This window comes from Pelotomaculum schinkii, from assembly GCF_004369205.1.
In the GTDB taxonomy this organism is placed as follows: Bacteria; Bacillota; Desulfotomaculia; order Desulfotomaculales; family Pelotomaculaceae; genus Pelotomaculum_C; species Pelotomaculum_C schinkii.
Map to the genome: position 1 here is coordinate 1 of NZ_QFGA01000001.1, position 230,686 is coordinate 230,686.

A 230,686-nucleotide genomic window follows, 5' to 3' on the forward strand; every position below is an offset into this window, starting at 1 on the left:
GCAGTTTGAGTATACCATGTGATCCTTTAGTTATCAATGTACAGCCACTACGGAATGATTGTTCAATTTAAACGGTCTTAGTGTTCAACTTCGGCGGTCTAGGTGTTTTTTCTTAGCGGAATATACATTTTAAGATAGCTATCCTTTTACATTTGTTTAAACGCAGGCTTCGATTATAATTTCATAAGGTAGTTTAAGTCTTTTTCCAAAATAGCATTGTGTTTTGTATTTAAGTTTAAAGATTTTGCTATATTAATCCATGTTCTTTCAGCTATGACAACATCACAATATGGTATAGCAACAGAAAGAAACAGAATGTCTTTATAGTCATTAATATCAATTCGACCCTCTTTATTTTGATACAAGTTTATCTTCAAAGATATATGTACATCAAATGAACTAATTTGCTCAATGATACTTAATATTTTTTTATCACATGTAATCATCTCGTCATTAAAAACACTTAATCCCATAGCGGCATACAGATCTTTAAAGGATTGTAATTTATATTGCAAGGCACGGTTTTTTTCCGGTAAACTTAAGTACCAAATTTTTTCATGTTCCATGGCTTTGAATATAGCTTCATTATTTTGTTCAATTTCGTTTCTGTCAAAATAATCACTGATCGCAGATGATCCATATATATTTAGGTGGTTAAAAAATTCCTGAAATTCTTTTTCTACTTCTGGAAGCCTATTGCCATCATAATCTTCAAATGTCATTAATAACTCGCTTCCAGTAAAAGCAAATGGATCTCCCTGAATTAAATATGTTTTTAACATTTCTTTTCCTTGTGCTATTCGAATTATTTCGTCTTTTAAAACTTCATAGAAATGAGGCATAGTGTACTTATTAGATATTGCATCTAATGTATTGCCTAATTTATAGCTATTATTCACATTTTTCCATATCAAAGTTTCGGCAAAATGAGTGTAACTGACCGGAAATATCCACTCGTGTTTCTTTGATTTTTCTATTATTTTTTGTACTACAGCTAAATATTTACCATCTTGGTACATTGGATTATCAATTGATTTCATAATGTCAGACCATTTATTTTGATCTAAATATATAATATGTTTACCATTTACTATCATTTTTTGCTCCCATAATGTCTATATTGTCTTCATTATTCCTTTTTTATGACGCTTCGCTACTGGTGGGGAAGAAACATATGCAAAGCTTAATATTCCCCTTAACTATCCTTAGGCTTTAGCATATTATTTGCTTCTTTATTAAGCAATTTCATTTTATCGGCTTCATCCAGTATTGAAATCTGACAACGGGCTATTTCCAATAATATCCTAAACCTTTCTTCTTTACTTTTTCCTTCTTTTATTAGCTCAGCATTATGTGTTTCGAGATTGGATAAAACCGTTAGTTCGTTTATTGAGGCAAAGTCTCTAATGTTATTTTTCTTTGCCAGTTCTGAATTGGCCTGCCTCCATTGCTTTGCGGTATATCCGAAAAGAGCTACATTCAACAGGTCAGCTTCGTCTGCATAAGCAAGCCATTCTGTCTGTTTTGTATAATCACTCTGTGGCAGTACATATTTTTTAACTGCGTCCGTATGTATTAAATAATTTGTTTTTGATAAAAATCTTTTGGCGTCCCATTCTAATTTCTGTTGATCGTACTCTAAATTTTTAAGACGCTGGTATTCTTTGAGAAGATAAAGCTTGAATACCGGACTGATTGCAGACCCGAATTCAAAGGCAATATCCTTATGGGCATAAGTGCCGCCGTATCTGCCGGCTTGGACATATAAACCGATCGCATTTGTCTTCTCAATCCATTGCTTTGCACTCAATACAAAAGTCGGCAATCCAGCTTGCATTTTAAAGTGGTCGAATTCGACCACTTTAAAACTGGAATTATACATCTTCTCCCAAGTTCCTAAAAATTCCAGCGTAGAACGATTACGTATCCAGTTTTTAATAATATCAGCAGCCCTCGCATCACCGCCTTTGGCTTTTGCCATATCGGTAATACAAATATAATCATCCATATCAAATGAAGCTATGGTAACAGAAATGTCTTGTACTGATATAATGCTTGTTTTCTTATTTTTACTCATATCTTTACTTCCCTGATCCAGTTTCAACTTTCTCACCACAAACATTATACCAAACATTTGTTCTGATTGGCAAGGCAAAAAATATTTTACCCTTTATGTCAATAGGTAAAATGTAGTTTCTTAACAGGAGAAGTTAGGTAAAAAAAGAGGCTTCATTTTTCTCAAGACTGTTTTGGACTGCATCGATTAGCCCTATAATGACCGACTTAGGAAGAAAAAATAAACCTTTTTCCCAATTTCCAATGATAGTGGAATCAATAAATCTGATAGACTGGTCAATTGCGCAATCGTGAACCAAACCGCATCGAATAACATGATAGATTATATCTTCAATGCCTGCATATCCATTCTCATCCAACTTCAAATTCTTCACGTCAGCATTTACTTTTATTTTAATAAAATCTGCCGATACACCAGGGAATCCTCTGCTGCAAATTTTTCGAAAGTTGGCAGAAATAAATTTTTTGTATCTTTCACCTACTTTTAAACTCGCATATTGTATCTGAGCAGAAGCATCTAATGCAACACATACCAAACAAAATGCTTCATCATAGAAATTGTTATCATAAAGATATTGCGCCGCTTCAAGAAATGAATGTACACTCATAATGTTTCCTCGCAATTATTTAATCTCCCTATCTCCGGCGCAATGGAGACATCAATTTTTTCAGACTTAATAAATCTGAGAAAATCAACGACAATTTCCTCGATCTCTACCCTGAGTCCTTCAAACCGTTCCTTCAAAGAGAAATGAGCTTCAAAGTATTCAGAGAACGCAATGAGCATAATTTCTATCAGTTCGTACAAATGTGTACAAAGATATCGGTCAATATAATAAGCATTCAGGTTGATAATCAATGGCTTTGTGTTCAACTCCATAATACACTTTTTTTCACCAATAGACTCAAGATATACATTCCAATTTGTCTGATCAGGAGTGCAATGGCTATAATTATTTAGAGCGTGTCGAATTATTTTTCGGTACTCACTAAGATAACTTCCATCAGACAGAACTAAGTTCACAGCATCCGTCCATATTTTTGCAGCATCGCTGCTCTTCAAATTTCCTTCAGCCCAATTTCTTGCGGCATTAATATCCAAGGATACTGCAGCAAAACAATCGGTGGCATCTTCAATAGGGCGAAACATTGTAATCGCAGCAGAATGATAGCCACGACAATTAATCAGGCCAGTACTATCAAATAATCCCAATATGTGTGTCAAAATAAGAGCGGATACTGATCTGGATTGGTCTGTATTTGCATTTGGCATCGGTTTTTCATCGGCTAATATACGAAGGTGTTTTAATGCCTGCTGTACTGGGCTATTTTCACCGACTATATCTTGAAAGGGCATCTGCAAATTGTTGCTCATCGTTTCGCCTCCGTTTCACTTTTCTGTAGTCTGCTAAAGATATCATTCATACAAGGCAATCAAATATATTTATAGACCATAAATTCCCACAATATATCTTATATAATATCACAAAAAAAGTAACCGTCATCTACATCGCAAGCTAGTGTTGGCTTTCAAATATTTTTATTGTGGCGAATTCGCCATAATAAAATTGATGTTTACTGTCTTTACTCATGTTTATAAGGACTTCCGGTGCTGCACTTTTCCGAAAACTTCTTTGCTGATGATAGCTTCGTGATTACTCTCAATAAGATACATAGGCAACTTACCGTTGTTTTTTACCTGTTTGTGAGTCAGGCAATCTTCAACATAGCTTTTTTGAGATAATACAGTTCCGATGTATTTCTCATTGGAAAGAATCCGGTCAATAGTGGAAGTGCTCCATTCGGACTTTCCGGTTACCGTTTTTATGTCGTTCTTTTCAAGATAAGATTTAATGTTACGACAGCCGTGACCTTTCAGGTATAAATCATAAATGAGCCGGACTATTTCGGCTTCTTCTTCAACGATAACCAATTTGCCATTCTCATCTTTTGTGTAACCGAGGAAGTTGGTATGGTTCAGCTTTACATGCCCTTTTTCAAAGCTGCGTTGAATTCCCCATTTGATATTCGCACTCTTCGCCTCACTTTCACTTTGGGCCACAGCAGCTGCTGTGGCAATGATTTTTAGCATCCGCCAATCAGACGAATCCAATCTCTCTACTTCGAAGTAGATTATAATACCTAAACTAAGGAGTTCATTGAAGCTTCGTAAAAAGGGAAGGGTATTCCGCCCGAAGCGACTGATGGACTTGGTGATAATATAGTCAATTTTTCCGGCTCGGCAGTCTTTCATCATACGGTTGAATGCGATTCTGTTATCAAAGCAAGTACCCGACGCCTGCTCAGAATAGATACCTGCAAGTACCCAGCCCTCATGATTGTTGATATAATCTGTATAATATTGAATCTGCGAATCCAGACTGGTCTGCTGTTCTTCATAAGCTGTGCTGACCCTGCAGTAAGCGGCAACACGTAAAACTTCTTTTTTGATAGGCGGTATTTCAATGACAATATTGTTATTCATTTGAAATGCTCCTTTCTATTTTACAAAAGAAAAAGACATGACAGTTTAAAGAACCGTCATGTCGAAATCATTTTTTATCGCTAATATATAAAATAAACTACATTTTCTTGTGCGCTTTTCACAAAAAAATGTAGCTTTTAACTTGGTGGACCTAAGGGGATTCGAACCCCTGACCTCTTGAATGCGAACCAAGCGCTCTCCCAACTGAGCTATAGGCCCATGTTTTTTAATTTTCGAGACAACTAATATCTTATCATATCAGTCTCGTAGATGCAAGGTTGTAGTTAAGGGAACAAGACGGCAAGAAAAACAGCCTTAACGCCGAAGACAGGTAGGATTTTGCCCGTGAACCATGAATAGTATAAGAAAAGGTCCTGGGGAGATGTTGTTTTAGGTGGTAATATTCAACCCGTTTGACCACATCAACAAAAAGGATATTAAAAAGCGCATTCAAAAGCTGAAGAAGAAAAGGTCCAATCTCAGCTATGAGGAGCTTTGCGGGTTGCTAATAAAGAAAAAGAGCAGGTTGTGTGCTCTGGCCGGCGGGACGACAGCGCTGCCTGGAATTGTTCCAGGGGTCGGGACGCTTGTCGCCGTTGTTGGCGGAACCCTTCTCGATATGACCGCAATGGCTTTTTTTATTACCGAGTTGATCCTGGAAGTGGCGGCAGTATACGATCGTGACCTGGATGAATCCGGGACCTCGCGGGAAGCGGTGTGGGTCCTGGTTTCATCGGTCGGAGCCGGCGCAGCCGGCAGTGGTTTGACCAACTTTACAATAAGCCAGCTTACAAGCAATGCCTTTAAAAGACTGGTTGAGCAGGCGCTGGTGGCATTGGGAATCAGGGCTTCGCAGCGATCCTTTTTGCGGATTATCCCGTTAGTCGGCATGTTTATCGCCGGAGGAGTTAATTACTACACCTGCCAAAAGGTAGGTAGTTTTGTCGCCAAATATTATTCTGAAAACGGTTACGCAGATACCTGGGATGGACAAACTCTCGACGTGGAAGTGGAAGTAAAGGGAGAATAAAAAGCAGGCTTTCAATGCCTGCCAACCGTTGCCATATTATTTATCCTGCTTGTCAGGATATCTTTTGCAGGGACTCCTGCTGCTTGAGTCGCCTTCCAACAATTTCTTCAGAATAGTCGCAGGATATCAGATAAACATTTACCCACAATTCATGTTCATTGGGCTTGCCTTCCAGTTCCTTGGCCAGGTCTTTGAATTTCTTGGTCACTCTGTCTTTGAAAGCTGAAAACTCCCCGAGAAGATCAACAATATCCCGCTGGGTGTAAGATGCCCCCTCACGTAAAATTTTTGCCAAGTGTATCCCCCCCTAATACTATATAGCTAATTATAGATAAATTGGAATAATTTGTTAAGGGGGCTAAATTGTCTTATTATGGGCTATAACAGGTTTTAAACAATAAATCAAAAGGGGCCTTGCGTGTGGCCCCTTCAATGGGAGGTAATTAGAAACTGCTGCCGATGTACTGGGTTCCCAGCATATTGGCGGATTGAGTTCCAACCATTCCCGTACCAAACTGGTTTGGTGTTGACAGGCTTGTGCCAAATTGGTTTGGTGTTGACAGGCTTGTGCCAAATTGGTTTGGTGTTGACAGGCTTGTGCCAAATTGGTTTGGTGTTGACAGGCTTGTGCCAAATTGGTTTGGTGTTGACAGGCTTGTACCAAATTGGTTTGGTGCTGACAGGCTTGTACCAAATTGGTTTGGTGTTGACAGGCTTGTACCAAATTGGTTTGGTGTTGACAGGCTTACACCAAATTGGTTGGGCGTTGACAGGCTTGTGCTGTAGCTAGGGATATACTGGCTGCCGGTAATACCGGTCGTACCATACTGGTAAGGAATGTTCTGGGTGATCCCGGTTGCATAAGTTGCGGCGCCGTAGCTTTGGGGCATAAACTGCTTGTTTTGATTGCTGAGATACTGGCTGGAAATGGACATATCCTGAGGATTTAAGCCTTGCCCCCAATAGTTGGCGAGCGAGCTGAGGTCAGTAGGTGCAACCTGGGTGCTTCCGTAAGAACTAAACTGGTTCGGGTTGTAGAGACCGGCAGTTGCCATTGTGCCTATTGTGCCCATGTTGCCGAACTGTCCCGTAGCAAACTGGCTGCCGATGTTTGCGCCATACTGGCCGCTTGTAAAAGGCCTGTTGACCATCTGAGAGCTCACCTGCTGCGCAACATTGCTGATAACGTTGACTTCCTGGTTGATGCGGTTGCACATCTGCTGAATGTTTTGCAGCTGTTGGGTTGAGATAACCTCATTCTGCTGCAGGCGCTGCAGTTGTGCGGCATTGTTGGCCTCTGCTCTCTGCAGTTGGTTGGCGACCTGGTTGATGGTGCTTACTTCTTGTCTTAAATCCTGGATCTGCTTGTGAAGCTGAAATAATTGGTCCATATTGTTTCCTCCTTGATGGGATTAAGGCTTATCGCCTATTACCAAATATTATTCTTCATTGCCCATCAGGTTATTAGTGGAGGATAATGGTAATTGCTGATTTATGCTTTGTTTTCAAAAGTTGCACAGTTGGTATCCTGGCATTCATTTGCTCCACGGCCTGTAACTTTAATCCTGTCGGCTTCACATAAATTTCCGTCAGCCCAGAAATGACATGAATTAACGATGCAGGAAACCGAGGGGTTGATTTGTTGACCCGGCGTGAACAGGGAAGATACGACTCCGCCCCAGTTGACGTTGTCCATAGAGCCGAGCAGATTGGCCAGGCCTTTTTTCCTGGCAAAGCTTTTGCACTCAGTGTGGGCATCGCTCTGCGCCATGCGGCCTTCTTCTTCATGGAGGATATCAATATTGGCTGCGCTGCAGAGGTTTCCGCTCATCCAGTGGGTACAAGTGTCCACCTCGCACTCAATTAATGGCTCGCCCAATTAAAATCACCTCATTAGTTTTTTTTTAGCTTTCCCAAGAGGTCAAAGTCTATGCGAGAGGATTTGCTGGATAGAGCTAGAAGGATCATAGAAAAGATGATTATCTGTTTTTCTTTAACCGGCTGAGCTGGGTTGTACCGTTTGAGTTGAGTGTAAAACCTTCCAAACCGGGGGAAGTGGCTGCAAATTTGAGGCTATGGTTTAAAAAAAACCAGGGCGCCTCTTCAACAATAATCTTTTCAGCCTTCTTGTATAGCTGTTCCCGTAAACCAGGGTCGGGTTCCTGCTGCGCTCTGATGAAGAGCTGGTCCGCTTCGCTATTTTTGTAGCGGGACGTATTCAGTCCGCTTTCGATCTGGGAAGAAGAAAGCAGGGTATACAGGAAGTTGTCCGGGTCGCCATTGTCGCTAATCCAGCCGTAAAGATATGCGTCACCTTCTGATTTTAGCAGCGCTTCCTTATACTGCTGCCAGGGGTAGGCTTTTATTTCTGTCTCAATCCCAATTGTGGCGAGGTCGGCTTTTATGGCTGCGGCCAGTTTCTCTCCGCCGGCCGGGTTGTAGGGTCTGGTATTGGTATAGGTAATAAGAGTGAACTTCATCCCACTGGAGTAGCCGCTTTGTGCCAGCAGTTCCTTGGCGCCGGACGGGTCATAGGGGATGGCCCGGGTTCCGGGATCGTATCCCAGGACACCAGGCGGCAGCGGGCCGTTGGCCTCAACACATGCTCCCTTAAATATAACAGAGTTGATATGGCTGCGGTCGATGGCCATGCTGAAGGCCCTGCGCACTGCCAAGTTATCAAAGGGTTTTTTGTGAGTAAAGAAGCCGAGGTAGCCCAGGTCCAGGCCGGGAGTTTGATAAACCGGGCAGTTTTTTTCCTGCAGAAAGCGGGCGTCAGCCGGGGTAATTCCGTCGATGATATCGACCAGCGCCACCTTAAGAGCCAATGCCCTGAGCCTGCTGTTGTTGATGACCTTGAAAACCAGGCTGCCGTATTCAGGAGGGTTGCCCCAATAGTCCTTATTGGCTCTTAATACTATGTTTTTATTTTTTTGCCAACTGTGAAAGCAGAAAGGCCCTGTTCCCACCGGGTACTCGCCGAATTTCTCACCCAGCGTTGAGGCCGCGGAGGGACTGACGATGGGAGCGGCGTTAGGCATGGCCAGGTTGTTTAAGAACGGGGCGTATGGGTATTTTAGTAGAAATTTGACCGTATAGGGGTCGGGACACTGGACCTTGTCTACCATGCCGAAAATAAAGGAAGCGTAGGTTGCCCTTTCCGGGGATTGGGGCGACAGCTGCCTTTCTATGCTAAACCTTACCGCTTCTGAATTGAAGGGAGTGTCGTCGTGAAACTTAACATTTCTCCTGAGGTAAAAGGTCCAAACCAGCCCGTCGGAAGACACCCGCCAGGTTTCGGCAAGGCAGGGCTCGATTTCATTTGTGCCTGGTTTAAAACGGACCAGCCCCTCAAAAATGTTGGAGATTACCTTATACGATTCCTCCTCCTGAGCTAATGCCGGGTCAAGTGTTGTGGAATCCTGTTCTCTGGCGTAGACAATTGTGCCGCTTGGCCATCCCAGCAGGCGACCAGTAACCTGTACAGCGCTGGAATTAAAAACAAGATAGACCGGCAACAGTAAGAGCAAAAAAATAGATAGAATTTTTAATCTCAAGAGCATTATATCCCCACCCCCAGTTAATTAATTATAAAATACTGGATATAATGTTAAATACCTCCTTTTATGGGGTTGTATAATCATGTAAGATTGAGGCGAATGAGAGAAATGACGATATACTTTGGCCCGGCAGGGGCATCCGAGAGTTTCTATGCGCAAGGACACAAGTCTTCCCTGGACATGCCGGAGTGGCTGGCCAAACTCGGGTTAAACGCCTACGAGTACCAGAGTACCAGGGGTGTCAAAATCGGTGGGGAAATGGCAGTCAAATTGGGTCAACTGGCTTCCCAACAGGGGATCAGGTTGAGCATGCATGCGCCTTATTACATAAACCTGGCCGCCAGGGATGAGGAAATGAAGAGAAAGACGAAGGCGCACCTGCTGAATGCACTGAAGGCAGCAAGCTTGATGGGCGCCAAAGTGGTAGTGTTCCACCCCGGTTCAGGCAGCGGTGGTGACCGTAAGGAGATCCTGGCGGGAGCCAAAAACTTCCTGAAAGAAATATTGAACGAGGCGGAAGCGGAAGGTACCGGCGCTGTTCAACTGGCGCCGGAGACTATGGGCAAGAGAAACCAGCTCGGCTCTTTGGAGGAGATACTGGAACTGTGTGAACTTGGACCAAGACTGGTACCTGCAGTGGATTTTGGGCATCTTAACGCGCTAAGCGGCGGCGCTTTGGTGGATAGGCCGGCTTTTGCCGCTATCCTGGAGCTCATCCAGGAACGGCTGGGCCGGGCATATATACAGAACCTGCATATCCATTTCAGTCCTGTTGAGTTTACCGGAGCTGGAGAAAAGAAGCACGGTACAACCCTTGATACAAATTTGGGACCTGACTTTGCGCCGCTTGCTGAAATACTGGTAGAGTGGGGTTTAACTCCGACGATCATTTGTGAATCGGCAGGGCGGCAAGCAGAAGACGCTATTGTGTACAGGGATATTTACTACCGGCTGAAAGAAGAAAAGAAAAAGGCATAGAAAGAGGAGCAAAGGACTCCTATAGCAGGAAGTCCTTTGCTGTTTCCCTTTGCAGTTTAAAAACCAGGTCCCGGTGGCGGCTAATGGACCTCTACATCCTTGGCCCCATTGTCGCGAAGGAAACCGGCAGCTTTATTGACCTTGCCTTCATCGCTCCGCACGGAGGCCAGTATTTTACCCTCCTTGACTTTCCCTTCATAAAACCTGCTTCGTTCTGCCGGCACTCCCCAGTCGATCAAGCCGCCGGCAATTCCACCGGTGGCGGCCCCTGAGAGAATACCGGCAATCGGCCCGGCAGCTACAATAGGGCCTATGCCGGGGATGGCCAGCGCGCCGGCCCCCATGGCCAGACCCGCCAGACCGCCCAGCACACCTCCTGTACTAACCCCGGAAGCGACACTCCCGCCAGTTACATCCTGGGGCCCGCCTGCCCTGGTCCGGTCAGATGCGACTACCGATATTTCATCGTAAAAACCGTTGTTGCGGAGAGCTGAGACTGCTTTTTCGGCTTGATCCCTGGAATCAAAAGTACCGATTACAGTTTTAAGCAATGATATACCCCCTTGTTATAAACTTTGAACCCTTTTATCTTGCCACATGGGTTAGGGTCATATTCATCATCTTTGTAGCGTGTGGCTTTTCCAGATAGTGCAAAATTACGGTTTATTTTTTTTTTACTTCTGATATAATATTGTATGTTTGCGAAGAATTTAGCAACAAACATTACAAGGAGGCAAGAAAATGCTGCCGACACCTAAAAAGTTCTTTATCACAGCAGGTAGCGCCGAAGGGAAGAATCATTTGAATGCCTTCGATAATGCCCTTATGGAAGCAAAAATCGGCAACCTGAACCTGATGAGGGTATCCAGTATTTTACCTCCGGGAGTAGAGTATTGTCCACAAATGGAAATACCGCCTGGTTCTCTCGTGCCTACTGCCTACGGCTATATTATCAGCGATGTTCCGGGAGAAATGATTTCCGCTGCTGTAGGAGCTGGTTTTTCCAAGGATACCTTCGGGGTTATTATGGAGTTCTCGGGTAGATGTGGTAAAGACCAGGCTGAAAAGGCCATTAAGAGTATGCTTGAGGAAGCCTTTGCAACAAGGGGTATGGAACTGGCAGGCATCAAGATGGCATCAACGGAACACCAGGTAGAAACCATAGGTTGTGCCCTGGCTGCGGTACCCCTCTGGTATTAATAAATATGAATGATGGAGGAGCAGATAATGGAATCAAAGTTGGCTTTATGGGTTAAGGAGCAGCAAACGGACAATTTGGCCCTGTCCTGCCGGGTCTCTAAGGTCCTGCACCGCGAGAAGACCCCTTTTCAGGATATGGCGGTAGTTGATACGCTTCAGTATGGACGGATGCTGGTGCTGGATAATATTATCCAGACCACGGTGGGTGATGAATTTGTATACCATGAAATGATTACCCACGTTGCGCTCAATACCCACCCTTCACCGAAAAGAGTGCTGGTTATAGGAGGCGGGGACGGCGGAGCCGTACGTGAAATTGTTAAACACACGTCCATTGAAAAAGTTGTGCACTGCGAGATTGACGGAGCGGTCATTGAGGTTGCGAAAAAGTACTTGCCCGAAATCAGCTGCGCCTTGGACAACCCCAAGGTCGAAATTATTATTGACGATGGTATTAAACACGTCAGGGAAAACAAAAAAACCTACGATGTTATTGTGGTAGATTCGCCCGACCCGATTGGCCCGGCCGAGGGGCTGTTCAGCGCCGGATTTTACGAAGATCTTGCGGCAGCGCTGAAAGACGACGGGATTTTTGTCGCCCAGACGGAATCACCTTTCATAAACCGTGACCTTATCCCAAGGCTGTATCGTGACATAGCGGGGATATTTCCAATAACGCGTCTTTTCCTGGCGAACGTGCCTACATATCCCGGCGGACTGTGGAGTTTTACTATGGGCTCCAAGAAGTATGACCCGCTGGGGGTGGATCGGGAGAAGATACCCGAGTTGAAGACCAGGTACTACAGTCCGGCCATCCACCAGGCATGCTTTGTGCTGCCGCCCTTTGTGCAGGAGCTGCTGAAGTAGAAATTAGTCATAGTAGGCGCACCTGTGGATTTAACAGCCGTTTCCGGCCAGGTACCGGAAAGAGGTCTCGACAGGTGCGCCTGATTTTTCATGGCCTAAGGGAAGTTATATGTGGTGGTCGATTCTCGCTTTAGAATGTTGGAGTAGAAGCTTGAATAAACTATATCAAGACCCAGATAATAGGGAGCAGGCCGAGGAAGTCCAGTGGTTGCGCAGAAAAATACTGTTTTTAATAAAAAACCATTTGACTTCGGAAGCCGGATTAGGTATACTAGTCAATGTCAGTAATGACCCCCTAGGCCAACGGAAATGGGGCAAGCACGGAGCTGTGGTGTAGTGGCCTAACATGCCTGCCTGTCACGCAGGAGATCGCGGGTTCGACTCCCGTCAGCTCCGCCACTTTTCAAGCCACGGTAGCTCAGTTGGTAGAGCAGCGGACTGAAAATCCGCGTGTCGCTGGTTCGATTCCGGCCCGTGGCACCAACTTGACAGTAATCGCAAAATTTGATAAAATATACTCCATGCGGAAGTAGCTCAGTGGTAGAGCATCGCCTTGCCAAGGCGAGGGTCGCGAGTTCGAATCTCGTCTTCCGCTCCATTTGATCGGCGACATAGCCAAGTGGTAAGGCAGAGGACTGCAAATCCTCCATTCCCCAGTTCAAATCTGGGTGTCGCCTCCAAAAAAACCAGTAACGGCAAGGGTTCTAGAAATAGGACCCCTGCCGTTTTTGTTTTCTGAAAAGGATTTTGTCACGTTTTTATCATCGTGGACTAAAGTGACCTCGGAATGCTATGTATGTCCGGAGTTTTAATGTAAATCCATTATGTTTTCCAGCCATACAAAATATTGCCCTAGCGTTTTGGGGTCACCCAGTTTTCTAGACAGGCTGGTGACGATTTTTTCTTCCGAAGAATCATAGTTCTGTTTATTTATTATATCGCATACTTCTGAATACAATAATCGGCTCACTATTTTCTTTGATTCCGAGCAGTTCAATTGTGATAATACAATGCTTATATATTCTGTTACTTCATTTTTGCACACATTCAATCACCTTGAACTTTAGCTTGGTGTAATTGCCCAACTCAAATTCAAATTCCGGGTAATCATTTAAAGTTTTGGGCAAACTCTCAAATTCATAAAAAAGTTACTTTCTGATACAGTATATAAAAATTTCAATAATTGATTTCGCCAAAATACGAGGAAGGAAGTTTAATCTACTGGCGCTTCTGTAATTTGTGCCAAACATGCGTATCTAAGAAACTGCCTTCAACATTTGCTTCCATTTCTTGAAACATCTTGTATGGCACGGTAAAAGTCAAAGTCTCCCTATCTAAGGCACTGCGCTGAGAAATATCAAAAAAGCCGATTACTCCCCTGGGATTATCTTTTTCTCCTTCTGCATACCCATATAGTATTGATTGACATGCTGCCCCAAAAGGAGCGGTGATGCTTTGATTTGTCCCCCGGTTGTAATCCGCCAACACCACTAAAGCAGATAACTGGTCCGCGTTAACAAAAAACACCATTAACTTCGGCACGTCCTGTTCCGTGAGCTGTTCCCAGGGTTTGAACACCACATATTCTGTTGGGATGTCGGTTATCGGCAGTGAATTAACCCATTTCCTGGCCACTTCAGGATTCTTGTAGAACCTTTCTCCCTCCGCCATAACAGGGCCGGCGCTGCCCATTTGGGCAGCCATTTCTTTATTTCCCGTGGAGAGAAGACAATCAATAGGAAATCTTCCGTACCTGTCTCCGAATCCCAGGCCTGTTCCACCTCCCGGACAACCAAATGTATTCCGGTCAAAATAGGCGGTACGGCTTTTTTTACTGGCAGCTACTAACATTGCAGCAACACACCCGCCCATATTCCCTTCTCTAAAGTGAAGCCCATCAACTGGTTTGTCGTTGGTTAGAATTACCGCTACTGGTTGCATTTTTAATTTTAAAGCATCAACGAGTTGACTATTCATTTATAAGCACCTCCCATTTTTATAAGCAACTGAGCGACTAAGTAACATTTAAGGGAACAAGTCTGGTTTTTCAAAGCTGATAACTATTTATTGTTTTGAAATTATCTTCGCATAAAGAAATGATTAAGGTTCCAGATTCTTATAAATCTGGTTGAGAACATCTTTAGCTGCCTCAATTTTATTTTGATCAATACCCCTTGTCGCCTTATCCAGAACTTCAAATGCCAGGGGTATCAAGGTGTGTTTTAATTCTTGACCTTTTGGTGTAAGGAAAATTAAAAAGGATCTATTGTCCTCTGGATTAACATTCCTTAAAATAAACCCTTTATTTTCTAGTTTTAAAAGTATTCTTACTGTCGTGGGCTGATCCTTGGAAGTCAGTTCGGCCAACTCTTTAGGGGGAATACCATCTCGTACCCATAAGCGATTTAAGACTGCCCACTGCTCAGGGGTTATATCATAATCTTTAAACTTATGTAATAAATTATTCTTCATCCTTGTATTAGTACGATTTAGAATGAAACCAAGGCTGTTATCCAGGTTAATTGCCATTTCGTAATCCCCTAAATTATATTATTGTCAAGACAATTATATTAGTAAAAAAATATAAGTTCAACCCAGTCTATGTAAATAAAAATATTTTCAATTAAATATGGAAGTTAACCCACCCTTGTTGGAAGTGAAAAATGATTATGGGTTCAGCGGAAGGAAAATCCCTGGATACTCGTCGAACTCACGCCAGGTAAGCTCCCGCCGGAATTCAGCCAAAGGATTTGCTTCAACCAGCTCGTATTCACGCCAGGTTACTTTATGCTTTTCCTGCAGTTCCGGGTTGATTTCAATCAGACTGATATCATCGCCGTACAGACGGGCATTACGGGAAAGGATTTCTGTTATGATCATTTTTACATATCCTCCATTGTGAACTTTCTGAATAATTATAGCAGTTAAAAATAAGCAGGAGAAACGAATTGATTCTTACGCTGTCAACCCCGAGAAGATAAGGCAGAGCAAGCGGTTGAAATCATAAAAAATGAAGGGGGTTTTATTGTAGTTACTTGCCCTAAAGTTGGGCTAAAGTTAGTAGTGGTGATTTTGTAATAATGGTTAGTTTCCCTTGCTCTTTTTAATAAACTGTTTTGCAACTGTCGCCTGCATCTCTACCAGTTGCTTCAGCTGCTCGGGTCTAATCCCGTTGGTGACTGCGGACGTAATTACTTCCGTCCAGGAGTCATCCAGGTAACCCTTGACCCTCAGCAGGTTCTGGTAGTCGGTCAGGGAGGGGGACGACTCCTTTAACACTGCCACCAAAACGCCGATGACCCGGTGGTCTGGACCAAATTCAATGTCCTTGTACTCCGGGTTGGCGGAGCGCAATAGGGTCCTGTCGCCCTGCTTGATGTAGAATTTCAGGTTGGCCTGCCACTCGTTGTCCTCGACGCCGGCGGCTACGATCTGGCCGTGGTTGGCATAGTCGGTGTGACTGCATAGGGCGAGATCCCCCGGATTGATGCCGGCGTAGATCATCGAATCACCCACGACCCGCAAGGCAAAATCCGCCCTGATATTGGAAGGAGATTCGATTTCATACTCCCAGTTTTCCTCCGCCAGGATGGGAATGCCGGCCCGGATGGTTCCCAGCACCGGTACTCTGTTTCTCACATATTTTTTCCCCGTTAAAAAGGTAATGTGAGCTATTTTACCGATTTCAATATTTTCGATTAAGGAGGCGACAAACTCCATCTGCAGCTCCAGAGGCCATTTGTCGATGTTATTGGCGCCGTTTGACAGGTATTTTTTTAATTCCCCGGGCGGTTTCCCCATGCTGTCGGAGAGTTTTTCGAGACTTTCGTAATGCTCCGGCTTGGTGATAACAGTAATAGAATTTATTACTTCATCTTTAATCTCAGAGAAAATATCCTCCAGCTTTTCCAACCGCTCCATAATAACAGGCGGGATTTTGCTAAGGTAGCCCTCCATAACCAGCTTCTCAGGGTCGCCGCCGAGCACCTCCGCCAACACTCTGGAGATTTCTTCGGAGGGGGCGTTCCTGGCGCCGTTACGAAGCTTGCTGATATAAGTGGGGTGGATGGCCAGCCCTTTGGCCCGGCAACCTTCGGTAATCTCGTCTAAAGTCAGTCCGGACCGTTCCATGTAAGTCTGTAGAAGTTTGGCGTAGGACATAAGTTTTCAACTCCTTAAATGGATTTTATTTCTATTAGACAGACTTGTCAAGTGGTAAATTTTAAATATCTCTTCTTAGAAGATATTGACAATTATGGCTAGGACATATATTCTATATCCAGACAATATTGTCTAGAAAGGCAGGTGACCTCATTGAGCGATGCAAACTACATCGGCGATAAAATAAAAGAGCTGCGTAAGGAGCGGGGGTGGTCCCAGAGACTGCTGGGCGAGAAGTTCAGCCCGCCGAAAAGTTTCACGGTAATCTCGCGGTGGGAAAGGGGCAAGGTGGTCCCCTCAACCGGGCACATCAGGGAAATGGCCGGTATCTTCCAAATTTCCACTGAGGTTTTTATTTGCCCAGCATCTAGACAGACAATTCAGGCTAATTAAAACACCTATCAAACATAAGAAGGGGGGTGGTTAATGGCCGTAAAGTTTTAAGACAACTGAATAGCCCCGCTCCATACCGGTTGAATCCAGGGGCGGGGCAATTCACAATATAGGTGGACATGTATTTATCACTTGCGCTTTCAATGCGAGCTTGAAATATGCGGAGGTTTAAAGCATTGGCAGGCTGGATCAAGCTGTGGCGAAAACTAAAAGACAATGGGCACTTAAAGATGCCCGGCACGGCCTTCAAACTGTGGATCTATTGCCTCCTGGAGGCTGCCCCACGCCCCGACCGGGCGCGGGAACTGGAAGTCGGGGAACTGTGGCTCAATTACGAGCATATCCGGCAAGTCATCGGTGAAGCCCACCGGCAGATGAGCAAAAGCACGGTTTCAAGTGCCCTGAAATACTTGGAGCAAAGCGGCTACCTTAAGCTGCAGGCCAAGTCGTTCTATGGTGTCAAGGCCTGTGTGGCCAACTGGCAGGATTACCAGACGGGTACAATTTCTGTACCCGTGGAAAGTCCTTCGAGTACACCTGCGAGTACGGAAACTGTACCCGTGGAAGGAGCATCGAGTACACCCACAAGTACAGAAACTGTACCCGTACCTGTACTCGCACCTGTACCTGTGGGGGGAACTGAGCCCAACAACGGCGCGGCCTCCCAGTCTCCTAAGAATATTAAGAATAAAGATCTAAAGAATACTGTAGTAGTTGATTTGGCAGAGCATTTTGCCAGAGAATTTGGCAGGACGCTGACGCCGTTTGAAGTTAGCTATTTAACCAAATGGCGCAGTGAGTTTCCAGAAGAATTGATCCTGGCTGCCCTGGCCAGAGCCACCCTCCGGGACAAGCGGAGCCTGGCCTATGTCGGGGGTATCCTGACCAACTGGCAGAAAATAGGTATTCGCACCGTCGATGAGATCCCGCAGGAAAAAACCGTGAGAAGCCGGCGGAAAAGCGGACAAGCTGGTCAGCAAGATGCGGCTGACCGGAAAAAGAGAGATTTTATCAGATCGTTATACATTTGAGGGAGGTTTCCATGAACGAAGTGAAAATTACCATACCAGGCCGGCCGGTGCCCAAAAGCCGCCCTCGCATCGGCTACCGCGGGCGCAGCGTGATCTTATACACGCCGCCGGATACGGAAAACTACGAAAAAGGTGTGGCCAGCGCCGGACAGGAGGCTTGCAAAAGCCCGGCAACCGGGCCGGTAGAAATGGAGATTGCCGTATACTTCAACCCTCAGGCCAAAGCTTCCACCAGGGGCGGCCGGCGCCGCTCAGGTATACTGCCGGACCTGGACAACTGTGTTAAAGCAATCGTGGACGGGCTCAATAAGGTGGCCTATATAGACGGCCGGCAAGTGACGCGCATCCTGGCCGAGCGCAAGGTTGACCCGGTAGAGCGGGCCGAAGTGGTGGTAAGGGCAGCGGAGCAAGGATAAATGCAGGAAGCAATCACCTGCCGATGCTGGTTCTACCGGGCAGATGAAACCGGCGCGTGCTGGGCCAAATGCCCAAAAAGGGTGGCAAGCTGTGTCGTGTGTGGATTTGGAGGCAGGCAGTTTAAGCCGGCCGGGAAGCTGAAGAAATACCGGAATAAGGTAAAATGAGATAAGGAGAAGCGATGAGGAAAGCTGACTTTACAGCAAGAGTGAAGAAAATTGAAATCGTTAACCGGGTGCTGTCAGACGGCTGGGCTCAGTCCATCCGGGTGGTCCTGGAGGACATTGAACTAACTGACGAGAACCTTTTGGAGCTGAAGCAATTTAAACCCAACGAGCAGGTGCTGGTAGAGCTGAGCCCGGCCCAGGTCAACCTGCTCGACTTCGATGCCAAAAAACAGGCAGCGGTAAGCACGGAGCCAGGCAGCCAGGAATTGCTTGGGAACAGTAGCATGGACGTTGAGGAAAAAGAGTTCATGAACTTTATGGAGGGGGACGAGCCCCTGGGTGGAAACGAAAGGGTGGAAAAGGAGTGGAAGTTTGAGCGCTCCTGACCAGATGAGTTTAATCTCAGAAAGGCGTTCCGGGACATAACCGTACGAATAACTAACTTTTTGCAGGAGCTGTTCACAGCTATATGGATTTTCCATAGCCCGCTCCAACTGGTATTTGCAAGCCGCACATGATAGGTGGAGCGGGCTTTGTATTTAAATACTAAAAAATTTTGAGTACAATAATGTCGTTTTCTGAAAAAATATATGCTTACAGGCAGGAAATCCCACCTTGAAATAGAAGAAATTATATTTTTAAAGGGACTGTTACTTCTCATTCTGAATAGTTATAGCTATAAGGTGTCAATAATATATTGTATTATTTATTTTAAAAGGATGGTTATTTTTGTCTTCTGTAAAAGATTATTTGACTAAAGAAAGCGCCTCGCTTCAGGAACTGAGTGGCAGTTTTGCTCCTGAATATCAGCATGAGGTAATGAAATCATCTTTAGAATCCTCACTGTTGCCAGAGGCTTCTTTCAATCTTTTGCTACTGGCCGAAGGGGCAACAGCTAATGAATTATTGCATAACTTGGCCCAGGTCGCCTATGACCGTTTTGTTTCAGGTTATCTTGAGCAGATGGGGACTTACGCTGCTTTGACTGTTGAGGAACTTTCGGGGGTAAAAGTATCGGTATTTTCGGGGCAGGATTTTGGTACGGAGCAATTGGAGAAATTGCTCGCCCTGTTTACTGGTGCACGCTCTGATGATCCCGTCCTGGAGTGGTTTGTAAGTGATGGTGCTACTATTTTAAGTGATGTTAGAACACGTCTTTTGGTTAAAGATGTGGACGGCCTTGCCGCGCTGATCCGCCAGTTGGAATATTACTCCGTATTCTTTTCGTCTCCTGCTGATGAAGTGGAAAGTTACAGTTATCTGATTGATATAGTGGAGCGAATTGTCCCCGATTTGACGGATTTAAAATTATTAACAGAGACAAAGACAATAGAAGTAGTTTTGGGAAAGGAAATCTTTGAATTTGACCAGTGGGTTAATGACGCTTTTCATCTGATTGACTGGAAAGAATGTTTTCTGAAAATAGCTGCGGAAGCACTAAAAGATGCCGCTCAAAAAATTTCCAAAGATACCGATGATAAGAACGAGCCAAAATCACAGGGTTCATTGATAATAGGCTTCACGTCGGAGTTGGAGGCTTCTCAATGGTCATTAGGAGTGATAGATGAAATAGATATTGCGGAAACAGAAAAAGGGGGTCTATATGGACAAGCCGGTGCTCCCACATCCGGTGCAGCTGCATGAGGTTGTTTTAGAAAAAATAAACTGCCGGCGGATCGGCAATTTTTCTCCCAAAGCCAGTTACCGGATGAACTTTGCTGTGCGCACGAAATCTATAAGTAAAACTGAGGCTTATGGATATCTCTGTCTAAAAGTATTTTTTGATGGACAGCCGAATGTATTTTCAATGGAAATTATTGTGCGCGGTAAATTTATTGATGAAAATGCAACTAACCGTAGTATGCTGAAGCGTTTTGCCGAGAGACAAAGTTTACCCCTATTGCTGCCCTGGGCGCGGGAGGCAGTATCTTCATTAACCCGGCGGATGGGCTATCCTCCTCTCCTTATACCGCTCATTGATGTTTCTGCAACGTTACGTACAAAAGAGGTATAGGTGAGGGATAGTTGCAAGGAGGGAGAATAAATGCTCTTTTCATTTTTTCACGCTGATATCTATATGGATGACGTAAACAGCCAGCAAGCAATTCACGATCTTGCTGACTTTCTTTTTCAGGAGCAGGATTTTTTAACAGATGCGGCTGACGTCGTTCTAAGTAATGATACTGTAATGAAATTTGAATACTGGAAAATAGCTTACCTAAGAAAGGTTGTCAGCAAGAAAAAAGAAAAATTGCGCAACAAGTTTACCGATTTGTTAGCTACAGTATTTGAACTGGCCTGGACTCCTCCAAAAGGAGAAACCGAGGTAGATTACCTGCGCAGGCTTCGCGGGGGTATACTGGAAGTACTGGTATCGCGTTTTTTAATGGTGCGCTATCCCTGCATGGGCTGCAACTGCCATGTTTTAGTGGATGCTGAGCCGTTAAAAGGTTCTAATGGCGCACCAAAGACAGTGGACGTAGCGGGAGTGGACAAGCTTGATAATCCGCAACAAGGTGAGTTGTACGAATGCAAGGTAGGTAGTTTTCATATCAAAAAATATCATCTTGAATTCATTGGCAACACGCGCTTATATCTTGATCAAAATGGTTTAACAGCTGTTTTGGCTGCGGTGGTTTCCTTTGAAAACGAGGTTTTATTGAAGGCGTCCTTTAGAAGACTAGGTTACTCTACCCAAAAGATGATTTCTCGCAAACACTTAAAAAGTTTGGTGAGCTATGAAAAAGTAAAATCAGTGTTAACAGCGGTTTGAACAGGGAAAAATATGGATATTTAGAATAAAAACATTTAAATGTTAAAGTATCACTTGTAATTGATTAAACCATATTAGCTAACTGCAACGAGTGCAGGTAAAGGATTTAGATTATGAACAATTTACACCAACTACTTGCTCAGCATACCAAAGAATGGTGTGAAGCAGGTTATCCCTGCGAGGATTACCCCGTTATCTCCGAAATTCTTGAATATCAAATAGAGCCCGAAACAAAAATATTAAAATTCTTGCGCAAACCACAATTGTGGGCGCTTGAAATATACTGGTATTTGCGTTTGGTGGAGAAAACGCCCCATATCTTTGATCTTTACAACAGCTACTTCCCTAAGTTAAGGGAAAAACGCCAGGTACTAGGCTTAACGGCTGAAGCGATCAGGGATTTTATTGAAGACGAGGGGATAGATGCTCTCTGGGAGCGGATTAAAACAGATGACTCCTTTGTGCGGGACTTTAAACTGGAATCCTTAAGGGAGACCTTGACTCTGGATTATCCCAGCTATATTTTTGCCCTGGCGATGGGTGCGGGTAAGACCATTTTGATTGCGGCCATCATTGCTACTGAATTCGGTATGGCTTTGGAATACCCCGACGGACCGTTTGTCCAAAACGCCCTGGTTTTTGCGCCGGGTAAGACCATAATCGAATCCTTACGGGAGATATCCCAGGTCCCCTATCAGAAAATATTGCCGGCACGTCTTTATAAACCGTTTGCCGCCAGCGTAAAATTGACCTTTACCCGTGATGGAGAGAAAGATTTGCCTGTGATCCGGGGTTCCTCCTTCAACGTGGTGGTGACCAATACCGAAAAAATCCGTATCCAGAAGGAAACCATTCGCAAGAACGACCTGGGACGTATACATTTCTCCTTTGGAGATGAGGATAAAGCCTTCGAGGAAGTCGCTAATTTGCGGCTCCAGGCCATCGCCAGCTTGCCCCGGTTAGCGGTTTTCTCCGACGAAGCCCATCATACTTATGGTCAAAGCCTCCTCGGCAAGTGGGAGAAAGACCGTGTCACAGGGGAGAGGGTTTTCAAGGAGGCTGGCATTAAAAAGGTCAGAAAGACGGTGGACTATCTTGCGGCTAACACGGACCTGGTATGTGTGGTTAATACGACAGGTACGCCTTATTTTGAACGCCAACCATTGAAGGATGTGGTCATTTGGTATGGCCTGTCTGAGGGTATTGCCGACGGCATTCTGAAAGAGTTAGCAGGTAACATCCTGGATTACGGTTTTGATGCCAACAATACTGGTCAATTCATTACCGAGGTCATAACCGATTTCTTTCGCGATTACGCAGATGTACGACTCCCTAACGGTGCGCCTGCCAGACTGGCAATTTATTTTCCCCAGACCGATGATCTGGATGAAATGCGTCCCTATGTGGAGGCAGCTCTGGTTGCCTGTGGCCAGTCCCCCGCGGTCATCATAAAGAACACATCCGAATCCACAAAAGAAGAGATTGATGCCTTTAACCGTTTAAATGACCCGTATTCACCACACCGCGTTGTTTTACTGGTTAACAAAGGCACCGAAGGCTGGAACTGTCCCAGTCTTTTTGCCTGTGCGCTTGCCCGTAAGCTTAAGACATCAAACAACTTTGTCCTGCAAGCTGCCACTCGCTGCCTGCGGCAAGTGCCAGGAAATAATGTTAAAGCCCGTGTCTATTTGTCAAGGGACAACCGCTCTATTTTGGACCGCCAGCTCCAGGAAACATACGGAGAGACCATAGCAGATTTAAACCAGGCCGGACGGGAAACCCGCTCTAGTACTATAAGGTTACGTAAAATAAAAATGCCGCCCCTGGTTGTTACGCGTATTTTGCGTACCGTTACACGTAAGCATGTTTCGGAAATAATGCCCCTTTCGTTGAGCAAACCAAAGTCGTCCGGCTCTGATGTAATAACCAAGGCCGTTTTGACATTATCTGAGCAGCAGGCGACTTTTAGCGTTCTGCAGCAACTGGGTGACACGGTGGTGATTGAGGCTGCTTCCAATACATTGGACCTTTATGCCGCCGCAGTGAAACTTGCTATGGATTACCGGCTCGACTTATGGGTGGTTTATGAGCAGTTGGTTGAGCTTTATGGTTCCGATAACGAAATTCCCTTTAAACACATGACTGACCTGGCCCGGCAGATTGAGAAGCAGACCCGTCACTACCATGTTGTTGAAGAGAAGGTAGATGTGGCGTTAGCTTTGGTAAAACCGGAGGGTTTTGTCCGGGAAACCGGTGTCGATGGATCTGAGGTATATACCGCCGAAATCACCTATCCGAAGGACCGGGAGCATTTACTCACCCACATCGAAGATATCAAAGATAACGCCGGAGCTTTTGGGTTCCACTACACGCCTTATAACTTTGATTCCAACCCGGAAAAATCTTTCTTTGAGCAAATGCTGACCCACCTGAACCTGTATCCAGAAGAAGTTGAAGATATTTATTTTACCGGCGCGCTGACAGATCCGGATAAGACCGACTTTTTTGTGGAGTACAAGGATGATAAAGGTAAATGGCGGCGCTATACCCCCGATTTTATCATCCGTAAAAAAGACAGTGACGGGAAGCCCGGTAGATGTTTAATCATTGAGATTAAAGCCGAGCGGGAGCGCAACCATCCGCTGGACGGTGAAAATGGACGCAAGGCTCTAGCGTTACGCAAATGGGAAGAGCTCAATCCAGACCGCCTCCAGTACGAGATGATCTTTACAGCTACTGATACCGTCTCTATGGACCAAATAAAGATAGCCCGCCAATTCTCAAGAGGGGATAAACAATGAGCGCAACACTTTTTAAAAAGGTAGATTATTCACTGGCAAAACTCATTCATGACATTGAGCAGGGGGAGATTGGACTTCCGGACATCCAGCGGCCATTTGTATGGGAGGCCACCAAGGTCCGCGATCTGTTTGATTCTATGTATAAAGGGTTTCCAGTCGGTTACCTGTTGTTTTGGTCAAAGGACACTCTTTCTGAAGATTTTTGGAATATTGCCCTCGTCAATAACCTGGAATCCTCGGCAGGCCGGACTCCGGTACTATTTGCTTATTACGCGGCACTAAACCTGCTCGATGCGAAGGTGCTTTTTTCAAAAATGAAAGTTTCAGAATTACTGGACCCAGCGCTAAAAACGAAAAAGTCGGCCACGGAACGACACCACCTTTTCCCGAAAGGTTACCTGCATAAGCTAGGTATTACCGAGGTGCGGGACACAAACCAGATTGCCAATTACGCCCTGGTAGAATGGGACGACAACATCGGCATCTCAGACAAATCCCCGTCGGAATACTTTCCTCTCTACGCCCAGCGCTTTACGCCGGAAGAGCTGGCGCAGATGATGGAATGGCATGCGCTGCCGGAAGGTTGGGATAGGATGGGATATACGGAGTTTCTTACGGAACGGCGCAAGCTCATCTCCCGTGTGATCCGGAAGGGTTTTGAAAAGCTTTTTGGTCAGGGGGTTGGCGCATGAGTGAGAAAAAGGAAGTGAAAATTGCGGCCGCCAAAGGTCGCCCAATGCTCACGTGGGTTGGGAAAAGGCCTCTGCGGCACGTTAACGCTTTTCCAGCCCAGCGTGTTGCAACATTTGACCCCTCTGGCGAATTGGTTCAAAATAAGCTAGATGCCTCATGGGAGGGTTGGCCCGAGTATTATCCCAAAGGTGGTCTGCTTTTCCACGGTGATAACAAGGAAGTGCTGGCGCACCTGCTTGCCAACGGCTTTCGGGGCAAGGTGAACCTGATTTACATCGATCCGCCGTTTGATTCCGGAGCGGACTACGTACGCAAGGTGCAACTGAGGGGTGTAACCGGAACGGCCAAAATAGACGGGGAAACCTACACACTGGGGGAACAGATTCAGTATACGGATATCTGGGCGAATGATAATTATTTGCAGTTTATGTATGAGCGGTTGCTGTTGCTGAAAGAATTGTTGGCTGAGAATGGACTTATTTTTATTCATATGGATGAATCAAGAGGGCATTATATAAAAATATTACTTGATGAAATATTCAATCAAGAAAACTATATAAATGAAATTATTTGGAAACGTCAGACTGCACATAGTGATATTGGGCAGGGGTCAAAACATTTAGGTAGATTACATGATAGTATTTTTATATATTGCAAAGGATCAAGCTATAAATGGAACAATGTATATACTCGTTACTCTAATGAGTATATTGAAAACTTTTATAAATATTATGACCCTGAAACTGGTCGACGTTATAGGCTTAGTGATATTACTGCTCCTGGCGGCAGGTCAAAAGGGAATCCTTATTACGAATTTCTCGGGGTAACAAGATACTGGAGATTTTCAAAGGAACGAATGGATAAATTGTTTAAGGAAGGACGTATAATTCAAACGAATTCAGGAGGTGTTCCATCGCAAAAAAGATATTTAGATGAAATGCCAGGGGTGCCATTACAGGATATATGGGATGATATAAAACCGATTCAAAGTCAAGCATTGGAACGAGTGGATTATCCCACACAAAAATCTATGAAATTAATTGAAAGAATAATAGAAATTGGTTCAGAACCATGTGACCTTGTACTCGATTGCTTCATTGGTTCCGGCACCACTGCTGCTGTAGCACAAAAACTGGGACGTCGCTGGATTGGCTGCGATATCAACAAGGGGGCCATTCAGACCACAGCTAAACGCCTGCAGTCCATCATCAACGAACAGGTACAGGAGGCGCACAAGCCACAGCAAACGGAGTTTAGCGAGATGGCCGACGAGGATAAAAAACCGGAACCGGCGCAACTGGCGTTTACCAACTGGCGTGTCAATGACTACGACCTGGCTATTCAACATAACGAAGCGGTAAATCTAGCGTGCGAGCATATAGGCGTACAGCGCACCCGTTCTGATGGTTTCTTTGACGGTATCCTGGGCAAAAAGCTGGTCAAAATAATCCCCTTCAGCCACCCGCTCACCCCGTTGGATCTGGAGGAAATCAAAAAAGAGCTGGAAGCCCGGCCAGAGGAAGACCGTTCCATTGTGGTGATTTGCCTGGGGAAGGAGCTGGTTGCCGATGCCTGGCTGGAGGATTGGAATCGTCTCCGTAAAGGCAAGGACGCCGTAAACCGGGTTGATGTTATTGAACTGCGCACCGATCCCAAATATGGCAATTTTATTGTGCATCAACCTGCTACGGCGAAGGTTAATATCCAACGTGCCGGTGACAAAATTAAGGTAGAGATCAAGGACTTTATCAGTCCAACTATTGTTGAGCGGCTGGAAATGGATACCCCCTTGTTTAAAGCCAAAATTACAGACTGGCGGAGTATGGTTGACTACGTGATGATCGATACCGCTTATAATGGCCAGGTTTTCAGTGTGGACCTGGTTGACGTGCCGGAAAAAAAGAGCGACCTGGTTAGCGGAGTATATGAACTCCCCGCACCCCAGAAAGTAACTATTATAGCCGTGAATATTGTAGACATGTTGGGTGAAGAAGTCCTGATAACTAAACGTTTGTAAGTATAACTTCTTTTTATATATGGTTGAAGAGATAGATATATATGGTGGAATGATTATTATATATATTTTTTTGAATTCTTTCTATTACGTATAAAACACACTTGACAGAACATATGTACGCATATATACTATAACTGACCGGTAAATTCTGCCGGTCTTTTTCTTTTAGCGGGGGCCTTCTCACCGGTCGGGGCCCGCACCGTAAACATAAAACGCAAGGGGGGGATAATGAAATGGCAGTCACCAAAGTACCCGGTAACTCTATCCTCAGGCTGGTACTGCATGTTGGCGATAGCGGCAGCGGCAGCCCGATCCTGCGGAACAGGAGCCTGACCAATGTCAAATCAGCTGCATCAGACCAGGACATCTTTGATGTGGCCACCGCTCTTGCTGATCTACAGGATTATCCGCTGAACGGGGTTACCAGAGTGGATAACGCCGCATTGATCCAGGCTTAAGTAAAAGCGCCTTAAACGATTGAGAAAAAGATGGTTAAGACCAGAGAGGAGGGAGAGCAATGGCGATAACTACGACCCTGCGTATGAGCTTTCGGAACCAGGCCGGCAAAACCGTCAGTATCAGCCTGGACAACCCCAAGGCAGGCCTGACCAGCGCCGCGGTTGAAGCAGCGATGGACCTGATGATCGCTAAGAACATTTTCACTACCTCCGGTGGTGATTTGGTCAGCAAATATGACGCCAAGCTCATTTCTACGGACACCACGGATCTTTATAACCCGCCTGCTTAAAAGCGCTGCCAACAGCTGAAGATAAATACGCAATCACGACGAAGGGAGGAGCAATCCTCCCTTTGTCACAAAATTAACCGGAACATAAGAAAGGGCAGGGGGTGAAAACCTGTGGAAGAAATCTTAAAACTTGCTGCCAACTACGGCTTCCCGATGGTGGTGGCCGGCTACCTTTTGATAAAGATAGAGCCCGTAATGAAGGACCTGCAAAAGAGCATAAATTCACTGACTATTGTGGTTGCCAGGCAAAGCGGGCTGGAAACGGAGGAAATCAGCAAAATTATCAACGGGTGAGTGATTCTTTTTATTAAAATATTGCCATTGGGAACACATGTTTGATATAATACTATAAGAACACTTGTTTGTGGGGTGGTTTTATGACCGAACGTGAGCAACAAATTTATGCTGCCATTAGCGAGTATACCAACCAAAAGGGTTATCCGCCGTCAGTCCGTGAGCTTGGTGCGATGGTTGGGATAGCCTCAACATGTACGATGCATCATTATCTCCACCGGATTAAAGGACAAGGCTTGATCACTTTCGAGCCCAGTAAACCCCGTACATTAAGGTTGCTTAAGTAAGATGGTAGGAGCTGTTTTTAAGTATAAGCGCCTTAACAACCAGGAGCTCCTGGAAACCATAAAGCTCTACAATGACGAGCATGGTTATTCACCGACCGTACGTGAGTTGGCCAGACTCACCGATACCAGCGTGTGCACCGTGCACAGGCATCTTCATGAGCTGATTTACGGCGGTTATATCAAAGCTGAGCAGCCTCGCCGGCGCATCCTCCGGGTGGTGAAAGATTATGACTAAACTGTACCGGTCTCCTGTGCAGGTAGAGTTGGATGCCAGAGCAGAGCCCAGGCGTTTTCGCTGGCTGGGGCGTTGGCACCGGATTTTAAAATGTGCGCTGGACGAAGAAGGGCAGCATTTGTGGAGTAAACTAAGGACCCCTGAGCCGAAGCGCTACAGGTGTGAGACCTATCAGGGACTGGTCTGTGATTTGTGCTTTGCCAGGGAATCAGGGACATGGGTATTGGAGCGGGTGTGGGATTAAAGTATATAAATGTTTTTCAGATTTAGGCGCCGAGCAGAATCTACTCGGCGTCTTTAAAATTTTGTTTATTATGTTATGATTAGTTGTGTGCTAAAAAAAGACGGGAGAGAATATTTCGTTTATGGACATAAATTGGAAAAAGAACATCATACTTTTTTTGTTCAGCCAGACCGTATCGCTCTTTGGCTCGTCCCTGGTTCAGTATGCCATTATGTGGTATATCACGTTAAAAACACAGTCGGGTGTAATGATGACCATAGCCATTGTTTGCGGTTTCCTGCCTACCTTTTTTCTTTCTCCATTTGCGGGGGTATGGGCGGACCGCTATAATCGAAAAGCACTCATCATTCTGGCAGATTCTTTTATTGCCATAGCAACGCTTGTTTTAGCCATATTGTTTCTCATGGGATACGATATGCTATGGCTGCTCTTTGTAATTTCAGCCATACGCGCGCTCGGGACAGCAGTTCAAATGCCGGCGATAGGGGCCTTCCTGCCCCAACTTGTGCCGGAGGACAAGCTTACCAAGGTGAACGCGACAAACAGCAGTATACAGTCACTCGTTATGCTGGTATCCCCGATGCTTAGCGGCGCACTGCTCACTATGTCTACCATTGAAACAATATTTTTTATAGATGTTATTACGGCAGCCATAGCGGTTTTGACATTACTTTTGTTTTTGCATGTGCCGGTTCATGCAAAAGCCCTGGAAAAGCAGACAATCAGCTATTTTGGCGATATGCGTAAAGGCTTCGCCTATATCAAAAATCATGCCTATATTAAAAACTTCTTTTTGTTTTGCGCAATCTTCTTTGTATTAGCCGCGCCTGCCGCATTTTTAACGCCGCTGCAGGTCACACGTAGTTTTGGCAGCGATGTTTGGCGTCTAACGGCAATTGAAATCACCTTTTCTGTCGGTATGATGGGGGGCGGTATCATCATGGCTTCCTGGGGTGGTTTCAAGAACAAGGTTCATACAATGACGCTGGCAAGCCTTATTTTTGGCGCCTGTACCTTTGCACTCGGGGTTGTTCCCGATTTTTGGATATATTTGATTTTCATGCTCATAGTTGGCATAGCTATGCCAATCTTTAATGTGCCCTCTACAGTTTTATTACAGGAGAAAGTAGAGGTGGATTATTTGGGTAGAGTATTTGGTGTTTTAGGGATGATATCAAGCGTTATGATGCCACTGGGAATGCTTGTGTTCGGACCATTAGCTGACATCATAAAAATAGAATGGTTACTTAGGGGAACAGGCTTGCTTCTCTTTACTCAAGGCTTTTTCCTGATAGGCAATAAAGTGTTAATTGAGGCTGGTAAACCAATCTTAAATCCTGAACAGTAACTACATAGCTAGTTTATCAGATAAAGGTAACTGGCTTGCTTTTAAATTCGGCTGAATCATTGTTTCTTCTACAGTATAACTTTCATTTTTAATTTTGTGCCTCAGTATATGAGAGCATTATCAGCAGCGATACTAAAAATAATCACTTATAGTACATTGAAATGATATAATATTGAAGTATTGAAAAGCACAAAGGCAAGGAGGATGGATTTAAAGTGAAAAAATGGTTGGTCCCAGTTGGTATTATTGTCGTCCTGGTTATCATTCTAAGCTCCGGCTACAATAACCTGGTCAAGCTCTCGGAAGGAGTTAACAGCAGTTGGAGCCAGGTGCAAAACCAGCTGCAGCGCAGAGCCGATTTGATCCCGAATTTGGTACAGACAGTGAAGGGCTATGCGGCGCATGAACAAGACATTTTTACGCAGGTTGCTGAAGCAAGATCAAAATTGGCGGGAGCTGCGACTGTGGGAGAGGCGGCCCAGGAGGATCAGGCTTTAAATTCCGCTCTGGGAAGATTATTGGCGATCGCTGAAAACTATCCGCAGTTGAAAGCGGATGCCAACTTCCGAGCCTTACAAGATGATCTCGCCGGTACAGAAAACCGTATCGCTACAGCTCGCATGGATTATAATAATGCCGTGCAGGCTTATAACACCAAAATCAAGGTTTTCCCCACTTCGCTTTATGCCGGCATCTTTGGCTTTGGGCCAAAGGACTACTTTCAAGCGGCGGAAAACGCCAACACTGTGCCAAACGTTGATTTCTCCAAATAAAGCAAGTAATAAGGAAGGGAATGAAACCACATGAAGAGGGCAGCCCTCCTTGTCTTGTTAACCTTTTTGATGCTGGCGGTGGTTTCTCCCATAGCGGCAGCCATCCCTGCTGTCCCGCAGCCCAGCAGCCAATTTTATGTCTTAGACCAGGCCAATGTACTTGATGATAATACGGAACAAACCATTGTTCAAACTTCTGCTGCGCTGGCGCAAAAAACAAAGGCGCAAATCGTTGTTGTCACCATAAACAGTCTCAATGAAACAGCGCCTGAGGAATATGCGCTGGCAATTTTGCGGGATTGGGGGATTGGGGATAAGAACCTGAACAATGGGCTGCTGATACTTGTGTCTCCAGTAGAACCGGTTTGCCGGATTGAAGTCGGTTATGGATTGGAGGGCGTCTTGCCGGATGCCAAGACAGGCCAGATTCAGGATACGTATATGCTCCCGTATTTCCAAAATAACGACTACAATAAGGGGATCCTGAACGGTTATCGCGCGATCGTCCAGGAAGTGGCCAAGGAGTATCAAGTAACTCTGGAGACAGGCTCGCCACAACCGCCGGCGGATTCACCCGCAACCCGGTCTGCTTTGCCAACATGGGCTAAAATTTTGATCGGCATTATGATCGTCTTGCTGCTTTATTTAGACCAGCGCTTCCTTAACGGGTTTATTCTCGGTATGGTTTTAGGTACGCTCTTGCGGGGAAGAGGCGGCGGTGGTGGTTTTGGCGGCGGCGGTGGTTCAGGTGGCGGCGGGGGCAGCACTAGGAGATGGTAGTGGTGGATTTTTATGGGCGATGTTTATATGTCAGCAGACTAGAAAATAGCATTCTATACGAATTTAGTTATGATTTGCCGGAGAATTAGATTAGTGTGGTGGTGAATTTTAGATGATCGAAGAAATTTTGCCTAATCTTTATCGGATAGAAGTCCCTCTGCCTAAAAGTCCCCTCAAGGTTTTAAATGCCTATCTCGTCAAGGGGCAGAGGCGCAATCTGCTCATTGATACCGGCTTCAATATGGAAGAATCCAAAGCAGTATTATTTAAGGCCTTAAAAACACTAGGGGTTGATTTAGCGCAAACAGATATTTTTCTTACGCATTTGCATCCTGATCATAGCGGCCTTATTTCGGCTTTTACCACCGAAAGTTCGGTGATCTACTGCGGTGAACTCGACGCATATATCCTTAACGCCACCCATACCGTGTCCTATTGGTCGGAACTGAAGATATTATTCGGTTTGCATGGATTTCCGCAGCAAGCTATTGATGAGGTAATCAGCAAGCATCCTGGTTGCAACTACAACCCGGATCGGGATCATGTTTTCAGCTTTGTCAAGGATGGCTACATTCTGGACATTGGCGGCTATTACTTTCATTGCGTGGAAACCCCCGGACATACCCCGGGGCATGTGTGTCTTTATGAGCCTGAGCGCCAGATTTTAGTATCCGGTGACCACATTCTGGACAACATCACCTCTAATATCAGTGAGTTAGGGATTACTGATCCCCTGGGCAATTATTTGAAGAGCCTCAAGAAGATTGAATGTCTGGACATCCGCCTGGCGCTGCCGGGCCACCGGCGGGTTATGGCCGACGTGCACAGGCGCATCAGTGAATTACAAACACATCATGACCACAGGTTGGCCGAAGTCTTAAACATATTAAAAGACGGGCCAGCCGACGCCTATCAGGTCGCCGCCCGGATGACGTGGGATTTCGCCGGGACCTGGGACCTGTTTCCTCTGTCACAGAAATGGTTTGCCGCCGGCGAGGCTATTGCCCACCTGCTCTACTTATATAACAAAAATCAGCTCCGGTTCACTAAAGCTGGCGGAAACCTCGCCTTTGAGCTTATCGCTTGAGTTCCCGGTTCAACAGGGACAACCTTTTATGTGAGGTTCGCAAGATAGAAAGACTGTTAACCTGCCTACCGGCTCTGTTAAGATGCTAAACTACATAAAATTACAATTGCTGCATGTGTTTTGCAGCTTTTTTTGTCCGCAAAATTTATTCATCATCTTGACATAACTCCAGCTTGAGATTATAAGTAATAATAACTAGTAAATAAGAATATATGTATTTAGGAGGTTGTCTCTTGAAAGAACAACAACTTGTTGAGCAGCTGCGTCGCAACGGATATAAAATCACACCGCAACGTCAGGAGATCCTGAAGGCGTTCATGGAAAGCAGCAGCAGGCTGCCGCAAAGCGCCGAGGACATTCACAATAGAGTTGTTGAAAAATACCCTAATGTCAGCCTGGACACGATTTATCGAAATCTTAATGTGCTTGAGGGTTTAGAGATCATCAGCAGGCTTAGCCTCAAAGACGGCAAGAGCCGTTATGAGTTAAACCCGGGTGGCAGTCACCAGCATCATTTAATTTGTTTGGGGTGTGGAGCGGCGGAAGCAATAGACTATTGCCCGTTAAAGGCTCTGCATGAGATAGGAATAGCAGAGGAAAAAAAATTTGAAATCAGAGAACACAGCTTTGAGATATTTGGCTATTGCTCACTTTGCAGAGAGCGGTCTGATGAGATAGGCAAACTGCCTGGTAAATGCAGTTGAACAGTATGGACAAAGCCTCAAGGTTGTTTGGATGGCAATTTTATCGAAATTCTTAAGTGAGGCATTTGAATTAATGGGTATTACGGAGATTTTTGAGCATGTGCAAGAAAAAGCCTGCGGTCTTTGCTGCACAAAGCTGGAAGGCTTTGGGGTGAGTATTGGTAAAACTGAAATACTCAGGGACATCAATATTCATATTCACTGCGGAGAATTGACGGCCTTAATTGGCCCCAACGGGGGAGGGAAGACCACCCTGTTGAAAGCGATCCTTGGTGAAATCTCCCATACCGGCGCGATCAAATTTCTTGACGCCAGGGAACAAAAGAGCAGGAAGCCGGTCGTGGGCTATGTTCCCCAAAGATTGGATTTTGACCGGGGAGCGCCGGTCAGCGTAATGGATCTGTTCGCCGCCAGTTTATCTGTCCGGCCGGTCTGCTTCGGTTATTCACGGAAACTGCGTGAACGCGTTTCAGCCAGTTTGGTTCATGTTCAGGCGGACCACCTTTTGGAACGGCGGTTGGGGGATCTCTCGGGAGGGGAAATGCAGCGGGTACTTCTAGCGTTGGCTCTCGACCCGGGGCCAGACCTGCTCTTGATGGACGAACCCGTTTCAGGCGTTGACGCGAGGGGCAGAGAGTTATTCTACCAACTGGTTTTTAACTTGCGCCGTCAATATGACCTCTCGATTATTCTGGTCTCCCACGATTTGGACATGGTAGCGCGTTATGCCGACCGTGTTGTGCTTTTGAACAAGACGGTACTCTGTACAGGCGCTCCGGCAGAGGTCTTGACCAGTGAAAAGCTCCTGCAGGCTTATGGGCAGCTCTGCTTGGAAACTAAGGCGCAAAACTATTTGCAGCCCAATATCGTTGGAGGTGTCCCCGTTTAATGGAGCTTTGGTATGCTTTTGTTAGCCATATGTTACCGTTTGCCTGGGCCAGCCATGGGTTTATGAAGAATGCCCTGCTGGCAGTGTTGTTGGTCGGGCCAATGTTCGCCATCATGGGGACGATGGTTGTCAATAATAAAATGGCTTTTTTTTCTGATACCATTGGACATTCTTCGCTAACAGGCATTGCTATCGGAGTGCTCCTGGGATTCCAGGACCCTTTATGGATCATGCTTGTTTTTTCAGTCTTTTTGGCGGTTGCTATTTCCATGCTTAAACTCTGGACCACGGCCCCCACCGATACTGTGATTGGTTCGGTTGCCGCAATAATGGTAGCTCTCGGCATAGTCCTGCTCTCGCGGGGGGGAGGTTTCGCCAAGTTCTCACGGTTTCTCATCGGTGATATACTTAGCATAACTTCCGGGGAAGTGCTGCTCTTGGCCATAGCTCTGGGCGGGGTTTTACTCCTATGGGGATTGATGTTCAACAAGTTTTTGCTGGTTAGCGTTAATCAATCCGTCGCTCTTAGCAGGGGCATACCTGTGCGTCTGGTAGAAATAATTTTTTGCGTGGCAACGGCGATTATAGTAACCATATCGATTCAATGGGTCGGCATCCTGATTATAAATTCATTTTTGATTTTACCGGCTGCAGCGGCCCGTAATGTAACCGGCAACATGATGAGCTACCATATCGTTTCGGTATTGATAACAATTTTTTCTGGAGTTGCCGGCCTGTTATTGTCTTACTACTGGGCTACCGCTACCGGGGCAACGATTGTTTTAATAACTGCCCTTTTCTACTTGGCCACCCTTTTGATGAAACCCCGTTTGGCCTGAAAATAAACTAAAATTTGTTATTATTCCAAAATCTTATGTCTAAAACTCGCCATTTTGTGAAGGAATTAAGATCTTCGGCAGAGAAAATTTTAAAATGAGCTTGACAATAGGCCAGGACTTGGCCTACTCTTTTATTTACGGCATTGTCGAGCTGCGTGGGACAGCCCGTCCACCTTATGGCTGGTTTTTTGACTTTTCCCAGATATAGGCGCCGATTTGGCTAAGCGCTTTCTTTAGGCCGCCAGGGTCTTTTAGTGTATAGCCCTTTGCCCAGTAATCAGCAAGTATTTCGTTGAATTTCACAAACCCGGATATTCCGGTAACAATCCAAAGATGAACATACCCCACATCTTTTTCATCGCAGGAATGGTCCTGGTCATGTTTGTGGGTAATGCGAAACTCGCGTATGCAGTTTTCGTCATCACACCATGATAAGGTTCCTTCATTTACAGTTAATTCTTTGCCGCAAGTGTCACATAAAAAGGCCAAAACGAATCACTTCCATTTCTATATTTTAAAAATTATAAATACAATTAAGAATGCTTGACCATTATTTTTCCACAAAACGAGTCCGGGTACCTTCTTTTTATGAGAAATGAAACGCATAAAGATTTCAAAATTATCTAAATTAAGACAGGTTGTGGTGCCTTTTAGAATCGCGTGACTATTTGAAGAAGGCGGACTGACTTCATGGCATCCCTTTTGCATATTCATTATTAAGATAATACTAAATATTTAGTTATTAAGGGGAGGGATGCTATAGGCAATGGCTTGCAGGCTATCTTGAAAGGGATGGCCTAATTAGGTAATTCCCGCCATAGCTGCTGTTAAAATGTGTGCGTGTCAATTATACGCGGGTTTACCGGGAGAAAAGGTCTTGGTTTGGGTGGGCTGAACAAGCCCACAGCGCAGTGTCGTGTAGTGTACGTTAAGGGGAGGATTTAGTTCGGCTGAGCTGTTAAAAGCTCGTACAGTTAGTAAAGGACTTCAGAAAAAACCTTTTATTACTGGTGAGGTTTAGGGGTGTTTGCCTCAATCTGTTCCTTTGGGGAAAGGAGAGTAACATGGAGCTAGCGAAGAACTTACAGAAGACTCTCAATAAGTCTTATGGAAAGACAGACCTGTATGTTGACCTCGCTGAATCGATTACCGGTATTATACTGGTAGGTTTCTTGTGGATGCACATGCTCTTTGTAGGTACGATTTATATCAATAATGGTGTTTTGTTTAACTCGTTATCCGAGGGGCTGGATAAGTATTATCTGGCTCAAATCGGCATACCGGCCACGGTATTGGTTATTTTGCTTCACATTTTTATGGCCGGCCGGCGCGCGCCGATGCGCCTGCGTGATTTGAGGATAGCGTGGCGGTTGACCAAGATGCTCAATCACTATGATACCTGGGTTTGGGTTGGTCAGGTAATCACAGCCTTATTGATAGGTATTTTCGCAAGTATGCACCTTTGGACAGTCATGACAACCTGGCCTATTGAAGCGGTGAAAAGCGCTCACCGTGTCGCCGATCCGGGTGTTGCTTTTTGGGGTCATTTCAGCATCCCATACTATTTAATTTTTTATACAATTTTTCTGCTCGTGGGAGAATACCACGCCGGATTCGGACTCTACCGTATCCTTGTCAAGTGGGGCTGGTTTGAGCGGCATAAAATGGGCTGGGTGTTAAAAGGAATAACCGTTATTATTATTTGCATCGGCGTTGGAGCCCTTTACATGTTCACTCAGTTAGCTAAAATGTATCCGCATGTAGGAGGTGCCCTATGAGCGCGAAACATACTCATATATCTGATGTTCTAGTTGTTGGCGCCGGCCTTGCCGCTGAACGGTCCGCCATTGAGGCTGCCGAACAGGGGTTAAGTGTTATTATCCTAAGCCTGATTCCGCCGCGGCGCTCGCACAGTACCGCTGCCCAGGGTGGCATGCAGGCGTCTCTAGGAAACGTTGCGATGGGCTTGGGTGATAACCCCAGGATTCACCTGGAGGATACTATTAAAGGTTCTGACTGGGGCTGCGACCAGGAAGTCGCTAAAGCGTTTTGCGATACTGTTCCGATCATGATCCGGCAACTTGACGCCTGGGGTGTCCCCTGGAACCGTGTTACGGCCGGTAAGAAAAAATACGCCAGTGGTGTTGAAACAGAGGACTTAAAAGAAAAAGAAGGTTTGATTACCGCCCGTGACTTCGGCGGTGTGGCCAAGTGGCGCTGCTGCTATACTGCAGATGGCACCGGCCATACGGTGATGTTCGTTGTGGACACAGTCGTTTGCAAGATGGGGATTACCGTCCATGACCGGATGGAAGCCATCTCTCTGATTCATGACGGTGATACCTGTTTAGGCGTTGTCGCCAGGGACTTGAGGACAGGTGACCTGAACGTATACCTGGCCAAGTCGACCGTTATTGGTACCGGTGGCGCCGGACGTATATACGCTGCGTCCACCAACGCTGTAATCTGTGAAGGCACCGGCGGGGCTATCTGTCTCAACACCGGTCTTGTTCCTCTCGGTAATATGGAAGCTGTCCAGTTCCACCCCACGGGCATGCCGCCGGTGTGGATCCTGATGACAGAAGGCGCACGTGGTGATGGTGGATACCTCTTGGATAAGAATATGCACCGCTTTATGCCGGATTACGAGCCAAAGAAGAAAGAGCTTGCCTCACGTGACGTTGTTTCCCGCCGCATGATTCAGCATATTCGGGCAGGTTACGGTATCCAGAGCAAGTACGCGCCGCAGCACCTCTGGTTGGATATCCGCCATTTGGGTCGCAAGTGGGTATGGAACAACCTGCGTGAGATATCCAATATCGCCATGAACTTTAACGGTTTGGATCCGGCTAAGGATCTGGTTCCGGTTCTTCCCACCCAGCACTATACGATGGGCGGCATCCGAACCAATAAGAACGGTTTTGCATATGGCCTCAAGGGTCTCTTTGCTATCGGCGAAGCAGCCTGTTGGGACCTCCACGGCTTCAACCGCCTTGGCGGCAACTCCCTGGCGGAAACAGTCACCGCGGGATTCCTGGTTGGTAAAGAGGTTGCCAAATATACCCTGGGTGCTACACAGAAGTTTGATTACAAACTGGTTGAAGGTTTTGTCAAGCAGGAAGAAGAACGGATTAAGAACCTTATTTCCGGCAGAAACGGCAAGGAAAACGCATACGAAATCAAGGCAGCAATGGGCCAAGCCATGATGGACCACGTCCACATCTTCCGGACCGGCCCGGCATTGCAAGAAGGTGTGACAAAACTCCAAGAACTCTACAGACGCTCACTGAAGATCGGACTGCGTTCCTCCGGACAGGGAGCCAATCCGGAACTGGCTCAAGCATTGCGGATGCCGGGTATGATACGTATGGCGCTTTGTGTGGCATACGGTGCTTTGATGCGTACGGAAAGCCGTGGCAGCCACTCCCGCGAAGACTTCCCGAAGCGGGATGACGTCAATTGGCTCAAGCGGACGCTGGCTTACTGGAAGCCAGGGGCCGATCTGCCCACGCTTGACTATGAACCTGTTGCCACTCCACATATGCCTCCAGGAGACCGCGGCTATGGAGAAGCAACCGCAGGCCCGAAGGCGGCGAAATAACGTGGTAAAAGGAGGCATGAATAGATGGCACGCCAGTTAACATTCTCGATTTTTCGCTATAATCCGAACAAACCGGGCGATAAGCCCAGGATGCAGGAATATACGTTCGAAGAATTCGAAGGTTTGACCATGTTCGTGGCACTGAACAAGATCCGTGAAGAGATGGATCCGACCCTGATGTTTGACTTCGTCTGCCGCGCGGCAATCTGCGGTTCCTGTGCCATGATGATTAACGGCAGGCCGCGGCTGGCCTGCAAAACCATGACTATAAACCTGCCCAGCCGGATTACGGTGCTGCCGTTGCCGGTGTTCAAGCTGATTGGAGACCTCTCGGTTGATACCGGAACCTGGTTCAGGAATCTACAGGTCAAAACCGAATCATGGATTCATACCAACAAGAAGTTTGACCCCAATGCTCTGGAAGTAAGGATGGATAATAAAATAGCAGAACAAATATATGAGCCGGAACGTTGCGTCGAGTGTGGCTGCTGTGTAGCTACCTGCGTAACTGCCAATATCCGTGAAGACTTCATTGGGGCAACGGGAATCAACAGAGTTTCACGTTTCATGATGGATCCCCGTGATGAACGTTCAGACGCAGAGTATTATGAAGTGGTTGGCAATGAGGACGGCGCTTTTGGCTGTGTTGGTTTGATGGCCTGTGCCGACCTGTGCCCCATGGAAATACCCTTGCAGACGCAGCTGGCTTATGCCCGGCGCAAGATGGCCGCAGCCGGCTTAAAGCTCCAGTTTGCGGGAGTGAAAATATCTTAAACAGGTAACTCTTTAGTAAGGACTAAAACGCCGTGGCGGAAATGGAAACTGCCACGGTGTTTTTTTCTGTATTGAAGGACATATAATGATGAGTTTCTTTAGGCAAGTAGCCGTCTTGGTATAGAAAATATTAGGAGATACAAAATATGCGTGTGGTTGATTTTGTTCGTCAAATATTGGTATAATGTATTGTATTTTAAAAGAATTAAAGCACTCCATTGAAAGCGGTGAACCGTTGCAATGAAAATTTATGATGAACTGGTAGCTCGTGGCTTGATTGCCCAGGTTACCGACGAAGAAGAAATTAAAGAACTTATTAATAATGGTAATGCAACATTTTATATTGGATTTGATCCAACTGCGGATTCTTTGCATGTTGGTCATTTTATGGCCCTATCCCTGATGAAACGCTTGCAGATGGCAGGAAACAAACCGGTTGCTCTTCTTGGAGGCGGTACAGGGATGATTGGTGATCCATCCGGCCGGACGGATATGCGTTCGATGATGACACCTGAAACAATTCAGCACAATATTGATTGCTTGAAAAAGCAGATGGAACGCTTCATCGAGTTTGGTGAAGATAAGGCGATTATGGTTAATAATGCAGACTGGCTCTTAAAGCTGAATTATATTGAATTACTGCGTGAAGTAGGAACCTGTTTTTCTGTAAATAATATGTTGCGCGCAGAATGTTATAAGAACAGAATGGAAAAGGGACTGTCCTTTTTGGAATTCAATTATATGATCATGCAGTCCTACGATTTTTATTACCTGTTTCAGCATTACGGGTGCAATATGCAGTTCGGCGGTGACGACCAGTGGTCTAATATGCTGGGTGGTACGGAACTGATTCGCCGTAAGTTAGGCAAAGATGCCTACGCCATGACAATTACACTACTAATGAACTCCGAAGGCAATAAGATGGGCAAGACGGCCAAGGGTGCTGTTTGGCTTGACCCCAACAAAACCTCACCTTTTGAATTCTTTCAGTATTGGCGTAATGTCGATGACGCTGATGTGCTCAAGTGCATCCGTATGCTTACCTTCTTGCCCCTGGAACAGATTGACAAAATGGACAAATGGGAAGGCAGCCAGCTAAACGAAGCCAAGGAAATTCTGGCCTATGAACTGACAAAGCTGGTCCACGGTGAAGAAGAAGCCCAAAAGGCCATGAACGCTTCTCACGCTCTCTTCGCAGGCGGCACGGATGATTCTGACATGCCAACTACTGAAATTGAAACCGAGCAACTGACCAATGGTGCGATCAGTATTTCGGATTTGCTGGTGGTGTGTGGTTTAACGGCTTCTAAGAGTGAAGGAAGACGTCTGGTGCAACAGGGTGGTGTATTTGTTAATGATACTAAAGTTGAATCCATTGATCATAAAATTACTTTAGAACAATTGAAAAACAGTGTCAAAATACGTAAAGGTAAGAAAACTTACCATAAGGCTTTGATGAAGTAAAGAAAATGATAACTGGAGTATAAGCCTGGGTAACTATATCGGTATAGACGAACGATATGATGCTGCGGTATTTTAAACTGGTAACTGCCGTATCCCTGTAAGAGTTGGGTGATATTGAAAGAGGCTTAAAGTTCGGTGAAATGCATCCAAGGATGTCAAGATGCGCCTGGCCAGGGAAATTGTCTCACAGTACCATGACCATGATGCAGCAGTTGCCGTTGGAAGAGGAATTGATAAGAATATTCCAACAAAAAGATCAGCCTGATGAAATACCTGACTTTAGATTATCAGAGGACATGCTGGAGGACGGGTTGATCTTGCTGCCCAAATTGGCGCCCGGCAGCGCCTCAAGCACAAGCAACGACAGACGTCTTATCCAGCAGGGGGCGGTAAAAGTCGGAGGCGAAAAAATTTAAAGTGTAAATGGCCCAAAGGGTTGAGATATAAACTTTTGACCAGGAAGAATCTATTACAAGAACAGAATTAAGATAAGAAAGGGCGCTTAGGCGCCTTTTCTATTTTCGAACAACTAATATTGGCATGATTTAGTACAGCCCTTGGAACATTTTTTTATGCACTTATTGCAATCAGCAATCATTTTTACTGTTGAAACATAAATTAGTATACGGGAATTATTTTAAAAAATTAGTCCCATTTAACATGGTTTAAGGAGGTGACAACCTGTTGTTTAAAAGGAGAAGAAGGGTGCGGCCGGGCCTTGTGCTGGGCGCCTTCTTTCTTGCTTTAGCGGCGCTCTTGATCATGCTGGATCTTTCACTCAGAGGTACCTTCTATGGCATAGCAGAGGTCAAAGCAGTGCAAATAGCAACAAATGCTATCCAGGAGACACTCAAGGAACAGGTAGTTGATCAGAATATCCGGTATCAGGATTTTATTGTAATTCACACGGACAGCGAGGGACACATAACCCTGATGCAGGCCGATACCGTCAGGGTCAATAAATTTGCCGCTGCAACAACACTGGCAGTAGAAAAAGCTCTAGAAAATTTCAGGTGGCAATCCTTTAGTATTCCGCTCGGGCAAATGCTAAGACTTCCACTGTTGGCACACTGCGGCCCAAATATTACCTACCATATTATGCCGGTTGGCTCGGTAAGAGTAAATGTTTTAGACAAGTTTGAGTCCGCTGGGATAAACCAGACCAGACATTCAATATACCTTGCTTTTGACACCAGCGTCCGCATTGTAGTGCCTTCCAAAAGCGGTGAGGCAGTTGTAACAACTCAAGTGCCTTTGGTGGAAAGTATAATAGTAGGAAGTGTACCTGACACATTTGTAAATGTGACCGGCGGCATTTTCGGAAGTGGTTTATTAAAATAGGTTTTTATTGAATCTTCCTCCAGCATAGTGAATAATTATAAATATCACGTTACAAAATATTTTATGGTCAATGTAGTTATGTACTATAAAATTACAGATAATTTGATTTTTTATTCCAAATTTCTTGACAGATTACACTAAGTTATGGTAAATTATTAAATGTTGCTGCTGAATTTATCACGATTGGCTCAGGCCAGTCGAGTTAAGGTCAAGTAGCGGGGGACATCCTGCATTAACTGATATCAACCTGCACAAATTGCCACTTGACCGCAGATTGTAGAAGTGATAGAATAACAACTGTTCGCGCCGCAAGGCGGGAATCCGGCCAGAAAATACCAGTTGACACGGGGCCGGCAGAAATGATAAGATAACATTTGCGTCGCGCTAAAGGGCGACACGGTCTTTGAAAACTAAACAGTGGATGGATGGAAATGAGACGTGGGATGTGAGACGTGAGACGTGGGAATGAATGATAGACTCAAGGGTCCAGGACCCAAGAGGAAGTCGGGAGTTCACACGACAAACGACCACAAACCATGACTCAAACACATGACTCTCGTCAAAGTGAAAACTAAACGAGCAGTACATTCCAAAACAACGAGTGAGAAGTGCCGAGAGGTACAGGCTCACAAACTTACGAGCGAGATCAAATTTTTCAGATATAAATGGAGAGTTTGATCCTGGCTCAGGACGAACGCTGGCGGCGTGCTTAACACATGCAAGTCGTGCGGTGAGAGGTGAGAGTTGAGAGGTTAGAAGTGAGAATAAGAAGCAATTCGGCAAGCCGAATTGCAACGATAAAAATCTCACATCCAACTTCTCACATCTCACTTCTCATAGCGGCGGACGGGTGAGTAACGCGTGGATAACCTGCCTTAATGACCGGGATAACGCCGGGAAACTGGCGCTAATACCGGATACGCTCACGGAAAACACATGTTTGGGTAAGGAAAGGAGCAATCCGCATTAAGATGGGTCCGCGTCCCATTAGCTAGTTGGAGGTGTAAGAGACCCCCAAGGCGACGATGGGTAGCCGGCCTGAGAGGGTGGACGGCCACACTGGAACTGAGACACGGTCCAGACTCCTACGGGAGGCAGCAGTGGGGAATCTTCCGCAATGGGCGAAAGCCTGACGGAGCAACGCCGCGTGAATGAAGAAGGCCTTCGGGTTGTAAAATTCTGTCTTCAGGGAAGAAGAAAGTGACGGTACCTGAGGAGGAAGCCCCGGCTAACTACGTGCCAGCAGCCGCGGTAAAACGTAGGGGGCGAGCGTTGTCCGGAATTACTGGGCGTAAAGGGCGCGTAGGCGGTTTACTAAGTCTTATGGTGAAAACTATCGGCTCAACCGGTAGCGTGCCTGAGAAACTGGTAGACTTGAGGGCAGGAGAGGGGAGTGGAATTCCCAGTGTAGCGGTGAAATGCGTAGATATTGGGAGGAACACCAGTGGCGAAGGCGGCTCTCTGGCCTGTTACTGACGCTGAGGCGCGAAAGCGTGGGGAGCGAACGGGATTAGATACCCCGGTAGTCCACGCCGTAAACGATGGGTGCTAGGTGTAGGAGGTATCGACCCCTTCTGTGCCGTAGTTAACACAATAAGCACCCCGCCTGGGGAGTACGGCCGCAAGGTTGAAACTCAAAGGAATTGACGGGGGCCCGCACAAGCGGTGGAGCATGTGGTTTAATTCGACGCAACGCGAAGAACCTTACCAGGGTTTGACATCCTCTGACAGCCTATGAAAGTAGGTTTTCTATCTTCGGATGGACAGGGAGACAGGTGGTGCATGGTTGTCGTCAGCTCGTGTCGTGAGATGTTGGGTTAAGTCCCGCAACGAGCGCAACCCCTACGTTTAGTTGCTAACGCGTGAAGGCGAGCACTCTAGAGGAACTGCCGTTGACAAAACGGAGGAAGGTGGGGATGACGTCAAATCATCATGCCCCTTATGTCCTGGGCTACACACGTGCTACAATGGCCGGTACAAAGGGAAGCGAAGTCGCGAGGCGGAGCGAATCCCAAAAAGCCGGTCTCAGTTCGGATTGCAGGCTGCAATTCGCCTGCATGAAGTCGGAATCGCTAGTAATCGCAGGTCAGCATACTGCGGTGAATACGTTCCCGGGCCTTGTACACACCGCCCGTCACACCACGAAAGCTGACAACACCCGAAGCCGGTGACTTAACCTGCAAAGGAGAGAGCCGTCGAAGGTGGGGTTGGTGATTGGGGTGAAGTCGTAACAAGGTAGCCGTATCGGAAGGTGCGGCTGGATCACCTCCTTTCTAAGGAGAATATTGAGACGTGAGACGTGAGAAATGAGACGTGAGAAATGAAAGCAGGAATCAAGGGTCGAAAGACCCGAGAGGAATGCATGAAAGTCACACGTCCCACGACGCACGACCCACGACCAATACTCCAGGTCGACCATCCATCGACACACTGTTTAGTTTTGAGAGACCAGGAGTGAGAGGCAAACGCCTCTCATTTTAAAGACTCTCGATTGAGACGTGAGAAATGAGACGTGAGACGTGAGAATGAAAGCATTCCTCACGGGTCAAAGACCTGGCAGGAATACCTGGATCACACGTCCCAAGTCCCACGACACACGACTCAAACTGTTCTTTGAAAACTGCACAGCATAGGAGAACAAGAGTAACTAGAGCATAGAAGATGTTCTAAGTAGCGCGCGAAATTAGGTCAAGCTACAAAGGGCATACGGTGGATGCCTAGGCGCACAGGGCCGAAGAAGGACGTGGCAAGCTGCGAAAAGCTACGGGGAGCCGCAAACAGGCATAGATCCGTAGATATCCGAATGGGGCAACCCGGCGGGGGCAAACCCCCGTCACCGTTAACTGAATCCATAGGTTAACGGAGGGCACCCGGCGAACTGAAACATCTTAGTAGCCGGAGGAAAAGAAAGAAAGATCGAACCCCCTAGTAGCGGCGAGCGAAGCGGGGCGAGCCTAAACCAGTAGTGCATGCACGACTGGGGTTGCGGGACTCTCATCAGATAGTGTAGTAGATTTAGCCGAAGCGGCCTGGAAAGGCCCGGCATAGGAGGTAAAACCCCTGTAGGCGAAAAGTCGAGGTACTACGAGAGTATCCCAAGTACCACGGGACACGGGGAACCCTGTGGGAATCCGGGAGGACCACCTCCCAAGGCTAAATACCCGGTGCGACCGATAGAGAACAAGTACCGTGAGGGAAAGGTGAAAAGCACCCCGGGAGGGGAGTGAAACAGCACCTGAAACCGTATGCTTACAAACAGTCAGAGCACTATTCGGTAGTCGGTAGTGGGTAGTCGGTAGTCAGAATTAAGAAAGAATTCGCTAAAGCGAATTCTGGTAATTAACCGACAACGGACTACTGACTACTGACTACCGAAGTGTGATGGCGTACTTTTTGTAGAACGGACCGGCGAGTTACGTCCAGCGGGCAAGGTTAAGCGAAAGAGACGCGGAGCCGCAGCGAAAGCAAGTCTTAATAGGGCGAATGAGTCCGTTGGAGTAGACCCGAAACCGGGTGATCTACCCATGTCCAGAGTGAAGCTTTAGTAAAATAAAGTGGAGGCTCGAACCGACCGTCGTTGAAAAGGCGGCGGATGAGGTGTGGGTAGGGGTGAAATGCCAATCGAACCCGGAAATAGCTGGTTCTCCCCGAAATAGCTTTAGGGCTAGCCTTAGGGATGAATACCGGAGGTAGAGCACTGACTGGGCTAGGGGTCTTCACCGATTACCGAACCCAATCAAACTCCGAATGCCGGATATTATGACCCTAGGAGTCAGACTGCGGGTGCTAAGATTCGTAGTCAAGAGGGAAACAGCCCAGACCGCCGGCTAAGGTCCCAAAGACAGGCTAAGTGGAAAAGGATGTGGAGTTGCCCGGACAACCAGGATGTTGGCTTAGAAGCAGCCACCATTTAAAGAGTGCGTAATAGCTCACTGGTCAAGTGGCTCTGCGCCGAAAATGTAACGGGGCTAAGCCTGTCACCGAAGCCACGGATTTGAGAAGTGAGAGGTGAGAGGTTAGAAATGGGAGAAAAGATAAGCTCATTTCGTGACCTTAAAGTGTATCAAAAAAGTTATCAATTAGCTTTGGAGGTACACAAGGAAACGAAAACCTTTCCAGATATTGAACGATATGAACTTGGTGCACAATTACGAAGAGCAGCTGTATCCATACCAGCAAATATAGCTGAGGGATATGGTCGTAAGAACTCCAATGCTGAATTCAAGCATTTTTTGCGAAACGCATTGGGTTCATGCAACGAAGTACAAGTGTTGCTAAGCATATCAAAAGACCTAGGATATATTGCAGACACAGAATATGTACAGCAGTATGATGAACTAGGCAAACAAATCTATCGTCTGATAGAAGTCTGGAAATAGGTTCCCACATCTAACATCTCACATCTCACTTCTCAGATGGTAGGGGAGCGTTCTCATCTGGTTGAAGCAGTACCGAAAGGAGCTGTGGACGGGTGAGAAGTGAGAATGCCGGTATAAGTAAACGAAAAGGCAGGTGAGAATCCTGCCCGCCGAAAGCCTAAGGTTTTCTGGGGAAGGCTCGTCCGCCCAGAGTAAGCCGGGGCCTAAGCCGAGGCTAAATAGCGTAGGCGATGGAAAATCGGTTGAGAATCCGATGCCACTTAATGCCGTTTGAAGGATGGGGTGACACAGGAGGGTAAGCTGAGCGCACGATTGGAAAAGTGCGTCCAAGGAGGTAGGGTAAGAGACAGGAAAAACCGTCTCTTAAAAAAGCCCGAGAACTGATGGGGAGCGAAATTAAGTAGCGAAGCAGCCGGCGCCCAAACTGTCAAGAAAAACCTCTAACGAGGCATTTAAGTGCCCGTACCGCAAACCGACACAGGTAGGTGGGGTGAGAATCCTAAGGCGCGCGAGAAAACCCTCGTTAAGGAACTCGGCAAAATGACCCCGTAACTTCGGGAGAAGGGGTACCCCGTTAGCGTGAAGAACAAACGTTTGGAGCGTGAGGGGGTCGCAGAGAAAAGGCCCAAGCGACTGTTTACCAAAAACACAGGTCCCTGCAAAATCGCGAGATGAAGTATAGGGGCTGACGCCTGCCCGGTGCTGGAAGGTTAAGGGGAGAGGTCAGACTTAAAGTCGAAGCTTTGAACCGAAGCCCCAGTAAACGGCGGCCGTAACTATAACGGTCCTAAGGTAGCGAAATTCCTTGTCGGGTAAGTTCCGACCCGCACGAAAGGCGTAACGATTTGGGCGCTGTCTCAACGAGGGACTCGGTGAAATTGTAATGCCGGTGAAGATGCCGGCTACCTGCGACAGGACAGAAAGACCCCGTGGAGCTTTACTGCAACCTGACATTGGGTTTTGGTATTGGATGTACAGGATAGGTGGGAGGCAGGGAAGTCAGTACGCAAGTATTGGCGGAGCCAACGTTGGGATACCACCCTTTGAGTATTGAAGTTCTAACACAGTTTCGTGGATCCGGGACGTGGACAGTATCAGGCGGGCAGTTTGACTGGGGCGGTCGCCTCCCAAAGAGTAACGGAGGCGCCCAAAGGTTTCCTCAGCGCGGTTGGAAATCGCGCGCACAGAGTGTAAAGGCAGAAGGGAGCTTGACAGCGAGACGAACAGGTCGAGCTGGGACGAAAGTCGGGCTTAGTGATCCGGCGGTATCGAGTGGAAGAGCCGTCGCTCAACGGATAAAAGCTACCCCGGGGATAACAGGCTTATCTCCCCCAAGAGTCCACATCGACGGGGAGGTTTGGCACCTCGATGTCGGCTCATCGCATCCTGGGGCTGTAGTAGGTCCCAAGGGTTGGGCTGTTCGCCCATTAAAGCGGTACGTGAGCTGGGTTCAGAACGTCGTGAGACAGTTCGGTCCCTATCCGTCGCAGGCGCAGGAAACTTGAGAGGAGCTGTCCCTAGTACGAGAGGACCGGGATGGACAGACCACTGGTGTACCAGTTATCGTGCCAACGGTAGCGCTGGGTAATTATGTCTGGCCGGGATAAGCGCTGAAAGCATCTAAGCGCGAAGCCCCCCTCGAGATGAGGTTTCCCACAGAGTAATCTGGTAAGACCCCTGGGAGACTACCAGGTAGATAGGCCGGGAGTGTAAGCTCAGTAATGAGTTCAGCCGACCGGTACTAATAGGTCGAGGGCTTGACCTAAGAAAAGACATGGGAAAAGAGACGTGAGACGTGGGCATAAAGGACATTGTCAAGGGTCCAGGACCCGAGCCAAAGGCCTGAGCGCTCAACGGCACACGACTCACAAGACACACGTTGCGCGTACTCCTATGCTGTACAGTTTTGAGAGAACATCTCAATAAAACAAGGTAAAGGTTTCTGGTGACAATGTCGGAGGGGGTACACCCGTTCCCATCCCGAACACGGCAGTTAAGCCCTCCTGAGCCGATGGTACTTGGGGCGTTGGCCCCTGGGAGAGTAGGTCGTCGCCAGATTATTTTTAAGCCTCATGGTCAACTGCCATGAGGCTTTGTTTTTTTGTCTCGCTCCGCCCGTTCCCATCCCGAATCTCCCTCCCTGTTATATGTAAAAACTAAATGTTCTATGTATGTTGCATGATACCGAGATATTAATTTGATTAACTTTATTTCAACCTACCTGGCAACAAATGAATCTGTAAATGCATGATGAGTAAGTAGCTGTAAAATAACTGTGGGTGATCACCAGTAATCTCCAGGCGAAAAGACAAGGAGTTTTTCCACGGAGAAAAGAAGAAAACCTCCAATGCAAGTAAGCCAAACCGACAAAGGAGGTTTCTTCTAGTGAATACATCACCCCAAATCCAAGCAGCCCAAGACTATCTGAAAGAAAGTTCCTGGCTGCAAGAGAAAAGAGTGAGTACTTTACTTAACAGTGTACTTGCCGGAAAGACAAATTTCAATACTTTAGAAAAAGAACTATTTACCATTGCCAGAGACTACTTGATTCAGATGCTGACTGCATTTTTAGAACACCTTGATCGGCTCATACTTTACTCGGCCGAACGGGAGGGTTGGGAAGTAGTTGAAATAAGGGAGCGAAGCCTCGAAACCACCCTGGGGGTGCTCAGCTACCCAAGACGCTACTACAAAAAGCGCACTTTAAGCGGAGCTTACGCTTACACCTTTTTGCTGGACGAACTGCTGGGTATACCAGCAAGAGCGCATGTCTCTGCCCGGTTGAGCGAAATAGCCGTAATGCTTGCCGCCGAACAAACCTACAGGAAGGCAAAAGAAACCTTAAAGACCACTTTGGGGGTGAGCATCAGCCACGAGACCATCCATCGGGATGTCCAAGTAGCCGGTGAACACCTCAAGAAATGGGATGGGGAAACTGGCTTAGACGGTACCGGTATCCGTGTTGTCCCTTTATTGGTTGTCGAAGTAGACGGAGCGATGATCAAACAACAGCGCCGGCACAAAAGAAGTGAGCAGAGACGCTTTGAGTTAAAAACAGCGGTAGTTTATGAAGGGTGGGAAGAAGGTCCGAATGGCAGAGCAAAACTGATCAACCCCACTTACTTCATTTACCACGGAAAAGGAGAAGAATTTTGGGGCGCCTTAGAACGGCGTTTAAGCCGGCTCTACGATCTTGACGGCTGCCCAAGAAAAATTATTGCCGGGGACGGAGCCGACTGGATCCGGGAAGGAGCCGATCTTTTAGGGGCCGAATATCAATACTGCCGGTTCCACTTAAAAAGGGATCTTATTAGCCTGTTTAACCCCCAGCACAGAAAAAAACTCGAGAAAATCCTCTATACGAACGACACGAACAGCCGGGCCGCTTTCAATATGTTTTTAAGGACGTTGATCATTGAAGAACCAAACGAAACCAGAAAAGAAAAACTAAGAGCTTTCCAAAGCCTAATCAATAGCGTTTGGGAAGGGATTACCGACTGGCGGGAAAGAAACCGTCCCTGCCCTTCCCCGGCCCGGGGATTGGGAGTTATCGAACCCAATGTGGGGCATACCATTGCCCGTCGGTTTAAACATCAGGGGGCTTCCTGGTCGGTAAACGGATCTGACAATCTCGCCCATGTTCGTTGTGCAAAAAGAAACGGTAATCTTATAGATATTCTTCGCCTGCCAGGGCCGCCTACTCCAGAGAGTGAGCCGGTACGAGTTCAGGACGGCTATTGGGCCAGAAGACAAACAGATGGCCTGGCTGCAAAAGATCCTGGGGATTGGGTACGGGCATCCTTGCCGGCAGCTTATGGACCCAATCAGAAAAGCCGGGAACTGGCATTACTAATTAGCCGTCTCACTTTAGATTGGATTTTTTAGACATGTTTTTGGTGAATCCCTGAGGCTTTTTTTGGGCGGCGCCGTCAGGGTAGCCTTGACTGCCGGGGGCCACACGCATGGTATAATGGGAGAAACGACGGGTTCGCTATCTTTGTAGACATGTTCCCGGAGCCACCCCGTCGGCATGTTTTATCAGACCATGCGTGGGGGTGGCAGTCAAGGCCGCCGCCACCGTGTTTTAAATTTTTTGCAATCTATATCGTGTCAAATTTATAACCTGGTTGAGTTGCATTGGAAATTATCGGATACGACCCACTTTAACTTGACAGCATCGATGAGTAATAACATGTTTGCACGGAAATTGATGATATGGTAAGATAATATGAAGAATATGCTGCTGTTCTTTACTTAATAATGAACTTAAGCGCTTGGCGCTTTTTTAGTTTGAAACATACGTTTAAAGGGGAGATAATTATGTCCGGTCACTCCAAGTGGGCAACCATTAAACGCAAAAAGGCCAAAGTAGATGCGCAGCGCGGCAAATTATTTACCCGTTTGGCCAGGGAAATAATTGTAGCGGCTCGCAATGGCGGTGCGGATCCGGATGGCAACATGCGGCTCAAAACCGCTATCCAAAAAGCAAAGGAAGCTAATATACCCAATGATAATATAACCAGGGCCATACAGAAGGGCGCCGGCGAACCGGGTGGCGCGGCCTATGAAGAATTCAATTACGAAGGGTACGGCCCGGGCGGTGTAGCGGTAATGCTTGAAATTATGACTGATAACCGTAACCGTACAGCGGGCGAAATACGTTATATATTCTCAAAAAATGGCGGGAGCCTGGGAGAATCCGGATGTGTCTCCTGGATGTTTGATCAAAAGGGGTTGTTTGTAATTGAAAAAGCAGACAATACAATCAGTGAAGATGATTTAATGCTTCTGGCCCTTGAAGCAGGAGCGGAGGATTTTAAGGTTGAGGATGACTCTTATGAAATAACCTCCGAGCCAGGTGATTTTTCCGGGATAAAAGAAATACTGGAAAGTAAAGGTGTCAATATGGCTATGGCTGAGGTTACCATGGTGCCGCAGAATACTATAAAGCTTGAGGGCAAGGACGCTGAGCTGATGGTCCGCCTCATGGAAACCCTGGAAGAGCATGATGATGTGCAAAACGTCTATGCCAACTTTGAACTTGACGATTAGACGGTTGGACTTATTAGTTATATGGTCTCAAGATCAAGCCCCAGCTCAAACGAGTTTGGGGCTTTTTCTTTTTGAATGGCTTGTTATAGAATACCTAAATATGGTAATAATATAATCATCATGTTAATATTAAAAAGGATATGGTAAGCAGATGATTTTGAGCAATAATAAAATATTGGCGGCAGTATTTCTAATACCGGCTGCAATACTTATAACAGCGGCAGGTATATATTGCGGCAGCCGTTTGGCCGGCCAGCCTGGGGCGCATTATTTTGCTGTATTCCAAAACCAGGTTGATTTCTTAAAGCCCAGAGTTACTTCCGATACAATCCTGACCAGGGAAAGACTTTTTGCATGTGAGGACGTTGAAGTCAATGAACAAGAGCCGGCTCCTGAAGAATTAAGGGGACTCAGCCGGAAGGAGCTGGTCGAAAAATTTTCCCCCGAAGGGTGGGAGGTAACCTTTAATGACCCGAAATCCTTGATTTTAACGGGACGTTCTGATCAGTTGTGTTCCAAACACAAAAGTTACCGTCACCTGGGCCTTTTTCAGGGCTGGCTGGCAATATACGAAGGGCCTCTCGGCTATAACGAAAAGATTATCAGGGTCGAGTCAATTACTGCTGCAGATCTCCCCGGTGAACTTCAGGTAAAACTGCAGCAGGCTATGGATTTTCAAAAACAGGCCGGCGCCGCCGCAGATAAGTTGCGGGGTGAGTTGGAGTTTGAAACTGAAGAAGCCCTCAATGCGGCCCTTGAAAATATCGACGAACACGGTTAAGATCTGCATTAGATAGTACCCATACGTAGGACCTGTCAGCCTAAAAAATTTTGTTTACCTGTTTTATATAATAGCAGGCTAACTAGTTACTGAGCAGACAGCGATAGAACCCAGCAATGAAAATGCTGAGCATAGAGAGTATCCCCCCTCAAATATGAGTGCGAGATGTATCAAAGATTTTCACAGGAATCGTAAATAAGCTATATAAATTGTTGACACGAACATCAGTTCCGAAATAATATGGTAACATAAGATGACAAGGTCAACAAGATATTGGCTGAAAAAATTTAGATATAGGGAAACACGTTAATTATATGCTAATACTTGGAATTGATCCCGGTACTGCTATTACCGGTTTCGGTGTGGTAGATTACCGGGGCAACAGTTTTTCAATGGTGGAATGCGGTTGCATCCGTACCCAAGCAGGCCTTCCTCTTGCTGAAAGGTTGCAAACACTTTACCGGGGACTTTTGGATACTATCAAGCAGTACAACCCTGCACATGTTGCCGTGGAAGAACTTTTTTTCAACAACAATGTTCGTACTGCCCTGGCGGTAGGTCACGCCAGGGGTGTTATTTTGCTCGCGGCTGCGGAAGCAGGGGTTCCTGTGTTTGAATATACTCCCCTGCAGGTTAAACAGGCCGTGGCCGGTTTTGGGCGCGCCGCCAAAGCGCAGGTGCAGTATATGGTCAAAACAATACTGTGTTTACCATCCGTTCCGGGTCCTGATGATGTTGCGGACGCGCTGGCGGTTGCGATATGCCATGCCCACCTATATGAATGGGAGAGGAAGTTTAAATGATAGCTTTTCTTAATGGCAGGCTGGCTGATATTCAGGCAGGCGCGGTAGTAATTGACGTGGGTGGAATAGGGTATCATGTCCAGGTGCCCTTGTCTCTTATACACAGTCTGCCGGAACCCGGCGGCCAGATCATGCTGCATACTCACCTCGCGGTTCGGGAGGATGATATCAGCTTGTACGGCTTTAGGGAGCGTGGGGAACTCGAGTATTTTTTAAAGCTATTAAACGTATCCGGAGTCGGTCCCAAAGGAGCGCTGGCTGTACTTACCTTGTTTGAGCCGGGGGAACTCGGCCAGGCCATCGTCAATGAAGACCTGCCCGCCTTAACCAGAGTACCGGGAATCGGGAAGAAGACGGCCGGGCGGATTATCCTTGAGTTAAAAGACAAAATACCACTGACTGCGATTCAAGACGCGCCCGGCCGTAAACAGGCCGGATTGAAAGCTGACGCGGTAGCAGCGCTGGAGGCGCTGGGCTACTCTACTGCGGAGGCCCATAAGGGAGTGAAGGAAGCTCTGGCCGGATTTAATGAGGAACCTCCGGTAGCGGAACTGATCAAGAAAGCCTTGCGAATGCTGGTTAAATCTTAAGACGGTTGAGGAGTACCCACATGGGAGATAGAATTATTTCGGCTGCATCCAAACCGGAGGATTTTGATACGGAAAACAGTCTTCGGCCCAGCAGGCTGGAAGACTACATCGGGCAGGAGAAGGTCAAAGAAACAATTTCCATCTTTATTCAGGCCGCCATCGGCCGGGGTGAGGCGCTGGACCACGTGCTGTTGTTCGGCCCGCCGGGTTTGGGTAAAACAACCCTCGCCAATATTATCGCCAACGAGATGGGTGTGAATATTCGTACCACATCCGGTCCTGCCATAGAGCGACCCGGTGACCTGGCCGCCATACTTACCAACCTGACTGCTGGAGATGTTCTTTTTATCGATGAGGTCCACCGCCTGAGCAGGGCTGTTGAGGAAGTCCTTTACCCGGCTATGGAGGACTTCGCGCTTGACATAGTTATTGGAAAAGGACCTGGCGCGAGGTCGCTAAGACTGGAACTGCCCAGGTTCACCCTGGTCGGAGCGACAACCAGAGCCGGACTGCTGACCTCCCCTTTGAGGGATCGCTTTGGTGTAATGAGCAGGCTTGATTTTTACCAGCCGGAGGAACTGGTTTTAATTGTGAAAAGATCTGCCCAAATTCTGGGGGTTGAGATCACCCGGGAAGGGGCTTTGGAAATCGCCGGACGCTCCCGCGGCACGCCCAGGGTGGCCAACCGTTTATTGAAAAGGGTGAGGGACTACGCCCAGGTGCGGGCGGATGGCCTTATCAACCTGGAAGTCGCCATGGCTGCCCTGAGCTTCCTGGAAGTCGACCCGCTTGGCCTGGACCATTCGGACCGGACTCTGCTTAAGACGATCATTCAGAAATTCGGCGGCGGACCGGTGGGATTGGACACCTTGGCCGCAGCTACCAGTGAGGAATCAGAAACGGTGGAAGATGTCTATGAGCCCTACCTGATCCAGCTTGGCATGCTGATCCGTACCCCTCGCGGACGGATTGTCACTCCAAGGGCCTTCCAGCACCTTGGCCTGAAAGATCAAAGAGAAGGGGGTCTCTTTTAATGAAAATGCTGCTGCATACCTGCTGCGGTCCTTGCTCAATATACCCTGTGGAATATTTGAAAGAACAGGGCATGGAAATACAAGGTTATTTCTATAACCCTAATATCCATCCCTATACAGAATACGTTAAGCGCATGGACACGCTGCAAAAATTTGCAGCGAGTGTGGATATCCCCATCATTTGGGATGATGATTACAGGTTGGAGGAGTTCATCCGTAAGGTAGTCCACCGGGAAACCGACCGTTGCCGGGAGTGCTATGCCATGCGCCTCGAGGAGACGGCGAGGGCGGCCAAAGAAGGCGGTTTCGACAGTTTCACAACCACTCTCCTGGTCAGTCCCTATCAGAAGCACGAACTTATCCGTGAAATAGGGCTTGAATATGGTCAGAAATATGGCGTTCCCTTTTATTATGCTGATTACAGGCCCGGTTACCGGAAAGCGACGGCGCGTTCGCGGGAACTCGGTATGTATCGCCAGCAATACTGTGGCTGTATTTACAGTGAAAAAGATCGCTACTTCCGGCAATCTAAAAAGGAAGGGGCAAAGACCTGAAGTGCTGGATAATATAGGGAAATTATTATTACTGTTTGGAGGCATTCTGGTTGTAAGCGGGGCGCTGATAATGCTGGGCGGCCGGTTGTTTGGTTTGGGCCGGCTGCCGGGAGATATATTTATTCAACGGGGTAATTTTACTTTGTATTTTCCAATTGTCACCAGCATTATCTTGAGTATTTTGCTGACCATTATTCTAAACTTGTTTCGCCGGTAAGCAAGGACTACCGGTTTTTTTTGGAAGGATTTCAGCGGTACTTGTCGAATTGATATCCCCATATGTATAAAATTGGGGGTTAAGTTAAAAGTGAGCTCTAAGAACCTTTGTTATCTGTTGTTGTCAATTGTTGTTTCGTTTCTTATGATGGTTCCCTCAGCTGTGGCGGCGCAAACTACCACGCCGGGCTTGGTGCGGGTAGAGCTGGCTAATCAGGTTGATTCTCTCGGCTTTACCGTCATTGGCAATTACCAATTGGTTGATCAATCTACAGGTAAATTGATAATGAAACTTGAACCAGGCGAAAAATGGCTGGTTACACTGCAGAACGGACGTATCGCTCTGGCCGGACAGAGGGGCAAAAACGGTATTTATAAAGGGCCGGTAAGCGTGCAGGCGCAAACATTTCAAGCCTCCATACTGTCGGGCAATGGCGATTTAGTAGATAATAGCTACGCCGGTGAGCTATCTGTCATTAATAGTGACGGACGAGTGCTTCCCCTGGAGCAAGCTCAGGCGGGAATAACGTTTAAGGGTTCAAAAGGAATTGTTAACCTGAGTGAAGGCGGCAGCTTAAACCTTTTATCCTTGACCAGCAATGCGGGTACGACCAGGTACCGGGGCGATCTTGAGTTCCGGGTCGATGGCGGTAAGCTGACTGCAATAAATGAATTAAACATTGAAGACTACCTGTGCGGGGTGGTGCCTTCCGAGGCAATTCCCTCCTGGCCGGGGGAAGCCCTTAAGGCACAAGCTGTAGCTGCCCGCAACTACGCCCTGCAAAAGGTAGAAACATCACGGGGGGATAGGGCCAACCTTGGCTCCAATCAATACGACCAGGTCTACGGTGGTTATGACGCTGAAACTGAAGCCACAAACAAAGCAGTTAAAGATACCAGTGGTATCGTGATGATGAGCCAGGGCAGCCTGGTTACAGCCTTTTTCCATTGTTCCAGCGGAGGGTTTACTGAAAACAGTGAAGACGTCTGGCTAAACCCATTGCCCTACATCAAATCTAAGACAGATCCCTATGATAAAAACGACAAGTACTATAACTGGCAGGTCACTTATTCAAACGAACAGCTGGCAGCGTTAATGACGCAGGCTGGTTATCCTATTAAAGAAGTGACCGATATAGAGATCGAGGAAAGGACCTCATCTGACGCCAGAGTTAAAGATTTAACGGTTACCGGTGTGGGCGCCACAGGGAAGTCTGAGAAGATAGAGCTTTGCAACGCGGATAAAGTAAGGATAGCTTTAGGTTTGAAAAGCTCCCTGTTTGTCCTGGATAAAAACTATAACAAGGACAAAAGCCTGGCCAGTGTGAAGATAACAGGCAGGGGATATGGCCACGGGCTGGGTATGTCACAGTACGGGGCCTACGGTATGGCCAGTCAAGGTTATAATTACCAGGATATCTTGAAATACTATTATTCCGGAGTAACCCTCACCAGTCAATACGGCAGGTCATCTTCCCTGCGTTAGCGAAAATTAGCAAGTAGAAGACACTATGCCGCTGATGCGGCGCCAGCAGAAATTAAAATCAGCAATGTGGGTGCGAATTCAATTGCTCTTGTACTGCGGAGCAGTTTAAGGGACACCAAGAATGTTCTCGAAAAGGCTTGACTTGCGGGCTTGGGGTTATCCGGAGAGAGCGGAGCACCTGGGTGCGTTCTGTAGCGCGTGCATTGCATGCAGTAAAGCTTAAATAGCGCGTAGCTACCGGATGGCAGTCTGTAGATGCGGTAGGCATAAGGCTCTTGTAGTACAAATGGAGAATTGCGAAGCGAGCGGAGGATAACCCCAAGCCCACTACCCCAGAGGCTTTTCGAGAACAAGTTAACAATAACGTTTACTTGCGATACACTCGCATTTATATATGATATAAAAATATTTAACATTAATTAGCTCCCGCATTTGTTGGATATCGCTTTCGTATACCGAACACTTATTTTCAGGTAAGAACTGTACAAGCGTAGATTAGGAGTTGAGTATTATCAGGTGAACCTTTCGGATTTTGATTATGACCTGCCGGAGGAATTAATTGCGCAGGACCCTTGTGGGTTAAGAGACAGATCGCGGTTGATGGTAGTCCCGTTGGATAGGGACGAGTTTGAACATAGATGTTTCAGGGATCTTCTAAAATATCTCAGGCCTGGTGACAACCTCGTGGTGAACGATACCAAAGTAATCCCGGCCCGCTTGCTGGGTGAAAAAAAAGTTACCGGAGCAAAGATGGAGGTCCTTCTGCTAAAAAAACTGGAGAAAGACCGGTGGGAGGCGTTGGTCAGGCCGGGCAAAAGAGCGCCAGCCGGTACCGAGATCACCTTTAACCACGGGCTCCTGGAAGGCCGCATTCTGGAAGACACCGCTTACGGCGGCAGGATCGTGGAGTTTTATTACAACGGTTCTTTTGATGAGGTTCTCGATCGGGTGGGCTTAATGCCGGTTCCACCATATATTAAAAAGCCCTTATCGGACCGGCATCGTTACCAGACTGTTTATGCCCGGGAGGCTGGGTCGGCGGCGGCCCCTACTGCCGGGCTTCACTTTTCACCGGAACTGCTCAGCAGCATCAGGGCTATGGGAGTGACCATTACCCCGGTGCTTTTACATGTCGGCCTTGGTACTTTTCGCCCGGTGGAGGTGCAGGATATCAGTTTGCATCACATGCACGCCGAAAATTATGAGATATCCGGGGAATCAGCGGCTGCCATTAATCTAACCAAACAGCAAGGCGGCAGGGTTATTGCCGTGGGCACCACCACCACAAGGTGTCTGGAGAGTGTGGCGCAAGAGTACGGGCAAATACGTCCGTGTTCAGGGTGGACTGAGATCTTTATTTACCCCGGCTACCGTTTTCAGGTTATTGACGGCCTGGTTACCAACTTTCACCTGCCCAAGTCAACCCTGCTCATGATGGTCTCCGCCCTCGCCGGCCGGGATAGAATACTGTCAGCCTATGAGGAGGCCGTACGGCAAAAGTACAGGTTTTTCAGCTTTGGAGACGCCATGTTAATCGTCTAGACTGTACAATTCGCATGAAAAGAGTTAAAATGGGAAATAGTTGACTTAAAAGAGGTATTTAATGGTATTGAATTACTCGGTAATCCAACAAGATAAATCATGCGGGGCGCGCCTGGGTCTACTTCATACTACTCATGGAACGGTGGAGACTCCGATCTTTATGCCGGTAGGGACACAGGCGGCAGTCAAGACCATGACTCCGGAGGAAGTAAAAGAAGTGGGCGGCAGGTTAATCCTGGGCAACACTTACCACCTGTACCTGCGGCCCGGTCAAGAATTGATTCGGGAGGCCGGGGGGCTGCACCGTTTTATGAATTGGGACGGGCCTATCCTGACCGACAGTGGGGGGTTCCAGGTTTTCAGCCTGGGGCCGCTTAGAAAAATTTCAGAGGAAGGGGTCACGTTCAGGTCCCACATTGACGGTTCAGAGCACTTCTTCAGCCCTGAAAAGGCTGTTGAGGTCCAGGAGGCGCTAGGTTCTGATATAGCCATGGTCTTCGACGAGTGCGCTCCCTACCCGTGTACGCACGAATATGCGCTGGAAGCATTGAAACGCACAACCCGTTGGGCCAGGCGGTGCGCAGACGCCCACAGACGGGAGGACCAGGCCTTGTTCGGCATTGTGCAGGGAGGCGTCTTTGCGGATCTTCGCCGGCAAAGTGCGCTGGACCTGGTGGGGCTCGATCTTCCCGGCTACGCTATTGGTGGTTTAAGCGTTGGCGAGCCCAAGGCGGTAATGTATGAAATGCTTGACGTGACTGTGGGGTTCCTGCCGCCGGAAAAACCCCGCTACCTGATGGGGGTCGGCTCTCCTGATTGTCTGGTGGAAGGGGTCGTCAGGGGGATTGACATGTTTGACTGTGTGCTGCCTACCAGGATAGCCCGCAACGGAACGGTGTTAACCCATCACGGTAAGCTGGTGGTGCGCAATGCTGAATACGCGCGGGATTTCGACCCTCTTGACCCGACCTGTGATTGCTACGCCTGCCGGAATTATTCCAGAGCATATATCAGGCATTTGATTAAAGCGGGTGAAGTATTGGGTATCCGCCTGACCACAATCCACAACCTGCGTTTTATACAAAGGCTTATGCAGGAAATCAGGGATGCTATTAGACAAGGGAATATCTTGGAATACAGGGATAATTTTTTAAAAAATTACCTGCAAGCCTAAAAGCCATATAAAAACTATTAAAAAAGAGGATTTTAAGTTTTAAACACGAATACAAAAAACAAGAAAGGAGGGCTGATATTGGGTAGTAACTCCCAAATGATCTCCCTGCTGTATATAGTCGGGCTATTTGCCATCCTGTATTTTTTAATGATCCGGCCCCAACAGCAGAGGCAGAAAAAACACCAGGAGATGATTAAAAATCTCAAGCCGGATGACCGCGTTATTACTATCGGTGGGATATATGGCACAATCGTTAAAATGAAGGATAACTCCTTAATCTTAAAGGTAGCCGATAATGTCCGGATAGAGGTCCTGCAATCCGCCATCTCCAAGGTAATCAGTATGGATGAAGGAGAAGGCAAGGAATAAGTAGATGAGGGTAGACCTGTGTCTACTCTTTTTATCGAATGCGTACTTGCTCATAACAGGGGGTTATGCAGTACATGATCACCCTTGAGGACATAAAGAAAGACCCTGTGGTTGACGCGTTTATCCGTAAAGGAAACAAGTACCTCGGTGTGCTGGGTTTTACCGAGCACAGCTATCGCCATGTAAGCCTTGTCTCCAGTATTGCCAAAAACATACTGGAACGGTTGGGTTACCCGCAAAGGCAGGTTGAGTTGGCTGCCATCGCCGGGTATATGCATGATCTGGGAAATGTGGTCAGCCGCAACGAACATGGTATTTCCGGAGCGGTTATAGCTTATCCGATCTTGATGCAAACGGGAATGCATCCCGAGGAGATCGCCACGATTATTTCGGCCATTGCCAACCATGAGGAACAGTACGGGCATGCTGTCAACAGCGTGGCGGCAGCCCTGATCGTGGCGGACAAGTCCGATGTGCACCGTTCCAGAGTACGCAATACGGACTTTGCCACCTTTGATATTCACGACCGGGTCAACTATGCGGTTGAACATTCTTTTTTATGGGTTGATGACAACAAGCATACCATTACTATGGAGCTTACCATTGATACCGATATCTGTCCGGTAATGGAGTATTTTGAGATTTTCCTGAGCAGGATGATTATGTGCCGGAGGGCGGCAACCTTTCTGAAGTGCAAATTTGAGCTGGTAGTGAACGGAGCTAAACTGTTGTAGTATTTTTACGAGGTATGAGGGGGAGTACAAGCAAATGAAGTGGGACAAGATCCTGAAATTAGCAGGGGTCATCCTGGTTGTGGCGGCAGTTGCTGTCCTGTCGGTTGTACCGCTGTTCCCGGGAGTTAAATGGCTTCCTTTTGCAAATTTAATCAGACAGGGCCTCGACCTCAAGGGTGGCGTCCACGTGGTGCTTGAGGCGCAGGATACGCCGGAAGCGCCGGTAACCGACGACCGGGTTAAGCAGGCTATGGCCATCCTTGAAAACAGGGTTAACGCCTTTGGTGTTGCAGAACCGATTATTCAACAACAGGGGCCGAGGCGGATTATCATTGAACTGGCCGGTGTGCAGGACCCTGACGAAGCGGTCGGCACCCTGATTAAAACCGCTTACCTGGAGTTTAAAACGGAAGACGGAACAACCGTGCTCACGGGCCGCCAGTTGAAAAACGCCACGGATAGTAAAAATCCCCAGACTGGACAGTATGAAGTCAATTTGGAGTTTGAGCCGGACGGCGCCAAAGCATTTGCTGAAATTACCGCGGCCAATGTGGGCAAGCGTTTAGCAATCGTACTGGACGGCAATGTGCTTCAGGCGCCGTCAATCGATGAGCCGATCCCCAACGGAAAGGCCCGGATTGCGCCCTACGAATCCCTGCCGGAGGCTCATAATATTGCCATCCTGCTGCGCTCCGGTTCGCTGCCGGTCAAGCTGGAAGTGATGGAAAAAAGAACCGTCGGGCCGACCCTGGGTGCCGACTCCCTGGATAAATCAGTGAAGGCCGGTATAGCCGGGCTGATTGGGATTGTAATTTTTATGTTGTTATACTACCGGATTCCCGGCCTGGTGGCCAACCTGTCTCTCATTATCTATGCTCTTATAGTACTCATGATTTTTGCGGCCTTGCATGTGACCATGACCCTGCCGGGTATAGCAGGTTTCCTGCTGACCCTGGGCATGGCGGTGGATGCCAACGTGATTATCTTCGAGAGATTGCGGGAAGAACTCTGGTCCGGCAAGACACTGCGGTCTGCTATTGACGCCGGGTTCAAACGGGCCTTCGTGGCCATCCTGGACTCCAACGTGACCACCCTTATTGCCGGCGCAGTTCTTTACTATTTCGGGACAGGCCCAATCAAAGGGTTTGCCGTAACGCTTACAATTGGTATCCTGGCCAGCATGTTTACGGCCATCACCATGACCAGATGGCTGTTGCACCTCGTGGCGGGCAGCAATCTGGTACGGAACCTCAAATTGTACGGGGCATAGGGGGCGATTAATTTGATGTTAAGGGAAAGAATGCCTTTCCATTTTATTAAACTGAGGAAAATATGGTATGCTTTATCCATCCTGATTATCATACCCGGGCTAATCTCCTTGTTTACACAGGGCCTGAACTTGGGTATTGATTTCAGCGGCGGCAGCCTTTTGGATTTAAAATTCAACCAGGCAACTTCTGTTGAGCAGGTCAGGAATGTGCTGCAAGGATTTGATCTCGCTGATGCCTCGATCCAGAGCAGTAATGAAACTGATTTTATTATCAGGACCAGGGAACTGTCGGAGGAGGAAAATGAAAGTATTGTTACGGCTATTGACAGCCAACTGGGAGGCGTAACCCTGCAGCGGAGTGAACGTGTCGGCCCGGTCATCGGCCGCGAATTAATCGCAAAGGCTATATATGCCCTGCTGGCCGCTTCAGTCTTGATGGTCATTTATATTTCCTGGCGTTTTGAATTTAAACAGGGTGTCGCGGCGATTCTCGCGCTTTTGCATGATTCGCTGGTGGTGCTGGGTGTTTTCTCAATATTTCAGATTGAGATCGACAGTGCTTTTATAGCTGCGATATTAACCATTATTGGTTATTCTATAAACGATACGATTATCATTTTTGACCGGATCAGGGAGAACCTGCTTAACAAGAAAAAGGGCGAGGCTCTGGAGGACGTCATTAACTCCAGCCTCTGGCAGACCATAGCCCGTTCCATCAATACGGTGTTGATGGTGGAAATAATCCTTGTTTCTCTTTTCTTACTGGGTGGAACGACCATCCGCGGTATGGTCCTGGCCCTGCTGGTTGGTATAACTGTCGGAGCCTACTCCTCAGTCTGTTTCGCCAGCCCGTTATGGTTTGACCTGAAAAAACAGGAGCGCCGCGCCAAACCGGGTGCAGCACGGGCATAAAGCAAAAGGAAGCAGGGGGACGGGAAGCAGGGGGACGGTTCTTTTGCTTCCTACCCTGAAAACAAATGTACAGCTGTTCAGCCCACAGAGCGAAACCAAAAAAATGCAGGTGAGAATTCATTCGCACAGATGCTGAACGAAAATTCCGTCACGAAAGGCGTGTGGGAGACGACACGCCTTTTTGACGTTTTTTTTATGTTCTTTCAGGAAACATTAATTGAGGAGATGTTCCTTTTCCAGATAAGGGGATGTAGTTATGGTGGAAGAGAGCCGCCTTCTAAAAGTCCTTGAAGAGAGGATTGCCTGGCTGGTCACCAGTATGGAAAAGATGAAACTTGCAGAATACGTAAAGCTTCTTGATAATCCCTGGCGGCTTATGTATGTCAACTTTATAGCCGGCTTGGCCAGAGGGGTCGGTATCGCTGTGGGGTTTACCATTCTGGGCGCAGTCCTTTTATATTTCTTAAGGAAGCTGGTTGTGCTGAATCTACCGTGGATTGGCGGAATTATCGCGGAAATAGTACGGATGGTCCAGTTGAAAATATGAACGTGATAATCAAGGAGGTTTTAGTCGCCGTGGACAAGGCTATGCTGATGGGCTTCAAAAAGCGTTTATTGGAAGAAAGAAAAAACCTGCTGGGTCGGATCAATTTTATTGATGAACGAGGGCTGGGTGAAGCCTTGGAAGATTCTATCAGCGAACTTTCAACCTATGACAACCACCCTGCCGACATCGGTACGGAAGTCTTTGAAAGGAGCAAGGACTTTGCTCTACGGGAAAGCGCCATGATTAGCGTGGCTGCCGTTGACGATGCCCTTAACAGGATTAATGAAGGGACCTACGGCGTCTGTGACGTCTGCGGGAAGGAAATTGCGCTGGAGAGGTTGGAGGCGCTGCCTTCCACCACCATATGCCGGGACTGCAAAGAGGCTGAAGAGAAAATTCCTCGCCGTGACGAGCGGCCGGCAGAAGAGGACGTCCTGGCCAAACCTTTTGCCAGAAGCTTCACGGATGCTTCCGGCAACATCGAATACGACGGTGAAGACGCCTGGCAGGAAGTGGCCAGGTATAGTGAAACCACCGATGAATGGTCCAGAGGGGGTTCATATTACGGCTATTCCGAATACGATATCGTGGAGGACAGGGGAGCCGTTGAGGAGGTTGACAATATTCCCTATGAAGTGGGCGACGATGGCGTTTTCTACAAGGATTTCCGTGGCGTGGATGATGAGAGCTCTCCCGCGGAGAAAATTGATGTAGGCGTTGAACACACATAAAAACCGGCTATGGCCGGTTTTTAATGCAGTGATTTTTTTATGTCGCCGGGGTGGTTGTTTTCAAGCATTTGCTTTAAATCTTCCTGCTGTTCCTCGCTAAGCAGGTCCTTGATGGCCATGGAGTCCTGAGCGACTTTTTCGGTAAGGTAAATCGGGGCTTCGGTGCGGATAGCCATTGCAATAGCGTCGCTGGGCCGGGAATCAATGACCAGTTCCTGACCGTGATGCCATATGTGCAGCTCGGCATAATAGGTCCCGTCTCTTACATCGTTGATAACGACCATGCTGAGCCTTGATTCAAGACGATCCAGTATGTCTTTTAAAAGGTCGGTAGTCTGGGGATTGTCAAGGTTAAAACCCTGCAGGGCCAAAGCGATAGCGTGCGCTTCAACAGGACCTATCCATATGGGCAGCGCTTTGAGTTCATGTTCATCTATCAGCAGGAGCACCGGGTTCATATTAATATCATATGCTATTTCTCTCACCTTGACGGGAATCATGCTTATTCACCTTCTTATAGCGTCAAGCAGCTTTTGATTTTTCAAAGAAAAGGAATTCTATACCTGTATTCTAAAAGCAAGTGCTCTTAAATGTCAAACCTTGTTTTTGTGTGCATATGTTGTGGTAGCAGGTACAGCCCTGGTTTATTCATTATGGGCTCTATCAGTACGCTACGTTGGCAGCCGGAAAAAATTTTTTTTCAAATTTTTATTTTTAGCTTATTTTTAACTAGATAGATGACCATACTATCAATAAAAACTGGTAGGAGGTTAGTAAAAAGTGACATCAACGCTTGCAGAATACTTTAGCGGAGTCCAGCACCGTTTGCCCGGTGAGGCGGAAAGGGTGCTAAGGGCGCTGGACAACCAGGGTTCGATGAATAAGGAAGACTTATCCTTAACATCAAACGTTAAAAGAGCTGTGCTGGACCATGTGGTGATGCAGCTCTATGCTCTGGGTCTGGTAGAAGTCGCCACGGAGGGCAAAAGCAAAATATGCAGCCTCACCAGGCTGGGGTATGATTTTATAAGTATCAGTAATGCCGGTTAATAATCGGCATTTTTTTTTTGCCAAACCACCCGGCCTTAGATTATAATCTTTATATCTATGAATAATATTACCAGAAACAACCAGAAAATATGGCGGGTTAAAGCATCCGCTCCGGCACTCAGCCAGATATTATCGCGAAAACTTGGTATATCCCCGCTTATGGCACAGCTGTTGGTCAACCGCGGCATTTACACGGTGGAGCATGCCCGTGACTACTTGGGCTGTGAACTTGAAAGCTTGCACCGTCCCGGTCTTATGCGTGACATGCCAAAAGCTGTGGCACGGATTTTAAAGGCCATCCGGTTTAGAGATAAAATTATGGTATACGGAGATTATGATGTAGACGGGGTTACTGCCACAGCGTTACTCATACGAGTTTTTCAGCGTTTGGGTGTCGACGTGAAATATCATATCCCCAACCGTTTGACAGAGGGTTACGGACTGCGCCTCGATGTTTTAAAGCAAGCTGCGAGCGAGGGAATTAACCTGGTAATTACCCTGGATTGCGGCATTAGTTCTATTGAGGAAGCTCTCTGGGCGCACGATAACGGTCTTGATTTAATTATTACCGATCACCACGAGCCTGGCGCGGAGTTGCCGCGAGCTTTTGCTGTAGTTAACCCCAAAAGACCTGACTGCAAATACCCCTATAAAGACCTTGCCGGTGTCGGTGTGGCGCTGAAACTGGCCCAGGCGCTGCTGGAGGAAGCCGGTATGGGCAGCCTGGCATGGCAAGAATACCTGGATTTGGCCTGCCTTGGTACAATAGCGGATATTGTGCCGTTACAGGGAGAGAACCGCATTATCGTTAAACATGGTCTGACCAGGCTGGCCAGGACGGAAAATGCCGGTTTGCAGGCGCTGATTGCGGTGAGCGAGTTGGTGAAAGAGGAATTGGGAGCGCGTCAGGTTGGCTTCGGCCTCGCCCCGCGTCTCAACGCGGCGGGCAGGATGAAGAGCCCCGATCCGGCGTTAAAGCTATTGCTGTCAGACAACACGGCAGAGGCCTGGGAGTTGGCCGCCGAGCTAAACCGGCTTAATCAAGAAAGGCAGAAGATTGAGTCCGAGGTATTTGAAGAAATTAAAAAAATGCTTGACGAGCGTCCCGAAATGGCTGAAGACCGGGTACTGGTACTGGCCTCGCCGGGCTGGCATGTTGGCGTAATTGGAATTGTAGCCTCCCGTTTGGTAAATATTTATACTCGTCCGGTGCTTTTAATAGCGCTGCAGGATGGGGAGGGTAAAGGCTCTGCCAGGAGTGTACCCGGTTTCAATATGCACCAGGCGCTTTCCCATTGTCAGGCGCTTCTTCTTAGTTATGGAGGACACGCCTCAGCCGCGGGTTTTTCCATTGAAAAAGGCAGGATCGAGGATTTTCGCAGAGAGTTGAATCTTTATGCCGGGGAAACACTCCATGATGAAGGTACAACCGCACTTGTGGAGCTCGACGGGATTATCAGTATGGAGCAGGTTTCAGAAAAACTGGTCAATGAGCTTGACCTGCTAAGGCCCATAGGGCATCATAACCCCGGCCCGCTGCTGGGTTGCCGCCAGGCGACCGTGCTCAAATGCCGGGGTGTGGGTCGCGGAGCCGCCCATTTGAAAATGCTGCTGCAAAGTCAAAATTCAACATTTGACGGAATTGGCTTCAACCTTGGGGCTTACGCCGAGGTACTGGCCACCGCCGAAGAAGTGGACCTTGCCTTTGTGCCCGGTATTAACGAGTATAACGGCAGGTCTTCAATACAGCTGGAAGTTAAGGAATTAGGTATGCCTGCGGTTCTGGACACAGTAGAGGCGAAACAGACAGGCTTCCTGAGGAGGGTGGGCTATGTACCCACCGAGCTGTTCATTCCGGAATTTGTTCTGCTGAAACTTCGCTATGCGCTGCAGCACTCAGAAATGCACGGGCGGGTTAACAAAATAACAAGGGCGCCGCTTAAGCTTGAAGATTGGCGGGGGTTGGATGACCGTCCGGGAGCCCTGGCGGGAATAGCTTCACGTGGGGAGCCAACTGTGGTGCTCACCTCATGCGGTTACAGGACCATAGAGTTAGCACATTTTCTGCAACTCGCCGTCCCATCCCTGGCCGGGAGGGTCGCTTTTTGCCACACCTCGTCACAGGAAGCTGAAAAGGATAGGATTGTTCAGTGTTTTAGAGACGGGACTATAAGCACTATCGTGACAACACCCGTTACGGCCGGAGAATTGGCACAACATGCCGTCCAGACCATAATATATGACCTGCCCTATGAGCATGAAGCTTTTTGTTGTGGGGTAAATACGGTTCGTCCGGGCGGGAGCCTTTATCTGCTTTTTAGTCCGGATGATTTGCAAGAAAATAGAGAAGCGCTGGGAAACCTGGCTCCGGACAGGGAGTTCCTGGCATCCCTATATAGAATACTCCTCCGGGAACACAACAAGGGAAACCTGGGGAACTGTACTGCTGAATTTATTACCGGGCGCATGCGGGCCGCCGGTCATCAATGGGTCCACCACGATATGGTGCGGGTCTGCCTGGGCATTCTGGAGGAACTGGAGCTTCTGACAGTTAAAGGAGTTGGACATGAGGGACGTTTGGAGCTTTATCCACCGCCCCGCCGCAAGAGGGATCTTATGGAAGCGAAGACCTATCAATATTTGCACCAGCTAAAAGATAAGGCTCTTTCCTGGATGGAAAAGTTAGTTGATGAGCGTTTACATAGCGATATGGATGACTTTCCCCTTAAGTAACCGGGCTTTTAGTGTCATAGGCTAGCCGGCCTGATTGTATGATTCAAGGGGATTATGATACAATTTTATTAGTCCAGTATAAATATAAAGAAAAAGGGTTTAATATGGAAATTAACGCTTGTCTCGCTTCAGGACAGCCACAGCCCAGCCGGAAGGAGACGCCGAATACAACTCAAAACCTGGATACCGGCAAGTCCCTGGAGGAACTGTTGCAGATCATCAGGGGATATAACGCCAAAGCCGATCTGTCGGTTGTGAAGGACGCCTATGACTATGCCGCGAGCGCCCACCGGGGACAAAAACGTATTTCCGGTGAGCCTTATATAGTACATCCTCTGGAAGTAGCAAAGATTTTGGCGGAACTCGAGCTTGATTTGGAAACAATCGTAGCAGGGCTTTTGCATGATGTGGTGGAGGATACCGGGGAAACCCTCACCAGTATCAGTGAGCGCTTCGGCAGTGAAACAGCTCTATTGGTAGACGGTGTTACCAAGCTCAGCCGGATCGAGTTTAAATCAAAAGAAGAACAACAGGCGGAAAACTTGCGTAAGATGTTTTTAGCGATGGCCAAGGACATCAGGGTTATTTTGATTAAGCTGGCCGACAGGCTGCACAACCTGCGCACCTTAAAATACCATCCGACCCCCAAGCAGGTGGAAATCGCTAAAGAAACACTGGAAATATTTGCGCCTTTAGCGCACCGGTTGGGGATTTACAGGATCAAGTGGGAACTTGAAGACCTGGCTTTCCGCTTTAATGAACCTGAAAAATATTTTGACCTGGTTGAAAGAATTGCCCAAACTCGCAAAAAACGCGAGGAATATATCAGTTCAGCAATATCCGTCCTCAAGGACAAGCTTTCCGGGATGGGCTTAGAGGTCGATATAGAAGGACGCCCCAAACACCTTTACAGCATCAGTGTCAAAATGGCTAAACAGAAGGTGGGCCTAAACGAGATTTTCGACGTGCTGGCTGTCCGGTGCCTGGTGGAAACCGTGCGTGATTGTTACGCGACCCTGGGCATTGTGCACACGATGTGGACGCCCATCCCGGGACGCTTCAAGGATTTTATTGCCATGCCCAAATCCAATATGTACCAATCGCTGCATACAACCGTCGTCGGCCCGCAGGGTGAGCCCCTGGAAATCCAAATCAGGACCAGGGAGATGCACAGGACTGCCGAATATGGTATTGCCGCCCACTGGCGCTATAAAGAAGGCAGCCGGGGAGACCGTGAGTTCGACAAAAAACTGGCCTGGTTGCGTCAACTCCTGGAATGGCAGCACGATTTGAGGGATGCCAGGGAGTTTATGGAAAACCTTAAAATTGACCTTTTCTCAGATACGGTTTTTGTTTTTTCACCCAAGGGTGACGTGGTTGAGTTGCCGGCCGGGTCAGTCCCTCTGGACTTTGCCTACCGTATTCATACCGATGTGGGCCACCGCTGCGTGGGCGCAAAAATAAACGGACGCATCGTGCCCCTGGACTACGTGCTGAAAAACGGAGATATCGTAGAAATCCTGACTTCAAAAAACAGTTTTCCCAAGAGGGACTGGCTTAATATTGCCAAGACCTCGCAGTCCAAGACCAAAATCAGGCAGTGGTTCAAGAAGGAGCAGCGGGAAGAGAACATTCTAAAAGGAAAGGAAATTCTTGAGCGTGAGGTGAAAAAGCAGGGTATCGAGGCGGATTTGCCAAAACCGGAAAAAATTATAGAAGCCGGCAAAAAATTTTCCCTCTTTACTCTCGATGATATATACGCCGCTATCGGGGACGGTGCGATTACAGTCAACAGCGTTCTGTCCAAAATCAGGGCGGAAGAAGCAAAGCTGGAGAAAAAAGGCCTGCTGGCCGAAGAAGTCCAGAATATTAAAAATGATGTCAAGCCTGCTGCCGGGTGGGGCAAACCGATGCAGGGAATCCGGGTTAAAGGTATTGACAACATCCTAATCAGGCTTTCACACTGCTGCAACCCGGTGCCGGGCGACCCTATTACCGGGTATATTACCAGAGGGCGCGGCATATCCATCCATCGTAACGACTGTATGAATTTAATCAATTATCAGCGGCAAGAGGGCGAGCGGCTGGTAGAAGTTGCCTGGGATCAGGAGTTTACGGAACCTTTTCAGGTTAAACTTGAAATCAACGGACTGGACCGGGCGGGTTTCTTAAGTGATGTTATGGCGGTCCTGGTGGAAATGAAAATCAGCGCCAACTGGGTAACCGCACGGGGCAGGAAGGACGGCGCCGCTGTAATTGAACTCGTCCTGACGATGAAAGGGATCGAACAACTGGATTATATCATGACCAAAATAAGCCGGGTAAAAGATGTCTATGATATGAGGCGGGTAAGTTTCAGCGGCCAGACACTTGGCACGTTGAACTGACCGGGGAGGAAGGTTGTCTTGAGGGCGGTGGTGCAAAGAGTTGTCCGTGGCTCCGTAACGGTTGAAGGACAGACAATGGCGAGGGAAATAGGTCCGGGCCTGGTAGTCCTGTTGGGTGTGGGATACGGTGACGACGCATCCGATGCTTGTTATCTAGCCGAAAAAATTGCAAATCTAAGGATTTTTGAAGACGATCAGGGGAAGATGAACCTCTCCGTGCTGGATACTGCGGGCTCTGTGCTGGCAATATCCCAATTTACCCTCTACGGGGACTGCCGGAAAGGCAGACGGCCCGGCTTTTCTGATGCGGCCGCGCCTGAAGAGGCGTTAGCACTGTATCATAAATTTGTTAAGGAGTTGGAGAAAGCGGGGTTGAAGGTAGCCACCGGGTGCTTTGGGGAGCATATGGTGGTTGAGATTATTAATGACGGCCCGGTCACCCTTCTGGTTGATAGCGACAGGAAATTTTAAGTTAATGGAGGTACAAAATGGCATTGATTTTTGACGGATTTTCGGTTGGCGCTTGGGAATCAAACTGCTACATCATTGGCTGCGGGGTAACTAAAGAAGGCGCTGTGGTTGACCCCGGCGCGGATGCCAAAAAGATTTTGAACAGGGTGAAAAAATTGGGGTTGCAAATAAATAAGATCATCCTCACCCACGGTCACCCGGACCACTTGAGCGCCCTGGCTGAGGTGCAGCAGGCCACCGGAGCCAAGGTTTTAATTCATGGCGATGATGCAGAAATGCTGGTAGACGCCCGCCGCAACCTCTCGTTCTACATGGGCAAAAGCGTGGAGCTGAAAGAGGCTGACGTCCTTCTGAAAGACGGGGACACGATCCAGGTCGGTAATATCACTCTGGAGGTAATACACACACCGGGCCACACTCCAGGCGGTATTTGCCTTAAATGCGCGCGGGACATCGTAATAACAGGAGATACTCTTTTTGCCGGCTCGGTCGGGCGGTCCGACTTCCCCGGCGGCAGTCATTCCCAGCTTATCGCCTCAATTAAGAGCAAGCTTCTGAAATTCCCGCCGGATACAAAGGTTTATCCCGGTCACGGGCCGGCTTCAACCATAGGGGCGGAAATGCGCTACAACCCGTTCCTTACGGGAGCCTTTTAGGCTGTTTGAACTGCCTTGATAAAAGGACCTGTTAACAAAAATAGAAAGAGGGCTTCTAGAAACCTGATGTATGTAAGGTTGTTAGAAGCCCTCTTATTGTAATTTTATTGCCTGACAGATGTGGGCGCGAATTAGTGTATCGCAATGGTAAAGGTCATAACTGGTTCTCGAAAAGCCTTTAGGGTAGTGGGCTTGGGGTTATCCTCCGCTCTCTTCGCAATTCTCCATTTGTGCTACTAGAGCCTTATGCCGACCGCATCTACAGACAGCCATCCGGCAGCTACGCGCTATTTAAGCTTTTCTGCATGCAACGCACGCGCTAAGGAACGCACCCAGGTGCTCCGTTCGCTCCGGATAACCCCAAACCCGCAAGTCAAGCCTTTTCGAGCAATACTCTTGAGCCAGGTGAGGCAGGGACTAGCCCGCCGTATGCGATTGAAATAGCTTGTGCCACGTTAGCGGTAGGACAACTACCTTTAAACGACAATGGGTTTGGCGCCCGTCCATTAATGCAATAACCTGTACGGACCTGGCTCTTTGACTGAACCATTTTTGCCTTCACGCTGATCTTTGTCAGAGGCGCAGTGTTCACATTCACAGGCGCCGTTATGCTTTTTCCCGGGTTTAAACCCGGATGATTGCAAAGTATCAACTACCTGGGAGCGGATGCTCTTTAAGTATAAATTGCGGAGCTCTTGCTGTTCTTTTTTTTCCTCCGGAGTAAGGCCTTCGGCTCTCTGTTTGCGGGCCAGTTCATTAATCCGTTGGATAAGCTCTTTTGTTATCATTGAAATCACCCGTCAGTATTATATCATTGCTCAGGTTTTTTTATCCAGAGCTATTTAAGTTGACCTTGCTCATGACAGCTTTCAAATTGACAATAAGGCTGATTTTGCATAAAATGTTTGTCAGGTATAGTGTCAAAGCGATGACCGGGAAAAGTAAACGCATATGTCTGCGGGCAGGGAGGGGAGGCCACGACTGAAAGTCTTCCTACGAAGACAGGCGGTGAAAAACACCCGGGAGCGGCCCCCGAAAGTGACTGGCTTATGATTAGGCGGGCACGGAGACCACCGTTACCGGTATGAAAGGGATAAACTTAAAGTTTTCCGAGCAAGGGTGGCACCACGGGCTAAACAATCCGTCCCTCGCAATGCTTGCGCATGGCCAGGGACGGTTTTTATTTTTGAAGGAGGGTTAAATTTATGTTGACCACGCGGCCACGCGGCACTAACGATATTTTACCGGGTGAGGTTGAAAAGTGGCGTTACCTGGAAGACCATATGCGCCGTATTTGCCGTGAATACGGCTACTCTGAGATCAGGACACCCATTTTTGAGCACACCGAACTATTTCTACGTGGCGTAGGGGACACCACGGATATTGTTGAAAAAGAGATGTACACCTTTATCGACCGGGGGAACCGTAGTATAACGTTGCGCCCGGAAAATACGGCGTCGGTGGTCAGGGCCTACCTGGAAGACAAACTGTATGCATTGCCGCAACCGGTGAAGCTGTTTTACATAGGTCCCATGTTCCGGTATGACCGGCCTCAGGCCGGGCGATTCCGCCAGTTTCACCAGTTTGGGGTGGAGGTATTCGGTTCGCATGACCCGGCAGTTGACGCTGAGGTTATGGCTATGTCCATGGATTTTTACCGCAGGCTGGGTCTTTCTAACCTGGAATTGCATGTTAACAGTGTCGGGTGCCCCCAATGCCGGCCTGGTTTAATCAAAAAACTGCAGGAATATTTCCGGCCTCATCTGAATGACTTGTGTAAAAACTGCCGGGACCGTTTCGAGAAGAACCCCTTGCGCATCCTGGACTGCAAAGAGACCCGCTGTGGCGACATTGGGGTAGATGCCCCAACCACCGTTGATTGCTTATGCACGGGTTGCTCGAGCCATTTTGCGGAGGTTAAAAAAAACCTGGAGTTAATGGATATCGCTTACCATGAGGACAGGCGGCTGGTGCGCGGCCTCGACTATTATACTCATACTGCTTTTGAGATCGTCGCTCCAGATATAGGCGCGCAGAGTTCTGTTGGCGGGGGCGGTCGCTATAACGGTCTGGTGGAGATTTGTGGCGGTCCGTCCATACCCGGCATTGGTTTTGCCCTGGGTATGGAAAGAATTATCCTTGCTATGCAACAGCAGGGTTTAACCTTTGGAGAAGCGGGCGGAACAGAGGTTTTCATAGTAACAGCCAACCAGGCAGCCGCCGGGGAAGCTGTCAAGCTGCTCTTTAAAATCCGTTCCGCAGGGATTTCAGCCGATAAGGACTATATGGACCGCAGTCTTAAAGCCCAGATGAAATATGCCGGAAAAACCGGTGTTGGATATGCGGTTATTATCGGTGAGGACGAAATGAAGCAAGGTACCGCGCTGGTCCGGAATATGGGTTTGGGGCGGCAAGAAAGTGTGCCGCTGGGTGAAGTGATTAGCTTTCTAAAAGAACAAGGGCTGGGAAAGTAATTTCAAGGCAGTGTAAAACGGTTTAATAATATTGAAGCAAAAATAGATATTGGAGGTAGTTGCAGCATGCCTGGAGAGCAGAGTACAAATACTATTGATGCAAGCCGGATTGATTTTTTGAATGGTTTAAAAAGAAGTCATTACTGTGGCAGCCTCAGGGAAGGGCATGCCGGCGAGCAGGTTGTCCTGATGGGCTGGGTACAGCGCCGGCGAGATCATGGCGGCCTGATATTTATTGATTTGCGGGACCGGACCGGCTTAGTCCAGGTAGTATTCAGTCCTGAAATATATCGTGAAGCTTTCGAAAAGGCAGAATCGGCGCGCAGCGAGTACGTCCTGGCGCTGGAGGGGACTGTCCGCCAGCGTCCTGAAGGGACTGCAAATCCCAACCTGTCCACCGGGGAAATTGAGGTGCTGGCTCACCGGCTGAAGATATTAAACCGCGCCAAAACACCTCCCTTTTATATAGAGGACGGCATTGAGGTGGACGAAAACCTTCGTTTACGCTACCGGTACCTTGACCTGCGCCGGCCGGAGATGCAACAGGCCCTGATCTTACGCCACCGCGCCGCCAAATCGGTGCGGGACTTTTTAGAGGAAAATGGTTTTTTGGAAATAGAAACACCCGTGCTTAACAGGAGCACACCGGAGGGCGCGAGGGACTATTTGGTGCCCAGCCGGCTGAATCCCGGCAAGTTTTACGCCCTGCCGCAATCGCCTCAACAGTTTAAACAGATGTTGATGGTGGCAGGTTTTGACAGGTATTACCAGATTGTACGCTGTTTCCGGGACGAAGACCTGCGGGCCGACCGGCAGCCGGAGTTTACCCAGGTTGACATCGAAATGTCTTTTATCGACGTGCCGGAAATACTGGAACTTATGGAAAAGCTGGTCGTTAAGCTCTGCCGTGATACGATTAACCTGGATGTTGTCCAACCGTTTCCCAGGCTTTCCTATCAAGAAGCAATCGACCGCTTTGGTTCGGACAAACCAGATACCCGTTTTGGCGTGGAGCTAAAGGATATTTCCGATATTGCCGCCGGCTGTGGTTTTAAAGTATTTGCCTCCGCGGTTGCCGGCGGGGGGCAGGTCAAAGGAATCAACGCCTCTGGATGTGGTTTGTTCAGCCGCAAGGAAATCGACGACCTTACGGCATTTGCCGCCATTTACAAGGCCAAGGGACTGGCCTACATAGTAGTTACCGAAGACGGGGTCAAATCAGCTATCGCCAAATTCTTTACTGAGAGCGAAATGAAGGATATCGTTAGCCGGATGGAGGGAAAACCGGGCGACCTGTTGCTGTTTGTGGCCGATAAATCCAAGGTTGTGGCGGATGCTCTGGGAGCGTTGCGTGTGAGCCTGGCTGAAAAACTGGGCATGGTCCCGCTGGATCACTATAATTTTGTGTGGGTATACGACTTCCCGCTGCTTGATTATGACGAAGAAGAAGGCCGTTATGTGGCTATGCATCACCCCTTTACCTCTCCGCGCGAAGACGATCTGCGGCTTCTGGAAAGCAGCCCCGGTCAGGTAAGGGCCAAAGCCTACGATCTGGTACTCAATGGAGTTGAAGTCGGTGGGGGCAGCATCCGCATTCACCGTAGAGATATCCAGGAAAGAATGTTTGCCGCCATTGGTATCGGAGAACAGGAAGCGGTGGATAAATTTGGTTTTATGCTGGAAGCCTTTGAATACGGTACTCCTCCGCATGGAGGGATTGCCTTTGGCTTCGACCGGCTGGTCATGCTCCTGGCGGGCAAGAAGAGCATCCGGGAGGTCATCGCGTTTCCGAAGACGCAGAGTGCCAGTGATCTGATGACACAGGCGCCGGGTTATGTGTCGCCCGGCCAATTAAAGGAACTTAGCTTAAAGACGGATATAAAAAAGAGCCCAAAAAACAATGAATAGTATCATTGTGTACGGCACTTGAAAATGACGAAACGTTATGTTAACATAATGATGAAGATGTAAAGCCCTACTATGTACGTGAAAACCTTGAAGTTTTTTCCAACACATTTACAAAGGGAGTCCGGTTCTCTGGTTGTAGCTTGTATGCCTCCTTCGTTGAGGAAACAAAAATCATCCAGGAGGACACCCACCTGTTACAGCAGGTTCAAACTTTTGGGCGTCACGGCATCGGTGGGGTTTCTACGAGTTACAACGATGGGTTTTCAATGCGCCCCTCAAGGGGTAGCTCTGAAAACCCTTCTTGATTTAAGGGAAACTGGGCATTTATAATATCAAAGTGATATGGGCACTTTGTGATCGATCGCCTATTAAACGAGTAGTATGTGGTCATATTAGATAAGGTATAAAGCAACAATATGAACTTTGAGATGTGTAACATGACCTTTTTACCAGGGGCACAACTCGAATTTTCTAAATATTTGGCTACCATCTAACACATATTTAAGGTTAGGTTGCTCTATATTAAAAATGACGCATAACAGATTAAATGTAGGGTGATTGACAAAGGGATTTAATGGGTATTATAATTTAGCCAGGAGTTCGTCGGTATAATATATATAAATTATTCGAATTATCGTCTTTTTCGTAGTTTAAAATGGGTTGATTGGTTGTATTGAAGAAATGAAAATGGGGAAGGGAGTCGAGCAGCTTTGGCAGGCGATAAAATTGTCGTTTTACAAGAAGAGAATTTCAAAGAGTTTATCGGTGAATCAGCAGCCCCCGTTCTGGTTGATTTTTGGGCTGAATGGTGCGGTCCATGCAAAATGATTGCTCCAGTGGTGGAAGAAGTTGCAGAAGAATTTGAAGGTAAAGTACGGGTGGCCAAGCTGGATGTGGATGAGAATCAGGATGTGGCTGCGAGCCTGAAGGTGATCAGCATCCCCACCTTGATCTTATTTAAGGGCGGCAATGAATTAGAACGTTCCATCGGCTATAAGACCAAAGATGAACTGAGCCGCATCATCAACAAACACCTGTAGGAATAAAAAGCACGTTTGTACGTGCTTTTTTATTTATATACTAAAGGTAGGGTGATTACCGGTTTGAATCTATTTGTTCATGCTATGGACAAAAAAATAACACAAAATGCCCCCCTGGCCCTGCGCATGCGGCCCAGGACGTTGGATGAGTTTGAAGAACAGAGCGGGATCGTGGGTAAAGGGACTCCGCTGAGGCGCTCCATCGAAGCTGACCGCCTGGCCTCAGTAATTTTTTTTGGCCCGCCAGGCACAGGCAAGACCACCCTGGCTACTATAATCGCCGGTATGACCAGGGCTCATTTTGAAACTCTCAACGCAGTAATGGCAGGAGTAGCCGATATCAGAAGGGTGATTGAGGAGGCCAGGGAGAGACGTTCTCTTTACAATAAAAAAACAATTATGTTTATTGATGAAATTCACCGTTTTAATAAAGCCCAGCAGGATGCGCTGCTCCCATTTGTGGAAAATGGCCTGGTGATTATGATCGGTTCAACCACAGAGAACCCTATGTTTGCAGTCAACCGCCCGCTGCTTTCCCGTTCCCAGTTGTACCGTTTTGAGCTTCTGTCAACAGCGTCAGTCCGGCGTATTCTGCTAAGAGCGCTTCAGGACCAAGAGAGAGGATTGGGCTCATATCATGCCGAGGTAAGTCCTGAAGCGCTGGACCACCTGGCCGGTATAGCCAACGGTGACGCGCGGGTAGCTCTGAATGCCATAGAACTAGCGGTTATGACCACTATGCCCGGTGATGACGGGGTAAGGCGGGTAACCCTGGAGGTGGCGGAGGAGTCCATCCAAAAAAGAGTCTTGAAGTATGACCGGGAAGATGAACACTACGACGTGATATCTGCCTTTATCAAGAGTATGAGGGGCTCTGACCCCGATGCCACCCTGTACTGGTTGGCCAGGATGCTCTATGCGGGTGAAGATCCGGAATTCATTTGCCGCCGTATTATGATTCATGCCGCCGAGGACGTAGGATTGGCTGATCCGCAAGCCCTGGTAGTTGCGTCGGCGGCAGCACAAGCGGTTGAAAGGATTGGGATGCCTGAAGCCAGGATTGTGCTGGCCGAGGCTGCCCTGTATATTGCAACCGCCCCCAAAAGCAATGCTGTAGTGGCAGGTATAAACGGTGCCCTGCAGGCAGTTGAAAAAGAACGGGTTGAGCCGGTACCCGCCCATTTAAGGGGGACCGGTTACCGGGGGGCGGCAATGTTGGGCAGCGGCAGAGGCTATAAATATCCTCATGATTATCAGGGTAATTACGTCAAGCAGGAATATTTGCCCGGCAGCCTAATAGGGTCAAATTTTTACAAGCCTTCCGGTAATGGTTTGGAGCGGGAAATTAAGAGCAGAATGGAAAAACAAAACAATAAATAATTATAAATGCATTCCAAGGCCCTTGTTTGACAAGCCCTTTTCGGATGGGTCAGGCAGGGCTTTTTAGTGTTTACAAGAAATGTGCCGGGAAAATTGACAACCGGAGTGTGTTGTGCTAATATTACCATTATACCCGACGGTTTTCGTAGGAATAAAATATTCAAGAATAATCCATCAAGGAATTGACAGCGGGCCAATCATTAAAAGGGAGGAAATTTTATGCGAAGGGTATATTTTGACCACAGTGCGACTACCCCGGTGCATCCGGCTGTAGCTGAGGAAATGTACCGCTACGTAAATAAAACCTTCGGCAATCCATCCAGCGTGCACTTTTTTGGCCGTGAGGCCAGGAAGGCAGTGGAGGAAGCCAGGGAAAAGGTGGCCAGGGCGATCGGGTCCAGGCCGGAAGAGGTAATCTTTACCAGCGGCGGCACCGAGTCGGATCTTATGGCCATTAAGGGTGTGGCCTATGCCAACTGCAACAAAGGAAACCACATTATCACAAGTTCGGTGGAGCACCACGCGGTCCTTGATAACTGTAAAGCCCTCGAAAAAGAAGGTTTCGCGGTAACAGTATTGCCGGTAGACGCGGATGGTATGGTCAGCCCTGACAGCGTTGCCGCGGCAATTACCGATAAGACCATATTGATTACCATAATGCATGCCAATAATGAGGTCGGCACCATTCAACCCATACACGAAATAGGCCGGTTGGCAAGGGAAAAAGGCATTCTTTTTCACACCGACGCTGTCCAGAGCTTTGGCAAGATTCCTGTAAACGTAGATGAACTGCTGGTTGATTTTGTTTCTATAAGCGGGCATAAAATCTATGGGCCCAAGGGAATTGGCGCTCTCTACATAAGGAAGGGCGTCCGCTGGTTGCCGATCAGCCTCGGGGGCGGGCAAGAAAGGAAGCGCCGCCCTGGTACTGAGAATGTTCCGGGTATAGCCGCCCTTGGCAAGGCGGCCGAAATTGCTATGGAAACCATGGCGGATGAGGCGGCGCGGCTCACCTTGCTGCGTGACAGAATTATCAAGGAGGTCATGGAAAACTACTCCAATGTCCGTCTCAACGGACACCCAACCAAGCGCCTTCCCAACCATGTTAATTTTGCATTTGAATTTATTGAAGGGGAAGCGTTGCTCCTGAGCCTTGATTTACAGGGAGTGGCGGCCTCCAGTGGGTCCGCCTGCACATCCGGTTCTTTAGAACCTTCCCACGTCCTCCTGGCTATGGGGATACCCCCTGAAATTGCCCATGGCTCACTCCGCATTACACTGGGTAAAGACAACAACGAGGAGGATGTCAGCTATTTTTTGGAAGTGCTGCCTGCCATCATTGATCGTCTTAGAGCAATGTCGCCGCTTTACCACAAGGTATCGGATGATTGCGAAACCTGTGATAAAACATGGTGCAGATAACTTTGTCCGGCTGGCGGGTCGGCTAATTTGCTTCAGGTGATGTATCTTGAGTGTATCTTGAGCGAAGCTTATAGTTGGATGATCATATCCTGTTAATGCGCTATGAAACCCGGGATGCTCCGTTATTTTCAGGAGGTGCATGAATTGCGGCTTTCCACCAGGGGACACTATGGTTTAAAAGCTGTGTTTGACCTGGCGCAGCATTACGGCGCTAAGCCAATTTCTTTAAAGAGTGTGGCAGAGCGCCAGCATCTTTCAGAAAACTATCTGGAACAGCTCATGGCCATGCTGCGCAAAGCCGGCCTGGTTAAAAGTGTGCGGGGCGCTCAGGGAGGATATATCCTGGCCAGGGAGCCCGGTTTGATTAAGGTGGGAGATATAGTCCGGGTATTGGAGGGGCCAATAGCGCCGGTCTACTGCGTTAGCGAAGAGGACCAGGGATGCTGCGACGAGGCGGACTACTGTATCACCAGGACGGTATGGGCCAGGGTGCGGGACGGTATTGCCGCAGTGCTGGACGGAATCAGCTTGGCGGACTTATGCAGCGAGGCTGAGGAAGCCGGGATGTGCTGCAAGGAGGCTCCAAAGGGCGAATAGATACTAAAAATTGCATCCCATGATAAGTGTGGGTGCAAATTATTATGAAAATAGTCATGCATCCCAATATGTATACTAATGTATGGCGCCCGTATTTATGAGACAAAGTGAGGCCAAGAATGCTAATGTTTCACTTATCTCAAAAAGCTTATTTGCGGAGACAAAACTTAAGGGCCAAGAATTTTTTTACAAAAAATTAAGCCCATATGAATTTGTTTGTACAGTGTATCCCGCCCCAAAGTATATAATTAGGGCTTTCCAAAAACTATAATAAAGGAGTCCTGAAAATTATGTATACCGATAAAGTCATGGAGCATTTTACAAATCCCAGGAATGTCGGTGAAATAACAGATCCAAGCGGAGTGGGAGAGGTTGGCAACCCAACTTGTGGGGATATCATGAAAATATTCTTAAAGGTTGAAGACAATATTATTAAGGACATAAAATTTAAGACTTTTGGCTGTGGCGCCGCTATTGCCACCAGCAGTATGGTTACGGAAATGGCAAAAGGTAAAACCCTGGATGAGGCTGAGCAAATTAGCAACAAAGCAGTGGCCGAGATGCTGGACGGTCTTCCTCCCCAAAAAATGCACTGCTCCAACCTGGCTGCGGACGCCTTAAAGAAGGCTATTGAGGATTACAAGAAAAAGCAGGCGGTATAAGTTTGGCAGGGTATTCCCATGCCGCCAACGGCGCCACGCATGATGAAAATGTATTGTCAGAGCAGCGTAAAAGTCATTTATATAAAGGTGATCCTGTGACGGCTAAAAAAAAGGTTGTTGTAGCAATGAGCGGCGGGGTTGACAGTTCAGTTGCCGCCGCGCTTTTGTTGGAACAGGGGTATGAAATAATTGGTGTAACCATGCAGATTTGGGATTCCGGTATCACAGAAGTTGAGGGGGAGCACGTAGGATGCTGCTCCCTTACTGCTGTTGAGGATGCCAGGCGGGTGGCTTCACAACTTGGCATTCCCTACTATGTGATGAATTTTCGTAACATTTTTGAGGAGAGGGTAATTAAATACTTCACTGGCGAGTATATGCGCGGCCGTACACCCAACCCGTGCATAGCCTGTAACCGTTATGTCAAGTTCGAAGCTCTTTTGGATAAGGCGATGGCGCTGGGCGCCGATTATATCGCCACCGGCCATTACGCCAGGTTGGGGTACAGTCCAACGTACGGGCGCTATACGGTCCGGCGCGCGCACGATCAAAAAAAGGACCAGACCTACGTTTTATATAGCCTGACCCAGCGGCAGATAGCCCGCACCTTGATGCCTTTGGGTGAGTACAATAAGGACCAGGTGCGCAAAATAGCAGGTGATTTGGGTCTGTCCGTTGCCGCCAAAGCAGAAAGTCAAGAGATATGCTTTGTGGCAGATGACAACTACCGCAATTTCCTGCGTGGGAAATCAACGGATATCCAGCCGGGACCCTTCCTGAACATGAAGGGGGAGGTTATTGGTACACACCAGGGCATCCCTTTTTATACGATTGGCCAGCGGCGTGGCCTGGGTCTGGCGGGAGGGCAGCGTCTTTACGTGGTAAATATAGACCGGGAGCATAATACCATCACCGTGGGTCCGGAAGAAGCCATCCTTGATACTGACTTAATCGCCGAAGATGTTAACATGGTCTTATACGATACGATCACCAAAACGTTAGAAGTTGAGGCTCAGGTAAGGTATAACGGCAGCCCGTCACCAGCCACCCTCAAACTTCTGGAAGGTGGCCGGCTGCATGTTCACTTCCATAACCCGCAGCGCTCTATTACCCCTGGACAGGCTGTTGTGTTCTACCAGGGAGATTACCTGGTGGGCGGGGCTACCATAGAGCGCGCCGGCTCCGAATAAGCTTTATTCTTTTTTGCTGCATTTTTTATCAATAACATGGACATAATAGCCATTAAGAAATGGTTGATTTTTGTACGGGGGGCGACAAACTTTGAATTGCCCGTCTTGTGGCGGTAAAGCCACTGGTAAAGTGGGAATGGATCAGTATTACTGCTGGGATTGCTGTGTTGAATACCGGATCAATAAAGAAGGCGTGCAGATTTACGAGGTGGCTGAGGACGGGAGCCTGGTTGCTTTTGACCCGCAAAACGAATTCTTACTTTAGTGACGGAAAGAGGGGTGTCCTAATATGCGTTCAGGGTTTTGGAGGGGCATAATTGCCGGGAGCATAATCGGAGCAGCCATTAGTATGATGGCCGGAAGTAATAGGGTCAGCCAGAAAAAGGGTTTGCTGGGGTATAGGACCGGGCGGGCAGGTTCGAGAGCCCGCAGGATGTTCCGGGGTGTTTCGAAGACAGTAAACGACCTTATTAAATAGATACTTAAAAAAAGTGGGGAGATAAAAACTCCTCACTTTTTTAAGTTGGTGGTGAGGATATTTGAACTATCACATAGAAAAAGGGTTGCCGCGGCTGATTTTTTTTATTTTTGCCGCAGCGATGTTAGTATATTTTTTTTACCTGCTAAAGGGGCTGATGGTATCTTTTATCCTGGCCGCCCTTTTAACTTATCTCCTGAACCCGGTCGTAAACGCAATCGAAAGAAGGGGTACACCCCGCAGCTATGCCATACTGCTGGCTTATCTGGCCCTTTCCTTCGTGGTCGCGGGCATCTTTCTCTACATCATACCGCGGGTCTTAAAGCAACTCTACGTCATGGAGGAAACCATTCCACTTTACATAGCTCAAACCCAGCAGGTTATTCAATCCATCCAGAATCATTACAGTGTCCTGAACATTCCCGACGGGGTCAGGGAGATTATTGACCAAAGGGTAGTTATGCTGGAAGAATACGTTCTTCAATGGGTAAGAACTGCGGTGACAGTGCTAATCGGTCTGGTGGGCTATGTTTTTAAGCTCCTGCTTGCTCCCGTACTGGCATTTTATCTATTAAAAGACCTCGATTCAATATCAAAAAAAGCGGCAGCCTGGCTGCCGGTAAATCTTAAAGATGAAATTACCGGGCTCTTTAGGCAGATCAACCAGGTCCTGGCGAGTTTTATCAGAGGGTATTTTTTGGTGGCAGCGATTGTCGGTGTGCTGACAGCTGTTTCCATGGCTTTACTGGGCGTAGATTTTGCGCTTATGCTTGGATTTATTGCGGGAGTGACCGAGTTAATCCCTTATTTCGGACCTGTAATCGGCGCCGTACCTGCCATAGGCGTAGCGCTCTTAAAATCAAAATGGCTGGCGCTCAAAGTGGCGGTGGTATTTATTATCATTCACCAATTGGAAGGCAACATCATCTCACCCAAGATAATGAGTGACAAGGTTGGTTTGCACCCGCTGCTTGTGATTTTTAGTTTACTGGCCGGCGGAGAACTGTATGGGCTCATGGGAATGCTCCTGGCGATACCCTGTGCGGCTGTTTTAAAGGTAATCGTGAGTTTTGCCTATGCAAAAATAAAAAACCTCAATTAAAATGAATATTAGCGATTTGTTTTGAAATATTAGAATTCTTGACACCTTACAGGTATATTTTGTATAATTATAGCGCAAAAGTATGAGTTGTTTTCCAAAACGTTTGCTGGTTGATAAAATCCGTACTAATCGGGGTGGCGCCTTGGAGAACCTTCTGTCCCGTAGGGATATTCTTTAGGGGGAAGGTTCTTTTTATTGAGGAGCACGGTTTGATGCTTGTACCCTGTAGATTGCGGCCTGCGAACGATTGGAAATGGCATCAAAGACGGCCATCTTGTAAAATGATGCCGATATAAAAGCGGGAGGGTTTTCATCTTGATGACTGGTAATGAACTGAGGGAGAGCTTTTTGAAATTCTTTGAAAGCAAGGGACATAAGATTTTACCGAGCGCCTCCCTGATACCCGTCAATGATCCCAGTATACTATGGACTGCTGCCGGCATGGTTCCTTTTAAACCCTTTTTTACCGGCGCCGCCAAACCTGAATTCAACAGGGTAACCACCTGCCAGAAGTGTCTCCGGACTCCCGATATTGAAGCTGTCGGCAGGACTGCCAGACACCATACCTTTTTTGAAATGCTGGGCAATTTCTCTTTCGGAGACTACTTTAAGGAGTCTGCCATTCCTTGGGCTTGGGAATACGTGACCGAAAATCTGGGTCTGCCGGCTGACAAGCTCTGGGTAACTATTTACCTGGACGATGACGAAGCTTATGATATCTGGCATAAGAGCGTGGGTGTGCCAAGCGAACGTATCGTCAGGCTTGGCAAGGATACCAACTTTTGGGAGATCGGGGTCGGCCCCTGCGGTCCATGCTCAGAGATTTACGTGGACTTGGGACCTGAGAGAGGATGTGGATCTCCGGAATGTGGTGTCGGCTGTGACTGTGACCGTTACCTGGAGATATGGAACCTGGTTTTTATCCAGTATTTCAAGGATGAGGAGGGCAATTACACGCCCCTGGCCAACAAAGGTATAGACACCGGTTTTGGTTTGGAGAGGGTGGCTTCCGTCCTGCAGGGTGTCCCCTCCAATTTCGATACGGACCTTTTGCGCGAGATCATGGATTTTACCGCTGAGCTTTTCGGCATGGATTACGGCAAGGATGAAAAGGTTGATTTGGCTTTGAAGGTTATAGCCGACCACTCCAGGGCGATTACCTTTGCCATTTCAGATGGGGCGTTGCCTTCCAACGAAGGCCGCGGCTATGTAATCCGCCGCCTGCTGCGGCGGGCGGTCCGCTTCGGCCGTCTTCTCGGCATTCATGAGCCCTTCCTGCACAAGGCGGCAGAAGCAGTGATCCGGCAAATGAGCAACGCCTACCCTGAATTGTCCGATCGGGAAAAGCACGTCCTGAGAGTGATCCGGACCGAGGAAGATCGTTTTGGGGAAACTCTGGTCCAGGGCACTGAAATACTGAATCGGCTGATCGAGGAAGCAAAATCAGCCGGTGGCTCGGTTATTTCCGGTGAGGATGCTTTTAAACTTTACGATACTTATGGTTTTCCTCTGGAACTGACTCAGGAAATGACTGCGGAGCAGGGCTTAACTGTTGCTACGGACGGTTTCACCGAAGCTATGGAACAGCAGCGTCGCCGCGCCCGTAGCGCCCGGCAGGAAACTGAGTATATATCCGAGCGGGATGCCGAATTCAGGAAAGTGCGTGAAGAGCTGGGAGAAACCAACTTTACCGGCTATGAATCCCTGTCGGATCGGGCCAGTGTGCTGGCGATATTTAAGGACGGCAAAAGGGCCAAGGAAGCGAACGCCGGTGAGGAAATAGAATTTATCCTGGACGTAACGCCGTGTTATGCGGAATCCGGCGGCCAGGTCAGCGACCGGGGACGTTTGACCGGATCGGGTTTGGAAGTTGAAATCATCGAGGTAGTAAAGCCTGTTGAAAATCTCTTTGTCCACCGCGGCAGGGTTATTGACGGGATCATAAAGGAAAACCAGCAGGTTGACGTAGCTGTTGACTTAAAAAGGAGAATGGCGACCTGCCGCAACCACTCCGCCACCCACCTCCTGCACAAGGCCCTCAAGGAAGTCCTGGGCGCCCATGTCAACCAGGCCGGTTCTCTGGTGGAACCTGACCGGCTGAGGTTTGACTTTACTCACTATACCGCTGTAGCGCCTGAGGAATTGCGTAAGGTTGAGGAGATGGTCAACCAGGCTGTTCTTTCCAACCTGCCTGTCGATACCCAGGTATCAACACTGGATGAAGCCCGGGATATGGGAGCAACCGCCCTTTTTGGCGAAAAGTACGGGGACCGGGTCAGAGTTGTCAAGATGGGCGACTTCAGCATGGAGCTGTGCGGCGGGACCCACCTGCATTCGACCGCCGAGGTGGGACTTTTAAAACTGGTGGGCGAGAGCAGTGTCGGCGCAGGACTGCGGCGTATTGAGGCTGTTACCGGTGAAGGCGCCCTGCGCTATATCAACGCCAAGGAAGAGCAGTTGGAGGCTGTGGCCGGGCTGGTAAAGGCCGCTCCCAATGAACTGTTCCAGCGGGTCGAAAACCTGGTGCAGACTATCAAGCAGCTGGAAAACGAGAGCGATGCCCTGCAAGCCAAACTGGCCAAATATCAGGTCCAGGACCTGCTCGACTGCAAAAGAGAGATCAAGGGTGTCACGGTGCTGGCGGGACAGGCGGCAGCGCCCGATATGGACAGCTTAAGGGGTATGGTCGATCTTTTGAGGGACAAGCTGGGTTCCGGTGTGATTGTCCTGGGCAGCGTCATGGGGGATAAAGTCAGCCTGGTAGCAGCGGTCACAAAAGACCTGCAAAGTAGCGGCCTGCATGCCGGCAAGCTGATCAAAGAAATAGCCGCAGTCGTAGGCGGCAGCGGAGGGGGACGTCCCGATATGGCCCAGGCCGGCGGCAAGGAACCCGCCAGGCTCGCCGAAGCGCTGGAAAAAGCCTATAAGGTAGCGGAACAACAAATAAAATAATTGTTCACCTTAATATTATTAATGCACTTCTGCGTATCTCGTTGGTAGATACATTGGCGATGGAAGCCTGCAGCTTTTCGACCCGTTCAACGGCCTGAGGGATTCGCTCCTTCAGGCTGTTCTGTTCGCCGTTGTAGTCGGCGTCGAAACAGCGTCTTTGGGGAACACCGAGTTGACGGCGAACTTTTTCCCGGCCACAATCATGGCGTACTATATCCATCGAAGATGAACAGATAAGAAATGGAATGTAGCTGATAGCTTCAAGACCGTGCGAAGGCAAACAGCAGAGAGTAAGAGCGCATTCGGCCTGTAAAGGCTTTATGCGCTCGTTTGATATCCTATGGATTCTGTGGAGGCGTTGTTCCAGTGATGATCTTTTACTTTTTCATTTGAACTACCTCCCTTCAGCGACATATACTACCACAGACTGTTGGAGATAGCTATACTATTTGCGATATATCTACACGTTAATGCTGTTCTTCTTTATTATCATGTAATTATATTGAGTTTGGTGCAGAAATAAAGTATGATTTTGGCATAGATATTCCACCATTGCTAATGAGGTGAAGAACATGGCTGTTAGCTACAAAAAGCTATGGAAATTATTAATCGACAGAGATATGAAAAAGAAAGATCTCCAAGCTACGGCAGATATCAGTTCCGGCGCCATCGCTAAGCTTGGCCGAAATGAAAACATAACTACAGCAGTGCTGGTGAAAATATGCAATGCGTTAAAATGCGATATCGGAGATATCATGGAAATAATTCCAGACGAACCGAAAGGCGGTGATGGTAATGAGTAAAAAGAAAGTACCTGAGGAAAAAAGCATTCGATCCTCCGCCGCTGAATATCTGACATACATCGCTGCTACAGGCGATAATCCTCAAAGCGTTGAAATGCGTTATGAAGACGAGAATATTTGGCTCACGCAGAAAATGCTCGCTACGCTTTATGATGTGGATGTACGGACAATAAACGAACATATACAAAAAATATATTCTGACCATGAACTTGAATCTGAATCAACTATCCGGAATTTCCGGATAGTTCAAACTGAAGGTTCACGACAGGTCGCTCGTGAAGTTAAGCACTACAACCTGCAAATGATTATTGCTGTCGGTTTTAAAATCAACTCAGATCGCGCCGTGCAGTTCCGCAAATGGGTCAATAAAATTGCAAAGGACTACACGATTCAAGGCTGGGTTATGGATGATGACCGTCTGAAAAACGGTGGTTCGGTTTTGAACGAAAAGTATTATGATAAGTTGCTTGAAAAAATCCGTGAGATACGGCTTTCTGAGCGCAGGTTTTATCAAAAGGTCACAGATATTTACGCTACTGCTCTCGATTATGATAAGAACGCAAAGACAACACATGAGTTCTTCGCTAAAGTGCAGAACAAAATGCACTTTGCCGTTCATGGTCAGACGGCTGCGGAAGTGATTTATAACCGAGCCGATGCAAAAAAAGAACATATGGGGCTGACCACTTGGGATGATGCGCCGGATGGAAAAATCCAGCGTTACGATGTTTCTGTTGCGAAAAATTATCTGTCGCGTGACGAGCTATTTTCCTTGGAACGTATTGTGTCCGCCTATCTCGACTTGGCAGAGGACAGAGCCCGACGTCATATCCCAATGACTATGGAGGATTGGGCTAAGCGGCTTGATATATTCCTACAAGCGGATGACCGCGAGATTTTAACAGACGCAGGGAAAATATCTGCTCAAATTGCCAAGGAACATGCTGAAAGCGAATTCGAAAAATACAGGATCATACAGGACAAGCTGTTTGAGTCAGATTATGATAAACAGCTTAAGCTTCTTGAACAGCAAATAACAAAAAGGACAGATGATGACGAGACATAAAGTGATTCATTTATCTGGGGGATGAAAATGAACAATTTTACTGGGATAAATCGGTTTCTTGAGGAACCTCGTTGGTTGAGGTCAGTAAAGGAAATGACCGAGCGTTTTAAAGAGCCTGAATGGTTAAGAACAATCAATGAGGCAAACTCTCCGATTAGCCAGATTTCACAAATACAAAATATATGGGATCAGAATAAGTGGGTGCTGGAGTTTTCATCAAAGATTGATATGGCTACTGAAACGATGCGTATATTAGAAGCCGTGCAGCCGATACTTGACACTCAGAATAGGCTCAATGATATTTATTGGCTGGATTTCAAAAATCAGCGTGACAACTGAAGATTGATTATGGAAATAATTCCGGATGAACCGAAAGACGGTGAATAGCATGGAACCAGTGAAAGCCACTGCAATAGAAATAGCATATAGCTCAGGAGCCCTAATGGGAGCTGACGAATTTCGGGCTTGCAAGACCTTCATTTCCAGAAATGGTGTCATCAGAACAACCTTTGAAAGAAATATGAGGTATAGCGATTCCTTTGACTTCGGAGTAGAGCATATGCTGCCGGTTAAAGAGAGCTATGAATATAAGCTTCAAGAAAACATAGCAGCTTCATTATTTGAAGAATTCGACCTGCTTGAATTGAAGCCAGCAGAAAATGATATCCCCTTTCCTGACGGCGGCAGCTGGCAAATCACAATATACACAAATGGCGAAAACATCAAGATGAAGGGCTTTTCACCGCCAGCACCCTTTGGTGAGAGATTAGCTGATAAAATAACGGGGCTAATAAAATACAAAATTGACCCGATGCTTTTTTAAGGAGGTGCGCTATGGGCAGCAGTTACGCAATCAGCTGTAAGAGTTGTGATTATAAAAAGAGCTTTATAACAGGCATTGGAATGATGTACGCTCCACACAACCTTACGGACTTTGAAGCTGATAATCCTTTACTGCCCTCGCTGATCCGTTCAGAAAGGTCGGTTGACTTTATAAAAGCATTATTGGCGAATAAGGATGCGGTGATTGCTGACAGCTATAGCCACGAGATATATCGCTGCCCCAAATGCGGCGAATTTTATGGGCGTTTTTTCATTCAATTGGATTATTATGACGGCGGCAGTTTTGAGGTGGAATATAAATGCCCCAAATGCAAGGTTGCACTAAAACCGATTGAGTATGATGCTTTTGATGACGATGTTTGTGAAGATAAAAGAATAAGCCTTGAAAAATATCCGTGTCGTCCTAAATGTGGTAAGCATAGCTTATTCGAGGGTGGAGAGGCTTATGTCTTATGGAATTGAGGTGTAAAGATGAGTGAAGGTTCTGGAGTAATCCGCTACGGTATTCTGAGTGCTGTAATGGATTACTATCAAAATGTACCCTCCGGTATAGAAACAGCCCATACTCGGCATTTTCAAGGGCGGGGCGATGAGTCAATGCCAATGCAACGGTTAGGACGAGCCTTATCCAATGCTTGCGATTCGGAGGCAAAGGCTACATATTCTCGGTTTGCTATATGGGGAGCAGACATAAACACAATTGCCCATGAAGCTATTGATGCTGTTTCTGTTGACAATAAAAAAGTCGCAATGCAAAAGTTATCATTGATTTTGAAAAACATGCGGGCATTCATTGATTGCTTCAGCTTGCTTGATTCTCAACCTGGCTATATGCAATTTGAAACTGCTGCTGATATATTGACCGAAATAAAGCAACGTATGGAGGACACAAAGGAAAATAAGGCGCCTCAGTATGAGGATATATACATGCGCATTTGCGATGCGTTGAAAAACGAGGATTTTATAGAAACGGGAGAACAATTATGAAGATACCTTTCCGATATCAGGCGACCAATTATGACTGTGTTCCGACAACTTTTATAAATGCTTTGCAATACTTGTTTGAGCGTGAAGATTTGCCTCCCGAAGTAATTCATAAGGTTATGCAATACTCTCTTGACAGTATAAACAAGCGTGGAGAATTAGGACGAGGCACGACCGGCCTTGCCTGCCAGTTAATATTACAGTGGGTTGAATCGTACAAGCCAAAAGATTTCAAAAACTTCTCGGTGGATTATCGTTATTTGCAAGGCATAGACGTTCATCTTAAGCAAAACAACAACATTGTCTCCTGCTTAAACCGAGGCGGTGTGGCGCTTGTCAGGCTGTGCAACGGCAGAACAGGTTCAGAATTCCACTATGCTTTAGCATTGAGCGCCGATGCCGAATTTTTATATTTTTTTGATCCTTATTACAGAGTAAAAAACTTTTCAGGCGCTGACGCAGAGGCTATGGAATGGCTTGGGGAGGAATATACAGAAGGCTTTAGCAAAGGTCAAAGCCCCAATTTAAGAATCAGACGTGAGCGACTTGATTCAGAGAAATATGAAAAATACAGCATGAGCCCTATCGATGAACGGGAATGCTGTTTGATTGAGCGTACATAAACATAATTATTTCAATTAATTACGATTTCTGGGGGTGGACGTTATAAAACTTACATGGGATGACATAAAAGGCAACGCAGTTGCATTCTCAAAACGATGGAAGGATGCGCACAACGAGGAAGCTCAAGCGCAAGCCTTTGAAATGGATTTCTTCCGTGTGTTCGGTATTGACGATCCTGAGCAGTCCGGTGACTTTGAATACAAGGTACCGCTGGACGACGGACGCACGGGCTACATAGATTATCTATGGAAAAAACAGATTGCTGTTGAGATGAAATCGCGCGGCAAGGAGTTGTCACGCGCATATGAACAGCTCAAAGAATATGTCGTACACCTTCCTGCGGAAGATATTCCTGACCTCTTGATGGTCTGCGATTTTGAAAACATTGTTCTGCATCGCCGTAGCACTGGTGAAAAATTTGCATTCAAAACAAAGGATTTACACAAAAACATAAAGCGATTCGCCAATATTTCCGGATATGAAACAACCCGTGAATTTGATAATCAAGTAGAGGTCAACGTTAAAGCTGCCGAGAAAATGGCAAAGCTGCATGATGCTCTGAAAGAGCATGGGTATGAAGGACATGACCTTGAGGTATATCTCGTAAGGATTCTGTTTTGTCTTTTTGCTGATGATACAGGCATCTTCCCAGAGGATAGCTTTATTAATTACATTGCCAATTCTAAGGAGGACGGCAGCGACCTTTCGGATCGTATTGGCAAATTGTTTGAAGTCCTTAATATGCCGAACGAGGTAAGGGCGAAGCGCACCTTGTTGTCAGCGGATCTCAAGCAGTTCCGCTATATCAATGGCGGCCTTTTTGCCTCTCTTTTACCTACAGCTGAGTTCGACGCAAAAATGCGCGGTATACTTCTGGACTGCTGTAATTTCGACTGGAATAAAATTTCTCCCGCTATCTTTGGTGCTATGTTTCAAGGCGTCATGGACAAGGATCAGCGTCGTGAGCTTGGGGCGCACTATACCAGTGAAGAGAACATACTGAAGCTGATAGACCCTCTGTTTATGGACGATCTCTGGCAGGAATATGACCGCATAAAAACAGCTCCCAAACAACTTGATCTCTTTCATGAAAAAATCAGTCGCATGAAGTTTCTCGATCCTGCTTGCGGCTGCGGCAACTTCCTTATCATTACATACCGTGAACTTCGCATATTGGAGCTGGAACTGTTGAAGATGAAGGTCAACACCAATCAGCTTATGCTTGATATGTCTGCACTTCTGAAGGTAAACGTGGAGCAGTTTTATGGCATTGAGTATGAAGATTTCCCCTGCCAGATAGCTCAGGTAGGCATGTGGCTGATGGATCACCAGATGAACATTCGTGCCGCTGAACAGTTTGGCATGTATTATGCACGTCTGCCGTTGACTCAATCGGCTACGATTATCCATGGAAATGCCTTGACGATTGACTGGCCGAGTGTCGTGCCTAAGCACGAGCTGAGTTATATTCTCGGCAATCCACCGTTTGTCGGCGCAAGGATGATGAATGAAACACAGAAGAAAGAAATTACACAGGTAGTTGAAGCTGAGGCAACTACACCGCTTCGCTATGAAAATATGGCTGACAATTTGGATTATGTAACCGCTTGGTATTTTAAAGCGGCGCGCTATATTATCGGTACACGAATTCCTGTCGGGTTTGTTTCGACAAATAGTATTTGTCAGGGCGAACAGGTTGCTCCGCTATGGGATACGCTGATTCATGATTATGGAATGGAAATCAATTATGCCTATCGCACATTCAAGTGGAGCAATGCTGCAAAGGGTAAAGCTGCTGTACATTGTGTGATCGTTGGATTTAGTGTAGCTGGTACCAAGCGGGGGAAGAAGATTATTGTTGATGGAGAAAATATAGTGGAGGTTGCTAATATTTCTCCATACCTCGTCGATGCTCCAAGTATTATCATTCAGCCTCAGAAAAAGCCGCTTTGCGACGTACCGGAAATGAAGTTTGGCAGTCAGCCACGTGATGGCGGATATTTTGTATTATCTCCAGAAGAACGTGAGCAGATACTTGCGCTAGAGCCATTGCTTGATGCTGTTATTAAGCCGTATGTTGGCGCCGAAGAATTTATCAACAATAAAGAGCGTTATTGCATCTGGCTCCTGAATGCACCAATCGAAATCATCAAAAATAGCAAGATTCTTCGTGACCGGATTGCGGCGGTACAAGAATTCAGGCTTTCAAGCAAAGCAAAGACAACAAACGGATATGCCAAGGTGCCCTCTAGATTCGCACAAATAGCCCAGCCAGATGGGAATTACCTTATAGTCCCCAGCGTATCGTCGGAGAATCGCCGTTATGTTCCGATAGGGTTTCTTGATGCCGACAGTATTGCCTCGAACGCTGTTCAAATTGTACCAGACGCTACCCTTTATCATTTCGGTGTCCTCACATCTAATGTTCATATGGCATGGATGAGAGCAGTCTGCGGCCGCCTGAAAAGCGATTATCGTTATTCAAAGGAATTGGTATACAATACATTCCCGTGGCCAGATGCGACCGAAGAACAAATTAAGGCCATCGAAGCAGCGGCACAAAAAGTTTTAGATGAACGCGCGAAGTATCCTAATATGAGCCTTGCAGATCTCTACGACCCCATACTTATAACGACCACCGGCCTGCAAAACGCACATTATGCTCTTGACCGTGCTGTTATGGCTGCCTACGGATTCCCTATAAAAGGGACAACGGAAGCTGTTTGCGTGGCGCAATTGATGGAGAGATATAAAAAGCTGGTGGAAACAGGGGGTGAAGCTCATGAGTGAATCATTAAATGATATGTTCATGAAAAAACCAAGGTCGCACAAAACGCTCACCTTTTCTGGTAAATCGGCAGTGATTGATGTGTTTTTCAGCATGAATTGTCTGAAAGAATTGAGCGATTATTACGAACAGAGCGGCGATTATAGACTTGCCTTCTCTAAGATTGCCTTTTATATGTACCAGGAAACAGATGGTGGCGACTCGGAAATAAACTTAGAAGAAAATGATTTCACAGCTGCATCCGACGAGGAGTTGGAGACGCTATTAGTCAGCATACTCGAAACCGATGAGCGTCTCAAAGATGTCTATGAGCAAACACAGGCCGATAATGTATTTGAGCGCTTTTATAAAGCAAACGATAATCTCATAAAGAGTGCCATATCTCCTATTGCAAAAACCTTGAGCCAAAATCCAAAAGCAATCAATCTTTCGAACTCGTCAGCAATTAAAAAAATGCTTGAGGAGTATAACGCCATTACGCGGTCAATAGATTTCCCTTATATCAAAAAAATGCAAGAGCTTTCTGCGATTTATAATAAGGCAGAGAACCTTTCCCGTATAACTGAGGCTTTCCGTTACACAGAGCACTTCCGGGGATTAGATTTAAGCTATTTGAACGCTATCCCTAAATTTGATTATCCTGAAATAAAACCAATATTGGAGAGCGTTTCTAAGATAAATTTTAACATTGCAGAAATTATTAAGCCCGTTACCCTGCAATTAGCTCAGCTCCAAACAGATTTATTAAGCTGGATGCAGCCAGTATTTTCAGACATTACGGACTTTATGTCATCGATAGATTTTTCTATGCTGACATACCACTATCAGTGGAGCGAAAAGCATGATTTGTTGGTCAAATTCGGATGGTTTTATCTTAATGAGCTATCAACGGAAGTGATTGATGAGATTTATGATAAGAAAGATACGATTACCCAAGATGAAGTAGACCGATTAGTAGTTCAGGATTTCAGAAAAAACAGATGCGAAAGATTAAAAAAAGTCGTAAATAAATGGGATGACTCCCCCTATTTCAAACCAAGAAAACTCGTTTTACATCAAGCATTGGTAAGTCATTCACGGCGCTGTTATAATGCATCCACAACGCTGTTGAGCATACATACCGAGGGTGTTATAACTGATTTCATGAGAATAGGTCTACAGACGCCGAAATTCCGCGCGCAAGAAGCACTAAATGATATTACAGAATATTTAAATATACAGCCGATGGGCAGCCTATCTTTCTCAGATTGGCAGATATATTCGGAGGTTCTTGAACGTATTTTGTCCGCATTTGTAGAGCATTTTGATTGTGCTAATCCGGATGGGGCATCAAATGATTCAAGGCATAAAATAGCTCATGGCCATGTTATTGAGGCTGAGACCGAAGTAAATTCGTTGAAACGTTTTCTGTATTTGAATGAAGTGTACAGGCTTTTCTCTTATCTGGATAAACGTGTACAGGCAAAGAAAAATGCATAAAACCGATATATAACATCAAAAAGGTGGTGATTGATAATGTCTGTTCAACTCGTGTCAGCCGATCACGAGGCTCGCCTTCAAGAGATACTTGAAGGTACTGAGGCAAAGCTGTGCATCATAAGTCCGTTCATAGGACTTGATATATCAAAGAGATTGGCTGCAATCCTCGAAATAAATCCAGCAATATGTTGTGAGATTATCACTCTCTTCTCCCGTGAGGATTTTGTTAACGGCGCAAGCAGTTTATACGCACTAAAAGCCTTGAATGAGGCTGTGTTACGATTTATGCACTTCAAGGGTTGCATACCAAACTATATCTAATCGATAAAGCTGCTGGGATGCTGGGCTCAGCAAATTTCACTTCTGGAGGATTTCGGCTGAACCATGAGCTTTCGATTTTTGTTAGGGATGAAGTGGACATACTCACTGATATGCACTCGTATTACAACGATACGCTCACAAAAATTTAGGAAAAAGGCGACTATAAAATACTGCACAGTTGCCATGATATCCGGCGGATATATTTGCAGATGTAAGCCAGACCAGTGTTCCCTTAAAGCCATATTATCTTTGTGAAACTTAAAAAGAGAAGCAATACCTTTGTGGCATTGCCTCTCTTTTCGCTTTTCCGTATCGGTTTGGGGTATGGTTCAATAACTTTCCCTATTAAACCGTGCCCTTAGGCCGGGGGGGGGTTCATTATTTACAGATGTAAATAAAAGTTAGTGTCTGGCAATACTAAGTAATAATTAGCCTTGTATTTGAACATCTAAAATCATGGCAATTTCCTCACAGTTGGGGAACTTGGGACAATTGACACATTCCTTCCAGACTTTTTGGGGCAGGGATTCCTTGGGGACTACATGAAAACCGCATTTTTCAAAAAAGACCTGCTGGTAAGTGAGGGCAAAGAGACGAGGAAGCCCCAGTTCTCCGGCTTCTTCGATGAACATATCGACAAGCTTGCGTCCCACACCTTTTTTAGCGTATTCAGGCGCCACGGCCAGGGCTCTGACTTCTGCTATGTCCTCCCAAATAATGTGTAGAGAACCTGCCGCCACGACCTTTCCGCGGTCCCTGGCTACGGTGAACTCCCGCAGGCTTTCATATAACATGGTTCGGGGTCTGGCCAGCATCAGGCCCTTTTCTGCATAATAGTTGATCAAAGCATGGATTGGCTCAACATCGGTAATTTTGGCTTTAACAAATTCCATCAGCAGTATTTCACCCTTCATAATTAATACGATCACTATTATATATTACTTTAAACAGGACGTACAATCATCTTTTAAAGTAGATTTTAAGAATGAAGGAAAAGAAATAATGCTGGAGAATATTAATAATAATTGATTACTTTTGCCAAAACGGTAATTTTGGTCTATGATAAAACTAGTTATCAACCAGTGAAGTCACTGCTGTTGTAAAAGTAAATAAATGCCATTATCCGGTCGTCTTGTTTTAGTATTAATAAAGTTTTGGAAGGTGGTCTACCTATGTCCTGGGATGTATCAGAAGAAACCATGATGTTTAAGGTCCAGGCCGAAGAAGTTAACCAGGCCAGGGATATCCTTCAACAGGTCCATGAAGCGTTAAAAGAGAAGGGATATAATCCGATCAACCAGCTTGTGGGGTATCTTTTATCAGGGGATCCGGCGTATATAACCAGCCATGGCAACGCCCGCAGCTTGATCCGGCGGCTTGAGCGCGATGAAATCCTTGAGGAACTTGTCAAAAGCTACCTGGAAAAAAAGTAAGGCGTTTAGGGGAGATGTCGGGAGTTGCAATATAGATATCTGGCAAGGACCGGTATGCGAGTATCCCGGCTTTGTTTTGGGGCGCTGACTATCGGTCCGCTCCAGGCCAACCTACCCCTGGTTGAAGGAGCCCGCATTATCCGTACGGCTCTGGAAGCAGGGGTGAATTTTATTGATACGGCTGAACTTTACCGCACTTATAGTTATATTCGTGAAGCAATCCGGGGTTACCAGGGAGAAGTCATCATTGCGTCGAAATGTTACGCCTACACCTCGCAGGGGATGCAAGACAGCCTGGAACTTGCGCTAAGGGAGCTTAAAAGGGACTACATCGATATTTTCATGCTCCATGAACAGGAGTCAATTTTGACCATCCGGGGGCATTGGGAGGCTATTGAGTACCTTTCGCAGGCCAAAAAAAAGGGTTTGGTCCGGGCCATCGGTATCTCCACCCATCATGTGGAGGGGGTATTGGGAGCGGCCTCAGTTCCCGAGATAGAAATAATCCAACCCCTCGTTAACTTATCCGGTATTGGTATCAAGGGAGGAAACATCCAGGACATGCTGGCGGCCATACACAATGCGGCAGAAGCAGGTAAAGGGTTGTATGGGATGAAAGCGCTGGGCGGTGGAAACCTATTGGAAAGGCCTGAGGAAGCCTTTGCTTTTATCCTGTCCATCCCGGAATTTGCTTCGGTCGCGGTGGGCATGAGCACTGAGGAGGAAGTGGCCTATAACACTTGTCTTTTCAGCGGGAAGGCGGTGCCGGAAGAAGTCAAAGCAAAGGTCAGGCGCCAACCCAGGCGGCTGCACATTGAGGAGTATTGCTGCGGGTGTGGAGAGTGTTTGGCCAAATGCTCCTCCGGGGCTTTGCGGTTAAACGAGGGTAAGGCGGTTGTGGACCACCAGCTTTGCACTCGCTGTGGTTATTGCAGCCCGGTGTGTCCAGATTTCTGTATAAAGGTGATATAATGCGTATTTTAGGGATTGATTTGGGTGATAAGAAGATTGGACTGGCTTTGAGCGATCCTATGGGGTGGACTGCCCAGGGGCTTGAGGTTATAAACAGCAAAGGATCTATTGAGGCCGACATCGCTAAAATCAAGGAATACGTGGAGCGCTATGAGGTCGAAAAGGTAATTGTTGGTCTGCCCTTGAACATGGACGGCAGCTCCGGCCCGCGCGCCGAGAAAGCAAGGTCTTTTGCAGCCCGGATGGGCAAGAAATTGAAGGTAGCAGTTGAAATGACCGATGAGCGTTTGACCACGGTAGCTGCCGAGAAGCTTTTGATAGAGGCCGACTTGAGCAGGACCAGGCGCAGGCAGGTAATTGACAAGATGGCCGCGGTGTTAATTTTACAAAGCTATCTTGACTTAAAAGCGGCCAAATAAAACAAAATAAATACCGAACTGAGCTAAAACGGGAATTCTTGACAGGTAGACTGATTTAATATAAAATGAGCTATAAACTTTAGAAGAGGTGGATATAGTGACCGAACAAGAAGAGGTTATCACCCTGGTCGATGAAGAAGGGGCGGAACATGACTTTACAGTCGTTGATATCATAAATGTTGACGGATCTGAATATGCTATCCTGCTGCCGGTTGAGGAAGAAAATGACGAAGCAATCATTCTCAAGTTTACCCATGATGATGAAGGTAATGAACTCCTGGTAGATATTGAGGATGACGAGGAATGGGAAAAAGTAGCAGACGCCTGGGAAGAGATGCTGGCTGAGGAAGAAGTGGAGTAATTCTCAAATCCAATGTGCTGGTTGCGGGTTAACCCACAGTCCGGCTTTTTTTATGGATGAAGGGTGATTCGTTGTGTCCGCTAAAAGTGACCGGATACTATATGGCCTCATCATAGCTGCTGTGTTTATACTGCCCCTGGTTTTATTTGGCTCGGGCTTTTTTCGCTCTGCCACGGAAAGGGTTCTACCGGGGGTTGAAGTATTGGGTGTTCAACTGGGAGGACTGACGAAGGCTGAAGGAGTAACCAGGCTGGGTGAAGTAGAGAAAACTCTGCGGGCTTCCAGGGTGGTTCTGCGCTATCAGGACCGGACATGGAACTTATTGCTGAATGAGGTTGGTTTCAATCTCAACGAAGAAGCGGTGATGGATGCCGCGCTGCAGGCCGGCAGAACCGGGTCGCTATATAAGCGCTGGCAGGAAAGGAAGCAGTTTCAAAAAACGGGTCTGGCGCTTTCGCCTGTTTTTGAATATGACCGGGAAAAGCTGTCCTCCCAAGTCGGGGAACTGGCCGATGAGATCATTGTCGAACCGGTTGACGCCACTTTTAGGGTAAACAGCAATGATACGGTTTCTATAGTGCCCGCCAAAGACGGTATTGGGGTGGATCTGGACCGCCTGGAAAAAGATATTAATAATTTTCTGGGGGCAGGCTTGAAGCAAGAGGTTAACCTCACGCTGATTCCGGTAGCCCCCTCCCGTTCAACCGATTTTGTCGAGTCTATGAAGGTTGATGGGCTTCTGGCCAGTTATACCACAGCATTTGACCCCTCTAAAACAAGTCGGAGTTATAATGTCAGCGTTGCAGCTCAGGCCTTTGACGAGCTATTGATTATGCCGGGGCATGAGGTATCCTTTAATAAAGTGGTCGGGCCGCGCAGTACGGAGGCGGGCTATAAGAATGCTCCGGTGATCGTCAACAATGAATTTGTTGATGGGCCCGGCGGTGGTGTGTGCCAGGTTTCTACAACGCTTTATAACTGCATCCTCCTGGCCAACCTGGACATCATAGAACGATCCAGTCACTCTCTGCCTGTTTCATATGTACCTATCGGGCGTGACGCCACGGTGGTTTATGACGCCATTGACATGAAATTCAGGAACAATACAGACAGCTACCTGTATATAAAGTCCTATGTGTCAGGCGGTCTGCTTACCATTAAAATTTATGGCAACACCAAGTTTAAAAGAGATGTCACAGTTAACTCATGGATTATCCGGGAGATTGAACCCCAGGTAATTTATGAAACTGACGCCAGCCTGCCGAAAGGCGAGGAAGTCGTCAAGCAGGAAGGTTCCAAGGGGTTCATAGCTGCTGCTGAACGAGTTGTAAGGCTCAAGGGCGTGGTGGAAAAAAGAGAAAGACTTCCGTCCAGTGACTACAACCCGGTTAACAAGATTATTGCTGTTGGGACGGCAGTGCAGTCTGTACCTCAGATAGCCCCTTCTACTCCGTCACCGTCCGGCCCTCCAAAGGGAGGACAAGACGCTGTTCCAATCAACAATAATGGCGGGAGCAACAGAAACAGTACTGCGAATCCGGCCATTCCCACGTCCGCTACCGGGCGCGGCATCACGGCCGGCGGGCCGGCTTCCGCTGATACCGTTACTCCGGGAACAACAGGAATATAAAAACTAACCTGAGAGCATTTCGGCCGCTAATGTTGCTTAAATGCAGATGCGAATTCATTCCCACAAATGCAACATTGGCTGCCACAAGTTCGGCGCTGGCGCGCCGTGTGCGATTAAAATCGCGCCTACATCGGCTGATATTTTCATGATACGTGGCGCCGCGATAGCGGCGTGGGCAACTACACTGAGAATAAACTTGCTGACTGGCCTTAAAATTTGAGATGCGAATTAACTAAGCACAATGAGCTGTTTATTATATTATAATTGGCCATGCCGGCATGTTAAACCGGAGCGATCATGAGATTTTCTCGCAGCAAGCCTAAAAATAAATCAAAAGCAAACAAAGTGGTAGCCCTTTACCGTTATGCGGTCCTAAGCCTGGCAGGTACATTTTGTCTTGCCTTTTTTTTTGTTCTCGCCATGCTGTCCCCGGTGTCATCCAAGGATGAGTCAAAGGAAGTAGTGGTGGCCATACCCCAACAGGCAACCGCCGGAATGGTCGGAGAAATACTGAAAAAAGAGGGACTGGTGCGCAGTTCTTTAGCGTTCAGGCTATATACCAGGTGGAAGAGTATGGACAGCGGCATTAAGGCAGGTCAATACCGGTTGAGCAGTGCACTATCCACGCCCCAAATAATTATGGAACTGGTGGATGGACGTTTAGCCGTCCAGTCCATTACCATACCTGAAGGGCTTAACACTGCTCAGGTGGCAGATTTGCTTGCTGCGAAAGGGCTGGTCAACCGGGAGAAGTTTATTTCCGTAGTTGCCAACCAGGAATTTCCTTATAGCTTTCTTAGCGGGGCGCCTCAAGGAGATAAGCGTCTGGAAGGCTATCTTTTCCCCGATACCTATAACTTCAACATCGGCGACAGTGAAAGCGCAATAGTTGAAACCATGTTAAAGCGCTTTCAACGGGAGATGGAGGAACTAGGATTTGCGGCTTTGGCTGAAAGAAACGGGATATCCCTGCATCAGGCTGTCACCATTGCTTCCCTGGTGGAAAGGGAAGCAATGGCTGATGAAGAAAGGCCATTAATCGCTGGGGTTATTTATAACCGGCTTAAAATTTCGATGCCGCTTCAGATAGACGCCACCATCCAGTATGCGCTGGGTGAGAACAAGCCTGAAATATATTATAAGGATCTGGAAGTTGATTCACCGTACAACACCTACAAAAATTATGGGCTCCCACCGGGCCCCATCGCCATGCCCGGCAGGCCCTCGCTCCTGGCCGCCGTTAACCCGGCAGACACGGATTATCTTTATTATGTCGCCAAACCCGATGGCTATCACGCTTTTGCCACCACACTGGCGCAGCATAATGTCAATAAGGAGATGTACCAGCGGTGATTGAACTTTTAGCCCCGGCGGGTGATTTGGAAAAGTTGAAAATTGCCATTCTCTATGGCGCCGATGCCGTCTACCTCGGTGGGCGGCATTTTGGCTTGAGGGCTGGCGCAGGCAATTTTGAGCACGATGAGCTGGTCGAAGGAGTACGCTTTGCGCATGCGCATGGCGCAAAAGTTTACGTGACCGTAAACATATTTGCCCATAACCAGGACCTGGAGCTTATTCCCGGTTACCTGGGGTCAATCGTGGAAGCAGGGGTGGACGGGGTAATTATGTCCGACCCGGGTCTGGTGGAGCTGTCCAGGACTTTGTATCCGGACCTGCCGGTCCACCTCAGCACCCAGGCCAACACTACCAACTGGGCTGCCGCCAGGTTTTGGCAGAGGATGGGAGTATCCCGCATTGTTCTGGCCCGTGAGCTGTCCCTGGATGAAATTAAAGAAATCATTGAACGAGTGCCGGTCGACCTGGAGGTATTTGTCCATGGCGCCATGTGCATGGCTTATTCCGGCCGTTGCCTGCTCAGTAATTATCTTACCGGCAGGGACGCCAACCGTGGTGATTGTGCCCAATCCTGCCGCTGGCAGTACGCGCTGCTGGAGGAAAAAAGGCCTGGCGAATTTATCCCTGTTGAGGAGGATACCAGGGGAACCTACATCTTAAGCTCACGAGACCTCTGCCTGATTGAGCATATTCCAGAACTCATCGGGGCCGGAGTCAAGAGTTTTAAAATAGAAGGCCGGATGAAAAGCGCCAACTACGTGGCAGGTGTTGTGAAGGCCTACCGTGCGGCGCTGGACGCCTACCAAAAGGACCCGCACAGCTACCGTTTTGATCCAGCCTGGCTGGAGGATATCAGCAAGGTCAGCCACCGCAATTACACTACCGGCTTTATGTTTGGGAACCCCGGCGCTTCCGGTCAGCATTACGGGGCAGGCGTCTACCGGCGGAGCCATATATTCGCGGGACTGGTCAGGGAATACGAACCTCGCACGGGTTTGGCTCTGGTGGAACAGCGGAACCGGTTTGCCGTGGGGGACCTGTTGGAGGTAATGGTTCCAAGGGATAATGACTTTGTGCAAAAAGCAGCAGAGATAATAGACGATGAAGGCCGGCTGGTTGAGGCTGCCCCTCATCCCAGGCAGCTGGTGCGGATTCCTTTTGACCGGCCTGTGCCGCCCTATGCCATAATCAGAAGAATTGTATAAAATTAGCCATAACCGGCCATGCTAATGCCAAATGCCCTGAAGTGAGAAGGGACTGCAGATTGTGGATCTTTTAAGGCAGAAGAGGCTGGTAAATCTTTTTATCCTGTTAATAGTTTGTTTTTTAGCGTTAGCGGGGCGGCTATGGTATGTCCAGGTAAGGCAGGGCGCCCTGTATTCCGGTCTGGCCCTGGAACAGGTGAGTCGCTGGGTCCCCTTGGAGGAAACAGCCAGGGGCGAAATTTTGGACCGGAATTTAATACCCTTAACCGGAACAAAAGAAGAAAACAGAATTATTATTTTCCCCGACGCTGTGGGCGACAAAGCAGAGGTCTCCCGCGGTCTGGCCGAAATCCTGGGGATTGACACTGCTCTTGTCTCGGGTTATCTGCAGGGAGAGCCCTGTACTCTACCCTTTCTTCCTACGCCTGTGCAGGCCTCTTCCATTCAAAACAGGGGCTGGACAGGCGTGATGGTCTTTCCGGTGAAGTTTCGTTATGGGGACCGCCAGCTGGCCGCACAAGTCATCGGCCATGTGGGGAAGATTTCTTCCTGGCAGGAATTTGTGGACCTTTCGAAACAGAGCAGAAAGTTGTACCATTTCGGTGACATGGTCGGGAAAGCCGGCCTGGAAAAATATTATGAAGGAGCCTTAAAAGGCTCCTGGCCGCAGAAAGCTGTCCGGGTATTTGCAGACGCCCGGGGCAACCTTTTGGGCGGGCCGGGTTTTTTAGTTGATGAAAGGGCTGGGGACAGCGGCCGGCAGGATCTGGTGCTTACTTTGGATGCCCGGATCCAAGAGATTGTAGAGGACGTTATGGACAGGAAGGTTGGTAAAGGCGCGGTAGTGGTGATGGAAGCCGGTTCAGGTGATATCCTGGCTTTGGCCAGCCGCCCCGGATTTAATCCGGAGCATCTTGAGGACAATGGCGCTTTAGCCGGCGGCAATTATTTTGACCACTGTACTGCTCTATATCAACCCGGTTCCATATTTAAGATTGTGGTTGCCACCGCCGCCCTTGAGGAAGGAATTTTTACCCCCGCCAGCCGTTTTGAGTGTACAGGGGAAAAGGACCAGTTGGTGCCCTGCTGGAAGAAGGAAGGTCATGGGGAACTTGATTTCAGGCAGGCTTTTGCCGAGTCCTGCAACCCGGTTTTTGCCAGGGTTGGCTTGGAATTAGGGGCAGGCAAAGTAATTGAGTATGCCAGGCGCCTGGGATTAGATAACCAGTCCATAGGTGGTTACCCGGCGCCAGCCGACCCCCGTCAGGATTTAAACCTTATAGCGGCTCCCTATAACCTGGCGGGTTGCAGTGTGGGCCAGGGTCCTGTCCTGGTCACCCCGATCCAGATAGCTGCCATGACCAATGCTATTCTTACGGATGGAATGTACCAGGAGCCTCGCCTGGTAAAGGAGATTCGTAACGGCACAGGAAAAGGTGAACAGGTGGCCCCGCCGGAGAAAGTTAGAGCAATGTCCCCGTCGACAGCCGGGGTGATGCGCTCGCTTCTGGAGGAAGTTACCGCCAAGGGTTCCGGCCAGGAAGCTATGGTTCCTGTAAACGGCAGCGCCGGCAAGACGGGTTCGGCTCAGATTGCGAACAATGAAGGGCTGGTAAACGCCTGGTTTACAGGTTACGCTCCGCTTACACAATCCCGCTATATCATAACTGTTCTCGTTGAGGATGGCGAGAGCGGCAGTAAATCGGCGGCTCCCGTATTCAAGGAGATCATGGAGCAAATATTGGCGCTGCCTGATACTTTTTAATTGTAAAATACGTTGACCTTGTCATAAGTTATCTAATACTCTAACTCGAAAAAGCCCTCATGGGGCTTTTTTTATGTGATGAGCTTATCTAATTTGTTCTTATCAAATCCTACCACAGCCTGGCTTCCCACTAAGATAGTAGGAACGGCCATACGGCCAGTTTTTTTAATCATTTCATCCCTGGCCTTTTCGTCTGCGGCAACATTTAATTCCGTGTATTTTACTCCTCTTTGTGAAAGAAACTCTTTCACGTGGCTGCAATGAGGTCAGGTAGGAGTGGTATAAACAGTAACATTATTTTCCATTGTTATCCTCCAGTTGTTTTTTTTTAGTATTAGCAATGGTCAAAGAAGTATACACTGTTCCAGGATATACCCCCTGTTTCAGATCTTCAGGGCCGATACTTCCCTTGCAAAGAAGACTAACGGAACGACGGGAGTTGGTGTTTGATGTTATACCCCGTTTTTGGCTGTAACCATATATCTTGATCCCCCATATCATGAAATAAATGTATGCAGAAGGAATAGAAGGAGTTTAATAATGGTTGAAGAGAGGGCAGAAGCAGCTAGGGTAAATAAGCCGGTTTTAATCGTTGGGGCTGGTGTGGCGGGTGGAGTAGTGGCAGAAATCCTGACCAAAAGACAAAACAGCGATTATAAGCCTGTTGGCTTCGTGGACGACGACATAAGTAAGCAAAGGCAAAGCATACATGGTTTACCTGTCTTAGGATGCCGCAAAGACATCCCCACCCTTGTTAACCGATATAACATCAGCGAGATTATTATTGCTATACCCTCCGCAGCGGGGCGGGTAATCAGCCAGATTGTTGAAATCAGTCAGACGAGCAAAGCGCGGCTAAAGATATTACCTGGTTTTTATGACTTCATAACTGGAAGGATAGGAATAGGTCATATTCGGGACATCGAGATGAATGACCTTCTTTTGCGGGAGCCGGTGTCCCTGGATATAGGAAAAATTGCACAGTATTTAACAGGTCAGAATGTGCTGATTACTGGAGCGGGTGGTTCCATAGGTTCTGAATTGTGCCTTCAAGTCGCTAAATTTTCACCTGGAGAGCTTATTTTACTGGGGCGTGGAGAAAACAGCATATATGAAATCGAGTCAAAATTAAAAGAAAAGTTTCCAGGTTTATGTTTTAAAACAGAAATTGCTGATATTAAAGACAGTGTTCGCATGAAAAAAATATTTGATAAATACCGCCCAAAAGTAGCATATCACGCTGCTGCTCACAAACATGTCCGTTTTATGGAGAAATTTCCTGGCGAAGCGGTAAAGAATAATATTATTGGAACTCAAATTGTAGCTGAAGCAGCTTATCTGGCTGGAACTGATATATTTGTCATGCTTTCCACAGACAAAGCAGTAAATCCTACCAGTATCATGGGCGCAACGAAGCGTGTGGCGGAAATGGTTATTCAGGGGATGAATGCCAGGGGTGGAACTCGTTATGTCGCTGTCCGTTTTGGCAATGTTTTGGGAAGCAGGGGGAGTGTTATCCCTTTGTTTAAAAGACAAATTGCAAGGGGTGGCCCGTTAACAATAACACATCCGGATATGGTGCGTTATTTTATGACTACGCTGGAGGCAGCGCAACTTGTTATCCAGGCCGGTGTAATGGCAAAAGGCGGAGAAATCTTTGTTTTAGATATGGGCCAGCCTGTTAAGATTCTCGATTTAGCTAAAAAACTTATAAGGTTATCGGGCTACGAGCCTGAAAAAGATATCAAGTTACTTTTTACTGGAATCTCCCCGGGAGAAAAACTGGTAGAACAGCTGCTTGCAGAAAATGAAAAGCCCATACCCACCAGTCATCAACGTATTTTTGCTGTTAGTGGTTGCAAGCAGGACTCCGCCAAAGTTGATGCTTTTATGAATACCATAACAAACCCGGAGTTTTCATTTCAAGAAGAAAAAGTAATTGATTTATTGCAAGAAGTATTACCTGGCTTTAGAAAAGCAAGTAGTTTTTTGGGGATGGTGTCTGCTGAATGAAAGGTTTAGAAGACCGTGGAGAGCAATTAGCAAGAATTATCAAAGAAAAAATTATAAAGCGTGAGACTAGTGTCGCTGTAGTCGGTCTGGGTTATGTTGGTTTGCCGATGGCTGTGGAACAAGCAAAAGCAGGCTTTTTCGTAACAGGAATTGATAAAGATATCAGTAAAGTCGAAAAAATCAACAATGGAAAAAGTTATAACCCCGATGTTCCAGATGATGTTCTCAAAAACCTTGTGGAAAATGGATGCCTAAGGGCGAGCCATTCATACAATCTGCTTCATGCAGTGGATATTATCATTATTTGCGTTCCAACTCCTCTAAAAATGATGAAACAACCGGACCTGTCTTATGTCCTTACTGTTACCAGAGAAATAGCCGGCCATTTAAAACCCGGGCAATTGATATGTCTGGAAAGCACCACTTTTCCGGGAACAACCCAGGAGGTGGTCCTGCCGATCCTGGAGTCTACCGGCCTAAAAGCAGGAATAGATTTCTTTTTGGCGTTTTCCCCTGAAAGAGTGGATCCCGGCAATAAAAATTTCAAACCGGAGGATATATCAAAAGTCGTTGGTGGAGTAACTGCTCTATGTCATGAGGTGGCGTGTGTTTTTTACAACCAAATAATTAAACATGTTGTACCGGTTACATCAACTGAGGTTGCTGAAATGACAAAAATTTTTGAAAACACATATAGGGCGGTTAATATTGCCCTGGTTAACGAGTTTATGATCTTATGCGACAGGATGGGGCTTGATATGTGGGAGGTTGTAGACGCTGCGGCCACCAAGCCTTTTGGTATCCAATCATTTTATCCCGGACCCGGTGTGGGAGGGCATTGTATTCCAGTTGATCCGTTGTACCTTGCCTGGAAGGCCCTGGATTATGATTTTAGGCTTCGTTTTATCGACCTCGCCGAGGAAGTAAATAATCAAGCCACGGATTATGTAATTAACAAATTGGTCAGATTACTCAATCAGCACAAAAAGTGCCTGAATGATTCAAGAATTCTGGTTCTGGGTGTAGCTTATAAAAAGGACATTGATGATATCAGGGAATCGCCTGCTATCAAAATTATAAGTTCGCTCCAGAAAAATCATGCTGATGTGGTTTATCACGACCCTTATGTACCGAAATTCAAAATGCCTGGCAAGAATGGGATATACCTTGAGAATATGGATCTGTCGGTGGAAGAAATAAACAGAGCGGATTGTGTTCTGATTTTAACCGACCACACCTGTCTCGATTATCAATGGGTTGTCGACAACGCCAGGATTATTCTGGACGCGCGAAATGCAACAAAATTAGTACAAAGAGGCAAAGAAAAAATCACAAAAATCTAAATCAATAAGGGGGTGATTACATTAAATTATTGCTGTATATTTTAGTCCCGGCCGGCATCATAGCAGGCGCTTTAACAAACGAAAATTTGCTTATGATACCATTATTGTTGGTAATTAGCGCGGCAATTTTATTGCTTGCCGGAATCCACCATGTACCCGTATCAGACAGAAAATTTTTGTTTCTTCTGGCGCTTGGCGCCTTATTGATCAGGTTAATCCTTATCGTATCAACCCATTGCTTTGAAACTTCCTTTATTCAATATGTTAAAACCTCGGATGCGATTTATTACGAGCAAATAGGCAGGTTAATCGCCGAAGCCTGGCATAACGGCACTCATCTGGACATAAATAAAAATAATTTTGGCTATCAATACTGGAATGGAATTATTTATTACTTTGCCGGGTTTAAGCCTGACTTGATAATTATTATTAACAGTATCGCCTCTGTTTGCACCGGCTTAAATTTATATTTTATTGCCTTGAAACTTAGCGGCTCTAAAGCGGCAAAAATCAGCTATACGCTTGCTATTTATTTTCCGTCCGCAATCCTTTGGTCGTCTTTAAACTTGAAGGATAGTTTGGTTATTTTTTTAATTACGTTGATTGTAAAGCATACTCTTGAATTAATTGAGGAGTATAAACTGGGAAGGGTACTATTTATATCGTTGTTATTAATGGCGCTAGTTACAATGAGATTTTACGCCGGTATTTTAATTGCAGTCTGTATCGCGCTTTCTTATATTTTTGCAGCTTCGAAATTTCCCTGGCTGCAAAGAATAGCGTATTCGTTTGCCATCGTGATCATAGCCGGATTTGTCTTGCAGCAAATGGGATACGGTTTTATGGGCACAGAGTATATTTTAAGCCAGAGCTTTGAAACCATAGGTGAACAGCATCAAAATGCCGCTTATGGAGAAGGGGCTTTTGCCGAAGACGTTCAATTTGATTCGTTTTTTGACGCATTAAAATATTTGCCCGTTGGTGTAGTCTATTTTTTATTTGCCCCCTTTCCCTGGCAATCAATTGGCGCCATACGTATCCTGGCAGTACCTGAAATGATCTTTTTGTACTTTTTATACAGTTATTTTATCGCAGGTTTTAAACAACTTTGGAGGACGCAACGAGGAGCATGTTTGTTTCTATTGCTTTTTATTTTAACTTTTGGTTTGATTTACAGCCTGGGCTCCGCCAATATAGGCGGTATTTACCGTGTCCGGCTGCAGGTAATAATGGTGGCTTTACTTTTTATCAGTGAAGGTATGCAAAAAAGTTGGGCCTTAAATAAGATATTTGGCCGGTTTACCAAGAAAAATTATCTTATGAGCTAACATGTTTATAGCCTATCACGTAAATAATCGGGAGTGTTTCGTTTGAAGGCTCTTATTTTATGCGGTGGAAAGGGAACACGTCTGCGGCCGCTGACCCATACCATGGCAAAACAGCTTATTCCGGTAGCGAATAAACCCATCATACAAATTGTAATTGAACAGGTCCGGGACGCGGGTATTAGTGATATAGGGATTGTTATCTCCCCCGAAACCGGGGAGCAGGTGCGAAAGGCTATAGGAAACGGCGCGCGCTGGGATGCCACCATTAATTATATTCTACAAAACGAGCCTGGGGGACTCGCCCATGCGGTAAAATCGGCAAGGCTTTTCCTGGAGGACTACCCGTTTCTTATGTTCTTAGGTGACAATTTGATTCAGGGTGGAGTCAGTCAATCAGTAAAGGATTTTAATAACTCGTCAAATGAAGCCATGATCCACTTAAAGGAGGTCGCCAATCCGTGCCAGTTCGGAGTTGCCGTACTTGGCGACAATAAGCAGGTTGTAAGGCTTATAGAAAAGCCGGCAGAACCGCCCAGCAATCTGGCCATGGTGGGCATATATCTTTTTCGACCGGCTATCCACAGCGCTATAGACAGGATTAAACCATCCTGGCGCGGGGAGCTGGAAATAACGGACGCCATACAAGCGATGATTGAATCAGGCAATCCTGTTGAGGCCAAAATTTTGGAAGGATGGTGGCTGGATACGGGTAAAAAGGACGACATCCTGGAAGCAAACCGTGTGGTTCTGGACGAATATACCCGCCCCGTATGCAACGGGCAGGTGGACCAGAACAGCAGGGTTGTGGGTAGGGTTGCGATCGGCAGCGGGAGCAAGGTTGTAAATAGTGTCATTCGCGGGCCGGCAGTGATCGGTGAAAATGTGATGATAGAAGATTCCTTTATTGGACCATATACTGCTTTAGGCAATAAGAGCGTGCTTGAAAATGTAAGCATTGAGCATTCGGTTGTCCTTAACAACTGTTTTTTAAAAGATGTAGAGAGAATTGAGGACAGCCTTATCGGCAACAACACCAGGGTTAGCCGGGTTATGGACCAGCGCAAGGCCGTCCGTATATTCCTTGGTGATGATTCGGAAGTATTGATTTGAGACTGGAGGTGTACACCATCAAATTTATTGAAGGCGTAGAGGTAAGGAGCCTAAAGGTAGTACCCGACGAAAGAGGCTTTCTGATGGAGATGCTGCGCTGTGATTGGCCTGAATTTATGAAATTCTCCCAGGCTTATATAACCGCCTGCTATCCGGGGGTAGTTAAGGCCTGGCATTATCATAAATTGCAGTGGGACCACTTCGTCTGCATATCCGGCATGGCAAGAACGGTCCTCTGTGACCTGCGTGACGGAAGCCCAACCAAAGGGTTGGTGAATGTGTTCCATTTAGGTTCTCTCAATCCGGTATTATTGAAAATCCCCCCTTTTATTTACCATGGTTTTGCAGCGGAGGGGAACGAAACCTCGCTTATCGTGAATTTTCCAACAGAGTTGTATAATTACAACCAACCTGACGAGTATCGCCTGCCGTATAATGATCCTTCAATTCCGTATTCGTGGGAGGATATCAATAGGTGAGAGTAATGGTTACAGGCGCTGCGGGCATGCTGGGAAAGGCCGTTACGGCTGAATATATCAGCCGTGGTATGGAAGTAATTGCTTTGAGACGGGATGAACTGGATATTACTGAATTTGACAGGGTAAGGGATGTTATCAGAGCCCGGGAGCCTGATATTGTTGTTAACTGTGCCGCCTATACAAATGTGGACGGCGCGGAAAGTGAGCGGCGCCGGGCTTTCCTCACGAACGGCCTGGGACCGCGCAATCTGGCGGCCTCGTGCAGGGCGCTGGGAGCAGTACTGGTTCATATCAGCACTGATTATATTTTTGACGGGAGTAAGAAGGACCCTTACGGTATTTATGATGTTCCACACCCCCTGAATATATATGGAAGCAGCAAACTCTGGGGCGAAAGGGCGCTAAAGGAGATTGCATGTCCCTGTTATATCGTCCGTACCAGCTGGCTTTTTGGACCTGGCGGCAATAATTTTGTTGCAAACATGATCAAGCTGGGTAAGGCGAAGGGAAAAGCAAGTGTCGTTAACGACCAGTCGGGAAGCCCCACTTTTACTGTTGACCTGGCCCGGGCTATAGCTGATTTAAGCGGCAGCGGTTGCTACGGTACTTACCATATTACCAATCAGGGGAGTACCACCTGGTATGATTTTGCGAAGGAAATATATGACATGTGCGGCCTGGCAGTAAACTTATCTTCATGTGATAGCGCAGCGCTGGCCCGCCCGGCCAGGCGTCCTGCTTACTCTATATTGGATCCTTTCCCTTTGGAGGAAACCATTGGCTACCTGCTCCCCTCCTGGGAAAAAGCCCTTGCAAGATATCTAGAGATGATCAAGAAACAGGGAGTATTAATATAATTGGGGGTAATTGTCCGTGAAGCTTCTCGTAACCGGTGGAGCAGGCTTTATTGGCTCAAATTTTATTCACTATATTCTCGGTGAACACCGTGATTGGCAGATCATAATCCTAGATAAGCTAACCTACGCAGGCAACCTGAGGAACTTGGAAGGACTGGAGCAAAAACGCTGTCATTTTGTCAGGGGTGACATTGCCGACCCCGAGTTGGTGAAAAGGCTTGTCAGCGAAGGTGTGGATATAATTGTAAATTTCGCTGCCGAATCACATGTTGACCGGAGTATTGATAACGCAGACCCTTTTATCGAAAGTAATATTAAAGGAGTTCAGGTTCTCCTGGAAGCTGTGCGGCATAACGGGGTTAAAAAGTTTATTCAGGTTTCTACAGATGAAGTATACGGTTCACTTGGTTTAACCGGTAGTTTTGACGAAAATTCGCCTCTTGCTCCTAACAGCCCCTACTCGGCCAGCAAGGCGGCAGCCGATCTTCTCTGCCGGGCTTATTTCAAAACATACCAACTGCCGGTAATTGTGACCCGTTGCGTAAACAATTATGGCCCGGCTCAGTACCCCGAAAAACTCATTCCGGTAATTATCAATAACGCTATGAATGATAAGCCGGTTCCAATTTACGGCGACGGACTGAACGTCCGCGAATGGATTTATGTAATGGACTATTGCCGTGCCCTGAGGGAAGTAATTTTGGCTGGCAGGATTGGAGAAGTTTATAATATCGGCAGCGGCAGGGAACTCAACAATCTTGAACTGGCCAAGGAGATATTGACGTATTTAGAAAAGCCGCATAGTCTCATTCAATTTGTAAAAGACCGCCCGGGGCATGACCGGCGGTACGCGATAGACAACGGTAAAATTTGCCGCGAACTTGGCTGGAGGCCGGCATATGATTTTACCGCGGCGCTGCATGATACCATAGAGTGGTATCTCAGCCACAGCAGTTGGTTTGAGAGTTGGAACGCAGCGTCTAAAAAAAGTCTGACCAGCTAGAGTCCATAGTATGGAAAACCAGGTAATTTGTGAATCAGAGGGGTTAAAATTGAAAGCGCTTTTTTTGCCGACAGCGTCAATGAATGACCCGGCCAGCCGGTACAGGGTTTACCAGTACCTGGATTATTTGCGCCGCACCGGGATGGTTGCTGATTACAGGGCGGGTATATCTGATTTTATGTATACCATGTTCGCTCCCTATAAAGGTTTATTTCATAAGGCCATTTTTTTTGGACTAAGAGCATTAAACCGTATTTTAGCTGTCTTTATTATCTGGCGTTATGATGTGATAATTATCCAGCGCCTGGTTTTACCGCACGTGTACCCGTTTCCTGAAATACTGATCTGTATGGTTGGGAAAATGATTGGCAAACGGATTATATTTGATTTTGACGACGCTATTTTTACAACTTATGCCCACCGTGACAAAACGCCGGCAGAACGGTTTAGTGACGCCAACAGGTTAGCCAGGGTACTGGCGCGGTGTGATACTGTTATTGCCGGCAATGCATATCTGGCGTCTTACGCCGGGGCTTATAACGCTAATGTAGTTATAATACCAACAACAATTGATATGAACAGGTATCCGGCTAAGAAATATGAAGACAAAAATGCGGGCGCCCCATATATTATCGGCTGGATAGGCACGCCCAGTTCACTGCCTTACTTGAACATATTAAAGCCCGTTTTTCAAGAACTTGCCCAAAAGCATAATATCTTAATCCGTATTATCGGAGGACTAAGTTATCAATGCCCCGGTGTTCATGTAGAACAACTGCCCTGGTCGTTACAGGATGAAGTAAGCCATATTCTAACCTTTGACATCGGGGTAATGCCGCTGCCCGGAGATGAATATGATCAGGGAAAATGCGGGTTAAAGCTGCTTCAATACATGGCCGCGGGAATTCCCGCCGTGGCCTCGCCTGTCGGAGTAAATAAGGATATTATTAAAGACTGGTTAAACGGTTGTCTGGCCTGTTCTATTGAGGAATGGGTAGTAAAAATCAGCAGTCTGCTCCAATCAACCCAACTCCGGATGGAACTGGGCAGGCGGGGTAGGGAAACGGTTGAACGTAAGTATTCAATACAGGCTGTTTTACCTGATTTTTTAGAGGTTCTAAGAGGTTAGAAAGATAGGAGGATGGAAGTGCCGTTCACCGAATATGAAGAAAATCCTGTGTTATCTCCGCAAAGTGATAATAAAATCCACACTAAAAATTGTCCATGTTGTTACATTTGCGGCCATCAAGGCCATAACTTGTACCATGGGTTAATAGACCGTCTCTTTTGCGCGCCAGGAGAATGGAATCTCAAAAAGTGTTCAAACCCTGAATGCGGCCTGGTGTGGCTGGATCCGGAGCCATTGATGGAAGAAGTGGGTAAGGCTTATAAAAACTACTATACCCACCAGGACAACAGTTGTAATTCTGATACTTTGCCACGGCGCTTATATAAATCGGCAAAAGAAGGTTACTTGGCTCGGAGATACGGTTATTACAGAGAGTCGGTCAATATTTATAAGAAGCTGCTGGGGCTGTTGCTTTACTTTCATCCGGGCCGGCGGGAAAACATGGATTTCAGTGTTATGTATCAGCAGTCACAGCCCAATAGGCTATTGCTTGACATTGGATGCGGCAGTGGACATAAGCTAAAGTTTTTGCAAGACCTGGGCTGGGATACAGAAGGTCTGGATTTGGATCCCGTGGCAGTTGATAACGCAAGAGCTAAAGGACTGAAAGTGCGCCTTGGTGACCTTCAGTCCCAGAATTATCCGGACCATTGTTTTGATGTCATAACCATGAGCCACCTTATTGAGCACGTTTATGATCCCCTCGGACTTTTATGTGAATGCCGCCGTATTCTTAAACCTGGCGGGCGCCTGGTGGTGATTACACCGAATAGTGAAAGTTGGGGGCATAAGCTGTTTAAAAACAGTTGGCTTGCTCTGGACCCTCCAAGGCATTTGCATATTTTTTCTCTCGCGTCGCTGCAACTGCTCGCGAGAAAATCGGGTTTTGAAAAATATAAAATATCAACTACAATCAGAGAGGCGAACGGACTTTTCGCAGCCAGTAAAATAATTCAGCGTACCGGTAAATACTTATGGGGCAGCCGCATACCATTCACCCTTCGTCTTTGGTCACGCGGCATGCAATTTGTGGAATGGGCGTTATTAAAATTGAAACCGGGCTGCGGTGAAGAAATTGCCATGGTGGTGGAGAAATAGTGGCAGGACTAAGTATTGCAATGTGTACATTCAACGGCTCTCAATATATAAGGGAACAACTTGACAGTATTGCTTCACAGACACGCCTGCCGGATGAACTGATTGTTTGTGATGACTGCTCTACGGATTACACGGTGGAGATAGTAAAAGATTTTGCTGCCAGGGCAGGTTTTCCGGTGCGTTTAAGTATTAATGAAAAAAACCTGGGGTCGACAAAAAATTTTGAAAAAGCTATCAGTTTGTGTACAGGTGGCATGATCGCCTTATCTGATCAGGATGATGTTTGGCAGCCAGAAAAGTTAAGGTTTATTGAGGCTGTATTGTTAAATTCACCCAATACAGGCGCTGTTTTTACGGACGCTGAAGTCGTCGATGCACGCTTGTGTCCGTTGGGTTACCGGCTCTGGCAGTCCAAGGACTTCAGCTCTTCTGCGCAAAAAAAAGTCACCCATGGAAAAGCTGTTGAAGTACTGCTTAAACGTAATGTGGTAACAGGCGCGACTATGGCTTTCAGAGAAAAGTTCAGGGGGCTCATCCTGCCTATTCCGGAAGGCTGGGTGCATGACGCGTGGATTGCTTTGATTGTAGCCGCCAATGCGGATTTAGCGTTTATCTGTCAGTCACTGATAAAATACCGCCAACATGATAGACAACAATTAGGGGCAAGAAAAAACAGCTTTGTGGAGCGGCTGTCTGTGTCACGCGGGACGGACTCAAGCAGTTATGTTCACCAGCTAAATAATTTCACAGCTGCTCATGAACGGCTAATGTCCGGCAACACCGGCCATTACAACAGAGACGCAATTTCATTACTTGAAGCGAAGATAGAGCATTTAAAAGTACGCGGCAATATGCCCGGGCAAAAACTGCGGCGATTGCAAACAGTGATAAAAGAATTATGCACTTTTCGCTATCACCGTTTTTCCTATGGATGGAAAAGCGCGGCAAAGGATCTTTTGGGGGCTAAGCCTTTTTGAAAGCTTTCATTTACTAAACTATGAAGCGTTCATGATTGAAGAGGAATAATAGTATTTACGAACGTTTTTTGAAATATATCCATGGCCAGCCCCCCAATAATCGATATATCCTTAAGCACGAATAACTACCCATTGCCAGGGTTAGTGTTAAACCCAATACCAAGGGAACAATACCCGGGAAAAGTCTGGCCCATGAAATGATCGCTGCACAACTCATTAAGACAATCAGTAGGATAAGATTTGTTTTTCTCCAGTAAAAACGGTTCACTCGAAAAATGATTATCCACAGCAGAAAAAAGTAAAATGTATGGGTCAAGAAGTAAGCGATTCCTGTCGCCTTGAGATTCCAGATTGGTAAACCTCCCCAAACCAATCCCAAATACATGAGATTCCAGGAAAGTTCGGTGGTAAAAAATAAACGGCTGCGTCCCTGGGCCAGCAGAAGGAAACCCATAGTCCAGCTGGCGACCTTAAACAGGTCTCCGAGGAACTGCCAGCGCAGAATACCAACTGTTTCTCCAAATACTCCAGAGTATAGGATACTAACCACTTGTGAGGTCAGGGTAAGCATGCCCAGGATAACCGGGGCGCCCAGGAGCAAAGCCAATTCGGCCTGATCGTTAACCAGGGTGTTGGCGGTTTTACGGTCATCGGCAACTGCAGTCAGCCGGGGATAAAAGTCCTTACCCATGGATTCCAGGATAAAACCCAGGTAAAGTGCGGAAATACTCCATGCCGCCTGGAAATGACCGGTGGCAGTCACACCTAATGTTCCTGTAATAAGAACCCTTACAGCAAATTGACTGGCTGTCCTGATCAGGTTTGTGATCATAAAAGTAAAACCCAGGCTGAATAGCCCGCGTAAAGGTTTTGAGACGGCTTGCCAGGTTGCGTGAATGCGAATCTTGACGATCCTGCGCGTATAATGCCAGGAAACTACCAGAAGGACTAGGGGCGTGCTTACTACTGCGACGGCTATACCTGCTTCTCTCCATTGCCATACCGCCAGCACAGCTATGAGCATGCCACCCAGTGCGCTGAGAATATATACCCTGGCAAGATCGCCCAGATAGCGTAAGCCGTTTAGTATAGCGGTTTGAGCGCCGGAGACGGTAGTCGCCCAGACACCGGCGGCCAGCCAGGTTATCGCCCCGGCATATCCGTCGGCGCCTATGACCAGACGGGTAACCGGTTGGCGAAGGATTATTAACAGCAGGGCGCCCAATAATCCTGTTATTACTGCGGACCACCATAATGCTATATGGGTATGGGCAAGATAATCCGTATCGCCGGAGGCCTTCGCCTCAGCAATCTGACGCACGCCGCTTGCAGCCAGGCCCATCCCGGACACTGTGCCTGCAGTATTCAGAACAGACTGCAACAGCCCCAGGAGTCCGATGCCTTCCGGCCCCAGCAGTACCGCCATTACTTTGCTCTTGACAATACCGGAAACGATGGTGAATGTTGAACTTCCGCCAATGATGGCGGAGGCCTTCAGTATTTGCGCCGTTGAGCTTTTCCTGTCACTGATCGGCTGCATATTCACTCACGTCATTACATATGACTTCTTTATATAATTCTTCATACCGGTTGACGATTAGCGGCAGGCTAAAATGCTCCTTGATCCGGAGCCTGGCCGCTTGACCCAACCGGCTTCTGCCCACCGGACCAAGCTCGATAAGTTCGCTCCATGCCTGCGCCAATGTCCGGTGGTCTTTAGGAGGAACAGCTTTGCCCGTTTGGCCCACAACCAGTGCGGAATCCCCCACGTCCGTTGCAACGCAGGGTACGCCGCAGGCCATAGCTTCACCGATAACGTTGGAAAATCCCTCACTATATGAAGAAGAAGTGGCGATGTCCAGGGACGCGGTGAGACGGGCGATATCGTCCCGCCGGCCCAAAAGATGGCACCTGTCAAGGATTCCTGCCGCTTTGGTCCACGCAACCAACTCAGGGTTTTCCCAGGTTACCCCATCCCCACAAAGCAGGAAGTGAACATCCGGCCGGCAGGTGTTCAGCCGGGCCGCGGCATAAATAAAGTTGCGGTGATCCTTGTCGGGAGCGTAGCGTGCCACCATTCCTATTAACAACGCCTCTTCGGGGATGCCCAGTTCCCTGCGAACGTATATGCGTGAAGAAGGATCCGGTTTGTAAGCCGAAAGGTCAAAGCCGTTGGGGATGACCACCATTTTCCCCGTTTCGTAGCCTAATTCAGCGTGTACCTGGCGGGAGGCTTCTGAACAACAAACAATTTTTGCCGGCAGCTTTCGGGATAGCCGGGCACAGATCCCGGCAATCCAAAGGGTTGTTCGTTTGGTGCTTTGCGGATCAAGTCTGCTGTGCCGTATCCCCCAGATCACAGGGATACGGCCGGCTAGTACGGAGGCCAGACCGCCTGCGAGATCTGCGTGGTACATCCAGGTTTGGATGCAGTGAGGGGGAGATTGACGGATCTGACGGGCAAATTGCAGCAACTTTAAAGGATTCGGCGCTTTTTTGCGGATTTCCAAAGCTCGCACCGGCACCCCCAGTTCCCTGATTTTTATACCGACTGGCCCGGTATCCGTCAAAGAAACCACCTCAACCTCAAACACTTCCCGGTCAATATTTGAGAGGAGCTTGTAAAGCATCATCTCGGCGCCCCCGACGTGCAGGTCCGTGATGAGGTGGAGCAACTTTATTTTAAAACCTTTTTTCCATGTCACTAATTAATATCACTTCTCATCAACTAATCTATAAGAAAGTAGCGGAGCCATTGCTCCTTGCTTCAAACTATTTTGGAGCCGGTTGGTTTTAAGCGCTTGCTCCGCCTTTTTCAAGGGGACGTTCCCTGTAATTCCATTCTCTAAATCCGCCGTAGTAATTCTTCACGCTGGGATAACCCATCAATTCATGAAGCACATACCAGACCAGGGAAGATTCTTCGCCCTGAGTTGAATAAACGTATACGTTTTTGTTCTGGGTAACGCCACGGCTGGTGAAGATGTCGGCTAGTTCCTGCGCTGTTTTAAAGGTTTTGTCATCGTTTAAGATATCGTTGATACTGATATTAACGCTGGAGGGGATATGTCCGCTTAAGTAGTCATTGTTTGGACGGGCGTCAACAATAATGTTGTTTGGGTCGTTGCTGCCTACAACAGCCCCCATTTCTTTTAAATCTGTTTTAAAGCTCAAGTCTTCTTTAACCGGATTGAACCCAAAGTTGCTGCGGGGGAGTTTTGTCGGCTTTGCTATGTTTTCCTGAAGACCGGCCTCTTGCCACTTTTCAAAACCACCATCTAAAATCTTGACTTCGTTATCACAGCCGTACATTTTCAGCATCCAGTAAACCCGGCCCTGCAGGCAGTTGTCGTTTCCATAGATGACAATTTTACTGTAATTGTCAAGGCCTAGTTCTCGCAGGTACCTTTCAATATATTTCGCGGGGGCGATGCTGTTCCAGCGAGCCGGATCCTGATAATGAGAAGCTATGATTTGAATCGCTCCCGGCAAGTACCCCTCCGCCAGGATTGCTTTCAGTGTCCTGGAAGTACCGCCGCGCGCGTCCAGGATTACCAGGTTGGGATCATTGATCATGTCGTTGAGTTCATAAACGCTGATCACAGCGTCCGGGTTGCTGTAGCCCGATATCTTTTGGGCGGCCTGTTCAGCCGGACTTAACTGTACTGTTTTGATACCGGTTGAGGAGCGTTTGCAACCTGCCAGTATACAAAGGAAGCCGGCCATCATAAATATTAACAGGCTGAATAGGAATATCTTTTTTTTTCTGTTCATGTTCTCACCCTGCCCTTTCTTTCAAAGCTTATATACTTTCTTCATTATATTTGGGGCGAACTTGCGGACTGTTGCGCCACGGGCTTGCCGTTTTGTTGCCACTCATTAAAAGAACCGTCATAACTTTTTACATCCGGATACCCCAAAAGTTCTGAAAGGGTAAACCAAATCATGGTGCATTGCACACCGTTGTTGCAGTAAACAATAATTTTCTTATCCTGCGTAACATTTTTGCTTGCAAACAGACTTGTTAGACTGGGAGCAGGCTTAAAGGTCATGTCTTTATTGAAAACCGAAGACCAGGGAATATTCACGCTGCCGGGTATGTGCCCTTTGGCGTACTCGTCGCTGGTCCGGGCGTCTATAACGACGCAATTGTTGTTGCCGGCCGCAGCCGCTACGTCACGCATGGTTGCATACATCAGATCAGCCTTTAATTTTGTTAAGTCAAACTCGAATACGGCGCGTTTAGGCCTGGAAACAGTGGTGGATATTTCGTAGCCGGACCCCTGCCAGTTATCCAGACCGCCGTCTAAAATTCTTACATTGTCATAACCATACATTTTGATTGCCCAGTACAACCGGGTTTGCAGACCCTGGTCACCGTAAAGAATGATTTTGGTGTTGCTGCCGGCCCCGCTTTCCCCAAGTGTGTTTTGGAGCTGAAGCGGCGGCGCAATACGGCCAGGGTAGTTGGGATGGCAGTATAGGCTGTGTAAAATTGCTGTCGCCCCAGGTATGTGCCCTTTGGGGTAGGTATTTTGATAAATTCTATATGTACTGCCGCGTGTATCAATAATAAGTGTATCGGGAGCGGAAATTATTTCGTTTAATGCATAAGCGCTGATGAGAGCTTCCGGGTGCGCATAGCCTGCTATTTTTTCTGCAATGTCCTGGCGTTCCAAATTTTTCTTTACTTCCTCAATCGCTTCAGGCTGGATAATTGTTGTTTGCTTTTGACTGCAGCCGCCAACCAACCCAATTCCCAAGAATACAGTTGTTAATGAAATTATTAAACCCAACGCAAAAGTAAATCTTTTTACAGTTACATCACTCCATTTTTAGTAAATTCAATGTTATTGACTTGCCAAACTATTTTAGAAAGAGTTCCCCATCTTTCTCCATCCATCAGCCAATTGCCCGGAATCTCCGAATATCATATGAAGTTCCTGAAGGGAAAGTTACATTCCGGGAAAGCAAAAAAAGTAGCAATATTTAGGTGTCACATGCCCGATTTAACAGACATAAAATAACAAGGAATGGGTAGAGAAGATGCTAAGGCGTGTTTTAGGGGGAGAGGCAAATTTGATGTGGTCATGGATGCTCGTTGCAAGCGCCGTTTTGACTGCTATTTTTATTGTCATAACATTGGCTCAATTAGAAGCGGGGGCAAGGGTAAAGTTTAAGAAATCGCTGGCGTTGTCCTGTTGTGTTCTGGCCATACTGGCGGGTTTAATCATAATAAAACCCAAGACGGATATTAAACAAGTTGATTATATACCTAATATTCAACCTGTCCAGGAAAACACAAGTAAACCGGAGGATACGCTGAAAAAAGAAACCGTTACCAATTCTGCAAGCTCTGTGGAAAGCCCTCTTGGCGCTGAGCAACCGCAGGAAAAAATTATAGAGACCCAGCCGGTTCAGGAACAGGGCGCACAGGATAAAGTTGTAGTTGAAGGCGTGGATCCTGTGCTTGAAGAGATTATGGCCGCAAAGCGTCAGGCCGAAGAAAAACAGAAATTGATAAACGCGGGGGTGGCTGCGGAAGAACTAAAATCGGAAGAATCAGAAATTGAGGAAGAACAGCAAAAAGAAAATCCCGATCAGGATGGGCAGACCGGTCAACAGCCCGGAGAGAGCAATCAAACAGAAAACCTGCAGGCGGTGAAAGCCAGGGTTCAGGCGTCGAGCCTTAACGTCAGAGCTAAAGAGAGCCTGGAGGGTCCGATTATAGGTACTCTCAATTCCGGTGATATCGTAGAAATTATTGGTCAATCCGAGACAAGTGAATGGCTTAATATAAAATTTGATTCCGGGCAGACAGGATGGGTTATGAAAAAATATTTGCTGCCTTTACAGTAAACCAGGGAGGATAGGCAATGAGACTTAAGGAGTTCGGAAGAATTCTGGGCGAACTTAAACTGGTGCTGGTTTTAATACCGGTTATAGCTATGTTTACAAGTGCGATAGTTAACTTATTCGTATTGATGCCAGTCTATAAATCAACTACAAATCTTATTGTGTTAAGAGACGAAATGAACCCTGCTTCTGAAATAAATATTAATACCCTGTCATTAAATCAAAGGCTTGTTAAAACCTACAGTGAGTTGGCCAAAAGCCGGACAGTCGCAGAAGAAGTTATTAAGAACAACAATTTAGATATTACCCCGGAGGAATTTAGCAAAAGAATTCAGGTGGAACTGGCCGGTGATACCGAGGTGTTGAAAATTACGGCAAGCGACTCCAGTCCGACGGTTGCCGCTTTAATGGCTAACGGAGTGGCCCAGACGCTTACCAGCAAGGTTTACAAAGTCCTGAACGTGAAAAATATTCAAGTACTTGACCCGGCCTTACCGCCTGTTTCGCCGGTTAGCCCCAACGTGATTCTAAATATTATACTAGCCGGTATTTTTGGTCTGGTTCTAACAGTGGCAATTGTATTTGCCAGGGAATACCTGGATGACACCATCAGGGACGCCGACGAAATTGAGAACAATATAAAGCTCCCAGTAATTGGCTTAATACCTGTGGCTGTTTATGAAACCGGTGGAGAAGGGAGAGCAAAGATTGAATAGCTACGAACTGGTTGCTTACAGCCGGCCCCAATCTTTTATAACGGAATCTTTTCGAACTTTGCGGACGAACCTGCAGTTTTTAGGGGTTGGTGATACGTTAAAGACCATCCTTATAGCCGGCAGCGGATTTGGTGAAGGAGCGTCTTTTATAACTGCAAACCTTGGAATTGTTTTGGCGCAAGCGGGTCAGCGGGTGATTATCGTAGACTGTGACCTGCGCAAACCGCGGCAGCATTTGATATTCAACCTGGATAACCAGTTAGGTTTAACCAGTGTTTTATCTGGATTTAAAGATCTTGATCAGGTCATAAAGGATGTTCCTATAGCCGGGGTCAGGATACTAACGGCTGGTTTGCTGCCTACCAACCCCGCGGAATTATTGGGCAGCCAGGAAATGAGCCGGCTTGTGGCAGCCCTGAAAGAAAAGGCTGATGTGATCTTGCTGGACGGTTCCCCGTTAACGGTGTTTGCCGACGCAGCAGTTTTGTCCAAATCCGTGGACGGTGTTCTTATAGTGGTAAGATCCAGGGTTGCATCGCAAAATTCGGTGACAAACACCAGGGAACTCTTAACCAACGCTAAAGCAAGTATTCTGGGTGTGGCTTTAAACTGCGCCAGAATGGATGCGCTTAAAGATGATTATCATGCTTATTATGCTAATGCGGCCGCAGTTCCTCGACAGAAAAAGAAAAAAACCGAAAAACCCCGTAAGACAGAAGGGAAAAAGCAAGCTAAGTAAGATGGAGGTTGTTGCATGGGTACCATTTTGGTTACCGGCGGGGGAGGTTTTATTGGTTCCAATTTGACCGTTGCCCTGGTGAAGTTAGGCCATAAGGTTAAGGTGCTGGACAATTTTTCTACCGGGAGCATTGATAATTTACAGCCGGTATTAAAGGAAATTGAGTTATATAAAGGAGATCTGCGCTGTCTGGATGATGTCCGGCGGGCCGTTGCAGGCGCAGAGGTTGTTTTTCATCAGGGCGCCTTGCCGTCGGTGCCCAGGTCAATCGCCGACCCCCTGACTACCAATGCGGTAAATATTGAGGGAACCTTGAACGTTTTATTGGCTTCACGGGATGCCGGGGTCAGGAGAGTGGTATATGCGTCCTCTTCTTCCGTGTACGGCAGCAATGAGGTTCTTCCGAAGGTGGAAAATATGTCTTTGTGTCCGATGTCACCTTATGCGGCAACCAAGCTGGCCGGGGAGGTTTACGGAAAAATCTTTTATGAGCTGTACAGTCTGGAAACCGTCGGGCTGAGATATTTTAATGTTTTCGGGCCGCGGCAAAATCCAAAGTCAGAGTATGCCGCGGCTATTCCCCGTTTCATCAAGGCTTTACTTAATAAAGCATCGCCGGTGATATACGGCGATGGAAATCAATCCAGGGATTTTACGTTCATTGACAACGTTGTTCAGGCGAATCTTTTGTCCATGCAGACTTGCGCAGCAGCCGGGGAAGTGTTTAATATTGCCTGCGGCAAGAGAATCACTTTAAATGGATTATTAGAAATCTTAATGGACATTACCGGTACCCGGGTGGACGTTGTCTATACAGCTGCCCGTCCGGGCGACGTAAAGCACTCGCTGGCCGGCGTGGAAAAGGCGGCCGGCGTGCTCGGCTACTGTCCCAAAACTGACATTAAAGAGGGCCTAAGGCTGACGGTCGAATGGTTCACTAAGGAAAGCGGTTTATAAGTAATTGAATATCATGCAGGAGGTGGGGGAGAGGAGGTCGATAGTGAAGTCCTAAACAAAGTGTTGCGCAGAGCTGTTGCCGGACCTGAATTGCTCCTCCGGATAGGAAAGCAGGACAGCTGTGCGGGTGTACCGTCACTTTTATGAGGCAGAAGTGGCCCGGGGGAAGAAGTTTCAATTTAATTTGCAAAGGAGGTCAGGATGAAAAAATATTTATTGGTTCTGTTGTTTACCCTGGCATGTTTTTGTCCCGGGCAGAATGTCTTTGCCCAGACCTTTAATGATATTCAGGACCACTGGGCGAAAGGCTATATCAGCCAACTATCTGATGCCAATGTTATCAGAGGCTATCCAGACGGCACTTTCAAACCGGAAGGCAATATTACCAGGGCTGAATTCACCAAAGCGCTGGTGCTAAGCCGCGGCCTTCCTTTAAAACCTACGGTAAATCCCACATTCACAAATGTCGGAGCTTATCATTGGTGTTACCCCTACGTTGAATCGGCTATAGCTGCCGGAATTATTGTCCCCGATGAATATGTGCAAACAGCCTTTATTCCTGACGAACCAATAACCAGGGTGGAAGCCGCTATATTTCTGTCCCGGTCACTTGGCCTGGCAGAGGGATCCGGCTTTACCGGATTTGACGACGGTAACCAAATTCCTGTTGAGTTCAGGGGATATATCAGAGCGGTTAAAGAGCGCGGCTTGATTGCCGGTTATCCCGACGGGACTTTCAGGCCGTGGAATCCTATCTCAAGGGCAGAAGCCAGTACTATTCTAGTACGTTACATGTATGAGCAGGGCAAGGGCAAAGGGTTGGTCACCATCAGCTATGACCATCAGTTTTCATCAGTATTTGAAAACGCCTTTCCTCTCCACAAGGCTTACGGTTATCCGGGAGTAAACTACGTCTGTACTTCGTCTGTGGGCTCAGAGGGGGCCATGACGGTAAAGCAATTAAAAGAAATGGAAGACGCAGGCTGGGAAACAGCTTCACACAGCGCCAATCATCTGCACTTTAAAGATTTGGACGAAAAAGGTATACGCGATCAGCTGGAGAGATCAAAACAGTGGTTGAAGCAGTACAGCCTGACAGGGGAAAACTTTGCTTATCCTTTCAGGTTTGCTGCCGCCCCTAACCCGCTGGTGCGGGAGTATTACAACTCCGGCGCGACCTCCTATGACAAGCAGATTAATGTAAAACCTTTTAATTCATATAAGCTAAGCAGGTATTACTTGCAAAAGCCGGGTGAGGAAGAAATTAAAGAGGTTCTGGACAAAACCGTGGCAGAGGGAGGTTGGACCATTTTCTATACACACAATGTTTACAAAGGCAACCAGACTCCAGATGATAAAAGCATCAATCAAGATACATTGCAATTCCTGTTTGACGAAATAGCAAAGAGGAACATGCAGGTAGTCACAGTGAAACAAGGCCTGCAACTGATGAGCCGGTAAATCTGACAACTGGAGTATCATTTTGGCTGGAAGAGTCATGAATCATGAGATAAAATGCCATTCACCCCTATGGAAGATTATCGGCTAGTTGGTTAGACAAAGAATGGGAGGGTGATACCGATTAGCCAAAGGGGTTGGTGGATCATCGTGAGTCTGGGCTTTCTTCTCGTTATAGCTGGTATCGTTGCTTTTCCTCCCTGGTCGCTTATGGCGAGGCTGCTGGACGTTAACGACCGGCCAGAAAAAGTTGATGTTTTGATAACACTCGGAGGAGATTCGGAAAGAGAGCTTTATGCGGCAGAGCTTTACCGGCTTGGCTTTGCTCATAAGATCATAATGTCCGGCTGCGGCTCGTCGGCCCGGCAGATGGCAAAGAAAGCCATCCAAGCCGGCGTCCGGACGGAGGATATTATTTTAGAAGAAAAAGCTGAAAGCACGTACGAAAATGCAATTTTTTCAAGAAACATTATTATCCAAAAACAATATCAATCCGCTATCGTGGTCACCTCGCCCTACCATATGAGGCGTGCCAAGCTGGTATTTGACAGGGTGTTCAAAAAAACAGGCGTGAAATTGCTTTATTGCTCAACCAATGACTCGGGATTTAACGTGGACGGCAGGTGTATTAGCGAAAACGACAGGCGGTTGGTACGAAAAGAGTACGTTAAATTGCTCTATTACTGGCTGAGGTATTGGTAGTAAGGTAAGGGTTCCGGGGGGGGGCTGCTGTAGCATGGGACATTATGAAGTGCTGGGTTTGCAGGACCGGCAGCAGTGGCTGGAGGAGTTGGAAAACGTAAAAGAGGTATGTCCGGATCTGTACTACCGGCCTGAATACCACGGGCTGTTTAAAGATTGGGGAGAAGCGAGGGCCTTTGTTTACCGGGAAGGAAACGACATGGTTATCTACCCTTTTTTGTTCAGGAAGATCGATCTGATCCCCGGACTGAAGGGTAAGCTCAAGCAGCAGCTTTATGATATTACCAGTCCGTATGGTTACGGGGGGCCGCTGGCAAGTCATATGGCCGGCGAAAAAGTACTGGATAACTTTTACCGGTGTTTTGCCGCCTACTGTGAAAGAAACAACGTGATTACGGAGTTCATACGGTTTCACCCTTTACTGGGCAACCACCGCCTGCTGGAGAAACAGGTTGAGATCGAAAGAGTATCGTCTGTAATCTGTGTTGACCTCGGAAAATCAGAAGAAGAGATATGGCTGGGATATGGACGAAACAACCGTAAAAACATAAAAAAGGCTTATCAGGCAGGTCTGAAGGTAATCATGGAAGATACCCCGGCCCATTTTACTGATTTTATTTCCATTTATCACCACACCCTGGCAAGGAACGGGGCCGGTCAGTTTTACTTCTTCAACGGTGAACTTTATGACCATATTCATCAAGAGTTGAAAGGTAATTTTATATATGCTCATACCATAAAGGACAATCAGGTAGTATCAACTGAGCTGCTGCTGTACAATAACTTCTACATGCATTCCTTTCTTGGAGGGACTCTGGAACAATATTATCAGTACCGTCCCAACAATATTTTAAAACATGAAGTGATCAAGTGGGCAAAAACGAGAGGAATCAAATATTTTTTACTTGGCGGTGGTTACCGGGAGGGAGACGGTATTTACCGGTTTAAGCGTTCCTTTGCTCCGGACGGACACCTGGATTTTTATATTGGGAAAAAGGTGCATAACCACGAAGCCGTCAGAATGCTTGAAAAGATGATGGAGTCAAAAATCCCCCGAGAAGGTGAAGGTTATTTCCCCGTTTACCGGAGGTACTAAGATGTTTGAAAAAAGAATATATTGGATTGTTAAAAGAGTGTTTGATATTTTCTTGACAATATTGCTCCTTTTGATTCTAAGTCCGCTGTTATTGGCAGTGGCTTTAGCAATAAAATTATCATCACCGGGTGAAATCTTCTTCAAACAGCAGCGTCTGGGTTTACATGGGAAGGTTTTTTGGATGTATAAATTCAGGAGTATGGTTTCTAATGCTGTGAATATTGGTTCGGGGATGTTTGTGGAGAAGGATGACCCCCGCATAACCCGTATTGGTAGAATCCTCAGAAAAACTGACATTGACGAACTGCCGCAATTATTCAACGTGCTTCGTGGAGATATGAGTCTGATAGGTCCCCGGCCAGCCCCTTTGCACCATCTTAAAAAATACGATAAAAGGCAAAAAAAGAGGTTAAGCGTAAAGCCGGGCATTACCGGATGGGCACAGGTTAATGGACGTCTGGCTCTTTACTGGCCCGAAAGGATTGAGTTGGATCTCTGGTACGTTGAAAATAATTCGCTTTGGACGGACATAAGAATATTAATGAAGACAATTACCGTAGTCCTTTACCGCCGTGGGGAAACGGCCAGGGAAGATCGTAAAGATGTAGACCCCTTTATGAAATTATAGAAAAAAACAGGAGGGCCGGATGAGACTAAAAGGACGTCATGTCTTGGTTACAGGTGGGGCCGGTTTTCTTGGCTCTCATCTTTGTGAAAAGCTGCTGTTGGAAGGCGCCCGGGTAAGGGTTCTGGACAAATTAACCACCGGCAGGGAAGATAATCTACACCCGCTTAAAAAACAAGTCGAACTGGTAAACAGCGACATAGCTTGTGAAGACTCGGTTATGAGCGCAACCAGGGATATTGATACAATTGTTCATCTGGCGTTTCCCATGGTTTTGCGCCTTCGCTCAATTGAAACAGCAGTCGTAACCGAAGCTTTAGCCGGCTTTATGAATTTAATAAAGGCCGCGCTGGAACGTAACGTGCTGCTTATTTATATCTCTTCTATCGCAGTATACGGTAACCAAAAATACGTTCCCATAGATGAAAACCACCCGCTGGAACCTGTACAGGTACACGGCGCAGTTAAACTTGCTGAAGAATTCTTGTGCCGGACACTTGCCTTAAGTGACGGTCTTGCGGCTGTAATACTGAGACCTTCAGATATTTATGGGCCAAGAAATACCAGGATCAGCGTGCCGATTAAGTTTTTGCTCCAGGCTATCCGGAATGAACCAATTACTGTTTACGGAGACGGCTCAGACAGCCGGACTTATACGTATGTCTCAGATTTTTCTGAAGCGGTAGTTTTAAGTATGATCCTGCCTGAAGCTATCGGCGGGATTTTTAATGTCGGAGGCGATGAATGTGTTTCCATGCGCCAACTGGCCTGTGAGGTTAAGAAAGTAACTGGAAGCAGCAGTCCCGTTATTCATCAGGACAGCCCTGCAGCAGGCCGCAAACTTATCGTCGATAGCTTGAAAGCGAAAAAGATACTGGGCTTCCAACCTGCTACTAATATTACTGATGGGTTAGCCGAAACCTACCGGTGGCTTAAAGAAAACCAAAGGTATTTCCAACTTTTATCTTACTGAATGCCTGCTGGTTTTGAATCCTTATAAGCTAGTCATGTGTCAGTTTTGCAAACAAATTATTATTACAAATGTGTTATTTTACTATATTAAAATCTAAATAGACGGAATATATCTTTAACAATGATAATTATTTAGTGAGCGAATCCATTTCAAAATAGATAGGGATTTGAGGAGATTATATGATTGCAATCTATTTTGCAGTTGGGATATTGCTTGTCCTGGCCTGGTTATATATTTATTTAAAATATTTCAGCAAGACAGAGGGTAAAAAGTATTTTATAGATTTATCAAAAAAAAATTCCAAAGAATATGAAGCATATTTTGTAGCTCCTTTTGGCGACGATAATAACAGTGGTTCTTTAACAAGTCCCTGGGGGACCATAACCTACGCTGTCAGCCAATTGGGACCAGGGGAAAAGCTCTTGCTCCGGGGAGGCGTTTATAAAGAATATGTTTCAATAAATAAATCAGGCTCCGTTGATAATCCTATTGAAATAGCTGTGTTTCAGGATGAGGAGGCGATATTGGACGGCGCGGGGCTCGTCTGGAAATACGGCCTTAACTTCCAGTTTGGCGTTTCTTATGTAACTTTAACAGGGTTGAAAATAAAAAATACTAAAGAACACGGGGTTACTCTGTGGGGAGAGAACAGGTACATCCAATTAAGAAATTTGGAAATTCAAGGTTGTGGTACCGGTCTTCATATTATATCAGCCACAGATCTGTTGGTTAAAGACTGCAACTTGCATAATAACAACGGGCCTGGTCTTGTTGTGTCTCCCGGGCCGGTAAATAAAGCCCGGATTGTACATACAAGATCCTCCTTTAATGAAAGCCCGGAATTACCTGACGGCTTTAAACTGGACAGCGGTGAGGATATTTTATTTGAAAAGTGTTTTGCAGAGTATAATGCCGGAAACGGTTTTGGGTGCATTACTTCAAGTATGGTCATTTCCTCCTGCGTGGTCAGACACAATGGACGTTATGGCATCAGGTGCGTTGGAGAAGACAATAAACTGGTCAACTGTATTGTTGATAGCAATGGAATGGCAGGTATTGCCTTGCTGGGTGGAGGATCTTATGAATTATACAACAACCTGGCGATCAATTGTGGTTCTCTTGGTGATTATGGATTGATTGCGGGTACTGAGGCCGATACTTCAATTGCCAGAGTAGCGTTAATTAATAATATTTTTGCTTATAACTACGGCGGGGTCCATTTTGGTTGTTCTGCTGTTTTGGAGAGAGAAAATCATAATATTTTTTGGAGCCGTATAGATTCAGAAATATCTGTTAACAACCGGAGGTATTCCCGTGAGGACATAAATGAACGGGTTTGGTTTCAAGAGACCGGCCGGGGAGAGCGCAGCTTTAGCCGTGACCCTCTTTTTGTTGATTACATGTCCAACGATTTCAGGCTGGCCAAAAACAGCCCCGCCATCGACCGGGGCGCTAAAGATGGGTCTCCAGGCACAGACATAAACGGCGGTATTCGCCCGCAGGGATGGGGTATTGATATTGGGCCCTACGAATCCGCAGAAGGAACACTTATCCCGCCCACAGCCGATATCATTTTCTGTCCCAGTTGTTCCAGTGATGATTCGGAGTCACAAACGTTCAAAGTCAAATGGGCAGGTTCTATTTTTATTGAAAAAGGCAATGTAACAAAATTCCACATTCAGTATAAAGAGGGAGAGGGAGGAGCCTGGCAAAACTGGCTATTGGAAACTTCAGAATATGAAGGAGAATTTTCAGGGAGCGCCGGTCGTACCTATTACCTGAGGGTCAGGGCTAAAGATGACCTTGGTAATTGGGGAAACTGGTCAGATAGTAAATGTGCCGTGGTTCCAATCGATGACCAGAATCCATTAATAAAATATGAAGGCTCATGGAGTTCAGTAAGTTCAGAGCATTCATTCCTAAATACCCTGCATTATTCCGATGTTCCAGGAGCATCCGCGTCTATACTCATAACGGGCAAGGAGTTCTCCTGGATATCTACCACAGGGCCGGACCGTGGGATTGCTGTGGTTTATCTTGATGATATCGCGCAGGCCAAGATTGATCTTTATGATAAAGAGTACGAATACAGACAAAGGGTTTTCACAGTTGCTCTTGATGGCAAATCACATTTAGTGAGAATCGAGGTAGATGGTAAAAAGAATTCTCTGGCAAGTGGATGCCGGGTGGATATTGATGGTATTTATATAAAGTCATAATTCGACGCTTTTATATATTGAAAGTATAGCATTAACTACAATGTAAATAACAATTAGTAGCAGACGCCTCTGGTGCTTTTTTCGGTGCATTTGGCACACTCAAAAGGGGCGTTTTTCTTTTCACCCGATATGTGCATACGCTTTGGGGAGGAGGAAAAGTTGTGAATTATTTGTCATAACTGTGGTTAACTATTGAATCGTAGTCCAGGTGGTGAATGTCCGGGAATTTTGTTGTGTGTGCTCTGCTTTTGTTAAGGGGGGGGTATTTTTTGATCGAAATTCTAAAAAAAAGGCTGTCTCTTTTAATGATTATCCCAATAGCATCTATATTTACCGCGGCTATCATCAGTTTATTAATGGCGCCGGTTTACCTCGCGACTACTACCATCATGGTAGTAAACACGACCGGTGAAGAAAATCCTGTTTCAGATTATAATTTCTTAAATTTAAACCGTCAGCTTGTTAAAACATACGGGGAATTGGCGACAGAACAGGTTATTTTACAGGAAGTAACCACGCAGCTTAACGGCATAACAGCCATTGAACTGGCAGATAAAATCACCGTTACTCCCGTCAAGGATTTAGAGCTGTTAAGAATCTCTGTCAGAGACGAAAATCCGGAAATAGCCTCCTTTATCGCCAATAAAATAGTTGATGTTTTAAGGAAGAAAACCACGCAGCTGTATGAAAAAGATAACATAAAAGTGGTCAGCTATGCGGATATCCCGGTAAAACCTGATCAACCCGACTTTCTGGTGAATATTGCCGGAGCTTTTTTGGCGGGATTGATTGTCGCCATCATCATTTCGTTCTGCTTGGAAGAGAAATTGTTAAAAGCAGATCAGGGTTGAAGCGGGCTTCCATGACCCCGTAGGTTTGCTGTTAGTGATATGAAGCAGTCTGGATAAACAGGGAGCGCTGAAATGAAAGAAGTGAGAATTATTGGAGCAGCGAAGCTAAAAGGCCAAACCAGTGAACAATCACTACCGTCCCTGCTTTTGGCTGTTGCCTGCGGCGCAGCATTGGGATGCCTGGCCTCCCTTACCGGCAATTTGTTAATAACAGTCATAACAGCCTTAAGTATTCCGCTAATACTCTGGAAACCTTTTCTTGGACTGATCGGCATGATGTTTATGGTGCCGTTTGAAGAATTGACCACTTTGGGTTTCTCCTTTACTTTGGTGAGGGTGGTAGGGGCTGTCACATTTATATGCTGGTTTTTCCAAGTAATATTAAAAAGGGAAAAAATAAAGACAGACCGCTTCTTGGGGGTGGCGCTGCTTTTCCTGGCATGGTCTTGCTGTTCTCTTTTATGGGTGATTAACTGGGATCAAGGAATAGTTGCAGTATTAACCATATCCCAACTGGTCCTTCTGTACTTGATGAGCAGAAATTTAATCAATTCTGATGATAAACTTCGTGTTGTTTTAGTCAGTTATGTTGTTGGCGCCGTTGCTGCCGCCATAATTGCCACCTTGGGGGTATATGAGGCCGGTTTTGTCACGAGGGCTTCCGTTTCAGATCTGCAAGACCCCAACCACTTCGCGCGTGCTTTATGTGTTGCTCTGATTTTGACAGTATACCTGACCTGCAAATACCGGAGTTATCAGCGTTACCTGTATTTTATCAGCAGTTTTCTTCTGGCCGGGGGAGTGTTGTTGTCCGGTTCCAGAGGCGCTTGGCTGGCCGTACTGGCTTCAGTCGCTGCCGCTTTTGTGTATACCAAAAGCAAAATCCTGAAAATAGCGCTTATTACCTCCTTGATGATGGTTATCCTGCTCTTTAACAGTGTGGCCTTAAAAACGATGCCGCCGCTAATCACTGAAAGAGTCGTTTCTATGACAGAACTCGCCGACCGCGGCAGCGGACGGCTTGATATCTGGATGGTCGGCGTGGAGATGGTCAAGAAGAATTGGCCGGCCGGAGTCGGTATCAACAGTTTTATCACGGCTTACAACGATTACCTACTCAAAACAAGCGACGAGATCAGAGATCGGGGTGTAATGAGGGACGCTCACAATTCTTTTCTCTGTATATTGGCGGAACTGGGATTGTTGGGCTTGCTTTTATTTTGTATGTTCTGGCTGGTTGCATGGAAATCAGTTAGTGGATTATCCGGTGATCCCGAAAAAACGATGGGTGTTTGCATGCTGGTATACCTTTTTTTTGCCTCCCTTACCGGAACTGAATACATGAACAAATATTTCTGGGTAGGGCTATTGGTTGTTAACATGTTGTTTGTGGTCAAGGCTAATAAGCTGGCCGATGAACAGGTTATCACAAGAAAAAGGGGAGCCGGGTATGAATATTTATGAAAATTGTTTATATAACTGCTAAAACGCCATGGAGTCCGAAGGAGACATTTATTTTACCCGAAATACAGGAAATCAGGCGACAAGGCCATCAAATAACAGTAATTCCACTGCGGCCGGGCAAAGCCGTTATTGCCGGCCAAGAGGCAATGCGGGTAGCTGAAATTAGTATCCATCTGCCATTAATAGGGTTTAAGGTCCTGGGTATGGCCCTGGCAGTGACGATACTCCATCCACTGTGTGTAATGATTACTTTATGGCATCTATTGCGAACTTGGAGGAAGCCTCTCAAGCTGCTCAAAAACCTTGCTGTTTTCCCCAAAGGTTTAGCCGTCGCCCGCCTGGTTAAAAAGATAAAGCCAGACCATATTCACGCCCACTGGGCTTCCACTCCGTCCACAGCTGCCTATATAGCGGCTAAGGTTTGTAATATACCCTGGAGTTTAACCGCTCACCGGTGGGATATAAGTGAAAATAACATGTTGCAAGAAAAAGTTAGAAGCGCAAAGTTTGTTCGTGCCATAAACCGCCAGGGGCGAGCCGAGATACAGCAAGCTGTAGGTAAGTCTCTGGCTGACAAGTGTGAAGTGATTCATATGGGAGTTGATGTAAGGCAGAGCTTAAACGCGGAAAATCAGGCCTTGATTGAAGGTAAATTAGATAAATTTGTTTTTTCCTGTCCGGCCTATATGGTTTTAAAAAAGGGACACAGTTATCTGATTGAGGCCTGCAGTCTATTAAAAAAACGAGGAAAACCTTTTTATTGTTGGTTATTTGGGGATGGACCGCTTGAGGGCGAATTGCGCAAGCAAGTTAAGTCCTTGGGCTTGGAAGGCGTAGTTGAATTCAAAGGGCGTTTACCTCATGATGCCTTGCTCGGACTATATCAGAATGGGGCAATAGATACTGTTGTGTTACCTAGTATTGAGACTGAATCGGGCGACAAAGAAGGAATTCCCGTATCTTTGATCGAGGCCATGGCCTGGGGAGTTCCCGTGATTTCCACTCCCACAGGCGGAATTAGTGAGCTTTTGCGGGAAGAAGCCGGTGTTCTGGTACCGGAGAGAAGCGCACAGGTTTTGATGGAGTCTATGGAGACGTTAATGAGAGACGCAGAGTATTTACAGACCATTGCCGAGCGGGGTCGCCGGCGTGTTTTTGAAGAGTATAGTATTGAGACGGTGGTTAAGGACTTGCTTGGGTTAATGAAATCGAAGTAGTTGTGTTCAACTTTTGGGCGAATATACGCCAACGAATTTTTAATAATGGTTGTAAATTTGCCTTTACAAAGGAAGAGATATAGTGAAAGTTTTACAGTTGGCCAATTATAATGGTCCGTATGAAGGTAATTTCATCCCTTCCTTAATAGCTTTGGAAAGAAGGCTACAAGAGCGTGGTTGGCGGCAAATATTGGCCTTTCCAGAAGGGGCAAAAGAATTCAACTGGTTTCAGCGAGTACAAAGAGAAAATAAGTGTATTTACATTATTCCCAAGAGGAAGTCAATATTTAGTCAAATAAAAGCAGTTGACCAGATCGTTAACCACGAAGGAATCAAAATTATACACACACATTTTACAAATTACGATGTAGTTGCCTGGCTTTCTAAATTGCATGATAAGATAAATAATAATAATAACATTGAGGTTCTATGGCATATTCATTCTCCGGCCCGTGTAAAAAAGACTTTTATGCGACAGCTGCGAGATCTGGTGAAATATAAAATTATTGGTAGAAGCGTACATGCGATTGTGGTTTCAAGCGGCGGGTTTATTTCAATGAGAGAGAGGGGGTTGTTGGAACGGCAGGCTTTTGTTGTTCCAAATGGTATTGATCTGGGAAGATTGACCAAGTGTACAAAAACACGGCAAGAAATGCGTAATTCTTTTCATGTTACAGCTGAAGAGGTTTTATGTCTTCAATATGCTTGGGAACCGTATATAAAAGGTGTAGATATAACATTAAGCGCCATGGAATATTTAATGCGTTATGGATTACAGGTAAAACTCTGCCTGGTTGGGCAAGATGTATTGTTTCATTTCGTCCGTAAGAGATTTAAAGACAGGATTCCTGATTGGGTGAGGATCATCGAGCCTGAAAATGAAGTAACCAATTACCTAAAAGCCGCCGATATTTTTGTGTCCGCCAGCCGGACGGAAGGTTTTTCTTATGCTGTTGCAGAGGCAATGGCTATCGGCTTGCCTGTAATATGCAGTGACATTCGAGGCCTGGAATGGGCGAGGGAAGCGCCAGGTGTGGTTTTTTTTCCAAGCGAAGACAGCGCAGGTTTGGCGCAGGGGATCATAAAAATTATGAAATGGGCGCCGGAAAAGCTTGCTGCCCGAACTGCAGCCGGTCAATCACTAATTATTGAGCGATATGGAGTGGAAACGTGGGCTGAACAGGTAGCAGATTTATATGAGCAAATAGTAGAAAATAAGGGACGCCGGACAGACGCCCCTTATTAAAATGGTCATTAATTATTTAACCTGAATCAACGTAATGTCGTCAAAGTAATAGGTGCCGGTGCTGCCGGCGTCAACGGAGGGATAAATCCTTACGTAGGCGGTAGCGGCCGGTACGGTTATGGTCATTTCGGGCATGGCCTCCCACCCGCTGCCGGTATTATTGAACTTAAAGGCGTAAGGGACCGTATAGGTGCCGTCCTGTTTGAAGAACTGGACTACGACTCTGGCGCTCATATTTGCCGTGCCTTTTTTAGCTTTCATGTTAAGCTTGTAGGTACCCGGTTGTAAATTCAGCTTCTGGTAAAAACCCCAGCTGTAATTGTTGGAAACATACTTGTTGCCGTTTGCTTCAGTGTTGATTGCCGCTGTGTTTGTTTCATTGGCCCAGCCCTGCAGGCCCGAACTGAAATCGCCGTTTGTGATGAGATTGGCCTGGTTGTTTACAGTATTGTTTACAACACAGGAAACGGCAGCCGATGTGGATGAATTGCCGGCTGCGTCTTTAGCGGTAGCCCGCACATAATAGGTCCCGTTATTAATATTGGAAACGTCCCAGGCAAGCTGCCAGGCGCCGGATGTTTTCGTGCCGTCCTGCAGGGCGGCCGCCCCAATGCTTGTCCAAGTGCCGTTTACATCAGCAGTATAAGCAAAGGTTACGGACTCAACTCCCTGGTTGTCACCGGCTGAGGCTGTTAAAATCGCTTTATCCTTTAATGTGATACCGGCAGCCGGCGCGGTTACGGTCACCTGGGGAGATTCTGTATCAGGCGCCGGTGCTGGTGTAACGCCGGCCGGGACCAGAGAAACGTCGTCAAAGTAATAGGTGCCGTTGCTGCCGGCGTCGACGGAAGGATAAATCCTTACGTAGGCGGTTGCGTCCGGCACGGTTATGGTCATTTCAGGCATGGCTTCCCAACCGCCGCCTGTGTTATTGAACTTGAAGGCGTAAGGGACCGTATAGGTGCCGTCCTGTTTGAAGAACTGGACTACTATTCTGGTGCTCATATTTGCCGTGCCTTTTTTCGCTTTCATATTCAGCTTATAGGTGTCCGGCTGTAAAATCAGTTTCTGGTAAAAACCCCAGCTGTAACTGTTGGAAACATACTTGTTGCCGTTTGCTTCAGTGTTGATTAACGCTGTGTTTGTTTCATTGGCCCAGCCTTGCAGGCCCGAACTGAAATCGCCGTTGGTGATGAGATTAGCCTGGTTGTTTACAGTATTGCTTACAATACAGGAAACGGCAGTTGATGCGGATGAATTGCCGGCTGCGTCTTTAGCGGTAGCCCGCACATAATAGGTACCGTTATTTATATTGGAAACGTCCCAGGCAAGCTGCCAGGCGCCGGACGTTTTCGTGCCGTCCTGCAGGGCGGCCGCCCCAATGCTTGTCCAACTGCCGTTTACATCAGCGGCATAAGCAAAGGTTACTGACTCAACTCCCTGGTTGTCACCGGCTGAGGCTGTTAAAACCGCGGTATCCTTTAATGTGACACCGGCAGCCGGCGCGGTTACAGTCACCTGGGGAGATTCTGTATCAGGCGCCGGTGCGGGCGTAGAACCGGCCGGGACCAGAGAAATGTCGTCAAAGTAATAGGTGCCGGTGCTGCCGGCGTCAACGGAGGGATAAATCCTTACGTAGGCGGTTGTGGACGGTACGGTAATGGTCATTTCAGGCATGGCTTCCCACCCGCTGCCGTTGTTATTAAACTTGAAGGCGTAAGGGACCGTATATGTGCCGTCCTGTTTGAAGAACTGAACTACGACCCTGGCGCTCATATTTGCCGTGCCTTTTTTTGCTTTCATATTCAGCTTGTAGTCGCCCGGTTGCAAATTCAGTTTCTGGTAAAAACCCCAGCTGCAATTGTTGGAAACATACTTATTGCCGTTCGATTCAGTGTTGATTACCGCTGTGCTTGTTTCATTGGCCCAGCCTTGCAGGCCCGAGCTGAAATCGCCGTTGGTGATGAGATTGTCAGTCTGTCCGGGTATTGGCGTCGGATCAGAATTTTGGCCGCCTTGCGCAACTGTGTAGTTCAACAGGGCCAAACCGGCAAAAACCATATCGTGTACCGATGTTTGGTTTGCAAGGATACTCCAGGACGTGTCGATTAGAGATGGCGCCCAGGGCGCAAACCATAGCCATTGTGCGATAGTGCCCGGTAAAGGTGACGTGCCGCTGCCATCAAGGCGGTGAGCGATTGATCCATTGCTTTTTACCATTATTTTTGTGGCTGTATTGGCGAACCTTTGCATGTCGGTGTCGCTAAAAAGGCCATGTTTGTATGCATAATTGATAAATTCCAGTTCGGGAACGACATGGCCTGTGTCTTCATAAACGCTGCCGTAATCAGCGCTGTCAGGGAAGTATTTCCAGGTGTAGGCATTCAAGGCAGTGTTTAAGATGAGATATTTTTTGAAGTAATTTGTTATTTTAGTGGCTTTATCGAGGTAGGTCTTGTCCCCTGTGGCTTCATAAATAGCAAACATGACGCTGCCTTGGGCCAAATTCATGTTAATAGGCAAGTTTAAATGCATCGTAGCGCTATCTTCAATCCACTTTGAATTGGTATCCAGGTATTTGGGCTGATCCCTCATGTCATGGACCTTGACGGCATCCTTGGCAGCCTGCAAATATACATCCGCCTTGGCTTTATACTTTGACAGAGCCGGGTCATTGTACACCATGGCGGCAAATTCAGCCATGGGCTGGACGGTTACTCCCGTTTGTACCGCATAAAGCCAATAACTCTGATAATTGGTAAAAGAACCATTGCGCCAGGCGGGTAAACTCAAGCCGCGGTAATCGGTTACTTTCCGTATATTATCACGGCGATTTAACTGGCTATCTATATGTCCGGTAAACAAATTCAGGTAGCTTTCATCTTTAGTAGCTTTGTACATTATTAAATAAGCTCTTGTGACGTAACTTTCTTCCCAGGTGGGATAATTATTATCCACTTGGGTTTTATAACTTTCCCAGGTACTTTTATTATATTGGTCCACCTGATCAAACTTTGCCCGCAAAGTTGCCGCGCTGGGGGTTGCAGCTTGCGCATATCCAACAAATATAAGCGAAAACAAGAAAACTAACGAGAGCATGCTGAAAACAAACTTACTTTTCTTCACTTACGCTGTCCTCCTTGAATTTGTCGTTTGTGACAATTTTCGACATCATACAAGGAAGTCCTGTTGGCAATTCATACCAATGAAGCAAGGGGACGGTTCTTTTGCTTCCCTGAAAATAGCCGTATAGCTGTTCAGCTCGCAGAGTGAATCCCCAAAAGGTGCGAATTCAGCAACATTGGCTGCCACTAGTCTGGCGCCGGCGCGTCGTGTGTGATTAAAATCGCGCCTGTATCACTTGGGTTTTTTTTTATGATGCGATACCTAGAGGCGTGTGTAATTGCTCTTAAAATACACACTGAGCGCCATCAATGTTATACAGGTTTTTATACTCATCAACAACACGGGTAAGATCAAACCTCTCCCGAACAACGGCCGCGCCTTTTAACCCCATGGCCGTAAAGTATTCTCTATGATCTATTAAATCAATAATCGACTCTGTAAGTGTATCGATATCATATGGAGGAATGAGAATACCGGTTTTTCCGTTATCTATTACTTCCGGAATACCGCCAACGTTTGTGGCAATCACTGGTTTGCCCGCTGCCATTGCTTCGAGAACAACAAGCGGCAATCCCTCTATGTTTGAAGTTAATACAAGGCCGTCACTATATCCCAGAAGCTCTGCTATATCTTGTCTTTCTCCCATAAATTCAACGACTTTTTCGAGGCAGTATGTTTGGACCATGAGCCTAATTGATTGGAGTTGAGGGCCGGTACCAACTAAGAATGCTTTTATCCTGCCCGGTCTTGCCTCAACAACCTTTTTTAAAGCTTGAATAAAAAGAGCATGATTCTTTTCAGGACTGAATCTGGCAACGTGGATGAGAGATATTGGCTTATCAATAGGTTCGGTTACTTTGACTGCCTGGTATTTCCTGGTAGTAATCCCATTTTGTATTACTAAAACTTCTTTTATTTTATAAACGCGCTTAATGCTTGCGGCAACATTTTTTGCTACTGCTACAGGCACGAAACCACAATATTTATATGCAAAACGGCGAACAAGCCGGGTATCCCGGCCGCCTTCCCATTCAGCCATGCTGTGTATTGTTTCTAACCTGCGAGGTACTTTGCTAAATATTGCTGGTAATAGAGTATATAGAATTGCCCTTTGATGGACATGGATTATGTCAGGCCTATAGGTTTTGAAAATCTTCCACAAACGATAGATTATTGGAACATCAAGGCCTTGTTTCTTATTTAGGAAAAACAGCTCAATATTTGAGTCTCTAAGTCTTTTGCTTAAATTATTGTTTGTATCTTCATACAGAGAGCATAAACCGATCTCAAAACAAGTTGAATCTAATGAACATAGTAAGTCGGTAACTAAGCAACTTGCCCCTCCTGTGGAAAGAGACGGAATAACATGAAGGACTTTTTTCTTCATTCTAATTCTCCACCGGTAAGCTTCAATTAATATACATAAACATCATATTCAGGAAAAGTTGTTCCTGATACATGGGATATAAGTTTAGTCTTACATAGGGCGTTTTAGATTGTTGGATGCAGACCGGTTGGAAATATATGTTTTACATGATCAGTAACAATTCCATTAGGTTTAGCGTAACGTAAATTAATAACTATATTTCTACATAAGAAAACCAATGTTTATCTATAAGGGTATAGGTGGTATAGGAGGAAAGAATTGCCGATAGATAAGTCAATAGAATTAGTAAAATTTGGTATTATTGGCTGTGGCGCAATTGCACAGCGTTACATGGATGTTTTTGAAAACTTGAAATTAGCTAAGGTAATTGCTGTAGCAGATATTGATTTTAATAAAACAGCTGCGTGGTCAAAAAAAATAAAGTGTCAAGCTTTTGCGGATTATAGACACCTTTTAGAAAATAAAAATATTGATGTAATTATCATTGCAACACCGAGCGGACTACATGCTCAAATAGCTATTGAAGCCCTTCATGCAGGAAAGCACGTTGTTGTGGAAAAACCAATGGCAATGACGTTGGAGCAGGCTGATGCTATGATTGAGGCGGCAAAGCGTGCAAATCTTATTTTGAGCACAATGTTAAATAAACGCTATTTGCCCGCGTGTGTTTTGTTAAAACGAATTGTCGAGCAAGGTGTCCTGGGGCGGTTATTATCTGGAAGTGTCAGTTTATATTGGTATCGTCCTCAAGAATATTATGATGAAAGCGGATGGCGTGGAACAATATCTATGGATGGCGGTGTTTTAATGAATCAGGCCATACATCATATAGACCTTTTACTTTGGTACATGGGAAATGTTAAGAAGGTACATGCTTATCGCGCTACCTTGGGGCACAACATTGAAGCTGAAGATACGGCGGTGGCAATACTTGAATTTGAAGACAATGCGCTTGGTACAATTAATGCTTCAACCTGCTCCTATCCCAAAAATATGGAAGAAACATTGACTATTATAGGTGAAAAAGGAAGTATTATATTGGGCGGCAGCGATTTGAATAATTTTCGTTTATGGCATATGGCTGGCGCTACAATACAAAGCGCTTTAAATTCAATTAATAAACTCAATATTCCAAAGTGGTATGGACATTATAAAGCAATTGAAGCTGTCAGTTTAGCAATCATTGATGGAAAAGAAGGTACGATTAAGAACTTAGACGGTAAACCGGCCCTTGAGCTGGTTCTTAAAATATATAGTGGCAGTAATATCACGAAGCCTGAAATAGGCCGTAAAGAAAGTTTGGAATAAAAAATGAATTATACTATATTTCCCAACGTTAGGCTAGGTAAAAATGTATATATCGGTGATTATGTGATCCTGGGCCTTCCGCCCGCAGGGAAAAAAGGGGGTGAAGTTGAGACAATAATCGGCGATAATGCCGTTATCCGTTCTCATACGGTAATCTATGCCGGCAACCTGATAGGTGATAATTTTCATGCCGGACATCATGTGATGGTACGTGAGGAAAACATAATAGGTAATAACGTAAGCATAGGTACCGGAACTATAGTTGAACATCACGTGATTTTGGAGAATTATGTTCGCGTTCACTCACAAGCTTTCATTCCTGAATTCAGTATTTTAGAAGAGGGAGCCTGGATTGGTCCTAATGTAGTTATCACAAACGCTCTATATCCATTTTCACCAGGAGCCAAAGACAACCTGAAAGGAGCCTGTATTAAGAAAAATGCGAAAGTGGGAGCGAACAGCACCTTGTTACCCGGGATTGTCCTCGGTGAAAATTGTCTTATCGGAGCAGGCTCAGTGGTTACAAAAGACGTACACGCAGGAACAGTGGTTGCCGGTAATCCTGCCGGGATTATTAACGAAATAAATAACCTCCCGTACTGATAAAAAATGTAAAGGTAATTGTATGCGAAAGATACCGTTAATAAATCTAACCTCACAATATACAAAAATAAAAACGGAAATTCAGGCCGCAATAAATAATGTTTTGGAATCAGCAAATTTTATTTTAGGGTCTGAAGTTGCTTCCTTTGAACGAGAATTTGCGGATTTTTGCGATGTGAAATACTGTTGCGGTGTTAGCAGCGGAACTGACGCCCTTTTCTTAGCTTTAAAGGCAATAGGGGTAGGACAGGGAAACCTGGTAATCACTGTTCCGAATACCTTTATTGCAACCACTGAGGCTATCACTCGAGCGGGTGGAAAACCTGTTTTTGTTGATGTAAACCCGAAAACATATCTCATCGACCCGGAGCAATTAGAAGCCAAAGTAAAGGAATTAAGAGCAAAAGGTGATCTTTTAAAGGCAGTAATCGCTGTTCATCTTTACGGTCAACCGTGTGACATGAACGCCATCAATACGATTGCTGGAAAGTACGAACTAAAAGTGATCGAGGATGCCGCTCAAGCTCATGGAGCTGAATACGAGGGGCGGAAGGTAGGGGGTTTTGGAGCGGCGGCCTGTTTTAGCTTTTATCCGGGTAAAAATTTAGGCGCCTGCGGAGATGCCGGAGCGGTGACAACAAACGACCCGGAAGCGGCAAGAGTCATAGCGAGGTTGGCAAACCATGGCCGGGACGGGAAATATATACACCTTGTAGAGGGTTACAATTGTCGTCTTGATACCCTTCAGGCCGCGGTGTTGCGGGTAAAGCTCAGGTATCTTGAAGAATGGACGGAAAAGCGAATTGAAAACGCGAAATATTATTCGGAAAGGCTGGTGAAGCAGCCTTCCATCAGCATCCCATCAGTATCTGAAAAGGTTAGACATGTTTTTCATCTTTACGTAATAAGAGTCAAGAACAGAAATGAACTGCGAAATCATCTCCGGAAGGCCGGAATATCAACCGGCATACACTATTTTCCACCACTGCACCTCCAACCGGCTTATAGGTATCTTGGCTATAAATCAGGAGATTTACCTGTCACCGAAGGTTTAAGCCATGAAATTCTCAGCCTGCCCATGGATGCGGAACTTACCAGGACGCAAATGAATTATATTTGCAACGTATTAGAAGCTTACATTCATTGATTGCCACTTTGTAAAGCTGTACTTAATGCAAGATTCCAAATACAGGGGGAAGGCAGGCAGTTATGCCCAAACTTTGGATTTTAAATCATTATGCGGTTGGGCCGGGGGAGAGTGGCGGGACCAGGCATTTCGATTTGGCGAGAGAGTTGGTAAAGATGGGTTGGGATGTTTCAATCTTTGCGGCCTCTGTTAATCATATAATGCGACGGGAAACACATCTTCAGCCTGGAGAGAAAATAAAAAAGGAAGTTCATGATGGAGTAAGCTTTTTTTGGTTGCGAACTCCAGTATATTATGCTAACGGCCCACGCAGAATCTGGAATATGCTGGTTTATACAATAAGCGTTTTACGCAACGCCTGGGGACGGGAACGTCCGGAGATAATCATAGGCTCTTCCGTGCATCTTTTTGCAGCCTTTGCCGCGTATATTCTTGCAAGACGCCACCGGTGCCGTTTTATTTTTGAAGTGCGTGATCTCTGGCCCCAAGCCTTTATTGAGATATTTAAGATTTCTGAATATAATCCGGCCATATGGTTATTGCGCCGTCTTGAAGTCTTTCTGTATCGGAAGGCTGAAAAAATAATTGTATTATTGCCAAGAGCAAATGAATATATCGAACGTTTTGGCATCCCAAAAGAAAAGATTTTTTATATTCCTAACGGAGTATATCTATCCAGGTACCAAGAAAGTACCTTTCCTTTCAACCCGCAATTATCCAATACACTGGATTCACTGGCAGGAAAGTTTATTGCAATATATGCCGGTTCACTTGGTCCTGTTAACGGCTTGGATACGCTTCTCGACGCCGCCGGGCTTCTTCAACTGCGGGGGGATAAGCAGGCGCATTTTCTTTTTGTGGGCAACGGCGCCCAAAAAAAACGGTTGCAGCAGCGGGTTGTTGATGAAGATCTTGCCAACGTTACTTTTATTGACCCGGTGCCCAAAGATTATGTACCCATGCTTTTAAGAAGGGCCAATATTGGAATTCATGGTTTTCAGGATTTACCGGTATTCAAGTGGGGAGTTAGTCCAAACAAAGTATTTGATTACATGGCTGCCGGTTTGCCAGTGCTTCTTTTGTGTAGTTATACGCGTGATAATCCTGTTGATATAAGCGGTGGAGGGATGGTTTTACCACCCGGTGAAGCTGAAACGCTGGCCCAAGTCATAATCGAGCTTGCCGCCAGCCCGGAGCGTTGTGCCGTAATGGGCAAAAAGGCTCTTAAATATGTTGAACAGGTACATTCCATGGAAGCGCTTGGCCGGCGACTAGCTTTAATCCTGTCAAGAAATGCCGGTTGAAAAGCAAAAAGACGGTGATCAGCAGCAATATTATTTAAAAAATGGCAGTTAAAAGTATGTTGGCAACTCTGAACATATTAAACAAAGTATTAATATCATGAATTATGGAAGGCGAGGTTTGAGTAAAGGCTTAATGTCCAAAAACTTTTTTTATTGGGAGAAAATTATTTTGGCTAAGATTCTGTTGATCGCAAGTTATGCAAAATCACTGATACGTTTTAGGGGCAAGTTAATAGAAGAGTTAGTTGGACGTGGTCATCAGGTGATTGCCCTGGCGCCCGAAACGGATTATGAGAAAGATCTAAATGAACTGGGCGCTCAATATTTGAAACTTCCGCTGCGAAGAACTGAGCTAAACCCGTTCAAAGATATCATTTCTCTCCTATATTTGGTTAGGGTCTACAGGAAGCTCAAGCCCGATATTATATTTACATATACGATAAAACCCGTAATCTATGGCTCACTGGCAGCCCGTATGGCTAATGTTGACCGGGTTTATTCAATGATTACCGGCCTTGGTTATGTATTCACGGGAAATACAGTGAAACAACGAATATTGTTGAGTTTAATAAAACTTCTATATAAAGCCGCTTTGAAAAAAAATGAAACAGTTTTTTTTCAAAACCAGGATGATTTGAATCTGTTTAAATCTCTTGATTTACTGCATAACAAAGAGCAGGCGGTTGTAATAAATGGTTCTGGTGTCGATTTGGAATATTATGATTACGTGAAGTATGAAAAAAACAAGAGTTCTTTTTTAATAATTGCAAGACTGCTCAAGGATAAGGGCATAGCTGAATTTGTTGAAGCGGCCCGTATACTCAAGCCGGTTTACCCTGATGTGACTTTTAATATACTTGGGCCTTTTGATTGCAGCCACGCCGCAATTCCTCGGCAGGATTTAGAGCTCTGGACAGCTGACGGGACGGTAAATTACCTGGGTGAAACCGATGATGTACGTCCTTTCATTGCCGACAGCAGTGTCTATGTATTGCCGTCTTACCGTGAAGGGACGCCTCGTTCTGTTCTTGAAGCCATGTCCATGGGGAGACCTATTATAACCACCGATGCGCCCGGCTGTCGCGAAACAGTCCGGCATGGAGAAAACGGTTTTCTTGTGCCGGTTAAAGATAGTAATGCTTTGGCGGAGGCTATGGAATATTTTATCCTGCACCCTGAAAAGGTTGCGACCATGGGTTGGGCGAGCCGTAAGCTTGCTGAAGAAAAATATGATGTTCATAAGGTTAACCATGCGATACTGGAGACACTGGGTATCTAACCAGTTGATGCAGACACGTCCATTCAGGTGATCCGTATTTGTAATAAGTATTAATTTTTAAAAAGGAAGGTATCGGTTTTATGATAGTGCCCCTTTCCTGTCCGGACATTGGTAATAGAGAGCGTGATTTGATAAATGAAGTACTGAATAGTAATGTGCTGAGCATCGGGCCCAAAATAGCTTTGTTTGAGCGTCTGGTAGCGGAATATCTGCAGGTAAAAGAAGCTGTAGCGGTAAACAGCGGAACAAGCGGTCTTCATCTGGCGGTACGGGCGTTGGGAATAGGTGAGGGAGATGAGGTGATCACAACTCCCTTTAGCTTCATATCATCCAGCAACTGCCTTATCTTTGAAAAAGCGCGCCCGGTATTCGCAGACATCGACCCGGTCACTTTCAATATTGATCCGGAACAGATTGAATCCAGAATAACACCAAAAACCAGGGCCATTCTCCCCGTACATGTTTTCGGAAGACCGGCAGACATGGATACCATCTTCAAGATCGCTACAAAAAAAGGTATTTTCGTAATTGAAGATGCCTGTGAGGCCATCGGCGCCAGTTACCACGGAAAGAAGGTTGGCACTGAGTGTGACGCGGGAGTTTTCGCCTTTTATCCCAACAAGCAGATTACAACCGGTGAGGGCGGAATTATTACAACTAATAACAGTGATGTGGCCAGCCTGTGCCGCAGTATGCGCAATCAGGGAAGAAGCGAGGAAGACGGGGGCTGGCTGAATCACTGCCGTCTGGGCTACAATTACCGGCTGGATGAATTAAGCGCGGCGCTTGGTGTAGCACAGATAGAGCGTATTGATGAAATTCTGGCTAAAAGAGAGTCGGCGGCCAGGGCCTATAGCGTCAAGCTGAAGAAAATAAAGGGTGTCATGACACCAAACGAGACGCCGGGGGTAAGAATTAGCTGGTTTGTGTATGTAGTTAGTCTGGCCCACGGAATTGACCGAAACAGCGTTATGAATCATTTGCAAAAGAATGGAATCGGCTGCAGACCTTATTTCCAACCATTGCATCTGCAGCCGTTTTACAGAAAATCATTTGGTTATAGTGAAGGAGATTATCCCAACACAGAGCGGATTTCTTCCTCAACGCTGGCTCTGCCGTTTTTCAACGATATCACGGAACAACAAATGGATTACGTTGTTGATGTGCTGCAACAGGCAATTGAATTGGTATCATGTTGACATATATACAACAAGTACTAAAGTGATTAACTAATGTTCGAAAAAAGGCATCTGATAAAACCCGGATAAGGTTTTTCAGATGCCTTCCTTGTGATGTATTGTCAAACCTATTTATTAACAAATTTCATAAAATACTAAGGGGTATTGAAAAGAGGAGATTTTTCCACAACAACTTTTTCTGATATATCCATGTTGACAGATGTATCAGCAGGTACTTCGTAAATAATATGGTTTTTTTCATTAAGGATAATTTTAGGCGTAGTATCATTTCCCGTAAGAGTTATATCTATGATCTTATGCCTGGTAGTTGACTTGGTAACAATCATTTCCAAGCCACCAAGTTTAACAAACTCACCAACCTGATATTCCTGTGGAATAATAACATTATTGATTAAAGCTGTAGCCTGAGCCGCGCTTGACGGTGCTGGTGCAGAATTTGTTGCCGTCGCAGGGTTTGTTGACTGAACTGGCGGATTTGTTTTAGGAGAGGTTGCCGGTGAGGTGGTTGCTGTTGTTTTATCTTTGGCGCCGCCGGAGTTTGTTTGCGCACTGGTGGTTTTGGATGTTTGACTGGCGTTATTATCCGTTTGTACAATCTCGGATTGCCTGCGCTGGCTATCCTGATAGTTGTCCGCGGCCTTTATTGGCGAGATACTCTGTCTCCATAGACAGGCGCCTATCAACAAAAATATACCTAAGCAAATCAACGAAACAATAAAGAAAATCTCCCGCCTGGTCATTTGCTATCCCTCCTTTCTTCTATCCCCTGACGGTAGGGCATTGTTTGTTTATAATATTTTATTCAGGGTGCAAAAAAGTGTGAAAACCAATTCAGCCTTTTCCCAGGTTGAGTTTGGTTTACGTATATCTGAAAGAAGAGCCAGGTTATTGGCAGGGCCCACTTAAACAGTTCATTCGCAACAAAAATTGACTGCCCGAAGTGGGCAGCCTTTAGCATCTTGATCTATTTTGGTTTGAACTAAATACTATCCAAAACGGCCGGTGATATAGTCTTCGGTACGCTGGTCAACCGGTTTTGTGAATATCATTTCGGTTTCACCGCATTCCACCAGGGAGCCGTTCAAAAAAAAGGCTGTGGTATCGGATATCCTGGCAGCCTGCTGCATGTTGTGGGTTACAATAATAATGGTATAGCGTTCTTTCAAGTCACGGATCAGTTCTTCAATTTTCATAGTGGACTTGGGATCCAGCGCGGAAGAGGGTTCATCCATCAGCAGGACGTCCGGCTGGACTGCCAGCAGGCGGGCGATGCAGACCCTTTGCTGCTGACCGCCGGAAAGTCCAAGCGCCGATTTGTGAAGACGGTCGCGGACCTCATCCCAAAGAGCCGCGCCGCGCAGGCTGGTTTCTACGATTTCATCCAGCTTGCGCTTGTTTTTTTCACCGTGAATTCTTGGTCCGTAGGCCACATTATCATAAACTGACATGGGAAAGGGATTCGGCCGCTGGAAAACCATGCCCACTCTTTTTCTCAGGGTGACCATGTCTATATCGGGCATGTAAATATCACGGCCGTCCAAGAGGATGGTCCCTTCAACCCGGACGCCTTCTATGAGATCGTTCATCCGGTTTAGTGAACGCAGAAAGGTCGACTTGCCACAGCCTGAGGGACCGATTAGCGCGGTAATATGGTTTTGTTTTATTTCAATGCCCACATCCTTAAGAGCTTGAAAATCCTTATAAAAAAGATTGAGTTTGTTAACTGATATCTTGCTTTCCGGCATCCAACAAGACCTCCCGTTCAAGGAAAAACATAAGATGAATACTAGGTATGAATTGTAGTTTAACATTATTCCGTTAGGATATTGTTATTTGCATGTTAACAATTAATTAAGTTGCAGCCGCTCTTCTTCTGGGCACAGAACTTAATTGATTCTTAAAAGCAGCTTAAGAATGTTTTAACATGGGTTTGCTTAAATATAAATAACAGCTGAAATCGTACCCACGTAGCGGGGTATTTTCATGTTCTGATGGCGCCGGCCGTCAGCGATATCAGAATCAAAATTATATAATCAGCAGTAATACGGAGGCACAGTTATGGAGAAAAGAATATTAGAGGAAGAACTGGAGGACCTGCAAAATAATGTGTTGCGCATGGGCGCGCTGGTGGAGAAAGCCCTGTACGATGCTACCAGGGCCTTGCTGGAAGGCCATGCTGATCTGGCTGAACGGGTTATTGCCGCCGACGATAGTATCGACAGCCTGAACACGGAGGTGCAGGATCAGTGCGTCAGGCTTTTGGCGCTGCGCCAGCCTATGGCAGGCGATTTGAGGACCATTAAGACTGATTTACAGATAGCCATGGACCTTGAGAGGATGGGGGACTACTCTGAAAGCATAGCCAAGGCCGCATTACGGCTGCATGGCGAGAAAACCATTCACAAGCTTCATTATATGCCGCAGATGGTGGAGCTGGTACGGGAGATGGCGCATAATTTCATAACATCCTACGACCTTGCCGATATAGAACTGGCCAGGAGAGCAGCCACTCTTGAAGACGCCATTGATAAGCTCTATAAGGAGAGTTTCCAGTCGCTGACCGGCATCATCAGGGAAGATCCAGGCACAGCGGCAACAGCCATACAGCTGTTGCTGGCAGGAGTATACCTGGAAAGGATTGCCGACCATGCCACCAATATTGGAGAATCGGTTATATATATGGTCACAGGACTGCGGTCAAATTTGAATGTTTAGTATTTATTATCTTGAGGCATTAGCCTCTTTTTTTTAGGTCTTATATTATTCGGGCGTGTAATACGTATTTTGGCTATTATGAAAAAAGGTCGAATGGATACGCGCCGGCTTTGGCTGGTAAGGTTGCCGGTCGATATTAAGTGGCCTTAAAGCAACATATTTAGCTTGTCGCACGGAAACGGTAGCCCACTCCCCGCACCGTCTCAATATATTCAGGGACTGCAGGGTCCCGTTCAAGCTTTTGGCGCAGGTACCTGATGTGAACATCAACTGTTCGTGTCTCTCTGGCATAATCGTAGCCCCAGATTCTCTCCAGCAAAATATCCCGCGTGAAAACACGGCCGGGATTAAGCGCCAGCAGGTGCAACAACTCGAATTCCTTGGGGGTCAGGTCGATTTTATTTCCCTCCATGACAGCTTCATACTTCTCCGGACGGATTATAAGGTGGTTAATAATAATCTCACTTGGCTTAATCTCCTGCTGTGCTATACTCAATGAGACCTTCCGGCGCAGGCGTGCCTTTACCCTGGCCAGCACTTCCCGGGGTGAGAAAGGTTTGGTAATGTAATCATCCGCGCCGAGTTCCAGACCAAGGATCTTGTCGACCAGCTCTCCTTTGGCGCTCAACATAATCACGGGGATGGCGCTGGTTTCCGGTTTGGCTCTGAGGGTGCGCAAGACCTCGTAGCCGTCCATTTGCGGCAGCATGATGTCAAGTATGATGAGGTCAGGCTTGGCTTCTTCCGTAAAATTTACGGCATCCCGGCCATTGGTCAGGCCAACTACCTGGTAGCCGTCTTTGCCCAGGTTAAACTTCAAAAGCTCGATAATGTTGGTTTCATCGTCGACAACCAGGACTAACGACATATCCGTCACCACCTCAACCAATACTTTATACAAGTTGGGTTAAAAGACTATTACTCTCGATTAACTGTGCATTATAGAAACATTAATTTTGTGTTAAATTTTACTTCAGGCGACCGAAGGTGGATTCAGGATAAATGGACATAGTATTTTTGTCTGGAAAACAGATTCATGTTGTGGTGAAATAATTAAAAACAGGAGAACTTGTCCAGGGAGTGAGACAGGGAACGGTTTTCTCTCACTGAGTTTTCATTCCCTTGGTGCAACTGCCTGAATAAAAAGGCCGCCCACTATTGGCAGCGCTCAAGGATGAATTCTTTAGTAAGTTTGCTTAAGGCCCTTTTTTCTATCCGCGAGACATATGACCTGGAGATACCCAGGCTCCGGGCTATTTCGCGCTGTGTTTTCCTCGCCCCGTCCTCAAGCCCGAATCGCAGTTCAAGGACTTTCTTTTCACGCCGCGTCAGATGTTGGACTTTCTCACGGAGACGTTTTTGTTCGAATTTATTCTCCACAGTTTCAGCCACAACTTCAGAATGGGTTCCTAAAATGTCAATCAGAGTTATTTCATTGCCTTCCTTGTCTACGCCAATTGGGTCGTAAAGAGAGACCTCTGCTCTCATTTTCTTGGTGTAGCGCAGGTGCATCAGGATTTCGTTTTCGATGCACCTGGCCGCATAAGTAGCCAGGCGGGTTCCTTTGCCCGGGTTGAAGGTGTTGATTGCCTTAATCAGGCCTATGGTGCCGATGGATATCAGATCGTCCGAATCTTCTCCCGTGCTGTCGAACTTCTTGACAATGTGAGCGACCAGGCGCAGGTTCCGTTCGGTCAAGACGTTGCGCGCGCCTTCATCCCCCTGATTTAGAAGCTTGAGGTATTTTGCCTCTTCTTGCTCCGAGAGCGGCTGAGGGAAGGTATTGTTGGCTATGTAAGAGACGAGCAACATGAGACCGTTTACCAGCGATACCACCGTCAGAGTCCAGAGACCTGGCAGCATCAAAGCATCCCCCCCATAAAATTTGCGTGCTATTAATTTTATGAAATGGGAGGCGCTTTTGGTGCACGTCCTGTCAAAAAATGTTTCATAAAAGGATTTTTCAGGTTACCGGAGAAAAATAATTAAGGAAAGAAAATTTAACCTTAACACAAGTTGAATAGCATAAGCCACCACGGAACCTGGTGAGTAATAATAGAAAGCAGGGGAAATGATTGGCTGGAAACGAGGCTACCGGGGTGATCCTCGCAGGCGGCAAAAGCCGGCGCATGGGTAGTGATAAAACCTTTATGGAAGTAGGGCGGGCCGGCATGATCCAGATTGTCGCGGCTGAGCTTCAAAAAGTTTTTGAAGAAATCCTGATCGCCGGGGGAAGTGAGGAGACGGGCAGGCGTCTTGGTCTTACAGTGGTAGCCGACCTGATCCCCGGGGGCGGGCCGCTCAGCGGTATCCATGCCGCCCTGACAGCTTCTGCTCATGACAAGTGTCTGGTGGTTCCATGTGATATGCCTTTTCTCAAGGCAGAATTGGCCGCGCTTATGGTCGGTCTGGCACAGGGTTATGAGGTGGCTGTTCCCACCGATGGCGTCTATTTCCAACCGCTTTTCGCAGTTTATGATAAGAGCTGTATTAAGGTTATAGAACAGGCTTTGCGGGCAGGCAGGTATAAAGTGGTTGATTTTTATCCCCAGGTCAGGGTAAATTATGTTAATGATAAGCTTTTAGGTGAGTTGGCTGATACCGGAAGGGCTTTTTTTAACGTCAACACACCTAAAGATTTGCACCAGGCCAGGGTTATGGCGGGAATAACAGAAAAAAAGCGGGAGAAAAAAATTGCTGAAAATACTGTATCCTAAACTGTATGCGTCGTCACTGGTGGAAATTGAGCCGGAACTCCTGGAAAAACTGGGCTTGAAAGGGATCCTGTTAGACCTTGACAACACCATAGTACGCAGGGATTCAAACAGGTATTCCGAGGAAGTGGGAGAATGGCTGCGTGAACTACGCGCCCGTGGGTTCAGGCTGGGGATAGTATCCAACAACTCCCGCCAAAGGGTTGGCGCTGTGGCCCGCCTTCTCGATCTTCCGGCTGTGCACCGCGCAGTCAAGCCCCTGGTTAGCCCTTTCCGGCGGGCTATGAACATGCTCGGGACAAAGCCTGCGGAAACTGCCTTAATCGGGGACCAGATTTTTACCGATATCTTTGGGGGTAACCTGTGCGGGTTGTATACCATTTTGGTCGTCCCCCTAAAAGGCAAAGAATTTTGGGGGACGAGGCTTTTCAGCCGTCCCCTGGAAAAAATCGTACTGGCGCGATTAAAACGGTACCCGGAGGTATTACATGGCCGGTGGGATTAACGGCCTTACAAAGGTCTGCGGCATTTTCGGCGACCCGGTGCAGCATTCCTTATCACCAGCGATGCACAACGCCGCCTTCGCCGCGACAGGGCTTGACTACATATATGTTCCATTTCAAGTTGAAAAGGCTAACCTTCCAGATGCAATAAAAGCCTTACGGGCTCTGAACCTGGCCGGTGTCAACATCACCATTCCGCATAAGGAGACTGTTCTGCCGCACCTGGATGAAATAAGCATGGAGGCTGGTTTCATCGGGGCAGTGAACACAGTGGTTAACCGCCAAGGGCATCTTCGCGGCGAGAACACAGACGGGCGGGGTTTTATTAAAGCGCTGTCAGAGCAGGTTGGTTTTAATCCCAAGGGGAAAACTGCGCTGGTACTGGGGGCCGGTGGCGCGGCCAGGGCAGTGGCGGTACAATTGGCCCTTTCAGGGCCGGCAAAGCTGGTGCTGGCCAATCGCTCCAGGCCGAGAGCTGAGGGGCTGGCCAAGCTGATCGCAGAAAAAACGGGGGCTGCAGTGGCGGTTGCAGAATGGCCGGCTCAGGGGTTGCAACACAGTGACAGCCGTATGATTGCAAACGCCGACCTGGTGGTGCAGGCTACCCCTGTGGGTATGTATCCCTATACCGCAGAAACAGTTTTTTTCCCATTTGAGCGCCTAAAACAGGGTGTGGTCGTATGTGACCTGGTTTACAACCCTGCCCGGACGAACTTTCTGAATAAGGCTGCGCATTTCGGAGCTGTTACCGTCAACGGCCTGGGTATGCTTCTATACCAGGGGGCGCTGGCCTTTGAGCTGTGGACAGGAATAACTGCTCCGGTTGAGGTGATGAGAGACGCCTTAATGAAAGCTCTTTCCACACACAGTTAACGAATAATGCAAACCGCCAATTCATAATGATCAACGGCTAACCTGAAAATGCACACAGGGCGCATCCCCAAAAAATGCGGGTGCGAATTCATTTGCACAGACCCCAAAGAAATGGAGCAGCAGAGTCCCTTAAACTGCTTCGCATTGCATTGGGATTGAATTCGCACCTGCAATGCCCGGTAGCACATAAAAACGTTCCATATATAGAACGTTCCATATATAGAATGATGGGAACAAGAATTGCACAGAACGAAAATAAATGGAGGTAACAAAATGCTCAGGTATCTGACGGCCGGGGAGTCCCATGGTCCGGCGCTGACCGCGATCGTGGAAGGCTTGCCGGCCGGTTTACCCTTGACAGCGGATTATATAAATACTCAATTGGCCCGCCGCCAGGGTGGTTACGGGCGCGGTGGCAGGATGAAGATAGAGAACGACACCGTACGCCTGCTTTCAGGGGTGCGGGGCGGTGTGACCCTGGGCAGCCCGGTGAGCATGCTTATTGAAAACAAGGACTGGGCCAACTGGTCGGAAATCATGTCCCCGGCCGCCGGGGCCAAGATGGCTGAAAAGGCAGTGAGCCGTCCGCGGCCCGGGCACGCGGACCTGGCGGGCGCCCTGAAATACCGGCACGGAGATATCCGCAACGTGCTGGAACGCTCCAGCGCGCGCGAGACCGCCGCCAGGGTGGCCGCGGGCAGTCTGGCGCGGCGGTTTTTAGAGGAACTGGGTATCACAATTATGGGACAGGTGCTGCAAATCGGGGATCAGCAGGCCAGTGTCGGGGAGTTTAGCCCTGCACAACTGGAGGAAAGGTTGAGAGGCTCAAGGCTCCTCTGCGCCGACTCTGAGGCGGAACAGCTAATGGTCAAGCTGATCGACCGGGCCAGGACTAACGGGGATACGCTGGGCGGTATATTTGAGATTAGAGTTTTCGGCGCGCCGGCAGGCCTGGGCAGTTATGTCCAATGGGATCGCAGGCTTGATGGAAGACTCGCCGCCGCACTGATGAGTATTCAGGCGGTAAAGGGTGTTGAGGTGGGGCAGGGCTTTGCCGCTGCTGCCCGGTTTGGTTCGCAGGCACTGGACGAGATCTTTTATAAAAAAGGAAGAGGTTTTTATCGCAGGACCAACCATGCCGGAGGCATTGAAGGCGGGGTAACCAATGGTGAGACGCTGGTGGTCAGGGCAGCCATGAAACCTATACCGACACTTAACCAGCCGCTTAGCAGTGTCGACCTGGCCACAAAAGAGCCGGCGCCGGCTTCTATTGAGCGCTCAGACACCTGCGCAGTTCCGGCTGCTTGTGTAATTGGCGAGGCGGTGGTGGCCTGGGAATTGGCTTGCGCCTGTATGGAAAAATTTGGAGGGGACAGCCTGGACGAGCTGAAAAACAATTGGGAAAGGTACCTGTCCTACCTGCGGCAGGTGTGAAATAAGATGAAAAATATTGTATTAATCGGCTTTATGGGTACCGGCAAGACGGTGGTAGGACGACGGCTGGCCCGCCGGCTCAAGCGCGAGTTTATAGATACCGACGCTGAAATTGAAAAGCTCATGGGTAAGACGGTGGCCCAGATATTTGCCAGGGACGGGGTCGTCCGCTTCCGTTCCGAGGAAGAACTGCTGGTGAAAAAGCTTGCCAAGCGGGAAGACCTGGTCATCGCGACCGGAGGGGGCATGGTTTTAAACACAGAAAACCTCCTGTTGCTCAAAGAAAACGGGATCCTGGTAGCCCTGACCGCCTCGCCCGAGATCATCTACGACCGTGTCAGAGGTAACAAGAACCGGCCCCTGCTGATGCACGGCGATATGATGGAAAAGATCAGGGAGCTCTTGCAGGAGCGGGAGAACGCCTATAAAGCAGCAGAAATCACTGTTGATACAGGCAACAGCAGCATAGTGGAGATAGTCGAGCAAATTACCCGTTGCCTGTTGGAAAGGAACTATATCACTTATTGATTACCCAAAATATGGGTGCGAATTCAATTGACAGATTATATAGCTGTATGAATTTGTCCGCAATTGACCCCATAACTTCTTATTTTGATTAAAACGAGAGAGTTGAAACCTATGGAACTCTTCATACCGTTGTTTGCATTTCTGGCCGGGCTCTGCGCAGGCAGCTTCCTGAACGTGTGTATCTGCAGGCTGCCGGAGGGAGGCTCAATCGCTTATCCGCCTTCCAACTGCCCCTCGTGCGGGAGCCGGCTTCGAGCGGTCGATCTCATTCCTGTACTCAGCTACCTGTTTTTACAGGGCAGGTGTCGCTACTGCGGCGGTAAAATATCGGCGCAGTATCCAATTGTAGAGTTGACCATAGGTATACTGTTTCTCCTGACTTATCTCAAGCATGGTCTGACCCTGGCATCCCTGCGGGCGGCCGTGCTTTTTACGTTGGTTACGGCGGCCGCCGTGATCGATTGGCGATACCGGATTATACCGGACAGGCTGAACCTGGCAGGGTTTGTCCTGGGAGCGGTCCTGCTCTTTGAGTCCCGTGAGGTCCTTACCGCAAACGCCATCGGGTTTCTGGCCGGGGGAGGCCTCCTGTACCTGGTCGCTCTTGTTTCACGGGGCGGCATGGGCGGCGGAGATATCAAACTGGCCGCGGTGATGGGGCTGCTCCTTGGCTGGAAATACCTGCTGCTGGCCCTTTTTCTTGCTTTCGCCGCAGGGGCGTTAGTGGGGATCCTGTTAGTGCTTTTAAAGATAAAGAGGATGAAAGAAGGCTTGCCTTTCGGCCCTTACCTGGCCCTGGGCTCCGTTGTTGCGGCGCTGGCCGGGGACCGGCTGCTGTACTGGTATCTTCAGCTGTTTTAGGATTAGATACAGCTGCCCCGGCAGATAACTGAAAATAACGTTCCGGGCTTTCTCTAAAATGTGGGTGCGAATTCATTCACCCAACTCAATTGTGATTGATTGGGTTTTTATATCAATGGCGGCAGTTGATTGCCAGATTCACGGAGGAGTATTAACATATTAACATTTAAGAGGAAAAACGATATCTTTCTAGAAATACTGTCAAAAATGTCCGTATCAGCATGAGGTGACTTACTTGTGATAGACGCCCCAAAAAAAGCAAAAAAAACCCTTGGCGAGCTTCTGATTGAGAGGGGTTTTATTAACAACGCGCAATTATGGGAAGCGCTGCGGGTACAGTCCCGCACTGGTGAGTTCCTGGGTGAGATTTTAAGCAAGCTCGGCATGGTTTCAAAAGATACGATCAATGAGATTTTGGGGGTCAAGAGAATCAATCTGGATAACCTGGACCCCGAACTTTTTAAATTAGTACCCGAGCACATGATCCGTAAGTACAAGCTGCTGCCCTATAACAAAGGAGGCAATCTTCTTACCGTGGTTATGGCGGACTCCGCCAATGTCCTGGCTATCGATGACCTGCGCCTTGTGACCGGCTGCAAAATCGAGCCTGTAAGACTGGAGCAGCATGTCATTGAAGAGGCCATACGCAAACATTTCAGTGTCCCCGAAGTTGACAGGATCTTTGACGAGTTTGAACTAACCACAGAACAGCATGAGTCTGAAGCGATCGTCCTGGAGGAAGAGGTTTTTGACGAAGCGCCCGTGGTGCGCCTGATCAACTCTATTTTCATCCAGGCCATTGAACAGAAGGCCAGTGACATCCACATTGAGCCGGCGGAGAAGCATGTCCGGGTAAGGTACAGGATTGACGGGATGCTGCAGGAAATCATGACTTTGCCCAAAAAAATTCGTTCGGCTGTGATCTCCAGGGTCAAGATCATGGCCAGCATGGACATCGCTGAAAAGCGGGCGCCGCAGGACGGCAGGATCATGCTCAAGCTGGGCAGCCAGGAATTTGACCTTAGAGTATCCTCGCTTCCCACCGTCTACGGGGAAAAAATAGTCACCAGACTTTTGGGCAAAGGCAGCATGAAGAGCTATAAGCTGGAAAACGTCGGGTTTGACTCCAAAAGCCTCAGTATATTCAGAAACGCGTTGAAAAGCTCTTACGGGATGCTCCTGATTACCGGACCCACGGGCAGTGGGAAAACAACCACTCTTTACGCAGCGCTCAATGAAATAAACACCGTCGAGAAGAATATCATTACCGTGGAAGATCCCGTCGAGTATATGCTGGAAGGGATCAACCAGACCCAGGTCAATCCCAGGGCGAGGATGACCTTCGCCACCGGTTTGCGGGCCATCCTGCGGCAGGACCCGGACGTGATCCTGGTCGGGGAAATCCGCGACGGCGAAACTGCGGAAATTGCCGTCAAGGCAGCCACCACCGGACACCTGGTCCTTTCCACCCTGCATACCAACGACGCCGCGGGCGCTTTCACCCGACTGGTGGACATGGATATAGAACCGTTCCTGGTGGCCTCATCGGTGCTGGGCGCGGTTGCCCAGCGGCTGGTCAGGCTAATTTGCCCGAGGTGCCGCCAGAGCTATGTACCGGAACCGGATTCCCCGGAACGGCTGTTTATAGGCGCCGGGCCCGACCAGCCGCTGACTCTTTACCGGGGCGCAGGCTGCAATGAATGCCGGAACAGCGGTTACCGGGGGCGCATGGCCATCGTAGAGATCCTGCCTATGACCACCGGGTTGCGCACGCTCATTTTAAATAAAGCCTCTGCCGATGAAGTCAAGCAAAAAGCCCAGGCCGAGGGCATGGTTACCCTGAGGATGGACGGTATCCAAAAAGCTCTACGGGGGCTGACCACCATCGAGGAAGTGATGAGGGTCGCATATTCAGAAAACAATTAAGACAATCATATTGCTAACTCGGTGCAGTAGAAGATGAAAACCAGCAATGTGCGATTTTGATCGCATATGGCACATTAGTACTAACTTGGTTGGTACCTAATGTTGCATATGGGGAATAAATTCGTAGCTGCATTTTTTCAGATTAGGGGGTTATTCAAATGACCTGTGATGAAATCCTTTCCTGTGCCTTCAAGGTGGGCGCCTCGGACGTACTAAAGCGCCTCCGGCCCTGCGTCTGCAGGGGCGCTTTTGCCGTTGGCCGCGCCGGAATGGCAGGGGAAATTAGACTTTGGAAGTGCGCCTGCCGGCCCGCTGTCTCCAGAAGATACGGACAGGATGGCCCGCGAGATTATGACGCCGGAGCAGTACCAAAAATTCCAGCAGGTGGGGGAGTTGGACTTTTCCTACTCCATACCGGGTGTCTGCCACTTAATCAGCAGGGAGGAGGCGTTGACCCGGGCGGCCGATCCCGAGGCGCTCTTAAAGCGCTTAACTGAAAGGAATATTTTTTATTTGGTGAGAAGATATATTGCATTCTTTACTTTAAAATTGTATTATAGACATATCACAACAAAATAGTATAATATTCCAAAATATATATAAACCTTCCACCGAAAACAGCAAACCTGTCGAAAGGCGGGGACGCAAAACCATGGGTCTGAGGCCGCTAGGCTACGACTGTCAGGTTGCTGAAGTAGAGAAGGACTGTTAAAAGCGGGTGCTCCTTCGGTGAGTAAAGGCCCTTTTTGGGCCTTGTGCCAGAAGGGGGATCCTTATTTATACGGCCGGTTAACGTTTGCTCATCAGTCAATCAACTGGAAATTATAAGAAAATGGTGGAGTAAATGACACAAAACTTTGCCTACAAAGCCCGCAACCCGGCCGGCAAACTGGTCACCGGTAAGATCGAGGCCGAAAACCGCAGCAAAGCCATCACCCAGCTCAGGGACCGCAGGTTTTTTGTTGTGGAGCTTAAAGAAGCCCCTCTCGCCGGGACCAGCATTAAGCTGGACAAGCTCTTTCAGAAAAAAGTCGGCAGCAGGGACCTGGCTGTAATGTGCCGGCAGTTTGCCACCATGGTGCAGGCGGGAGTCCCTCTCCTGCAGACAATAAGCATTATCAGCCAGCAGTGCGATAACAAGACGCTGCAGGACACGATGAAAAAGGTCGGCGGCAACCTGGCAGGCGGCATGTCTCTGACCGAGTCGATGAAACCCTATCCCCGGGTGTTCCCCGGTATCTTTACCAGCATGGTCGAGGCCGGGGAAGTCGGCGGCGACCTGGAACACGTGCTGGAGAGGCTGGCTGTAAACTTTGAAAAAGAGCACGACATCAGGGAGAAGGTCAAGTCGGCCATGACCTACCCGACAGTGGTGCTGGTAGTGGCGGTGCTGTCGGTAGTGGCCCTTTTGATCTTCGTGTTGCCCAGCATGACCAAAATGCTGATAGACATGAAGGCGCCCCTGCCCGTTACTACTAAAATAATTATGGGTGTCAGCGGTTTTCTAAAAAACTACTGGTTCATTGCTCTGACTTTGGTGGTTGCTTTGGCTTTCGGCTACAAGACCGGTGTTAAGACCGGGCGGGGCAAGAAAATGAAAGACGCGGTTGTCCTGAAACTTCCGGTAATGGGCCCCATGGTCCAAAGAATCATTATCTCCCGTTTTTGCCGCTCGTTGAGCACCCTGTTGAAAAGCGGCGTGCCGGTCCTGCAGTCGCTGGAAGTGGTCAAAAACATCGTGGACAACCACTCGGTGAATATGGGCCTCAAGGAGGCTGAAAGAAGCATCAAAGAGGGCCAGAGTTTTGCCGAGCCGCTCATGAAGAGCCGGGTATTTCCTCCGATGGTCAGCACGATGATATCGATTGGGGAGGAAACAGGGTCGGTCGACACCCTGCTGGAAAAGGTAGCCGACTTTTACGAAAAAGAAGTGGACGCTATGGTCTCCCGCCTGTCCTCCATGATCGAGCCGATTTTGCTGTTGGGGATGGGTGTGGTGGTCGGGTTCATTTTGATCTCGATTATGGTGCCGATGTTTACTGTAATGGACAGTGTGAAATAGTTTTCGGCCGGCGTGGCTGGCCTGGTCATCAATGGAAATCATGAGAATTCATGATTTGGAGGTGGTTAATGAAACAAAGACGAACGTCGCTTCGCCCAATGCGGATGAAAAGAGTTTTGATTATTGCCGGCATAATGGCGACTATCGCTAGAATCCAAGTAAACGGTCTGCAAGGTTAAGAAAGCAGTTGCAACTAGGGACTACATAACAATTATATTAAAAGGAAGTGAAGTAAATGAAAATAGCAAGAAACGAACGAGGTTTTACCCTGATTGAACTGATGGTGGTGCTGATTATCATCGGTATCCTGGCAGCCATCGCTATTCCCGTAATGAGCAAGCAAAGCGATAAGGCCAAAAACAAGAGGGCAGTTGCTGAATTAAAGAGCATGAAAACAATATTAGACATTTACATTAGTGACCCAATAGTGAACGAAGATGGAACATCTCCAGCAGATGCCGCTGAAGCCAAAACAGTGCTGACTGACAATGGTTTTACAACTTTTAATGATGCTTGGGGTACTCCTTACAAATATTTAAAAGTTGGTACTAGTGGTTATCTTTTGTATTCCTGTGGTTCTGACAAGGATGATGCTTCAGGCTCCGATAGTGACAATATTACTGTTAAAAATGATGCAAATCCTGAGGAGGGTGTTGCGCCACCTACAACCGTAGGAAGTTCTATCGAATAACTATGGATTAAAGTTCTATTATTTATTTTGATTAGGATGCAAATTAAGGCAGGGTTAAGTATAATACCTTACAAATAATTTTATTGAATTCATATAGGATTATAAGTCCTGACAATTAAGAGAATCATGTTAATAACAACTTATTTAAGAGATGAGTATGTCCCCTATTGAAAAGCAAACACCTATGGTTCAAAATAATCTTGGCTTTACCATCATTGAGATGGTTGTAGCAATGCTAATCATCAGCATTGCTGTTGCTTTCACTGTGCCCAATTTCAAGAAAATTATTGGTGCTTATCAACTCGACATCTCTGCCAGGGAAATGGCTTCAGATATTCGCGACCTGCAACAGAAAATAGTAAAGACTCAGAATACTAATTATAAAGTGATATGGAACATAGAAACTGAAACTTACTTGCTTAGTGACGGTGTAATAGCCTACAAAACTATAAAACTCCCATCCGGCGTAGATTTGTTCCAATCTCCTGTAAACCAGAATAATAATAATATCCCTGAAATGCTTTTTGCTGCAAGCGGCAGACCTGCTAATGGTTTTGGCGGGACTGTAAGACTTGTGGACAATAATACCGGGAAAAATAAGTACGTTTTCATAGATACACTTGGGCGGGTGAGGGTCAGTGATACGAATTATTAATTTTGAAGGGCCCCTATCCCGGGAAAAAAAGTATAAATTTATTAACAATGAACAGGGTCTGACCCTGCTTGAAGTGTTGGTGGCCCTTCTGCTCCTGTCAATGGTGCTTGTCACCATGCTGAACAGTTTTGTCCTGGCCAGCCGCCAGAACAGCGACACTTACCGCTACAACGAAGCCCTCTCACTGGCCCAGAGCAAAATTGAGGAAATTAAAAAAAAGAATTTTAATGACGTGACCAGCGTAGCTATCACTGATTTTGCGACTGAAAGCGACTATGCCCAATTTCAGGGACTTAGCTACAAGGTAACTGTTGCGCCAAACTATATTACGGTAAACGACACCTCCATATTAAATTCGAAAACGATTACTGTTACTGTTTATTACGATGACGAGGGGGCAGCCAAACAGTTGGACCTGACGACGGAGGTCGCAAGGCGGTGAAGATACCGGTCAGCCTGCAGGACGAGCGGGGGTTTACTTTTATTGAGTTGATGCTTGCGCTGGTACTGATGAGCATCCTTTTTCTTGGCGTATGGGGGATTTTTGCGAACGGTTATACCTTTTGGCGTCAGGCGGAGTACAAGGTCGACATGTACGACAGCCTGCGTTTCTCCCTTGACATGATGGGGCGGGAACTGATGTATGCCCGAAAACCGGACGGAACAACAGGTGGGGTAGTGTCGCCAAGCGACAGCCGCAATCTTTACTTTATTAATGCGGAGGGTAAAACCATCCGTTATTATCGTGATGGTTATCAGCTTATGCGAAAAGAGTACAATATCCCTCAGCCGCTGGCCAGTGACATTCAGGACATCAGTTTTACTTACTACAATGGAGCCGGGGCACCCATAACCCCTACTTCATCAGGTTTTCCGGGAACTGTCAGGCAAGTCAAAATAACGCTGACGGCAAAAAAATATGGCAGCAATGTTAATCCTGTTGTATTGGTTCGAAAAATAAGCCTGAGGTCATTGTGATGGAAAGGTTGAAAAATGAATCGGGCCAGGCTTTGTTCCTGGTAATGATGGTGCTCATGGTGCTGATGCTGATTGGCGCGGCAGCCTTGACCCGTACCAGCAGCAGCCATATACGCTCGTTTGAACAAAAGAAAATGGTGCAGTCCTCTTACATTGCTGAAGCTGGTGTTGAGAAAGTCCTGGCCCATATAAAAAATGACTTTGAATGGTTGAAGGCCCTGGAACCTAATAAGGCCACCAACTATGTATTTGCGGAAAATGGCGAGACATTCCTCGACTACGCCGGGGGGCGGATTACCAGTGTTAAGGTTACCAGGACATCGACCGGGAACGACCCAACGACATTTTGCCTGGAGTCCAGGGGTGATTACCAGGGAGCCACTCGTACCATCAAGGTCACGGGAGAGGCGCGCGACGGGATTACTTTCGCCAAAGGGATTTGGGTTAATTCGGCCACGGAATTCGGGAATAAGGTGGAGTGTTACTGTGATATTATTGGCAAAAGCACGTTGACTTTCAAAAATAACGATATTGTCGGTGGAAACATAATCGCCGAAGGGACTGTCGACGTGAAAAAGGGTATAACCGCCTACAGCATTATCTCAGGCCAAGACGTAATAATTGAGAGCAATCTTGAAGTAATATCGCAAATAAAAGCAGGCGGGAATATTAGGATCGATAAAGGCTTTGTAGGTGGACAAGTCAGCGCTATAGGGGACATCATTCTCGAAAACACAGTGGATATTACCGGAGACGTATACCAGAACGGCGAACTTTACATGAATGATAAGAAACCTTCTACCGGGACGCTTCACAAAGGTGAGGCAGTGCCGTTTGAGGTGAATATTCCTTCTCTTCCGGTAATAGACAAAAATATGTATTCTGAAAACCCTAATCAGACTATTGAATCAGGTATTCTCTCCGGTACCTATGACATCAATGGTATTACTTACGCGCCCGGGGATCTCGATATATCCGGCAATTACTCCGGGAGAGGGGTGATCGTGGTACAAGGCAAGGTGACCATTAGCGGCGACCTGATCCGGGCGAACGAAGATTCATGCCTGGTCATTATTGCGCTGGGCCAGGTTGATGGGGTGGGCATAAGTTCAAATAATAAAACGACCTACGCGCATCTTTTTTCTCCCTACCTGATTGATCTCAATACAGAGCTTTTCTACGGAAGTATTATCTGCGATAGTGTTAAGCTTGGAAACAAGACGGTGGTGAGATACGATAACGATCTGTATCGGAACCAACCGGACGGGCTGGCAGCTGCTGTGAAAGTGAAATCCTGGAAGGAAGCCAACCCGGTGTTTTAATCTACATTCTTGAAGGGTGTTCGGTATGAACGGCATAAAAAATAAAGGGGCTAAAGACGGAGGGACCTCCGCGAAGACCACAGGCAGTAAAGGAAAAAGCAAGTCGAGCCTGAAGGGCCTTCTACGAAAATATGCCCCGAAAAAAAACCAGTTTGCCGCTGTTGATATCGGCGCCAGCGAAATCAAGTTGGTGGAAATCAGCACCGCTGACGGTAGCCCTGTAGTTACGGCTTTCGGGAAATTACCCACCCCTCCGGATACTCTGGACGACCTGGCTGACGAGGAGGTGCTCGTCAACGCCCTGAACGAGCTGGTCCTGACATCAGGCTTGCAGTTGAGAGAAGTCATAACCACCATCAGCGGAGACAAGGTTGTGACCAGGCATATCAAGTTGCCGGTAATGCCTGACAAGGAACTGGAAACCGCCGTACGCTTTGAGGTCGAGAAATTGATCCCTGTCCCTGCTGATGAGCTTACAATCAGGCATCTTAAGCTGGGCGTGACGGGGGTAAACGGGCAGAAAACCTTGCACCTCCTGGCAGCTGCCGTACCAACCTCCTACATATATGATTTTTACAGAGTTTTTGCCAGGGCCGACCTGACCGTGGCGGCCATCGACCTCCAGGTCCTCAGCTTGTGGAGAGTATTCTGCGGGCTAAAACCAGGCTCCGGTAGCAAGGGTACCTTGGGCGTCATGGACATCGGCGCGTCGTCCACCCAATTCCTGGTGGTGCGTGACGGCTTGCTTGAATTCACCAGGACACTTCCGGTAGGCGGTAATTTGCTCACGCAATCCCTGGCGGAATACTACGGTTACGAGCTCGGACAGGCCTCGCAGATGAAAGAGGAAAGGGGCAGGCTGCTCAGCTCCGAGGAAGCCGCCGCGACCTCGGAGGAAGCTATGCAGATGGACTTTTCCCTGCGGGACGGGCTGTCGGAACTGGTACGCGAAATCCGGCGCTCCATCGACTTCTACGCCTCTCAGGAGGGCGCCGCGCCAATTGAAAGGTTCGTGCTCAGCGGCGGCGCCGTTAAATTGGCCGGTTTCCGCGAATTTATGGCCGATGCGATGGAGGTTCCGGTAGAATTCGGGGATCCCGGACTATCCGGCCAGCCGGTTGACGAGACCTCGCCGGAGGCTTTCGACCAGGCTTACGCGGTAGCGCTGGGTTCTGCGCTGCGAGAGGTGGTTGAGTAATGTACAAGATCAACCTTCTACCCGCTGAACTGCAGAGAGATTTAAGTATCGATGTTAAAGGACTGGTCAGGCGGGTTACCGTTACCATCATGGTGATACTGCTTCTATTTGGCTACGGCGCCTTTCTATTCATGGGTTACCTGACCCAAAAGGAAATAAGCGATACGGAAAGATACCTCAGCCAGATCTCGGCTACTGTAAAAAAGGTCGAGGGGATCAAGAACGAGGAGAGCACGAGAGTATTTAAGGAACTGCTCAACGCCAGGCAGTCCCGGTTTCCGCTGCTGGAAGATATTAGCTACAATATGCCGGTCGACCTGTGGCTGGGGAATGTAGATATATCTTATGTGGCGCCAAAGAACGCCGGCAAGGATGGGCAACCCGGCCAGCCGTCCGGTAACGAATCAAGCGGCTACGCGCAGGGACAACCGGTCACGGCAACCCAGTCTGCCACCGAGAAAAATGGAGTTGATTCACTCCCGCTGCCCAATACACTGATCATTGTGGGCTATGCACGCTCCGTCCCATCCATCGGCTTCTTTATGAATAACCTTTACCGCATGCCTTACTTTTCAAATGTCTTTCTCAACGAGTTGCAATGGGATGAAAAAGAAGAGTGTTTCAAATTCAAGCTGACTGCGGAACTGAAGGAGGGTGGACGCTAGTGTGGCAGAAGCTTCAACCCCGTGAAAAAATTCTTCTAGCCACCCTGGGAGCCTGTATTGTCATTTTTCTTTTATTTAACTTTATATTGATTCCTCAATATGATGCCTTTTCTGAAAACAGGGACCGATTGACTGAATTAGAAACTAAGGCCAAGGTTGCCGAAAACATTTTGTCTTCCGAGAAGGCCGAGTCGGAATTGGCCGCCAAAGCAACCGAAAAGCTCAACGAGGTCAAACCATTATTCAATAACCAGATGACCGACGGTTTGGCAGTGGCGCATATCGGTCTGGAAGCCATGAGAACCAATGTCCGGATCAATTCTTTCATACCCTCTGATATCATTAACAAAGGCGCCCATCTGGAACTGCCGGTCAAGTTTGAGGTCAGCGGAGACTATCCCAATGTAGTCAGCTTTATTCAGAAAATGGAAGGCCTGCCCAACCTGTCGGACCTGAGATCGCTGAAAATACAACCGGAAAAAGAGACGACGTCGACAGCGTCTGCCGTGCAAAACTTTGTCAAGGAACAATTACCGGCCACGCCGGGCTCAGACCAGAACGGCAGGGTCACTGCGGCGTTCGACCTGGTTATATATTCCAGCACGGCGCCGGAAGAGCGGCTCCGGCTGGAACAGGAGGCCGGATGGCTCACGGGACGGCAAAATGCCTTCCAGACGCCGGGCGGCGCATCACCTTCCCCGGACATTGAAGCGCCTGCTAAGGCGTCTGAAGCCCCTATGACCAGCGGGGAGGATTTCCTCAAGACTTTTGTGCAGCAGTTGCTGAACCAGGGCATCACCAACAGCAATAACGCCCTGCCCGGCAGCAGCGGGACCGTGGAACTTGAGACCCCGCCCGAAGGCGAAGAGAACTAATGTCAGTGCTGCCGCCGGCGGCATGGACACCTACGGAAGCAGGGGGACGGTTCTTTTGCTTCCTTTCCTAGAAAATAACTGTACAGATGTTCAGCCCACAGAGCGAATCCCAAAAATGCAGGCGCGAACTCATTCGCAGAGAAGATCCATTTGCCGCACAAGCCCGGCGCCGGCGCGCCGTGTGCGATTGAAATGGCACCTGCATCGCCTGATTTTTTCATGATACGCGGCGCCGCGATAGCGGTGTGTGGAACTATATATATACGGAGCGCGTAACCCCAAAATATTGTTTTGGAATTCATACGTAGATGAAAATGCAGTATATGTAAGGAAGATTCGTATAAACCTCTTAAACTGCTCCACAGCGTGTTTAAATCGCCCGCATTGCGCTGATTTTATCCTCTTCTTGAGCGTGGCGTGCAGCCAGGAGGTAAATTGAAAATATATCATAACGAAACAGGGGGTTGTTGTTTTGTTTAAGTCGCTTTGGGTCACTGTGGCGCTGTGCTTGCTTTTGGCGGCGCCTGCTGTAGCCGTGACTTCGAATTACTCACTGGTGGTCAACGGAACGCAGGTCTATACCGACGTTTCGCCTGTTGTTGAAGGATCAAAAGTCCTGGTCCCCTTGCGGGCCGTCGCGGAAGCGACCGGGGCCTCGGTGCAGTATGTTGACAGCGAGCGGGAGTTGATTATCAGCAAGCCCGGACTGGAAGTGAAATTATGGGTCGACAATTACTCCGGCTTCAAAAACGGAACCCCGATTGTATTAACATCTCCGCCTAAAATAGTCAACGACAGGACATTAGTAACGCGGGAACTGCTTACCCAGATTATGGACGTCAAGGCCCACCTGAACGTGAAAGCCAACTCCATCGAAGTTCGATAACAACCTGTTTTCTTTCCAATTACCTGTTTAAATACTAAGTTATGACGCCGTGGAAGAATCATGTATTACGCCTTACAACCGCTTAGAAGAAAATCTTCTAACCATTCGTCCCTTTTTTATTTGAATAACATACTATAAAATTACATTGTAATTGGTAAAATATATGCAGGCAGAAGATAAAAAGAGGGTGATGGACCTGGTTGATAAACAGTTGCTGAAGGAAGTACTTGAGCAGGCGCTGCAAAAAGGTGGAGATTTTGGAGACATTTTTTTTGAACACAAAAAGACCACTGCTATCCGCTGTGAAGCCGGCAGGATTGAGAAGATTCAAACCGGTGTTGATATAGGCGCCGGGGTCAGGGTAATATCCGGGGAAGCTACTGCTTATGCCTACACCAATGACCTTTCCCGCGAGGGCTTGCTGAATGTGGCCGGGATCGTGAGCCATGCCGCTGCCGGCGGCAAGAATAACGTTAATCTTGATTTCACCGAAGTCCAGCCTTTAGTTGAATTTAACTTTAAAGAGCGCCCCGGGGACGTTAGCACGGAACGGAAGGCGGCGGTGGTGGAAGCTGCCGACCAGGCCGCCCGGGCTGTGGATCCGGCGCGCATTAAACAGGTTATTGTCGGCTACGGTGACGTGGTCCAGCAGGTTACCATCGCCAACAGCGAAGGGGATTATGTTGAAGACGAGCGCATCCGTACCCGCCTGGTGGTCCAGGCGATAGCGGCGTCAGGAGCAGCCATGCAGACGGGTTACGAAGCTGTGGGGAGCCTGTCTGGTTTTGAGCTTTTCGCAAGTGAACAACCGGCGCTGGTAGGTGAGGCCGCCGCCAGGCAGGCGGTTAACATGCTGGAGGCGCAACCGGCTCCGGCAGGACGGATGCCTGTGGTTATAGCCGGGGAAGCCGGCGGCACCATGGTCCACGAGGCCTGCGGCCATGGCCTTGAAGCCGATCTGGTGCAGAAAGGCCTTTCTGTATACGCCAATAAGAAGGGGCAGGCTGTGGCAGCCGAAGAGGTGAGTGTGGTCGAGGACCCGACCCTGGACGTACGTTACGGTTCCTACCGGTTTGACGACGAGGGGGTCCCCTCCCGTAAGGTCAACTTGATTGAAAATGGCGTGCTTAGCGACTATATGTACGACCGCCTTACAGCTGCCAAGGACGGCGTCAGGTCGAACGGGCACGGCCGCCGCGAGTCCTACCAGCATAAACCCATTCCCCGCATGGGCAATACCTTTATCGCGCCCGGCAAAACCGACCCGGCAAAGATCATCAGGGAGACGGGGACCGGCTTGCTGGTCAAGAAGATGGGGGGAGGTCAGGTCAACACCACCACCGGGGATTTTGTTTTTGATGTGGCGGAGGGTTATCTCATTAAAGACGGTGAGACGGGTCCCATGGTGCGCGGCGCGACCCTGACCGGAAACGGGCCGGAGGTACTGCGCATAGTTGAAATGGTTGGGAGCGACCTGGGCTTCACCATCGGCACCTGCGGCAAGGACGGCCAGGGCGTGCCCGTCAGTGACGCCCAGCCCACCATTGCCATTAAGCAACTGATTGTCGGCGGCACTGCCACCGGGTCGGCAAACGGTAAAATCAGGAGAATTTAAAGGGTAGTTGTCTATGCCGCCGGCGGCATCAGCAGAGAATTATAATCAGGATGTAGGTGCGATTTCAATTGCACAACGGCGCGTCAGCGCCGGACTTGGGCATCTCAAGTAACTTTTGTGCGAATAAATTCGCACCTACATTTGAGCAACATTGTAGCGGCCCAGGATGCCTAGTAAAAGGTTTTGCATATAACGGTTTGACCAGGGCAACAATATCAATGAGGTGATTCTCGTGGAAATCGAAACGTCCTGGCATGACTGGAAGAAGACCCTGGGCCAGGCGGTGAATACCGCCGAATTTGTAGGTATGTCGGACCAAACGATTAACAAGATAGCTTACCGCCTGGGGAACTTCTTCGCAAACAACTTCGACCCCGCCAACCGGGAGCAGCGGCTTTTAAAAGAGCTCTGGGAAGCGGGTGGAGAGGATGAAAAAAGATCCCTGGCTAAAATGATTGCCAAACTGGCGGAACGTGACGTCAAGCATTGAAGCTGCCTGAAAAGGGCAGCTTTTTTTAATGCCTAAAATTCCCATGTATTGGTATTCTAACCGTTGGTTTTCATACACAACTCTTTTAAAAAGGGCATATGTTATAAGGAAAAATAGTTCTCACCAGGATAGACCACTGCTTGCGCCGGTTTCACAGGGGGTATAGAGATGAAAATCGGGGACATCGTTACCAGGAAAATATACGGAGAGGACATGCAGTTTTGTATCATCGGCTTCTATACAAACCAGGCTAGCGGGGAGAGAGTGGCAATACTGGCGCTCCTTGATCCGAATCTGATAATAGAAGCTTCCGTACAGGACCTGGCGCCGATATCGGCAAGAAACCTTTTCGCCCTTACAACACCAATGTTTGTACACTAAAAGACTGCCTCAAAGGCAGTTTTTTAGTGGCTCACAACAGGAATATTTTAACTAATATTGAATTAAACTTAGGTGCAGCATGGTAAACGATTTTTACGAACACACTATATAATACTATGCATATTTCTTGAGCAGCAGTATTTTAACAAAAGGAGCTGTCAAACGTGGAAAGGGAAGCGGTCGCTTTTATCAGTACAGCACGGGCAGCAGTGGCCAAAGCCGAACAACAGGGCGCCGAGGCGGCTGAAGCTTATATTTGTAAAGCCAAAGAGCTTAATATAGAGGTCAGGGGTGGACGTGTCGAGACAATGAAGCTGGCCGAGGACAGCGGTCTGGGTGTACGGGTAATTCGTGAGGGAAAAACCGGATTTTCCTTTACCTCAGATCTCAGTCCGGCAGGGGTGGATGAAGCGGCCGGCCAGGCTCTAGTGAACTGCATGAATCTTTCCGAAGATCCATTCCAGCGCCTGCCCAAACCGGGGAAAGCCTATGAAAAAATGGATATTTACGATCCCGGCATCAAAAAAGCCTCAGTTGAGCAAAAAATAGATCTGGCCCGGTCAATGGAGGATGCGGCCCGAACTTTCGACCGGCGAGTCAAGGTTATTGAAAGCTCGACCTACCAGGATGGCGAGGCCCTGGTCACCATCGTCAACAGTCATGGTACGGAGCTCAGTTACCGTGGCGCTTTCTGCGGCGTATACCTGGCACTGGCCGCCGTTGAGGGGGACGACAGCCAGACCGGGTTTGCCCTGGATTACACGCTGAGGTTTGACCGTTTAAAACCGGAAGAAGTGGGCCGTGAGGCGGCCCGGCGGGCGGTCAGGATGCTCGGGGCCGCGCCGGTTACCACGCGCCGTGCGGCGGTTGTCCTGGATCCTTATGTCGCCACCGGTTTTCTCGGGTTAATTGCGCCGGCCCTGACCGGTGAGGCTGTCCAGAAAGGCCGTTCTCTTTTTGCCGGGAAGCTGGGCGAACGGGTGGCTTCAAGCAAAATCACGACTATAGACGATGGAGCGCTGCCCGGGGGGATCGCATCCGCTCCCTTTGACGGGGAAGGAGTGGCTACATCAAGGACGGTACTGATTGAAAAAGGTGTTCTAAAGGGGTACCTATACAATACCTATACGGCTGCCAAGGACGGTGTGCAGTCAACCGGCAACGGGGTGCGCAATTCATTCAAGGGAACTCCTGAGGTGGGGATCACCAATTTCTTTTTCGAGGCCGGAACAGAGCCGGTTGAAAAGCTGCTCTCGGAAATCAAGAGCGGCATTTACGTGACTGAAGTGATGGGCATGCATACGGCCAACCCCATATCGGGGGATTTTTCAGTGGGAGTAGCCGGGCTATTAATCGAAAACGGTGAATTGACCAGACCGGTGCGGGGTATGGCCATAGGAGGCAACATAATTGATTTTTTGGCCAATGTGGACGGTGTCGGCAGCGACCTGAAGTTTTTCGGCGGCAGGGGTTCACCAACGTTGAGGGTTGCGGAGATTACAATAAGCGGGCAATGAAGTGGTTGGAATCAACAAGCTAATTATGGTAAAATGTCAACAGTCGGTCTTGAGGTGTTTAATTTGCATATATTAATCCTGCACGGTCCCAACATGAATTTACTGGGCCGGCGCGAGCCTTCCGTCTATGGCGTACTAAGTCTGGAACAAATTAATGAAAAATTGGCGGACCTGGCAGCCGGGCTGGGGGTAACAATCACCTGCCGCCAGTCTAACCACGAAGGGGAATTGGTCGACCTGCTGCACCAGGCTGCCGTGGATTCGCAAGCGGTTGTTTTTAACCCCGGCGCCTACACCCATTACAGCATTGCCCTGCGGGATGCCGTGGCCGCCATCGGGATACCTGTTATTGAAGTTCACCTTTCCAATATCCACGCCCGTGAAGATTTTCGCAGGCACTCAGTTATTGCCCCGGTTGCCGCCGGACAAATAAGCGGGCTGGGCGTTGCCGGCTATCTCGCGGCGCTGAGGGCGGCGGTCGCGTTGGCAGGCATGGGGGGTGAAGACCTTGCAGGAACGTGTTAAGAGGCTGCAGGGGTTATTTGACGTTAACGGGGTGGATGCATTTTATGTGACCGCTCCGGAAAACCGGTACTATCTAAGCGGTTTTTCCGGGACCAGCGGCGCCCTGCTGTTGTGCCGGAACAACTCCTATTTGATTACCGACTTCCGCTATACCAGCCAGGCCTCCCAGGAATGTCCCGGTTTCGAAATCATTGAAGCGCCGGGAAACGGTATTGAGGCGCTCGCCGGGCTTTGCCGGAAAGACCATGTCTCGCAATTGGGCTGCGAGGGCGACAACCTGACCTATGCCCAGTTTCAAGCCCTGCGGCAAGTTCTGACGAGCGTTGAGTTAAAGCCCGTTAGCGGCGTGGTTGAAGGGCTCAGGCTGCATAAGGATGCCTACGAGTTGCGCTGTATTGAGGAGGCGGTCCGTATTGCCGACCGGGCTTTTGCCCGGATAACCGCCATCATCAGGCCCGGGGTTTCCGAGGTTGAGATAGCCCTGGAACTGGAGTTCTTAATCAGACGCTTGGGCGCTGACGGGATTGGGTTCGCCACAATTGTGGCTTCGGGCACCCGCTCGGCGCTGCCGCACGGTGTGGCGTCAGCTAAAATAATTGAAGCAGGAGACCTGGTTACGCTTGATTTTGGAGCGGTGTACCGGGGCTATCATTCCGATATCACCAGGACGGTGGCAGTGGGACAGGGCACGCCCCGGCAGGAGGATATTTATAACATTGTCCTGGAGGCGCAAATGAGCGCCATAGCTGCTGTTAAGGCCGGTGTCCGGACATCGGAAGTTGACCGGGCGGCACGTGATATTATTAAGAAAAACGGTTACGGTGATTATTTCGGGCACGGTACGGGGCATGGTTTGGGACTGAATATCCACGAAGGTCCCAGGCTGTCTGCCAAAGACGACACCGTATTGCAGGCGGGGATGGCAGTGACCGTTGAACCGGGCATTTACCTGCCGGGCTGGGGGGGGATAAGGATAGAGGATACCGTCCTGGTTGAAAATGGCGGGCGCCGGGTTCTCACCAGATCACCTAAAGATAGATTGTTGTCATTATAATCAAAAATATACATATTGGAGGCTAAGGGATGATTTCAACAAACGATTTTAGAACCGGGCAAACTATAGAGATGGAGGGCGACGTTTTTCAGATTATTGAATTTCAGCACGTCAAGCCCGGTAAAGGGGCTGCCTTTGTCCGCTCAAAACTGCGCAACGTCAGGACCGGCGCCGTCATAGAGAAGACCTTCAACGCCGGTGAAAAACTACCCAAAGCCAGGATTGAAAAACGCGAAGTCCAGTATTTATACAACGACGGCAAGGACTATAATTTTATGGACATGGAATCCTACGATCAGACAGCTATGACTTCCGAACAGCTGGGGGACGCCGTCAAGTATCTCAAAGAGAACATGATCATTCAGGTCCTGACCTTTCAGGGAAAATCAATCGGTGTTGAGCTTCCCAACTTCGTGGAGTTGGAGGTCGTTGACACCGCCCCGGGCATTAAAGGGGATACCGCGTCCGGCGGCTCCAAGCCGGCCACACTGGAAACGGGTACGATTGTCCAGGTGCCTTTCTTTATCAACGTCGGGGACAAGCTGCAGATAGATACGAGGACCGGCAATTATATTAAGCGCGCCTAAAGCTTCAACTATGTTTAAAACCCCCTGAAACGAGACATACTAAGAAAGCCAAAATTAGCCACAACAATTATACCAAAGGGGGTATACTCCATGGGCGAGCTTAAAGCCAAAGTGGCATACCTGCAGGGCATGTCAGCCGGCCTTGACTTGAGCCAGAATAGTAAAGAAGGCAAACTGCTGAAGGGGATCATTGAAGTCCTTGATGAGTTCGCGGAGACCGTGGGAGGTCTGGAGCAAGGCCAGGAGCAGCTGGAAGATTATATTGAAAGCATTGACGAGGACCTCTATCACCTGGAAGACGACTATTACGAGGATAACACCTGCAATGAGGGTGAATACTTGGAAGTCGATTGCCCCAAGTGCGGCGAGACAGTGTGCTTTGACTCAGATATACTTGAGGACGACGATATTGTGGAAGTGACCTGCCCCAACTGCGACGAGGTTGTTTTTGTAAATGACGACGACGGCGACACCAGCCATCCGCAGAATCAACCGGAGATGTTCATAGGGCGCGTGTCAGGGGACGGCAAGCCCTCGGTGGAAGAGGACATATAGCGGGTTAGAATAACAACAATTATAAAAAGGTTGAGGGACCACATTAACAGCGGTTCCTCAACCTTTTTATTTGGTTAAAGTTTACTTTTTGACAACCCCCAGATGACCTCTGCGATCTGTGTCTTTATTGAACGCCAATAACAGCAGGATTAAAACCAAAAACAAGATATAAGGATTCATCAGGGAACTCTTGCGCGCATTATAACGATGGGTAACCGGTTGGGGTCCCTTGCAGTTAGTCTGGATAGGCACAACAACACGTGTGTTCTCCTGCTTCATACGGCCTTCCGGCCTCCGGAGAAAACTTAACCATTTTTCATATGGGCCCTTTATATCAGCCATTTTATTATAACTGGCTGCCATAATAAACTCACCTCAATCTCTGATAATAATGCTTTCTCTCACCGCACGGGCAAACATCGCCACTTACTTTAAATTACGACCAATGTCCTACGCTCTACGACGAATTCATCCTGCGAAATTATCAACACAGGCTATTTCGTCAACTATGCGCCGGCCAGTCCTAAACGTTTGTATATCCTATATTATGGTATACCCTAGAAGTTTCTTTGGTGTGCGCCAAAGGCAAATGGCAAAAGATACATTATCATACGGACAAGGCAATCTCATGGAATATCTTACCGGCTTGTACAATATTTATAGAGTAGTTACCCACGCTGCTATCGCGTCGCCACGCAGCATGAAAATATGCAGGTGCGCACGGCGCGTTAACGCCGGACTTGTTGGGTCTAATGTAACATTTGTGCGAATGAGTTCGCACCTGCATTTTCAGGATAGGCAAGGGGGACAAACCATGAAAGCAGCCGGGCTTCCGCTTAATGTGTTGGAATGCGTTAAAGATAATCCGGTTAACGCAATACTGCCGGTCCTGCCGGCCAACATACGCGACATGGTGGCGGCCGTGCCGGCTCAGGTTAAAGAACAGGTTGAGGAAATCCGTATCAGGCAGGGAAGGCCGCTGGTATTAGGAATATCCTCCACCGACACATTTATAAAAGCAGACGGAGGCTTGACCGGCCGGGCGTCGGAGGCTTACCGGGCAACGCCGGCCGACATGGACCGGGTCATTCAGCTTTTAAGCGGCTCGTCCCTTTATGCTCTGGACGAGGAACTAAGAAACGGCTTTATCACTCTGCCTGGCGGCCATCGCGTGGGTATAACCGGTAAGGCGGTCCTGGATGGCGGGAAAATCAGGACTTTGAAGTACCTGACCGGCTGCAATATCCGTATTTCACGGGAAATTCACGGCGCCGGCGAGCATGTGCTTCCCCACATTATAGATCGAAACAGGCGCAGCATCTATCACACTCTTCTGATGTCACCGCCCGGCTGTGGTAAAACAACCATCTTGAGAGACCTGGTCAGACAGATCAGCAATGGTATTCCTGCAATGAGGTTTACGGGGCTAAATGTTGGACTGGTGGACGAGCGCTCGGAAATTGCCGGCTGTTACAAAGGTGTCCCCCAAAAGGATGTTGGGATCAGGACCGATGTTTTGGACGGCTGTCCCAAAGCGGAAGGCATGATGATGCTGCTTCGCTCGATGTCGCCGGGTGTTATCGCGGCTGATGAAATTGGCCGCAGGGAGGATGTGGATGCTTTGGAAGAGGTCTTAAACGCCGGTGTGAAAATCCTTATTACGGCTCACGGCGTCTCGCCTGCCGACCTGGCCGAGAGACCCGTTATGACCAGGCTCATTCACGCCAAAATGATCGAACGGTTTGTTATCCTGGGACGCTCGCGGGGGGTGGGTACTATAGAAGATATTATCGACGGCAGGAGCATGCGCTCGCTGGGGGTGAGAAAATGTTGAAATTTTTTGGGGCTGCCATGGTTATAGCGGCCAGCGGCTTGAGTGGTCTGGCCGTGGCCGGCAGCTATGCCAGGCGTCCCAGAGAACTGCGCGCCCTGCGCTCTGCGCTGCAAATGCTGGAGACCGAGATCATGTATGGGGCCACCCGTTTGCCGGAAGCTCTTGATACTGTGGCGTCCCGCTGTGACCAGTTGGTGGGGCCGCTCTTCAAGCAGGCCGGAGTGGAGCTTGCGGCCATGTCCGGAGTCAGCGCCGCGGAAGCCTGGGAAAAAGCCCTGGCAAAATATTATCCGGCTTCTGCTTTAAAGCCCAGTGATCATTCAATTTTGATCGGTTTGGGCAGGTCACTCGGCAGGTCCGACTGCGCAGACCAGGTTAAACACCTGCGCCTGGCTATGGAGCAGGTCGCGCAGGAAGCGGCCAATGCGGAAGAAGATGCTTCACGAAACGTTAAAATGTGGAGTTATCTCGGTTTTTTGGGCGGGCTGGTTTTTGTTTTAGTGGCTTACTGATTGTAAAGAGGGGGTAAATATGGGCAGCAGTATTGATTTGATTTTTAAAATAGCCGGAGTGGGCATTCTGGTTTCCGTTTTAAACACCATACTCAAGCATGCAGGTAAGGAAGAGCAAGGCCAGATCGTTACCCTGGCCGGGCTGGCTATTGTCTTCATTTGGGTGATACAGCTTCTTGCCAATTTATTTGACCAGGTGAAATCGGTGTTCAGGCTCTTTTAAATTAAACTTCGATGAGGTCTATATGCGATGGATGTGCTTCAGATTGTGGCTCTGGGTTTGACGGCCACCGTGCTCATTGTTGTAGTTAAAAGCCAGCGGCCGGATTTGGCGGTACTGTTGAGTGTCGCTGCGGGCGCGATCATTTTTCTCCTGGTACTGGGAAAAATCGGCTCGATCATTGAGGTCGTCAAGGAATTGTCGGAACGCGCCGGCATCAGCATGGTTTACCTGGGTACCATCCTGAAAATAGTCGGGATTGCCTACATTGCTGAATTCGGTTCGCAAATCTGCCGCGATGCAGGTGAAGGGGCGGTGGCCTCCAAGATTGAATTTGCCGCCAAGGTTCTGATTATGGTGCTGGCAGTCCCGATTGTGGTGGCCGTTCTACAATCACTGCTAAAACTCCTATGGTGAGGGCGGTGTGGCAGGTGACCAAAACATATCTTGCACTGGCAGTTTTTTTGCTTATGTTTTTCCCGGCCTCAGCCCTGGCAAGCCAGGTCAATCCAGCTGACTCAAATCAGCAGGAATCACCCCTGGACCTTTTCTCCGTGCAGCAGTATATTGACCAGTTGGACAAGGAGGTCAAGGGCTCCGTTCCCGAGTTGAATTTCGGGGAAATGGTCACCAAGCTGGCTAAGGGGGAGATCCATTGGAAGCCGGCAGAAATCCTGGCAAATTTGCTCCGACAGCTTTTTAAAGAAGTGGTCGCCAACCTCGATCTGCTTGGGAAACTGGTGATGCTGGCGGTTATCTGCGCCGTACTGCAGAATTTGATGTCTTCTTTCGAAAAAAGCAGCGCCGCGCAGTTGGCCAACTCCGTATCTTACCTGGTGCTGATAACCATCGCCATAGGGTCATTTTCACTGGCGGTCAACGCAGGCAGGGAAGTGGTTAACACGATGGTTATTTTTATGCAGGCCTTGACCCCGGTTTTACTGACCTTGCTGGTAGCAGTGGGAGGGATAGCCTCAGCAGCTGTCTTCAGTCCGGTAATCCTGGTCACGCTGGATATATTTGGAACATTGATCAAAAACGTGATCCTGCCGCTGCTCTTTTTCGTGGCCGTATTGGGCTTGGTCGGCAACCTGTCGGACCGCTTAAAAGTTTCCAGCCTGGCCGACCTGCTAAAAAGTATTGCCATGGGTTTAACCGGGGTTTTCTCAACTATTTTTCTCGGTGTGCTGGCCATTCAGGGTGTGGCCGGTGCGGTGGGGGACTCGGTTACCTTCAGGACTGCCAAATACAGCGTTGACGCCTTTGTTCCTGTGGTGGGCGGGATGCTCTCCGATGCCCTGGAGGCGGTGGTCAGTTCTTCTTTATTGATAAAAAACGCGGTGGGGATAGCCGGTGTGGCGGTGATATTGACGATGCTGGTGGTTCCTCTTTTGAAGATCGTCACGTTGGCTTTTATCTACAAGCTGGCCGGCGCGCTCATTCAGCCCATTAACGATGGTCAAATGGTGGACTGTTTGAATGGACTGGGCAACAACCTCTTTCTGGTTTTTGCCGCGGTGGCCACGGTGGGCCTCTTGTTCTTTTTCACCATAACAATAGTTGTCGGGGTCGGTAATATTACCGTGATGTTGAGGTAAGGGGTGGCGCCGTGGAAATTATACGCAGCTTGGTCCAAAACCTCATCGTAATAATCATCCTGGCAGTCTTACTGGATATGTTTCTACCTGCCGGTGAGATGAGGAAATATGTCAAGATGGTCATGGGCTTGCTGATTATCGTTGCGGTGGTACAGGCTGTGGGTAACTTGATTCACTGGGATTATGCCGGTGATTTCCCTGCTCTGACGACGCAGGGCGACCAGGGTAAGTTTACGGAAATTATGGAGAACGGGAAGAGGCTTACCGAAGACCAGCAGCAAAAAGCGCTGGAGGAGTACAAAAACGGTATAGCCCGCCAGGCAATGGCTCTGGCCCGCGCCAATAATAAGGTCTCTCTTCTGGGTGTAGAGGTTAAAGTCCAGACCGAACAGAACAAACCAGGGTACGGACAGTTAAGTGAAATGGTTTTGACCGTGGGTCCAAAAACGGAAAGCGCAGACCTCCAAGCGAAAGGATCGGTCATCAAGGAGGTTGAGCCGGTATCGGTAAAGCTAGACCCTGCAGCGCCGGATGGATGGGAGAGGGCAGGAGAACGGCCGCCGGAGGAGGCTGTCGCAGGCCTGGTTGCGACACTGGCCAATTTTTATAACCTTTCACCGGAACAGGTCAAAGTAAAGTATCAATGAGACACCCATGCTGCTGTTACGGCGCCAGCAGAGATGAAAATATGCGTCCACATTGTTATGATCAAAGCGGGTTTTCATGTGGGTGCGATTTTCAATCGCACTTGCACTGCGAAGCAGTTTAAGGGATTTATACTGTATTTCTTCAGGGTCTTGTGCGAATGAATTCGCACCTGCATCAAGATAAATTTAGCTGTTTTTTAAATTAATTTGCGCCCATGATGTGAGGAGGTGAGAGCATGAAAAGATTCTTTGATTTTTTGGGACTGGGGGGACAGGGAAACAATGGTTTCCCGGCCAAGGACCTGTTCAGGCGCAACCTGTGGCTGGCCGGACTGGCAGCTCTGGGTATTGTAATGTTGCTGTTCTCGGGAACCGGCCGGGAAAAACCGGCAGAGAAAACCGCAGATCGGTCCGAACTGCCTGTCGCGACCACATCTGAACAAGCCGGAAACGGCATGTCGGCTGAAGAAGAAAAAATCAGTAAAAAACTATGCGAAATGCTCCGTCAGGTGGAAGGAGCCGGCCGGGTGGAGGCGTCAGTGCGGCTGTCCGGTTCTACCAGGGAGGAGTATGCCGTAAATACAACAACCGGCAAGAAAACAACCCAGGAGCGGGAACAGGCCGGTGGTACACGTCTAACAACGGAAGACACCTTCAGCAGCCAGCTGGTGATGAACCGGAGCGGATCCGGTGGTGAGCAGCCTGTAGTGGAGCGTGAAACAGCGCCGCAAGTAGCTGGTGTGCTGGTGGTGGCCGAAGGGGCCGGCGAGGCGAGGGTGAAAGCCAAACTCTTTGAAGCCACCAGGGTAGCCCTGGGTATTGAACCTCAAAAAATCATGGTCCTCCCCATGGAAAGGAGATAATGATGGTAGCGGTAATTGTTAAGAAACGGCTTTTTTTGCTGGTAATCTTGGGCCTGGCCGGACTTACTCTCCTGTTTATGGGCCTGCGCGGGGGGCTGGGTATAGAAGCGCCGCCCTTGCCTGGCGTCCAGGTCAATACACCAAATACCGGTAATGTCATCATTGAAGGAAGCGTGAAGACGCCCGCGTCCGATATGCAGCTTGATGATCTGGGGTCAAAAATTGGAGCGTCTCAAAGCCAGGACTTTTTTATTGATTATCGCCTGGAGCGGGACCGCACCCGCGGGCAACAGGTAGAGTGGCTGAGAGAGGTTATTAATAACGCCGGCACAGCAGATGAAACCAGGCAAAAAGCTCAGGAACACCTTATGGCCATCAGCCGCAGCATGGAAAAAGAGTCCGAGTTGGAAAATTTAATTAGAGCAAAGGGTTTTGCCGACGCCGCAGTAATGGTGGACGAGAGTACGGCCACAGCCATAGTTGCCGCCGGCAGCCTCAGCAGCGGTGAAGTGGCGGCCATAACAGAGCTGGTATCCAGAAGCACCGGCATGGAGCAGCAAAAAATCGCGGTCATCAGCAAAAACTAAATGATATTGTATACTTGCTGTAAAGAGGTTCCCAAATGCCCCGTTTTTTACTATAATGATGGTAATGTTCATTTGTGATCATTACCTGCTGAATCAGGTTGTTAACGTTAATGGCAGCCTGGTTTTTTATATTGTTGATGATGGGGAGTGAAAGGCAGTGGAACGCCGCGTACAGGTTACTGACACGACTTTAAGAGATGCTCACCAGAGTCTTTGGGCTACCCGCATGCGCACGGCAGACATGCTGCCGATTGCAGAGAAACTGGACAATATCGGGTACCATTCCCTTGAAGTCTGGGGTGGGGCAACGTTTGACGTCTGTTTGAGGTATCTTAACGAAGACCCCTGGGAAAGGCTTCGTCAATTAAAAAAACATATTCGAAAAACCCCTCTGCAAATGTTGTTGCGTGGACAATCACTGGTAGGGTACCGGCCTTACCCGGACGATGTGGTTGAGTCTTTTATCACCAGGGCGGTTGAGAACGGCATCAATATAATAAGGATTTTTGACGCTCTGAATGATATTCGCAACCTGGAAACCCCCATGCGTTCTGCCAAAAAGGCGGGCGCGCACGTCCAGGCGGCAATTGTCTACACAGTGAGCCCGGTGCACACCAACAAGCGTCATTATATTGACCTGGCGTTGCAGTTGGTCGAAATGGGGGCGGACTCCATTTGTATCAAGGACATGGCCGGTCTTCTGGCGCCCTACCAGGCGTATGACCTGGTAAAATTGCTCAAGGAAAACTTAAGCCTGCCTCTTCAATTGCACAGCCACTACATTGGGGGATTGGCTGTGGGCGCTTACTTAAAAGCGGCTGAAGCGGGTGTGGATATAATTGACACCGCCTCAGTGCCGCTGGCCTTTGGAGCTTCCCAGCCGCCTGTCGAGACTGTCGTTCGCGCCCTGCGGGGCTCTGCTTATGATACCAAACTGGATATCCACGAACTTTTCGAGATCGCCGGATACTTTGAAAACTTGAGGAAAGCAAGAGGCTTTGAACGGGGCTTCACCCGGATCAACGACATGCGTGTTTTTGATCACCAGGTGCCGGGCGGCATGATTTCCAACCTGGTTACTCAGTTGGAGGAACAAAAAGCGCTGCACCGCCTGGGCGAGATCCTGGAGGAGATCCCCAGGGTGCGCGAGGACTTGGGGTACCCCCCCCTGGTTACCCCGACCAGCCAGATTGTCGGGACCCAGGCCGTCTTGAACGTGCTTAGCGGGGAACGCTATAAACTGGTCCCCGGCGAGGTCCGTGATTATATTCAGGGCCATTACGGCAAACCTCCGGCGCCGATTAACCAGGAGATAGCCCGCAAGGTGCTGGGGGACCGGCAGCCTATTGTATGCAGGCCTGCTGATTTACTGGAACCAAAAATGGATAAAATAAGGAAAGAAGCTAAAGATCTGGCAACCTGTGAAGAGGATGTCATCTCCTACGCCTTATTTACCCAGGTGGCCAAACGTTTTCTGGAGACAAGGAATAAAGGTGGACAATTGGCGCCGGACCCAGCTCCCGGCAGAAAAGAAAATCCGGCAAAAGACAAGGCTGCGGAAGCGCCCGCCAAGACGCCTGCTTTAAACGATGACTGCGGTGGCGAAACCGCCAGGGAGGTAAATGAATTGAACCTGCAGGATATTAAAGAGCTAATTAAGTTAATAAATGAAACTGCTGTTAATGAAGTGAAACTGGAAAGTGAAGGAATGAAGATATCTATTAAGAAAGGCGTCGACCGCGAGTTAAACCCTGTCAGCCAGACGCCTGCGGTATCGGCTCCGCCGGTCGCCTGCAAGGTTAAGGATGAGACAGAAAATCCCCCAACGGTAAAAACTGAGGAGAAAAAGACGGAGCTCATTCCGGTGGTATCTCCCATGGTTGGTATGTTTTATGCTGCGCCCGCGCCTGAAGCGCCGCCTTACGTTAATGTCGGGGACCAGGTGAAAAAAGGACAGACCCTGTGTATCATTGAAGCAATGAAACTGATGAATAAAATAGATTCAGAAATCGACGGTGAAATTGTTGAGATCGCGGTGAAGAATGGTGAGCCTGTTGAGTATGGGCAGACCATCTTCCTGATCAAAGAAAAATAAGAGGCAGATGTATTTACGCGGGGAGAGGAAAAGGTAAGATGTTTAAGAAAATCCTGATAGCTAACCGTGGTGAAATAGCCCTCCGCATTCTCCGGGCCTGTCACGAGATGAATATAAGCACGGTCGCGGTTTTTTCGGAGGCTGATCGTGAAAGCCTGCATGTTTTACGAGCTGACGAATCATACTGCATTGGACCTGCTGCTTCTGCTAAAAGCTATTTAAATATAACCAACCTTATCAGCGCGGCGCTGGTTTCCGGAGCCGACGCGATCCACCCGGGATACGGTTTTTTATCGGAAAACCCTGATTTTGCAGAGGCATGCGCCAGTTGCGGGATTAATTTTATTGGTCCCTCGTCCAGGGCTATCCAGCAGCTTGGTTCCAAGGCTCTGGCCAGGGATACCATGGTTCAGGCAGGTGTTCCGGTAATTCCGGGCTCGGAGGGAGCGGTAAAAGACAACGAGCAGGCCTGGCGACTGGCAGAAAGGATTGGCTACCCCGTAATCATCAAAGCCAGCGCCGGAGGCGGTGGCCGGGGGATGAGGGTGGTCCAGTGCGGTGAGGAGCTGGAGGAAGCCGTCAGCATGGCTAAAACGGAAGCTCTTGCCGCTTTCGGCAACGACGAGGTTTACCTGGAAAAGTATGTTGAAGAGCCACGGCACATCGAGTTTCAGGTCCTGGGAGATAAACACGGCAACCTGATCCACCTGGGCGAAAGGGACTGCTCTATCCAGAGGCGCAATCAAAAGATGATTGAGGAGTCGCCTTCCGTTGCGCTTAGCCCCGAACTGCGGGAGGAAATGGGACATATGGCTGTGCGTGCCGCCAGGGCGGTGGGTTATTACAGCGCGGGAACGGTTGAATTCCTTTTGGATAAAAATTTAAATTACTACTTTATGGAGATGAACACGCGGATCCAGGTCGAGCATCCGGTCACGGAGATGGTAAACGGGATTGATTTAATAAAAGAGCAAATCCGTATTGCCGCCGGCGAGAAGCTGGAAATATCACAGGACCAGGTTTCCATAAAAGGGCATGCAATCGAATGCAGGATTAATGCCGAGGACCCGGGTAAAAATTTTATCCCCAACTCCGGCAGGATTACAAGCTACCTGACGCCCGGGGGGCCCGGAGTGCGGGTTGACAGCGCAGTGTACACCGGTTACATGATTCCCCCCTATTATGATTCCATGATTGGCAAATTGATTGTGTGGGGCAAGGACAGGGAGGAAGCCATCGCCAGGATGCAGCGGGCGCTTCAGGAGTTTGTGATTATGGGTATCAACACCACGATCCCTTTTCATCAGAGGGTGTTCAGGAACGCTTTTTTCCGCCGTGGGGAAATCTATACCAACTTTATTCAGCGTCGTATTTTGGGGGATGAGCAACTATAAAACACTAAAATCATAGTGTTTGCGTTAATTTACCAACTTTGCTATAATATACGCATATGAGACATGGATCATCATTTTTTGGGTATAGTGTATTATAGCGGAGGTGAAAAAGATGAACGAGAGTGATTTTGTCAAGGAAGAGCAAACCGGACTGGGTTCAATCAGGATTTCGGATGAGGTTGTTAAAATAATAGCCGGCCTTGCTGCCACTGAGATTAAAGGGGTAGCCGGGATGAGCGGGGGACTGGTTGGCGGTATAGCTGAAATGCTTGGCCGCAAAAACCTTTCCAAAGGAATCAAGGTAGAGGTGGGAGAAAAAGAAGCCGCCGTCGACGTTTTTGTGATCATTGAATACGGGATTAGAATACCTGATGTAGCCGCTCAAATCCAGGAAAGCGTAAAGAGCGCCATTGAACGGATGACCGGCTTGGAAGTTGTCGAAGTCAATGTAAATGTTCAAGGTGTTGCCTTTACCTCCGAGGGCAGGGAAGAAGAACATAAGGTTAGATAGCTTAACCGACCCCCTTGACAGGGGGTTAGCTTTTAGGGAGGTGTACCTGTTTGGGTCCTTTCGACCGCTTCTTACTGGGGGTATACGCATTCTTCATTACGGTTGTCTTTGTACTGTTTTCAGCTGTAATGTTGGGTTGGACGGCTCCCTTGTTTTTGCTGAAAGAAATGTTTTATCCCGGACAACCGGAGATTTTCTGGCCTTTCATGGCTTTGGTCATACTGGCCGGCTTGAGACTGCTCTGGGTGAGTCTCTTTGGCAAGTCAAGAGGCAGGCATGTGGTCCTGACGGAAAGTTCGCTGGGACAAGTCAATGTTTCGCTGCAGGCGATAGAAAGCCTGGTAGAGAAAATAGTTTCACAGTTCAGCGGGGTTAGAGAAGTTAAACCCAACATTATACAAGTCCCGCAAGGTATAGGTATTAAAGTTCGGGTTGCGGTAACCCCGGATGTCAACCTCCCTCAGCTTTCTGAAGAAATTCAAAACAGGGTCAAGTCCAGGGTGATGGAAGTAACAGGGATTACCGTCAATACTATAAAAATCATGGTTGAGAATATTTCCGTTCACAAGCCAAGGGTTGAATAGCACATTTCAGCCCCGGAAAGGAGCGGCATATGGAAGTATTTCAGGAAATTCTAAATAAGCATCTGGGAAAAGCGGTAGGCGTTATTCTGGGCCTGATTTACGGTTTGCTGGCAATTAAGTACGGTTTTTTTAAGGCCCTTTTTGTGTTGATTTGCGCCGCACTCGGTTATTATATCGGCAAACGGCTGGATGAGAAGGTTGACTTCAGAGAATTGTTCTTAAGGCTTTTCCGGGAACGATAACTGTATTGTTCACATACAGCGGTTAAATAACGAGGGGGATACGTAACAACATGGGCAGGAGAAAGGCCAGGGAAAGGGCGCTGCAAATCCTGTTTCAGGTAGATATGGGCGGCAACGATCCAAAGGAAGCCATGAAAAATATGGATGAGAGCTTTGGACCTGTATACAATAACGTAGAATTTGTCGAAAAGATTGTAATGGGAACCCTCACTAATTTAGCGTGTATTGATAGAAACATTTCGAGCATCAGTCAGGATTGGAACATAGAAAGAATGGCCAGCGTGGACAGAAATATCATCAGGCTGGCTTTTTACGAAATATTGTTCTGCAGTGATATACCGAACAATGTGTCCGTCAACGAGGCTGTAGAACTGGGCAAAGTGTACGGTGGGGAAGAGTCTGCGCGCTTTATTAACGGCATTCTCGGCAAGGTGCTGGCGAACCCGGAAGAGTACAAACCTGAATTGTGAGACACGCCGGCGTATGATTGGCAACCTGACCAGGGCAACACACCAACGATGCCGGGACTTCTACCTTAGCTTGTCTTTTGCAAGTTAGACCATCTTGACGATGCAGGTGCGATTTCAATCGCACACGGTGCGTTAGAGCCGCACTTGGACAGCTAATGTAACTTTTGTGCGAATGAATTCGCACCTACATGTAAGGTCCGTCCGCAATGTTATTTGGAGGGTAGGGGCATCTGTACAGGCCAATTACTACACACACTAAGACAGAACAGCACCCTTCACGCCAGGGGTGCTATTGTATTTAGTCTTTTTTTGGGGAGATATAATATAAATGAGAATTTTAACGGTCCACGAGTTGACCAAACATATCAAAACACTTGTGGAAAAAGATCACCTGCTGGTAAATGTATGGGTCAAAGGGGAAATATCAAACTTTAAAGCCCATTCCTCAGGCCATTTGTATTTTACCCTGAAGGACGATCTCAGTTGTGTGAAAGTTGTAATGTTCCGTTCCAAAAGCAGGCTGGTCCCTTTTCAACCGAAAAACGGCATGGCGGTAACAGTGAGGGGTTACGTTTCAGTATTTGAACGGGACGGTACCTACCAGCTTTATGCCGAAGGACTTGAGCCGGACGGCACGGGGGCTCTTTACCTGGCGTTTGAGCAACTGAAAAAAAGGCTGGAGCAGGAGGGGCTTTTTGACCGGCGCCATAAGAAATCACTACCCCTGCTGCCGCGTCGCATCGGCATCGTTACCTCGCCCACCGGAGCGGCAATCAGGGATATGCTCCAAATTATCGGACGCCGCTGGCCGGGCCGTGAAATTATGCTGGTACCGGTTCCGGTCCAGGGCGAAGCAGCGCCTCAGGCTGTGGCCGGAGGTATTAAGCTCCTGAATCAGGTTGGCGGTGTAGACCTGATTATAACCGGCCGGGGCGGGGGAGCGCTGGAGGAGCTTTGGACCTTCAACACCGAGATCGTAGCCCGCAGCATTTTTCACTCCAAGATTCCTGTCATATCCGCGGTAGGCCACGAAACAGATACCACCATCGCCGATTTTGTAGCTGATGTCAGGGCTGCCACGCCTTCTGCAGCGGCTGAAATAGCTGTGCCGGACAGGAAGGATATGGCCCGCTACATCCGTACTCTAAAGACCCGGCTGGCACGGGCGGTTGATGAAAAGTTGGCGGCTTCCAAGCGCCGTATTGAGTCCTGCCTGCTTAACCGTGTATTTACCAGCCCTCTGAATGCCATCTGCGGCGTGGGTCAACAGTCGCTGGATCAGTTGGAGAGCCGCTTGCGCCAGGCAATGTATGGGACCCTGGAGCGAGCCGGCAGCCATTTCGCGGTGCTGGCAGGCCGGTTGAACACGTTAAGCCCGCTGGCCACCCTGTCCAGGGGTTACTGTATATGCGCAACCCTGGACAGAAACCGTGTTATCAGCGACACCGCTTCCGTAGAAATAGGAGAACAACTGTCATTGCTGCTGCATCAAGGCAGGCTCGAAGTTGTTGTGGAAAAAAAAGAGTGTGACATAAGTATAAATGGTAACAGATTTTGAAAACGCTCCATTTTAGTCGTAAGGCGTAAGGCGTAGGGCGTAGCTTATCCTGCTTTGTTATAGGGTCTTAATATTACTCTTGAGAATATCATGCATTCCCACGTCTCACGTCCCACGTCCATTTTTTACGCCCTATGCCCTGCGACCTACGCCCTACGCCTTACGACCTATCTGTTGTGTGTGGATTTCTTTCATAAAAAGCTATAATTAATGTATCCATGGGATTGGGAGGGATACTTGCTATGTCTTTAGAAGAAAAAGAGATTAATTTTGAGCAGGCGCTGGCGCGTTTGGAAGAAGTGGTGAAGGAATTGGAGGACGGGCGTCTGCCATTGGAAAAATCGCTGGAATTGTTTGAAGAAGGCATCAGGCTTACCAGAATATGTGAAGGGCGACTGGCTGCTGCCGAGCAGCGCATTACCATTCTGACCGTGGACGAAAAAGGCGGAATTATCCAAAAGCAGCTGGATTCTTTACCTTCCCCGGGAGGCGCCCGAAATGATTGATTTTAAAGAGGAATTAAAAAAGAGAGCCGCTTTGGTTGAAGAGTCACTTGAAATTTTACTGCCCGGAACCAATGCTTACCCACCCCTGATCCACCAGGCCATGCGGTATAGCGTTATGGGCGGAGGAAAGCGACTAAGGCCTGTCCTGGTTATGGCCGGAGCTGAAGCTGTAGGGGGTAAGGCTGACGATGCCCTGACTGCCGCCTGCGCTTTTGAACTGATTCATACCTACTCACTGGTGCACGATGACCTCCCCGCCATGGATAATGACGACTACCGCCGCGGTAAATTGACCAGTCACAAGGTCTATGGTGAAGCAGCCGCAGTTTTAACCGGGGACGCCCTCCTGACCATGGCCTTCCAGCTCCTGGCGGAAAGCAAAGGAGCTCCGGAGAACGTCCTGCGGGTAATCCGTGAAGCGGCGGTTGGGGCCGGTACTTTCGGGCTAATCGGGGGGCAGGTGGTTGATACATTATCTGAAGGTGTTGAGTTAGATGAAAACACCCTTGAATACATTCACCGTCATAAGACCGGGGCTCTTTACAAGATATCGGTAAGGGCGGGCGCTATTCTGGCCGGGGCACGGGATGATCAACTGGCAGCTTTAACCGGATACGCCGAAAATCTTGGCCTGGCCTTTCAGATCAAGGATGATCTCCTTGATATTGAGGGAGATGAACAGAAAATCGGCAAACCGGTGGGCAGTGATACCAAAAATAACAAAGCTACCTATCCTGCGCTCTTCGGCCTGCATAAGTCGCGCGCCAAAGCCCGCCAGGCAGCCCAACAGGCGCTGGCGGCGCTGCGGCCCTTTGGCGCCGAAGCTGATTTTTTGAGATCAATGGTTAATTTTGTGATTGAACGGGATTTTTAGACTTTAAAGAAGAGCGGGAGATTGTTGGGGAATCAGTTTCTCTTGAGCAAGCAATACCGGCCTTCAAGGGCTGATTAAAGAGCAGGCTGAATTTGTAAACTAAAAACTGATTATGTTATAATAACAAATTAGTCAAAGCTTTTTAAGATAAGTGACACAGTATCCTAGTCGGACGAACCTTTTTGAAGGCGGGCCTAAAAATCCGTCAAGGGCACATCGATGAAGTTCCTGGTGCTGGCTATCGACGCCCAGTCGGGGGCTGGTACTGGGAGTTAAGGGGGTGGGGCGGCCTGCAATGGCATGTGGGACCCGAACCCCGCCCCCGTGGAGACCCAAGTATGTGGGCAGCCATACCAAAATTGGGTGGTCAACTATGGCTTGGGATTAAACCTGCATGTGGTTCAAGCTGCGTGCAGTGTAGCCTGCCTTGAGTGGTAACGGTGGATTTCAGTTTTTAAGCCAAGCTGAATACGGGCCCGTGTTCAGTCAGGTTATTGATTGAAACCCTTACTGCAATAGAGACTAGAAAAGGTGTACTCTGTCGAGGAAAACTCCTAGGCTGTCCGGGCTTACCAGGGCAGGCCGGGGATTGCAGTGTGGACTAAGTGGTAATCCAGTCCCGGTCGTCAGCGGCCGGAGACAGCTTGAAAGGGAAACCGCCGGTATGGCGACAGCCGGCAGCTTGTCTGGGAAAACCTGCTGGACCTAAGCCACAATATTTACCCGGTCTGCTGTCACTTATCAAATATATAGCTTAACAATACTATACCCTGCAGAAGGACGCGCCAACCATCGCATGAGGTGATTTTTTTTGGGCAATAATAAATCTACTGTTACCGGTAGATATATCTTTTTTGTGGGCGTCGGCTCGTTTTTTTTAGCTGTTGTTTTTACATTTCTATCTGAAACAATCACATCAAGGTTGAACAGCATAATATTATCCACAGTATTCCTGATCGTGATAATAATTATTAACGCGCTTGCAGATCTTTTAGGAACGTCCGTTACAGCTGCTTCACACACACCTTTTAACGCCAAAAGTTCAAAAAAGGTAAAAGGCGCGCCACAGGGCTTACGGCTTATCCGTAATGCGGACAAGGTAGCAAATATTGCCAATGATGTTGTGGGGGATATCACCACTACTATTAGCGGCGCTCTGGGAATATCCATAGTTATTCAAATTATGAATCTTGGGCCCGGGTTCAGCCAGTTTTGGCTGAACGTGCTGATTACCGCTCTTATTGCATCGATAATTGTCTCAACCAAAGCTATTGGTAAAAAAATAGCGCTGAGCCACCCTGACGATGTAATCTTTGTGGCAGGAAAGCTTCTGGCAGGCATAGAAGATATTACCGGCCGCAGTTCTATGCAAAAGCGTCGCGTCCCGAGAAATAAGAAGGGTGGATAGCTCACCATGAGCAGCTTCTTAAAGCAGTTAAATTCAGTGCGGGACATTCGCACTATGACTTACAGCCAACTTCAGGAGCTTGCCGGGGAAATCAGAAGGGAAATAATATCGGTAGTTTCCCGTAACGGTGGTCACCTGGCGCCCAATCTGGGTGTGGTGGAACTGACGCTGGCCATCCACAAGGTTTTCAACTCCCCGGTTGACCGTATTGTTTGGGATGTGGGGCACCAGAGCTATGTACATAAAATGATCACCGGCAGGAGAGACGATTTCAGGACTCTAAGGCAATTTGGAGGCATCAGCGGCTTTCCCAAGCCCGCTGAAAGCGCCCATGACGCGTTTGGCGCAGGGCACAGCAGCACTTCTATCTCGGCCGCCCTTGGTTTGGCCGCGGCCAGGGATTTGAAGGGCGAAAGCAATGCGGTGGTAGCGGTTATCGGGGACGGAGCGATGACCGGAGGGATGGCCTTTGAGGCCTTAAACCATGCCGGACATCTCAAAAAGAACATGGTCGTTATTCTGAATGACAACGAAATGTCCATTGATCATAATGTCGGCGCGATGTCCGGCTACCTGGCCAGGCTCCGGACCGACCCGATGTATACCAGGGGCAAGGAAGACCTGGAACAACTTTTACGCAAAATACCTATCGGGTCGGCTCTCCTGCGCCTTGGCGAACGTTTGAAAGACAGCTTAAAATACCTTGTGGTTCCAGGTATGCTCTTTGAAGAACTGGGTTTCATTTATCTGGGGCCGGTTGATGGACATGACATCAAAGCTATGACCACCATACTCCAGCAAGCCAAATCCAAAAAGGGCCCGGTCCTGGTCCATGTGCTCACCAAAAAAGGCAAGGGCTACCGGCCTGCGGAAAAGAATCCCGATAAATTTCACGGAGTCGGGGCATTTTATGTGGCCACCGGGGAAGTGCTTGAGAAAAGCGATACCCCCACCTACACTGAAATATTTGGCGCCACCCTGATGAAGCTGGCGCACCAGGATGAAAAGATACTGGCTATTACCGCGGCTATGCCTAGCGGTACCGGGCTTACCAAGTTTTCCCGGGCTTTTCCAGGACGTTTTTTTGATGTCGGCATAGCGGAGCAACATGCTGTAACTCTGGCCGCCGGCTTAGCCGCAGGGGGTTATCACCCGGTAGTGGCGATATATTCAACTTTCCTGCAGCGGGCCTATGATCAGGTACTACACGATGTCTGCCTGCAAAACCTGCCGGTGACCTTTGCTATTGACCGTGCCGGTATTGTCGGTAATGACGGAGCCAGTCACCAGGGTATTTTTGACTTGTCTTTTCTAAGGCCGATACCGAACATGGTGATTATGGCCCCCAAAGACGAGAACGAGCTCCAGCATATGCTGGCAACAGCCGTGTATCATCAAGGGCCTTTGGCTTTACGTTACCCGAGGGGCAGCGGAACCGGCTGCCTGATGGATAAAGAACAAAAAATACTCCCAATCGGGAAAGCCGAGGTAATCAGGGAGGGTACGGACGCTACCCTGCTGGCTATAGGAAGTATGGTCCACGTAGCCGAGGAAGCCGCTAAAATTTTAGCGGCCAGAGGTGTTAAGGCGGCTGTAATCAACGCCAGGTTTGTAAAACCACTGGATGAAAAGTGCATACTTTACTATGCTGAAATGAGCGGAAAGCTGTTTACCCTGGAGGAAAATGTCCTCCAGGGAGGTTTCGGCAGCGCTGTATTAGAACTGCTCTCAGCACGGGGGCGGGGAGGCCTTCTGACTCATCAGTTTGGTATTCCGGATACTTTTGTTGAACACGGATCACCGGAGCTGCTTCTGGCCAGGTATGGACTTACCGTTGAGCAGGTGGTTAGGGTGGTCGGGGAAAAGCTGGCCAAAAAAAATTATTCCGGAAAACTGAGGCTTGCGCCCAATTAACCCCAGGAAGGGTACCAATTTTGCAAAAAAATAAGCAGCGTCTGGATGTCAGGTTAACTGCAGAAGGATATTGTCCCAGCAGGGAAAAGGCCCGGGCGGCGATTATGGCCGGCCTGGTTTTTGTTGATGGTTTAAGAGTTGATAAACCGGGGGTAACGGTATCCCTGGACGCTGTTCTTGAAGTAAAGGGCAGCCCGATACCTTACGTGAGCCGGGGTGGGCTAAAACTTGAGAAGGCGGTCAAAGTATTTGAAATAGACCTTAGCGGGCGGGTGGTGCTTGATGTAGGGGCTTCCACCGGGGGCTTTACGGACTGCGCTTTAAAGTACGGGGCCAGTCAGGTATATGCGGTTGATGTGGGCTACGGCCAGTTAGACTGGAAGCTTCGCAACGATCCCCGGGTGGTGGTTCTGGAGCGGACCAATATTCGTTATTTAAATAAAGAACTGCTGCCGGTAACCCCTGATTTCATAACCATTGACGTTTCATTTATCTCATTGACCAAGGTCCTGCCCAAAATAGGTGAATTGACCACTCCCGCGGCTGCCGGCGTGGCGCTGGTGAAGCCGCAGTTCGAAGCCGGCAGGGATAAAATCGGCAAAAAAGGAGTGGTCCGGGATCCGGAGGTACAGTTGGCGGTGCTCCAAAGTATAACCAGCTTTATTGAAGATCAGGGCTGGTCGGTCAAGGGAGTGGATTATTCACCGGTAACCGGTCCTGAAGGCAACATAGAATTTTTGGTATACTTCGACAAGAGCGGCCTGCAAGAAAACCACGCCAACCTGCCTGATATAGTGAAACGGGCTCATGCGGAACTAACATAATAATTCATAAAAATTGCTGAAGTAGGAGGGGGGGGAGTCCAGTACTTGAACAGCTTCGGGCTGGTGGTTAATTTAAATAAAAAGGGAGTCCGCAAACTGGTAAGGCAAATTACCGGCTGGCTTACCGGCAGGGGATGTACCGTTCTAATTGAAGAGGATATCGCGGCCCAATTAGAGTTGCCTGGCTTTGGCGTACCCAAGAACCGGCTGTACGAGCTGGCTGAATGCATGATCGTTTTCGGCGGGGACGGGACCCTGCTGGGTACTGCGAGGAAGGTTGCCGGAACAGGAACACCCATTATAGGCCTAAACATGGGCCATATGGGTTTTTTAACAGAGATAGATTTACCGGAGGCACTACCGGCTCTGGAAAAGCTGCTGGATGGCGAATATGATATCGAAGAACGGATGATGCTGCAGGCCAATGTGTACCGGCAGGACAAGCTGGTGGAACAATTGGTAGGCTTAAACGACGCTGTGATTGCCAAAGGCGCCTTTGCCAGGCTCATTCAACTGGAAGCCCATGTCAATAATGAGTACATCAATACCTATCCCACAGATGGGTTGATTATTGCAAGCCCCACCGGCTCAACAGCCTATTCCTTATCGGCGGGAGGTCCATTGGTTACCCCCAATTTGGAACTGATGCTGCTGACACCGATATGTCCCCATGCTCTCTGGGCCAGGCCACTGATAATAGCGCCGGAAAGCATTGTCAAAATCATCATCCTTTCCAGCCAGGAGGAGGTTATGTTGACCATGGACGGGCAGCATGGTTTCAACTTGTACCAGTACGACCAGGTTTTAGTAAGCCGTTCCCCGCAAAAAGCCAGACTGGTCAGGTTGAGGGGAAGGGGATTTTTTGAGGTCTTAAGAAAGAAATTTCATCAAGAGGGTGACCGCAACGGTGCTTAAAGGACTTGGCAGCGCTGTCCATCTCGCTCATCTTCTAATATCCGAAGCAGTGGGTCCTGGCGCCACTGCGATAGATGCGACTGCCGGAAACGGTTATGACACACTTTTTCTGGCCCGCCAGGTCGGGCCTCAGGGGAAAGTGTACGCTATAGATATCCAGGCAGAAGCTCTGCAAAAGGCGGCATTGTTGCTGCAAAGGGCCGGGGTTCTCGACCGGGTAATCCTCTTACACAGCAGTCATGAGGAGATGGAGCGACTGGCGCCTGCCCCGGTCGATGCGGTATTATTCAACTTGGGCTATTTGCCCGGCGGTGACCACAACCTTGTTACAACCTGTGAAACAACCGCGAGAGCGCTGAGAGCGGCCTTGAAAATGCTGAAACCGGAGGGGAGAATAGGGCTGGTTATATACACCGGCCACCCGGGAGGACGAGAGGAATTAGCTGCGGTGGAGGAGGTCGTCTCCTCTCTTGACGGCAGCCTGTACCGTGTGGTGCGCTCAAACTTTATCAACCGTTCCGACCAGGCTCCGGTGGTAATTGCAATCGAGAAGGCAGGTGTTGGCGATGAAAACCAGCCGGCAGCGCAAAATCCTTGAGATTATCTCGAAGCAAGCAGTAGAAACACAGGAAGACCTCGCTTCAGCTCTCAAAAAGTCAGGATTCAAGGTAACGCAGGCTACTATCTCGCGGGATATTAAGGAACTGGGATTGATCAAAATACCGGCTGAAAACAACGCCTCTTATTACTCCCTGGGAATTGAGAGGCCGGTTTCCCGTATTGAAGGCCATTTGAAGCGACTTTTCCGTGATTCAGTGGTAAGTATGGATTCAAGTGAAAACCTGATTATTATCAAAACTCACCCCGGTGGGGCGCAGGCCGTAGCATCCGCCATAGACCAGGCCGGTTGGCAGGAAATTATCGGTACGGTCGGGGGAGACGATACTATTCTCGTAATAGTCAAGCCGAAGCGGGCTACCGCGGATGTTCTGAACAGGTTTGAGGAACTCAACCTCAAAAAGGGGTGAGCGAATGCTTTTGAACATCTCCATAAAAAATTTCGGTTTAATGGAACAAGTTAAAATAGATTTCCAGGAGGGCTTAAATATCCTTACCGGTGAAACCGGAACAGGGAAGACGATCATTATTGACGCTTTGGAGATAGCTCTCGGCGGCAGGGCACATACCGAACAAATTCGCAGCGGGGCGGAAAAAGCTCTGGTAGAAGCCGCCTTTGACCCGGCCAGGAACAAGTTCCTGGAGCAACTACTTGGTAATCAGGGAATTGACCTGAGCGAGGAGGATTGCCTGGTGCTATCCAGGGAAATCACCCGTTCCGGGAAAAATATCTGCCGGGTTAACGGTCAGGCGGTACCACTGGCTTTTTATAAGATAATCGGGAAGAGCATGGCGGACCTGCATGTCCAGCATGAACAAAATTCGCTTCTGAACCAGGAAAAACACCGTGAGCTTTTGGACCATTTTGGGGGAACCAAGCTCCTGGAACTGCTCGGCCAGGTTAAGTCGGCCTATCAAAGCTGGAGTGAAGCCCGCTCCCGCCTGGAAAAGCTTCAACGGGACGCGGGGGATAGGACCAGGCGTGCCGATACCTTGCGCTACCAGATTGAAGAGATCCGGCATGCAAAGCTTACCCCCGGAGAGGAAGAGGAATTAGTCAGAGAAAAAAAAGTACTTGTGAACTCAGAAAAAATCAGTTTGCTGGCTGGAGAAGCTTATAGACATCTTTATGATGGAAACGAAGGTCAGGCCTCTGCCATGGATCTCCTGGCCCGGGCGGCCGAAAATTTGAAATCCCTGGTTTTCTATGACAGCAGGGCGAAAAATATATTAGTCGCATTAGAAAGCTCTCTTTATCAGGCGGAGGACGCGGCCCGTGATCTTGCTGCCTACCGTGACACGGTAGAGTACAGTCCACAGAGGCTGGAAGCAGTCGAGGAAAGACTTAACCAGATTAAAATACTAAAGAAAAAATACGGAGACGGCATACCCGCGATTCTGCAGTTTCTGGATAGTGCCGGCTCCGAACTGCAAAACCTGCTAAACCTTGATGAAGAATTGACATCTTCCGGCAGAGAATTAAGCGCTGCCGCGGCAGCCTATTACCGGGCGGCAAAGGAGCTCAGCAGCGCCCGCAAGTCCGCGGCCCGGCTGCTGGAGGAAAGGGTGGCCGTTGAACTGGACTCACTGGAGATGGGGAGAGTGGTATTATCATTAGAATTTACTCCCATCGAAGAGCCTTCCCCCGCAGGTCTGGAGCAGATTGAATTTTTGATCTCCCCAAACCGGGGCGAGCCTCTAAAGCCTCTGACTAAAATTGCATCGGGCGGTGAATTGTCCAGGATCATGCTGGCGCTTAAGACCTTGCTGGCACAGGCCGATGACAAGCCTGTGCTGGTGTTTGACGAGGTCGACGCCGGTATTGGCGGCCGTGCGCTGCAGGCAGTGGCAGAGAAGTTATCCCAGTTGGGTCAGCAGCGCCAGGTTATTTGTGTTACTCACTCGGCGCAGGTAGCCGCCCATGCCAGGGCGCACCACAGGATCCTCAAAGAGTTTGACGGTGAGCGTACGGTAACCAGGGTTGAACTGCTTGACCGGGAGCAGCAAGTGGAAGAGCTGGCAAGGATGCTGGGCGGTAAAAATGTTACTGATATCACGCGCCTGCACGCGAGCCAGATGCTTAAAAATTCCGTTAAAATTTGAAATTATTTTAAATTATACCGCACATTTTAAAATATGTGCGGTTTTTTCTATTTTTTTTACAGGTAACAAAACAATAAATTACATATCGAAATAAACTGAAATAGACTCTGTATTTGGGATTTTGAAACATTTTTAGGTTGAATATTAGATATTTGTTGAGGTTATTATAAATTTGCAATTTGTTTTTGAAAACAAAGATATACGTATCGGGTTGTCTAAATAATGTTATCAATATTTGGAGGTGGATGGCAATAATATTGGAGGGGTGATGTTTGAAGGGGAAAACATGCGGTTATATTTGTGGCATTTTAATATTTTTATCAATTATGCTAACTTATCAGGTTCAAGGCACGTTGCTTCCTCCTGAAAAGCATTTAGTATCAGTTGGCCAGCCGCTGAATTTTAAATTTCCCGCTCCATTAGAAAAAGGTTTAAAAATGGAGATAGTCAATAGCGAAAGCAACGCCCTTCAAGAAAGTGTTATCGAAGGAGATTTTATATCCGGGTCAAACCCGGTGGCATTGAATCCCGGTCGGTTAAAACTCAGGCTCAGCTTGTACGGTGTGGTTCCCGTACGTGATATGCTGGTAAGTGTGGCGCCGGAAATAAGAGTTGTTCCAGGCGGACAATCAATCGGGGTTTTAATCCATGCGAGGGGAATTATTGTAGCCGGCACATACGATGTGGTTACTCAGGATAACCAAAGAATCAATCCTGCCTCGCAGGCAGGCATTCAAAAAGGAGATGTAATCCTAAAAATTGACGGGTTAGAGGTGGGCAGCGACAGTCAGTTTAGAGATATCGTGGCCAGGACCGGAGCGGCAGGCAAATCCATGGCGGTAGAGGTAAAACGGGGGAAGGAAACCTTCAGCACTACTTTAAACCCGGTTTTATGCAAGGAAACTTCTGATTACCGGGTAGGTCTTATGATCAGGGATAGCGCAGCCGGAGTAGGCACCATAACATTTTATGAACCAGGCAGCAAGTCTTATGGCGCTCTTGGCCACATCATTACCGATGTAAACACCAAGCATCCGGTTGACCTGCAGGACGGGAAAATCGTCGGCGCCAGCGTCCAGGGTATTGCCAAAGGCAAACGCGGCCAGCCGGGAGAAAAAATCGGCATACTTCAGGGTGACAAGTTATTGTCCGGTACCATCAACAGAAACACCAGGCTGGGTATATTCGGCAATCTTCAGAAACCGCTCGAAAACCCTGTTTTTACAGAACCAATACCAGTCGCCATGACCAGTCAAATTCATGAAGGGCCGGCAGAAATACTAACTGTCCTAAGCGGCGATAAGGTGGAAAAATTTTCTGTGGAAATTTTAAAAATTAATCCACAGGTCAGGCAGGATGGCAAGGCGCTTGTATTAAAAATAACTGATGAAAGGCTGCTTGATCAGACCGGCGGCATTATCCAGGGTATGAGCGGCAGTCCAATTATTCAGGAGGAGAGGTTGGTTGGCGCGGTTACCCACGTTTTTGTGAATGACCCAACCAGAGGTTATGGGGTGTCGGCTGAATGGATGTTGGAGGAATCCGGATTGCTGGATGATTCAGGACAAGTTATAAAAGAACCTGCCGCATAAATATAAATAATTTTTTGCTTTTCTATTAACCCTGGGAAAGGCTGTTTTTCCAGGGTTAATTCCTTTTTAAATAGGTTTTCCCGATGACTTTAATGAAATATACAAAAATTTTCCTTTTTATCTGGAAGGACATTCTTTGTGGTCGTCGAATCATTTGGGTAAACATACTAAAATATAAAAATAGAAATATTTAGGAGGCGGGAGCGTTTATGCCAAAGAAAGCAATCAGGCTTTTAATCGCAGATGATAACAGAGATTTCTGCGAGCTGCTAAAGGAATTCATAACGGAGCAGGAAGATTTCAATCTAACCGGTATTGCTTATAATGGCCTGGAAGCCATTCAAATGATCCAGGAAAACAATCCTGATGTCGTCGTGCTGGATATCATTATGCCGCACCTGGACGGGATCGGGGTCCTGGAAAAATTGGTTACCGGCAATACGGGCAGCAGGCCAAAAATTATCATGCTGACTGCCTTTGGACAGGAGAGTGTAACCCAAAGGGCGGTTGAACTGGGCGCCGACTACTACATTTTAAAACCATTTGACTTTAATGTACTGGCCACCCGCATCCGGCAGCTGGCGGACGGGGTAAATGTATCGCAGTATATTGCTCCGGTTAAACCCAAAAATTTGGACATAGCTGTAACCAATATTATCCATGAAATGGGTGTTCCGGCTCATATTAAAGGTTACCACTATCTGCGGGATGCTATTTTAATGGTTATCAGTGAGATCAACCTGCTCGGGGCGGTTACCAAGGAGTTGTATCCCATGATAGCCCAGAAGTATCAGACAACACCCAGCAGGGTTGAACGCGCCATACGGCACGCCATTGAACTGGCCTGGGACCGCGGCAATGTGGATATGATGACCAAATTTTTCGGCTATACCATCAACCTTGAACGCGGCAAGCCCACCAATAGTGAATTTATCGCCATGGTTGCGGATAAGTTAAGAATTGAAACCAAGGTTAGTTAAACAAATTTGTAGATAGTAATATAGAATTTTGCTCAACAAACACCACTTTTTTTATTGGGTTATCACCAATAATCAGGGGGTGTTGTTTTTTTGATATACTATTTGAATAGATAGAGCAAAGAAAAAGCAGGGGGCGCTGCATCAAATTAGTTAAGTGATATCAAAAAGCTAAGGGAAAGGGATGAAACATATTGATTCCAAACCAATTTAGAATTCAACTCCAAAACAGATTTGGCAACTGGTTTCCCGTTGTGCCCGAGGCCGATAAAAATATTCTAGAAAGTATTTTAACTTATTGCAATATACAACGCTTACGTATTATCTCGTGGCTGTTAATATTAATCAATTTGACCCTTATCTTTATCCAATTAGCATATATCGGCAAAATCGATCAACCCCGCATTCTTGAAATAGCTCCGTATATCATGACCCTAAGGATGGTTCTTCTAGTAAGCTCTGTAGCTTTTTTATTCGTAACCAGGCTTCCGTTTCCAGATGCTATTAAACGATTCCATCATTTTTACGAGAGCGGGTATATAATACTTAACCTGATTACTTATGCAATCTTATATAGCCTGATCCATTCTGTTGGGCCTGGTATAGCCTCTTCTTACCTAATGGCAGTCCTCGTTTCAGCCACGTTTCTTTATTTAAAATGGTCTAAAAGCATACTGATTTATGGCTTTTCCTGGATAGTATTCAGCGTTATGGTCTGGCGCTTTCAACCTGACTGGATTTTAGCTTTTTCCGCCATTATTAATGGTAGTGTTGTAACTATTCTTGCTTTAGTAATGTCACAGATTATATATGTCAATCGGGTTAAGGAATTTTTAAACCTACAAACAATCGAATTGCAGAAAGAGGAATTAGCCGCATCTAATGACTTGCTAGAAAAACTTTCTTATCTGGATGCTCTGACTAACATCCCCAATAGACGATTTCTTGATGAATTTTTACATAGAGAATGGAGACTGGCCGTCCGTGAGCATGGGTTACAGCTAAGCTTGATTATGGTAGATATTGACCAGTTTAAACAGTTGAATGACACCTTTGGTCACCAAAATGGAGACGATATCCTGGTCAATATAGCCACGACTTTAAGCAGGACTGTTAAGCGCCCCGGTGATTTATTTGCCCGGTACGGAGGAGAGGAATTTGCAGCTATTCTGCCAAAGACAGACTTAATTGGGGCCCGCAGGATTGCAGAACAAATGCTTCAAGCAGTAGAAAGGTTGGATATTAATCACCCTTTCTCTTCGAATGGCCGCTTAACCATTAGTATCGGTTTGGCCTGCATAAAACCCAACGACAAGGAATTGCCGGAAACCCTTATTGAGGCTGCCGATAAGGCTCTTTATCAGGCTAAGAAGGCTGGAGGTAACCGGGTGTGTTGTGGCTAATTCCAAAAATATTTAAGCATTTAAATATGTGACGGCTTTGGTTATCACCCGTCGTGGTCTGCGCCAGGTTAAACCGGTCCTTTCTTAAATATGCTGGTTACTTCCACTCCATACCTCCAGCACCTCTCTTATTAGTGCCCATCTGCGGACGCTGTCAAGCCACTTCGATACCGGTTTTGCTTCTACTGTCACCGTCACTGGCTGTAGATAACGACCGGTTCTTTACAAATAAAATGTGACACAGCATCAGGATTAAAACGCTATAACCCAGTTGGCGGATCGATGTGTGTTGTCAATATGGTTTACGGTTGGTCTCTTTTGTCGCTTTCAAAGTTACTATAATATACCAAAATGACGGCTGATCTTTTTCTAAACTACCTGCACCGTGTTTTTTAACGGGCAGGAAATTTGAGGCAAAAGGCAGAAGTATACAACTTAGTTATCATTATCCACTGGCACAAGGAAGTGCAAGAATATCGGTATAGCCCACCCAGAGGGTAATGAAAGCATCATAGAATATCACACTGACAATTAACTGCAACACCGAAGTGCCAAGTAATGGCTTAAGTTGTTGGATGAGAAGGTCGCAATAAAAACAATATCTTTTGTTATGCACTGCGTTATACTTTTCAAATTAATTCATGTTCTAATTTAGAGGTTTTGTTAGATATAATACAATTAATACTCTATAATGATCAACTTTTTAGTTAGAAAAATAGCTAAAATTCTATAATAAACCTGGAATTTTATATATGTGATTAATCGGAAGAAGGTTTCGAAGTGGAATACATAAACTCAAAATTGAGAATATTTATTATTACAGCAATTATTTTATTTATATTTCTCTCAACACCTTATGCCGTAAATTATCTGATTCTTCCTGGTAAATATGATCCCAAAGCAGAGTATTTTAATGGAGAATGGTTTAATAAGATTAAACCAATTAGTGCCGACCAATACAAAGTATTAATTAGGTGGGCTCACTATTATGGGAACCACGGCTGTGAGCCTGAATGGAGTAATTGCCCGTATAATGGCGTTGATGGGCAGTGGAAGTTAATGTTTGATTACATTAGAGAAGACAAGCCACTTCCGGCAGATCTTATTAAAAGTAAAACTTGACTGTGTCACATTTTAACATAAAAAACAATTCTATAGATAGTTAAACATCATTACAAGTGGATATGAATTAACTGTAGACTGCAATTGATGTTCATATATAATACTTAAGGAGCAAAAGATGTGAAAGAAATAAAGTTATATAATGTAATTTTCCCCATTTGGTTTTTGATGTTTCTTCCACCAGTAATATTTGTAACTCTTGCTGGTAACTTTATTATTGATTCACTAGTAATATTAGTATGCTTTTATGTGTTCAAGTTAGCTGATAGTCAAATTAATCTGAAAACATTTTACATGAAAAGTATATTTAAAGTTTGGATATTTGGTTTTTTAGCAGATATAATAGGTGCTGCAATATTGTTTGCGACAGGAATTCTAGGTGACTATTTTGGGTTATCGCATACATTGATTTCAGCAATAAGTTATGATCCATTCAATCATACAGGGGCAGTTATTATAACAATATTTGCCATGCTGGTATCATCATTCTTTATATTTTTATTTAACTATAGAATTACTTTGCGAAATCTGATATTGGAAAGAAAACTAAGATTAAAAGTGGCACTTACCATTGCAATAGTCACAATCCCATGGACATACTTGTTGCCAACTAAGTGGATTTATCAATAATTGGCAATTCAGGCGAATAGTACACAAGTGTCTATTGAAAAAGTTAGAAAATAATGAAAAAAACGAAAAAAGAGTTGCCATATTGTAAATATATTCTAACGGTATTGTTAACTTCAATAGTTCAGGGATATTGGAGCATGAATTATAATTACAACTTCACATTTTTCATATTGGGCTCATTAGGTGCTAAGACGCTTTATTTATATAACAGGACGGGAAAGATAATGAGAAGCAAAATATTGTTTGCCTGTTCAATCATAATAATGGGACTGGCAATTGTTCTGAATTTTAATGAAATGCTCATGGGGTTGCCTGCCAGTTTGCTCAATGTTATTGTAACCATTTGTTACTTGTTTTTTTGGATTGCATTTTTAGCTTTGGCACGAAAGAATAAAGGTCTACTAATCTATTCCTCGGCGATTAGTGGAATAACTTTGATAATAGCTCTACTTACTCTGGTAATCAATGTTTATGATTGGACTATTCCCATTGCAATTCCTTTGGTGGCGATCTTTTTGACGCCCTTTTATGGGATAAGATCGGTTTTTGATAAAGGATTTATCTTGTCATCTGTCATAATGGCATTCATTTGTGCAATATGGTTAATTTCAAGCATAGTATTGCAAAAACGAACAAAATGAGTATAATCCGCAGTACCATCTTGCGGTTTCGTTTGCTCAGCCGTTGGCGTAACAGCTGGTGGTTTGCCTTGATTTTCGCTTCCTGCGTCATCAATTCCGGCTGACAATAGAAATGATCAGGCAACGCTTTGAGTATATTTTCCATGCGTGTCATCTCCCTTTAGCCACACATCATACCATAATCCTGCGTGGATAGCTATTAATATATTTCGCATACTTGAAAATTTCCTTAAACTGAAATATAATAGGCGTAGCAAACACTTATCCGAGGTGTGAGATGGATTACATCAGTGTTAAAGAAGCCGCCGACAAATGGGGTCTTACCAGCCGGATGGTCAACTACTATTGCGCCAACGGACGGATTAAGGGCGCGGTGAAAATAAGCAGCGTATGGGTTATTCCAAAGGATGCGCCGCAGCCTCCGGACAGGCGCAGAAAAAATAATAATGAGCAGAAATAATTTGGATTTCGAAGGAAAGGAGGGTCAATTCATGAAAGATCAGGTTGAGGATGCACAAAGGAGCTTAGCTAAATCATTCCAGTCGCTTTTTGAGGAACAAGAACTGCTTGCCAAAGTGATTGAGTGCTTCCCCTATCCGATTCAGATTTACGCTCCGGACGGAACATCGGTGCTGGTGAATAAGGCTATGCTGGCTGAATATCATGCTATCAGCCCGGACATGGTTGTCGGGAAATACAATGTATTAAAAGATCCTGCCGTTATCGCAACGGGCCAGCTCCATGTGTTAAAGCGGGCTTTTCAGGGAGAGACCGTCTTTTTCCCGGATGTTAGAGTGCCTTTGGAAGAAATTGCGGAACGATACGGCATACAGGACTTCGATGTGGAGGCCGTATATCAGGACATTACGGTTTTCCCTATTCTGGATGACCTGAAACGGGTGATATATGTTGCGGCATTTTTGATCAACAGGAGGGTTTATCGCGGCAAGGATGAAATTGAAAAGGCGAAAGAATACATAGAAAACCACTGGCTGGAAAGGTTTGACTTGGGCGAAACGGCAAAGGCGGCGTGCCTCAGCAAAGCCCATTTCACAAAGCTGTTTAAGAAGCATACCGGCGTAACCCCCCATGAGTATTATACCAATTATAAAATCAGTAAATTGAAGGAGAAACTGCTGGATGCCAACCTTTCCATCGCCCAGGCTTTTGCCACCTGCAATATGGATTATAACGGCCATTCCGCCAGATTATTTAAAGATAAAACCGGCCTTTCTCCTTCCGCTTATCGTACAATGTCAGGTTAAAAAGAAACGAGGGCCAATCCATGAAAGATCAGGTTGAGGATGCCCAAAGGAGCTTAGCAAAATCATTCCAATCGCTTTTGGAAGAACAGGAACTGCTTGCGAAAGTAATCGAGTTCTTCCCCTATCCGATTCAGATTTTCTCCCTTGACGGGACGGCGAGGATGATTAACAAAGCGGCGCTGGAGATGATAGGCATAAAAAGCGTGGAATCCCATGTGGGCAAATACAATGTTTTTGAGGACCCCATCGTACGTGGGCTTGGCGTTATGGACCAGGTCAGGCAGGTATTGACAGGTAAAACCGTATATCTTACCGATTTCAATGCGCCTTATCAGGACATGATCCGGTATTTTAATGTGGAAGACAGGGATATACAGACCATAAGCTCAGACATTACCTGTTTTTCCATAGAAACGCATTGGCAGGAGCCTTTTGACGCCAACGAAACGGCAAAGGCGGCGTGCCTCAGCAAGGCACATTTCACAAAGCTGTTTAAGAAGCATACCGGCATAACACCTCATGAGTATTATATTGATTATAAAATCGGCAAATTGAAGGAGAAGCTGCTGGATACCAACCTTTCCATCGCCCAGGCCTTTGCCGCCTGCAACATGGATTATAACGGCCATTCCGCCAGATTATTCAGAGAGAAGGTTGGCGTTTCCCCGTCTGTATATCGGAAAATGTCGGAGTAAAATGAATTGTCCTATAAAAGTAATAAGAGGAAGCCGGGCTTTGGTTTAGTACGAAAGCCCGGCTTCCTCTTATTTTCAAGATAACATTTTTCGTACTAATTATAAGCATATTCAACCTATCCTCGCAATCAGCCCAGTTAATAAAATATTAATAGCATTTATGAAAAATATGGCAATTTGGATGAAAAGGAGCATTCTTATGGGGGATAAAACGAAAGAACAACTGCTTGAGGAACTGTCAGAGGTACAGAAAATGTTGGAGGAAAGAACAGAGACTCAAGGCCAAATGATAAGAAAATTTCAGATGCTTATCGCCAATGAGGGGCTGTTTTCTCAAATCATCGATTTTTTCCCTTATCCCATCGCCATATTTACGCCGCAGTATACACTGGCTATGGTGAACAAGGCTTTTGCAGCGGAAACAAAAACGCGGTTTATGAACCTGGGAAAAGGAACCGTCCGCATTCTTCAATACAAGATTGATGATACGCAACTGGCTGCCGCCGTCACGCGGGTCTTTGCCGGAGATACCTTCTTTTTAGAGGACTTAAAGAACCCGTTTACCATGTTTTCAGGAATCACACGACAAAGCGCGCCGCAGCCTGACCGTTTCAATAAGGCCGTCATTTTTCCTGTTCCGGCCGATGATGCTAAAATCACCCACGGCGTGATTGTGTTTATGCCATGAGTAAAGCACATAGGACAGGACAAGTAAACACGGGCTGCCGGCTGCTGCGTAAATAACAAAAAAATAAAAGAAGGTGAGGATGTTTTATGAGAAGTGTACTGAGGAAAATATTGTCCATGCTGCTGGTGTTATGCCTTTGGACGGCGCTCATGCCTTTTTCCGTCCTGGCGGCGGAAGGAGACATCTGTGAAGTTAACGGGACAACATATGCAACATTGGATGATGCTCTGGACGCGGTCCATCCCACGGGCGGGGGGACCATCCGGCTGCTGGAGAATATTAATTACGACGGTGGCATTGTTATTGACCGAGAAGGCATCACTTTTGATCTGGATGGGTTTACGCTCAATGTGGACAATAGCACCGGTCCGGGTTTAAAGGTGATCGGCGGCGGCACTGTAGAATTTATTGACGAGGGAACAACGGGTTCTTTCAACGTCACCGGCACGGAGTATGGGGTGTGGGCTGATTATGGCTCTGTGGTCTGGGTCAACAATGTCACCGCAAGCGGCGAATCCAGCTGTGGAGTAAAAGCCACTGAGTATGCAAGTATTATCGTAGAAGGCAATGTTATAGCTACCAACACTAATAGCATCGGTGTGGGAGTAGAATCCGGCGGAGAGGTCAATGTAAAGGGGGACGTCACTGCAAACGGTATCGAAGGCATAGGCATAAAAGCCTACGATGTCGTATGCGATGAGGCAGAGGTTATCGTTGAGGGAGACGTCACCGCAAGCGGTGGTGACAGCGTTGGCGTATTGGCCATAGATTCATACGTTACCGTCGGGGGAAATGTCACGGGCGACAAGGGTGGCGTGGACGCCGAAGATTCGGGCATTGAAATAACCGGAGATGTCCAATCCTCTGATGAATCCGGTTACGGCATAAGAGCCACAGATAACTGCGATATCGATATCAACGGGAATGTCCGGTCCAACGGTACCGGTGTATGGATATGGGCGGAAGGGACTGCTGATTTCTCGGAAATTACTATTGACGGAGTAATAGACGCGCCGGAGTATATACGGATCGGGATAGATACATTCGATTTTGAAGATGGCTATCTGGATCCTGACATGATAGACGGCTACCGAATCTACGTCGACGAATCCCTGGGTGCTGTATTAGTAGCAGAGTTTGCCGGCGGCAGCGGCAGCAGTGAGGAAGATCCTTACCTTGTTGCCCATGCCGCTCAGCTCTATAATGTCCGCAATCACCTTGATAAACACTTTAAACTAATCGAAGATATAGACCTGAGCGGTTACAGTACCGGCGACGGCTGGGAGCCTATCGGTGATAACATTGACCCTTTCACCGGCACCTTTGACGGTGGTGAGGAAGGGTATACCATAAGCGGCCTCGTTATCGACCGGATTACTACCGCCTATGTAGGTTTGTTCGGTTGTACCGGAGCAGAAGCGGAAATCCGGGACCTTAGGCTGGCGGACGTAAACGTAACCGGCAGTGTCTATGTCGGGGGCCTGGTAGGAAGGAATTACGGTCAGGTTACCAACTCATATGCCACTGGTGATGTGACAGCTAGAAGTGATGGTGGTGGTTTGGTGGGGCAAAATGAAGGCTCGATCACCGATTCCTACGCCATAGGTACTGTGACGGACGTCTGGAGCGGCACTTTCGGTGGTTTGGTGGGACATAATAATGGTACAATCACCAACTGCCATGCCGAAGTAACTGTAAAGAGTAATGAAAGTATGGTAGGCGGTCTGGTAGGTGAGAATGACGGCGGTATCAGCGAGTCGTACGCTGTGGGTGAGGTGGAAGGCAAAAGTGAAGTCGGAGGTTTGGTAGGATACAACAGTGGTGGAAATATCGATAGGTCTTACGCCACCGGCGCCGTGACAGGTACCGAAACGGGTATTTATTATACCTATGTAGGCGGTTTAGTAGGAATCAACGCCGGTCCGATCAGTGAATCTTATGCCAGAGGAGCCGTATCTGGACAGGAAGACATCGGCGGCCTGGTCGGGTATAACTCGGGCTCTGGCTCTGTTACCAATTCTTATGCGACCGGGACTGTAAATGGGTATAGTTATATCGGCGGCCTGGCAGGATTAAATTTAGGTAATATTATGGACAGTTACTGGGATACCGAAACATCACTTCAAAGGTCTTCAGATGGTGGCACAGGCAAGGCCACAGCCGAGATGAAGCAGCAGGCAACTTTTACAGACTGGGACTTTGATACGATTTGGGAGATTAATGGCAGCGACAATAATGGATACCCATTCCTAAGATGGCAGGGATACGATGGGGGACAAACCAACGAGCCACCTGTATTAAGTGCAGTCGGCGTCAGTGCCGTAACCCAAACAACTGCAACATTAAACTTCACCTCCGACAAAGCGGGGAATTACTACTTCCTGGTTTATAGCGCAGGGGACGACGCTCCGGACGCAGCCACAATCAAAGCCCAGGGAGAAGCTGCGGCAAAAGGAACAGGTACAGCAGCGGCAGCGGCAAATGCTGCCCAGGTAACCGGCTTAACAGCGTCGACAGCATATAAGGCATATGTCATCGTAGAAGATGCGGAAGAAAATATTTCAAACGTGGCAGTGATCGGCTTTACCACAGCAACAGCCGAAATGCCCATAGGAGCTGACATCAGTCCGGCTTTATGCACCTTTGACCTCGAAAACCCTGACAACGTAAGTACGACCATTTCCTGGGGCAGCGCGACAACCGTCACTGCCGTAGTCTACGGCACAACGTCTTTGACAACGCCCGCGGATTACAATGTAAGTGGAAACACGCTGATCATCACGGCAGGTTATCTTGAGGGTCTTAACCTTTCCGCAGGCGATACCGTGGGATTTGAAATCTCCTTTGATGTCGGGGACAGCGCCTCCCTGACGGTCAACATCGTTAATGGTTATATTCCCGGCACCGACGCCACCCTGAGTGACCTGAAGGTAGGCGGCGTGACCGTTGCGGGCTTTGTGTACGACAATTACGATTACAGCATACAGTTACCTTACGGCACTTTACCCGGCAGTCTGGCAGCTACCGTCAGCGCTACACCGAACGACCCGAAAGCCGGCGTAGCCATAACCCAGGCGGCGTCCCTTCCCGGCAGTGCCACAATTGTGGTGACTGCCGAGGATACCATGACAACACAAACCTATACAGTGAATTTCACGCTGGAAGCCGCATCGAACAACGCCCCAAACCGCAAGACCGGCGTACCGGCGACGACATCGGCCAGCGTGACGGTAAATACTGCTTACACCCTCGACCTCTCAACGATCTTTGAGGATGCCGACAGCGATCCGCTGACCTATACGGTATCAATAGATGGCGCCAATCCGGTTGCGGCAGCGGCAAACTATGTCTACACACCGACATCGGCAGGCGATACCATATTAGTATTCAAAGCCAACGATGGAACAGCGGATTCCACTGACACCTATACGGTGACTTTGACCGCCAACGCAGCGCCGCCACAGACCTATGCCCTGACCATTACGGCGGGGACAGGCGGCAGCATTACGACCGGCAGCAGTGGCAATTATGCGGCAGGCACAGTCATCAGTATTGCCGCGGCACCTTCTTCCGGATACAGCTTCAGTAAATGGTCATCCGTCGGCGGCGGGACTTTCGGCAGCACGACCAGTGCCAGCACTACCTTTACCATGCCGGCGGGCGCTGTCACAATCACAGCCGGCTTTACCCACAATGGCTCCGGTGGAGGCAACAGCGGAGGCGGCGGGAGCACTACTCCGTCAACCCCGACTTATAAAGCGGACGTTAAAGCTGGAAACGGCTCTGAGACGACTCTTCCCGTCACTGTTGACAAGGATGCCGGAACCGCCTCCATAGACGCGGATTCTCAGAGCCTCGCCCAGGGCGGAACTGTCATCACGATACCGTCTATACCCGACATCGACACCTATTCACTCGGCATACCGGTTCCGGATCTGTCAACGACTGATGTTCAGGGTACGCTGAGTTTCAATACCGACGCAGTCAGCATCACAGTTCCGTCCAATATGCTGACGGGCGTTGCGGACGCAGACGGAAACAGGGCACAGATCACCATCGGTCAGGGAGACAAATCCAACCTGTCGGAGGATGTCAAGGACGCCGTCGGAGACAGGCCGCTGGTACAGCTCACACTGTCCATCGATGGTAAGCAAACCAACTGGAACAACCCTGACGCTCCGGTTACTGTATCTATCCCTTACACTCCGACGGCGGCCGAGCTAGCTGCCCCCGAGCATATCGTCGTATGGTACATCAACGGAGCCGGAAATGCGGTATCGGTACCCAACGGGAGGTATGACCCTGCAACCGGCGCCGTGACCTTTACCACCACCCATTTCAGCTATTATGCTATAGCCTATGTACACAAAACCTTTGACGATCTGGAAAGTGTCGCCTGGGCAAAGGAATCCATTGAGGTGCTTGCGTCCAAAGGTATATTGGAGGGCATATCGGAAACAGAGTACTCCCCTCAGGAAAACATCACGAGGGCAGACTTCCTGTTCTTCCTTGTACGTACCCTGGGAGTTGATGCCGAGGTTAACGGAAACTTCGATGATATAAGCAGTGATGCTTATTACAACAAAGAGATAGTCATAGCCAAAAAGCTTGGGATCACCGGCGGTACCGGAGACAACAAATTCAGCCCGGATGCATGCATTACAAGGCAGGATATGATGGTACTGACCGAAAGAGCCTTAAGAATGCTGAAAAAACTTGAAGCGCAGGGTTCGGCCTCGGACCTTGTCAGGTTTACCGACAAATCCCTGGTTGCGGCCTATGCCGTAAACAGCGTCGCCTCTGTTATAAAGGAAGGTTTGATCGTGGGCAGCGGCGATAAGATCAATCCCCTAGGCAATACCACAAGGGCGGAAGCCACCGTATTTTTGTACAGGGTATATAACAAGTACACTGGATATTAGAAGATTAGTGGATGTGCAGATTATCTAAATAATAAAATAGTATATTTACTCGGGCACCCAGTTCTTGCCACTATGAGTATACTGCTGATCAGGACCATGGCAATATTGCATTACCGAAGGCGAAGTGAAAGTAGAGTTATCTAAAAAGATATTAAAGATAAAAGATTACTGAAAAGGAGGCTTTGGACAAGAAAGTTTTGGTTTTGGGGGAAGAGTAAATCAGCAAAAAACAAGGAGGAGTCGTTTATGGGAGTAAAAGGGAAGCTGCTTACCCTGTTCGTAGTAATCGTATTAATGATTACATTGGCAGGGGTAGTATCCGCTTCACAGTTAACTGACATCAATAACCATTGGGCTGAGAAACAAATCGCAAAATGGGTATCCGATGGTTTAGTCACCGGTTACCCTGATAACACCTTCCGTCCGGGAAGTGATATAACCCGTGCAGAGTTTGTCGTCTTAGTCAACAGGGCTTATGGTTTTAGTGAGAAGGCAGAAATTAGTTTCACTGATGTAAAGTCTGGTGATTGGTTTGCTGCTGAAATTCAAAAAGCCCAAGCTGCAGGATATGTAAACGGGTATGATGATGGAACGTTTGGGCCGAATAAGAAAATCAGCCGACAGGAAGCTGCGGCAATGTTGGCTAGGCTCCTTAAGTTGGATGGTTCTCAAAGTGATGTAAGTAAGTTTAGCGACAAGGCTAATATTCCTCAATGGAGTAAGAACTTTATCGGAGCGGTGGCTGCTAAAGGATATATGGGCGGTTATCCGGATGGAACTCTTCAGCCTGCTAAGTCCATTACCAGAGCCGAAACTGTTACTACTCTAGATAGGGCAGTCGGTACTTTATTTAATTCTGCCGGAATTTTTGGATCTGACCAAGGAACCAAAACAATTACAGGTAATGTTACAGTTAACGTTGCCGACGTAACTATTAAGAACACCATTATTTCTGGTGACTTGATTTTGGTAGCCGGTATTGGCAACGGCGATGTGGAACTTGATAATGTTACAGTGAAAGGAACCACCTTGGTAAGTGGTGGCGGCGAAAACAGCGTTGTTATTAATAATTCTTCCTTATCTGGCGAATTAATTGTCTATCGTGTAAATGGTAAAGTGAGAGTTGTGGCGAAAGGAACAACCTCTATTGATTCTGTTCGGCTGGAATCTGCTGCTAAGCTCGAGGAAGATTCTTTGACTGGAACAGGCTTTAAAGATGTAGGAATCTTAGTAATTAAGCCAGGCGAAGAGATAGAACTTGAAGGCGATTTTGAAAATGTTTCTGTGGAAACTAATGCTGATGTTCAAATAACCGGAACTTCCAAAGTAGCTAAATTAACTGTTAATGAAGATGGTGAAGGGGCGGAGATTCAAGTAGCTACCGGCGCATCTGTCAATACTTTAACATTAAAGGCTAAGGTAACAGTAACCGGTAAGGGTACCATTAGCAAGCTGGTTGCCAATGAAGATGCAAATGGTTCAAAAATTGAACAGAGTATAACTAATATCACGATTTCAGGAACAGCCACACTTACAATTAATGGTAAAGATGTATCCAAATCCACTAGCACAGGCGGCGGTGGTGGTGGCGGTGGCGGCCACGATGATGATGATGATAAAGATGTAAATGAAGAAACTGTAAATAATATTGATGAACTTGCAGCCGCCTTAGTTGATGAGAATGTTGAGACGATTATATTGGCTGCCGATATTGATTTGCAGGAAACTCTGGTAATTGATAGAGAGGATTTAACTATCCAAGGTAATACGGCAGATAAGACAAGAAAAATTACAGGCAATGTCAATGTGGAGAAGACTGAGGTAACTCTCAAGAATATGACAATTGACGGTGATTTTACTGCTGGGATAGGAATTGGTGATGGCGATGTTACTCTTGATAATGTTGAAGTAACCGGAGCCTCTTATTTTGACGGTGGTGGTGAGCACTCAGCTCATTTAAACGGTGAGACTGTACTTGGTGCTGTATACGCAAATGCAGAAGGATTGCATATCAATGCAGAGGAAGGTGCTTCCATTTGCGGTACATTAACCCTTAACGCAGGAGCCACATTGACTGCTCCTTCAGAAAATGTGTTCAGTGGTGATATTGTTGTTGGAGCTGGTGCGGCAAATCAAACAGTTACAATTAATGCCCCGGTTTCAGCCAGCGTTAATATTACAATTAATGCCCAAGGTATGACATTTGCGGCTAATTCTCCAATTCAGGCGGCTGTTCAAGTAAATACCGGAGCAACATTAACCGGTACCGGTTTACAGAATAGTGATGTAACAGTGGGTGGAAATGCTACAGGACAGTCCGTTGCTATTCAGGCCCCTGTCAACAACCTGGTCATCACTGTGCCCGCTGAAGTAGCCGTGTTCGAAAATGTTAGCGGATCAGTAACAATTGAAGCTAACGATGTTGTCATGGAGATTGCCGAAGAAGTAATTGTAACCGGACAGGTAGTTGTTCAGGGAGCAGGTCTCCAAATTCAAACACAAAGTGATTTAGAAGTAAATAACCAGCAGGGCGGTGAAGTATTCTATAGCGGCACAGGTACGGTAACAGGGAATAATGTTGTATATACCCTCCCCGCCCCTGAGCTTGATATTAATTATCAGAATGGAACGATTTCTGTTTCCGAAGATATGTATGATGCGGAGTATAAGGTAGATTTAGAGCTAGAGTGGCACGATGTTGATGGAGCTGTAGATGTTGATTTAGCCGATAGTCTTATAAAGATTCGCTATAAGCAGGCTCCTCCTTTTACGGCTGCTGGTATTACCGCACTGGTTACAGCACGAGCGGAAGCACCGGTTATTGGTATAGACTATACGGCAGAGGCAACCATACAAGCAATTACCTCAGCTATGGAGCGGTCCGCCAGTGAAAACTTCGAAACCAGCCAACCAGGAATGGGGTTAAGATTAAAACTCACTCCCGGCGAAACATTATATTTCAGGTATAGGGCTACAAACAGTTCTTTTGCTAGTCAACCTTATGAATTAGTAGTACCTGTAAGACCTGCGGCAGCTTCCTTTACTGGGGTAAGGATGAGCGTGGATGGACTGACAGCTGTTTTGGAAGGCTTACCGGAGAACGCTGCAAACTTTCAGTTCAGAGTTGATGTACTTGGTAACGATGTATGGACCGGATGGTCTAACTTAACAGTAGTTGGAACAACAGCGAATTTAGGCATGCCCGCTAATTTGAAGCTTAAAGACGGGATTAGTAAGGTTCAAGTCAGGACAAAGGCAGCTACGGATAAGTTTGCTGGAATCAGTACCCAGCAAACAGTTGTATTGCCGGTAACTGAGCCATCAATCACGGCCATCAGCGTAGCGAACGGAGAAATCACAATAACCTTTAGCGGAGCAGCTCCGGCGGGGTTGGCATTGGCCGACTTTGAATACGGGGCAACTTTAGACGGGGAAGCATACACTCTGGAGAACCCGGCCTATGCAGAGGGGAAGATCACCTTTGACGCGGTAACCCAGACCAGCGCGGAACAGGTTTTAGCGGTATCAATAGGAAAGTCTGAAGCGAGCACCCTGCTAAGTGAGGGCGGTGCAGCTGCCAGTGTGACGATTCCGGCGTTAACCGTAACTAAGCCGTCAATCACGGCCATCAGCGTAACGAACGGAGAAATCACAATAACCTTAAGCGGAGCAGCTCCGGCGGGGTTAGCATTGGCCGACTTTGAATATGGAGCAACTTTAGACGGGGAAGCATACACACTCAAGAATGTGGCCTATGCAGACGGGAAGATTACCTTTGACGCGGTAGCCCAGACCAGTGCAGAACAGGTTTTAGCGGTAGAAGTAGGGAAGGCTGAAACGAGCACCTTGCTAAGTGAGGGCAGTGCTACTGACAGTGTAACGATTCCGGCACTACCAGTAACTAAGCCGTCAATCACGGCCATCAGCATAACGAACGGAGAAATCACAATAACCTTAAGCGGAGCAACTCCGGCGGGGTTAGCATTGGCCGACTTTGAATATGGAGCAACTTTAGACGGGGTAGCATACACTCTGGAGAACCCGGCCTATGCAGACGGGAAGATCACCTTTGACGCGGTAGCTCAGACCAGTGCAGAACAGGTTTTAGCGGTAGAAGTAGGGAAGGCTGAAACGAGCACAAAATTAAGTGAAGGCAGTGCAACTGCCAGTGTAACGATTCCGGCACTACCCAGTAACTAAGCCGTCAATCACGGCCATAATAACTTGGAATAACTTGGTGTCTGACACCAAGTTATTCTTAACAAAGGGTCAATTGGCGGGTTAGTCAATACTACGTAAGCGTCAAATAAAGCAATCTATTTGACTTTTGCTCCAGTTAGCTTTATTCTTATATAGTGATTACAATTAAACAACAGGCGATGGAGCTCGCCTTGTGCCCGAATGGCTGATGGCTCCTGTAAAGTATACTTTACAGGAGCTTTTGTATTCTCAAGGAGGTTGTAACAACTATTGACGGGGGATTACAGATGTTGGACCAGTTTGTTTTAAGAAAAAATACTATGATCCAGGTATTGGACCAGGCAGTCGCTTTCGCCAGGCAAAAGGAGAACTCCCTGGCCGCATCGCTCCTGCTTGAGAGCAGGGAAAGGCTAATCCAGGAAACATTCACTCTTGTTATTTTGGGTGAATTCAAGCGGGGCAAGTCCACTTTTATCAACGCGCTTTTGGGCGCCCAACTCCTCCCAACCGCGATCGTACCGTTAACAGCCATCCCGACTGTGATTCGTTACGGGGAGAGTCTTGTTGTTTACGCAGTCCACATGAGCGGTGTCATTGAAGAAATTTCACTGGATCAAATATCCGGTTACGTTACGGAAAAGGGTAACCCCAAAAACACCAAAAAGATCCGTGAGGTCCAGATCCGCTACCCCTCGGAATTTCTTGAACAGGGTATAATCCTGGTCGACACGCCAGGGGTGGGTTCGGTTTACCAGCACAACACAGAAGCGGCCTATGCCTATCTGCCATACTCAGACGCTGCTGCTTTTATCATTTCCATCGACGCGCCGCTTAGTAAAATTGAACTTGATTACCTGAAAGATATCTCGAAATACGTTAACAAGCTGTTTTATATCCTGAACAAGGTTGATATAGCCACAGCGGAAGATGTAACTGAAGCCGGCGCTTTTGCTGTGGAAACCTTAAAGTCGCACCTGGGCGAGGGGAACTATGAACTGTTACCGATGTCAGCCAGACAGGCCTTGCAGAGCCGGACCGGCGGCGACAGTGCAATATCGTTGGAGGCCAGCGGTATATTGACGTTCGAAAAAAAACTGGGGAATTTTATCCACAACAACAAGGGCCAGTTAATCCTGGAGGCATCCGCCGCCAGAGCGCTCCGGACAATCGGGGAACTGGAAGTGGAGCTTCAGCTTTGGCAACGGGCAATGGAAGGTTCATTGGAAGAACTCGACCAAAAAATTGATGCCTTTACAGCTCAGATGGAGTCTTTGGAGCAAGACCGGGAGGACTCAATTTATCTTCTCTACCGAGAGGTGGAACGCCTGGGAACATCGGTAGGGGAAAACCTCAATGATTTCTTTTCGGTTAAGGCAGATGAGCTGGTAAAGTTGTTGGAAGAGTACTATCATAAAGAGTCGCCCGGTAAGTCGGCTAAAGAGTTGGCTGTTATTTTAAACCAATACAGCAGGGAACTTATCCTGAGCGTCCTGGATGAAAAACGCAACGAACAGCGCCTGATCATAAGGGAGCAATTTGAAAAGGTGGCGCTTCGCTTTTTTGGCAGGATTGAAGAAATAGTTGACCGGATGATGGAGATTTCGGCGGAAATTTTCAACATATCCGTGGATAAGTCGGCATCCAAGGAATACATCCTGGGTTCAAAAAGGTTTTACTTTTACTTTGAGGAACACCCATCCTTCATTCCCTCATTGGAGACTTTAACAGTGTTGGGTGTGCTCCCAAAAACACTGGTAGGCGGCCGTTTGCTGAAAAATGCTAAAAACAAACTTGTAGAACTTTTTGACCGCAACTGCGGCCGTGTCCGTTTCGACCTGGCAGAAGGCTTGAAGGAAAGCGCCAGGGATGTGGCTGGCGATCTAAGGCTGCGAGCCAACTCAGTGTCCAAAGGACTGCTCGCAGCTATTCATACAGCCAGGTTGGAAAGGGACCTGGGTGAGAAGGAGCGTGCCGAAAGATTGGAAAGTTGGCGTAAGGAATATGATGAGCTGAGACAGATGAAAGATATGGTTCAGCAAGTTATTGCCTCTCGTTAGAAAAACCCTAAGTTCTATTTCATGAGATGCCTTAACACAATAAGTTTCGGCTTACCGCTGCGTGTCCCAGTCATATATCTGAAGAGAAGCCGGCTGACATATCAACGTCGATATACTCGCTGTGGAGTACAGCCGGCTTGCTTTCATTACTGGCCCACTATTTTCAATCACGAGGAGATCGAAGATACCGGTCTGCCGGTTGAGGCTGTGATAGTAACCGGCCAGACCGTTTTTATTATATCTGAGGGGACTGATAAGGTTCCTGTACTATGTAATCCAACGTGAATTGAATTTAGCCGTTTGTTTCGAAAATCCTGTCATATAAATCTTTACCAAAACTAGTTTGCAGTGGTTCACCTTCAATTATTTTAAAAGTCCTTTCTCCGCCCGTTTGTCTTTCAGCCCGCAGGAAAATGGCGTTGTCCGTTTGTTTATCATAAAAACCATGCGCAAAATCATATAAATGCGTAACGAAGAAAACCTTGATGCGTTTTTCCAATAATGCGCAAATTATCTGCCTTGCGATCTCCGAGCCTTCTCTTTCGTTTGTCGCGGCAAAGGATTCATTGAACAGCAGCAGGGAATCTGCCCTTATATTGTCTACGATATCGCTCATCCTGCTGAGTTCTTCATCAAGTTTCCCGCTGTTCATGGCAGCGTCTTCTTCCCGCTTGTAATGTGTGAAAAGGCCGTCGCAGATATTGGCACAGAAAGACTCCGCCGCCACAAACATACCGCATTGCATCATCAATTGGCACAAACCTATGCTTCGCAAAAAAGTCGATTTGCCGCCCTGGTTGGCGCCTGTGATGATCACCAGGTCTTTATTATCAGCATTCACATCGTTGCCCACAACGCTTTGTTCCAAGTTTAAAGCCAGACAGACATCGTATAATCCGCTAAAAGAGTGCCTGCGTTCATTAGGCGCCACTGGGACAGGAAAGGACATAGGCTCCCCCTTTTGGGAAAGCTGCCCGTGTAAATTCAAACAGCCTACGTAAAAAGCCAATTCGATCCGCAATACGTTAAAGAAACTGAGAATATGATCGGTGGACTGGGCGAGCGCGTTGGCGACAAGGTTGATCCCCCTGTCGTTTAATTCCGACAGCGCCCTGGCGCCGTTTTCATCGCGATCACTGATATATAAGGTGTGAGCTTGCTGTTTTTTCGCAAAGATCCGGGCAATCCAGCTTTGTTTTTTGTCATGTGGTTTACGAAGTATGTAATTGATACCTTTATTGCCTTTTCCCAATTCAGCGCTGATCAAAACTCCGTCGCGGAATTCCAGTTCCCTTAAATGGTTTTGGATGACGGCAAAATATTCCTCATCAAGTTCTTTGTTAATCATCGTGAAAAACGCTGTAAAGCCTTCCGATTCAAATTTATCAGCATGTTCACCGGCTATATTCTTTAGTTTTTTAAGCATGCCCAAAAACATCTTCAACACATTTATAGCTCTATGCAGTATCGCGGAGGGATATTTGCTGTAAAAACCAAAATAATTTTTTTTCTCGCTTTCAATTGATTCTACCGCGATATCGTAGATATCCCTGACTATGGCAGCATTTTTCAGGCAATCTTTAAGAATATCTTGGCGATACAGTATTGTGTCCAGATCATTTAAACCGGACAGAAAGGCTTTTCTTACCACTTCAAAAAGAAACCTGTCGCCGAGCGCCATGGCGTTAAACAGCGTGTCCAATTCCAGATCTTGTGTCAGCGCTTGTCCATTCACAGGTAATTTCGCCTGCAGATCAAAATCAAGATCTTTATACATGAGAAAAGCTTTCATGATTTAATGCGCTCCTTTATGCAATCGTAGGTAAGTCTGTACTTTTCGGCAATTGATATCGCGTATATGGGTCCGTTATTAGGCCTTCTTAAAATTTTATAGGTTCGCAATGCTGGGTTATTTGGCACTACCGTGCTGACCAGGCTTACGGTTTTCTCGCTTAAAGAAGCCAATTCATCTATGAAAGTTACACAAACGCACAGCAAATCCAATTGTATTATTCTTTCCATTACCTTTTTACCTAAAAAAATGGCGTCTTTTAAGGTTGTGGAAGTGAAAATCTCATTCATGATGATAATACTGTTTGATGTGGCCTGGTTTAGGATATCGTGAATCCTGATCAGGTCGTCCTGCAGTTTGCCGCGGAGATTCTTGATGTTTTCTTCTTTCTCAAAATGGGTAAAGAGCCTGTCGAACAGATAGAGTCGCGCTTGTCTGCCCGGGACGGGACAGCCTATGCCGGCCAGGTAATGCAGTTGTCCGAAAGTACGGGCGAAGGTTGTTTTACCGCCCTGGTTCGGACCGGATACTACAAATATGCGCTCCTTGTCTTTCAGGTGAAAATCATTGCACACGACGGACAAATTTTCGGCAATTAGTTTATTGGCCAGGGCTAAATCAAATCCCTCAAAATCATAAACTTCCTTGTATTCATCTGAAAGCTGCGGGTAACAAAATTTCAGTCCCGCTTGCTTGAATATTGCTATATACTCCAAATAGGCTACGTAGAAATGTATTTCCCGGTCAAAAACGCCGATCGTTTCATCTAAATAATTGCTGTTTTTAGCGTAAAACTCATCAAGAATTAAAAAAATGTCGGGATACCATTGGGCTACCAAATCCAGCACTCCAGCTTCAACATGGTTCATATCCACCCAGGTGGAAAATTTAACTCGGTAATCCTTCACCGCTCCTTGTTTAAATTTCTCGAATGTTTCCACCACTTCGGCGCTGTAATCAATTTCAGATGCATACTTGCTGACTTTGATCCAATTATCCTTAATGAGCAGGCAATATTTAACGGCGGACAAATCGGTTGTAAGTTTTTTCGTTTCCGCCAGAAGCGATGTGAAAAGGAAGGATTTGGCATAGTTCGTTATATATTCACGAAAGGCCAAGAAGCCGCGCGATTTTAAATCTGCCAGGGTTAAATCATTTAGCAGGCAATTAACGGCTTCGCAATAAATTTCTACCGCGTCTAAAAACCATCTTTCCTTCTGGTATTTATAGTAAAGCTTGCCTGCTTGGGCTAGATGTTCGCGCATTACACGCATTTTTTGCGCAAAGGCCTTTATATGCTCAAAAAAAGTTTTATTTTCAAGATCCATCATTATTTCCTGACGATACTTGATCGAGTCAATATCTTTGAAGGAAGTGTAAAAAAAAGGTTTTAGATTATATTCCTGCCAACCGGACGTGATGGCGTCTACAATCTGATCAAGATTTAAATCAACAAAAAAGTCGGGCGCTTCCAGGGTTTCTTTTTTTATGCTGTCTTCAGTTCTTTCAAATAATATGCTGTGGAAAGCCATGAAAAAACACCTCCTGGCTATGGCTCGGACGCACAATATCAACTCTACCGCTGCGAATGCCCGCATAATGGGAGTTATCAGCCCGGATATTTTATTTTGAGCATAAAAAAGCTGATAGTCTCTACCTTTTTCTCGTAGAAGCCATCAGCTGTTATCAGCGGTTCGGATTTTTCCAAAGGGGAGCTTCATCCCGTTTGTAACAATGTAACATTTTTTAATACCGCCTGCAACAACAAATTTCAGCCAATTTCTTGAAAAGTAGATATAAATATAATCATTGAACTAAAGGCTAGAATAGGCAAGCTAAGCACACTCACCTATTTGAGCAGCTGCCTGATAATCAAGGACAGTTGAGGTAGACACTGTTTCAATTCAGACATGGAAGCGTAAGAATAGGACAATCTGAGATACTGGCTGGCATGTTGGTCATATACATGACCAGGGTTCAATAGTATCCCCTTCTCTAATGACGTTTCAAAAAGTTTCCGGATGGAAAGTGCAGGCAATAATCGCAGCCAGACATAAAAACCGCCTTTGGGAACACTCCAAGTCGCAATGTCCGAAAAATGTTTTTGCAGCGCCTCAATCATGACCTCTCTTCGAACCTTCAGTTCTTCCCGGACCTTTTCAAGATGTTGGTGATAGAGCCCGCTTGAAAGCCATTCTGCTGCGGTCCATTGAGAAAGGGAACTGGAACCGTAATCCGTTTGCATTTTGATATCTGCCAATCGTTCAATGACCGGTTCCGGCCCAACTACCCAACCAATTCGTAATCCTGGGCTCAATGTTTTGGACATGCTGCCAAGATGCAATACGAGACCATTTTTATCGATGGCTTTCAAAGGGGGAGGCGGCGGGGAATCCAGCCAAAGTTCCCGGTATACTTCATCTTCAATGATCGGAAGTTGTTCCTGTTCGCATACATCCATCAGTTCTCCTCGTCTTGTTTCCGGCATCAAGACTCCCGTTGGGTTATGGAAGGACGGGATCGTATAGAGCAACGAAGCATTTTGCCTCCTTTTTTGTTCCGTGATCGTTTTAGTTTGAATCCCGTTTTCATCTAAAGGCAATCCAAATAATCTCATCCCGGCAGATTGAAATACATTCAGGGAATACAGATACGAAGGCTTTTCCAGAAAGATAGTAGATCCCCGGTGTAACAGGCCGATTGAAATCAACTGCAATGCCTGCAAGGCGCCTGAAACAATCAAAATGGAAGAGGGGGAAGCATCGATACCGAACGTTTTTAGATGCTTACTGACTTGGTCTCTCAAATAAAGTAACCCCTTTGGTTCTTCATAGCCAAGTGAACCTATGTGATCCGTCAAACGGTTAAACACGTTTTTCATCATTTCACGAGGGAATAAATCGGGGGAAGGCTCTCCCGTACCCATTCGAATGATATTGGGATAGAACTCTGCTTTATTTATTTCCTGTATCGTAGAAAAATTGGGTTGATGAATTCCCGCTTGGACATAGGAGTTCCAGTCAGGGGGCGGGGTGGAGGTCATCAAGGACCATGTATTATTGATAATCCTCGTTCCGCTTCCGCTTCTGCCTTTTAGCAATCCCTCTGATATCAATTCATCCACAGCCGTAACGATCGTACTGCGGTTGATTTTCCAGATTTCCGCCAGGGCGCGCTGCGAAGGAATTTTGCTGTTTACAGGCCATTCCCCGGTTTCTATTTTGTCTTTGATGTACTCCTTGATCTGTAAATAAAGAGGTACTGGAGATGATTTATCCGGTTTCCAATCTAGGTTAAACATAAATGAGTTATCTCCGCTAATTTACTTTAAACCCATTATACTGTTTGGTTGGGTCAAAATCCATCCAATTGGTTGGAGACAGCGGCCGCAGTCTGAGTATCATTGTATTTATACATGATGCAATGGAGGGACTCGGATGGCAGCAGCCTTTATGCACGGATTCATTCTGGCATTTGGACTCATTCTTCCGCTCGGTGTCCAAAACATTTTTGTTTTTAATCAGGGGGCCCTGCAGAAACGTTTCATCAATGCGCTCCCGGTTGTGCTGACGGCCTCACTCTGCGATACGCTTTTAATCAGTCTTGCTGTTCTAGGGGTTTCTTTGGTGGTCCTGGGCTCCTTTTGGATTAAGACGATATTCTTGAGTACAGGGATTGTATTTTTGCTGTATATGGGATGGAGCACATGGAAGAGTACCCCTGGAAATCATAAGAGCGAAAATAATACGGCAGAGACTTTTACCCCCTTGAAGCAAATTGTGTTTGCAGCATCAGTGTCGCTCTTGAACCCTCATGCGATCATGGACACGATTGGAGTGATCGGAACCAGTTCACTCAACTACAATGGGGCGGAAAAGGGGGCTTTTACAATAGCTTGTATTGTTGTTTCCTGGCTCTGGTTCATAGGCCTGGCCGCGGTAGGACGAATGACTGGAGAGTTAGATAAATCGGGGCGGTTTATGGTAATTATCAACAAAATCTCCGCTTTGATCATGTGGGCAGCGGCGATTTATATCGGGTTTTCACTATTCTAATAACGAAACTATGTTAAAGGATTTTCAATAAAAAGTGTCGAATAAAATCTTTTTTGACAGGAAGGAGGTCTCCTAGCTGACCAGTAAAAACCGTATCAGCGTATTTACAGGAGGCTTTGGCAGCGGCAAAACTGAAACTGCCCTTAACTATGCCTTATCTTTACGTGGCCGTGGTGAAGCGGTAACTGTAGTTGACCTTGACCTGATTAATCCGTATTTCAGGGTCAGAGCGGTCAGGGAAAACCTTGAAAGCAAAGGGATAAAGGTTATCAGCCCGAGCGGCAAACTTTCAGGCGCCGATGTACCGGCCCTGCCTGCGGCAATTTATGGTATTTTTGAAGGCGAGGGGCACGCAGTTATAGATGTCGGCGGCGACGATATCGGCGCCACGGCCTTAGGCCGTTTTAAGGAGCAACTTAACGCAGTCCCCTGTAATATATTTTTTGTTGTTAATACCTGCCGCCTCAATACAAGAGATCAAAGCGGCATTATCAAGATGATGAGGGGCGTTGAAAGGACTTCCCGTTTACAGGTAAACGCCTTGATTTGCAATACCAACCTGGGTCGCCGGACAGATGCGAAAATCATTTTGCAAGGCTACAAAGTTATTGCCGGAGCGGCCGGACAATTAGGCTTACCTGTTGCTTTTATAGCGGCCCGCAGGGAGCTGGCTGACCAGCTTGGCCGCCTTGGAGCGCCGGTCCTCCCAATTGATATTTTTATGAAGTCGCCTTGGGAAGATTCTATTTAGTTTTAATATATCGTGTGAATGAATGAGCACCTTAAATTTTAGCCTTTGTTTGCATTTTCGGGTAGTTTTTGACGATACCTGATGTGAATGCTGTAACCAATAAATTTGATATGTAGAGTCCCTTGAGGATATCTACACATATTTGTTGAGTTTGGGAAGGAGAGTCTAGTTTTGGCAAGAGTAACCTTTAGAGAGGAACGCTGCAAAGGCTGCCAGCTGTGTCTGCCGGTCTGCCCCAAGGGTATTATCAGTATGTCCGCGCAGATCAACAGCATGGGCTATCACCCTGCCGGGGTGGAAGAGCAGGACAAGTGCACCGGTTGCGCTTTGTGCGCGCTGGTGTGTCCCGACATGGTGATCGAAGTGGAGAGGGAGGAGAGGAGCGCTTGACCAGGCTTTTGATGAAAGGAAACGAAGCTATCGGTGAAGCAGCGGTGCGGGCAGGCTGCCGCTACTTCTTTGGTTATCCTATAACGCCCCAAAGCGAGCTGACCCACTACCTGGCCAGACGCCTGCCGGAAGTAGGGGGCCTGTATTTGCAGGCAGAAAGCGAGGTAGCCTCGATCAATATGGTTTACGGCGCCGCCGGCGCAGGCGCAAGGGTGATGACCGCTTCCTCGGGACCAGGCATCAGCCTGATGCAGGAGGGTTTATCCTTTATGGCCGGCGCGGAACTCCCCTGTGTGGTTGTCAACCTGATGCGGGGTGGTCCTGGTTTGGGCAATATAGGGCCTTCCCAGGCGGATTATGCTCAGGCTACCAAGGGAGGCGGCCACGGAGATTACCACATGATCGTTCTGGCGCCTAATTCTGTACAGGAAATAATGGATCACACCAGGAGGGCCTTTGACCTTGCCGACCAGTACCGCAACCCGGTGATGGTGATGGCGGACGGGATTATGGCGCAGATGATGGAGCCGGTTGATCTGGAGGAAGATAATCAAATTCAGTTGCCGGCCAAACCCTGGGCGGCTACCGGGACGGCTTATCACGAGGGGAGAAACGTGATTAACTCCTGCTTTGTCATTCCGGAAGAAATGGAAGTTGTAAATTTAAGGCTGGAAAAGAAATACCAAAAGATGCGCCAAAGCGAGCAGCTCTGTGACGGTTACCTCCTGGAAGACGCGGAAATCGTCCTGGTGGCCTTTGGCACAGCTTCCAGGCTCTGCCGCTCGGTTGTGGACAAAGCCAGGCAGCGGGGTATTCCCGCCGGTCTGATCAGGCCTATTACCCTGTGGCCGTTTCCATATGATTTTATCGGAGAAATCGCTGGAAAGTTTAAGTGTATGCTTGCAGTGGAGATGAACATGGGACAAATGCAGGAGGATGTCCAACTGGCGGTCAAAGGCCGGATTCCCGTCTACCATTACGGCCGTCTGGGCGGGATGGTTCCGGTGGCCAGGGATATCCTGGAGGAAGTTATAAAGCTGTACAGCGGGGGTGCTGACCGATGAAAAAGGTTTTTGCCAGGCCAAAAACATTAAAAGACGTATCCTATCACTACTGCCCCGGTTGTACCCACGGCATAGCCCACCGCCTGATAGCTGAAGCGATTGACGAACTGGGCATCCAGAACACCACGATTGGCTTGGCCTCAGTAGGATGTTCCGTTTTCACCATGGACTATTTTGATATGGATATGGTCCAGGCCTCACACGGGAGAGCCCCCGCAGTTGCTACAGGAATAAAGAGGGTCCTGCCGGACCGGGTCATTTTTACCTACCAGGGTGATGGAGACCTGGCGGCAATAGGCACAGGGGAATTTGTGCACGCTGCCGCGCGCGGCGAAAATATTACCGTTATTTTTATCAATAACGCTGTTTATGGTATGACCGGCGGCCAGATGGCGCCCACCACCCTAATGGGGCAGGTGACTAAAACCACTCCCTTTGGACGCAAAAAGGAGATTAACGGCTTTCCGGTCAAGGTCTGTGAAATGCTTGCGCCATTGGAAGGTTCAGCTTACCTGGCCAGGGTAGCCGTGCACAGTCCCAAGTCAATTATCCAGGCCAAAAAGGTCATTAAAAAGTCTTTCGAGGTCCAAATGGCAGGGCTGGGTTTTTCCCTGGTGGAGGTGCTTTCCACCTGTCCGACCAACTGGGGTCTATCTCCTCTGGAAGCCGTAAAATGGCTTGAGGACAATATGATCCCTTACTATCCACTTGGTGAGTTCAAAAAGCCGGAGGGGGTGGCCTGATGCTGGAGGAAATTTATATTGCCGGTTTTGGCGGGCAAGGAGCTTTGTCAACCGGTCAGTTGCTCGCTCAGGCGGGGTTATTGGAAGGAAAGTGTGTTTCCTACGTCCCGGTCTACGGGGTGGAAAAAAGGGGTGGGGTGGCCAACTGCGGTGTCACCATCTCGGACCGTGAAATCAGTTCGCCCATTGTTACCGAGCCGACAGTCCTGGTCGTGATGAACAATTCCTCACTGGCGAGATATCAGGAGTCGGTGGTCCCGGGCGGTATGATTATTATTAACAGTTCCCTGGTAGAGTCGCCGGTTACCCGGAGCGACGTTAAGGTTGTAAGCATCCGGGCCAATGAGGAAGCGGAAGCGCTGGGGAACGTCAAGGTGGCTAACAACGTCATCCTGGGGGCTTTGCTTGAGTTAACCGGGGTAGCGTCCATAAAAGGAGTGGAACAATCCTTAAAGGAAGTCTTTCCAAAGCGGCACCACCACATGATCCCGGCCAACGTCAAGGCGCTCGAAAGAGGGGCCGAACTGGTCAGGACGCATAAATTTTCCCGGACGGATTAATATATTAAAAAGATTTATGATAACACCTCCTGGCGAAGCTGCTAATTAATATGAAAAATGCCCTATATAACCAAAATGCAGGTGCGAATTCATTCGCACATGACCTAAAAGCAATGCAATAATCCCTTAAAATCAAGGTCAATCCGGAATCCTATATTCAGGGTGGGTGATTATGGTTAAATCTGAACGTATTCTAAATGAATTTTTAGAACTCGTCCAGGTCGACAGCGTATCCGGCAAAGAGCGGGACATGGCTGATCTGCTCAAAAGAAAACTTTCAGAAATTGGCCTGGAGGTAAGTGAAGACAACGCCGGCCGGGAAGTTGGGTCGGATACCGGCAACATTATCGGCAAGCTGCCTGGAAAGAGCGGAGCTCCTGTGTTGCTGCTGTCTGCCCACATGGATACGGTAGAACCCGGCAGTGGGGTCAAGCCCCTGATTGACGGGGAGTTGGTCCGATCTTCCGGTGATACTGTACTTGGGGCCGACGACAAGGCCGGCATCGCCGCCATTCTTGAGGTTTTGCGGTTGGTCAGGGAGCAAAACATTGAACATGGCGGCCTGGAGGTTGTTTTTACCATCTGGGAAGAAGGCGGGCTTTTTGGTTCCAAGAACCTGGATTACAGCCAACTGGCGGCAACAGCCGGTTTTGTGCTTGACAGCGACGGGCCGCCTGGTACGATCGTTACCAGGGCTCCATGGCAGGACCATATAGGAGCGACCATCACAGGCAGGTCGGCCCACGCCGGGATTAACCCCGAGCAAGGGATTAATGCGATTATGGTAGCCTCCCAGGCCATTGCCGGGATGAAGGTTGGTCGCATTGACGAAGAGACCACCAGCAATATCGGTATTATTTCAGGTGGTAAAGCAACCAATATTGTCCCCGACAGTGTAACCATCCAGGGTGAGGCGCGCAGCTTGGTCCACGCCAAGTTAACAGCGCAGACTTCACATATGTGTGAAACTCTACAAAAAGCTGCTGGTAAATTTGGCGCCAAAGCCAAAATTGTGGTAGATAGGCAATATGATGGATTTAGACTGGATGAGCAATCTCTTCCTGTCCGCCTGGCCTCAAGCGCAGCTAAAAACTTGGGATTAACCGCCAGCCTGAAAAATACCGGCGGGGGCAGCGACGCCAATAGTTATAACAGTAAAGGTATTCCAGCGGTTGTGCTGGGTATCGGGATGAGTAAAGTCCATACAACAGAGGAATTTATCAGCCTGGCCGACCTCAGCGGCAATGCCCGTTACCTTTTAGAAATTGTACGCGCAACCCAGGCTCTACCCTGAAAACAACATACGGAGCACGTCCCCGAAAAATGCAGGTGCGAATTCATTCGCACAAAGTTGCATTAGATCCCAAGTTCAGCGCTGACACGCCGTGTGCGCTTGAAATCGCGCCTACATCGCTAAGTATATTTTTATGATACGTGGCGCTGCGACAGCGGCATGTTAAACTATCCCGAAAATCATTGATATGTTCTGCATCTAAATGTGTCTCAATTAAGATTATGAGTTATTAGTTCCTTAACAGTCCGGTACCTGCTGGCATAGGTCTGAAGCAGGCGCCGGATTTCTTTTGGCTTGCCGCAAAGAAAAACTCCTCCCTTTTGAACGTAAAGTTTTACCCTGAAAGACTCCCCAGTCCCAATGTGTTCGCAAACATTATTTGTACCTGCGCGCATTGCCATGGATTTTGGCTCCCTTCCTAACTTGTCCTTTAAACATATGAAAGACAGCAAGAAGTTATGAGCTTTTCGTTTTGTCAGGCAGGTTATAAAAAGGACGCCTGAGCAAAATTGCTCTCAGGCTATTCATAAAGGGGATGTCCCGGCCATAAAAATAATCAGGAACAGGACGAGGGGGCTGGAAGGTGCTTAAATCGCTGCGGGGCTTTTGGGGCAACTCGCTACGTTACAGCTGGCCTGCTTATTTAATTGTGGTGGGGGTATTTGCTTTTGGGATCATCACAGGCGCCATGGGTGTTAAAGGAATCCCGTTTGAACAGGCTCAGGAACTAACAACTTACCTTGAACAGTTCCTGCAGCAGGCTGGGATGATGGAAGTGGATAACACCGGTGCTCTAAGGGATGTAATGTACAATGACCTGGTTCTCATTTTGGAAGTATATCTCCTGGGTTTGACCGTTATCGGCATTCCGGTTATGCTGGGAATTATCTTTACCCGCGGCTTTGTTCTGGGATATTGTGTTGCTTTCTTAACCAACTCAAAAAGCCTGCAGGGGATGGCGCTGACTTGCGCGGCTATCCTGCCCCAGAATATTATCCTGGTTCCGGCGCTGCTAATGGGCGGCGTTGCTTCACTATGCTTTGCCCTGTTGCTCGTCAAGCGTTTTTATAACTCAAAAACAGTAATATGGCCAAGTTTTGTTATTTACAGCGGATTGATGTGCCTTGTTCTGGCTGTTTCGGCCGGGGCCGGCCTGGTAGAAGTATACCTGACGCCGCTCCTGGTCAAACTCACCGCCGCCTACCTGCTGTAGCGGTTTGTTCGTATTTATAAAAGGATTATATGGCTGGATGTGGAAATAGAGTCTTGCAAAAGACTTTATTTTTTTGGGGTATTTAAATGGAAAAATTTCTCGAAGAATTTATCTATCATCTATCAGTGGAACGGGGGCTTGCAGCAAATACGCTGGTATCTTACCGGACCGATTTAAAAGCTTATATCGCCTTTTGCCGCAAGTATAGTTTGGTTACCATGGAGCAGGCCGGGAAAGACGCGATTATGTCATACCTCTTCCAACTGCAATTGGACGGGCGCTCGCCGGCTACCATATCCCGTCATTTGGCGGCTATTAAATCATACTACCGTTTTGCATTAAATGAGGGGGTCGTCAGCAAGGATCCCTCTCAGGAGCTGGAATCACCAAAGCCGCCCCAGAGGCTGCCCAGGGTCCTGACCATAGAAGAAGTGGACCTTTTACTGAGCCAGCCCAATATCGGGGAGCCTGCGGGTTTGCGGGACAAGGCCATGCTGGAGCTCCTTTACGCCACCGGGCTGCGGGTATCTGAACTGGTTTCACTCGACCTCACCAACCTCAACCTTGAAAACGGCTTTATCCGTTGTTTCGGCAAGGGGTCCAAAGAGCGGGTAATCCCGCTGGGTGATGTCGCAGCCCGCTTCCTCAGGGAATACCTGGGGCGCGGCAGGCGCAAACTAGAGAAATCCGGAAAGGTCTCCGCGCTTTTTGTCAACCACCGCGGCCAGAGGTTGACCAGGCAGGGATTTTGGAAAATTATTAAAAAGTACGCCCTCAAGGCCAAAATTAATACTGTCATAACCCCGCACACACTGAGGCATTCCTTCGCCACACACCTGTTGGAAAATGGCGCCGATATCCGTTCGGTCCAGGAAATGCTGGGGCATACTGATATCAGCACCACTCAGATTTATACTCACCTCACCAAAAAAAGGGTCAGGGAGATTTACAACCGCAGTCACCCCAGGGCCTGAACAGGTGGGAGTAATACACATTAAAGGGGGTTGTCACCCGAATTGAAAAGAGTCGCCTTAGTTGTATTGGACAGCGTTGGGGTAGGGGAACTGCCGGATGCCGGCAAATATGGAGATACCGGCAGCAACACGCTATGCAATATCGCCAGGTCTGTGGGAGGATTGCGCCTGCCCAATCTG

Annotated in this window: 226 protein-coding genes, 5 tRNA genes, 3 rRNA genes, 1 other RNA gene, 3 riboswitches and 1 other annotated feature (1 of these 239 cut by a window edge); of the genes, 198 read left to right on the forward strand and 37 right to left on the reverse strand. The window is 47.5% G+C overall.

Annotated features, from left to right (window positions below):
- Nucleotides 1–173 precede the first annotated feature (173 nt).
- The 6 genes from Psch_RS00005 to Psch_RS00030 form a co-directional block, all read right to left on the reverse strand.
- Nucleotides 174–1,097, reverse strand: a complete 924-nt coding sequence (locus Psch_RS00005) for a hypothetical protein (protein ID WP_190238728.1) — start codon at nucleotides 1,095–1,097, stop codon at nucleotides 174–176.
- A gap of 98 nt (nucleotides 1,098–1,195) precedes the next feature.
- The gene (locus Psch_RS00010; protein ID WP_190238729.1) at nucleotides 1,196–2,077 is read right to left on the reverse strand and encodes a KilA-N domain-containing protein; all 882 of its coding nucleotides are present in this window, start codon (nucleotides 2,075–2,077) and stop codon (nucleotides 1,196–1,198) included.
- Between the two features lie 133 nt (nucleotides 2,078–2,210).
- A complete protein-coding gene (locus tag Psch_RS00015) occupies nucleotides 2,211–2,684 on the reverse strand; it encodes a hypothetical protein (RefSeq protein WP_190238730.1) in 474 nt (157 codons plus the stop codon).
- The gene (locus Psch_RS00020) at nucleotides 2,681–3,451 is read right to left on the reverse strand and encodes a hypothetical protein (protein ID WP_190238731.1); all 771 of its coding nucleotides are present in this window, start codon (nucleotides 3,449–3,451) and stop codon (nucleotides 2,681–2,683) included. Before Psch_RS00020 ends, Psch_RS00015 begins: the two co-directional genes overlap by 4 nt.
- 219 nt (nucleotides 3,452–3,670) lie before the next feature.
- Nucleotides 3,671–4,561 carry a recombinase family protein gene (locus Psch_RS00025; RefSeq protein WP_190238732.1) on the reverse strand — a complete coding sequence of 297 codons (891 nt, stop codon included), beginning with the start codon at nucleotides 4,559–4,561 and terminating at the stop codon, nucleotides 3,671–3,673.
- A gap of 143 nt (nucleotides 4,562–4,704) precedes the next feature.
- Nucleotides 4,705–4,780: transfer RNA gene (locus Psch_RS00030), tRNA-Ala, on the reverse strand.
- Nucleotides 4,781–4,955: 175 nt separating this feature from the next.
- Here Psch_RS00030 and Psch_RS00035 point away from each other — a divergent pair.
- A complete protein-coding gene (locus Psch_RS00035; RefSeq protein ID WP_190238733.1) occupies nucleotides 4,956–5,591 on the forward strand; it encodes a hypothetical protein in 636 nt (211 codons plus the stop codon).
- Between the two features lie 52 nt (nucleotides 5,592–5,643).
- On the opposite strand, the gene Psch_RS00040 is transcribed toward Psch_RS00035, so the two are convergent.
- From Psch_RS00040 to Psch_RS00055, 4 genes are all read right to left on the reverse strand, one after another.
- Complete coding sequence (locus Psch_RS00040; RefSeq protein WP_134220267.1) at nucleotides 5,644–5,886, reverse strand: hypothetical protein; 243 nt, start codon at nucleotides 5,884–5,886, stop codon at nucleotides 5,644–5,646.
- Between the two features lie 148 nt (nucleotides 5,887–6,034).
- Entirely contained in the window at nucleotides 6,035–6,982 is a 948-nt protein-coding gene (locus Psch_RS00045) for a hypothetical protein (protein WP_190238734.1), read from the reverse strand.
- Between the two features lie 101 nt (nucleotides 6,983–7,083).
- Complete coding sequence (locus Psch_RS00050; protein ID WP_190238735.1) at nucleotides 7,084–7,470, reverse strand: DUF1540 domain-containing protein; 387 nt, start codon at nucleotides 7,468–7,470, stop codon at nucleotides 7,084–7,086.
- 100 nt (nucleotides 7,471–7,570) lie between these two features.
- Nucleotides 7,571–9,154 (reverse strand): ABC transporter substrate-binding protein, encoded by a 1,584-nt coding sequence (locus tag Psch_RS00055; RefSeq protein WP_190238736.1) that lies wholly within the window; start codon nucleotides 9,152–9,154, stop codon nucleotides 7,571–7,573.
- Between the two features lie 105 nt (nucleotides 9,155–9,259).
- On the opposite strand from Psch_RS00055, the gene Psch_RS00060 reads away from it, so the two are divergent.
- Nucleotides 9,260–10,129: a TIM barrel protein gene (locus tag Psch_RS00060; protein WP_190238737.1), complete on the forward strand. Its 870-nt coding sequence runs from the start codon at nucleotides 9,260–9,262 to the stop codon at nucleotides 10,127–10,129.
- 80 nt (nucleotides 10,130–10,209) lie between these two features.
- Here Psch_RS00060 and Psch_RS00065 read toward each other — a convergent pair whose 3' ends face one another.
- Complete coding sequence (locus Psch_RS00065; protein ID WP_134220262.1) at nucleotides 10,210–10,680, reverse strand: general stress protein; 471 nt, start codon at nucleotides 10,678–10,680, stop codon at nucleotides 10,210–10,212.
- Nucleotides 10,681–10,870: 190 nt separating this feature from the next.
- Here Psch_RS00065 and Psch_RS00070 point away from each other — a divergent pair, with 190 nt between their 5' ends.
- The 6 genes from Psch_RS00070 (at nucleotide 10,871) to Psch_RS00095 (ending at nucleotide 12,876) form a co-directional block, all read left to right on the forward strand.
- A complete protein-coding gene (locus Psch_RS00070; RefSeq protein WP_190238738.1) occupies nucleotides 10,871–11,329 on the forward strand; it encodes a pyruvoyl-dependent arginine decarboxylase in 459 nt (152 codons plus the stop codon).
- Nucleotides 11,330–11,356: 27 nt separating this feature from the next.
- On the forward strand, nucleotides 11,357–12,196 hold the full coding sequence (gene speE / locus Psch_RS00075) for a polyamine aminopropyltransferase (protein ID WP_486644307.1): 840 nt from the start codon (nucleotides 11,357–11,359) through the stop codon (nucleotides 12,194–12,196).
- 322 nt (nucleotides 12,197–12,518) lie between these two features.
- Nucleotides 12,519–12,595: transfer RNA gene (locus tag Psch_RS00080), tRNA-Asp, on the forward strand.
- An 8-nt stretch (nucleotides 12,596–12,603) separates the two neighbouring features.
- Nucleotides 12,604–12,679 (forward strand) — tRNA-Phe (locus Psch_RS00085).
- Nucleotides 12,680–12,719: 40 nt separating this feature from the next.
- Nucleotides 12,720–12,794, forward strand: a tRNA-Gly gene (locus Psch_RS00090).
- Nucleotides 12,795–12,801: 7 nt separating this feature from the next.
- A tRNA-Cys gene (locus Psch_RS00095) sits at nucleotides 12,802–12,876 on the forward strand.
- 538 nt (nucleotides 12,877–13,414) lie between these two features.
- Here Psch_RS00095 and Psch_RS00100 read toward each other — a convergent pair.
- From Psch_RS00100 to Psch_RS00115, 4 genes are all read right to left on the reverse strand, one after another.
- On the reverse strand, nucleotides 13,415–14,173 hold the full coding sequence (locus tag Psch_RS00100; protein WP_190238739.1) for a DUF169 domain-containing protein: 759 nt from the start codon (nucleotides 14,171–14,173) through the stop codon (nucleotides 13,415–13,417).
- Between the two features lie 123 nt (nucleotides 14,174–14,296).
- Nucleotides 14,297–14,725, reverse strand: coding sequence for a MarR family winged helix-turn-helix transcriptional regulator (locus Psch_RS00105; RefSeq protein ID WP_190238740.1), 429 nt, complete (start codon nucleotides 14,723–14,725; stop codon nucleotides 14,297–14,299).
- A 138-nt stretch (nucleotides 14,726–14,863) separates the two neighbouring features.
- Nucleotides 14,864–15,076: a hypothetical protein gene (locus Psch_RS00110; RefSeq protein ID WP_427910060.1), complete on the reverse strand. Its 213-nt coding sequence runs from the start codon at nucleotides 15,074–15,076 to the stop codon at nucleotides 14,864–14,866.
- A 204-nt stretch (nucleotides 15,077–15,280) separates the two neighbouring features.
- Nucleotides 15,281–16,357 (reverse strand): S24 family peptidase, encoded by a 1,077-nt coding sequence (locus tag Psch_RS00115; RefSeq protein WP_190238741.1) that lies wholly within the window; start codon nucleotides 16,355–16,357, stop codon nucleotides 15,281–15,283.
- A 153-nt stretch (nucleotides 16,358–16,510) separates the two neighbouring features.
- Here Psch_RS00115 and Psch_RS00120 point away from each other — a divergent pair, with 153 nt between their 5' ends.
- From Psch_RS00120 to Psch_RS00235, 24 genes are all read left to right on the forward strand, one after another.
- Nucleotides 16,511–16,750: a helix-turn-helix domain-containing protein gene (locus Psch_RS00120; protein ID WP_190238742.1), complete on the forward strand. Its 240-nt coding sequence runs from the start codon at nucleotides 16,511–16,513 to the stop codon at nucleotides 16,748–16,750.
- Between the two features lie 176 nt (nucleotides 16,751–16,926).
- Complete coding sequence (locus tag Psch_RS00125) at nucleotides 16,927–17,781, forward strand: DnaD domain-containing protein (RefSeq protein ID WP_190238743.1); 855 nt, start codon at nucleotides 16,927–16,929, stop codon at nucleotides 17,779–17,781.
- Nucleotides 17,782–17,792: 11 nt separating this feature from the next.
- On the forward strand, nucleotides 17,793–18,197 hold the full coding sequence (locus Psch_RS00130; RefSeq protein WP_190238744.1) for a RusA family crossover junction endodeoxyribonuclease: 405 nt from the start codon (nucleotides 17,793–17,795) through the stop codon (nucleotides 18,195–18,197).
- Nucleotides 18,198–18,365 carry a hypothetical protein gene (locus Psch_RS00135; protein WP_190238745.1) on the forward strand — a complete coding sequence of 56 codons (168 nt, stop codon included), beginning with the start codon at nucleotides 18,198–18,200 and terminating at the stop codon, nucleotides 18,363–18,365. It abuts the gene before it with no gap.
- Between the two features lie 14 nt (nucleotides 18,366–18,379).
- Complete coding sequence (locus tag Psch_RS21020; protein ID WP_243123909.1) at nucleotides 18,380–18,751, forward strand: hypothetical protein; 372 nt, start codon at nucleotides 18,380–18,382, stop codon at nucleotides 18,749–18,751.
- Nucleotides 18,752–19,094: 343 nt separating this feature from the next.
- Entirely contained in the window at nucleotides 19,095–20,009 is a 915-nt protein-coding gene (locus Psch_RS00145; protein ID WP_190238746.1) for a hypothetical protein, read from the forward strand.
- Entirely contained in the window at nucleotides 19,969–20,379 is a 411-nt protein-coding gene (locus tag Psch_RS00150) for a protein-export chaperone SecB (protein ID WP_190238747.1), read from the forward strand. The genes Psch_RS00145 and Psch_RS00150 overlap by 41 nt, the downstream gene beginning before the upstream one ends.
- Nucleotides 20,380–20,409: 30 nt before the next feature.
- On the forward strand, nucleotides 20,410–21,138 hold the full coding sequence (locus Psch_RS00155; RefSeq protein WP_190238748.1) for a hypothetical protein: 729 nt from the start codon (nucleotides 20,410–20,412) through the stop codon (nucleotides 21,136–21,138).
- Nucleotides 21,139–21,251: 113 nt separating this feature from the next.
- Nucleotides 21,252–23,939: a TnsA endonuclease N-terminal domain-containing protein gene (locus tag Psch_RS00160; RefSeq protein WP_190238749.1), complete on the forward strand. Its 2,688-nt coding sequence runs from the start codon at nucleotides 21,252–21,254 to the stop codon at nucleotides 23,937–23,939.
- Nucleotides 23,936–24,631 (forward strand): DUF262 domain-containing protein, encoded by a 696-nt coding sequence (locus Psch_RS00165; RefSeq protein WP_190238750.1) that lies wholly within the window; start codon nucleotides 23,936–23,938, stop codon nucleotides 24,629–24,631. The genes Psch_RS00160 and Psch_RS00165 overlap by 4 nt, the downstream gene beginning before the upstream one ends.
- A complete protein-coding gene (locus Psch_RS00170; RefSeq protein ID WP_190238751.1) occupies nucleotides 24,628–26,649 on the forward strand; it encodes a site-specific DNA-methyltransferase in 2,022 nt (673 codons plus the stop codon). Before Psch_RS00165 ends, Psch_RS00170 begins: the two co-directional genes overlap by 4 nt.
- Nucleotides 26,650–26,882: 233 nt before the next feature.
- Nucleotides 26,883–27,107, forward strand: coding sequence for a DUF1659 domain-containing protein (locus tag Psch_RS00175; RefSeq protein ID WP_190238752.1), 225 nt, complete (start codon nucleotides 26,883–26,885; stop codon nucleotides 27,105–27,107).
- Between the two features lie 59 nt (nucleotides 27,108–27,166).
- Nucleotides 27,167–27,397 (forward strand): DUF2922 domain-containing protein, encoded by a 231-nt coding sequence (locus Psch_RS00180; protein ID WP_190238753.1) that lies wholly within the window; start codon nucleotides 27,167–27,169, stop codon nucleotides 27,395–27,397.
- A gap of 111 nt (nucleotides 27,398–27,508) precedes the next feature.
- Entirely contained in the window at nucleotides 27,509–27,691 is a 183-nt protein-coding gene (locus Psch_RS00185; RefSeq protein WP_190238754.1) for a YvrJ family protein, read from the forward strand.
- Between the two features lie 83 nt (nucleotides 27,692–27,774).
- Entirely contained in the window at nucleotides 27,775–27,978 is a 204-nt protein-coding gene (locus Psch_RS21555; RefSeq protein WP_190238755.1) for a LexA family protein, read from the forward strand.
- A 1-nt stretch (nucleotide 27,979) separates the two neighbouring features.
- On the forward strand, nucleotides 27,980–28,213 hold the full coding sequence (locus Psch_RS00195) for a LexA family protein (RefSeq protein WP_190238756.1): 234 nt from the start codon (nucleotides 27,980–27,982) through the stop codon (nucleotides 28,211–28,213).
- Nucleotides 28,206–28,457 (forward strand): hypothetical protein, encoded by a 252-nt coding sequence (locus Psch_RS00200; RefSeq protein WP_190238757.1) that lies wholly within the window; start codon nucleotides 28,206–28,208, stop codon nucleotides 28,455–28,457. The genes Psch_RS00195 and Psch_RS00200 overlap by 8 nt, the downstream gene beginning before the upstream one ends.
- A 121-nt stretch (nucleotides 28,458–28,578) precedes the next feature.
- On the forward strand, nucleotides 28,579–29,805 hold the full coding sequence (locus Psch_RS00205; RefSeq protein WP_190238758.1) for an MFS transporter: 1,227 nt from the start codon (nucleotides 28,579–28,581) through the stop codon (nucleotides 29,803–29,805).
- A 215-nt stretch (nucleotides 29,806–30,020) separates the two neighbouring features.
- Nucleotides 30,021–30,578, forward strand: a complete 558-nt coding sequence (locus tag Psch_RS00210; RefSeq protein ID WP_190238759.1) for a LemA family protein — start codon at nucleotides 30,021–30,023, stop codon at nucleotides 30,576–30,578.
- 30 nt (nucleotides 30,579–30,608) lie between these two features.
- A complete protein-coding gene (locus Psch_RS00215; protein ID WP_190238760.1) occupies nucleotides 30,609–31,358 on the forward strand; it encodes a TPM domain-containing protein in 750 nt (249 codons plus the stop codon).
- A 112-nt stretch (nucleotides 31,359–31,470) separates the two neighbouring features.
- Nucleotides 31,471–32,445: an MBL fold metallo-hydrolase gene (locus tag Psch_RS00220; RefSeq protein WP_190238761.1), complete on the forward strand. Its 975-nt coding sequence runs from the start codon at nucleotides 31,471–31,473 to the stop codon at nucleotides 32,443–32,445.
- 233 nt (nucleotides 32,446–32,678) lie between these two features.
- Complete coding sequence (locus Psch_RS00225; RefSeq protein WP_243123910.1) at nucleotides 32,679–33,149, forward strand: Fur family transcriptional regulator; 471 nt, start codon at nucleotides 32,679–32,681, stop codon at nucleotides 33,147–33,149.
- Between the two features lie 73 nt (nucleotides 33,150–33,222).
- Entirely contained in the window at nucleotides 33,223–34,038 is an 816-nt protein-coding gene (locus tag Psch_RS00230) for a metal ABC transporter ATP-binding protein (protein ID WP_190240171.1), read from the forward strand.
- Nucleotides 34,038–34,877, forward strand: coding sequence for a metal ABC transporter permease (locus tag Psch_RS00235; RefSeq protein ID WP_134218721.1), 840 nt, complete (start codon nucleotides 34,038–34,040; stop codon nucleotides 34,875–34,877). Before Psch_RS00230 ends, Psch_RS00235 begins: the two co-directional genes overlap by 1 nt.
- A gap of 174 nt (nucleotides 34,878–35,051) precedes the next feature.
- Here the strand turns inward: Psch_RS00235 and Psch_RS00240 are convergent, their stop codons facing one another.
- Nucleotides 35,052–35,366, reverse strand: a complete 315-nt coding sequence (locus Psch_RS00240; protein ID WP_190238763.1) for a hypothetical protein — start codon at nucleotides 35,364–35,366, stop codon at nucleotides 35,052–35,054.
- A gap of 575 nt (nucleotides 35,367–35,941) precedes the next feature.
- On the opposite strand from Psch_RS00240, the gene Psch_RS00245 reads away from it, so the two are divergent.
- The 26 genes from Psch_RS00245 (at nucleotide 35,942) to Psch_RS00370 (ending at nucleotide 64,231) form a co-directional block, all read left to right on the forward strand.
- The gene (locus Psch_RS00245; RefSeq protein WP_134218723.1) at nucleotides 35,942–36,655 is read left to right on the forward strand and encodes a succinate dehydrogenase/fumarate reductase transmembrane subunit; all 714 of its coding nucleotides are present in this window, start codon (nucleotides 35,942–35,944) and stop codon (nucleotides 36,653–36,655) included.
- Nucleotides 36,652–38,478 (forward strand): fumarate reductase flavoprotein subunit, encoded by a 1,827-nt coding sequence (locus Psch_RS00250; RefSeq protein ID WP_190238764.1) that lies wholly within the window; start codon nucleotides 36,652–36,654, stop codon nucleotides 38,476–38,478. Before Psch_RS00245 ends, Psch_RS00250 begins: the two co-directional genes overlap by 4 nt.
- Nucleotides 38,479–38,502: 24 nt before the next feature.
- Nucleotides 38,503–39,252 carry a fumarate reductase iron-sulfur subunit gene (locus Psch_RS00255; protein ID WP_190238765.1) on the forward strand — a complete coding sequence of 250 codons (750 nt, stop codon included), beginning with the start codon at nucleotides 38,503–38,505 and terminating at the stop codon, nucleotides 39,250–39,252.
- A gap of 240 nt (nucleotides 39,253–39,492) precedes the next feature.
- Entirely contained in the window at nucleotides 39,493–40,716 is a 1,224-nt protein-coding gene (tyrS, locus tag Psch_RS00260; protein WP_190238766.1) for a tyrosine--tRNA ligase, read from the forward strand.
- A gap of 152 nt (nucleotides 40,717–40,868) precedes the next feature.
- On the forward strand, nucleotides 40,869–41,132 hold the full coding sequence (locus tag Psch_RS00265) for a hypothetical protein (RefSeq protein WP_190238767.1): 264 nt from the start codon (nucleotides 40,869–40,871) through the stop codon (nucleotides 41,130–41,132).
- A 268-nt stretch (nucleotides 41,133–41,400) separates the two neighbouring features.
- Nucleotides 41,401–42,057 carry a sporulation protein YunB gene (yunB, locus tag Psch_RS00270; RefSeq protein WP_243123911.1) on the forward strand — a complete coding sequence of 219 codons (657 nt, stop codon included), beginning with the start codon at nucleotides 41,401–41,403 and terminating at the stop codon, nucleotides 42,055–42,057.
- A 662-nt stretch (nucleotides 42,058–42,719) separates the two neighbouring features.
- A 16S ribosomal RNA gene (locus tag Psch_RS00275) occupies nucleotides 42,720–44,330 on the forward strand.
- A 413-nt stretch (nucleotides 44,331–44,743) separates the two neighbouring features.
- Nucleotides 44,744–48,201, forward strand: a 23S ribosomal RNA gene (locus Psch_RS00280).
- Between the two features lie 176 nt (nucleotides 48,202–48,377).
- A 5S ribosomal RNA gene (gene rrf / locus Psch_RS00285) occupies nucleotides 48,378–48,494 on the forward strand.
- The 16S, 23S and 5S rRNA genes sit together here, the layout of an rRNA operon.
- A 327-nt stretch (nucleotides 48,495–48,821) precedes the next feature.
- A complete protein-coding gene (locus tag Psch_RS00290) occupies nucleotides 48,822–50,321 on the forward strand; it encodes an ISLre2 family transposase (RefSeq protein ID WP_190238768.1) in 1,500 nt (499 codons plus the stop codon).
- A gap of 435 nt (nucleotides 50,322–50,756) precedes the next feature.
- Entirely contained in the window at nucleotides 50,757–51,488 is a 732-nt protein-coding gene (locus Psch_RS00295) for a YebC/PmpR family DNA-binding transcriptional regulator (protein WP_190238769.1), read from the forward strand.
- Between the two features lie 157 nt (nucleotides 51,489–51,645).
- Nucleotides 51,646–52,269: a hypothetical protein gene (locus tag Psch_RS00300; protein ID WP_134219809.1), complete on the forward strand. Its 624-nt coding sequence runs from the start codon at nucleotides 51,646–51,648 to the stop codon at nucleotides 52,267–52,269.
- A 314-nt stretch (nucleotides 52,270–52,583) separates the two neighbouring features.
- Nucleotides 52,584–53,072 carry a crossover junction endodeoxyribonuclease RuvC gene (gene ruvC / locus Psch_RS00305; RefSeq protein ID WP_190238770.1) on the forward strand — a complete coding sequence of 163 codons (489 nt, stop codon included), beginning with the start codon at nucleotides 52,584–52,586 and terminating at the stop codon, nucleotides 53,070–53,072.
- Nucleotides 53,069–53,662 (forward strand): Holliday junction branch migration protein RuvA, encoded by a 594-nt coding sequence (gene ruvA / locus Psch_RS00310; protein WP_190238771.1) that lies wholly within the window; start codon nucleotides 53,069–53,071, stop codon nucleotides 53,660–53,662. Before ruvC ends, ruvA begins: the two co-directional genes overlap by 4 nt.
- Before the next feature lie 20 nt (nucleotides 53,663–53,682).
- On the forward strand, nucleotides 53,683–54,696 hold the full coding sequence (gene ruvB, locus Psch_RS00315) for a Holliday junction branch migration DNA helicase RuvB (protein WP_190238772.1): 1,014 nt from the start codon (nucleotides 53,683–53,685) through the stop codon (nucleotides 54,694–54,696).
- On the forward strand, nucleotides 54,696–55,250 hold the full coding sequence (locus Psch_RS00320; RefSeq protein ID WP_190238773.1) for an epoxyqueuosine reductase QueH: 555 nt from the start codon (nucleotides 54,696–54,698) through the stop codon (nucleotides 55,248–55,250). The genes ruvB and Psch_RS00320 overlap by 1 nt, the downstream gene beginning before the upstream one ends.
- Before the next feature lies 1 nt (nucleotide 55,251).
- Entirely contained in the window at nucleotides 55,252–55,467 is a 216-nt protein-coding gene (locus Psch_RS00325) for a DUF2905 domain-containing protein (RefSeq protein ID WP_190238774.1), read from the forward strand.
- A gap of 90 nt (nucleotides 55,468–55,557) precedes the next feature.
- Nucleotides 55,558–56,952, forward strand: coding sequence for a SpoIID/LytB domain-containing protein (locus Psch_RS00330; protein WP_190238775.1), 1,395 nt, complete (start codon nucleotides 55,558–55,560; stop codon nucleotides 56,950–56,952).
- A 516-nt stretch (nucleotides 56,953–57,468) separates the two neighbouring features.
- Nucleotides 57,469–58,494 (forward strand): tRNA preQ1(34) S-adenosylmethionine ribosyltransferase-isomerase QueA, encoded by a 1,026-nt coding sequence (gene queA, locus Psch_RS00335; RefSeq protein WP_190238776.1) that lies wholly within the window; start codon nucleotides 57,469–57,471, stop codon nucleotides 58,492–58,494.
- Between the two features lie 61 nt (nucleotides 58,495–58,555).
- The gene (gene tgt, locus Psch_RS00340; RefSeq protein WP_190238777.1) at nucleotides 58,556–59,668 is read left to right on the forward strand and encodes a tRNA guanosine(34) transglycosylase Tgt; all 1,113 of its coding nucleotides are present in this window, start codon (nucleotides 58,556–58,558) and stop codon (nucleotides 59,666–59,668) included.
- 78 nt (nucleotides 59,669–59,746) lie between these two features.
- Nucleotides 59,747–60,037 carry a preprotein translocase subunit YajC gene (yajC, locus tag Psch_RS00345; RefSeq protein ID WP_427910061.1) on the forward strand — a complete coding sequence of 97 codons (291 nt, stop codon included), beginning with the start codon at nucleotides 59,747–59,749 and terminating at the stop codon, nucleotides 60,035–60,037.
- Between the two features lie 74 nt (nucleotides 60,038–60,111).
- Nucleotides 60,112–60,771: an HD domain-containing protein gene (locus tag Psch_RS00350; protein WP_134219832.1), complete on the forward strand. Its 660-nt coding sequence runs from the start codon at nucleotides 60,112–60,114 to the stop codon at nucleotides 60,769–60,771.
- 34 nt (nucleotides 60,772–60,805) lie between these two features.
- On the forward strand, nucleotides 60,806–62,041 hold the full coding sequence (gene secD / locus Psch_RS00355; RefSeq protein ID WP_190238778.1) for a protein translocase subunit SecD: 1,236 nt from the start codon (nucleotides 60,806–60,808) through the stop codon (nucleotides 62,039–62,041).
- Between the two features lie 15 nt (nucleotides 62,042–62,056).
- Nucleotides 62,057–62,953 (forward strand): protein translocase subunit SecF, encoded by an 897-nt coding sequence (gene secF / locus Psch_RS00360; RefSeq protein ID WP_190238779.1) that lies wholly within the window; start codon nucleotides 62,057–62,059, stop codon nucleotides 62,951–62,953.
- A 256-nt stretch (nucleotides 62,954–63,209) separates the two neighbouring features.
- Nucleotides 63,210–63,500, forward strand: coding sequence for a DUF5665 domain-containing protein (locus Psch_RS00365; protein WP_134219820.1), 291 nt, complete (start codon nucleotides 63,210–63,212; stop codon nucleotides 63,498–63,500).
- 29 nt (nucleotides 63,501–63,529) lie between these two features.
- Nucleotides 63,530–64,231 (forward strand): TraR/DksA C4-type zinc finger protein, encoded by a 702-nt coding sequence (locus Psch_RS00370; RefSeq protein ID WP_243123912.1) that lies wholly within the window; start codon nucleotides 63,530–63,532, stop codon nucleotides 64,229–64,231.
- A gap of 20 nt (nucleotides 64,232–64,251) precedes the next feature.
- On the opposite strand, the gene Psch_RS00375 is transcribed toward Psch_RS00370, so the two are convergent.
- Entirely contained in the window at nucleotides 64,252–64,731 is a 480-nt protein-coding gene (locus Psch_RS00375) for a bifunctional nuclease family protein (RefSeq protein ID WP_190238781.1), read from the reverse strand.
- A gap of 280 nt (nucleotides 64,732–65,011) precedes the next feature.
- On the opposite strand from Psch_RS00375, the gene Psch_RS00380 reads away from it, so the two are divergent.
- From Psch_RS00380 to Psch_RS00400, 5 genes are all read left to right on the forward strand, one after another.
- Complete coding sequence (locus Psch_RS00380; protein WP_134219823.1) at nucleotides 65,012–65,281, forward strand: transcriptional regulator; 270 nt, start codon at nucleotides 65,012–65,014, stop codon at nucleotides 65,279–65,281.
- A gap of 159 nt (nucleotides 65,282–65,440) precedes the next feature.
- Nucleotides 65,441–68,014, forward strand: coding sequence for a single-stranded-DNA-specific exonuclease RecJ (recJ, locus tag Psch_RS00385; RefSeq protein ID WP_190238782.1), 2,574 nt, complete (start codon nucleotides 65,441–65,443; stop codon nucleotides 68,012–68,014).
- A 104-nt stretch (nucleotides 68,015–68,118) separates the two neighbouring features.
- A complete protein-coding gene (locus Psch_RS00390; RefSeq protein ID WP_190238783.1) occupies nucleotides 68,119–70,401 on the forward strand; it encodes a RelA/SpoT family protein in 2,283 nt (760 codons plus the stop codon).
- 18 nt (nucleotides 70,402–70,419) lie between these two features.
- On the forward strand, nucleotides 70,420–70,872 hold the full coding sequence (gene dtd / locus Psch_RS00395; protein WP_190238784.1) for a D-aminoacyl-tRNA deacylase: 453 nt from the start codon (nucleotides 70,420–70,422) through the stop codon (nucleotides 70,870–70,872).
- 23 nt (nucleotides 70,873–70,895) lie between these two features.
- Nucleotides 70,896–71,528: an MBL fold metallo-hydrolase gene (locus Psch_RS00400; protein WP_427910082.1), complete on the forward strand. Its 633-nt coding sequence runs from the start codon at nucleotides 70,896–70,898 to the stop codon at nucleotides 71,526–71,528.
- A gap of 506 nt (nucleotides 71,529–72,034) precedes the next feature.
- On the opposite strand, the gene Psch_RS00405 is transcribed toward Psch_RS00400, so the two are convergent.
- Nucleotides 72,035–72,316 (reverse strand): DUF896 domain-containing protein, encoded by a 282-nt coding sequence (locus tag Psch_RS00405; RefSeq protein WP_190238786.1) that lies wholly within the window; start codon nucleotides 72,314–72,316, stop codon nucleotides 72,035–72,037.
- Nucleotides 72,317–72,447: 131 nt separating this feature from the next.
- Nucleotides 72,448–72,680: a binding site (T-box leader), on the forward strand.
- 53 nt (nucleotides 72,681–72,733) lie between these two features.
- Here Psch_RS00405 and hisS point away from each other — a divergent pair.
- The 13 genes from hisS to alaS all read left to right on the forward strand — a co-directional run bounded on the left by hisS (nucleotide 72,734) and on the right by alaS (nucleotide 86,733).
- Nucleotides 72,734–74,002: a histidine--tRNA ligase gene (gene hisS, locus Psch_RS00410; RefSeq protein ID WP_190238787.1), complete on the forward strand. Its 1,269-nt coding sequence runs from the start codon at nucleotides 72,734–72,736 to the stop codon at nucleotides 74,000–74,002.
- A gap of 66 nt (nucleotides 74,003–74,068) precedes the next feature.
- The gene (gene aspS / locus Psch_RS00415) at nucleotides 74,069–75,910 is read left to right on the forward strand and encodes an aspartate--tRNA ligase (protein WP_190238788.1); all 1,842 of its coding nucleotides are present in this window, start codon (nucleotides 74,069–74,071) and stop codon (nucleotides 75,908–75,910) included.
- 61 nt (nucleotides 75,911–75,971) lie between these two features.
- Nucleotides 75,972–76,152: non-coding RNA, 6S RNA (gene ssrS, locus Psch_RS00420), on the forward strand.
- A 468-nt stretch (nucleotides 76,153–76,620) separates the two neighbouring features.
- Entirely contained in the window at nucleotides 76,621–76,950 is a 330-nt protein-coding gene (gene trxA, locus Psch_RS00425; RefSeq protein WP_190238789.1) for a thioredoxin, read from the forward strand.
- 63 nt (nucleotides 76,951–77,013) lie between these two features.
- A complete protein-coding gene (locus tag Psch_RS00430; protein ID WP_427910062.1) occupies nucleotides 77,014–78,330 on the forward strand; it encodes a replication-associated recombination protein A in 1,317 nt (438 codons plus the stop codon).
- 219 nt (nucleotides 78,331–78,549) lie between these two features.
- A complete protein-coding gene (gene nifS / locus Psch_RS00435; RefSeq protein ID WP_190238790.1) occupies nucleotides 78,550–79,752 on the forward strand; it encodes a cysteine desulfurase NifS in 1,203 nt (400 codons plus the stop codon).
- A gap of 144 nt (nucleotides 79,753–79,896) precedes the next feature.
- Nucleotides 79,897–80,349 carry an RrF2 family transcriptional regulator gene (locus Psch_RS00440; RefSeq protein WP_190238791.1) on the forward strand — a complete coding sequence of 151 codons (453 nt, stop codon included), beginning with the start codon at nucleotides 79,897–79,899 and terminating at the stop codon, nucleotides 80,347–80,349.
- Between the two features lie 290 nt (nucleotides 80,350–80,639).
- Nucleotides 80,640–81,011, forward strand: coding sequence for a Fe-S cluster assembly scaffold protein NifU (gene nifU / locus Psch_RS00445; protein ID WP_134220300.1), 372 nt, complete (start codon nucleotides 80,640–80,642; stop codon nucleotides 81,009–81,011).
- Nucleotides 81,012–81,106: 95 nt separating this feature from the next.
- On the forward strand, nucleotides 81,107–82,201 hold the full coding sequence (mnmA, locus tag Psch_RS00450; RefSeq protein ID WP_190240175.1) for a tRNA 2-thiouridine(34) synthase MnmA: 1,095 nt from the start codon (nucleotides 81,107–81,109) through the stop codon (nucleotides 82,199–82,201).
- A gap of 91 nt (nucleotides 82,202–82,292) precedes the next feature.
- The gene (locus Psch_RS00455) at nucleotides 82,293–82,466 is read left to right on the forward strand and encodes a hypothetical protein (RefSeq protein ID WP_190238792.1); all 174 of its coding nucleotides are present in this window, start codon (nucleotides 82,293–82,295) and stop codon (nucleotides 82,464–82,466) included.
- 24 nt (nucleotides 82,467–82,490) lie between these two features.
- The gene (locus tag Psch_RS00460; protein ID WP_134220298.1) at nucleotides 82,491–82,679 is read left to right on the forward strand and encodes a hypothetical protein; all 189 of its coding nucleotides are present in this window, start codon (nucleotides 82,491–82,493) and stop codon (nucleotides 82,677–82,679) included.
- Nucleotides 82,680–82,740: 61 nt separating this feature from the next.
- Entirely contained in the window at nucleotides 82,741–83,781 is a 1,041-nt protein-coding gene (locus Psch_RS00465) for an AI-2E family transporter (RefSeq protein ID WP_243123913.1), read from the forward strand.
- Between the two features lie 318 nt (nucleotides 83,782–84,099).
- Nucleotides 84,100–86,733 carry an alanine--tRNA ligase gene (gene alaS / locus Psch_RS00470; protein WP_190240177.1) on the forward strand — a complete coding sequence of 878 codons (2,634 nt, stop codon included), beginning with the start codon at nucleotides 84,100–84,102 and terminating at the stop codon, nucleotides 86,731–86,733.
- A gap of 4 nt (nucleotides 86,734–86,737) precedes the next feature.
- On the opposite strand, the gene Psch_RS00475 is transcribed toward alaS, so the two are convergent.
- Nucleotides 86,738–86,953 carry a hypothetical protein gene (locus Psch_RS00475; protein ID WP_190238793.1) on the reverse strand — a complete coding sequence of 72 codons (216 nt, stop codon included), beginning with the start codon at nucleotides 86,951–86,953 and terminating at the stop codon, nucleotides 86,738–86,740.
- 352 nt (nucleotides 86,954–87,305) lie between these two features.
- Here Psch_RS00475 and Psch_RS00480 point away from each other — a divergent pair, with 352 nt between their 5' ends.
- Genes Psch_RS00480 through Psch_RS21560 form a run of 11 tightly spaced genes read left to right on the forward strand, consistent with a single transcriptional unit; the run spans nucleotide 87,306 to nucleotide 95,790 of the window.
- Complete coding sequence (locus Psch_RS00480; protein ID WP_190238794.1) at nucleotides 87,306–87,536, forward strand: helix-turn-helix domain-containing protein; 231 nt, start codon at nucleotides 87,306–87,308, stop codon at nucleotides 87,534–87,536.
- Nucleotides 87,529–88,602 carry a virulence RhuM family protein gene (locus Psch_RS00485; RefSeq protein WP_190238795.1) on the forward strand — a complete coding sequence of 358 codons (1,074 nt, stop codon included), beginning with the start codon at nucleotides 87,529–87,531 and terminating at the stop codon, nucleotides 88,600–88,602. The genes Psch_RS00480 and Psch_RS00485 overlap by 8 nt, the downstream gene beginning before the upstream one ends.
- 27 nt (nucleotides 88,603–88,629) lie before the next feature.
- The gene (locus Psch_RS00490) at nucleotides 88,630–88,941 is read left to right on the forward strand and encodes a hypothetical protein (RefSeq protein WP_190238796.1); all 312 of its coding nucleotides are present in this window, start codon (nucleotides 88,630–88,632) and stop codon (nucleotides 88,939–88,941) included.
- A 49-nt stretch (nucleotides 88,942–88,990) separates the two neighbouring features.
- Complete coding sequence (locus Psch_RS00495) at nucleotides 88,991–89,425, forward strand: hypothetical protein (RefSeq protein WP_190238797.1); 435 nt, start codon at nucleotides 88,991–88,993, stop codon at nucleotides 89,423–89,425.
- Between the two features lie 11 nt (nucleotides 89,426–89,436).
- Nucleotides 89,437–89,907 (forward strand): hypothetical protein, encoded by a 471-nt coding sequence (locus Psch_RS00500; RefSeq protein ID WP_206663710.1) that lies wholly within the window; start codon nucleotides 89,437–89,439, stop codon nucleotides 89,905–89,907.
- A 9-nt stretch (nucleotides 89,908–89,916) separates the two neighbouring features.
- Nucleotides 89,917–90,432: a hypothetical protein gene (locus Psch_RS00505; RefSeq protein ID WP_190238798.1), complete on the forward strand. Its 516-nt coding sequence runs from the start codon at nucleotides 89,917–89,919 to the stop codon at nucleotides 90,430–90,432.
- The gene (locus Psch_RS00510; RefSeq protein WP_190238799.1) at nucleotides 90,429–91,052 is read left to right on the forward strand and encodes a hypothetical protein; all 624 of its coding nucleotides are present in this window, start codon (nucleotides 90,429–90,431) and stop codon (nucleotides 91,050–91,052) included. Before Psch_RS00505 ends, Psch_RS00510 begins: the two co-directional genes overlap by 4 nt.
- Nucleotides 91,053–91,086: 34 nt before the next feature.
- On the forward strand, nucleotides 91,087–93,843 hold the full coding sequence (locus tag Psch_RS00515) for a class I SAM-dependent DNA methyltransferase (RefSeq protein WP_190238800.1): 2,757 nt from the start codon (nucleotides 91,087–91,089) through the stop codon (nucleotides 93,841–93,843).
- Nucleotides 93,836–95,320 (forward strand): hypothetical protein, encoded by a 1,485-nt coding sequence (locus Psch_RS00520; RefSeq protein WP_190238801.1) that lies wholly within the window; start codon nucleotides 93,836–93,838, stop codon nucleotides 95,318–95,320. Before Psch_RS00515 ends, Psch_RS00520 begins: the two co-directional genes overlap by 8 nt.
- A gap of 36 nt (nucleotides 95,321–95,356) precedes the next feature.
- A complete protein-coding gene (locus tag Psch_RS00525; protein ID WP_190238802.1) occupies nucleotides 95,357–95,641 on the forward strand; it encodes a phospholipase D-like domain-containing protein in 285 nt (94 codons plus the stop codon).
- Nucleotides 95,642–95,658: 17 nt separating this feature from the next.
- Nucleotides 95,659–95,790 (forward strand): hypothetical protein, encoded by a 132-nt coding sequence (locus Psch_RS21560; RefSeq protein WP_427910064.1) that lies wholly within the window; start codon nucleotides 95,659–95,661, stop codon nucleotides 95,788–95,790.
- A gap of 279 nt (nucleotides 95,791–96,069) precedes the next feature.
- Here Psch_RS21560 and Psch_RS00535 read toward each other — a convergent pair whose 3' ends face one another.
- Nucleotides 96,070–96,534 (reverse strand): N-acetyltransferase, encoded by a 465-nt coding sequence (locus Psch_RS00535; protein ID WP_190238804.1) that lies wholly within the window; start codon nucleotides 96,532–96,534, stop codon nucleotides 96,070–96,072.
- A gap of 279 nt (nucleotides 96,535–96,813) precedes the next feature.
- Between Psch_RS00535 and Psch_RS00540 the strand changes: the two genes are divergently transcribed.
- The 8 genes from Psch_RS00540 (at nucleotide 96,814) to Psch_RS00575 (ending at nucleotide 104,782) form a co-directional block, all read left to right on the forward strand.
- Nucleotides 96,814–97,074: an IreB family regulatory phosphoprotein gene (locus tag Psch_RS00540; RefSeq protein ID WP_190238805.1), complete on the forward strand. Its 261-nt coding sequence runs from the start codon at nucleotides 96,814–96,816 to the stop codon at nucleotides 97,072–97,074.
- A gap of 24 nt (nucleotides 97,075–97,098) precedes the next feature.
- Nucleotides 97,099–98,046, forward strand: a complete 948-nt coding sequence (locus tag Psch_RS00545) for an aldo/keto reductase (RefSeq protein WP_190238806.1) — start codon at nucleotides 97,099–97,101, stop codon at nucleotides 98,044–98,046.
- Nucleotides 98,046–98,465 carry a Holliday junction resolvase RuvX gene (gene ruvX, locus Psch_RS00550; protein ID WP_134216970.1) on the forward strand — a complete coding sequence of 140 codons (420 nt, stop codon included), beginning with the start codon at nucleotides 98,046–98,048 and terminating at the stop codon, nucleotides 98,463–98,465. The genes Psch_RS00545 and ruvX overlap by 1 nt, the downstream gene beginning before the upstream one ends.
- 97 nt (nucleotides 98,466–98,562) lie before the next feature.
- Nucleotides 98,563–98,826, forward strand: a complete 264-nt coding sequence (locus Psch_RS00555; protein WP_190238807.1) for a DUF1292 domain-containing protein — start codon at nucleotides 98,563–98,565, stop codon at nucleotides 98,824–98,826.
- 73 nt (nucleotides 98,827–98,899) lie between these two features.
- Nucleotides 98,900–100,456, forward strand: a complete 1,557-nt coding sequence (locus Psch_RS00560) for a VanW family protein (RefSeq protein ID WP_190238808.1) — start codon at nucleotides 98,900–98,902, stop codon at nucleotides 100,454–100,456.
- 297 nt (nucleotides 100,457–100,753) lie between these two features.
- Nucleotides 100,754–101,809, forward strand: coding sequence for an endolytic transglycosylase MltG (gene mltG, locus Psch_RS00565; protein ID WP_190238809.1), 1,056 nt, complete (start codon nucleotides 100,754–100,756; stop codon nucleotides 101,807–101,809).
- A complete protein-coding gene (locus tag Psch_RS00570) occupies nucleotides 101,806–103,017 on the forward strand; it encodes a peptidase U32 family protein (protein ID WP_190238810.1) in 1,212 nt (403 codons plus the stop codon). Before mltG ends, Psch_RS00570 begins: the two co-directional genes overlap by 4 nt.
- 61 nt (nucleotides 103,018–103,078) lie before the next feature.
- Nucleotides 103,079–104,782 (forward strand): peptidoglycan D,D-transpeptidase FtsI family protein, encoded by a 1,704-nt coding sequence (locus Psch_RS00575; protein ID WP_190238811.1) that lies wholly within the window; start codon nucleotides 103,079–103,081, stop codon nucleotides 104,780–104,782.
- A 71-nt stretch (nucleotides 104,783–104,853) separates the two neighbouring features.
- Here the strand turns inward: Psch_RS00575 and Psch_RS00580 are convergent, their stop codons facing one another.
- Complete coding sequence (locus Psch_RS00580) at nucleotides 104,854–105,087, reverse strand: glutaredoxin domain-containing protein (RefSeq protein WP_190238812.1); 234 nt, start codon at nucleotides 105,085–105,087, stop codon at nucleotides 104,854–104,856.
- A gap of 235 nt (nucleotides 105,088–105,322) precedes the next feature.
- Between Psch_RS00580 and Psch_RS00585 the strand changes: the two genes are divergently transcribed.
- The 10 genes from Psch_RS00585 to Psch_RS00630 are packed head-to-tail and all read left to right on the forward strand — an operon-like array spanning nucleotide 105,323 to nucleotide 116,119.
- Nucleotides 105,323–106,795 (forward strand): polysaccharide biosynthesis protein, encoded by a 1,473-nt coding sequence (locus Psch_RS00585; protein ID WP_190238813.1) that lies wholly within the window; start codon nucleotides 105,323–105,325, stop codon nucleotides 106,793–106,795.
- Nucleotides 106,792–108,138, forward strand: a complete 1,347-nt coding sequence (locus Psch_RS00590) for a nucleotide sugar dehydrogenase (RefSeq protein WP_190238814.1) — start codon at nucleotides 106,792–106,794, stop codon at nucleotides 108,136–108,138. Before Psch_RS00585 ends, Psch_RS00590 begins: the two co-directional genes overlap by 4 nt.
- Nucleotides 108,139–108,167: 29 nt before the next feature.
- Nucleotides 108,168–109,466 carry a hypothetical protein gene (locus tag Psch_RS00595; protein ID WP_190238815.1) on the forward strand — a complete coding sequence of 433 codons (1,299 nt, stop codon included), beginning with the start codon at nucleotides 108,168–108,170 and terminating at the stop codon, nucleotides 109,464–109,466.
- Between the two features lie 33 nt (nucleotides 109,467–109,499).
- On the forward strand, nucleotides 109,500–110,576 hold the full coding sequence (locus Psch_RS00600; RefSeq protein WP_243123915.1) for a glucose-1-phosphate thymidylyltransferase: 1,077 nt from the start codon (nucleotides 109,500–109,502) through the stop codon (nucleotides 110,574–110,576).
- Nucleotides 110,573–111,055 carry a dTDP-4-dehydrorhamnose 3,5-epimerase family protein gene (locus tag Psch_RS00605; protein ID WP_243123916.1) on the forward strand — a complete coding sequence of 161 codons (483 nt, stop codon included), beginning with the start codon at nucleotides 110,573–110,575 and terminating at the stop codon, nucleotides 111,053–111,055. Before Psch_RS00600 ends, Psch_RS00605 begins: the two co-directional genes overlap by 4 nt.
- 5 nt (nucleotides 111,056–111,060) lie before the next feature.
- Nucleotides 111,061–111,912 (forward strand): dTDP-4-dehydrorhamnose reductase, encoded by an 852-nt coding sequence (gene rfbD / locus Psch_RS00610; RefSeq protein WP_243124014.1) that lies wholly within the window; start codon nucleotides 111,061–111,063, stop codon nucleotides 111,910–111,912.
- A gap of 16 nt (nucleotides 111,913–111,928) precedes the next feature.
- A complete protein-coding gene (rfbB, locus tag Psch_RS00615; protein WP_190238818.1) occupies nucleotides 111,929–112,915 on the forward strand; it encodes a dTDP-glucose 4,6-dehydratase in 987 nt (328 codons plus the stop codon).
- Between the two features lie 49 nt (nucleotides 112,916–112,964).
- Entirely contained in the window at nucleotides 112,965–114,044 is a 1,080-nt protein-coding gene (locus Psch_RS00620; protein ID WP_190238819.1) for a glycosyltransferase family 4 protein, read from the forward strand.
- A gap of 18 nt (nucleotides 114,045–114,062) precedes the next feature.
- Entirely contained in the window at nucleotides 114,063–115,142 is a 1,080-nt protein-coding gene (locus Psch_RS00625) for a class I SAM-dependent methyltransferase (RefSeq protein WP_190238820.1), read from the forward strand.
- Nucleotides 115,142–116,119 (forward strand): glycosyltransferase family 2 protein, encoded by a 978-nt coding sequence (locus tag Psch_RS00630; RefSeq protein WP_190238821.1) that lies wholly within the window; start codon nucleotides 115,142–115,144, stop codon nucleotides 116,117–116,119. The genes Psch_RS00625 and Psch_RS00630 overlap by 1 nt, the downstream gene beginning before the upstream one ends.
- Nucleotides 116,120–116,174: 55 nt before the next feature.
- Here the strand turns inward: Psch_RS00630 and Psch_RS00635 are convergent, their stop codons facing one another.
- From Psch_RS00635 to Psch_RS00650, 4 genes are all read right to left on the reverse strand, one after another.
- Nucleotides 116,175–117,659, reverse strand: a complete 1,485-nt coding sequence (locus Psch_RS00635; RefSeq protein ID WP_134216953.1) for an O-antigen translocase — start codon at nucleotides 117,657–117,659, stop codon at nucleotides 116,175–116,177.
- The gene (locus Psch_RS00640) at nucleotides 117,643–118,824 is read right to left on the reverse strand and encodes a glycosyltransferase family 4 protein (RefSeq protein WP_282432409.1); all 1,182 of its coding nucleotides are present in this window, start codon (nucleotides 118,822–118,824) and stop codon (nucleotides 117,643–117,645) included. The genes Psch_RS00635 and Psch_RS00640 overlap by 17 nt, the downstream gene beginning before the upstream one ends.
- Nucleotides 118,825–118,912: 88 nt before the next feature.
- Nucleotides 118,913–119,893 carry a sulfurtransferase gene (locus Psch_RS00645; RefSeq protein WP_134216952.1) on the reverse strand — a complete coding sequence of 327 codons (981 nt, stop codon included), beginning with the start codon at nucleotides 119,891–119,893 and terminating at the stop codon, nucleotides 118,913–118,915.
- A 44-nt stretch (nucleotides 119,894–119,937) separates the two neighbouring features.
- Complete coding sequence (locus Psch_RS00650) at nucleotides 119,938–120,915, reverse strand: sulfurtransferase (protein ID WP_134216951.1); 978 nt, start codon at nucleotides 120,913–120,915, stop codon at nucleotides 119,938–119,940.
- 286 nt (nucleotides 120,916–121,201) lie between these two features.
- On the opposite strand from Psch_RS00650, the gene Psch_RS00655 reads away from it, so the two are divergent.
- The 14 genes from Psch_RS00655 (at nucleotide 121,202) to Psch_RS00720 (ending at nucleotide 136,238) form a co-directional block, all read left to right on the forward strand.
- Complete coding sequence (locus tag Psch_RS00655; protein WP_243120437.1) at nucleotides 121,202–121,978, forward strand: SH3 domain-containing protein; 777 nt, start codon at nucleotides 121,202–121,204, stop codon at nucleotides 121,976–121,978.
- Nucleotides 121,979–121,995: 17 nt separating this feature from the next.
- Complete coding sequence (locus Psch_RS00660; protein ID WP_134216949.1) at nucleotides 121,996–122,691, forward strand: YveK family protein; 696 nt, start codon at nucleotides 121,996–121,998, stop codon at nucleotides 122,689–122,691.
- Complete coding sequence (locus Psch_RS00665) at nucleotides 122,684–123,430, forward strand: CpsD/CapB family tyrosine-protein kinase (RefSeq protein ID WP_190238824.1); 747 nt, start codon at nucleotides 122,684–122,686, stop codon at nucleotides 123,428–123,430. The genes Psch_RS00660 and Psch_RS00665 overlap by 8 nt, the downstream gene beginning before the upstream one ends.
- 15 nt (nucleotides 123,431–123,445) lie before the next feature.
- Nucleotides 123,446–124,387 carry an SDR family oxidoreductase gene (locus tag Psch_RS00670; protein ID WP_134216947.1) on the forward strand — a complete coding sequence of 314 codons (942 nt, stop codon included), beginning with the start codon at nucleotides 123,446–123,448 and terminating at the stop codon, nucleotides 124,385–124,387.
- 201 nt (nucleotides 124,388–124,588) lie between these two features.
- Complete coding sequence (locus Psch_RS00675; protein WP_190238825.1) at nucleotides 124,589–125,848, forward strand: S-layer homology domain-containing protein; 1,260 nt, start codon at nucleotides 124,589–124,591, stop codon at nucleotides 125,846–125,848.
- 111 nt (nucleotides 125,849–125,959) lie between these two features.
- Nucleotides 125,960–126,547 (forward strand): YdcF family protein, encoded by a 588-nt coding sequence (locus tag Psch_RS00680; protein ID WP_153189489.1) that lies wholly within the window; start codon nucleotides 125,960–125,962, stop codon nucleotides 126,545–126,547.
- 34 nt (nucleotides 126,548–126,581) lie between these two features.
- Nucleotides 126,582–127,643 carry a GNAT family N-acetyltransferase gene (locus tag Psch_RS00685; RefSeq protein WP_134216944.1) on the forward strand — a complete coding sequence of 354 codons (1,062 nt, stop codon included), beginning with the start codon at nucleotides 126,582–126,584 and terminating at the stop codon, nucleotides 127,641–127,643.
- A 1-nt stretch (nucleotide 127,644) separates the two neighbouring features.
- Nucleotides 127,645–128,271, forward strand: coding sequence for a sugar transferase (locus Psch_RS00690; RefSeq protein ID WP_134216943.1), 627 nt, complete (start codon nucleotides 127,645–127,647; stop codon nucleotides 128,269–128,271).
- A 19-nt stretch (nucleotides 128,272–128,290) separates the two neighbouring features.
- Nucleotides 128,291–129,241, forward strand: coding sequence for an NAD-dependent epimerase/dehydratase family protein (locus tag Psch_RS00695; protein ID WP_134216942.1), 951 nt, complete (start codon nucleotides 128,291–128,293; stop codon nucleotides 129,239–129,241).
- A 179-nt stretch (nucleotides 129,242–129,420) separates the two neighbouring features.
- On the forward strand, nucleotides 129,421–131,460 hold the full coding sequence (locus tag Psch_RS00700; RefSeq protein WP_134216941.1) for a right-handed parallel beta-helix repeat-containing protein: 2,040 nt from the start codon (nucleotides 129,421–129,423) through the stop codon (nucleotides 131,458–131,460).
- A 269-nt stretch (nucleotides 131,461–131,729) separates the two neighbouring features.
- Nucleotides 131,730–132,311 carry a YveK family protein gene (locus Psch_RS00705; RefSeq protein WP_190238826.1) on the forward strand — a complete coding sequence of 194 codons (582 nt, stop codon included), beginning with the start codon at nucleotides 131,730–131,732 and terminating at the stop codon, nucleotides 132,309–132,311.
- 72 nt (nucleotides 132,312–132,383) lie between these two features.
- Nucleotides 132,384–133,775, forward strand: a complete 1,392-nt coding sequence (locus Psch_RS00710; protein WP_134216939.1) for an O-antigen ligase family protein — start codon at nucleotides 132,384–132,386, stop codon at nucleotides 133,773–133,775.
- Entirely contained in the window at nucleotides 133,772–134,992 is a 1,221-nt protein-coding gene (locus Psch_RS00715; RefSeq protein WP_134216938.1) for a glycosyltransferase, read from the forward strand. Before Psch_RS00710 ends, Psch_RS00715 begins: the two co-directional genes overlap by 4 nt.
- A gap of 82 nt (nucleotides 134,993–135,074) precedes the next feature.
- A complete protein-coding gene (locus Psch_RS00720; RefSeq protein ID WP_134216937.1) occupies nucleotides 135,075–136,238 on the forward strand; it encodes a glycosyltransferase family 4 protein in 1,164 nt (387 codons plus the stop codon).
- A 12-nt stretch (nucleotides 136,239–136,250) separates the two neighbouring features.
- Here the strand turns inward: Psch_RS00720 and Psch_RS00725 are convergent, their stop codons facing one another.
- Together Psch_RS00725 and Psch_RS00730 are read right to left on the reverse strand one after the other, a co-directional pair.
- Entirely contained in the window at nucleotides 136,251–139,364 is a 3,114-nt protein-coding gene (locus tag Psch_RS00725) for an Ig-like domain-containing protein (protein ID WP_134216936.1), read from the reverse strand.
- Between the two features lie 283 nt (nucleotides 139,365–139,647).
- Nucleotides 139,648–140,751 carry a glycosyltransferase gene (locus Psch_RS00730; protein ID WP_134216935.1) on the reverse strand — a complete coding sequence of 368 codons (1,104 nt, stop codon included), beginning with the start codon at nucleotides 140,749–140,751 and terminating at the stop codon, nucleotides 139,648–139,650.
- 258 nt (nucleotides 140,752–141,009) lie between these two features.
- On the opposite strand from Psch_RS00730, the gene Psch_RS00735 reads away from it, so the two are divergent.
- The 6 genes from Psch_RS00735 (at nucleotide 141,010) to Psch_RS00760 (ending at nucleotide 147,591) form a co-directional block, all read left to right on the forward strand.
- On the forward strand, nucleotides 141,010–142,059 hold the full coding sequence (locus Psch_RS00735; protein WP_134216934.1) for a Gfo/Idh/MocA family protein: 1,050 nt from the start codon (nucleotides 141,010–141,012) through the stop codon (nucleotides 142,057–142,059).
- Nucleotides 142,060–142,062: 3 nt separating this feature from the next.
- Nucleotides 142,063–142,662, forward strand: coding sequence for an acyltransferase (locus Psch_RS00740; RefSeq protein ID WP_134216933.1), 600 nt, complete (start codon nucleotides 142,063–142,065; stop codon nucleotides 142,660–142,662).
- Nucleotides 142,663–142,684: 22 nt separating this feature from the next.
- Nucleotides 142,685–143,809 (forward strand): DegT/DnrJ/EryC1/StrS family aminotransferase, encoded by a 1,125-nt coding sequence (locus tag Psch_RS00745; RefSeq protein ID WP_134216932.1) that lies wholly within the window; start codon nucleotides 142,685–142,687, stop codon nucleotides 143,807–143,809.
- 62 nt (nucleotides 143,810–143,871) lie between these two features.
- Nucleotides 143,872–145,113 carry a glycosyltransferase family 4 protein gene (locus Psch_RS00750; protein WP_134216931.1) on the forward strand — a complete coding sequence of 414 codons (1,242 nt, stop codon included), beginning with the start codon at nucleotides 143,872–143,874 and terminating at the stop codon, nucleotides 145,111–145,113.
- A gap of 169 nt (nucleotides 145,114–145,282) precedes the next feature.
- On the forward strand, nucleotides 145,283–146,392 hold the full coding sequence (locus Psch_RS00755) for a glycosyltransferase family 4 protein (RefSeq protein WP_205079448.1): 1,110 nt from the start codon (nucleotides 145,283–145,285) through the stop codon (nucleotides 146,390–146,392).
- Between the two features lie 80 nt (nucleotides 146,393–146,472).
- Nucleotides 146,473–147,591 carry a DegT/DnrJ/EryC1/StrS family aminotransferase gene (locus Psch_RS00760; protein ID WP_134216930.1) on the forward strand — a complete coding sequence of 373 codons (1,119 nt, stop codon included), beginning with the start codon at nucleotides 146,473–146,475 and terminating at the stop codon, nucleotides 147,589–147,591.
- Between the two features lie 134 nt (nucleotides 147,592–147,725).
- Here the strand turns inward: Psch_RS00760 and Psch_RS00765 are convergent, their stop codons facing one another.
- Both Psch_RS00765 and pstB read right to left on the reverse strand, forming a co-directional pair.
- On the reverse strand, nucleotides 147,726–148,331 hold the full coding sequence (locus Psch_RS00765) for a hypothetical protein (protein WP_134216929.1): 606 nt from the start codon (nucleotides 148,329–148,331) through the stop codon (nucleotides 147,726–147,728).
- 246 nt (nucleotides 148,332–148,577) lie between these two features.
- Nucleotides 148,578–149,336, reverse strand: coding sequence for a phosphate ABC transporter ATP-binding protein PstB (pstB, locus tag Psch_RS00770; protein ID WP_134216928.1), 759 nt, complete (start codon nucleotides 149,334–149,336; stop codon nucleotides 148,578–148,580).
- Between the two features lie 313 nt (nucleotides 149,337–149,649).
- On the opposite strand from pstB, the gene phoU reads away from it, so the two are divergent.
- Nucleotides 149,650–150,306, forward strand: a complete 657-nt coding sequence (phoU, locus tag Psch_RS00775; protein ID WP_134216927.1) for a phosphate signaling complex protein PhoU — start codon at nucleotides 149,650–149,652, stop codon at nucleotides 150,304–150,306.
- Nucleotides 150,307–150,466: 160 nt separating this feature from the next.
- Here phoU and Psch_RS00780 read toward each other — a convergent pair whose 3' ends face one another.
- Nucleotides 150,467–151,174 carry a response regulator transcription factor gene (locus Psch_RS00780; protein ID WP_134216926.1) on the reverse strand — a complete coding sequence of 236 codons (708 nt, stop codon included), beginning with the start codon at nucleotides 151,172–151,174 and terminating at the stop codon, nucleotides 150,467–150,469.
- Nucleotides 151,175–151,461: 287 nt separating this feature from the next.
- On the reverse strand, nucleotides 151,462–152,169 hold the full coding sequence (gene sigK / locus Psch_RS00785; protein WP_134216925.1) for an RNA polymerase sporulation sigma factor SigK: 708 nt from the start codon (nucleotides 152,167–152,169) through the stop codon (nucleotides 151,462–151,464).
- A 212-nt stretch (nucleotides 152,170–152,381) separates the two neighbouring features.
- Here sigK and mobA point away from each other — a divergent pair, with 212 nt between their 5' ends.
- From mobA to Psch_RS00915, 26 genes are all read left to right on the forward strand, one after another.
- Nucleotides 152,382–153,023, forward strand: a complete 642-nt coding sequence (gene mobA, locus Psch_RS00790; protein ID WP_134216924.1) for a molybdenum cofactor guanylyltransferase — start codon at nucleotides 152,382–152,384, stop codon at nucleotides 153,021–153,023.
- Nucleotides 153,001–153,525 carry a YqeG family HAD IIIA-type phosphatase gene (locus Psch_RS00795; protein WP_134216923.1) on the forward strand — a complete coding sequence of 175 codons (525 nt, stop codon included), beginning with the start codon at nucleotides 153,001–153,003 and terminating at the stop codon, nucleotides 153,523–153,525. The genes mobA and Psch_RS00795 overlap by 23 nt, the downstream gene beginning before the upstream one ends.
- Nucleotides 153,509–154,396, forward strand: a complete 888-nt coding sequence (locus tag Psch_RS00800; protein WP_134216922.1) for a shikimate dehydrogenase — start codon at nucleotides 153,509–153,511, stop codon at nucleotides 154,394–154,396. Before Psch_RS00795 ends, Psch_RS00800 begins: the two co-directional genes overlap by 17 nt.
- A gap of 273 nt (nucleotides 154,397–154,669) precedes the next feature.
- The gene (aroC, locus tag Psch_RS00805; protein ID WP_134216921.1) at nucleotides 154,670–155,830 is read left to right on the forward strand and encodes a chorismate synthase; all 1,161 of its coding nucleotides are present in this window, start codon (nucleotides 154,670–154,672) and stop codon (nucleotides 155,828–155,830) included.
- A 6-nt stretch (nucleotides 155,831–155,836) separates the two neighbouring features.
- Nucleotides 155,837–156,358 (forward strand): shikimate kinase, encoded by a 522-nt coding sequence (locus Psch_RS00810; RefSeq protein ID WP_134216920.1) that lies wholly within the window; start codon nucleotides 155,837–155,839, stop codon nucleotides 156,356–156,358.
- Between the two features lie 111 nt (nucleotides 156,359–156,469).
- Nucleotides 156,470–157,219 (forward strand): prepilin peptidase, encoded by a 750-nt coding sequence (locus tag Psch_RS00815; protein WP_134216919.1) that lies wholly within the window; start codon nucleotides 156,470–156,472, stop codon nucleotides 157,217–157,219.
- 237 nt (nucleotides 157,220–157,456) lie between these two features.
- A complete protein-coding gene (locus tag Psch_RS00820) occupies nucleotides 157,457–159,145 on the forward strand; it encodes a GspE/PulE family protein (RefSeq protein WP_243120431.1) in 1,689 nt (562 codons plus the stop codon).
- Between the two features lie 249 nt (nucleotides 159,146–159,394).
- Nucleotides 159,395–159,724, forward strand: a complete 330-nt coding sequence (locus tag Psch_RS00825; protein ID WP_190238827.1) for a hypothetical protein — start codon at nucleotides 159,395–159,397, stop codon at nucleotides 159,722–159,724.
- Between the two features lie 30 nt (nucleotides 159,725–159,754).
- A riboswitch (cyclic di-GMP riboswitch) is annotated at nucleotides 159,755–159,839 on the forward strand.
- Nucleotides 159,840–159,989: 150 nt separating this feature from the next.
- Nucleotides 159,990–161,207, forward strand: a complete 1,218-nt coding sequence (locus tag Psch_RS00830; RefSeq protein ID WP_190238828.1) for a type II secretion system F family protein — start codon at nucleotides 159,990–159,992, stop codon at nucleotides 161,205–161,207.
- Between the two features lie 235 nt (nucleotides 161,208–161,442).
- On the forward strand, nucleotides 161,443–161,898 hold the full coding sequence (locus tag Psch_RS00835) for a prepilin-type N-terminal cleavage/methylation domain-containing protein (protein ID WP_190238829.1): 456 nt from the start codon (nucleotides 161,443–161,445) through the stop codon (nucleotides 161,896–161,898).
- A gap of 157 nt (nucleotides 161,899–162,055) precedes the next feature.
- Nucleotides 162,056–162,553: a prepilin-type N-terminal cleavage/methylation domain-containing protein gene (locus Psch_RS00840; RefSeq protein WP_190238830.1), complete on the forward strand. Its 498-nt coding sequence runs from the start codon at nucleotides 162,056–162,058 to the stop codon at nucleotides 162,551–162,553.
- The gene (locus Psch_RS00845; protein WP_190238831.1) at nucleotides 162,537–162,995 is read left to right on the forward strand and encodes a prepilin-type N-terminal cleavage/methylation domain-containing protein; all 459 of its coding nucleotides are present in this window, start codon (nucleotides 162,537–162,539) and stop codon (nucleotides 162,993–162,995) included. The genes Psch_RS00840 and Psch_RS00845 overlap by 17 nt, the downstream gene beginning before the upstream one ends.
- Entirely contained in the window at nucleotides 162,992–163,531 is a 540-nt protein-coding gene (locus Psch_RS00850; RefSeq protein ID WP_190238832.1) for a PilW family protein, read from the forward strand. The genes Psch_RS00845 and Psch_RS00850 overlap by 4 nt, the downstream gene beginning before the upstream one ends.
- Nucleotides 163,531–164,853, forward strand: coding sequence for a hypothetical protein (locus tag Psch_RS00855; RefSeq protein ID WP_190238833.1), 1,323 nt, complete (start codon nucleotides 163,531–163,533; stop codon nucleotides 164,851–164,853). Before Psch_RS00850 ends, Psch_RS00855 begins: the two co-directional genes overlap by 1 nt.
- A 25-nt stretch (nucleotides 164,854–164,878) precedes the next feature.
- Complete coding sequence (pilM, locus tag Psch_RS00860) at nucleotides 164,879–166,051, forward strand: type IV pilus assembly protein PilM (protein WP_134216911.1); 1,173 nt, start codon at nucleotides 164,879–164,881, stop codon at nucleotides 166,049–166,051.
- Nucleotides 166,051–166,716, forward strand: coding sequence for a PilN domain-containing protein (locus tag Psch_RS00865; RefSeq protein WP_134216910.1), 666 nt, complete (start codon nucleotides 166,051–166,053; stop codon nucleotides 166,714–166,716). Before pilM ends, Psch_RS00865 begins: the two co-directional genes overlap by 1 nt.
- Entirely contained in the window at nucleotides 166,716–167,591 is an 876-nt protein-coding gene (locus Psch_RS00870) for a type IV pilus inner membrane component PilO (RefSeq protein ID WP_190238834.1), read from the forward strand. Before Psch_RS00865 ends, Psch_RS00870 begins: the two co-directional genes overlap by 1 nt.
- 472 nt (nucleotides 167,592–168,063) lie before the next feature.
- On the forward strand, nucleotides 168,064–168,477 hold the full coding sequence (locus Psch_RS00875; protein WP_190238835.1) for a copper amine oxidase N-terminal domain-containing protein: 414 nt from the start codon (nucleotides 168,064–168,066) through the stop codon (nucleotides 168,475–168,477).
- A gap of 196 nt (nucleotides 168,478–168,673) precedes the next feature.
- The gene (locus tag Psch_RS00880; RefSeq protein WP_190240180.1) at nucleotides 168,674–170,092 is read left to right on the forward strand and encodes a TldD/PmbA family protein; all 1,419 of its coding nucleotides are present in this window, start codon (nucleotides 168,674–168,676) and stop codon (nucleotides 170,090–170,092) included.
- 232 nt (nucleotides 170,093–170,324) lie between these two features.
- Complete coding sequence (locus Psch_RS00885; protein WP_190238836.1) at nucleotides 170,325–170,582, forward strand: DUF3243 domain-containing protein; 258 nt, start codon at nucleotides 170,325–170,327, stop codon at nucleotides 170,580–170,582.
- A gap of 168 nt (nucleotides 170,583–170,750) precedes the next feature.
- Complete coding sequence (locus Psch_RS00890; RefSeq protein ID WP_134216906.1) at nucleotides 170,751–170,963, forward strand: sporulation peptidase YabG; 213 nt, start codon at nucleotides 170,751–170,753, stop codon at nucleotides 170,961–170,963.
- A gap of 164 nt (nucleotides 170,964–171,127) precedes the next feature.
- Nucleotides 171,128–172,480 (forward strand): TldD/PmbA family protein, encoded by a 1,353-nt coding sequence (locus Psch_RS00895; protein ID WP_134216905.1) that lies wholly within the window; start codon nucleotides 171,128–171,130, stop codon nucleotides 172,478–172,480.
- A gap of 63 nt (nucleotides 172,481–172,543) precedes the next feature.
- Nucleotides 172,544–173,005, forward strand: coding sequence for a type II 3-dehydroquinate dehydratase (gene aroQ, locus Psch_RS00900; RefSeq protein ID WP_134216904.1), 462 nt, complete (start codon nucleotides 172,544–172,546; stop codon nucleotides 173,003–173,005).
- On the forward strand, nucleotides 172,989–174,059 hold the full coding sequence (locus Psch_RS00905; protein WP_134216903.1) for a M24 family metallopeptidase: 1,071 nt from the start codon (nucleotides 172,989–172,991) through the stop codon (nucleotides 174,057–174,059). Before aroQ ends, Psch_RS00905 begins: the two co-directional genes overlap by 17 nt.
- A gap of 29 nt (nucleotides 174,060–174,088) precedes the next feature.
- Nucleotides 174,089–174,646 carry an elongation factor P gene (gene efp, locus Psch_RS00910; protein ID WP_134216902.1) on the forward strand — a complete coding sequence of 186 codons (558 nt, stop codon included), beginning with the start codon at nucleotides 174,089–174,091 and terminating at the stop codon, nucleotides 174,644–174,646.
- 90 nt (nucleotides 174,647–174,736) lie between these two features.
- Nucleotides 174,737–175,201, forward strand: a complete 465-nt coding sequence (locus Psch_RS00915; protein WP_134216901.1) for a CD1247 N-terminal domain-containing protein — start codon at nucleotides 174,737–174,739, stop codon at nucleotides 175,199–175,201.
- An 81-nt stretch (nucleotides 175,202–175,282) separates the two neighbouring features.
- Here Psch_RS00915 and Psch_RS00920 read toward each other — a convergent pair whose 3' ends face one another.
- A complete protein-coding gene (locus Psch_RS00920; protein ID WP_134216900.1) occupies nucleotides 175,283–175,480 on the reverse strand; it encodes a hypothetical protein in 198 nt (65 codons plus the stop codon).
- A 535-nt stretch (nucleotides 175,481–176,015) separates the two neighbouring features.
- On the opposite strand from Psch_RS00920, the gene spoIIIAA reads away from it, so the two are divergent.
- The 29 genes from spoIIIAA to Psch_RS01065 all read left to right on the forward strand — a co-directional run bounded on the left by spoIIIAA (nucleotide 176,016) and on the right by Psch_RS01065 (nucleotide 203,202).
- Nucleotides 176,016–177,035, forward strand: a complete 1,020-nt coding sequence (spoIIIAA, locus tag Psch_RS00925; protein ID WP_134216899.1) for a stage III sporulation protein AA — start codon at nucleotides 176,016–176,018, stop codon at nucleotides 177,033–177,035.
- Nucleotides 177,029–177,547 carry a stage III sporulation protein SpoIIIAB gene (gene spoIIIAB, locus Psch_RS00930; RefSeq protein ID WP_134216898.1) on the forward strand — a complete coding sequence of 173 codons (519 nt, stop codon included), beginning with the start codon at nucleotides 177,029–177,031 and terminating at the stop codon, nucleotides 177,545–177,547. The genes spoIIIAA and spoIIIAB overlap by 7 nt, the downstream gene beginning before the upstream one ends.
- A gap of 19 nt (nucleotides 177,548–177,566) precedes the next feature.
- Nucleotides 177,567–177,770, forward strand: coding sequence for a stage III sporulation protein AC (spoIIIAC, locus tag Psch_RS00935; protein WP_134216897.1), 204 nt, complete (start codon nucleotides 177,567–177,569; stop codon nucleotides 177,768–177,770).
- Between the two features lie 27 nt (nucleotides 177,771–177,797).
- Nucleotides 177,798–178,184: a stage III sporulation protein AD gene (gene spoIIIAD / locus Psch_RS00940; protein ID WP_134216896.1), complete on the forward strand. Its 387-nt coding sequence runs from the start codon at nucleotides 177,798–177,800 to the stop codon at nucleotides 178,182–178,184.
- A 14-nt stretch (nucleotides 178,185–178,198) separates the two neighbouring features.
- A complete protein-coding gene (gene spoIIIAE, locus Psch_RS00945; RefSeq protein WP_243120430.1) occupies nucleotides 178,199–179,365 on the forward strand; it encodes a stage III sporulation protein AE in 1,167 nt (388 codons plus the stop codon).
- Nucleotides 179,366–179,376: 11 nt separating this feature from the next.
- Nucleotides 179,377–180,012: a stage III sporulation protein AF gene (gene spoIIIAF / locus Psch_RS00950; protein WP_134216894.1), complete on the forward strand. Its 636-nt coding sequence runs from the start codon at nucleotides 179,377–179,379 to the stop codon at nucleotides 180,010–180,012.
- A 236-nt stretch (nucleotides 180,013–180,248) separates the two neighbouring features.
- Nucleotides 180,249–180,875: a hypothetical protein gene (locus Psch_RS00955; protein ID WP_190238837.1), complete on the forward strand. Its 627-nt coding sequence runs from the start codon at nucleotides 180,249–180,251 to the stop codon at nucleotides 180,873–180,875.
- A complete protein-coding gene (locus Psch_RS00960; protein WP_134216892.1) occupies nucleotides 180,875–181,462 on the forward strand; it encodes a SpoIIIAH-like family protein in 588 nt (195 codons plus the stop codon). The genes Psch_RS00955 and Psch_RS00960 overlap by 1 nt, the downstream gene beginning before the upstream one ends.
- A 157-nt stretch (nucleotides 181,463–181,619) precedes the next feature.
- Nucleotides 181,620–183,557 carry an acetyl-CoA carboxylase biotin carboxyl carrier protein gene (accB, locus tag Psch_RS00965; RefSeq protein ID WP_190238838.1) on the forward strand — a complete coding sequence of 646 codons (1,938 nt, stop codon included), beginning with the start codon at nucleotides 181,620–181,622 and terminating at the stop codon, nucleotides 183,555–183,557.
- A 38-nt stretch (nucleotides 183,558–183,595) separates the two neighbouring features.
- Nucleotides 183,596–184,951, forward strand: coding sequence for an acetyl-CoA carboxylase biotin carboxylase subunit (accC, locus tag Psch_RS00970; RefSeq protein ID WP_134216890.1), 1,356 nt, complete (start codon nucleotides 183,596–183,598; stop codon nucleotides 184,949–184,951).
- A gap of 112 nt (nucleotides 184,952–185,063) precedes the next feature.
- Nucleotides 185,064–185,462 carry an Asp23/Gls24 family envelope stress response protein gene (locus tag Psch_RS00975; RefSeq protein WP_134216889.1) on the forward strand — a complete coding sequence of 133 codons (399 nt, stop codon included), beginning with the start codon at nucleotides 185,064–185,066 and terminating at the stop codon, nucleotides 185,460–185,462.
- A gap of 50 nt (nucleotides 185,463–185,512) precedes the next feature.
- Complete coding sequence (gene amaP / locus Psch_RS00980; RefSeq protein ID WP_190238839.1) at nucleotides 185,513–186,046, forward strand: alkaline shock response membrane anchor protein AmaP; 534 nt, start codon at nucleotides 185,513–185,515, stop codon at nucleotides 186,044–186,046.
- A 29-nt stretch (nucleotides 186,047–186,075) separates the two neighbouring features.
- A complete protein-coding gene (locus Psch_RS00985; protein WP_134216887.1) occupies nucleotides 186,076–186,288 on the forward strand; it encodes a DUF2273 domain-containing protein in 213 nt (70 codons plus the stop codon).
- 50 nt (nucleotides 186,289–186,338) lie between these two features.
- Nucleotides 186,339–186,758, forward strand: coding sequence for a transcription antitermination factor NusB (nusB, locus tag Psch_RS00990; RefSeq protein WP_190238840.1), 420 nt, complete (start codon nucleotides 186,339–186,341; stop codon nucleotides 186,756–186,758).
- Nucleotides 186,759–187,086: 328 nt separating this feature from the next.
- A complete protein-coding gene (xseA, locus tag Psch_RS00995) occupies nucleotides 187,087–188,316 on the forward strand; it encodes an exodeoxyribonuclease VII large subunit (protein ID WP_190238841.1) in 1,230 nt (409 codons plus the stop codon).
- 242 nt (nucleotides 188,317–188,558) lie between these two features.
- Nucleotides 188,559–188,822: an exodeoxyribonuclease VII small subunit gene (locus Psch_RS01000; protein WP_190238842.1), complete on the forward strand. Its 264-nt coding sequence runs from the start codon at nucleotides 188,559–188,561 to the stop codon at nucleotides 188,820–188,822.
- Nucleotides 188,818–189,696, forward strand: coding sequence for a polyprenyl synthetase family protein (locus Psch_RS01005; protein WP_206663749.1), 879 nt, complete (start codon nucleotides 188,818–188,820; stop codon nucleotides 189,694–189,696). Before Psch_RS01000 ends, Psch_RS01005 begins: the two co-directional genes overlap by 5 nt.
- A gap of 811 nt (nucleotides 189,697–190,507) precedes the next feature.
- Nucleotides 190,508–191,104, forward strand: a complete 597-nt coding sequence (locus Psch_RS01010) for a hypothetical protein (RefSeq protein WP_190238844.1) — start codon at nucleotides 190,508–190,510, stop codon at nucleotides 191,102–191,104.
- A 6-nt stretch (nucleotides 191,105–191,110) separates the two neighbouring features.
- Nucleotides 191,111–193,018 carry a 1-deoxy-D-xylulose-5-phosphate synthase gene (gene dxs / locus Psch_RS01015; protein ID WP_190238845.1) on the forward strand — a complete coding sequence of 636 codons (1,908 nt, stop codon included), beginning with the start codon at nucleotides 191,111–191,113 and terminating at the stop codon, nucleotides 193,016–193,018.
- A gap of 20 nt (nucleotides 193,019–193,038) precedes the next feature.
- Nucleotides 193,039–193,842, forward strand: a complete 804-nt coding sequence (locus Psch_RS01020) for a TlyA family RNA methyltransferase (RefSeq protein WP_190238846.1) — start codon at nucleotides 193,039–193,041, stop codon at nucleotides 193,840–193,842.
- A gap of 45 nt (nucleotides 193,843–193,887) precedes the next feature.
- Nucleotides 193,888–194,757 (forward strand): NAD(+)/NADH kinase, encoded by an 870-nt coding sequence (locus Psch_RS01025; protein WP_190238847.1) that lies wholly within the window; start codon nucleotides 193,888–193,890, stop codon nucleotides 194,755–194,757.
- Nucleotides 194,750–195,355 (forward strand): tRNA 5-(aminomethyl)-2-thiouridylate-methyltransferase MnmM, encoded by a 606-nt coding sequence (gene mnmM / locus Psch_RS01030; RefSeq protein WP_134216879.1) that lies wholly within the window; start codon nucleotides 194,750–194,752, stop codon nucleotides 195,353–195,355. Before Psch_RS01025 ends, mnmM begins: the two co-directional genes overlap by 8 nt.
- The gene (gene argR / locus Psch_RS01035; RefSeq protein WP_190238848.1) at nucleotides 195,324–195,785 is read left to right on the forward strand and encodes an arginine repressor; all 462 of its coding nucleotides are present in this window, start codon (nucleotides 195,324–195,326) and stop codon (nucleotides 195,783–195,785) included. The genes mnmM and argR overlap by 32 nt, the downstream gene beginning before the upstream one ends.
- Before the next feature lie 4 nt (nucleotides 195,786–195,789).
- Nucleotides 195,790–197,478 carry a DNA repair protein RecN gene (gene recN / locus Psch_RS01040; protein ID WP_190238849.1) on the forward strand — a complete coding sequence of 563 codons (1,689 nt, stop codon included), beginning with the start codon at nucleotides 195,790–195,792 and terminating at the stop codon, nucleotides 197,476–197,478.
- A gap of 272 nt (nucleotides 197,479–197,750) precedes the next feature.
- Entirely contained in the window at nucleotides 197,751–199,070 is a 1,320-nt protein-coding gene (gene spoIVB, locus Psch_RS01045) for a SpoIVB peptidase (protein WP_282432411.1), read from the forward strand.
- A 209-nt stretch (nucleotides 199,071–199,279) separates the two neighbouring features.
- Nucleotides 199,280–200,050: a sporulation transcription factor Spo0A gene (spo0A, locus tag Psch_RS01050; RefSeq protein WP_190238850.1), complete on the forward strand. Its 771-nt coding sequence runs from the start codon at nucleotides 199,280–199,282 to the stop codon at nucleotides 200,048–200,050.
- Nucleotides 200,051–200,241: 191 nt separating this feature from the next.
- Nucleotides 200,242–201,450, forward strand: coding sequence for a GGDEF domain-containing protein (locus Psch_RS01055; RefSeq protein WP_190238851.1), 1,209 nt, complete (start codon nucleotides 200,242–200,244; stop codon nucleotides 201,448–201,450).
- A gap of 780 nt (nucleotides 201,451–202,230) precedes the next feature.
- Nucleotides 202,231–202,572: a hypothetical protein gene (locus Psch_RS01060; protein ID WP_190238852.1), complete on the forward strand. Its 342-nt coding sequence runs from the start codon at nucleotides 202,231–202,233 to the stop codon at nucleotides 202,570–202,572.
- 120 nt (nucleotides 202,573–202,692) lie between these two features.
- A complete protein-coding gene (locus tag Psch_RS01065) occupies nucleotides 202,693–203,202 on the forward strand; it encodes a hypothetical protein (protein ID WP_190238853.1) in 510 nt (169 codons plus the stop codon).
- Nucleotides 203,203–203,728: 526 nt separating this feature from the next.
- Here the strand turns inward: Psch_RS01065 and Psch_RS01070 are convergent.
- Nucleotides 203,729–203,950, reverse strand: coding sequence for a hypothetical protein (locus Psch_RS01070; protein ID WP_190238854.1), 222 nt, complete (start codon nucleotides 203,948–203,950; stop codon nucleotides 203,729–203,731).
- A 170-nt stretch (nucleotides 203,951–204,120) separates the two neighbouring features.
- On the opposite strand from Psch_RS01070, the gene Psch_RS01075 reads away from it, so the two are divergent.
- The 7 genes from Psch_RS01075 to Psch_RS01105 all read left to right on the forward strand — a co-directional run bounded on the left by Psch_RS01075 (nucleotide 204,121) and on the right by Psch_RS01105 (nucleotide 217,670).
- Nucleotides 204,121–204,303, forward strand: coding sequence for a MerR family transcriptional regulator (locus Psch_RS01075; protein ID WP_190238855.1), 183 nt, complete (start codon nucleotides 204,121–204,123; stop codon nucleotides 204,301–204,303).
- A gap of 31 nt (nucleotides 204,304–204,334) precedes the next feature.
- The gene (locus Psch_RS01080) at nucleotides 204,335–205,108 is read left to right on the forward strand and encodes a helix-turn-helix transcriptional regulator (protein WP_190238856.1); all 774 of its coding nucleotides are present in this window, start codon (nucleotides 204,335–204,337) and stop codon (nucleotides 205,106–205,108) included.
- Between the two features lie 20 nt (nucleotides 205,109–205,128).
- Nucleotides 205,129–205,803 carry a helix-turn-helix transcriptional regulator gene (locus tag Psch_RS01085; protein WP_190238857.1) on the forward strand — a complete coding sequence of 225 codons (675 nt, stop codon included), beginning with the start codon at nucleotides 205,129–205,131 and terminating at the stop codon, nucleotides 205,801–205,803.
- A 199-nt stretch (nucleotides 205,804–206,002) separates the two neighbouring features.
- Nucleotides 206,003–206,491 (forward strand): hypothetical protein, encoded by a 489-nt coding sequence (locus Psch_RS01090; protein ID WP_190238858.1) that lies wholly within the window; start codon nucleotides 206,003–206,005, stop codon nucleotides 206,489–206,491.
- Nucleotides 206,492–206,577: 86 nt separating this feature from the next.
- The gene (locus Psch_RS01095) at nucleotides 206,578–211,413 is read left to right on the forward strand and encodes a GLUG motif-containing protein (RefSeq protein ID WP_190238859.1); all 4,836 of its coding nucleotides are present in this window, start codon (nucleotides 206,578–206,580) and stop codon (nucleotides 211,411–211,413) included.
- Between the two features lie 246 nt (nucleotides 211,414–211,659).
- Nucleotides 211,660–215,613: an S-layer homology domain-containing protein gene (locus Psch_RS01100; protein WP_190238860.1), complete on the forward strand. Its 3,954-nt coding sequence runs from the start codon at nucleotides 211,660–211,662 to the stop codon at nucleotides 215,611–215,613.
- A gap of 166 nt (nucleotides 215,614–215,779) precedes the next feature.
- A riboswitch (Fluoride riboswitch) is annotated at nucleotides 215,780–215,838 on the forward strand.
- Between the two features lie 62 nt (nucleotides 215,839–215,900).
- Nucleotides 215,901–217,670, forward strand: a complete 1,770-nt coding sequence (locus Psch_RS01105; protein ID WP_190238861.1) for a dynamin family protein — start codon at nucleotides 215,901–215,903, stop codon at nucleotides 217,668–217,670.
- A 292-nt stretch (nucleotides 217,671–217,962) separates the two neighbouring features.
- Here Psch_RS01105 and Psch_RS01110 read toward each other — a convergent pair whose 3' ends face one another.
- The 3 genes from Psch_RS01110 to Psch_RS01120 form a co-directional block, all read right to left on the reverse strand.
- Entirely contained in the window at nucleotides 217,963–219,462 is a 1,500-nt protein-coding gene (locus Psch_RS01110; RefSeq protein WP_190238862.1) for a MutS-related protein, read from the reverse strand.
- Entirely contained in the window at nucleotides 219,459–220,994 is a 1,536-nt protein-coding gene (locus Psch_RS01115; RefSeq protein WP_190238863.1) for a MutS-related protein, read from the reverse strand. The genes Psch_RS01110 and Psch_RS01115 overlap by 4 nt, the downstream gene beginning before the upstream one ends.
- A 128-nt stretch (nucleotides 220,995–221,122) precedes the next feature.
- Nucleotides 221,123–221,196, reverse strand: a riboswitch (Fluoride riboswitch).
- A gap of 115 nt (nucleotides 221,197–221,311) precedes the next feature.
- Complete coding sequence (locus Psch_RS01120; RefSeq protein ID WP_190238864.1) at nucleotides 221,312–222,763, reverse strand: aminotransferase-like domain-containing protein; 1,452 nt, start codon at nucleotides 222,761–222,763, stop codon at nucleotides 221,312–221,314.
- A 136-nt stretch (nucleotides 222,764–222,899) separates the two neighbouring features.
- Between Psch_RS01120 and Psch_RS01125 the strand changes: the two genes are divergently transcribed.
- The 7 genes from Psch_RS01125 to Psch_RS01155 all read left to right on the forward strand — a co-directional run bounded on the left by Psch_RS01125 (nucleotide 222,900) and on the right by Psch_RS01155 (nucleotide 228,319).
- Nucleotides 222,900–223,517: a LysE/ArgO family amino acid transporter gene (locus tag Psch_RS01125; RefSeq protein ID WP_190238865.1), complete on the forward strand. Its 618-nt coding sequence runs from the start codon at nucleotides 222,900–222,902 to the stop codon at nucleotides 223,515–223,517.
- 496 nt (nucleotides 223,518–224,013) lie between these two features.
- Nucleotides 224,014–224,268 (forward strand): hypothetical protein, encoded by a 255-nt coding sequence (locus Psch_RS21030; protein ID WP_243123917.1) that lies wholly within the window; start codon nucleotides 224,014–224,016, stop codon nucleotides 224,266–224,268.
- A 171-nt stretch (nucleotides 224,269–224,439) separates the two neighbouring features.
- Nucleotides 224,440–224,658 (forward strand): 4Fe-4S binding protein, encoded by a 219-nt coding sequence (locus Psch_RS01135; protein ID WP_134216854.1) that lies wholly within the window; start codon nucleotides 224,440–224,442, stop codon nucleotides 224,656–224,658.
- Nucleotides 224,655–225,722, forward strand: a complete 1,068-nt coding sequence (locus Psch_RS01140; protein ID WP_190238866.1) for a 3-methyl-2-oxobutanoate dehydrogenase subunit VorB — start codon at nucleotides 224,655–224,657, stop codon at nucleotides 225,720–225,722. The genes Psch_RS01135 and Psch_RS01140 overlap by 4 nt, the downstream gene beginning before the upstream one ends.
- Complete coding sequence (locus Psch_RS01145) at nucleotides 225,719–226,465, forward strand: thiamine pyrophosphate-dependent enzyme (protein WP_134216852.1); 747 nt, start codon at nucleotides 225,719–225,721, stop codon at nucleotides 226,463–226,465. The genes Psch_RS01140 and Psch_RS01145 overlap by 4 nt, the downstream gene beginning before the upstream one ends.
- Entirely contained in the window at nucleotides 226,465–227,025 is a 561-nt protein-coding gene (locus Psch_RS01150; protein ID WP_190238867.1) for a 2-oxoacid:ferredoxin oxidoreductase subunit gamma family protein, read from the forward strand. Before Psch_RS01145 ends, Psch_RS01150 begins: the two co-directional genes overlap by 1 nt.
- Nucleotides 227,026–227,197: 172 nt before the next feature.
- Entirely contained in the window at nucleotides 227,198–228,319 is a 1,122-nt protein-coding gene (locus Psch_RS01155) for a M20/M25/M40 family metallo-hydrolase (RefSeq protein WP_190238868.1), read from the forward strand.
- A 209-nt stretch (nucleotides 228,320–228,528) separates the two neighbouring features.
- Here the strand turns inward: Psch_RS01155 and mciZ are convergent, their stop codons facing one another.
- On the reverse strand, nucleotides 228,529–228,720 hold the full coding sequence (gene mciZ, locus Psch_RS21565; protein WP_190238869.1) for a Z-ring formation inhibitor MciZ: 192 nt from the start codon (nucleotides 228,718–228,720) through the stop codon (nucleotides 228,529–228,531).
- Between the two features lie 182 nt (nucleotides 228,721–228,902).
- Between mciZ and spoIIM the strand changes: the two genes are divergently transcribed.
- The 3 genes from spoIIM to Psch_RS01175 form a co-directional block, all read left to right on the forward strand.
- Nucleotides 228,903–229,532: a stage II sporulation protein M gene (gene spoIIM, locus Psch_RS01165; RefSeq protein WP_190238870.1), complete on the forward strand. Its 630-nt coding sequence runs from the start codon at nucleotides 228,903–228,905 to the stop codon at nucleotides 229,530–229,532.
- Between the two features lie 86 nt (nucleotides 229,533–229,618).
- The gene (xerD, locus tag Psch_RS01170) at nucleotides 229,619–230,506 is read left to right on the forward strand and encodes a site-specific tyrosine recombinase XerD (protein ID WP_190238871.1); all 888 of its coding nucleotides are present in this window, start codon (nucleotides 229,619–229,621) and stop codon (nucleotides 230,504–230,506) included.
- Between the two features lie 42 nt (nucleotides 230,507–230,548).
- Nucleotides 230,549–230,686: the 5' end (the start) of a phosphopentomutase gene (locus Psch_RS01175; RefSeq protein ID WP_427910066.1), read on the forward strand. It continues 1,032 nt past the right edge of the window; only the first 138 of its 1,170 coding nucleotides appear in the window; it begins with the start codon at nucleotides 230,549–230,551; the stop codon falls past the right edge of the window.

Excerpts from the sequence above, each read along its gene's own strand:
- Psch_RS00005 (WP_190238728.1), bottom strand. The coding sequence starts at position 1,097 with ATGATAGTAAATGGTAAACATATTATATATTTAGATCAAAATAAATGG.
- Psch_RS00010 (WP_190238729.1), bottom strand. The coding sequence starts at position 2,077 with ATGAGTAAAAATAAGAAAACAAGCATTATATCAGTACAAGACATTTCT.
- Psch_RS00015 (WP_190238730.1), bottom strand. The coding sequence starts at position 2,684 with ATGAGTGTACATTCATTTCTTGAAGCGGCGCAATATCTTTATGATAAC.
- Psch_RS00020 (WP_190238731.1), bottom strand. The coding sequence starts at position 3,451 with ATGAGCAACAATTTGCAGATGCCCTTTCAAGATATAGTCGGTGAAAAT.
- Psch_RS00025 (WP_190238732.1), bottom strand. The coding sequence starts at position 4,561 with ATGAATAACAATATTGTCATTGAAATACCGCCTATCAAAAAAGAAGTT.
- Psch_RS00045 (WP_190238734.1), bottom strand. The coding sequence starts at position 6,982 with ATGGACCAATTATTTCAGCTTCACAAGCAGATCCAGGATTTAAGACAA.
- Psch_RS00055 (WP_190238736.1), bottom strand. The coding sequence starts at position 9,154 with ATGCTCTTGAGATTAAAAATTCTATCTATTTTTTTGCTCTTACTGTTG.
- Psch_RS00060 (WP_190238737.1), top strand. The coding sequence starts at position 9,260 with ATGACGATATACTTTGGCCCGGCAGGGGCATCCGAGAGTTTCTATGCG.
- Psch_RS00070 (WP_190238738.1), top strand. The coding sequence starts at position 10,871 with ATGCTGCCGACACCTAAAAAGTTCTTTATCACAGCAGGTAGCGCCGAA.
- speE (WP_486644307.1), top strand. The coding sequence starts at position 11,357 with ATGGAATCAAAGTTGGCTTTATGGGTTAAGGAGCAGCAAACGGACAAT.
- Psch_RS00100 (WP_190238739.1), bottom strand. The coding sequence starts at position 14,173 with ATGAATAGTCAACTCGTTGATGCTTTAAAATTAAAAATGCAACCAGTA.
- Psch_RS00105 (WP_190238740.1), bottom strand. The coding sequence starts at position 14,725 with ATGGCAATTAACCTGGATAACAGCCTTGGTTTCATTCTAAATCGTACT.
- Psch_RS00110 (WP_427910060.1), bottom strand. The coding sequence starts at position 15,076 with ATGATCATAACAGAAATCCTTTCCCGTAATGCCCGTCTGTACGGCGAT.
- Psch_RS00115 (WP_190238741.1), bottom strand. The coding sequence starts at position 16,357 with ATGTCCTACGCCAAACTTCTACAGACTTACATGGAACGGTCCGGACTG.
- Psch_RS00130 (WP_190238744.1), top strand. The coding sequence starts at position 17,793 with ATGAACGAAGTGAAAATTACCATACCAGGCCGGCCGGTGCCCAAAAGC.
- Psch_RS00135 (WP_190238745.1), top strand. The coding sequence starts at position 18,198 with ATGCAGGAAGCAATCACCTGCCGATGCTGGTTCTACCGGGCAGATGAA.
- Psch_RS21020 (WP_243123909.1), top strand. The coding sequence starts at position 18,380 with ATGAGGAAAGCTGACTTTACAGCAAGAGTGAAGAAAATTGAAATCGTT.
- Psch_RS00150 (WP_190238747.1), top strand. The coding sequence starts at position 19,969 with ATGGACAAGCCGGTGCTCCCACATCCGGTGCAGCTGCATGAGGTTGTT.
- Psch_RS00155 (WP_190238748.1), top strand. The coding sequence starts at position 20,410 with ATGCTCTTTTCATTTTTTCACGCTGATATCTATATGGATGACGTAAAC.
- Psch_RS00160 (WP_190238749.1), top strand. The coding sequence starts at position 21,252 with ATGAACAATTTACACCAACTACTTGCTCAGCATACCAAAGAATGGTGT.
- Psch_RS00165 (WP_190238750.1), top strand. The coding sequence starts at position 23,936 with ATGAGCGCAACACTTTTTAAAAAGGTAGATTATTCACTGGCAAAACTC.
- Psch_RS00170 (WP_190238751.1), top strand. The coding sequence starts at position 24,628 with ATGAGTGAGAAAAAGGAAGTGAAAATTGCGGCCGCCAAAGGTCGCCCA.
- Psch_RS00175 (WP_190238752.1), top strand. The coding sequence starts at position 26,883 with ATGGCAGTCACCAAAGTACCCGGTAACTCTATCCTCAGGCTGGTACTG.
- Psch_RS00180 (WP_190238753.1), top strand. The coding sequence starts at position 27,167 with ATGGCGATAACTACGACCCTGCGTATGAGCTTTCGGAACCAGGCCGGC.
- Psch_RS21555 (WP_190238755.1), top strand. The coding sequence starts at position 27,775 with ATGACCGAACGTGAGCAACAAATTTATGCTGCCATTAGCGAGTATACC.
- Psch_RS00195 (WP_190238756.1), top strand. The coding sequence starts at position 27,980 with ATGGTAGGAGCTGTTTTTAAGTATAAGCGCCTTAACAACCAGGAGCTC.
- Psch_RS00200 (WP_190238757.1), top strand. The coding sequence starts at position 28,206 with ATGACTAAACTGTACCGGTCTCCTGTGCAGGTAGAGTTGGATGCCAGA.
- Psch_RS00205 (WP_190238758.1), top strand. The coding sequence starts at position 28,579 with ATGGACATAAATTGGAAAAAGAACATCATACTTTTTTTGTTCAGCCAG.
- Psch_RS00215 (WP_190238760.1), top strand. The coding sequence starts at position 30,609 with ATGAAGAGGGCAGCCCTCCTTGTCTTGTTAACCTTTTTGATGCTGGCG.
- Psch_RS00220 (WP_190238761.1), top strand. The coding sequence starts at position 31,471 with ATGATCGAAGAAATTTTGCCTAATCTTTATCGGATAGAAGTCCCTCTG.
- Psch_RS00230 (WP_190240171.1), top strand. The coding sequence starts at position 33,223 with ATGGGTATTACGGAGATTTTTGAGCATGTGCAAGAAAAAGCCTGCGGT.
- Psch_RS00235 (WP_134218721.1), top strand. The coding sequence starts at position 34,038 with ATGGAGCTTTGGTATGCTTTTGTTAGCCATATGTTACCGTTTGCCTGG.
- Psch_RS00245 (WP_134218723.1), top strand. The coding sequence starts at position 35,942 with ATGGAGCTAGCGAAGAACTTACAGAAGACTCTCAATAAGTCTTATGGA.
- Psch_RS00250 (WP_190238764.1), top strand. The coding sequence starts at position 36,652 with ATGAGCGCGAAACATACTCATATATCTGATGTTCTAGTTGTTGGCGCC.
- Psch_RS00255 (WP_190238765.1), top strand. The coding sequence starts at position 38,503 with ATGGCACGCCAGTTAACATTCTCGATTTTTCGCTATAATCCGAACAAA.
- tyrS (WP_190238766.1), top strand. The coding sequence starts at position 39,493 with ATGAAAATTTATGATGAACTGGTAGCTCGTGGCTTGATTGCCCAGGTT.
- Psch_RS00265 (WP_190238767.1), top strand. The coding sequence starts at position 40,869 with ATGTCAAGATGCGCCTGGCCAGGGAAATTGTCTCACAGTACCATGACC.
- Psch_RS00295 (WP_190238769.1), top strand. The coding sequence starts at position 50,757 with ATGTCCGGTCACTCCAAGTGGGCAACCATTAAACGCAAAAAGGCCAAA.
- ruvC (WP_190238770.1), top strand. The coding sequence starts at position 52,584 with ATGCTAATACTTGGAATTGATCCCGGTACTGCTATTACCGGTTTCGGT.
- ruvA (WP_190238771.1), top strand. The coding sequence starts at position 53,069 with ATGATAGCTTTTCTTAATGGCAGGCTGGCTGATATTCAGGCAGGCGCG.
- ruvB (WP_190238772.1), top strand. The coding sequence starts at position 53,683 with ATGGGAGATAGAATTATTTCGGCTGCATCCAAACCGGAGGATTTTGAT.
- Psch_RS00320 (WP_190238773.1), top strand. The coding sequence starts at position 54,696 with ATGAAAATGCTGCTGCATACCTGCTGCGGTCCTTGCTCAATATACCCT.
- tgt (WP_190238777.1), top strand. The coding sequence starts at position 58,556 with ATGGTATTGAATTACTCGGTAATCCAACAAGATAAATCATGCGGGGCG.
- Psch_RS00350 (WP_134219832.1), top strand. The coding sequence starts at position 60,112 with ATGATCACCCTTGAGGACATAAAGAAAGACCCTGTGGTTGACGCGTTT.
- secD (WP_190238778.1), top strand. The coding sequence starts at position 60,806 with ATGAAGTGGGACAAGATCCTGAAATTAGCAGGGGTCATCCTGGTTGTG.
- secF (WP_190238779.1), top strand. The coding sequence starts at position 62,057 with ATGTTAAGGGAAAGAATGCCTTTCCATTTTATTAAACTGAGGAAAATA.
- Psch_RS00365 (WP_134219820.1), top strand. The coding sequence starts at position 63,210 with ATGGTGGAAGAGAGCCGCCTTCTAAAAGTCCTTGAAGAGAGGATTGCC.
- Psch_RS00375 (WP_190238781.1), bottom strand. The coding sequence starts at position 64,731 with ATGATTCCCGTCAAGGTGAGAGAAATAGCATATGATATTAATATGAAC.
- recJ (WP_190238782.1), top strand. The coding sequence starts at position 65,441 with ATGGCACAGCTGTTGGTCAACCGCGGCATTTACACGGTGGAGCATGCC.
- Psch_RS00390 (WP_190238783.1), top strand. The coding sequence starts at position 68,119 with ATGGAAATTAACGCTTGTCTCGCTTCAGGACAGCCACAGCCCAGCCGG.
- Psch_RS00405 (WP_190238786.1), bottom strand. The coding sequence starts at position 72,316 with ATGATAACAAAAGAGCTTATCCAACGGATTAATGAACTGGCCCGCAAA.
- hisS (WP_190238787.1), top strand. The coding sequence starts at position 72,734 with ATGTTGACCACGCGGCCACGCGGCACTAACGATATTTTACCGGGTGAG.
- aspS (WP_190238788.1), top strand. The coding sequence starts at position 74,069 with ATGCCTGGAGAGCAGAGTACAAATACTATTGATGCAAGCCGGATTGAT.
- nifS (WP_190238790.1), top strand. The coding sequence starts at position 78,550 with ATGCGAAGGGTATATTTTGACCACAGTGCGACTACCCCGGTGCATCCG.
- nifU (WP_134220300.1), top strand. The coding sequence starts at position 80,640 with ATGTATACCGATAAAGTCATGGAGCATTTTACAAATCCCAGGAATGTC.
- Psch_RS00460 (WP_134220298.1), top strand. The coding sequence starts at position 82,491 with ATGCGTTCAGGGTTTTGGAGGGGCATAATTGCCGGGAGCATAATCGGA.
- alaS (WP_190240177.1), top strand. The coding sequence starts at position 84,100 with ATGACTGGTAATGAACTGAGGGAGAGCTTTTTGAAATTCTTTGAAAGC.
- Psch_RS00475 (WP_190238793.1), bottom strand. The coding sequence starts at position 86,953 with ATGGATATAGTACGCCATGATTGTGGCCGGGAAAAAGTTCGCCGTCAA.
- Psch_RS00480 (WP_190238794.1), top strand. The coding sequence starts at position 87,306 with ATGGCTGTTAGCTACAAAAAGCTATGGAAATTATTAATCGACAGAGAT.
- Psch_RS00485 (WP_190238795.1), top strand. The coding sequence starts at position 87,529 with ATGAGTAAAAAGAAAGTACCTGAGGAAAAAAGCATTCGATCCTCCGCC.
- Psch_RS00490 (WP_190238796.1), top strand. The coding sequence starts at position 88,630 with ATGAACAATTTTACTGGGATAAATCGGTTTCTTGAGGAACCTCGTTGG.
- Psch_RS00495 (WP_190238797.1), top strand. The coding sequence starts at position 88,991 with ATGGAACCAGTGAAAGCCACTGCAATAGAAATAGCATATAGCTCAGGA.
- Psch_RS00500 (WP_206663710.1), top strand. The coding sequence starts at position 89,437 with ATGGGCAGCAGTTACGCAATCAGCTGTAAGAGTTGTGATTATAAAAAG.
- Psch_RS00505 (WP_190238798.1), top strand. The coding sequence starts at position 89,917 with ATGAGTGAAGGTTCTGGAGTAATCCGCTACGGTATTCTGAGTGCTGTA.
- Psch_RS00510 (WP_190238799.1), top strand. The coding sequence starts at position 90,429 with ATGAAGATACCTTTCCGATATCAGGCGACCAATTATGACTGTGTTCCG.
- Psch_RS00520 (WP_190238801.1), top strand. The coding sequence starts at position 93,836 with ATGAGTGAATCATTAAATGATATGTTCATGAAAAAACCAAGGTCGCAC.
- Psch_RS00525 (WP_190238802.1), top strand. The coding sequence starts at position 95,357 with ATGTCTGTTCAACTCGTGTCAGCCGATCACGAGGCTCGCCTTCAAGAG.
- Psch_RS21560 (WP_427910064.1), top strand. The coding sequence starts at position 95,659 with ATGCTGGGCTCAGCAAATTTCACTTCTGGAGGATTTCGGCTGAACCAT.
- Psch_RS00535 (WP_190238804.1), bottom strand. The coding sequence starts at position 96,534 with ATGGAATTTGTTAAAGCCAAAATTACCGATGTTGAGCCAATCCATGCT.
- Psch_RS00540 (WP_190238805.1), top strand. The coding sequence starts at position 96,814 with ATGTCCTGGGATGTATCAGAAGAAACCATGATGTTTAAGGTCCAGGCC.
- ruvX (WP_134216970.1), top strand. The coding sequence starts at position 98,046 with ATGCGTATTTTAGGGATTGATTTGGGTGATAAGAAGATTGGACTGGCT.
- mltG (WP_190238809.1), top strand. The coding sequence starts at position 100,754 with ATGAGATTTTCTCGCAGCAAGCCTAAAAATAAATCAAAAGCAAACAAA.
- Psch_RS00585 (WP_190238813.1), top strand. The coding sequence starts at position 105,323 with ATGGTTGAAGAGAGGGCAGAAGCAGCTAGGGTAAATAAGCCGGTTTTA.
- Psch_RS00590 (WP_190238814.1), top strand. The coding sequence starts at position 106,792 with ATGAAAGGTTTAGAAGACCGTGGAGAGCAATTAGCAAGAATTATCAAA.
- rfbD (WP_243124014.1), top strand. The coding sequence starts at position 111,061 with ATGGTTACAGGCGCTGCGGGCATGCTGGGAAAGGCCGTTACGGCTGAA.
- Psch_RS00635 (WP_134216953.1), bottom strand. The coding sequence starts at position 117,659 with ATGCAGCCGATCAGTGACAGGAAAAGCTCAACGGCGCAAATACTGAAG.
- Psch_RS00645 (WP_134216952.1), bottom strand. The coding sequence starts at position 119,893 with ATGAACAGAAAAAAAAAGATATTCCTATTCAGCCTGTTAATATTTATG.
- Psch_RS00655 (WP_243120437.1), top strand. The coding sequence starts at position 121,202 with ATGTGGTCATGGATGCTCGTTGCAAGCGCCGTTTTGACTGCTATTTTT.
- Psch_RS00660 (WP_134216949.1), top strand. The coding sequence starts at position 121,996 with ATGAGACTTAAGGAGTTCGGAAGAATTCTGGGCGAACTTAAACTGGTG.
- Psch_RS00670 (WP_134216947.1), top strand. The coding sequence starts at position 123,446 with ATGGGTACCATTTTGGTTACCGGCGGGGGAGGTTTTATTGGTTCCAAT.
- Psch_RS00675 (WP_190238825.1), top strand. The coding sequence starts at position 124,589 with ATGAAAAAATATTTATTGGTTCTGTTGTTTACCCTGGCATGTTTTTGT.
- Psch_RS00685 (WP_134216944.1), top strand. The coding sequence starts at position 126,582 with ATGGGACATTATGAAGTGCTGGGTTTGCAGGACCGGCAGCAGTGGCTG.
- Psch_RS00690 (WP_134216943.1), top strand. The coding sequence starts at position 127,645 with ATGTTTGAAAAAAGAATATATTGGATTGTTAAAAGAGTGTTTGATATT.
- Psch_RS00695 (WP_134216942.1), top strand. The coding sequence starts at position 128,291 with ATGAGACTAAAAGGACGTCATGTCTTGGTTACAGGTGGGGCCGGTTTT.
- Psch_RS00700 (WP_134216941.1), top strand. The coding sequence starts at position 129,421 with ATGATTGCAATCTATTTTGCAGTTGGGATATTGCTTGTCCTGGCCTGG.
- Psch_RS00710 (WP_134216939.1), top strand. The coding sequence starts at position 132,384 with ATGAAAGAAGTGAGAATTATTGGAGCAGCGAAGCTAAAAGGCCAAACC.
- Psch_RS00715 (WP_134216938.1), top strand. The coding sequence starts at position 133,772 with ATGAAAATTGTTTATATAACTGCTAAAACGCCATGGAGTCCGAAGGAG.
- Psch_RS00730 (WP_134216935.1), bottom strand. The coding sequence starts at position 140,751 with ATGAAGAAAAAAGTCCTTCATGTTATTCCGTCTCTTTCCACAGGAGGG.
- Psch_RS00740 (WP_134216933.1), top strand. The coding sequence starts at position 142,063 with ATGAATTATACTATATTTCCCAACGTTAGGCTAGGTAAAAATGTATAT.
- Psch_RS00745 (WP_134216932.1), top strand. The coding sequence starts at position 142,685 with ATGCGAAAGATACCGTTAATAAATCTAACCTCACAATATACAAAAATA.
- Psch_RS00750 (WP_134216931.1), top strand. The coding sequence starts at position 143,872 with ATGCCCAAACTTTGGATTTTAAATCATTATGCGGTTGGGCCGGGGGAG.
- Psch_RS00760 (WP_134216930.1), top strand. The coding sequence starts at position 146,473 with ATGATAGTGCCCCTTTCCTGTCCGGACATTGGTAATAGAGAGCGTGAT.
- Psch_RS00765 (WP_134216929.1), bottom strand. The coding sequence starts at position 148,331 with ATGACCAGGCGGGAGATTTTCTTTATTGTTTCGTTGATTTGCTTAGGT.
- pstB (WP_134216928.1), bottom strand. The coding sequence starts at position 149,336 with ATGCCGGAAAGCAAGATATCAGTTAACAAACTCAATCTTTTTTATAAG.
- phoU (WP_134216927.1), top strand. The coding sequence starts at position 149,650 with ATGGAGAAAAGAATATTAGAGGAAGAACTGGAGGACCTGCAAAATAAT.
- Psch_RS00780 (WP_134216926.1), bottom strand. The coding sequence starts at position 151,174 with ATGTCGTTAGTCCTGGTTGTCGACGATGAAACCAACATTATCGAGCTT.
- sigK (WP_134216925.1), bottom strand. The coding sequence starts at position 152,169 with ATGCTGCCAGGTCTCTGGACTCTGACGGTGGTATCGCTGGTAAACGGT.
- Psch_RS00800 (WP_134216922.1), top strand. The coding sequence starts at position 153,509 with ATGGCCGGTGGGATTAACGGCCTTACAAAGGTCTGCGGCATTTTCGGC.
- aroC (WP_134216921.1), top strand. The coding sequence starts at position 154,670 with ATGCTCAGGTATCTGACGGCCGGGGAGTCCCATGGTCCGGCGCTGACC.
- Psch_RS00810 (WP_134216920.1), top strand. The coding sequence starts at position 155,837 with ATGAAAAATATTGTATTAATCGGCTTTATGGGTACCGGCAAGACGGTG.
- Psch_RS00815 (WP_134216919.1), top strand. The coding sequence starts at position 156,470 with ATGGAACTCTTCATACCGTTGTTTGCATTTCTGGCCGGGCTCTGCGCA.
- Psch_RS00830 (WP_190238828.1), top strand. The coding sequence starts at position 159,990 with ATGACACAAAACTTTGCCTACAAAGCCCGCAACCCGGCCGGCAAACTG.
- Psch_RS00835 (WP_190238829.1), top strand. The coding sequence starts at position 161,443 with ATGAAAATAGCAAGAAACGAACGAGGTTTTACCCTGATTGAACTGATG.
- Psch_RS00840 (WP_190238830.1), top strand. The coding sequence starts at position 162,056 with ATGTCCCCTATTGAAAAGCAAACACCTATGGTTCAAAATAATCTTGGC.
- Psch_RS00855 (WP_190238833.1), top strand. The coding sequence starts at position 163,531 with ATGGAAAGGTTGAAAAATGAATCGGGCCAGGCTTTGTTCCTGGTAATG.
- pilM (WP_134216911.1), top strand. The coding sequence starts at position 164,879 with ATGAACGGCATAAAAAATAAAGGGGCTAAAGACGGAGGGACCTCCGCG.
- Psch_RS00865 (WP_134216910.1), top strand. The coding sequence starts at position 166,051 with ATGTACAAGATCAACCTTCTACCCGCTGAACTGCAGAGAGATTTAAGT.
- Psch_RS00890 (WP_134216906.1), top strand. The coding sequence starts at position 170,751 with ATGAAAATCGGGGACATCGTTACCAGGAAAATATACGGAGAGGACATG.
- efp (WP_134216902.1), top strand. The coding sequence starts at position 174,089 with ATGATTTCAACAAACGATTTTAGAACCGGGCAAACTATAGAGATGGAG.
- Psch_RS00915 (WP_134216901.1), top strand. The coding sequence starts at position 174,737 with ATGGGCGAGCTTAAAGCCAAAGTGGCATACCTGCAGGGCATGTCAGCC.
- Psch_RS00920 (WP_134216900.1), bottom strand. The coding sequence starts at position 175,480 with ATGAAGCAGGAGAACACACGTGTTGTTGTGCCTATCCAGACTAACTGC.
- spoIIIAA (WP_134216899.1), top strand. The coding sequence starts at position 176,016 with ATGAAAGCAGCCGGGCTTCCGCTTAATGTGTTGGAATGCGTTAAAGAT.
- spoIIIAB (WP_134216898.1), top strand. The coding sequence starts at position 177,029 with ATGTTGAAATTTTTTGGGGCTGCCATGGTTATAGCGGCCAGCGGCTTG.
- spoIIIAC (WP_134216897.1), top strand. The coding sequence starts at position 177,567 with ATGGGCAGCAGTATTGATTTGATTTTTAAAATAGCCGGAGTGGGCATT.
- spoIIIAD (WP_134216896.1), top strand. The coding sequence starts at position 177,798 with ATGGATGTGCTTCAGATTGTGGCTCTGGGTTTGACGGCCACCGTGCTC.
- Psch_RS00955 (WP_190238837.1), top strand. The coding sequence starts at position 180,249 with ATGAAAAGATTCTTTGATTTTTTGGGACTGGGGGGACAGGGAAACAAT.
- Psch_RS00960 (WP_134216892.1), top strand. The coding sequence starts at position 180,875 with ATGATGGTAGCGGTAATTGTTAAGAAACGGCTTTTTTTGCTGGTAATC.
- accC (WP_134216890.1), top strand. The coding sequence starts at position 183,596 with ATGTTTAAGAAAATCCTGATAGCTAACCGTGGTGAAATAGCCCTCCGC.
- Psch_RS00975 (WP_134216889.1), top strand. The coding sequence starts at position 185,064 with ATGAACGAGAGTGATTTTGTCAAGGAAGAGCAAACCGGACTGGGTTCA.
- Psch_RS00985 (WP_134216887.1), top strand. The coding sequence starts at position 186,076 with ATGGAAGTATTTCAGGAAATTCTAAATAAGCATCTGGGAAAAGCGGTA.
- nusB (WP_190238840.1), top strand. The coding sequence starts at position 186,339 with ATGGGCAGGAGAAAGGCCAGGGAAAGGGCGCTGCAAATCCTGTTTCAG.
- xseA (WP_190238841.1), top strand. The coding sequence starts at position 187,087 with ATGAGAATTTTAACGGTCCACGAGTTGACCAAACATATCAAAACACTT.
- Psch_RS01000 (WP_190238842.1), top strand. The coding sequence starts at position 188,559 with ATGTCTTTAGAAGAAAAAGAGATTAATTTTGAGCAGGCGCTGGCGCGT.
- dxs (WP_190238845.1), top strand. The coding sequence starts at position 191,111 with ATGAGCAGCTTCTTAAAGCAGTTAAATTCAGTGCGGGACATTCGCACT.
- argR (WP_190238848.1), top strand. The coding sequence starts at position 195,324 with ATGAAAACCAGCCGGCAGCGCAAAATCCTTGAGATTATCTCGAAGCAA.
- recN (WP_190238849.1), top strand. The coding sequence starts at position 195,790 with ATGCTTTTGAACATCTCCATAAAAAATTTCGGTTTAATGGAACAAGTT.
- spo0A (WP_190238850.1), top strand. The coding sequence starts at position 199,280 with ATGCCAAAGAAAGCAATCAGGCTTTTAATCGCAGATGATAACAGAGAT.
- Psch_RS01075 (WP_190238855.1), top strand. The coding sequence starts at position 204,121 with ATGGATTACATCAGTGTTAAAGAAGCCGCCGACAAATGGGGTCTTACC.
- Psch_RS01080 (WP_190238856.1), top strand. The coding sequence starts at position 204,335 with ATGAAAGATCAGGTTGAGGATGCACAAAGGAGCTTAGCTAAATCATTC.
- Psch_RS01085 (WP_190238857.1), top strand. The coding sequence starts at position 205,129 with ATGAAAGATCAGGTTGAGGATGCCCAAAGGAGCTTAGCAAAATCATTC.
- Psch_RS01090 (WP_190238858.1), top strand. The coding sequence starts at position 206,003 with ATGGGGGATAAAACGAAAGAACAACTGCTTGAGGAACTGTCAGAGGTA.
- Psch_RS01095 (WP_190238859.1), top strand. The coding sequence starts at position 206,578 with ATGAGAAGTGTACTGAGGAAAATATTGTCCATGCTGCTGGTGTTATGC.
- Psch_RS01100 (WP_190238860.1), top strand. The coding sequence starts at position 211,660 with ATGGGAGTAAAAGGGAAGCTGCTTACCCTGTTCGTAGTAATCGTATTA.
- Psch_RS01105 (WP_190238861.1), top strand. The coding sequence starts at position 215,901 with ATGTTGGACCAGTTTGTTTTAAGAAAAAATACTATGATCCAGGTATTG.
- Psch_RS01110 (WP_190238862.1), bottom strand. The coding sequence starts at position 219,462 with ATGAAAGCTTTTCTCATGTATAAAGATCTTGATTTTGATCTGCAGGCG.
- Psch_RS01115 (WP_190238863.1), bottom strand. The coding sequence starts at position 220,994 with ATGGCTTTCCACAGCATATTATTTGAAAGAACTGAAGACAGCATAAAA.
- Psch_RS01120 (WP_190238864.1), bottom strand. The coding sequence starts at position 222,763 with ATGTTTAACCTAGATTGGAAACCGGATAAATCATCTCCAGTACCTCTT.
- Psch_RS01125 (WP_190238865.1), top strand. The coding sequence starts at position 222,900 with ATGGCAGCAGCCTTTATGCACGGATTCATTCTGGCATTTGGACTCATT.
- Psch_RS21030 (WP_243123917.1), top strand. The coding sequence starts at position 224,014 with ATGATGAGGGGCGTTGAAAGGACTTCCCGTTTACAGGTAAACGCCTTG.
- Psch_RS01145 (WP_134216852.1), top strand. The coding sequence starts at position 225,719 with ATGAAAAAGGTTTTTGCCAGGCCAAAAACATTAAAAGACGTATCCTAT.
- Psch_RS01150 (WP_190238867.1), top strand. The coding sequence starts at position 226,465 with ATGCTGGAGGAAATTTATATTGCCGGTTTTGGCGGGCAAGGAGCTTTG.
- Psch_RS01155 (WP_190238868.1), top strand. The coding sequence starts at position 227,198 with ATGGTTAAATCTGAACGTATTCTAAATGAATTTTTAGAACTCGTCCAG.
- mciZ (WP_190238869.1), bottom strand. The coding sequence starts at position 228,720 with ATGGCAATGCGCGCAGGTACAAATAATGTTTGCGAACACATTGGGACT.
- xerD (WP_190238871.1), top strand. The coding sequence starts at position 229,619 with ATGGAAAAATTTCTCGAAGAATTTATCTATCATCTATCAGTGGAACGG.